We start from the raw sequence: 230,686 nt of genomic DNA on the forward strand, positions 1-230,686 counted from the left end.
TCCGGCCTCGACGCGATCGCGCTGGCCGACCAGCTCATCCGTGCGGGTGAGTTCGACATCGTGGTCGCGGGCGGCCAGGAGTCGATGACCAACGCCCCGCACCTGCTGCCGAAGTCCCGCGAGGGCTTCAAGTACGGCGCGATCGAGATGCTGGACTCGATGGCCCACGACGGGCTGACCGACTCCTTCGAGAACATCGCCATGGGCGAGTCCACGGAGAAGCACAACGCCCGCCTCGGCATCGGCCGGGCCGCGCAGGACGAGATCGCCGCGCTGTCCCACCAGCGGGCCGCCGCCGCGCAGAAGAACGGCCTGTTCGAGGCCGAGATCACCCCGGTGGAGATCCCGCAGCGCAAGGGCGACCCGGTGCTGTTCAGCAAGGACGAGGGCATCCGCGGTGACACCACCGCCGAGTCGCTCGGCCGGCTCCGGCCCGCCTTCACCAAGGACGGCACCATCACCGCCGGGTCCTCCTCGCAGATCTCCGACGGCGCCGCCGCGGTGGTCGTGATGAGCAAGGCCAAGGCGGAGGAGCTGGGCCTGGAGTGGCTCGCGGAGATCGGCGCGCACGGCAACGTCGCCGGTCCGGACAACTCCCTGCAGTCGCAGCCGTCCAACGCCATCCGGCACGCGCTCGGCAAGGAGGGGCTCGAGGTCTCCGACCTGGACCTCATCGAGATCAACGAGGCGTTCGCGGCGGTCGCCGTGAAGTCAATGGACGACCTCGGGGTGTCCACGGAAAAGGTGAACGTCAACGGCGGTGCCATCGCCCTGGGCCACCCGATCGGCATGTCCGGCGCCCGGCTGGTGCTGCACCTGGCGCTGGAGCTGAAGCGCCGGGGCGGCGGGGTCGGCGCGGCCGCGCTGTGCGGTGGCGGTGGCCAGGGTGACGCGCTGATCGTGCGGGTACCCAAGGCCTGAGATCTGCTTTTCCGGCGGTGTGCGCGAGCGGTGCGAGTGAACGGAGCTGTTTGATGCGGGACGTCTCCTCTCTGGTGGCCGAGGCCAGGGAAGGCCGGCCTCGGGCCGTGGCCCGGCTGATCTCCCTGGTCGAGGGGGCGTCCCCGCAGCTGAGGGAGGTGATGGCGGCACTCGCCCCGCTGACGGGCAACGCGTACGTGGTCGGTCTGACCGGCTCGCCCGGCGTCGGCAAGTCCACCTCCACCTCCGCGCTGGTCACCGCGTACCGCAAGCAGGGCAAGCGGGTCGGCGTGCTCGCCGTCGACCCGTCCTCGCCGTTCTCCGGGGGCGCGCTGCTCGGGGACCGGGTGCGGATGTCCGACCACGCCTCCGACCCCGGCGTCTACATCCGCTCCATGGCCACGCGAGGCCATCTGGGCGGCCTCGCGTGGGCCGCGCCGCAGGCGATCCGGGTGCTGGACGCGGCCGGCTGCGACGTGATCCTGGTCGAGACGGTCGGCGTCGGGCAGTCCGAGGTGGAGATCGCCTCCCAGGCCGACACCAGCGTGGTCCTGCTGGCCCCCGGCATGGGCGACGGCATCCAGGCGGCCAAGGCCGGAATCCTGGAGATCGGCGACGTCTACGTCGTCAACAAGGCCGACCGCGACGGCGCCGACGCCACCGCCCGCGAGCTGAACCACATGCTCGGCCTCGGCGAGTCCCGCGGCCCCGGCGACTGGCGCCCCCCGATCGTCAAGACCGTCGCCGCCCGCGCGGAGGGCATAGACGAGGTCGTGGAAGCCCTGGAGAAGCACCGCGCCTGGATGGAGGAACACTCCGTCCTCACCGAACGCCGCCGAGCCCGAGCGGCCCGCGAGGTGGAGACCATCGCGGTCACCGCCCTGCGGGAACGCATCGGCGACCTCCACGGCGACCGCCGCCTCTCCGCCCTCGCGGACCGCATCGTCACCGGCACCCTGGACCCGTACCGAGCGGCGGACGAACTGGTCGAGGGGCTTACCCGGGGCTGAGGTCCCCTGCCGGCTCGACCGGCATGTTCCTCCTCATGGCATAGAGCGCACCCTTCGCGCCCACGCGGCCGTCCGGCTCCTCGCCGGGGTCCCGCGTGGCGCACCGGTGCGCTCGTCCCGCCTCCCGTGCGGAAGCCCGCGCATGTCCGCGCCCGCTTCCGCGCGCCCCGCCGCGCCGTCCTACGCCGCCGCCCTCCGCGTCCCGCACGCCCGCCGCGCCTTCGCCACCGCCCTGGTGGGCCGGCTGTCCTACGGCACGGTCCCGCTGTCCCTGCTGCTCGCCACCCGGCGGGCCACGGGCTCGTACGCGGCCTCAGGCGCCGTGCTCTCCCTGCACGGCGCCGCCGTGGCCTTCCTGACCCCGCCCGCGCCTTGCTGGTGGACCGGCACGGCGCCCGGCGCGACCTGCTGCCGCTGCCCCTCTGCTTCGCCCTGACCGGAGGCACCGCGCCGGCCTCGGCCGGGGTGGTCCTGGCGGGCGGGAGGCGGACGGAGCGCGCGCGGGCGTGAGCCGGGGGACTGTGCGCGGCCCCGGACAGCCGAGCGCCCCACCCTCCCGCGCACCGGGGCGGTGCGTCGGGTGGGCGGGGCGTCCTGCCTCAGGGGTGGCCGAGGCACGGGCTCGGACTGCGCCCGGCGCGGGGTTGCCGCTCGGCGGGCGCGATACGGCCAGTTGCCCGTGGAGCCGAACGGGTTACGGGCGGCCGCGCTGGTCTCTGAGGTGTTCCGCGATGGGCTTCAGGGACTTGTCCAGGTCCTGGAGGGCGTCGGGGGAGAGCAGGTCGATGAAGTGGCGGCGGACGGAGGCCACGTGGTGCGGGGCCACCTTCCGCATCGTCTCCAGCCCGTGCTCGGTCAGGACGGCGAAGAGGCCGCGCCGGTCCGACTCGCAGTTCTCCCGGCGGACCAGGTCCGCGTTCTCCATGCGCGTGATCTGATGCGAGAGGCGGCTCTTGGACTGCATGGTCGCGCCCGCCAGGTCGCTCATCCGCATCCGCATGTCTTCCGACTCGGAAAGATTGACGAGGATCTCGTAGTCGTTCATCGTCAGGCCGAACGGCTGTAGATCCTTCTCTAGCTGGTACGTCAACAGCCTGTTGACCTCCAGGTGGGTGCGCCAGGCGCACTGCTCCGCATCGGTCAGCCAGTGCGTGGCCGTCTCGGTCTCCATGAATGAAGTCTACCTAAGAAGTTGAATGGCGAACTACTCCGGGTGATGTGACTGTGCGCACGCGTTCGACGTCACACTCCGCAGACTACCGCTCACAGCCCGAAGCGACGCTGGAGGTCTCCCAGCTGTCCGGGAAGGCGCGGTACCCCGGAAGCCCCCGTTCCGGACCCCATCGGCCCCGCTGCGCCCCCTCCGGGTACCCCCGGCTCGGACGGAACAGCACCCGTGGACGGCTCGGCCATCAGCGTCTCGCTGGACTGGAGCAGCACCGTCCCCGCACCCGTGAACTCGAACTGGTGCTCCTCCCCGGAAGCCCCGCCGATCCCTGTCATCGCACGTAGACCGCCCATCACGCCGGTGAGATAGGCATGGTCGTAGTGGTGGCAGGGGGAGGGGCAGTCGGCCCAGCCGACCAGCGCCTGCGGGTCCACCCGGATCGGTGGCTCCATGAAGACCACCGGCCCGTTGGAGGCGGCGACGAACTTTCCGGTTCCGATGAGCGTCAGAAAGCCCGGCACGATCGACTGTTTGAGTGCCAAGCTTGGCTGAAAAGCGATCAGGTTGCCCGCGCGAACGGTCAGGTTGCCTTGATCCAGGTCGTACGAATTCACATCGAAGGCCCGGTCCGCGAGGAGCATCTTGCCCGAGCCCTCCGCCACCACCCAGTCGCTCGCGTGCAGTGGCGAATGGAAGGAAGTGCGCACCAGCCGGTCCAGCCGGCCGTGCCCGATGCCGTTGAAGTCGATCGACCCGTAGTAGGCGATCATCTTCCCCTTCTGCAGGAACCACTGGCTCCCCTTGAGCTCCACGCAGAAGGTGTACGGGTTCACGTTGTCGTCGGCGGGGAGTGTCACCGGGTCGAAGACCACCGGCCCGCCCGCGCTCGCGTAACCGCTCACAGCTTCTCCTCCGACGCCTGGACGTACACCGTGCCGTGGCCGCTCAGCTCCAGCTGGAACGCCTCGCCGGAGCCGCGCCCCACCATGTCGCGCCAGCCCAGCGCGGTGGACAGCTTGTTGCGCACCTCGCCGTGATGGGCGACGTACGCCTGGGGGTCCACGTGGACCGGGCGCTGCGGGGTGATCGGCAGCTCGAAGACCCCGCCGTGCGCCATCACCGCGACCGCGCCATGACCCTGGAGGGTCGTGGTGAACAGGCCCTGCCCGGTCGCCTGGCCGCGCACCAGGCCCATCACCCCGCCCTGCGAGCCGAGGAACATCGTGCCCTGCCGCAGCGAGCCCTCGAAGGCGAGCAGCCGGTCGGCCTCCACGTACAGGGTGTCGCCGGTGAGGGTGATGACATGGACGTGATGGCCGCCGTGTCCGAACAGGACCGTGCCGCTGCCCTCCACCGTCATCAGCGGGGCCGCCTCCCCGGCGACCCGGCGCCCGAGCATCGACATCACCCCGCCCTGCCCGCTCTGCAGGTTCGGGGTGAAGGACACCTCGCCGGTGTACGCCAGCATCGCCCCGCGCTGACTGAACAGCCGCTGCCCCGGCGCCAGCCGGGCCTCGACCATCTTGGAGTTGATCTCCCGGAAGCTCATCTCACAGATCCCCCGCGATCGTGTTCCGCTCGCTGGGCTGCACATAGACCAGCCCGTCGCCCTCGAAGCGGATCTGGAAGGCCTCCCCGCCGCCCTCGCCCATCAGGGTGCGGAAGGTGACGCCCGACTGGAAGGACTGCCGTACGTTCCCCTGGTGCGCGATGTAGGCGCCCGGATCGACGGTCAGCGGGTACTGCGGGCTCACCCGGAGCACCACCGCCGGACCATCGGACAGGATCGCGGCCTGCCCGGTGCCCTCCACGGTGGTGGTGAACAGCCCGTTGCCCTGCGAGGCGCCGCGCAGCCCGGTGAAGGCGGTACCCGTGCGCAGGCCCGCGTCGGTCGCCAGCAGGTTGCTCGACTCCACGTACAGCGTGTCGCCGCGCAGGGCGACGAGATTGATCTCGGACGCCCGGTCCGCGAACCAGCAGGTCCCCTGTCCTCTCACCTCCATCACCGTCATCTGCTCGCCGGTGAGCCGCCGCGTCACCATCCCGCGCAGCCCCTCACCGCCGCCGCTCAGCTTCTTGAAGGCCATCTGCCCGTCGTACGCGACCATCGAGCCGTTCTTCGCCTTCACGGCGTCCCCGGTCACATCGACGGCGAGGACCTTGCTTCCCTGCAGTCGGAACATCGCCACTCCGCGAAAGTAGCGGGCGGCCGGGTGGAGAGAACAGGCCCCACGGGTGGAGAACGACCCTGAACACACCCCTAGGGGCGCCGTTTGCCACAATGGGAGGACGCTTGTGCTTCCGTTCACAAAGCGGATCATGAGTCGGCCCTCCACCGGCCGGACCCCGTGCCCCGTAAACGTTTCCCCGAAGGTGACCCGTGGACCTCAAGACCGCATCCGCCCTCCGCCGCCTCCGCCTGGTCTCGGCGCCGGAGGCCGTGTCCTTCCTCGTCCTGCTGCTGTGCTCGGTGCTGAAGCGGACCACGGACTTCAACGCGGTCCCCGTGATGGGCGCGATCCACGGCGTGCTCTTCGTCCTGTACGTGCTCTTCTGGCTGGACGCCTGGAACCGGACCAAGTGGAGCTTCGGCACCGCCGCCCTCTACTTCGTCCTCTCGGTGCTGCCCACCGGCGGCTTCTTCGCCGAGCGCAAGCTGCGCCGGGAGTCCGAGAACGCCGTCATCGCGGCCCGCGCCCGCGAGGAAGGAATCGTGAACGCATGATCGTCGCCTTCTCCGTGACGCCCCTCGGCGTCGGCGAGGACGTGGGGGAGTACGTCGCCGACGCCGTCCGCGTGGTCCGCGAGTCCGGGCTGCCCAACCGCACCGACGCCATGTTCACCTCGATCGAGGGCGAGTGGGACGAGGTCATGGACGTCGTCAGGCGCGCCGTCGCCGTCGTCGAGGCCCGCGCGCCCCGCGTCTCCCTGGTCCTCAAGGCCGACATCCGCCCCGGCGTCACCGACGGACTCACCTCCAAGGTGGAGACGGTCGAACGCCATCTGGGCTCCTAGCCAGGCAACTCGCGGCGCCGCCCGGCGCCGGGTCCGTACCCCGGCTCGGGCTCACCGGCGCGTCCCGGCCGCCGGACGGCGTTCCGTCAGCCCGCTGAGGCCAGCGCAATCCCCAGCGGGGTCCGCTCGTACAGCACTTGGTGCCCGTACCGGCGGGCCGTCAGCAGGCCGCTGTCGCGCAGGAGCGACAGGTGGGACGAGACCGAGGACGGGGCGAGGCCGAGGCGGTGGGCCAGGGCGGTGGTGGACGCCGGGTCGTCCAGGGCCGCCAGTACGGCCGCGCGGTTGCGGCCCAGCAGGCGCACCAGCGCCTCCGGGGTCCGGGTGCCCGGCTCGGCCCACAGGCCGCCGACACCGCGCGCCGGATAGACGAGGGCCGGCTGCCAGGGCGGGTCGAAGCCGGTGATCACGTCCGGCCAGCAGAACACGCTCGGCATCAGCACCAGGCCCCGCCCGCCGAGCCGGCGCTCGTACACCCCGCCCGGCAGGGTCAGCGTGCGGCCGTCCCAGCTCAGCCGGGAGTCCAGCTCGGGCAGCAGAGCGCCGAGGCCGACCTCGGCGAGACGGCGCGAATGGAAGGCCACGTCCGCCTCCAGCAGCGCCCGCAGCCGGGGCCACTCCGGCTCCACCAGCACCCGCCAGGCCACCTCCAGGGCGTCCGCCAGCTCCCGCACCATCCGCACCGGGTCCGCCAGCCACGCCCGGCCCTGCTCCGAGGCCAGCGCGCCCGGCGTGCAGGCCAGCGAGCGGGCGGTGTCCTCACGGGCCGCCTCCGGGTCGGCCGCCCGTACCGCCGCGATCTCCTCCTCGAAGGTGGCCGCCGGGCCGATCGGCGGCGGCCCGAGCCAGTCGGGGGAGTGGCCCCGGCGGGGCATCAGCAGCCACAGCGGAGCGAGGTCCAGGCCGGCCGCCGCCGTACGGATGCGGCGCAGCCACGGCACGTGGTAGCCCTGCCGGTCCGGGCGGCGCAGCGTGCGCACCGCGTCGTGGGTCTCCCACAGCGGGGAGACGGCGAACCGGCAGTTCAGGAAGTCGTCCTCACCGAAGTGCAGGTGCGAGGCCACGGCTGCTCCTCCCTGACACCACGGCTGCTCCCCCTGACATTCGGCTGGAGCCGAAACTCTACGCCGCCCGGCCCCGCCCCCGGCAGGCTGCCCGCCATGTCCGCACCGCCCACGGCCCCGGTGGCCCCCCGTACCGGATACCGCCACGTCCTCGCCGTCCCCGAGTTCCGCGCCCTCTTCGCCGCGCATGTGCTGTCCCTGCTCGGGACGGTCGTCAGCGAGATCGCGCTGTCCGTCCTCGTCTACGACCTCACCGCCTCGCCCCTGATGAGCGCGCTCGCCTTCGCGGTCGGCTTCCTGCCGTACGCCCTCGGCGGCACCCTGCTCGCGCCGGTCGCCGACCGGTTCCCGGCCCGGCGGGTGCTGGTGGTGTGCGACCTGGTGTGCGCCGCGTGCGTGGCGGTGATGGTGGTGCCGGGGGCGGGGGTCGCGGTGCTGCTGGCGCTGCGCTGCGGGGTCGCCGTCGTCTCGCCGGTGTTCTCCGGCACCCGGATGGCGACCCTCGCGGACGTCCTCGGCGACGGTGACGCCTTCGTGCTCGGGCGGTCCCTGATCCGGATCGTCTCGCAGAGCGCGCTGCTCGTCGGGTACGGGACCGGCGGGCTGCTGCTGACCGTCGTCAGCCCCCGGCACGCGCTGCTGATCACGGTCGGGACCTTCCTCGCCTCGGCCGCGCTGCTGCGCTTCGGCACCCGGCGGCGGCCGGCCCGGGGGCGGCCGGAGCGGGCGGAGGGGGGCGGGGGGACCCGCGCGCTGCTGGGCGACCGGCGGGTGCTGGTGCTGCTGCTGGTCTTCTGGGTGCCCGCGATGTTCCTCGTGTTCCCCGAGGCGCTCGCCGCCCCCTACTCCCACACGCTGGGCGCGGGCTCCACCGGGCTCGGGCTGCTGATGTGCGCGCTGCCCGTCGGCACGATCGCCGGGGAGCTGTTCGCGGGGGCGCGGCTCGGGGCGGCGACGCGGGAGCGGATCGTGCTGCCGCTGCTCTGCCTCGCGGTGGTGCCGTACCTCGGTTACGCCCTGGCTCCCGGACTCTGGCCCTCGCTGCTGCTCCTGGTGCTGGCCGGGGCGTGCTCGGCGTACACCCTCGGGCTCGACCAGTGGTTCGTACGGGCGGTGCCGGAGGAGCTGCGGGGGCGGGCGATGACGCTGCTGAGCGCCGGGCTGATGACGATCCAGGGGGTCGGCATGGCACTGGCGGGGGTGGTGGCCGAGGTGATGGGGGTGCGGGCGGCCGTGGCGCTGGCGGGGGTGGCGGGCACGGGGTGCTGCGTGGTGCTCGCCGTGGGGTGCCGGGTGACCGAAAGCCGAGACAGGGCTGCCCGCGATATGACCGGCCGGTAGGGTCTGATGACGTGCCCAAGCCTCTCAGTCTCCCCTTCGACCCCATCGCCCGTGCCGACGAGCTCTGGAAGCAGCGCTGGGGAAGCGTGCCCTCGATGGCCGCGATCACCTCGATCATGCGGGCCCAGCAGATCCTGCTGGCCGAGGTCGACGCCGTGGTCAAACCGTACGGGCTGACCTTCGCGCGCTACGAGGCGCTGGTGCTGCTCACCTTCTCCAAGGAGGGTGAGCTGCCCATGTCCAAGATCGGCGAACGGCTGATGGTCCACCCCACCTCGGTCACCAACACGGTCGACCGCCTGGTCAGGGCGGGCCTGGTCGCCAAGCGCCCCAACCCCAAGGACGGCCGCGGCACCCTCGCCGTCATCACCGACAAGGGCCGCGAAGTCGTCGACGCCGCCACCCGGGACCTCATGGCCATGGACTTCGGCCTCGGCGCCTACGACGCGGAGAGCTGCGGCGACATCTTCACCCTCCTGCGGCCACTGAGGGTGGCGGCGGGAGACTTCGAGGACGCCTGACCTGCGGGACCGCGCGGGAGCCACCCTGGGGCAAGATCTCCCGGAACGCGTGGTTACGCTCGTACCCATGAAGAAGAGCGTGCTGACCCGCTACCGGGTGATGTCCTACGTCACCGGTGTGCTGCTGGTCCTGCTGACCCTGGGCGTGATCGCCAAGTACCTGCTCCACCTGAACGGCGCCGGCGACTTCACGCGGATCATCGGCATCGCCCACGGCTGGCTGTACGTGGTCTACCTGGTCTTCGCCTTCGACCTGGGCTCCAAGGCGAAGTGGCCGGTCGGCAAGCAGCTCTGGGTACTGATCGCGGGCACCATCCCGACCGCGGCGTTCTTCGTGGAGCGGAAGATCAGCCGCGAGCTGGAGGCCAAGGTCGCGCAGCCGTCCCCGACGGCCGTCAAGGCGTAACCGGCAGCCGCCGTACGCACCCGTACGGCGGTTTCCCATCGACATTTACTAGGACGTCCAAGTAAATTCGATGGTATGGACGCTCACGCGATCGAAGAAGGCCGCCGGCGGTGGCAGGACCGGTATGACCGCGCGCGGAAGCGCGACGCGGATTTCAGTACGTTGTCGGGGGACGCGGTCGAACCGGTGTACGGGCCGCGGAGCGGGGACGTGTACGAGGGGTTCGAGCGGATCGGGTGGCCGGGGGAGTACCCCTTCACCCGGGGGCTGCACGCGACGGGGTACCGGGGGCGGACCTGGACCATCCGCCAGTTCGCCGGGTTCGGCAACGCGGAGCAGACGAACGAGCGGTACAAGATGATCCTCGCGGCGGGCGGCGGCGGGCTGTCCGTGGCCTTCGACATGCCGACCCTGATGGGCCGCGACTCCGACGACCCGCGCGCGCTGGGCGAGGTCGGGCACTGCGGGGTGGCCATCGACTCGGCAGCCGACATGGAGGTCCTCTTCGGGGACATCCCGCTCGGCGACGTCACCACCTCGATGACGATCAGCGGTCCCGCCGTCCCCGTCTTCTGCATGTACCTGGTCGCCGCCGAGCGCCAGGGCGTCGACCCGGCGGTGCTGAACGGCACGCTGCAGACCGACATCTTCAAGGAGTACATCGCCCAGAAGGAGTGGCTCTTCCAGCCCGAGCCGCACCTCCGCCTCATCGGCGACCTGATGGAGCACTGCGCGGCCGGCATCCCCGCCTACAAGCCGCTCTCCGTCTCCGGCTACCACATCCGCGAGGCCGGGGCCACGGCCGCGCAGGAGCTGGCGTACACCCTCGCGGACGGCTTCGGATACGTCGAGCTGGGCCTCTCCCGCGGCCTCGACGTGGACGTCTTCGCCCCCGGCCTCAGCTTCTTCTTCGACGCCCACGTGGACTTCTTCGAGGAGATCGCCAAGTTCCGTGCCGCCCGGCGCATCTGGGCCCGCTGGATGCGGGACGTGTACGGGGCGAAGACCGACAAGGCGCAGTGGCTCCGCTTCCACACCCAGACCGCCGGGGTCTCGCTGACCGCGCAGCAGCCGTACAACAACGTCGTCCGTACCGCCGTGGAGGCGCTCGCGGCCGTGCTCGGCGGCACCAACTCGCTGCACACCAACGCCCTGGACGAGACCCTGGCCCTGCCCAGTGAGCAGGCCGCGGAGATCGCGCTGCGCACCCAGCAGGTGCTGATGGAGGAGACCGGCATCGCCAACGTCGCGGACCCGCTGGGCGGTTCCTGGTACATCGAGCAGCTCACCGACCGCATCGAGGCGGACGCCGAGAAGATCTTCGAGCAGATCAAGGAGCGGGGCCTGAGGGCGCACCCCGACGGGCAGCACCCCATCGGCCCCATCACCTCCGGCATCCTGCGCGGCATCGAGGACGGCTGGTTCACCGGCGAGATCGCCGAGTCCGCCTTCCGCTACCAGCAGTCGCTGGAGAAGGGCGAGAAGCGGGTCGTCGGCGTCAACGTCGCCACCGGCTCCGTCACCGGCGACCTGGAGATCCTCCGGGTCAGCCACGAGGTCGAGCGCGAGCAGGTCCGCATCCTGGCCGACCGCAAGGCCGCCCGCGACGACACGGCCGTACGCAAGGCGCTCGACGCCATGCTGGCCGCCGCCCGCTCCGGCGCCAACATGATCGAGCCCATGCTCGAAGCGGTACGCGCGGAGGCCACCCTCGGCGAGATCTGCGGGGTGCTGCGCGACGAGTGGGGGGTGTACACCGAGCCGGCCGGGTTCTAGCCCCCGTCAACTCACCGTCTTCCCCGGCGGGGTGAGGTTCGGGGCCGGGGTGGTGAGGCCCAGGAGGAGGATGTGGGTGAAGCCCCGTGCCCACTCCTCGTCAGCCGGCTTGCCGCTGACCAGCGTGCGGTGCACCACCGCGCCGGCTGCCATGTCGAAGATCAGGTCGACCGTGCGCGCGGACTCCTCCGGGTCGGCCTCCGGCGGAAGTTCTCCCCGTTCCTGGGCCCGCGCCCGACCGGCCAGGACCAGCCGCTTCTGCCGCTCCACGATCGAGGTGCGCACCCGCTCGCGCAGCGCGTCGTCCCGTGTCGACTCCGCGACCACGCCCATCAGCCCGCACTTGGCCTCCGGGCGGTTCAGGATCGCCGCGAACTGGAGCACCACGCCCTCGATGTCGGCCGCCAGCGACCCCCGGTCGGGCAGCACCAGCTCGTCGAACAGCTCCGCCACCGCGTCCACCACCAGCTCGTGCTTGCCCGACCAGCGGCGGTAGAGCGTCGTCTTCGCCACCCCGGCCCGCGCGGCCACGTCCGACAAGGTGAGCCCGGACCAGCCCAGTTCCACCAGCCCCTCCCGCGTCGCGGCCAGGATCGCGGCATCCGCGGCGGCGCTGCGCGGGCGCCCGGTACGGCTGGCGGGGGTGCGGCTCTGCATGAGGAGGACCCTAACCGGCCACCTCGACATGTCGTGAGGGAGATCACCGGAAACCACTGTCGTGGAACCCCTCACTGCTATTACGCTACGACTCGTAGCGAAAGCTCGTGACGGACGTACACGGGCGATGACCACTGGCGCGGGTGGGGACCCGGCGCCGACCGCGATCGCCGACCACGATCGTGTTTTTCCTTCATGCGCCGGAACGGGGGAGGATGGACGCATGCAGCCACGGAACATGTCCATGAGCGGCGTCGTCGACCTCGCCGCGGTGAAGGCGGCCCAGGAGGCCAAGGCCAAGGCGGAGCAGGCGCGCGCCGAAGCCGCCCGGCACGGCGGCGCGGGCGCGGTGTCGCCGGCCGACCTCGTCATCGACGTCGATGAGGCGGGCTTCGAGCGCGAAGTCCTCCAGCGCTCCGCCGAAGTCCCGGTCGTCATCGACTTCTGGGCCGAATGGTGTCAGCCCTGCAAGCAGCTCAGCCCGGTGCTGGAGCGGCTGGCCGTCGAGTACAACGGGCGCTTCCTGCTCGCCAAGGTCGACGTCGACGCCAACCAGATGCTGATGCAGCAGTTCGGGGTCCAGGGGATTCCCGCCGTCTTCGCGGTCGTCGCGGGACAGGCGCTGCCCCTCTTCCAGGGCGCGGCGGACGAGCAGCAGATCCGGGAGACCCTCGACCAGTTGATCCAGGTCGCCGAGCAGCGCTTCGGCCTGACCGGTCTGACCGTCGACCCGGACGCCGCTCCGGGCGCCGCCCCCGCCGCCGAGGTGCCGGAGGGGCCGTACGACGCCCTGCTGGCCGCCGCCGTCGAGGCGCTGGACGCGGGCGACCTCGGCGGTGCCGTCCAGGCGTACCGCAATGTGCTGGCGGACGACCCGGCCAACACCGAGGCCAAACTCGGTCTCGCGCAGGCCGAGTTGCTCCAGCGCGTACAGGGGATGGACCCGCAGCGCGTGCGCCGGGAGGCGGCCGAGAAGCCCGGTGACGCGGAGGCCCAGATCGCCGCCGCCGACCTGGATCTGGTGGGCGGTCATGTCGAGGACGCCTTCGGCCGGCTCACCGACACCGTGAGCCGTACCGCCGGCGACGACCGGGACGCGGTGCGCCGCCGGCTGCTGGAGCTGTTCGAGGTCGTGGGCGCCGACGACCCGAGGGTGGTGGCCGCGCGCAGAGCCCTGGCGCGGGCGCTGTTCTGACGCCGCGTCGGGGCGCGGGGCGCCTGATACCGGGCTCGCCGAATGGCCGATCTGGTGCGTGAGTGATCACGCTTTACCAAAACTTGGTAAACCAGCCTCCTGTTACTCCGAGTAAGTCACAGCCGTTGATCTGTCCGGCTTCGTCCAAGGATCAACGGCTTTGCTCTGCCCACTGATGGCACGGTCTGTCGCGCTCCGAGACCGCTGGGTCGTTGTTCGGTTATCGCGCCGTTACTAGCCGGTAACGGCGCCCCTTGTGCGGGCGGCGAGAATGCACCACGATCGGCCACGCTCGGTCCATTTCCGCACCCCGGCAGCCGGCCGGGAAGCGGGAGACTCTGGGTCCCCACCGAGCAGAGCCGGCGGCAGTGGCGCCGGCTCTGGGGCAGGGGGGTCTTCGCCTTCCCGGTGAAGCCTGTCCCGAAGGTTGTGCGTGATGTGCGTCAGGCGCGACCAGTGGTTGTCGCTCGGGGGTGAACGCCGGTTGTTCGGGTGCGGGTTCGTGCCGCCGAGCACGGGCGCTCCCCTTCCCGAGGACGTAGCACTTCTCCCATCCCTGCCCGGCCGAGCCGCCCGCTGGGGCGATTCCGGGACAGGAGATGTACGTCCGAGAAGGAGGAAATATGGAGTCCCAGGTGCGTGGCGGGACCAGATGGAAGCGCTTCGCTGTGGTCATGGTGCCCAGCGTCGCCGCAACGGCCGTGATAGGCGTCGCCCTCGCGCAGGGTGCACTCGCCGCGTCGTTCAGCGTGTCCGGTCAGTCGTTCAAGGTGACGGCCGAGACGCTCAACGGCACCGGTTTCTCGCAGTACGGCGCGGTCGACTCGGGTTACACCCTGAGCGGCGAGAAGACGGCGCATCCGGTGGCGGTGTCGGCGTTCTCCAAGGCCACGATCCACAAGATGTGCCAGTCGGTCGTCACCCCCGTCCCGGGAATCGGTTCGGTCACGCTGCGGCTGACGGCCGGTGACAGCTCCGACCCGAAGAAGCAGGTCGAGGCCGAGAACCTGTACATCGACGTCGAGGACCTGGGCGCTGACGCCACGTTCCACGACATCAACATCGGTGTCGCGGCCAAGGACCTCAAGGGTCCCGGCATCAAGAGCGGTGAGATCGCCAACAAGCAGGCGAACCCGTACGGGTTCGCCCAGGAGGCGACCAGGGCCGAGCTGACCGGTGTGAAGCAGACGGCGTGGGCCACCACCGCCGGAACCTTCAAGCTCAACGGGCTGCACATGGGCCTGTCCACGGGCACCAAGGCCGAGTGCTACTAGGCACGGCCTGACGGGCGGGGGAGTGAGAGCTCCCCCGCCCGTCCACTCTCCGGCCGCCGCTTCACCCGCGGCCCACATCTTCACCACAGCAATGCCGCACCAGGGAGCTGTTTTCCATGAGCGCCGAGACTCCTGCCGCCGCACCCGGTCAGTTCACCCGCCGGAGGCTGCAGTTCCGCGCCTGGCGGGGCGCCCGGCCTTTCTGGGCCGGTCTGTTCGTCATGCTCGGTGGCTTTCCGATCATGTACTTCCCGTACGCCCATCTTCAGATCGGTCATCTGACGGTGGCGATGGCCACCACCGCCGGAGCCGGTTCGCTGATCATCGGCGTGCTGCTCATCGTGCTGGGCATCAGCCTCTGGTTCCAGAAGCATGTACGGGTGTTCGCGGGCGTCGCGGCGATCCTGCTCGCGCTGGTGTCCATCCCCGTGTCCAACTTCGGCGGCTTCGTCATCGGCTTCCTCCTCTCCATGGTGGGCGGTGCCATGGGCATCGCCTGGTCGCCCGGTCCGGCGGCGAAGGCGGAGGAGTCCGGCCGGTACGGCGTCCCCGCCCCGCGCGGCGAGGAGCCGGTGAGCGCGCCGATGGACCTGTCAGGAACGAGCCCGGCCAACGAGGCGAACGGGAGGCACAGTGCCGGCTGACGAGGTGACCCACGGGCCCGATGTGGACGGGTCCCGTGCGAGAACCGGGCCCCGCCACGCGGCCCCCAAGAAGCTGCTGTTCACCCGGCTCCACATGCCGGCCGGGAAGGCCATCGCCTCCGTGGCGATGCCGACGGCGGTACTGATGGGCATGGGTTTCACGTCCACGCTCGCCATCGCCGACAGCGGCGGCGGTACCCCGGCCTCCAACAGCCAGAAGGCGGCCGACTACAAGGACTGCGTCGAGGCGCTGGGCGGCAAGGTGGACGGCACCTCCGCGAGCCCCTCGCCCTCCGCGGACAAGAGCACCGGCCCGTCCACGCCCAGCCCCTCGGCGTCCGCCGGGGACAAGGCCGGTGCGGGTGACGGCAAGGCGTCCTCGCCGGATTCAGGTTCCGGCGATGACGACAAGGGCGGCAGCCCCGCCACCGGTTCCTCGTCCGCTTCGAAGCCCGCGGCCGCGCCCTCCGCGCAGGCGCCGGCCGCGAAGGACACCTCCGCCGGCACCCCCGCGCCGTCCGCGAGTTCCAAGGGCGCCGACGGCGGGCTGCTCGGGACGATCGGGGACGCCCTCGGGGACGTACTGACCGGTGGCAAGCAGGCCGGCACGCCGTCCGCGACTCCGACGCCCTCCGTGACCGAGCCCGCGCCGTCCGCCTCCAGCACCCCCGCGCCCTCCGCCTCCTCCCCGGCCCCCACGAAGGGCGACGAGGACAAGCCGGCCGGGAAGACGGCCGACGCCCCCGCAGCGGGAGCCAAGAGTTCGGCGCAGGCCGGTGAGAAGGCCGGGGAGACCCCCGCGCCGAGCACCTCGGCCAGCTCCACCCCCAGCCCCTCCGCGAGCGCCTCCGACGCCGCCGAGGACTGCGAGAAGGCCACGGACGACGTCGGCGGCATCGACAACAAGCAGCTCCTCGCCGACGACCCCTGGTACCTCAACGCCAGCTCGCTGCTGCTCAAGGGCGCCGACTACCAGGGCGTCGTCCAGGTACGGACCGCGAGCGGCAAGGTCAAGAAGGTGCTGAAGTACGTCATCTCCGACGGCACCGACATCGGCGACCTGCACCAGACGGTGAAGGACAAGGCGTCCGGCAAGACGTACCACGTCCAGGCCGGCAAGGGCACGACGTCCACGATCCGCGGCGGCGACACCACCATGTACACCGAGAGCATCTCGGGCAAGCTGTTCGGTCTGATCCCGATCACCTTCAGCCCGGACAGCCCGCCGCCGCTGAACATCCCGCTGATCTACTTCACCGACGTCACCGTCCAGCAGGCCGCCCAGTTCGGCGGCACGCTGACCATCCCCAAGCTGCACCAGTACGCCGACTGAAGCACCACCACGAGCCCGTCCGGGAGCCGCACGACACCGTGGCCCGGTCCCCCTCAGCGAGGGGGACCGGGCCACGGTCCTGTCCGGGTGCGTCAGTCGCGGTCGCCGCCGCCGACGTGGTGCACGCGGACCATGTTGGTGGTGCCGGGGACACCGGGGGGCGAACCCGCGGTGATGACGACCGTGTCGCCGTCGTTGAAGCGGCCCAGCTTGGCCAGCTCCTGGTCGACCATGTCGACCATCTCGTCCGTGGTGTTGACGAACGGCACCACGTGCGACTCCACGCCCCAGCTCAGCGTGAGCTGGTTGCGGGTGCCCTCGTCCGTGGTGAAGGCCAGGATCGGCTGCGCCGCGCGGTAGCGGGAGAGCCGGCGGGCGGTGTCACCCGACTTGGTGAACGCGATCAGACCCTTGCCGCCGAGGAAGTCGGCGATCTCGGCCGCCGCACGGGCCACCGAACCACCCTGCGTCCGCGGCTTCTTGCCCGGCACCAGCGGCTGGAGGCCCTTGGAGAGCAGCTCCTCCTCGGCCGCCTTGACGATCTTCGACATCGTCTTGACGGTCTCCACCGGGTACGCGCCCACGCTGGACTCGGCCGACAGCATGACCGCGTCCGCGCCGTCCAGGATCGCGTTGGCCACGTCGGACGCCTCGGCGCGGGTCGGCCGGGAGTTGGTGATCATCGACTCCATCATCTGGGTCGCGACGATCACCGGCTTGGCGTTGCGCCGGCACAGCTCGATCAGGCGCTTCTGCACCATGGGGACCTTCTCGAGCGGGTACTCGACGGCGAGGTCGCCACGGGCGACCATCACACCGTCGAACGCCATCACGACGTCCTCCATGTTCTCGACCGCCTGCGGCTTCTCCACCTTGGCGATGACCGGGACCCGGCGGCCCTCCTCGTCCATCACCTTGTGGACGTCGTGCACGTCCTTGGCGTCGCGGACGAAGGACAGCGCGACCATGTCGCAGCCCATGCGCAGCGCGAAGCGGAGGTCCTCGACGTCCTTCTCGGACAGCGCGGGCACGTTGACGGCCGCGCCGGGCAGGTTGATGCCCTTGTGGTCGGAGACGACGCCGCCCTCGATGACGATCGTCTTGACCCGCGCACCCTCGACGTCCACGACCCTCAGCTCGACGTTGCCGTCGTTGATCAGGATCTGGTCGCCGCGCGAGACGTCACCGGGCAGGCCCTTGTACGTCGTACCGCAGATGTGCTTGTCGCCCGGCACGTCCTCGGTCGTGATGATGAACTCGTCACCGCGCTCCAGCTCCACCGGACCCTCGGCGAAGGTCTCCAGCCGGATCTTCGGGCCCTGGAGGTCGGCGAGGACGCCGATGGCGCGCCCGGTCTCCTTGGCGGCGGCCCGGACGCGGTCGTACCGCGCCTGGTGCTCGGTGTGGGTACCGTGACTGAAGTTGAACCGGGCCACATTCATACCCGACTCGATCATGGCGACGAGCTTGTCGTGGGAGTCGACCGCGGGGCCGAGAGTACAGACGATTTTCGAACGGCGCATGAGGCGATCCTATCGGTTTGTTTCACTGCGGAATATTCCGGCCGGCGGAAGATACAGACGATGCAAATGGGCGGACAGGCGCTCAGGCGTGTTACTGCGGTGTAATGCTCAGCTCTTCTTTCCGACCAGCGCATAGGTCTGCGTCGCGATCTCCAGTTCCTCGTCGGTCGGCACCACGGCGACGGCCACCCGCGCGGACGCGGGCGAGATCAGCCGGGCCCCGTCGGACCGTACGGCGTTCAGCTCCTCGTCCACCGCCAGGCCAAGGCCGTCGAGGCCCGCGACCGCCGCGGAACGCACGGCCGCCGCGTTCTCCCCGACGCCGGCCGTGAACGCCACCGCGTCCACCTGCCCGAGTACGGCGTAATAGGCACCGATGTACTTCTTGATGCGATGAATGTAAATGTCGAAGGCGAGGGCCGCCGCTTCGTCGCCCTCGTCGACGCGGCGCCGGATCTCCCGCATGTCATTGTCCCCGCACAGGCCGAACAGACCGCTCCTCTTGTTCAGAAGAGTGTCGATCTCGTCCATGGACATATCCCCGACACGGGCCAAATGGAAGATGACGGCCGGGTCCAGATCACCGGACCGGGTACCCATCACCAGCCCCTCCAGCGGGGTCAGCCCCATCGAGGTGTCCACGCACCGGCCGCGCTCCACCGCCGAGGCGGACGCGCCGTTGCCCAGGTGCAGCACGATCACGTTCACCTCCTCCGGAGCCTTGCCGAGCAGCCGCGCGGTCTCCCGTGACACATAGGCGTGCGAGGTGCCGTGGAAGCCGTAGCGGCGGATGCGGTACCGGTCGGCGATCTTCGGGTCGATCGCATACCGCGCCGAGGACTCCGGCATCGAGGTGTGGAAGGCGGTGTCGAAGACGGCGACCTGGGGGAGGTCCGGGCGCAGCGCCATGGCGGTACGGATGCCGGTCAGGTTGGCCGGGTTGTGCAGCGGGGCGACCGGGATCAGCCGCTCGATCTCGGTGAGCACCGAGTCGTCGACGACGGTGGGCTCGGTGAAGAACATGCCGCCGTGCACCACCCGGTGCCCGATCGCGGCCAGCTCCGGCGAGTCCAGGCCGAGGCCGTCGCGGGCGAGCTCCTCGGCGACCGACTTCAGCGCGGTCTCGTGGTCGGCGATCGGCCCGCTGTGCTCACGGGTCTCGCCGGTGGCCACCAGGGTGTGGCGCAGCCGCGAGGTCTGCTCGCCGATCCGCTCCACCAGGCCCACCGCGAGACGGCTGCTGTCCCGCATGTCCAGGAGCTGGTACTTCAGCGAGGAAGAGCCGGAGTTGAGGACGAGTACACGGGTGCGGGTCACTGCTGGGAAGCCCTTTCGGTCGGCGCCTGCGCCTGGATCGCGGTGATGGCGACCGTGGTGACGATGTCCTGCACCAGGGCCCCGCGGGAGAGGTCGTTGACCGGCTTGCGCAGGCCCTGGAGGACCGGTCCGACGGCGATCGCCCCGGCCGAGCGCTGGACGGCCTTGTAGGTGTTGTTGCCCGTGTTGAGGTCCGGGAAGATCAGCACGCTGGCCTGGCCGGCCACCTCCGAGCCGGGCAGCTTGGTCGCGGCCACGGCGGCGTCCACGGCCGCGTCGTACTGGATCGGGCCCTCGATCTTCAGGTCGGGCCGCTGCTCGCGGGCCAGCTCGGTCGCCTCGCGCACCTTGTCCACGTCGGCGCCGGAGCCGGAGGTGCCGGTGGAGTACGACAGCATGGCGATCCTCGGCTCCACGCCGAACTGAGCGGCCGTCGCCGCCGACTCCACCGCGATGTCCGCGAGCTGCTCGGCGTCCGGGTCGGGGTTGACCGCGCAGTCGCCGTAGACCAGCACCTTGTCGGCCAGGCACATGAAGAAGACCGAGGAGACGATCGCGGAGTCCGGCTTGGTCTTGATGATCTCGAAGGCCGGGCGGATGGTGGCCGCGGTGGAGTGCACCGAGCCGGAGACCATGCCGTCGGCCAGGCCCTCCTGCACCATCAGGGTGCCGAAGTAGTTCACGTCGGAGACCACGTCGTAGGCCAGCTCCACCGTTACGCCCTTGTGGGCGCGCAGGGCGGCGTACTTCTCGGCGAAGGCGTCGCGCAGCTCGGAGGTGGCCGGGTCGATCAACTGGCAGTCGCCCAGGTCGATGCCGAGGTCGGCGGCCTTCTTGCGGATCTGGTCCACCGGGCCGAGCAGGGTGAGGTCGCACACGCCCCGCCGCAGCAGCACCTCCGCCGCGTGCAGGACGCGCTCCTCGGTGCCCTCGGGCAGCACGACCCGGCGCTTGTCGGAGCGGGCCTGCTCCAGCAGCTTGTGCTCGAACATCATCGGGGTGACCCGGCCCCCGCTGGGCGCGGAGACCCGGCGGGCCAGGTCGGCGGTGTCCACGTACCGCTCGAACAGGCCGAGGGCGGTCTCCGCCTTGCGCGGGGTGGCGGCCGTCATCCGGCCCTCCAGCGAGAAGAGCTGCCCGGCGGTGGGGAAGCTGGTGCCGGCCACCGAGAGCACCGGGGTGCCGGGGGCCAGACGGGCGGCCAGGGTGAGGATCTCCTCGCTCGGCACCTCGTTCAGGGTGAGCAGCACACCGGCGATGGGCGGGGTGCCGGCGCTGTGCGCGGCCAGCGAGCCGACGACCAGGTCGGCGCGGTCGCCCGGCGTCACGACCAGGCAGCCGGGGGTCAGGGCGGCGAGGAAGTTGGGCAGCATGGCGCCGCCGAAGACGAAGTCCAGCGCGTCGCGGGCCAGGCCGGAGTCGTCGCCCAGCAGCACCTTGGCGCCGAGGGCGTGCGCGATCTGCGAGACGGTCGGCGCGGAGAGGGCGGGCTCGTCGGGCAGGACGTAGCAGGGGACCGGCATGCGGTCGGTGAGCCGGTCGGCGATCTTGTCGCGGTCCTCGCGGGCGGCGCGGTTGGCGACCATGGCGAGGACGTCGCAGCCGAGGCCGGCGTAGGCGCGGTAGGCGTTGCGGGTCTCGGCGAGCACCGACTCGGCGGACTGCTTGCGGGCGCCGACCACCGGGATCACGGACGCGCCGAACTCGTTGGCGAGGCGGGCGTTGAGGGACAGCTCGTCGGGGAGCTGGGTGTCGGCGAAGTCGGTGCCGAGGACGAGGACCACGTCGTAGTCGCGGGCGACCAGGTGGAAGCGGTCGACCAGGGCGGAGACGAGTTCGTCGGTGCCGCGCTCGGCCTGGAGCGTGGACGCCTCCTGGTAGCCCATGCCGTACACGGTCGCGGGGTCCTGCTGGAGGCGGTAGCGGGACCGCAGCAGTTCGAAGAGGCGGTCGGGGCCGTCGTGGACGAGGGGACGGAACACCCCGACCCGGTCGACCTGCCGGGTCAGCAGTTCCATGACGCCCAGGTCGACGACCTGCCGGCCGTCGCCCCGGTCGATCCCGGTCACGTACACGCTGCGTGTCACGCGTGCTCTCCGATCCTTGCTCGTACGGCGGCCGCCTTCCCGGCGTCGCCGTACGCCTGCACAGAAAACGCCCACCCGAGGTGAGCAGAACCCCCTTGACAATACCCGCGGGCCTGGATAAGGCGCCCGTCAGCCTGGTGGGGGTCCGAACATGCTGGTGGGGGCGGTGGTCGTCGGCCGTTCGATGGCCGTGAAAGAATCGGAGCGGCTCACCGGTACCCACAGCGAGCAGGAGACACAGCACGATGCGCATCGGAGTTCTCACCGCAGGCGGCGACTGCCCCGGCCTGAACGCCGTGATCCGGTCGGTCGTGCACCGCGCCGTGGCGCACTACGGCGACGAGGTCATCGGCTTCGAGGACGGTTACCGCGGGCTGCTGGACAGCCACTACCGCACCCTCGACCTGGACGCGGTCAGCGGCATCCTGGCCCTCGGCGGCACCATCCTCGGCTCCTCCCGCCTGGAGCGGGACCGGCTGCGCGAGGCGTGCGAGCGGGCGACCGACATGGCCGAGGAGTTCGGCATCGACGCGCTGATCCCGATCGGCGGCGAGGGCACGCTGACGGCGGCCCGGATGCTGTCCGACGCCGGGCTGCCGGTCGTCGGTGTGCCGAAGACCATCGACAACGACATCTCCGGCACCGACCGCACCTTCGGCTTCGACACCGCGGTGGGCGTGGCCACGGAGGCGATGGACCGCCTGAAGACCACGGCCGAGTCGCACCAGCGGGTCATGGTCGTCGAGGTCATGGGCCGGCACGCGGGCTGGATCGCGCTGGAGTCCGGCATGGCCGCCGGCGCGCACGGCATCTGCCTGCCCGAGCGGCCCTTCGACCCGGCCGACCTGGTCAAGATGGTCGAGGAGCGGTTCGCGCGCGGCAAGAAGTTCGCCGTGGTCTGCGTCGCCGAGGGCGCCCACCCGCTCGACGGCACGATGGACTACGGCAAGGGCGACATCGACCAGTTCGGCCACGAGCGCTTCCAGGGCATCGGCACCGCCCTCGCCTACGAACTCGAGCGCCGCCTCGGCAAGGAGGCCCGCCCGGTCATCCTCGGCCACATCCAGCGCGGCGGCACCCCCACCGCCTACGACCGCGTCCTCGCCACCCGCTTCGGCTGGCACGCCGTCGAAGCCGCCCACCGGGGCGAGTTCGGCGGCATGACCGCCCTCCGCGGCACGGACATCGCGATGGTCCCCCTGGCGGAGGCGGTGACGGAACTGAAGACGGTCCCCCTGTCCCGCATGGACGAGGCGGAGTCGGTCTTCTAGCCCGGTCGCTTTCCGGAGCGGGGCTCCTCAGTCCGCGATGTCCACCCCGTAGCCGCGCGCCAGCTCCGCGAGACTGAAGTCGTGGCCCTGGCCGATCGCGCGGAAGCGCCAGGCCGGACCGCGGCGGTACAGCTCGGCCAGGAGCAAGGTGCGTTCCGTGGTGGCGGCGTCGAGGGTGGCGCGTGCCAGTGGGGCGTCGCCACCGCCCGGTGCTGCCGCCACCTGGACCGCGCCGATTTCGCCGAAGGTCGGGTCACCGTCCACGGCGGCGGCCACCACGATCCGGTGGAACGCGGGCGGGAGCGCCGCCAGGTCCACGGTGATCGTCTGTTCGGCCGGGCCGTCGGCTAGCAGCCGCACCGTGCCGCCGGGGTTCTCCGGAGCGCCGTAGAAGACGAAGTCCTCGTCGAAGGTGACCTGGCCGTCCTCGTCGAGCACGAAGGCGACGACGTCGACCTCGCAGTCGGCCGGCGGCGCCCAGGACGCGGTCACGTGCCACGGCCGGGTCGTGTCCGGCAGGTCGGTGACCCCGCCGCGCGGCAGCACCAGCGGGGCGGGGTGCGACGGTTCCTCCGCGGGCCCGGGAGCGTCCAGGAGCCCGGTGCCCGCGAGCCAGCCGATGTCCCGCACGGGCAGTCCCAGCTCGGTGACGCGCGCCATGCGGCGGTCCCGGTCGCCGTCGGCGAGGAGCAGGACGTCGGTCACGCCTCGGCTGAGGTTGACGGCGGCCGAACCGCCCAGCTCCACCAGCCGAGTACGGGCGGCCGCCGCCTCGGCGTGTGGGCCGCCGAGAATCAGCACGCGCCGTCCGGCCAGCGGTTTGTCGGCCGTACGGACGACGGGTTCGGGCCGCTTCGGCGCCCGTGGAGCCGGGACGACCGGTTCCTGGTGCGCCGTGCCGGGTCGTACGTCGCCCAGGAGGCGCAGGAAGGCGGCTTCGTCGATCACCGGTACGCCCTCGGCGGCTGCGCGACGGGCCTTGGTGGAGCGGACGGCCGGGTCGTCGGTGACCAGGACGCTGGTGTGGCGGCTGACGGACCCCATCACGTTCAGCCCGGCCGCGACCGAGCGGGCGATCAGTTCGGTCCGCGCCGTGGCGGTCTCTCCGGTAATGGCAACCTTCATGCCCTGTACCAGCGGGCCGCCCTCCGTCAGACGTCCCGGATTGCGGTATGCGCAGGGTGTCTTGGGCGGGCTGGGCGCGAACCGCGAGTTCTGCCGGGGCGGGCAGGCCACCAGGGGCAGCGCCAGACCGAGGCGGGCGGACTCCCGTAGCGAGGCACCGAAGATGCCGGCCAGTACGCGAGTGTCGTCCAGGGCGTCGTGCGCCCGGGTCTGCGGGACGCCGTAATGGGCGGCAAGGGTGCTCAACTTCAGGTCTGGTGTGGGTAGTTCGAGCTGGCGATTAAGGGCCAGGGTGCACAGTCGCCGCGAGACCGGGAGGGACAGCCTGGCGCGCGAGAACTCGTGGTCCAGGAAGCCGTAGTCGAACTGCGCGTTGTGGGCGACCATCACCCGGCCCCGCAGCAGGGCCGCTATCTCCTCGGCGACCTGCTGGAAGTCCGGTGCACCGCTGAGCCGTTCGCGGGTGAGCCCGTGCACGTGGACCGGCCCCGGATCGCAGCCGGGGTCCACCAGCGTCGAGAACTCGCCGGTGCGTGCGCCGTCCGGGCCCATCGTCACGACCGCGACCGACAGCACGCGGTCCCGCCGCGCGACGAGCCCCGAGGTCTCCACGTCCACGAGCGCCCACTCATGGGCGTAACCGGGAGGAAAGGGGGTGGTGATGGCGGTGTCTCCGAGGGTCATACCGGCAAGGATGATCCGGATTTCACCATTTCTTCAACTCTCCTACGTCTGGCGGCCTGTGGAGGCGGCTCGTAGGGGCCCGTTTCAACGTCCCCTTCCCTCCTCCTCGGACAGCCAGCGGTAGATCAGTTCCGGGCGGCCCACCTGGCCGTACTGGGGGCTTCTGGTCGCCCTGGCCGTGGTCACCAGGTGTTCCAGGTAGCGGCGGGCCGTGATGCGGGAGATGCCCACCGATTCGGCCACCCCCGCTGCCGTGAGGCCGGTGGGTGTGGCGCGCAGGGCGGCTGTGACTCGTTGGAGGGTGGGGGCGCTCAGGCCCTTGGGGAGTGTGGGCGGGGCCGGGGTGCGGAGGGTGGCCAGGGCCTGGTCCACCTCGTCCTGACCGCTCGCTTCGCCTGCCGCCGCGTGGTAGTCCGCGTAGCGGAGCAGGCGGTCGCGGAGGGTGGCGAAGGTGAAGGGCTTCAGGACGTACTGCACCACGCCCAGCGAGACACCCTCGCGGACCACCGCCAGGTCGCGGGCCGAGGTGACCGCGATGACGTCCGCCTGGTGGCCCGCCGCGCGCAGGGAGCGGGCGAGCTGGAGGCCGTGCACGTCGGGGAGGTGCAGGTCGAGCAGGAGGAGGTCGACCGGGGTGCGCTCCAGGACGCGGCGGGCGGCGGCACCGGTTCCCGCCTTGCCGACGGCGACGAAGCCCGGCACCCGGCCGACGTAGAGGACATGCGCGTCCGCCGCCACCGGGTCGTCCTCCACGACCAGGACACGGATGGGTGGCTGCTCGGGGGTCATACGCCGCCTCCCGGCGGCCCGAGCGGCAGCCGGGCCTCGAACGCCGCACCCCCGCCCTCCGCCTCGGTGACCGTCAGCGTGCCCGTGAGCCGGGTGACCGTCTGGCGGGCCAGTGCCAGACCGAGGCCCCGCCCGCCGGGGCCGGCCGGCTTGGTGGTGAAGCCGCGTCGGAAGACGAGGTCGGCGTGGGCCGGGTCGACGCCGGGACCGGTGTCTGCCACGCGCAGCAGCAGTGCCTCGCCGGCCGCGTACGCCGTCACCGTGACCCGCGCCCGCGCGCTGCCCTGCGCCGCGTCCACCGCGTTGTCGATCAGGTTGCCCAGGATGGTGACGAGGTCGCGCACCGCGAGGTCCGGCGGGAGCACGCCGTCGTCGAGCCGGCTCTCGGGCGAGACGACCAGCTCCACGCCCCGCTCGTGCGCCTGCGCCGTCTTGCCCAGCAGCAGCGCGGCCAGCACCGGCTCACCCACCGCCGCGACCACCTGGTCGGTGAGCGTCTGGGCCAGCTCCAGCTCGGCCGTGGCGAACTCCACCGCCTCCTCCGCCCGCCCCAGCTCGATCAGGGAGACCACGGTGTGCAGCCGGTTCGCCGCCTCGTGCGCCTGCGACCGCAAGGCCTGGCTGAACCCGCGCTCGGAGTCCAGCTCGCCCATCAGTGACTGGAGTTCGGTCACGTCCCGGAGCGTGACGACCGTACCCCGGTGCTCCCCGCCGGATACCGGCGAGGTGTTGACCACCAGCACGCGGGACGCGGTCAGGTGCACCTCGTCGACCCGCGGCTCCGAGGACAGCAGCGCCCCCGTGAGCGGCCCCGGCAGCCCCAGCTCCGCGACCGGCAGACCGACCACCTGGCCGCCGACCCCGAGCAGCTCGCGTCCGCCGTCGTTGATCAGCGCCACCCGGTACCGCCCGTCCAGCATCAGCAGCCCCTCGCGCACCGCGTGCAGCGCCGCCTGGTGGTAGTCGTGCATCCGGCTCAGCTCGGCCGCGTTCATCCCGTGGGTGTGCCGCCGCAGCCGCGCGTTGATCACGTACGTACCCACCGCCCCCAGCAACAGCGCCGCCCCCGCCACCCCGAGCAGCGCCGTCACCTGGTCCTGGACCCGCGCGCTGATCGCCTCCACCTTGATCCCGGCGCTGACCAGCCCCACCACCCGGCCCCCGTCCGTCACCGGAGTCACCGCGCGCACGGACGGGCCCAGCGTGCCGGTGTACGTCTCGGTGAAGGTGTGCCCCCGCAGGGCGGGCCCGGTCCGGCCGAGGAAGCGCCGGCCTATCTCGTCCCGCGACGGATGGGTCCAGCGGATGCCCCGCGGGTCCATGATCGTGACGAAGTCCACCTCGGTGTCCCGCATCACCCGCAGCGCGTACGGCTCGAGCTCGGCGGAGGGGTCCGGGGTACGGATCGCCGCCCGCACCGAGGGCGCGTCCGCGATGGACCGGGCCACCGCCGTGACCTGGCGTTCCGCCGCGTCCCGCGCCTGGCGCTGGTCGCTGACGTAGGTGAACAGCGCGTACCCGGCCACCACCACCGCGACCAGCACCGCCTGCATGGCGAAGAGCTGGCCCGCCAGGCTGCGGGGTCGGGGGAGGGCGGGGGCACGCATGCCAGCAGTGTGCCTGGCCGTTCGGGCATGAACTAAATGAACGGAAGGGTGACCGCCCTCACACGGCGGGAGATAGTCTCCGCGATCCCCTGCAACGCCCGGACGTGAGCCGCACGCCGGTCATGCCGACGAAGACGTCAAGGAGAGCAGTCGTGGCCGCCAGCACCCCCGGTACGGCACCAGCCGCCCCCGCCGTGAAGCGGGACCGTACCCATTACCTGTACATAGCCGTCATCGTGGCGGTCGCGCTCGGCATCGCCGTGGGCCTGATCTGGCCCGACGCCGGGGTGGAGCTGAAGCCGCTCGGCACCGGGTTCGTGAACCTAATCAAGATGATGATCTCGCCGGTCATCTTCTGCACGATCGTGCTCGGCATCGGCTCCGTACGGAAGGCCGCGAAGGTGGGCGCGGTCGGTGGCATCGCGCTCGGCTACTTCACCGTGATGTCGCTGGTGGCGCTCACCATCGGCCTCGTCGTCGGCAACGTCCTCCACCCCGGCGAGGGCCTGCACCTGACCGCCGCGCTCCGCCAGAGCGGCCACGCGCAGGTGTCCGCCGACGCGCTGCCGCCGGTGGACTTCGTGCTCTCGATCATCCCGGTCACCTTCGTGTCCGCCTTCACCGAGGGCCAGGTCCTCCAGACCCTGCTGGTCGCGCTGCTCACCGGCTTCGCGCTGCAGGCGCTGGGCACGGCCGGACAGCCCGTACTGCGGGGCATCGAGCACATCCAGCGGCTGGTCTTCCGCATCCTGGCCATGGTCATGTGGGCCGCGCCCATCGGCGCGTTCGGCGCGATCGCGGCCGTCGTCGGCTCGTCGGGCATCGACGCGCTCAAGAGCCTCGCCGTGTTGATGTTCGGCTTCTACCTCACCTGCGTGCTGTTCGTCTTCGTGGTGCTCGGCGCGCTGCTGCGCATCGTCTCGGGGCTGAACATTTTCCTTCTGCTGAAGTACCTCGCCCGCGAGTTCCTGCTGATCCTGTCGACCTCGTCCTCGGAGTCCGCGCTGCCGAGGCTCATCGCCAAGATGGAGCACCTCGGCGTCAGCAAGGCGGTCGTCGGCATCACCGTGCCGACCGGGTACTCGTTCAACCTCGACGGGACCATGATCTACATGACCATGGCATCCCTCTACATCGCGGACGCGCTGGGTACGCCGATGTCGCTCGGCGAGCAGATCCCGTTGCTGCTGTTCCTGCTGCTGGCGTCCAAGGGCGCGGCGGGCGTCAGCGGCGCCGGGCTCGCCACGCTCGCGGGCGGTCTCCAGTCGCACAAGCCGGCGCTGGTGGACGGGATCGGCCTGGTGGTCGGCATCGACCGGTTCATGAGCGAGGCACGGGCGCTGACCAACTTCGCGGGCAACTCCGTCGCCACGGTGCTGATCGGGACGTGGACGAAGGAGATCGACTCGGAGCGGGTGCGGCGGGTGCTCGCCGGCGAGCTGCCGTTCGACGAGACGACGTTGCTGGACGAGGGGCGGGAGGACGAGCCGTCTTCCCCTTCGACCTCGGCCGAGGGGGAGGGCGGGAAGGAAGTCGCCAAGGCGTGAGGAGCCTCTGGCCGAGGTGTCTTCCGGGGCCCGCCTGAAGGGCCTTCTGTCGCCGGCCGCCCGACCCCGCCTGAACCGGGGCCGGGCGGCCGGTCTTTCATGCCGTCTCGCTCGCGCGGGCCACCAACTCCTTTGCCGCCTCGTTCGGTACGCCCGCCGCCGTGAGCGCGGTGACCGCCGCCGCGTGGCCCGCCTCCTCGGCCGGGAGCAGCCCCTCGTTCACCGCCTCCATGACCGCGAAGAGGAGTTGCTCGTGCACGAAGGCCAGCGCGGCGGCGGGCAGCGGTGAGCTGAACACCCCTTCGTCCAGACCACGTTGGAGCACCCGCGTCTTCTCCTCGCGCAGGGGGGCGAGGCGGTCGCGGATGCCCTGGACGGTGACCGTGCGCTGGGCCAGCGCGATCAGCAGACGGTAGCGGTCGGCGATCTCCCACACCGCGAGCACGGAACGGGCCACCGCGTCGGCCGGCCCGGCCCCGTCGTCCCGGGCGCACAGGTCCGCATCCGTCAGCACCCGCACCGCCTCGTCGACGAGCGTGCCGATCAGCGCCTCCCGGCTGGGGAAGTGGCCGTACACCGTGCGCCGTACGACACCGGCGGCGCGCGCGATCTGGTCCATCGAGGCGTCCGGGTCGCGCAGCAGCTCGGCGAGGGCGACGTCGAGGATGCGGCGGCGGTTGGTGTCGGCGCGGCTGGGGTTACCCGTGGTCATGGCAGTCATTGTGCACACCTTCTCGACTTGCACGGCACTGTGCAAGGTCGTACATTGCACATGGTTGTGCAATTGCACGCCACTGTGCAAGTTCCTGTTGTGCCTGATGTCGAGGAAGGTCAGCCGCTGTCATGCGACTCGTCATGAACGAACCGGTCGAGAGGATGGAGCGCCCGTACGCCCGGCGCTGGTGGGCACTGCTCGTGCTCTGCCTCAGCCTGCTGATCATCGTGATGGCCAACACCGCCCTCACGGTCGCGGCGCCCGACATGACCCGTGACCTGGGGCTGTCCAGCGCGGACCTCCAGTGGGTCATCGACGGCTACACCGTCCCGTACGCCGCGCTGATGCTGCTGCTGGGCGCGATCGGTGACAAGTACAGCCGGCGCGGGGCGCTGATCCTCGGCCTCGTCGTCTTCGGTGGCGGCGCGGTGTTCGGCAACCTCGCGGACTCGGCGGCCACCGTCATCGCGGCCCGCGCGGTCATGGGCGTCGGCGCGGCGCTGATCATGCCCGCGACGCTCTCGCTGCTGGCGGCGACCTTCCCGCGCGCCGAGCGGGTCAAGGCGATCACCCTGTGGACCGCCACCGCGGGCCTCGCCATCGCGGCCGGCCCGGTCGTCGCGGGCGCGCTGCTGCGGGACCACGGCTGGGCCTCGACCTTCCTGATCAACGTGCCGGTCGCCGCCGTGGCGATCGTCGGCACCCTGGTGCTCGTACCGCCGTCCAAGGCCGGTCACCATGAGCGCATCGACTACGTCGGCGGGCTGCTGTCCGTGCTGTCGATCGCCGCACTGGTGTACATGATCATCGAGGGACCGCACTTCGGGTGGGGCGTCAAGGCGGTGACCGCCGCGGTCGTGGCGGGCGTCGGCCTGATCGCCTTCGTCCTGTGGGAGCTTCGCCACCCGCGCCCGGTGCTGGACGTACGCCGCTTCACCGACCGCCGCTTCGCGGGCTCCAACCTCGCGGTCGCCCTCTTCTTCCTCGCCGTCTTCGGCGCGTTCTACTACCTCACCCAGCACCTCCAGTTCGTCCTCGGCTACGACGCCCTGGAGACCGGCGTCCGCATGCTCCCCCTGGCCGGCGCGGTGTTCGCCGGCTCCGCCCTCACCGGCTACCTCACCCCCCGCGTCGGCATGCGCTGGACGGTCGGCGCGGGCATGGTCGCCGGCACGGTGGCGCTCGCGCTGCTGACCCGCGTCGACGCGGGCTCGACGTACGCCGACTTCGTCCCGTCCCTGGTGATCCTGGGCCTCGCCATCGGCCTCGCCCTCTCCCCCTGCACGGACGCGATCATGGGCGCGTTCCCGGAGTCCGAACTGGGCGTGGGCGGCGCGGTCAACGACACGTCGCTCGAACTGGGCGGCTCGCTCGGCATCGCGATCCTGGGCTCCCTGCTGGCGACCTCGTACGACGACCATCTGACGTCGGCGACGAAGGGGAGCGGCCTTCCGGCCCAGGCCCTCGCCACGGCGCAGGACTCGGTGGGGGCGGGGTACGCGGTGGCGCAGGCCATCGGCGAGAAGGCCCAGGCGCTCGCCGCGAAGGCGGCCGCTGCGGGCGACCCGCAGCAGGCGGCCCAACTCAAGCAACAGGCGTCCTCGTTGGCGACGGGCGCGCACCGCATGGCGGAGGCCGTGGGGTCGTCGTTCTCGGACGCGGTGGCGCATACGAGCCTGATCGGAGCGGTCGTCCTGGGCGTGGGCACGGTCGTGGTGGCCGTGCTGCTGCCGGGGCGGGAAAAAACGGCGCCTCCGGCGGAGGTTGCCGAGAAGCCGGAAGAAACCCCCGTAGGGGCCGCCGCCCACTGACATCGGCCGACGTGCCGCTCCGGAGTTTCGCGGAGCGGCACATTTCCCCGCCCCGGCCGCCTTGCCCTGACGCCCACGTCACCCCCTACCGTCGAAGCCATGCGAATCGGTGAGCTGGCCGAGCGCGCCGGGACGACCGTGCGGGCGCTGCGGTACTACGAGACGCGGGGGCTGTTGCCCGCGCGGCGGGACGGCAACGGGCATCGGCGGTACGACGAGCGGGATCTCGTGCTGCTGACGCAGATCCGGACGCTCCGGGGCTTCGGGTTCGAGCTGGAGGAGACGCGGCCGTTCGTGGAGTGTCTGCGGGCCGGGCACCCGGAGGGGGACGCGTGTCCGGCGTCGCAGGCCGTGTACCGGCGGAAGCTGGATGAGCTGGACGGGCTCATCGGGGAGCTGATGGCGGTGCGGGAGACGGTCGCGGGGCAGCTGCTGCGGGCCGAGGAGGCGCGGGCCGGGCTGGCCGCCGAGGCGCTGGTTCCGGGGGGTCCGGAACCCGTGTGCGAGCTGGGAGGGCGAAGGGCATGACTGTCATCAGCGGTCTTGACGAGGTCACGGACGCGAATTTCGAGGCGGAGGTGCTCGGCTCCGATCTCCCGGTGCTGGTGCAGTTCACCGCCGACTGGTGCGGGCCCTGCCGGCAGCTCGCGCCGGTGCTGAAGGACATCGCCTTCAGGGAGGGCGACCGGCTGAAGGTGGTCCAGCTCGACGTGGACCGCAACCCCGGCACCACCATCGCCTACCAGGTGCTCTCCACCCCCACCCTCCTGGTCTTCCAGGACGGTGAACCGGTGCGCTCCATGGTCGGCGCCCGGCCCAGGCGCAAGCTGCTGGAGGAGCTGGCCGACCTGCTCTGAGAAAGCACCCCGCAAGCAAAGAAATCCCCCAGGCATTGGCGCCCGGGGGATTTCTTTCGGTATATTGGACCGTTCACGACTTCTTTAAGAGGTCATGCGGAAGCTTGATGAGCACAGTATATGCGGGCGGGAGTGGAATTGTCAAACACCGAATTTCCGGACGATGAATTGCGGTTCGAGCAGGAATTCATCGACGGACTCTACGAGCGCGTGGACGAGCTGCGCGGCGACGCCGAGACCGGCGTCAGGGACGCCCTCGCCCAGGGCGACAAGCCCCAGCAGGCACGCCTGGAGCGGGACATCCTGGTCGCCGAGCGCTCCGGGCTGCTCGCCGCGCTGAACTCCGTCGACGGCTCGCTCTGCTTCGGCCGGATCGACCTCGCCGACGGCACCACCCACCACATCGGCCGTATCGGCCTGCGCCGCGAGGACACCGAGCGCACCCCCGTCCTCATCGACTGGCGCGCCGACGTCGCCCGCCCCTTCTACGTGGCCACCGGCCACACCCCGATGGGCCTGCGCCGCCGCCGGCACATCACCAGCGAGGGCCACACCGTCACCGCGCTGCACGACGAGATCCTCGACCTCGGCGACGACACCCGCACCGGCTACGAGGACCCCACCGGCGACGCCGTCCTGCTCGCCGCGCTGAACACCGCCCGCACCGGCCGCATGAACGACATCGTGCAGACCATCCAGGCGGAGCAGGACGACATCATCCGGGCGCCCCACCGGGGCGTGATGGTGGTCGAGGGCGGCCCCGGCACCGGCAAGACCGCGGTCGCCCTGCACCGCGCCGCCTACCTGCTCTACGAGCACCGCGACCTGCTCGCCCGCCGCGCGGTGCTCATCGTCGGCCCCAACCCCGCCTTCCTCGGCTACATCGGCGAGGTGCTGCCCTCGCTCGGCGAGACCGGCGTCCTGCTGGCCACGGTCGGGGAGCTGTTCCCCGGCGTGAAGGCCACCGCCACCGACACCCCCGAGGCGGCCGTGGTCAAGGGCCGCGCGGAGATGGCCGACGTGCTCGCTGCCGTCGTGGCCGAGCGGCAGGCGCTGCCGGACCCGGTGATCGCCATCGAGCACGACCGTGAGGTGCTGATGCTCGACGAGGGCCTGGTCGCCACCGCCCGCGAGCGCACCCGCGCGGCCAAGCTGCCGCACAACGCGGCCCGCGAGCACTTCGAGGGCCACATCCTCAACACCCTCACCGACCTGTACGCCGAGCGCGTGGGCACCGACCCCTACGACGGCAGCAGCCTGCTCGACCCTGCCGACATCACCCAGATCCGCGACGAACTCGCCGAGAACCCCGAAGTCTGGTCCGCCATCGACCAGTTGTGGCCCCGGATCACCCCGCGCCGGCTGGTCGCGGACTTCCTCGCCGAGCCCGACGGCCACCTCTCGCCCAAGGACGCCGACGCGGTACGCCGTCCCGTCACCCGCGCCTGGACCGTCGCGGACGTGCCCCTGCTGGACGAGGCGGCCGAACTCCTCGGCGAGGACGACCGGCTGGCCCGCGCCCGCGCCGACCGGGAACGCGAGACGCAGATCGCGTACGCGCAGGGCGTGCTGGACGTGTCGTACGCGTCCCGCACCTACGAGTTCGACGACAAGGAGGAGGACGACCCGGAGTCCTCCGAGGTGCTCTCGGCGCACGACATCATCGACGCCGAGCGGTTCGCCGAGCGGCACGAGGAGGACGACCACCGCAGCGCCGCCGAGCGCGCGGCCGCCGACCGGACCTGGGCGTTCGGGCACATCATCGTGGACGAGGCGCAGGAGCTGTCCCCGATGGCGTGGCGGCTGCTGATGCGGCGCAGCCCGACCCGCTCCATGACCCTGGTCGGGGACCCGGTGCAGACCGCCGAGGCGGCCGGGGTCGGCTCCTGGTCAAAGATCCTTCAGCCGTACGTCGAGGACCGCTGGGAGCACACCCGGCTGGGCGTCAACTACCGCACCCCGTCCGAGATCATGGACCTGGCCGCCGCCGTGGTCCGCGCCGAGCACCCGGACTTCGAGCCGCCCAGCTCGGTCCGCTCCACCGGCGTACGCCCCTGGGTGCGCGACGCCTCCGGCGACCTGCCCGGCGCGGTCGCGCGGGCGGTTGCCGAGCTGACCCCGGCCGAGGGACGGCTCGCGGTCATCGCCCCGCGCGCCCTGCACGCCACCGTCGCCGGCGCGCTGGACGGCGTCACGGCGGGCGCCGAGCCCGATCTCACCCGGAACGTGGTCCTGCTCGACCCCCGCCAGTCCAAGGGCCTGGAATTCGACTCGGTGCTGGTCGTCGACCCCGCCGCCTACGGCACCAGTGACCTGTACGTGGCCCTCACCCGCGCCACCCAGCGCCTTGGCGTGCTGCACACCGGCGAGGTCCCGGCGGCGCTCAAGGGATGACCGGGCTCCGTCCGGGGGCCGGCCGACGGGCCCCCGGACGGTCGCGGTCTCACGCCGGCCGCAGCCACACCGTGGCCAACGGCGGCAGCGTCAGGCGGATGCTGGCCGGGCGGCCGTGCCAGGGCTGGGGTTCCGGCTTGACCGTGCCCTGACCCGCGACATCGCCGCCGCCGTAGCGGGCGAGGTCGGTGTTGAGGGTCTCGTGCCAGGCGGGGACGTCGTCGGGGACGCCGAGGCGGTAGTCGTGGCGGGCCAGCGGGGAGAGGTTGGTGACGCACAGCAGCGGGCCGCCCTCCGCGTCGCGGCGCAGGAAGGCGAAGACGTTGTCCTCCGCCGCGTCCCCGACGATCCACTCGAACCCCGCCGGATCGGTGTCCCGCTCCCACAGGGCCGGGGTCGCCCGGTACGCGGTGTTCAGGTCGCGCACCAGCTCCCGCACGCCCCGGTGCTCGGACTCGGCGCCGTAGGCCGGGTCCAGCACCCACCAGTCCGGTCCGTGCGCCTCGGACCACTCGGCGCCCTGCGCGAACTCCTGTCCCATGAAGAGGAGCTGCTTGCCCGGATGGGCCCACATGAAGGCCAGGTAGGCCCGGAGATTGGCGCGCTGCTGCCACCAGTCGCCCGGCATCTTGGAGACCAGCGACCGCTTGCCGTGCACGACCTCGTCGTGGGAGATGGGCAGTACGTAGTTCTCGCTGTACGCGTACACCATCGAGAAGGTCATCTCGTGGTGGTGGTACTTGCGGTGCACCGGTTCGTGGCTCATGTACGCCAGCGAGTCGTGCATCCAGCCCATGTTCCACTTCAGCCCGAAGCCCAGCCCGCCGAAGCCGCTCGGGCCCTTGTGGTGGGTCGGCCGGGTCACGCCGTCCCAGGCGGTGGACTCCTCGGCGATGGTGACCACGCCGGGGCAGCGCCGGTAGACGGTGGCGTTCATCTCCTGGAGGAAGGCGACCGCGTCCAGGTTCTCCCGCCCGCCGAACTCGTTCGGCGTCCACTGGCCCGCCTCGCGCGAGTAGTCCAGGTAGAGCATCGAGGCGACCGCGTCCACGCGCAGCCCGTCGATGTGGAACTCCTCGCACCAGTACACCGCGTTGGCCACCAGGAAGTTCCGCACCTCGCGCCGCCCGAAGTCGAACTCCAGCGTGCCCCAGTCCGGATGGGCGGCCCGCAGCGGATCGCCGTGCTCGTACAGCGGCCGCCCGTCGAACTCGGCCAGCGCCCACTCGTCGCGCGGGAAGTGGGCGGGCACCCAGTCCATCAGCACCCCGATGCCCGCCTGATGCAGCTTGTCCACCAGGTACTTGAAGTCGTCGGGCGTACCGAGCCGGGCCGTCGGGGCGTAGAACCCGGTGACCTGATAGCCCCAGGAGCCTCCGAAGGGATGCTCGGCCACCGGCATCAACTCGACGTGGGTGAAGCCGAGATCACCGACGTACGCGGGAAGCTGCTCGGCGAGCTGGCGGTACGTCAGTCCGGGTCGCCAGGACGGCAGGTGCACCTCGTACACCGAGAAGGGTGCCTCGTGCACCGGGCGGTCCGCGCGGTGGGCCATCCACTCCGCGTCGCCCCACTCGTGGCGCGAGACATCCACGATCGAGGAGGTGGCCGGCGGCACCTCCGTACGCCGGGCCATCGGGTCCGCGCGCAGGGTGCGCGAGCCGTCCGGGCGGGTGATCTCGAACTTGTACAGCTCCCCCTCCCCGACCCCCGGCACGAACAGCTCCCACACCCCGGTGGAGCCCAGCGAGCGCATCGGGAACCCGGTCGCGTCCCAGAAGTCGAAGCCGCCCGCGACCCGCACCCCGAGCGCGTTCGGCGCCCAGACCGCGAACCGGGTCCCGGTCACGCCCTGCTGCGTCAGCACCCGCGACCCGAGCGCCTGCCACAGCTCCTCGTGCCGCCCCTCGCCCAGCAGATGCAGGTCCAGCTCGCCGAGCGTGGGCAGGAAGCGGTACGGGTCCTCGGTCTCGTGCACCGTGCCGTCGTAGGACACCAGCAGCCGGTAGGCCGGGACCTCGGTCAGCGGGAGCAGGCCGGAGAAGAAGCCCTCGCCGTCGTCGCGCAGCTCCGCCCGCACGTCCTCGAGGACGACCGTCACCGCCTCCGCGTGCGGCCGGAACACCCGGACGGCGACCCCGCCGGGCACCGGGTGCGCGCCCAGCACGGTGTGCGGGTCGTGATGCGTGCCCGCGAGCAGCCGCTCACGGTCGGCCGGGTCCAGGGCCGGGGACACGGCAGGCACCGCGGGCACCTCCGGCGTCCGCGCCTTCGGGATCGCCGGCGCGTTCTCCGGTGAGTCCGCCTGCCTGCCGGGTTTCGCCCGGACCTGCTTCACCGGTGCCGCCTGCGAGGACTTGGCCTGCTTCTTGCCGGACTTGCTCTTCGGGCCGGCTGGCTTCTTGGACGTCACGGACGAGTCTCCCGGTCGGGGTCAGGTCGGGCTCAAGACAGGTCGGGCGTGGCGAGGCGGCGCACCGCCGACATCGGGACCGCCAGCCACTCGGGCCGGTGCCGGGCCTCGTAGACGACCTCGTAGATCGCCTTGTCGGTCTCGTACGCGCGCAGCATCACCGGGTCGGTACGGGGGTCGCGGCCGGTGACCTCGGCGTACCCGGTGCAGTAGGCGGCCCGGCAGGCGTGCGCCCAGTCGGGCGCCGGGGTCTTCGCGGAGTGGGCCGCGTAGTCGAAGGAACGCAGCATGCCCGCGATGTCGCGCACCGCGGGCTGCGGCATGCGCCGCTCGGCCAGCGGGCGGGACGGCTCACCCTCGAAATCGATCAGCGACCAGCCGTCGCCGGGCGAGCGCAGGCACTGCCCGAGGTGCAGATCGCCGTGCACCCGCTGCGCGGTCCAGGTCTGCCCCTCGCGGGCCAGGTCGGCCAGCGCCTCGAACGCCGAGCGCAGCCCCGTCTCGTACGGCCGCAGCGCGGGCACCGCCTGTACGGCTGCCGCCAGCCGCTCGGTCATCCCGCCGGCCAACAGCTCCAGTTGGGCATGGCCGAGGGTGACGGTCGGCAGGGCGCGGGCGAGGGCGGTGTGCACCTCGGCGGTGGCCCGGCCGAGCGCCCGCGCCTCGTGGGTGAAGTCCCCGCCCTTGGCCAGCTCGCGCAGGGCCAGCTCCCAGCCGTCGGTCGCGCCGTTCATGAAGGGCTGGAGCACGGCGAGGACGTACGGCTCGGTGTCCAGGTCGGCGCGCAGCCAGGCCACCGGCGCGGGCACCCGCGCGCAGCCCTCACGGGCCAGCGCGAGCGGCAGCTCGAGGTCGGGGTTGATGCCGGCGGTGACCCGGCGCAACAGCTTGAGGATGAACGTATCGCCGTACACCACCGAGGAGTTGGACTGCTCGGCGGTCATCAGCCGGGCCACCAGCTGGTCCCGGATCTCGTGCGCCGGGTCCCGCTCGAAGCGCAGCGCGCCGACGCGGGCGCCGGTGCGCAGGGCCTCCAGCAGCACCTCGGCGGGCCGGGGGTCGTACAGGGCGTCGTAGACCGTGCGCCCGTCGAGCGGGCCGTCCACGACATGGCCGATCAGCGCGGGCGCCAGCCGGGGCGGCAGCGCCTCGCGCACACCTATCAGCAACTGGTAGCAGTCACCGGGCTGCGCGGGAGCGCCCGGCACCGGCGGCTGGTGGACGCGCAGGAGCAGGTGATAGAGACCCAGCCTTCCCTCGGGAGGCAGGAGTTCGGTGGCGGCCACCAGATCGAAACCGGTGACCGCGCGCCCCTTCCCGGCGAACCAGCGCTGCCGGGGCAGCCATTCGCGCAGCAGGGGGTCGAGCGATTCGAGCAGCTCGGCTGTAGTACCTGACGTGCTGGAGGGGGTGACCGTTTCCGCCATGGGCGTCACGTCCTTTCCCCGGGTCGTCGGGGTGTTACTGAACGGTGCCCCGAGCGGGGCGGCGGAAACCGGTGGCCGCCCCGCTCGATCGCACTACGCGGCGTCCTGGCGCAGCCGGAACCAGTAGAAGCCGTGCCCGGCCAGCGTCAGCAGGTACGGCAACTCGCCGACCGCCGGGAAGCGCACCCCGCCGAACAGCTCCACCGGGTGCCGCCCGGTGAACTGGCGCAGATCCAGCTCGGTGGGCTGCGCGAACCGCGAGAAGTTGTGCACGCAGACCACGATGTCGTCCTCGTACTCCCGCAGGAACGCCAGCACCGCCGGGTTGGACGAGACCAGCTCGGTGTACGACCCCAGGCCGAAGGCGGGGTTCTGTTTGCGGATCTCGATCATGCGGCGGGTCCAGTGCAGGAGGCTGGACGGGGAGGACATGGAGGCTTCGACGTTGGTGACCTGGTAGCCGTGGACCGGGTCCATGATCGTGGGCAGGAAGAGCCGGCCGGGGTCGCAGGAGGAGAAACCCGCGTTGCGGTCGGGGGTCCACTGCATGGGCGTGCGGACGGCGTCGCGGTCGCCGAGCCAGATGTTGTCGCCCATGCCGATCTCGTCGCCGTAGTAGAGGATCGGCGAGCCGGGCAGGGAGAGCAGGAGGGCGGTGAAGAGCTCGATCTGGTTGCGGTCGTTGTCGAGGAGGGGGGCGAGGCGGCGGCGGATGCCGATGTTGGCGCGCATACGCGGGTCTTTCGCGTATTCGGCCCACATGTAGTCGCGTTCCTCGTCGGTGACCATTTCGAGGGTCAGCTCGTCGTGGTTGCGCAGGAAGATGCCCCACTGGCAGTTGGTGGGGATGGCGGGGGTCTTGGCGAGGATCTCCGAGACCGGGTAGCGGCTTTCGCGGCGGACGGCCATGAAGATGCGGGGCATGACCGGGAAGTGGAAGGCCATGTGGCATTCGTCGCCGCCGGTGGAGTAGTCGCCGAAGTAGTCGACCACGTCCTCGGGCCACTGATTGGCCTCCGCCAGCACGACCTTGTCGGCGTACTGCTCGTCGACCTCCTTGCGGACCCGCTTCAGGAAGTCGTGGGTCTCGGGGAGGTTCTCGCAGTTGGTGCCCTCGCGCTGGTAGAGATACGGCACCGCGTCCAGCCGGAACCCGTCGATGCCGAGGTCCAGCCAGAACTTCAGTGCCGAGATCATCTCCTCCTGCACGGCCGGGTTGTCGTAGTTCAGGTCCGGCTGGTGCGAGAAGAAGCGGTGCCAGTAGTACTGCTTGCGCACCGGGTCGTAGGTCCAGTTCGACGCCTCGGTGTCGACGAAGATGATCCGGGCGTCCTGGAACTGCTTGTCGTCGTCGGCCCAGACGTAGTAGTCCCCGTACGGGCCGTCGGGGTTGTTGCGGGACTCCTGGAACCACGGGTGCTGGTCACTGGTGTGGTTCATGACGAAGTCGATGATGACCCGCATGCCCCGCTGGTGCGCGGCGTCGACGAACTCCACGAAGTCCGCGAGGTCCCCGAACTCGGGGAGCACGGCCGTGTAGTCGGAGACGTCGTAACCGCCGTCGCGCAGCGGAGACTTGAAGAACGGCGGGAGCCAGAGGCAGTCCACGCCGAGCCATTGCAGGTAGTCGAGTTTGGCGGTCAGACCCTTCAGGTCACCGACACCGTCGCCGTTGCTGTCCTGGAATGAGCGGACCAGGACCTCGTAGAAGACGGCACGTTTGAACCACTCGGGGTCCCGGTCCTTGGCGGGCGTGTCCTCGAAGGTGTCGGGAACGGGCTCGTTGACGATCATATGGCGGGTGACCCTCCGATCCGCGGGTTGGACGGTCGCAGAACCGAGAACACATGCGCGGGTCGACGACCCGGTTCGAGTCGCACATAGTTGGCCCTGCCCCAGAGATAGGACTCGCCGGTGAGCAGGTCGCGCACCGGCACCGACTCGTGCCAGTCGAGGCCGAGTTGCGGCATGTCCAACGAGACCGTGGCCTCCTGGGTGTGGTGCGGGTCGAGGTTGGCGACCACCAGAACCGTGTTCGAACCACTGCGCTTGGAGTAGACGATCACTCCGTCCTGGTCCGCGTGGTGGAAGTGGATGTCCCTGAGCTGGTGCAGGGCCGGGTTCTCCCGGCGGATGACGTTGAGCCGGGTGATGAGCGGCGCGATGGTGCGGCCCTCGCGGGCGGCCGCCTCCCAGTCCCTGGGCTTGAGCTGGTACTTCTCGGAGTCCCAGTACTCCTCGCTGCCCGCCTTCAACGGCTCGTTCTCACAGAGTTCGTAGCCGCTGTAGATGCCCCAGGCGGGGGAGAGGGTCGCCGCGAGGATCGCGCGCACCTCGAAAGCGGGGCGCCCGCCCTGCTGGAGGTAGGCGTGCAGGATGTCGGGGGTGTTGGCGAAGAAGTTGGGCCGCATGTAGGCCGCCGCCTCCCCCGAGAGTTCGGTGAGGTACTCCGTCAACTCCTGCTTGCTGTTGCGCCAGGTGAAGTAGGTGTAGGACTGCTGGAAGCCGATCTGGGCGAGGGTGTGCATCATCGCGGGGCGGGTGAAGGCCTCCGCCAGGAAGATGACGTCCGGGTCGGCGTGGTTGATCTCCCCGATCACGCGCTCCCAGAACACCACGGGCTTGGTGTGGGGGTTGTCGACGCGGAAGATGCGGACGCCGTGCTCCATCCAGTGCCGGAGCACCCGTACGGTCTCGGTGACCAGGCCGTCCATGTCGGCGTCGAAGGCGATGGGGTAGATGTCCTGGTACTTCTTCGGCGGGTTCTCGGCATAGGCGATGGTGCCGTCGGGGCGGTGGTGGAACCACTGCGGGTGCTTCTCCACCCACGGGTGGTCCGGGGAGCACTGCAACGCGAAGTCCAGGGCGACTTCGAGGCCCAACTCCCGTGCCCGGCCCACGAAGTGGTCGAAGTCCTCGAGGGTGCCGAGGTCGGGGTGGACGGCGTCGTGGCCGCCCTCGGGGGAGCCGATCGCCCAGGGGACACCGACGTCGTCCGGGGTCGCGGTCAGCGTGTTGTTGCGGCCCTTGCGGTGCGTGGTCCCGATCGGATGGATCGGAGGCAGGTACACCACGTCGAAGCCCATCTCCGCGATGGCCTCAAGACGCTTCTGGGCCGTCCGGAACGTGCCGTGCGGTTCGTCCAGCGTCCCCTCCGAGCGCGGGAAGAACTCGTACCAGGAGCCGTACAGCGCCCGTTGCCGCTCCACCAGCAGGGGGAGGGGGTCGGAGGCCGTCACGAGTTCGCGCAGGGGGTGGCGGGCGAGGACCTCGGAGACCTCCGGGGCCAGGGCCGAGGCCAGGCGCCAGGCGGCCGGGCGGTCCTCGTCCCGCAGGGCCCTGACCACGTCCAGCACGGTGTCCCGGTGCTTCGCCGGGACCCCGGCGGCCGCCCGCTCGTACAGCCGCGCGCCCTCCTCCAGTACGGCCTCGGTGTCGATGCCGGCCGGGATCTTGATCTCGGCGGTGTGCCGCCAGGTGGCGACCGGGTCGGACCACGCCTCCACCGAGTAGGTCCAGGTGCCGGTCCGGTCCGCGCTGACCAGGGCGCCCCAGCGGTCGGTGCCCGGGGCGAGTTCACGCATCGGGGTGAAGGGGCCGGGCCGGCCGTCCGGGTCGCGCAGCACGACATCGGCGGCGACCGCGTCGTGCCCCTCGCGGAACACGGTGGCCGACACCTCGAAGACCTCGCCGGGCACCGCCTTCGCGGGCCTGCGCCCGCCCTGGACCACCGGCCGCACGTCCAGGACCGGGATACGGCCCGTCACGGGCCCCCCGGCGGGGGGCTCGGGCGCGGCGGTCGGGGTCGCGTCCGGCGGTGGGGCCGTGTGGGCCGGCCGGGCCGGTTTTCTGCCGGCCGCCTTGCCGGGGGTCACCGGTGCTGACGAGTGGTGCGTGGCGGGCATGACCGCTCCTGTCCGCGTCGACATGGGTATGGGCCGGGTGTGCGGGCGACGGTTCCTGCTGCGGTGCTGTGGTGCCTGGTGCGTCGTACCGGGGGAGCCTTCCCACCCCGTTCGGGTGGGCAATCCGGAACTTTGGTTAACTACTCGCGCGTACAGTTGCGTACGGGCCCGGCCTTACGTCTCCCGGATTCCCGCCCGGCGTGCCTTGACTCCCCCCGGTACGGCGGGGTTCGGCCAATTCCGGTGCTTCCCGGCACTTCCCGGCGCTTGCGCACCCCGTGCCCCTCGGCCGCGCTCCGTTCCCCTGCGTACCTGATGTGCCGTAATCGGGCCGCTTCACCCGGATGCGTCCTCGGTGACGCCCCGGTAACCACTACCGTCGACAATGACGACGAGACGTACAGCGCCGTGCGTCTCACCATGCGACGCGTCCGAGGTGGAATGTGAAGGCGATCCGTCGGTTCACCGTCCGTCCAGTTCTCCCCGAACCCCTCCGGCCGCTCAGCGACCTGGCGCGCAACCTGCGCTGGTCCTGGCATGCGGAGACGCGCGACCTGTTCCAGTCCGTCGACCCCGAGCACTGGGCCGCCGCCGAGGGCGACCCGGTACGGCTGCTGGGCCGGGTGAGCCCCGCGCGGCTCGCCGAGCTGGCGGAGGACCGGCGCTTCCTGCGCCGGCTGACCGCGGTCGCCGACGACCTGGACGACTACGTGACCGGCGACCGCTGGTACCAGCAGCAGGGTGACGGGCTGCCCGCCGCGGTCGCGTACTTCTCGCCCGAGTTCGGCATCACCGCGGCGCTGCCCCAGTACTCCGGTGGCCTCGGCATCCTGGCCGGCGACCACCTCAAGGCCGCCAGCGACCTGGGCGCTCCGCTGATCGGCGTCGGACTGCTCTACCGGCACGGCTACTTCCGCCAGACCCTCTCCCGCGACGGCTGGCAGCAGGAGCACTACCCCGTCCTCGACCCCAACGAGCTGCCCCTCGTCCAGCTCAAGGAGGACGACGGCACCCCCGCCCACGTCTCCCTCGCGCTGCCCGGCGGCCGGGCCCTGCACGCCCGGATCTGGGTCGCGCAGGTCGGCAGGGTGCCGCTGCTGCTGCTCGACTCCGACGTGGAGGAGAACGACCCCGCCGAACGCGGCGTCACCGACCGGCTCTACGGCGGTGGCAGCGAGCACCGGCTGCTGCAGGAGATGCTGCTCGGCATAGGAGGTGTCCGCGCGGTGCGCACCTACTGCCGGCTCACCGGGCACGCCGAGCCGGAGGTGTTCCACACCAACGAGGGGCACGCCGGGTTCCTCGGCCTGGAGCGCATCGCCGAACTGGGCAGGCTGGGGCTGGACTTCGACGCGGCGCTGGAGACCGTACGGGCCGGGACGGTCTTCACCACGCACACCCCCGTGCCCGCCGGCATCGACCGCTTCGACCGGGACCTGGTCGCCCGGCACTTCGGGCCCGACGCCGAGCTGACCGGGCTCGACCCGCGCCGGGTGCTGGCGCTGGGCACCGAGACCTACCCGGGCGGGGAGGCGGGTCTGTTCAACATGGCTGTGATGGGGCTGCGCCTCGCCCAGCGGGCCAACGGCGTGTCCCTGCTGCACGGGCGGGTCAGCCGGGAGATGTTCGCGGGGCTCTGGCCGGGGTTCGACGCCGACGAGGTGCCGATCACCTCGGTCACCAACGGGGTGCACGCCCCGACCTGGGTCGCCCCCGAGGTACTGCGGCTCGGCTCGCGCCAGCTCGGCGTGCAGCGGGCCGAGGACGCGCTCACCGTCGGCGGGTCCGAGCGCTGGGACGCGGTCGCGGAGATCCCGGACCAGGAGATCTGGGAGCTGCGCCGCACCCTGCGCGAACAGCTCGTGCTGGAGGTACGGTCCCGGCTGCGCGCCTCCTGGCGGCAGCGCGGGGCGGCCGACGCCGAGCTGGGCTGGATCGACGGGGTGCTCGACCCCGACGTGCTCACCATCGGCTTCGCCCGGCGCGTGCCGTCGTACAAGCGGCTCACGCTGATGCTCCGGGACAAGGAGCGGCTGACCGAGCTGCTGCTGCATCCGCAACGGCCGGTGCAGATCGTGGTGGCGGGCAAGGCGCACCCGGCGGACGACGGCGGCAAGAAGCTCGTCCAGGAGCTGGTGCGGTTCGCGGACGACCCGCGGGTACGGCACCGGATCGTGTTCCTGCCCGACTACGGCATGGGGATGGCGCAGAGGCTCTATCCCGGCTGCGACATCTGGCTGAACAACCCCCTGCGCCCGCTGGAGGCGTGCGGCACCTCCGGGATGAAGGCCGCGCTGAACGGCTGTCTCAACCTGTCGGTGCTGGACGGCTGGTGGGACGAATGGTTCCAGCCCGACTTCGGCTGGGCCATCCCCACGGCGGACGGCGCGGCCACCGACCACGAGCGCCGGGACGACATCGAGGCCGCCGCGCTGTACGAACTCCTGGAGGGCCGGGTCACCGCCCGCTTCTACGAGCGCGGCCGGGCCTCGCTGCCCGACCGGTGGATCGAGATGGTCCGCCAGACCCTCACCCTGCTGGGCCCGAAGGTGCTGGCCGGCCGCATGGTCCGCGAGTACGTCGAGCGCCTCTACGCCCCGGCCGCCCAGGCCCACCGCGCGCTCGCCCCGGACACCGCGCGCGAACTGGCCGAGTGGAAGGCGAGGGTGCGTGCCGCGTGGCCCGGTGTGAGCGTGGATCACGTGGAGACCACCGCGCCCACCGCCACGGCGGAGCTGGGCTCCAGTGTCGGGCTGCGGGTGCGGGTGGGGCTCGGTGAGCTGACCCCGGACGACGTGGAGGTGCAGGTGGTCTCCGGCCGGGTCGACTCCGGCGACCGCATCACCGACGCGGGCACGAACCCGCTGAAGCCGGTCGGCAACCCCGACCTGGAGGGCCGCTGGCTCTACGAGGGCCCCCTCTTCCTCGACCGCACCGGCCCCTTCGGCTACACCGTCCGCATCCTCCCCGCCCACCGCCTCCTCGCCTCCACGGCGGAGACGGGCCTGGTCACCGCGCCTTCGGAGGAGGCGGTGGAGTCGGCGGGGGTGCTGCTGCGCTGAGGGTCCGCTGCCGGAGGGCGTGCCGTCCCGCTCGCCCCCCGGCCGGCTCGCCGTGACGCCCTAGCTCTCGTCCTCGTCCGCGCACAGGCGCTTCAGGGTGGCACCGCATCTGCGGGCGTAGGCGTGCTGGAGGGCGCGGGCGACGGGGCCGGCGGTGCGGGTGTACCACTTGGCGGGGCGGCTGTAGGCGGCGACCGTGAGCCAGACCGTGCCGTCACCGGTGCGCTCGACGACGAAGGCTTCCTCGCCGTCCTCGGGGTGGCCGGGCAGGGTGCCGTAGGCCCAGCCCGCGCGGCGGGGCTCGTCGGCGGCCCAGACGACCCGGCAGGGGGCCTTGATCACACCCGCGAGGCTGACCGTGACCTCGGTGCCGGGGGTCGCGCGCTCGGCGGTGGTCTCCATGCCGACGCCCATCGCCCGGTGCATCTCCCAGGTCAGGACCGCCTCCGTGGCCCGGCGGAAGACGTCCGGACCCTCGCCGATCCGGGTGCGGGAGAAGAGGTGGTGGAAGCCGGGCGGGCAGACGGCGAGATCGTCGCGGGTAGCGCCGACCGGCTCGTAGGTGAAGGGCGCCGAGGACATGGGCACCAGACTAGGGCGCCCCCCGGAAGATCACCTTCCCAGGGGGCGCCCAGTCTCGACTACTGGACCACTAGCTGACGTTGACCGCCGACCAGGCCGCCGCCACCGCGTTGTACTCGGCGCTGCCGGAGCCGTAGAGCGCGGAGGCCGCGTTCAGCGTCGCCGTGCGGGCCGCCTTGTAGTTGGTGGTGGAGGTCATGTACGTGGTCAGCGCCTTGTACCAGATCTGGAGCGCCTTGGCGCGCCCGATGCCGGTGACCGTGGAGCCGTTGTAGGTCGGGGAGTTGTACGAGACCCCGTTGACCGTCTTCGCGCCGCTGCCCTCGGACAGCAGGTAGAAGAAGTGGTTGGCGACGCCGGACGAGTAGTGCACGTCCTTGCTGCCGACCGAGGAGGACCAGTAGTCCGCCGAGCCGCCGTCCTTGCTGGGCTTGTCCATGTAGCGCAGCGGGGTGCCGTCGCCGTTGATGTTGATCTTCTCGCCGATGAGGTAGTCACCGGGGTCCGAGGCGTTGTTGGCGTAGAACTCCACACCAGTGCCGAAGATGTCGGACGTGGCCTCGTTCAGGCCGCCGGACTCGCCCGAGTAGTTCAGGCCCGCGGTGTTGGAGGTGACGCCGTGGCTCATCTCGTGGCCCGCGACGTCCAGCGAGGTCAGCGGGTCGACGTTGCCGGAGCCGTCGCCGTACGTCATGCAGAAGCAGCTGTCGTCCCAGAACGCGTTCACGTAGGCGTTGCCGTAGTGGACGCGGGAGTAGGCGCCGACGCCGTTGTTCTTGATGCCGTTGCGGCCGAAGGTGTTCTTGTAGAAGTCCCAGGTCTCCGCCGCGCCGTAGGCGGCGTCAGCGGCCGCGGTCTGGTCGGAGGAGGAGCTGGAGGCGGTGCCGGTGCCGAAGACGTTGGTGGTGCTGGACACCAGAGTGCCCGTGCCGGACGTCTTGCGGGCCAGGTTGTAGGTCTTGTGGTTGCCCCGGGCGCTGTCGGTGAGCTGGTACGTCGAGCCCGACTGCACGGAGTTGAGGGTGACCGTGCCGGAGTACAGCGTCTTGCCGGTCGCGTTCTCGACGCCCTGGTACTCGAAGAGCTTCTTGCCGGTGGCGGCGTCGGTGATCACGTGGAGCTGGTTCGGGGTGCCGTCGTCCTGGAGACCGCCGACGACCGTCTCGTAGGCGAGGACGGGCTTGCCGGAGCCGGCCCAGATGACCTTGCGGGCGCCGTCCGACTCGGTCTTGGCGGAGCCGAGCGTCCTCGCGGCGCCGACGGCCTGCTTCTCCGCCTTGGCCGGAGTGATCTGCGGCTTCAGCGAGGCCACCTTGATGGCCGACTTGGTGGCCTTGGTGACGCCCTCGGCCTTGCCGGACTTGGCGGTGTGCACCACGAGGTCGCCGCCGAGGACCGGAAGGCCCGCGTAGGTGCGCTCGTAGCGGGTGTGGACGGTGCCGTCGACGTCCTTGACGACGTCTCTGACCACCAGCTTCTCCTTGGCGCCGAGACCTATGCGCTGGGCGGTCTCGGGGGCGGCGGACTGCGCCTGCTGGATCAGCGTGGTGCGGGCCGAGGCCGACAGCAGCGTCGGGGCGGCGGCCAGGGTCTTGTTCTCGGCGCTCGCGCTGGAGGCCAGACCCGTGGAGAGGAGGGCACCGGCGGCGACGGCGGTGGCGATGACGAGCGAGGTGCGCTTGTGACGCGCGTAGAGGGGGCTCACAGTAGCTCCTTGACGTGGGGGCGTCGGCCAGAGTGGGGTCACTGGCCGGGTGGTGCGTACTGAAGTCGCTGTGCTGCGGCGGGTGGGGAGAGCGTGGCACCAGGGACGCGTACATGTCATGACCCTGTGGTGATGTTGGCCGAAACTTTGCGTCTTGATGTTGTTGCGGGCGTGTGAACGGGGGCCGCCCGGAGGGCTGTTCACCCTCCGGACGGCACCCGTTCACCGGCCGCGAGGGGCGGCGGAAGGGTGGTCTACGGGAAGGTGACCTTCCAGGAGTTGAGCGTGCCCCTGTCCTGAGCCGCCTGGTCCTGAACCTTCAATTTCCAAGTGCCGTTTGCGGGTTCGGCCGACGCGTTGACGGTGTAGGTCTCGTCCACGTCGTCCCCGGAGTCCGAGGAACTGAAGTTCTTCAGCCGGTACGAGGTGCCCGACGGGCCGACCAGATCGATCACCAGATCGCCGCGCCAGGTGTGGGTGATGTTGACGGCCACGCGCAAGTTGCTTGGCGCGTTTCCGCTCCTGCCGGAGACCGTGATGTCCGAGGTGACGGCGGGACCGTTGTCCGGGATCGCCACCGGAGTGGTGGATTCGTACGAGGTGCCCGTGTCGCCGCCGGGCCGGGTGCCGACCCCCACGCCCGCCCAGGCGTTCTGCACGGCCGTGTACTCGGCGCTGGTGGTGCCGTACAGCTCACCGGCGGCTGCCAGGGTGCCGGTGCGGGCGCCCGAGTAGTTGGTGGTGGAGGTCCACTTGGTGGTGAGCGCCCGGTACCAGATCTGGAGGGCCTTGGCCCGGCCGATGCCGGTGACCGGGAGGCCGTCGGCGGTGGGGGAGTCGTAGGAGACCCCGTCGATCACCTTGGCGCCGCTGCCCTCGCTCAGCAGATAGAAGAAGTGGTTCGCCGGGCCGGAGGAGTAGTGCACGTCGACACCGCCGATACCGGAGTACCAGCTGTCCTTGGACGCGCCGTCCTTGCTCGGCTTGTCCAGGTAACGCAGTGGAGTGCCGTCGCCGTTGATGTCGATCTTCTCGCCGATGAGGTAGTCGCCGGGGTCCGAGGCGTTGTTCGCGTAGAACTCCACGCCCGTGCCGAAGATGTCGGAGGTCGCCTCGTTGAGCCCGCCCGACTCGCCGGAGTAGTTGAGCCCGGCCGTGTTGGAGGTGACGCCGTGGCTCATCTCGTGACCGGCGACGTCCAGGGCGGTCAGCGGGTCCGCGTTGCCCGAGCCGTCGCCGTAGGTCATGCAGAAGCAGGAGTCGCTCCAGAAGGCGTTCACATACGAATTGCCGTAGTGCACCCGCGAGTAGGCGCCGACGCCGTTGTTCTTGATGCCGCTGCGGCCGAACGTGTCCTTGTAGAAGTCCCAGGTGACCGCCGCCCCGTAGTGCGCGTCCGCGCCCGCCGTCGCCGGGTCCGAGACGGTGCCGTTGCCCCAGGTGTCGGCGCCTTGCGAGAACAGGGTGCCGGTGCCGGAGGTGCCCCGGTTGAGGTTGTACGTCTTGTGGCCGCCCCGGTCCCCGTCGGTCAGGGTGTACGTGGAGCCGGACTGGGTGGTGGTGAGCGGGACCCGGCCGCTGTACTGGGTGTTGCCGACGCCGGTGCGGACGCCCTGGTACTCGTAGAGCTTCTCGCCGGTGGTGGCGTCGGTGATGACGTGCAGCTCGCTGGGGGTGCCGTCGTCCTGGAGGCCGCCGACCACCGTCTCGTGGGCGAGGACCGGCCTGCCGGTGGCGGCCCAGATCACCGTGCGCACGCTGTCGGCGGCGGACTTGGTGCCGCCGAGCTTCTTCGCCCGTGCCACCGCCTGCCGCTCCGCCGTGGCCTTCGGCACGGCCGGGGTGAGGCCGGCGACCTTCAGCGTGGCGCCGGACGCCTTCACCACGCGCTTGGTCGCGCCCGAGGGCGCGGTGTCCACGATCAGGTCGCCGCCGAGCACGGGCAGGCCCGCGTAGGTGCGCTCGTAGCGGGTGTGCAGGGTGCCGTCGCCGTCCTTGACGACATCACGGGCGACGAGCTTCTCCTGAGTGCCCAGCCCGATCGAACGGGCGGTGTCCGCCCGGCCGGCGTCGGCGTCCCGGATCAGCCCGGCGCGCTGGGCGGCGGTGAGGCGTACCGAGCTGTGGGCGGGGTTCGCCTTGCCCGGCCGGGGCTCGGCCGGAGCCGCGGTCGCCGCGCCGGACTGGACGGCGGCGGCGATGAGCGCGGCGACACCGGCCAGGGCGACGGTGGCGGTGCGGCGGCGCGGGGAGCGGCGTCTGCGGGCGGGGTTGGTGCGGGGGCTGCTGCTCAACACTGACTCCTTCTGCGTGGCCGCCGGTCGCGCGGCCGAGGGAGACCGGACGGTGGGATGGGGCGTCCGGGGCAGAACAGGGCGGTGCGTGCTGCGCGTGCGGGCGCGGGGTGGCGCGGGACGCGTGAGCGCTGTGCGGTCGCTGTGAGTCGGTCGTGGGAAGAGTGACAGGGGAGCGGGGGGCCTGTCAGGAGCGCATCGGGAAGTTGGCCGGAAGGTGCGCCTTCCGTACCAACTCGCCTTTATTGCAGCCGTGTTGAGCAGTGTTGAACAGGTGTGTCGAGGGTCCTCAGACCGTCCCGCCGTCCCCGTGCCAGGTGCGCCACAGCGCCGCGTACGCGCCGTCCGCCGCCACCAGTTCGTCGTGCGTGCCCAGTTCGGTGACGAGGCCGTCCTCCATCACCGCGACCCGGTCCGCGTCGTGCGCGGTGTGCAGCCGGTGCGCGATGGCGATCACCGTGCGGCCCGCGAGCACCGCCGCCAGACCCCGCTCGGTGTGCCGGGCGGTGGCCGGGTCGAGCAGGGCGGTCGCCTCGTCCAGGATCAGGGTGTGCGGGTCGGCCAGCACCACGCGGGCCAGCGCGAGCTGCTGCGCCTGGGAACCGTCGGTCACCCGGCCGCCCTGGCCGAGCCCGGTGTCCAGCCCCTCGGGCAGCTCCCGCACCCAGCCGTCGGCGCCCACGGCCACCAGCGCCCGCCACAGCTCCTCGTCCGTGGCGCCGGGTTCGGCGATCAGCAGGTTGTCCCGCACCGAGCCGAGGAACACATGGTGCTCCTGGGTCACCAGCACCACCTGGCGGCGCAGCCGCGCGGGCTCCAGCTCCGCCACCGGGACCCCGCCCACCGTGACCGAGCCGGAGGCGGGTGCGTCGATGCCGGCCAGCAGCCTGCTCAGCGTGGTCTTGCCCGCACCGGACGCGCCCACCACCGCCAGCCGCTCACCGGGCCGGACCGTCAGGTCCACCCCGCGCAGCACCTCACCGCCCCGCTCGTACGCGTACCGCACCCCGCGCACCTCGATCCGGTCGTCCGCCGGATTCCGCGCGGGGTCCACCGGGGCGCGCGGTGCCTCGGCGATGCCCTCCACGCGGGCGAAGGAGGCTCCACTGGACTGGAGTTGCTCCAGCCGCATCAGCACCATGTCCAGCGGATCGGTGAACTGCCGCATGTACAGCGCCCCGGCCACCACCGCCCCGAGCCCGATCAGCCCGCGCCCGTGCAGCCAGCCCCCGACCAGCAGCACCCCGGCCACCGGGATCGTGTACGAGATCTCGACCGACGGGAAGAACACCGTCCGCAGGCCCAGTGTGCGGTAGCGGCTGCGCCGGGAGACCTCCAGCGCCTCCCGGCTCGCCGCCGTACGCGCCTTCCGCAGCCGGAACGCCTCCACCGTGCGGGCGCCCGCCGCCGTGGCCGCCACGATCTCCGCGACCGCCGAGGTCGCCGCGCCCTCGGCCAGATAGGCGTCACGCGCCCGCCGGAGGTACCAGCGCACCGCCAGCCACACCGGGGTCAGCCCGAGCAGCCCGAACAGGCCCAGCCACGGGCTGAGCGCGAACACGGCGCCGAGGACGAACAGCGCCTGCACCGCGTACACCAGGAGCTCCGGGCCGATGTCCCGCAGCGTGGTGCCGACCGTCGCCACGTCCGCCGTGCCGCGCGCCGTCAGGTCGCCGGTGCCGGCCCGCTCGACCACCGACGCGGGCAGCCCCAGCAGCCGTTCGACGAACGTCTCGCGCACCCGCGCCAGCGTCCGCTCCCCGAACCGGTGCGCCACGTACCGCGCCCAGCGGGCCAGCACCAGCTGGGCCAGCGCGCACAGCAGAATCCACAGCGCGAGCCGGTCCACCGCGGCGGCCCCGCGCCCGGCCCGGACCTCGTCCACGATCCGGCCGACCAGCCAGGGGCCCACGATGCCCGCACCGGCCGCCAGGGCGTTCAGGGCCAGGGCGGCCGCGAAGGCCCGCCCGTCGGCGCGCACCAGCCGGGCGGCGGCCCGCCGTACCGTGCGCCGGTCCGCGACCGGCAGCGCTCCCGTGTCCGTCGTCACCGCGAGACCTCCCCGTCGCCCAAGTCCCTCGCCACCAGCGCCCGGTAGCCCTTCTCGCGGTCCAGCAGCAGCCGGTGCGGACCGCTCGCGGCCACCTTGCCGTCGACCAGGAACAGCACCGTGTCCGCCACGTCCAGCAGCAGCGGCGAGGTCGACGTCACCAGCGTCGTACGGCCCTCCCGCGCCTCGCGCAGCCGGTGCGCGACCGCCGACTCGGTGTGCGCGTCCAGCGCCGAGGTCGGCTCCACGGCGAGCAGCACCTCGGGGTCGGCCAGCAGTGCCCGCGCCAGCCGGACCCGCTGCCGCTGGCCCCCCGAGAGGCTGCGGCCCTGCCCGGACACCACCGTGTCCAGCCCGTCGGGCAGCCCCCGTACGACGTCCTCGGCGACCGCAGCCCGCACCGCCCGGCGCACCGCCGCCTCGTCCGCGAGGCGCCCGGCGGACACCGTCTCCAGCAGCGGTCCGGCGAACAGGTCGGCCTCGTTGTCCGCGACCAGCACCCGCTCGCGCACCTCGGCCAGCGGCACCGCGTCCAGGCGTACACCGCCCCACAGCGCGTCGGTCGGCCCGTACCGGCCGAGGCGGTCCACCACGGCGGTGGTGTCGGCGGAGCGGGCCGCGACCAGCGCGGTCAGCCGGCCCGGCGCCACCCGCACGCCCGAAGCGGGGTCGTGCAGCTCGGCCGGGTGCCCGGGGGCGGTCAGCGTGCCGTCGTCCGGTTCGGGCTCCAGCCGGAGCAGGGCCACCACCCGGCGGGCGGCCACCACCGCGCGGTTCAGGTCGTAGTTCATCTCCACGAAGAACGCGACCGGGCCGATCAGCACCGCCGCGTACCCGTACACCGAGACCAGCTCGCCCACCGTGATCGCCCCCTGGGCGGCCAGCCGGGCCGCCAGCCAGGTCACCGCGGCCAGGAACAGCGTCGGCAGGCCGAGACCGAGCGCCTGCACCCAGCTCGTCACCGCGCCCACCCGGTAGCCCTGCTCCCGCAGCCGCCCGGAGTCCCGCGCGAAGGCGTCCGCGAACAGCGACTTGCCGCCGAGTCCGCCCAGGACCCGCAGGCCCCCGGCGAGGTCGCCGATGCGGGCCGTGAGGATGCCCTGGCGCTCCCGGTACTCGGTCTCGGTGCCCTGGAGGCGGCGGGTCAGCGGGCCGGTGAGCAGCGCGATGACCGGCACGCCCAGCAGCACCACGGCGGCCACCGGGCCGGAGATTGTGAGGAGCTGGGCGGCCACCACCGAGTAGACGACGACCGAGCCGACGCCCGGCCCCATCACGGTCAGCGCCTGCGCGAGGGTCTGCACATCGCCCACCCCCACGGTGACGACCTCACCGGCTCCCACCCGGCGCGGCAGCGCGGCGCCCAGCCTGGCCGCGTGCTCCACCACCAGCTTCACCGTGCGGAAGTTGGCGTCCATCCGCACCCGCGTCATGGTGCGGTGCCGCATGATGCTCAGCCACGCGCAGCCCACCCCGGCCGCGAACATCGCCCCGGTCCAGGCGGCCAGCACCCCGAGCCTTCCCGGCACCAGCCCGTCGTCCACCGCCCGCGACAGGAGGTAGGGCTGGGCCGCCATCAGCACCAGCCACGCCGAGCCGAACACCGCGCCGGCCAGCGAGCGCCCCGGCTGGCGCAGCGCCAGCCACCACAGATAGCGCCAGCCGCCGCGCGTATCAGGTATGCCGGGATCTCCGTACGCGTCGATCATCCTGCCCCCGTTCCACCGGCCGTCACTGAGCCAGACTGTCCCGCCACGCCTTGTGCAGCTCGGAGAACCTACCGGAACCGGCGATCAACCGGTCCGGGCGCCCGTCCTCGACGATCCGGCCGTGCTCCATCACCAGCACCCGGTCGGCGATTTCCACCGTGGACAGCCGGTGCGCGATCACCACCGCCGTACGACCGCGCAGCACGGTCGTCATCGCCCGCTGCACCGCCCGCTCCCCGGGCACATCCAGCGAGCTGGTCGCCTCGTCCAGGATCAGCACCGCCGGGTCGGCGAGCAACGCCCGGGCGAAGGCCACCAGTTGGCGCTGACCCGCGGAGATCCGGCCGCCGCGCTTGCGTACGTCGGTGTCGTAGCCGTCGGGCAGCGCGCTGATGAACTCGTGGGCGCCGATGGCCTTCGCCGCGTGCTCGATCTCCTCCCGCGTGGCCTCGGGCCGGCCGATGGCGATGTTGTCCGCGACCGTGCCGGAGAACAGGAACGCCTCCTGGGTCACCATCACCACCCCGCGCCGCAGTTCGGGCAGCGCCAGCTCGCGCAGGTCCACCCCGTCGAGCAGGACGGAGCCCTCGGTCGGGTCGTAGAACCGGGCCAGCAGCTTGGCCAGCGTCGACTTGCCCGCGCCCGTGGAGCCGACCACGGCGACGGTCTGCCCGGCCGGCAGCGTCAGGTCGAAGCGGGGCAGCACCTCGCCGCCGGTGCGGTAGGCGAACCGCACCCCGTCGAAGACGACCTCACGGCCGGGGAAGTCGCTCTTCAGCGGCGGGAGTTCGCGGGACTCGGCGGGCTCGGGCACGGACGGGACCTGGGCCAGCAGGCCGGCGATCTTCTCCAGCGAGGCGGCCGCCGACTGGTAGGAGTTGAGGAACATCCCCAGCCGGTCGATCGGGTCGTACAGCCGCCGCAGGTACAGCACCGCCGCCGCCAGCACACCGAGGGCCAGGGTGCCGGAGGCCACCCGGTAGGCGCCCCACAGCACGATCCCGGCGACCGCCGTGTTGGCGACCAGCCGGGACCCGACCACGTACCGCGCCATCTCCAGCAGCGAGTCGCCGTTGCTGCGCTCGTGGTGCCGGTTGAGCGTGGCGAACTCGGCGTCGTTGGCGGCCTCGCGGCGGAAGGCGCGCACCGGGCGGATGCCGTTCATCGTCTCGACGAACTTCACGATCAGCGCCGCGATCGCCGTGGAACGGGCGGCGAACACCTCCTGCGCGCGCCGCTGATAGCGCCGCACCAGCAGGTACAGCGGCACGAACGAGGCGACCGCGACCGCGCCGAGGCCCAGGTCGAGCCAGAGCAGCAGGGCGGAGATGTACACGAACGACAGCACCACCGTGACCAGCTCCTGGAGCCCCTCGTCGAGGAGTTCGCGCAGCGCCTCCACGTCCGTGGTGGAGCGGGAGATCAGCCGGCCGGAGGTGTAGCGCTCGTGGAAGTCCACGCTGAGCGCTTGCGCGTGCCGGAAGATCCGGCCGCGCAGGTCCAGCAGCACGTCCTGGTTGACCCAGGCGGACGCCCGGATGAACGCGTACTGCAGTCCGCCGGAGGCCAGCGCGCACAGCGCGTACCCCGCCGCCACCGCGAGCAGTGGCCCGTGGTCGTGCCGGCGCACGGCCGGTACGGCGGTGTCGATGGCGTACGCCACCAGCAGCGGGCCGGTCTGCGCCGCCGCCTGCTGGAGCAGCAGCAGGAGCACGGTGAGCGCGACGCGGGCCCGGCGCGGGGCGAGCAGCGAGCGCAGCAGCGCGGCCGTGGCGCCGGGCGGGGTGGGCAGGACGTCTCGGTCGAAGGGGTCGCCGGAGTCCTGCCCGCGTTCTGGTCCTGGCAGGTCGTCGTCCGTGGTGGGGGCGGCGGACGTCGTGGTGGTCATCGGGAATCCTCGGGTTCCTCGGGAGCCTCGCGCGGGCCGCCGGACATCAGATGGGCGTACTCGGCGTTGGTGCGCAGCAGTTCGTGATGGGTGCCCACGGCGGTGATCCGGCCGCCGGAGAGCAGGGCGACCCGGTCGGCCAGCAGCACCGTGGAGGGGCGGTGGGCCACGATCAGCGCGGTGGTGTCGGCCAGCACCCGGCGCAGCGCCGCCTCCACGGCCGCCTCGGTGTGCACGTCGAGCGCGGACAGCGGGTCGTCCAGCACCAGGAACTCCGGCCGCCCGGCCACCGCGCGGGCCAGAGCGAGCCGCTGCCGCTGGCCGCCGGACAGGCTGAGGCCCTGTTCGCCGACGCGCGTGTCGGGGCCCTCGGGCAGGGCGTGCGCGAAGTCGGCGTGCGCCACGGCGAGCGCCCGGTCCAGCTCCTCCCGGCCCGCGTTCTCCCCGGCGCCCATGAGGACGTTCTCCGCCACGCTGGTGGAGAACAGGGTGGGCTCCTCGAAGGCGACGGCGACCCGGGCGCGCAGTTCCTCGCGGGGCAGCGCGGTGATGTCCACGCCGTTGAGGGTGATGCGGCCCGAGGTGGCGTCGTGCAGGCGGGGGACCAGCGAGGTCAGCGTGGTCTTGCCGCTGCCGGTCGCGCCGACGAGCGCCATCGACTCGCCGGGGCGGATGTGCAGGTCGACCCCGTCCAGCACCGGGCGGGCGTCGGGGGCGGCGTCGGCATGGCGGAAACCCACCCCCTCGAAGCGGAGGCCGCGTTCGCCGGGCTCGGGGGCGGCGGGGGTACGCGTCTCCGCCTCGCCCTCGGGACGCTCGTCCAGCACCTCGAAGTACCGTTCCGTGGCCGTCGCCGCCTCCTGGCACATCGCCAGCAGGAAGCCGATGGACTCCACCGGCCAGCGCAGCGCCAGCGCCGTGCTGAGGAAAGCGACCAGCGTGCCGGCCGACAGCGCGCCGTCCGCCACCCGCAGTACGCCCAGCACGAGCGCGGCCCCGATCGCCACCTCCGGCAGCGCCACGATGACCGCCCAGATGACGGCCAGCAGCCGCGCCTTGCCGAGCTCGGTGTCCCGCAGCATCAGCGCCGTACGGCGGAACGCGCGCGCCTGGCTGAGGTGGCGCCCGAAGCCCTTGACGACCCGGATGCCGAGCACGCTCTCCTCGACCAGCGTGGTCAGGTCCCCGACCTGGTCCTGCGCCCGCCGGGCCGCGTGCGCGTACCGCTGCTCCACGACCACGCAGACCCACAGCAGCGGCACGGCGGGACCGAGCACGACCAGGCCGAGCACCCAGTCCTGCACCAGCATGATCCCCACCCCGACGACGATCGTCACGCCGTTGACCAGCAGGAAGGTCAGAGGGAAGGCGAGGAACATCCGCACCAGCATCAGATCGCCGGTGCCCCGCGACAGCAGCTGGCCCGAGGGCCAGCGGTCGTGGAAGGCCACCGGGAGCCGCTGGAGGCGCCGGTAGAGGTCGGCGCGCATGCCCGCCTCCACACCCGCCAGCGGACGGGCCACCAGCCAGCGCCTGATGCCGAACAGCAGCGCCTCGGCCACCCCGATCAGCAGCAGGTACAGCGCGCCCAGCCAGACCCCGGCCGGGTCGCGTGCGGCCACCGGGCCGTCGACCATCCACTTCAGGACGAGCGGGATCACCAGACCGAGACAGGAGGCGACGACCGCGATGGCGGCGGCCGCGAACCAGCGTGCGCGCACCGGACGTACGTAGGGCCACAGCCGCAGCAGGGTGCGGGCGGCGGAGCGGCGCCGGGCGGGGGGAGAGTTGGTGGACACCGGGGTCAGCGTACGGACCGGCCCCCGTCCCGCCCACCGAGTTTTCCGGCCCCTTGGCACCTCCTCAGACGACCCGCAGCAGCAGCACCGTCCGGGCCGGCACGGTGATGTCGGTGTCCGCGTCGAGGACCGTGCCGGGCGCCCGGAGCTGCTCCTCACCAGAGGTGTCCACCACCACCTCGTACCCCGTCGCCCAGGGTGCGCCCGGAAGGGTGAAGCCGGTCGGCTCGTGCCCGGCGTGCAGTACGGTGAGGAAGCTGTCGTCCACCACCGCCGCGCCCCGCTCGTCCCGCCCTGGAATGTCCCGGCCGGACAGATACATGCCAAGTGTGGCGGCGGGCGCGTACCAGTCGCGCTCGGTCATCTCCGTGCCCCGCGCGGTGAACCAGGCCAGGTCCCTGAGGCCGTCCGCCGAGTGCGCGCGGCCGGAGAAGAAGGCGCGGCGGCGCAGCACCGGGTGCGCGTGGCGCAGCGCGATCAGCCGGCAGGTCAGGTCGAACAGGGGCCGCCAGTCCGGGTCGTCCAGCAGCGACCAGTCCAGCCAGCTCAGCTCGCCGTCCTGGCAGTAGGCGTTGTTGTTGCCGCCCTGGGTGCGCCCCAGCTCGTCGCCGGCGACCAGCATCGGCACCCCGGTGGACAGCAGCAGCGTGGTCAGCAGGTTCCGCAACTGCCTTCTGCGCAGGGCACGTACGCCCTCGTCGTCCGTCTCGCCCTCGGCGCCGCAGTTCCAGGAGCGGTTGTCGTCGGTGCCGTCCCGGTTGTCCTCGCCGTTCGCCTCGTTGTGCTTGCCGTGGTACGAGACGAGGTCGCGCAGGGTGAAACCGTCGTGCGCGGTGACGAAGTTGACCGAGGCGTACGGGCGGCGGCCGCCCCAGGCGTACAGGTCGCTGGAGCCGGACAGCCGGTAGCCCATCTCGCGGACGTCGGGCAGCGCGTGCCGCCAGAAGTCGCGCACGGTGTCGCGGTAGCGGTCGTTCCACTCCGTCCACAACGGCGGGAAGGCGCCCACCTGGTAACCGCCGGAGCCGATGTCCCACGGTTCGGCGATCAGCTTCACCCGGCGCAGCACCGGGTCCTGGGCGATGACGGCCAGAAAGGGCGACAGCATGTCGACGTCGTGCATCGAGCGGGCCAGCGCCGCCGCCAGGTCGAAGCGGAAGCCGTCCACGCCCATCTCGGTCACCCAGTAGCGCAGCGAGTCCGTGATCAGCCGGAGCACCTGGGGCTGGACCACGTGCAGGGTGTTGCCGCAGCCGGTGTAGTCGGCGTACCGGCGGGCGTCGGGCTGGAGGCGGTAGTAGCCCCGGTTGTCGATGCCCTTCAGGGAGAGCGTGGGCCCGAGTTCGCCCGCCTCGGCGGTGTGGTTGTAGACCACGTCGAGGATCACCTCGATGCCGGCCGCGTGCAGTGCGCGCACCATCCGCTTGAACTCGCCGACCTGCTGGCCGGTGGTGCCGGAGGCCGCGTAGGCCACGTGCGGGGCGAAGTAGCCGATGGAGTTGTAGCCCCAGTAGTTCTTCAGGCCCCGGCGCAGCAGATGGTCCTCGTGCGCGAACTGGTGGACGGGAAGCAGCTCCACCGCCGTCACGCCCAGCTTCACCAGGTGCTCGACCGCCGCCGGGTGCGCGAGACCGGCGTAGGTGCCGCGCAGTTCCTCCGGGATGCCGGGGTGGAGCTTGGTGAAGCCCTTGACGTGCAGCTCGTAGATGACCGAGTCCGCCCACGGCGTCTTGGGGCGGCGGTCGTCGGACCAGTCGTCGTCGTCGTGCACCACCACGCCCTTGGGCACGAAGGGCGCCGAGTCCCGCTCGTCCCGCACGGTGTCCGCGTAACCCTGCTCCGGCCAGTCCCGCACGTGCCCGTACACCTCCGGCGGCAGCGCGAACTCCCCGTCCACCGCGCGGGCGTACGGGTCCAGCAGCAGCTTCGCCGGGTTCCAGCGGGCGCCGGTCCACGGGTCCCAGCGGCCCTCCACCCGGTAGCCGTAGCGCCGGCCGGGCAGTACACCGGGCACGAAGCCGTGCCAGATCTCGTGCGTCAGCTCGGTGAGCCGGACCTGGGTCTCCCGGCCCCGCTCGTCGAACAGGCACAGCCGCACCGCCTCCGCGCCGCCCGCCCACAACGCGAAGTTGGTGCCCGCCACCCCGTCCGGACCGGTACGGAACCGGGCCCCCAGAGGCGTCGGCGTCCCCGGCCACGCGGGCGGCGCGGCGCGCCGGGCACCGCGCACCGGGGAAGTGGCGGTCCCGCTCTGGGCGGCCGGTTCCCCGGCCCGTGCCCGCTGCTCGGCTGCGCTCGTCACCAGTCGGCCCCTCTTTCAGTGGCTCGGCCTTCCGGGGCACGACCGCCCGCGCCGAACGGCCGACCGCACCCGAGGGCCTGCCAAGGCCCCGGGCACGCTCGGCCGGCCGGTACGGCAGCGCCCCGACGGCTCCGGCGCGGGCGCGGCGGCTCCCCTTCGCGTCGTCCTTCCCTCTGTTCTGCCCATCCGGGCGGTCGCACTCACGTTTCCCCGGAGCGGGCCGCGTCGTTGTGTCGGCGTGAGGCACCTACAAGGACGCGCGCGGCGCGCGCTGGCCGCACTGGCCACGGCACTTTCATGGACGGGACTGCTGGCCGGGGCCGCCGGCTGTACCGCGGACGGCTCCGGCCCCCTGGGCATCGGCGGCCCGCCGGGCAGACCCCCGGCCGTCGAGGACGTCATCCGGGTGACCCCGGACGACGGCGGCAAGGGGGTGCGCCCCGGCGAGCGGCTGAGGGTGAGGGTGCCCGCCGGGCGGCTGGAGAAGGTCACGGTGACCCGCTCCCAGGACGCCCGGGACACCGTCGTCACCGGGCACATCGTGGAGGACGGCCGTACCTGGAAACCGGACGACGACAAGCTGGCCCTCGCCGCCCGCTACACCGTGGACGCGGTCGCCGTGGACGGCGACGGCCGCCGCTCCGCCCGGCACACCACGTTCACCACCTACGTCCCCGACCAGCGGTTCATCGGCTACGTCACCCCGGAGAACCGTTCCACGGTGGGCACCGGGATGATCGTCTCCCTCGCCTTCAACCGGGACATCACCGACCGGGCCGCCGTGGAGAAGGCCGTACGCGTCACCGCTAAGCCTGCCGTCGACATCCGTGCCCACTGGTTCGGCAAGAACCGGCTGGACTTCCGCCCCGAGCGCTACTGGAAGCCCGGCACCGAGGTCACCGTCGACCTCGCCCTGCGCGACGTGGAGGGGGCGCCCGGCGTCTACGGGCTCCAGCGCAAGACCATCGCCTTCACCATCGGCCGCAGCCAGGTCTCCCTGGTCGACGCGGCCGCGCACACCATGCAGGTGCGCCGGGACGGCGAACTCCTGGCCACCGTGCCGATCACCGCGGGCGCCCCCAAGACGCCCACGTACAACGGCAAGATGGTGGTGATGGACATGCTGGAGGTGACCCGCATGAACAGCCAGACGGTCGGCTTCGGCGGGGAGTACGACATCCCGGACGTGCCGCACGCCATGAAGCTCACCGACTCCGGCACCTTCCTGCACGGCAACTACTGGTCGCCCGAGTCGCCGGGTGAGGTCAACGTCAGCCATGGCTGCGTGGGGCTGAGGGACGTCAAGGGCGGCGGCGCGGACACCCCGGCGGGCTGGTTCTTCGACCGCAGCCTGGTCGGGGACGTCATCGAGGTCGTGCACAGCAAGGACAAGACGGTCTCCCCGGACAACGGCCTCAGCGGGTGGAACATGGCATGGAAGCAGTGGAAGGCGGGCAGCGTGCTCCAGTGACCCGGTGAGCTGCGAAATTCCGGGTATCGGCGCCTGGTTGAAGTTGCGACTGAACGGTGACATTCGACGGACACCGAGCCCGGAACCCGGCGGCTAGCATGCCCGAATGAGCGCGGGACGCGCCGGGGTGTGGACCTGTGACCAGGTCCGGGAGGGGAGAACGACTTGAACGTGCGGCCGATATCGGGGGCTTCGGCAGGAACTCGGCACAGGGGTCGTAAGGGGCTGGCGCTCATGGCGGGGGCGCTCGTGCTGTCGCTGGCCGCCTGCGGCGGCGGTGAGACCACGGGGAGCGGGTCGGACAACGCCAAGAACAAGGAGGGCCAGGACAAGCAGTCCTCGGCCGCCGTCACCATCGCGCCCAAGTCCGGTGCCACGGCGGTGGACACCAGCGGCGCGCTGAACGTGAAGGTCGCCGGGGGCCGGCTGACCAGCGTGGTGGTCAAGGACAGCAAGGGCACCGAGGTCGACGGCACGCTCGCCAAGGGCGGCGCCGCCTGGACCCCCGTCCGGCACCTGGCCGCCGCCACCAAGTACACGGTGCACGCGGTCGCCGAGGACTCGCGGGGGCGCAAGGCCGCCGAGGACTCCAGCTTCACCACGCTGACGCCGAAGAACACCTTCATGGGCACCTTCACCCCGGAGGACGGTTCCACCGTCGGCGTCGGCATGCCGTTCTCGCTGCGCTTCACCCGCGGCATCACCGACCCGGCCGCCGTCGAGAAGGCCATCCGGATCAGGACCGAGCCCGCGGTGGACGTCGCGGGACACTGGTTCGGCAACGACCGCCTGGACTTCCGCCCGGAGAGCTACTGGAAGCCCGGCACCAAGGTCACCGTCGACCTCGACCTGGACGGCGTCGAGGGCCGCGACGGGGTGTACGGCAAGCAGCGCAAGACGGTGAAGTTCACCATCGGCCGCAGCCAGATCTCCTACGTCGACGCCAAGAAGCACACCATGAAGGTCGTGCGGGACGGCAAGACCCTCAAGACCCTCCCGGTCACCACCGGCAAGCCCGGTTACGAGACCTGGAACGGCAAGATGGTCATGACCGAGAGGCTCGCCGTGACCCGGATGAACGGCGAGACGGTCGGCTACGGCGGCGAGTACGACATCAAGGACGTGCCGCACGCCATCCGCCTCACCGACTCCGGCACCTTCATCCACGGCAACTACTGGGGCGGCGGAGCTTTCGGCAACTACAACGCCAGCCACGGCTGCGTGGGCCTGCGCGACGTGCGCGGCGGCTACGACGGCGGGGTTCCGGCGGCCTGGTTCTTCAACAGGTCCATGGTCGGTGACGTGGTCATCGTGAAGAACTCGCACGACCGCACGGTCGCCCCGGACAACGGCCTCAACGGCTGGAACATGAGCTGGGCGGACTGGAAGAAGTAGGAACCTGGCGAGACGGGCCCGGTGCTGTGAGGAACGGCACCGGGCCCGTCGGCGTTAGTGGCCGTTAACCTGCTGCGCATGACCGTGAATCTCGAAGTCGCCGAAGGCGTCGGCACGCTGCGCCTGGACCGGCCGCCGATGAACGCGCTGGACGTCGCCACGCAGGACCGGCTCAAGGAACTCGCCGAGGAGGCGACGCGCCGCGAGGACGTGCGCGCCGTGGTGATCTACGGCGGGGAGAAGGTGTTCGCGGCGGGCGCGGACATCAAGGAGATGCAGGCGATGGACCACACCGCGATGGTCCTGCGCGCCCGGGCTCTCCAGGACGCCTTCACCGCCGTCGCCCGCATCCCCAAGCCCGTCGTCGCCGCCGTCACCGGGTACGCCCTCGGCGGTGGCTGTGAGCTGGCGCTGTGCGCGGACTACCGGATCGCCGGGGAGAACGCCAAACTGGGCCAGCCCGAGATCCTGCTCGGCCTGATCCCGGGCGCGGGCGGCACCCAGCGGCTGCCCCGGCTGATCGGCCCCTCCAAGGCGAAGGACCTCATCTTCACCGGCCGCATGGTCAAGGCCGACGAGGCCCTCGCCCTCGGCCTGGTGGACCGGGTCGTCCCGGCCGGCGAGGTGTACGAGCAGGCGCACGCCTGGGCCGCCCGGCTCGCCCAGGGCCCGGCGCTCGCGCTGCGCGCCGCGAAGGAGGCGGTCGACGCCGGCCTGGAGACGGACATCGACACCGGGCTCACGGTGGAGCGGAACTGGTTCGCGGGGCTGTTCGCCACCGAGGACCGCGAGCGGGGGATGCGCAGCTTCGTGGAGGAGGGTCCGGGGAAGGCCAAGTTCCTCTGAGGGCAACGGACGTGCTCCCAGAACCCGACAAGGGCCCTTGTGCCCCTTGCAATTGACGCGTCGTCTGATTCGGCTCTCCCGGCGGGCCGGTTTATGGCAGCCTTAACCGCACCTTAAGCCTGCCTCGCCGAGGGAGCCGCACGATTGCCCGGAACCGAGCCGTCGCCGCAGGTCGACCGGGCCACCGCCGACCCCCACCTGCCATTGGCATATGCCGAGGGACTGGAGCAGACCGGGGGCGCACGGGGGGCGTATTCCTCAGGATCGGCCCCGGAGCCCCGCTGTGACGGCCATCATGGGTCCATGGCGGGGCTGGATGGCATCGATCAGCCACGGGGACACAGCCGTGCTGCCGCGGCGCGTTGGTCGCCCGCGGTCGAGGACGAACAAGGGCTCAGAGCGCTCGAACTGTTCGGCAACCCCGCGGAGGCGGAGGTTCCGCTCCCGTCGCGCCCCGAGTCCGCCGCCACCGCGCGCAGACTCGCCCAGATCGTCATTCTCCGGCACTGGGGGCTGACCCCCAAGCTGACCGAGGACGCGGTCTTACTCGTCTCCGAACTCGTGGGCAACGCCGTACGTCACACCGGCGCCCGCGTGTTCGGATTACGGATGCGCCGCCGGCGCGGCTGGGTCCGCGTCGAGGTGCGTGACCCCTCGCGGGGGCTGCCCTGCCTGATGCCGGTGCAGGAGACGGACATCAGCGGGCGGGGGCTGTTCCTCGTCGACAAGCTCGCGGACCGCTGGGGCGTCGACCTGCTGCCCCGGGGCAAGACCACCTGGTTCGAGATGCGGGTCTCCGACCGCTAGGAACGGCTGACTTGAGGCGGACGGACACGCCCCCGATGGGGTGAGGGTCCACCACCCGCCCCGGCCGGAGCGCCATCGTGCGGGGCATGATCACAACTCGTCTGCGGCGCAGCGTCACCGCTGCCGCTCTCTTCTTCGGCGCCGTCCTCGCCACCACGGCCGCCACGCCCGCCGCCGCTCCCGCGGAGCTGAAGACCCGCGCCGCCGCGCCCTCCTGTCCGCAGTTCCAGGACAAGGTGCACGCCGCCGCCGACCGCCGGGTGGACGTCGGCCGGATCACCCCGGACCCGGTGTGGCGCACCGGCTGCGGCACCCTCTACCGCAGCGACAGCCGCGGCCCGGCCGTCGTCTTCGAGGAGGGCTTCCTGCCCAAGGACACGGTGAACGGGCAGTACGACGTGGAGCAGTACGTCCTCGTCAACCAGCCCTCGCCGTACGTCTCCACGACCTACGACCACGACCTGTACAAGACCTGGTACAAGTCGGGCTACAACTACTACATCGACGCACCCGGCGGGGTGGACGTCAACAAGACCATCGGCGACACCCACAAGTGGGCCGACCAGGTCGAGGTCGCCTTCCCCGGAGGCATCCAGCGCCAGTACGTCATCGGCGTCTGCCCGGTCGACAAGGCCACCAAGACCGAGATCATGAGCAACTGCCGGAGCAACCCGTACTACCGCCCCTGGCACTGAGCAGCAGCTCGGCGCCGACGGGCCGATAACCGGCCACCAGGAACGCCCGCACACTCCGGGCGTTCCCCGGCGAAACCTGAGCCCACACCGGCCCGTCGGACAACTGCCGTGCGGCCAGGGCCAGTCCGCGCCCCAGCCCGGCTCCCTCACCCTCCACTTCCAGCGCCGCTTCCAGCCGTCCACCCACCCCGCGCCCGATCACCAGCAGCCCGCCGTCGGCCACCCACACGCGGACCGAGTCCCGGCGCCGGCGCGCGCGGACCACCCGGGGATGCCCGGTGTCCGCGATCTCCCGCAGCGCCAGTGCGGGCGGGCCCGGCAGGGGGGTGCCGACCCAGAGGGCGTCGACGGTCTCCGCCGCGCGGCCGGTGCGGTCCATGAGGGCGGTGAGGAAGCGGGGGTGCATGGGGGCGGCGAGGGGGTCGCAGTCCACGGCGGCCAGGGTGGCGCGTACCCAGGCGGGGTCCTCGTCGGTGAGGACGAGGGTGTGCGCGGTGAACGCCAGTACCCCGGCGTCCCGTCGGCAGAGCTGGGGCAGGACGGTCACCGTGCCGTCCGGGGGCAGGAACCGGTCGTCGGCCACCGCGTCGAGCAGTTCCGGCAACGTCTCCATCGTGCCCGCCTCTCGGTCCGGGGGAACCGCTGGTGGTGGGGAGCGTTAATCTGACCAGCGGCAGTACGCCGACACGGTATGAGAAGTACGAGTACAGAGGGGCGGATCGGTGGCGGACATCGAGGAAGCACGCAAGCAGTTCCAGCGGATCGACGCGGACGGCGACGGGTTCATCACCGCCGCCGAGTTCAAGTCCGCGCTCGCCCAGCAGGGCGACTTCAACGTCACCGAGACGGTCGCCGAGGCGGTCATCAAGACCCGCGACATCGACGGCGACAAGGTGCTGACGTTCGACGAGTTCTGGGCCTACCTGAACAAGTGACGTACCCGGCAGGGGTGTCCGCGCCGCGCGGACACCCCTCCCGTCACCTCCCGGTCGCCCACTGCCTGAGCGCGGCCTTGCTGGAGAAGTCCGCCACGTTCTTGTCGTGCGGCTCCGAGGTGTACTGGTGGAACTTCCAGTCCGCCTTGATCCGGGGCTTGCCGGCGCTCACGTAATCGGCGATCCACAGCCCGTCGCCCGCGTACGACGTGGTGTCGATGTTCAGCCAGTAGTCCCGGTTGGTGTACAGCACCACCCGGTTGTCCGGCCGCAGACTGCGCAGCTTGCGGATGAAGCTGTCCTTCTCGGCGTTGCTCGCGTGCGTGCCGTCACCGGTCACCTCCCAGTCGACGGCCAGGATGTCGCCCGGCCGGTCGGGGGCGTGGCTGAGGAAGTACTCGGCCTGGTCGGTGAGATTGCCCGGCCACAGGAAGTGGTAGAAACCCGTGACCAGACCCGCGTCCCGCGCCGTCTTCGTCTGGGCCGCGAGTCTCGAGTTGACGTACGAACGGCCCTCCGTCGCCTTTATGAAGGCGAACGAGAGTCCGTCGGTCTCGTACGACGAGGACTGGTACGCGCTGACGTCGATGCCATGGAGCATGCAGGTCTTGTGCCCCCGCCACCACCGCTCGGAACATCCCGCCTCCGCGCCTGTCGACACGCCGCCGCACCAACCTGCGCTCCCGTCAGGTCAATTGACGGTGAAGAACCCCTTGACTTTCTGAGCAGGTACGAAGAAAACTTCTCGAAGTTGCCGCAGTGTGTCCACAGGCGCCCCGGAGATGTCCGGCGGACCCGCGCACCGCGTGCCGTTCCCGCGACGCCCTCGGATTCTCCGAGCGGCGTCGTACTCGTTCTCGCCGCTCAGCGTCTCTGCGCTCAGCGCTTCTCTGCTCATCCGCGTACGACGGGGGTGCGAACGTTTGCCCGAGACAGAAGCCTTACGCACGGCGGACGCCACGGCGTCGACCTGCGTCGTCATCAAGATCGGCAGTTCCTCCCTGGTCGAGGGCGCGGGGGTGGACGCCGCCAAGGCGGACGTCGTGGCCGGCATGGTGCGGCGGCTGCGGGACGAGGGCCTGACCACCGTCGTCGTCGCCTCCGGCGCCATCGCGCTCGGCCGGGAGACCCTCGGTGACGGTCCCGGCGAGGCCGGGACCCGCCGACAGGTCATGGCCGCCCTCGGCCAGGGCCCGCACTTCCAGGCCGTCGGCGCCGCCTTCGCCCGGCAGGACCTGACCTGTGCCCAGTTCCTCCTCACCCCGCGCGACATCTGGGAGCCCGAGCACGGCGCCTCCGTCCGCGCGGCCCTGCTGCACACCCTGGCGGCCGGCGTCGTACCGGTCGTCAACGAGAACGACGCGATCATGGTGCGCAACAACGACGTGCTCGCCGCCCTGCTCGCCGCGCGCCTCGGCGCGCGCACCCTGATGCTGCTCACCGACGTGGACGGCCTCTACGACCGCAACCCCCGGCTGCACCCCGACGCCCGCCGCATCGACGTCGTGGACACCATCACCGCCGGCCTGGAGGCGGCAGCCGGCGGCGCCGATTCCGCGCACGGCACCGGCGGCATGGCGGCCAAACTCGGCGCCGCCCGGATCGCCACCCGCAGCGGCGTACCCACCGTCATCGCCCGCTTCGACGGCGCCGACGCGGCCGTCGAGGCATGCCGGGGCCGACCGCGCGGCACTCTGGTGCGCGCCACCAGGACGGCCGACCCCCTCCAGGCGCTGTGGTGCGCCTTCGCCCAGCCCCCCGGCGGCCGCCTGGTCTGCACCCCGGACGGAGAGGCGGCGCTCGCCGCCCGCGGACCGCTCGACCGGCAGGGCGTCGCCGCCGCCGACGGCGACTTCCCCGCCGGGACCGTCATCGACCTCGTCACGGCACACGGTGACCTCCTCGCCCGCGGCCGCGCCCGCGGAAGCGCCAAGGAGATCACCCGGCTCCCCGCCGGAGCGCCGGTGCTGCATCCCGATGAATACGTCAGCCTGCTGGAGGTAGAACCGTGTCCGTGATCGACATCTGCCGTGCTGCCAAGGAGGCCGCCGCCGAACTCCGCGTCCTGCGGACGGAGGTGAAGGACACCGCGCTGAACGCCATGGCGGACGCCCTGGAGACCCACCGCGAGCGGCTCATCGAGGCCAACGCCGTGGACGTGGAGAAGGCCCGCGCCGCCGGGGTCTCGGCCACCCTCGTGGACCGGCTGACGCTGACCGACTCCCGGATCGCCGGCATGGTCCGGGCCATCCGCGTCATCACCGGCCTGCCCGACCCGGTGGGCCTCGGCGTCGGCCGCCAGGAGCGCCCCAACGGTCTGGTCATCGAGCAGGTGCGCGAACCCCTCGGAGTGGTCGCCGTCATCTACGAGGCCCGCCCCAACGTCACCGCCGACGTGGCCGCGCTCTGCCTGAAGTCCGGCAACGCGGCCGTGCTGCGCGGCTCGTCCATCGCGTACCACAGCAACGCCGCCATCATCGAGGTACTCCAGGAGGCCCTGGCCGGTGTCGAGGGCGTCCCGGACAACGCCGTGCAGCTCATCCACGACGTCTCCCGAGAGGCCGCGCTGGAACTGCTGCGTGCCAAGGGCTACATCGACCTGCTGGTGCCGCGCGGCGGGCCGGAGCTGATCCGCACGGTCGAGGAGAACGCCACCGTCCCCACCGTCATCGACGGCGACGGCAACTGCCACACCTATGTCGACGCCACCGCCGACCGGGAGATGGCCACCGCCATCGTCGTCAACGCCAAGACCTCACGGCCCAGCGTGTGCAACGCGATGGAGACACTGCTCGTCCACCGCGACCTCGCCGAGGAGTGGCTGCCCGGTGCGCTGGACGAGCTGAAGGGCCTCGGTGTGGAGGTACGCGGCTGCGAGCGCGTGCGCGCGGTGTGGCCGGCGGCGGTGCCGGCCGAGGAGAAGGACTGGGGAACCGAGTACCTGGACCTGATCCTCGCGGTGAAGGTCGTCGACGACCTGGACGAGGCCATCACCCACATCGGCAGGTGGGGCACGATGAACGCGGACGGCATCGTCGCCCGGGACATCGCCGTCGCGCAGCGCTTCACCCGCGCCGTCAGCACCGGCTCCGTCTTCGTCAACACCTCCACCCGTTACTCCGACGGCGGCGAGTTCGGCTACGGCGTCGAGATCGGCGTCTCCACGCAGAAACTCCACAGCCGCGGTCCGATGGGCCTGGAGTCGCTGACCTCCGTCAAGAACGTGGTGTGGGGGAACGGACAGGTCCGTGTCCTCTGACGCCGCCGGGACCCTCGGCCGCGGCCGTCCCGGACGGCTGGACGCCATCGGCCAGGCATCCTCCATCGCCGTCAACAACCTCGTCTACGAGATGAAGGAGGCGGGCCGGGACGTCATCACCCTTTCCCTCGGCGAAGCCTTCTTCGACCTCCCGCTGCCGGCGTTCGCCGCGGGCACGGGCGTCGACCTGCACCACTACACCCACTCACGAGGCGTGCCCCGCCTGCGCGAGCGACTCGCCGCGTACTACCAGGACCAGTGCCGGGTCCCCGTCGACCCCGAGCGCGAACTCATCGTCACCGCGGGTTCCAAGATGGCCCTGTTCATGGCGCTGCTCGCGGTCGTGGACCCCGGCGACGAGGTGCTGGTCCGCGAGCCGCTGTGGGTCAGCTACCCCGATCAGATCCGGCTGGCGGGGGGCGTCCCGGTGGCCGTACCGCACCAGGTGCCGGTCGGCGAGCTGAAGAACCACATCACCCCGCGCACCCGCGCCATCGTCGTCAACAACCCGCAGAACCCGTCCGGGAATCTGCTCACCGCCGACGAGGTGGCCGAACTGCACCGGCTCGCCGACCGGTACGGGCTCACCCTCATCGCGGACGAGGCGTACAACGAATTCGTGCCGCTGGGCGCCGAGTTCATCTCCCTCGGGGTGTGCGACCCGGAGAAGCGGCACACGGTGATCTGCAACTCGATGTCCAAGAACTACGGGATATCGGGCTGGCGGGTCGGCTACCTCATCGGAAACGGCGCCTTCCTCGACGACGTGCTCAAGCTTCAGCAGCACATCGTCACCTGCGCCCCCTCGATCCTGTGCCACTTCCTGGCCGACCACTTCACCCGCCTGCTCGCGGTGACCCGCCCGCAGATCCAGGAAGTGGTCGCCCGGCGCAACCGCGTCGAGAAGACGCTCACCGCCGCCGGGATCGAGACCCTCTCCGGGGATTCGACTTTCTACCTGTTCGCCGACATCGGCCGCACCGGCGCCGACAGCGAGCGGTTCGCCCGCGACCTGCTGCTGGACCACGGGGTCAGTGTCGTCCCCGGCAGCGGGTACGGCGCCTCCTGCGCCGGATTCGTACGCGTCTCCGTCGGGGCCGAACCGGAGGCACGCGTGAGTGCCGGGATCGACCGGCTGATCACGGCCGCGGTTCCGGCCCGCCGATGAGCGGGGCACGACCTCCCGGCCTCCGGCACGCACGACAGCAGCGAGAGAGAAGAAGGACATGAGCGACAGCCAGGACACCGTGACCTACCAGGTCGTCGTCAACCACGAGGAGCAGTACTCGATCTGGCCGGTGGACGATCCGATGCCTCCCGGCTGGACGGCGAGCGGGCCGTCGGGCACCAAGGCCGAGTGCCTCGCCCACATCGAAGAGGTGTGGACCGACATGCGTCCGCTCAGCCTGCGCCGCCACATGGAGCGGGCGGAGACGGCGGGCGAGCGGTGAGGCAGCGCGTCTCCCTCCTCTGGAGGTATCTGCACGGCCACCGCGGCCGTGCGTCCGTCCTCGGGGTCCTGGTCATGGGCAACGTCGCCCTGACCGTGCTCAACCCGCAGTGGCTGGGCCGCTTCATCGACGGAGCCGAGGACGGGCGGGGGGCCGACGCTCTGGTCGACATCGCGCTCGTGTTCATCGCGCTCACCGTGCTCAACCAGTGCGTGGTCGCCGCCGCGGGTTACCTCGCCGAGGACCTGAGCTGGCGCGCGACCAACACCCTGCGCACCGACCTCGCCGAGCACTGCCTCGACCTGGACATGTCCTTCCACAAGGAGCACACGCCGGGCGAGCTGATCGAGCGCATCGACGGCGACGTGGCCACGATGGGCAACTTCTTCTCCACGTTCGTCTTCCACGTCTTCGCCAACGCGATCCTCGCCGTCGGCATCGTCGGCGTGAGCTTCTTCGCGGACTGGCGTACCGGTCTCACCCTGCTGGTGTTCGCGCTGCTCGTGCTGCCGCTGGTCCGCGTCGCCCAGCGGCGCGCCAAGCCGTACTTCACCGCCATGCGGCAGACCAACGCCGAGATCTCCAGCTTCCTGGAGGAGAGCGTCACCGCCACCGAGGACGTGCGGGGCAACGGCGCCGAACGGTACGTCATGACCCGCCTCGACGGCCTGCTGGACCGCTTCCGCAAGCTGATGAAGGTCGAGGCCATCGCCGTACGCGCCTCCTCCAGCGTGCTGGAGACCAGCGTCTCCCTGGCGACCGGCGGCATCTTCGCCCTCGGCGCCTACCTGATCTCGCACGGCCGCATGGAGCTCGGCCAGCTCTACGTGTCGTACTTCTACACGAGCATGCTCTCCATGGCGCTCTTCCGGATCGCCTACCGCGCCGACGGACTTCAGGTCGCCCTCGCCGGCATGGACCGCACCGCCGAGATCCTCGACACCGAGAGCCGCGTCAAGGACACCGGGACCACGCCGTTCCCCGCGGCGCCGGTCACCGTCGAGATGGACCACGTGCACTTCTCGTACGTGGCCGGACGCACCACCCTCGACGACGTCAGCCTCACCATCCCCGCCGGGCAGTCGCTCGCGCTGCTCGGCCGTACCGGCAGCGGCAAGACCACCGCGGCCCGGCTGCTGCACCGGGCGATGGACGCCGACCGGGGCGCCATCCGCTTCTCCGGGGTCGACATCCGCGACATCCCGCTGGACGATCTGCACCGGCACGTCGGCGTGGTCACCCAGGACGTGCACATCTTCCGGGCCACCGTCCGCGACAACCTCACCATGTTCGACCCGGACGTCACCGACGAGCGGGTGTGGAAGGCGCTCGACGGGCTCGCCGTCGCCGACTGGATCAGACAGCAGCCCGACGGGCTCGACACCGTCCTGGAGGGCGGCACCGGCGCCCTGTCCGCCGGACAGGCCCAGCTCATCGCGCTGGCGCGGGTGTTCCTGCGCGATCCGGCCGTGGTGATCCTGGACGAGGCGTCGTCCCGGCTCGACCCCGCCACGGAACAGCTCACCGGCCGCGCGACGGCCGAACTCATGGAAGGCCGGACCACGCTGGTGATCGCGCACCATCTGTCCACCATCAAGGACCTGGACCACGTGGTGATCCTCCAGGACGGTCGGGTCCGCGAGGCCGGGGAGCGGGCCGCGCTCGTCGCCGACCCCGCGTCCCACCTGTCCTCCCTGCTCGCCGGGAGTGCCGCGTGAAGGCGTACCAGACCTTCGGCCGGGTGGTGCGTTCCGCGCCCGGACCGTTCACCGCCAACTTCCTGCTCCAACTGGTGCGCAGCGGCATCCTCGTGGTTCCCGGGCTGATCGTCCGGGAGATCTTCAACCGGCTCTCCGAGAACGCGCCGCTCACCAGCGGGCTGTGGCTGCTGATCGCCCTGCTGGTCGCGGTCGCCCTGGTCCGCGTCGGCGGCCTGCTCGCCTGTGTCGCCTACGACGGGATCTGCGAGGCCCACGGACAGGCACTGCTCACCCGCAGCGCCGTACGCGCCCTGCTCGCCCGGCCCGGCGCCACGGCGCTCCGGATGCCTGCCGGGGACGCGGTGAACCGGCTGGTCTCCGACACCGCCAATGCCGCATCCATGGTCGGTTACACCTTCATGGTGTCCGGCGCGGCCGTGCAGGCGCTGGGCGCGCTCGTCATCATGCTGCTCATCGACCCCGTCGTCACGGCTGTCGTGTGTGTGCCTCTGGTGCTCGCCGGGATCGTCATCAACACCGCCAGCAAGCGCATCCGCAAGTACCACAGCGGCAGCCGCGCGGCCGCGGGCGAGGTGAACGCCTTCCTGGGGGAGATGCTCGGCTCGGTGCAGGCCATCCGGCTCGCCGGGGCAAAGGGGCGGATCATGTCCCGGCTCGGCACCCTCAACGAGGACCGGCGCAAGAAGACCCTGCAGAGCCGGCTGTTCACCGACGTCTTCCTCGCCTCTGTGTGGACCAACACCTCCGCCCTGGGCACCGGTGTCGTCCTCGCGCTCACCGCCAAGAGCATCACCGACGGCAGCTTCACCGTCGGCGACCTCGCCCTGTTCGTCATCTACGTCGGCTGGGTCACCGACTTCACCTCGCTGTTCAGCCAGAACCTCGCCCTGTACAAGGCGTCCGGAGCCTCCCTGGAGCGGCTGGAGGAGGTCGCGCCGGGCGCGGTGACCGGTGTGCTGGAGCCCGACCCGGTACGGCTGCCCGCCCCCCGCGAGGAGCTGCGCACCCTGGAGGTGGAGGGGCTCACCTGCCGCTATCCCGGCTCCGCCAACGGCGTCGACGACATCAGCTTCCGCCTGAGCCAGGGCCAGTTGGTCGTCCTCACCGGCAAGACCGGCTCCGGCAAGACCACCGTGCTGCGCGGGGTGCTCGGCCTGCTGGAGCGCCAGGGCGGCCAGGTGCGGTGGAACGGCGAGGACAGCGGCCGGCTCGCCCCGCCCCGCGCCGCCTACACCCCGCAGGTGCCGCGCCTGTTCTCGGCGCCGGTGCGGGAGAACATCGAGCTGGGCGGGACGGAGGACGAGGACGCGCTGCGCGCGGTGCTGCGCACGGCCGTCCTGGAGGAGGACGTGCGCTCCCTCGACGACGGTGTGGACACGGTCGTCGGCCACAAGGGCACCAAGCTCTCCGGTGGCCAGGTCCAGCGCGTCGCCGCCGCCCGGATGTTCGCCCGCGAGCCCGAACTGCTCGTCTTCGACGACATCTCCAGCGCGCTCGACGGCCCCACCGAGCGTCGCCTCTGGCAGGGGCTGCGCGAGCGCCGCGCGGCCGCGCCGCTGACCTGCCTGGCCGTCTCCCACCGCCGGGAGACCTTCCGGGAGGCCGACCACATCGTCGTCCTCGACGAGGGCCGGGTGGTGGCCCAGGGCACGCTCGACGAACTGCTCGGCACCAGTGACCGCATGCGTGAGCTGTGGGAGGGAAGAGCTGATGAACCTCAGCCTGACAACGCGTAGGAAGGCCACCGAGGTCTTCCTCACCGACCTGGGCGACGGCACGTACGGGCTGCCCGCGCACGAGGCGTCCATGCCGACGGAGATCCGCGCCCACCTCGCCTCGGAACACGGCCTCGACACCATCTACCTCGGCCCCCTCGCCCACCGGCCCGACGGGGTGCGGGTGCACGCGCTGGAGGCCCGCGGCGCCGACGACGCGAGGGGGGACTGGTACGACGCGGCCCGGCTGGCGCGGCTGGCGTTCGCGCCCGGCCAGCCCGCCGGGCTCGTCGCCGACCGGATCTCGGGCGGTGCCGCGCTGCCCGAGGTGCCGTGGACCGAGCCGGGCTGGCTGGCCCGGGCCGGCGCCTGGGCGGAGGCGGAACTCGCCCGGCACGGCACCCCCGCCACCGCCGATCCCGAGCAACTCATCGTCTCCCCCTGGGCGTGCACCCTGCGCATCCCGTGCGGGGAGACCTACGCCTTCCTCAAGGCCGCCCCGCACCCCTTCCACTACGAGCCCGACCTCACCGCCCTGCTGCACGAGCGGTTCCCCGAGCACACGGTCCCGCTGATCGCCCGCCACCCCCACGAGCACTGGATGCTCTCCCTCGACATCGGCGAGGCCAGGGTGGTCGAGGAGGACCTCACCGCGGAACACCTCCCCATCTACCGCCGGGCGCTCAGCAGTTACGCGCGGATGCAACAGCGGCTCGCGGGAGACACCGCCGCCCTGCTGGCCCTCGGCGTCCCCGACCGCCGTCCGGCCGCCCTGCCCGACCTGTACGACGAGATCCTCGACGACACCTACTGGCTCGCCGGGGACCTGGAGGGGGGCATCGGCGCCGACGACCGGCGGCGGCTGCGCGCCTACGCCCCCGAGTTCCGCGCGGCCTGCGAGGAACTCGCCGCCGCTGGTCTGCCCGACACCCTGCTCAACGTCGACTGGTGGCACGGCAACCTCTCCTTCCGTGACCACGGCGACGTGATGTTCGACTGGGCGGAGAGCGTCGTGGGCAACCCCCTGTACTCGCTCACCACCATCGACCGGGTCACCGAGGTCGGCGCGATGCCGGAGTTCTTCCGTGACGCCCTCGCCGGCACCTACCTGGAGGCATGGGAGGAGTTCGCCCCGGCCGCCGAACTGCTGCGGCTGCGCGAACTGGCGAGGCCCGGCGCGATCCTGTGCCGGGTGCAGACCTGGCGCCAGTGTGTACGCCTGCACGCCGACGCCGACCGGTATGCCCGCGACCGGCTCAGCGTCGCCGCCAATCTCAGCCGCCTGCTGCCGCTCGTGAAGTGAGGAGTGCCGTGAAGGCGTTCGCCAGGACGAGAATCCCGCGCCGGGAGCGGACGGACCTCGCCCCCGCCTCCGAGATCCAGCGCTCGATGTGGTTCCTGGAGCAGGCGGGCCGGGCCGGCGCCTACAACATCGGCCTGTCCGTGCGCGTCCGTGGCCCGCTGGACCCCGGGGCGCTGCGCCGGGCCCTGCTGGCCGTCGCCCGCCGCCACGAGACGCTGCGCTCGGTGTTCGTCGCCGAAGGCGGCGAGGTCCGCGTCCGGACACTGCCCGTCGAGGAGTTCGCCGAGCTGCTGTTCCCGGCCGACTGGGACGGCAGCACCGAGGCACCCTTCGCAGTGGACGGCGGACCCCTCTTCCGCGCCCGGCTGACCTCCGCCTCCCCGACCGAGCACCTGCTGTCGCTCTGCTTCCACCACGTCGTCTACGACGGCGGTTCCGCCGCCCTGTTCTGGGAAGACCTGTGGCAGGCGTACGCGGGCGCCGAACTCGCCGAGCTGGAGATCCAGTACGCCGACTACGCGGTCTGGCAGCAGGAGCGGCTGGACGGCGGGCTGCTGGCCCGGCAGGCCGCGTGGTGGGCCGGGCACCTGGACGGCGCTCCCGTCCTGAGCACCGTCCCGCCCGACCGGCCCCGTCCCGCCCGGCGCACCGGGGAGGGGCGCGAGCTGCGGGGGCGGGTGCCCGCCGAGGTGTACGGGGCGCTGACGCGGCTGGCCCGGGCGGAGACGGCCACCGTGTACATGGTGGTACTGGCCGCCCTGCAGGCGGTGATCGGGCTCGCCTCCGGCCGCTCCGACGTGCTCGTCGGCTCGCCGGTCTCCGGCCGGGTGCGGCCCGAACTCCGGCCGCTGATCGGCTGCTTCGTCAACACTCTCGTGATGCGCGCCGACCTGGCGGGCGACCCGTCCTTCCTGGACCACCTGCGGGCCACCCGCCTGGGCGTGCTGGACGCCTTCGACCACCAGGAGGTCCCCTTCGACCGGGTGGTGGAGAGTGTCAACCCGCCGCGGCTGCCCGGCACTTCACCGCTGTTCCAGGTGCTCTACGCCCACCAGGGCACTTCGGGCGAGGCCGTCCCGCCCCCGGCCGGTCTGACCGTCGAGCCGGTGGACGAGCGCACGTCCACCGCCAAGTTCGACCTCCTGCTCACCACCTGGGAGGAGGACAGCGGCCTCGTGCTGAGCCTGGAGTACGCGACCGAGCTGTACGACGACAAGAGCGCCGGCCGGTTCCTGCGTGAGTTGCTGGAGCTGCTGACCACGGCGGTCACCGACCCCGGCACCCCCCTGAGCGCCCTCGGTACCGGCCCCTGGCGGGAACCGGCCGCCGACACCGTGCCCGCCGCCTCGGCACCGGAACCCGACGACACCCCGTGGAGCCCGACCGAGGAGTTCCTGCGGGACGTCTGGGCCCGGCTGCTGGGCCGTACCGACATCGGCCGGCGAGCCGACTTCTTCGACCTCGGCGGACACTCCTTCATGGGCATCCGGATGCTCAACCGGGTGCGGCAGGAGTACGGCGTCGAGCTGCCCGCAGGGGTCCTCTTCGAGGCCCGCACCCTCGAGGGGCTCGCGGCCGCCGTCGACCGGGGCCTGCGCGGCACCGCCCCCGCCGAAATGGTCCGGCTCGCCCCCGGCGAGGGCCCGCCGCTGCTCCTCGTCCACCCCGTCGGCGGCGGCATCTCCTGCTATGTCCCGCTGGCCCGGCAGCTGCCGATGCCGGTGTACGGGATCGAGGCGGTCGGCCTGGACAGCGTGGAGGCGATGGCCGACGCCTACCTGGAGGCCGCCGCTCCGCTGCTCGACCAGGGCCCGGTCGCCTTCGGCGGCTGGTCGATGGGCGGGGTCGTGGCCTTCGAGATGGCCCGCCGGACCGAGGCCGCGTCCGGGCGTACGGTCCCGGTGGTGCTGATCGACAGCCATGTGCCCGACCCGGACGCCGAGGCGCCGGACGAGGCCGACCTCGTCCAGTGGTTCGCCGCGGACTGGGGCGCCTCGGCCGGCGGTGACCTCGGCGAGGGGATCACCGGCCGGGCGGAGCTGTGGCGGCGCGCGGAGGAACGCGGGCTGCTGGACCCGGGCCAGGACGGGGACACCGTGCGGCGGCTGCTGGACCGGTTCGAGACCAACATCGCCGCGGTCGGCCGGTTCCGGGTGCCGTCCGGCCACCGGGGGCCGGTGCGGCTGCTGGCCGCCGCCGGGGAGAGCTGGGCCGCCGGGGACCGGGGCTGGGGCGCCGTCACCTCGGGCGGGCTGACCGTCACCGCCGTACCGGGCGACCACTACGGGATCATGGCCGACCCGGCGCTGCCGGGCGAGGTCGCGGACTTCCTGAAGGGTGCGGTGTGCCATGACTGACGTCCTGCTGGCCCTGGACTTCCCCGGCCGCCGGGACGAGGCTCGGATCGCCGACCTCCGGCTGGAGGAGGCGGGCTGGAAGGTCGAGTACGCGCTGGCCCCGCCGTACAGCCGGGTGCCGGACGCCGCGGCGCAGGCCGCCGAGCTCGCCGCGCGCCGCGCGGGCGGCGCCCCGCGCGCGGTGCTCGCCTACTGCATGGCCGCCCCGCTCGCGCACGAACTGGCCGCGCTGCTCAGCCCGGCCGGTGAGCCTGTACCGCTGTTTCTGTTCGACGGTGAGCCGGGCCGGCCGGAGGCGGTGCGGGACGCGGCTCGTACGGTCGCCGAGCAGCTGACCGGTGGGGCCGCGCAGACGCTGGACGACGACCCGGACCTGCTCTCCGACGCGGCCCTCACCGGCCGGCCGGCCGAGGTGATGGCGGCTGTGGAGGACCGGATGACCCGGCTGGCCGCCGAGGTGTTCCGGGAGGACGGCTTCGAGGAGACCGAGGCCCGGGCGGCCGCGAGGCAGGTTTCCGGCTTCTACCTGGACTGGATCGCCCACCTGACCGCCTCCCTGCACACCACCCGTCCCTCCTGGGGCGGCCGCGTCCGGCACATCCGCACCCCCGGTCACCTGGGCCCGCAGGTGTGGCCGGGCGCGGACGCCACCGAGAACCACGTCGTGGACAGCGGCCGCAACGACCTGCTGCGCGACCCCCGTACCAGGGAACTGACCCTTACCCTGCTCGGCCCGCCCACCGAGTGACTGGCCCCGGCACCCGAACCCACCCGGCAGAAGAGGAAGTCCGACGTGTCCCCATCGCGTGATCACGACCCGGCAGAAGCCCCCCGTACCCTGCCGGCCCTCTTCGCCCGGTCAGTGGCCCGGCACCCGGACCGCCGCGCGGTGAGCGACGGGGACACCGTGCTCACGTACCGGGAACTCGACCGGCGCGCGGATGCCGTCGCCGCCCTGCTGACCGGGTGCGGCATCGGTCCGGGGGACCGGGTCGGGCTCTACACCAGCCGTTCCGTGGACGTGTTCACCGCCCTCCTCGGCGTGCTCAAGGCGGGCGCGGCCTACGTCGCCGTCGACGACCGCTATCCCGACAGCCGGCGCGACCTGATGCTGACCGTGAGCGGCGCGGCGGCGGTCCTCACCCGCGCGGACTGGGCACCCCGGCTCGCGGGGCTCGCCGTTCCCGTCGTCCCGCTGCCCGCCGAGTACGGCACGGCCCCCGCGTCCGCGCTCCGGCCCGACCCGGAGGACGCGGCCGGCGTGCTGTTCACCTCCGGCTCCACGGGCACGCCCAAGGCGATCGTGCTGGAGCACCGCAACCTGGTCGCCTTCGCGCTGAACCGCGCCCTGGCCCCGCTGACCGAGGAGGACCGGGTCGGCCAGATCTCCTCGCTCTCCTTCGACCTGTTCCACTACGAGATGTGGAACACCTTCGCGGCCGGCGCCGAGGTGGTCGTCCTGCCGCCGGTGCCCGAGCTGCTCGAGGCCGGGTTCGGCGCCGAACTCACCCGGCTCCGGGTCACCGCGATGCTGGTGCCCACCATGGTCGTCAACCATGTCGCCACCGAACACCCCGACGCCTTCACCCCGTTGCGCCTCCTCCAAGTGGCCGGTGACGTGATCCTCCCGGCTGCCTGCCGGAACATTCTCGGCGGCGGCTTCACCGGCACCCTGCACAACCTGTACGGCCCGGCCGAGAGCACCACCGCCTGTACCGCCCACCGCGTCACCGCCCGCGACGCGGAGGGGGACGCCATCCCGATCGGCCGCCCCCTCGACGGCGTCACCGCGCACGTCTTCACCGACGGCCGCCCGGCCGCCCCCGGTGAGGCCGGTGAACTCCTCATCGGCGGCGCTCAGTTGGCGCGCGGCTACCTCGACGCCCCCGAGCTGACGGCGGAACGCTTCGTGGACGACCCGTACGGCACCGGCATCGGCCGCGTCTACCGCACCGGTGACCTGGTCCGGCTGCGTGCGGACGGGGTGCTGGACTACGTCGGCCGGGTGGACAACCAGTGCAAGATACGCGGCTTCCGCGTCGAACTCGGCGAGGTCGAGCGGCTGATGCGCACCCTGCCGGGGGTGCGGGACGCGGTCGTGGTTCCCGAGGGCGAGGGCACCGACCGCATGCTGGTGGCCTTCGTCGCGGGCGACGGACCGCTGGACGAGGCCGGCGTCCGGGAGGCGGCCGAGAAGGAGCTGCCCTTCTTCATGGTCCCCGGCTCGCTGGTGATCCTGCCGGAGATACCGGCCACCCACCACGGCAAACGGGATGTCGCCGCCCTGCTCGGCCTTCTCGCCGAGCGCCGCCGCGCCCATGCCGACGAGCGACGGGCACTGTCGCCCACCGAGCGGTACCTCACCGGGCTGTGGGAGGAACTGCTCGCCGAGACCGGCATCGGCAGCGCGGACCACTTCTTCGAACGCGGCGGCAACTCCCTGCTCGCCTTCCGCATGAGGATGCGCATCGCCCGCGACCTGGGCGCCGGCATCAGCCACCGCGCCGTGCTCGACCACCCGGTGCTCGCCGACCTGGCCCGGGCGGTCGACACCGCCCACGCGCCCGCCCCGCAGCGGTGAAGGAGAGCACGATGACGACGGAGGGAACCGCGTCCGTGGACACGGCACTCGGCGCGGGCGGTCCTGCTGTCCGGCGACGACGTACTCGCCTGAACCGGCCGTGCCAGGAAATTTGGGGGAGCCCATGACGGGGGAAGAACGCATGACGGAGCCGCCGGTCCCGGTGCACGAACACATCCTGCGGCAGGCTCGCAGCGATCCGGGGCGCACCGCCGTGCGCGACGGGGCGCGCGAGGTGTCCTACGGCGAGTTGGACCGCCTCTCCGGCCGCCTCGCCCGGCGCTTGACGGCCCTCGGGGTGCGCCCGGAGGACCGGGTCGCCCTCTGCCTGCCCGGCGGCGCCGACGCGGTGGTCACCGTTCTCGGCGTGCTCCGCGCGGGCGGCGCCTACGTCCCCCTCGACCCGGCCTACCCGGCGCAGCGCCTCCGCTTCGTTCTCGCCGACACCGGCGCCCGCTGCCTGGTCACCACTCGTGAACTGCTCGCCGCCGTCGCCGGCGCCCCCGAGCACGTGCTGTTGCTGGAGGACGTCCTGGCCGCCGAGGACGCCGAGGGCCCGGAGACCCCCGTATCGCCCGACAACGCGGCCTACGTCATCCACACCTCCGGCTCCACCGGCCGTCCCAAGGGCGTGCTCGTCCCGCACCGCGCGCTGGCCCACCATCTCCGGGCCACCGCCGGCGTCTTCCGGCTCACCCCCGGGGACCGGGTCATGCAGTGCAGGTCGCTGAGCTTCGACGCCTCGGTGGAGGAGATCTTCCCGGCGCTGGCCCACGGCGCCACACTCGTCGTCAGCCCGGACGGGCTGCGTCTCACCCCGCGTGAACTCGTCGGCTGGATGGAGGCCGAGGGCATCACCGTCGCCTCCCTGCCCACCGCCTACTGGCACGCCCTCACCGAGGACGCCGCCCTCCTCGCCCGGCTCGCGGCCGCCCCCCTGCGGTTCGTGCTGGCCGCCGGAGAACAGGCGGCCCGCGAACGCCTGGCCGCCTGGAAGCGGACCGTCGGCGAGGATGTCGAGTTCTGCAACGTCTACGGCCCGACCGAGGCCACTGTCACCACCACCGTCTACCCCACCGGGCCCAGCTGGGAGCGGGACTGCGCCACCACCGTCCCCATCGGCCGTGCCCTCCCCGGCGTCCGGACCAGGGTCGTCGACGGCGAGCTGTACGTGGGCGGTGGAGGTGTGGCACGCGGGTACCTGGGCCGTCCCGGACTCACTGCCGAGCGGTTCGTGCCCGACCCCTCCGGGGAGCCGGGGGCGCGGATGTACCGCACCGGGGACCTCGTCCGCGAACGGCGCGACGGGCTGCTCGAGTTCGCGGGGCGCCGGGACTTCCAGACGAAGCTGCGCGGCTTCCGTGTGGAGCCGGGCGAGGTGGAGGCCGCGCTCGGGGCGGTGCCGGGGGTCGCGCAGGCGGTCGCGGTGGTCCGGGAGGACGAGCCGGGGGACCGCCGGCTGGTGGGGTACGTGGTGGGCTCCGGGGCCGACCCGGCGGCGGTACGGGAGGCGGTCGCCGCACGGCTTCCGTCGTACATGGTGCCGTCCGCCGTCGTGGTGCTGGACGCGCTGCCGCTGACGGTGAACGGCAAGGTCGACCGGGCCGCGCTGCCCCGGCCCCGGGTGCGGGGCGCGGGCGTGGACCGGGTGCTGTCGGCGGAGGAGTCGGCGCTGTGCCGGCTGTTCGCGGACGTGCTGGGGGCGGCCGAGGTCGGCCCGCACGACGACTTCTTCGCGCTCGGCGGGCACTCCCTGCTGGTGACCCGGCTGGTCGACGAGGTCCGGGCCGCACTGGGCCGGCAGCTGCCGATGGCCGCCGTCTTCGAGGCGCCCACCCCGGCCGGCCTCGCCCTACGGCTGGCCGAGGCATCCCCGGCGGGCCCGGAACGCGGCCCCCGTGACCGGCCCGCCGAACCCCCGCTGTCGTACGCCCAGCGGCGGTTGTGGTTCCTCAACAGCCTCGAAGGGCCCAAGCCCGTCTACAACGTCCCCTACGCGCTCGCCCTCACCGGCCCGCTGGACGCGGCCGCACTGCACCGGGCCCTGCTGGACGTGCTGGCCCGCCACGAGAGCCTGCGCACCGTGTTCCCCGGTGACCTGGGCGAGCCGTACCAGCGGGTGCTCGCACCCGAGGAGGTGCTGCCGGAGCTGGCCGTCACGGACGTGGCCGCCGCACAGGTGTCCGACGAGCGGGACGCCTTCGCCGGACGGGCCTTCGACGTGTCCTTCGAACCCCCGCTGCGGGCACGGCTGCTGCGGGCCGGCCCCGAGGAACACCACCTTCTCCTCGTCCTGCACCACATCGCGGTCGACGGCCTCTCCGTACGCCCCCTGGCCGCCGACCTGGCCGAGGCGTACCGCGCCCGCCTCAAGGGCGAGGCCCCGGCCTGGACCCCGCTGCCGCTCCAGTACGCCGACTACGCCCTCCGCCAGCGCGAGGCGCTCGGCGACCCGGCCGACCCCGGTAGCGCCTCCGGGCGCTCCCTCGCCTACTGGAGGGACCAACTGGCCGGGCTGCCGGACCACTTGGAGCTGCCCACCGACCGGCCGCGCCCGGCCCGCGCCAGCCACACCGGCGGGGTCGTGCCCTTCACGCTGGATGCCGGCACCCACCGGCTGATCGTCGGCCTGGCCAGAAAGCTGCGTGCCACCCCGTTCATGGTCGTCCACGCGGCCCTCGCCGCGCTGCTCACCAGGATCGGCGCGGGCACCGACACCGTGCTCGGCACCCCGGTCGCCGGCCGCGCCGAGCAACGGCTCGACGACGCCGTGGGTTTCTTCGTCAACACCCTGGTGCTGCGTACCGACACGGGGGGCGATCCGACCTTCACGGAACTGGTGCGGCGGGCCCGCGCCACCGACCTGGCCGCCTTCGCCCACCAGGCGCTGCCCTTCGAGCTGCTGGTGGAGGCGCTGCGGCCGCCCAGGTCGCTGGGCCGCCATCCGCTCTTCCAGACCATGCTCGTCTTCGAGGACAGCCGCCGCGCCGACTTCGAACTGGACCGGGTCCGCGTCGGGACGACCGAACTCCGGCTGCCGGTCTCCCGGTTCGACCTCGTCTTCGGCTTCACCGAGGACTACGCGGCGGACGGCAGCCCGGCCGGGTTGCGCGGCACGCTGGAGTACAGCGCCGATCTGTTCGACCCGGTCACCGCCGAACGGCTCACGGGCCGCCTGTGCACCCTGCTGAGCGGCGCCGTCGCCGACCCCGACCGCCCGCTGGGCCGCCTTCCGCTGTTGACCGGCCCCGAGCGCGCCCGGCTGCGGGAGCTGTCCACCGGTGCGACGGACGCCCGGCCCACCCCGCTCCTGGACGCGTTCGCCGCTCAGGTCCGCCTGCGTCCGGACGCCGTCGCCGTACGCCACGAGGGCACCGCGCTCACGTACGCCCAGCTCGACGCCCGCGGCAACCGGCTCGCCCGGCTGCTCCGGGAGCGCGGGGCCGGGCAGGACTCGGTGGTGGCGCTGGCGATGCCGCGCTCACTGGAGTTCGTGGTCACCCTGCTCGCCGTGGTCAAGGCGGGTGCCGCGTACCTCCCGGTCGACCCCGGGCTCCCGGCCGACCGCATCCGCTTCATGGTCGAGGACGCCGCCCCGGTGTGCGTGGTGGCGTCGGCCGAGGTGGCAGAGCTGCTGGCGCCGGGCACCGGGACGGTCCCCATGGACCCGGACCTGGCGGGGTACGACGACACGCCCCTCACCCATCCCGGCGGCCTCGCCCCCGGACGGCTGCTGTATGTCATCTACACCTCCGGCTCCACCGGCCGGCCCAAGGCGGTCGCCTTCCCGGTGGACGCCTTCGAGAACCTGCTCGCCTGGCACGCCCGCGCCATCGGGGGCCAACCGGGCCGGGTCACCGCCCAGTTCGCCTCGCTGGGCTTCGATCCGGCCCCCCAGGAGATCCTCTCGGCCCTCGGCTCCGGCAAGACCCTCGCCGTGCCCCGCGAGGAGGTGCGGCGCAGCCCGGCCGACCTGGTCCGCTGGATGGAGCAGGAGCAGGTGTCGGAACTCTTCGCGCCCACGGCCGTCATCCACGGCCTCTGCGAGGAGGCCCTGGAGCAGGGGCTGGACCTGCCCGCGCTCACCGACGTCGCGCAGGGCGGCGAACCGCTCACCGTCAGCCCCGCCATGCGCCGCTTCTTCGGCACCGGCCGCCGGCTGCACAACCTTTACGGCCCCACCGAGACCCACGCCGCCACCGCCCACCTCCTCGACGGCGACGCCGCCGACTGGCCGGCCACCGCTCCCATCGGGGTGCCGCTCGACCACCTCACCTGCCATGTCCTGGACGCCCGCCTCGCCCCCGTACCGCTCGGCGGCGAGGGCGAGCTGTTCGTGGGCGGCGCCGGGGTGGCCCGGGGGTACGTCGGACGGCCAGGACTGACGGCGGAGCGGTTCGTCCCCGACCCGTTCGGAGGGCCGGGGGCACGGCTGTACCGCACCGGGGACGTGGTGCGACACCGCCCGGACGGGCTGCTGGAGTTCGTCGGGCGGCGGGACTTCCAGGTGAAGCTGCGCGGCTTCCGGGTCGAACTGGGTGAGGTCGAGGCCGCGCTGAGCGCCACGCCCGGGGTCGGCCAGGCGGTCGCGGTGGTCCGGGAGGACGAGCCGGGGGACCGCCGGCTGGTGGGATACGTGGTCCCCGCCGGTGCCGACACCAAGGCGGTCCGGGACGCGGTCGCCGCCCGGCTTCCCGCCTTCATGGTGCCGTCCGCCGTGGTCGCGCTGGACGCGCTGCCACTGACGGTGAACGGCAAGGTCGACCGGGCCGCGCTGCCCCGCCCGCGGGTCGTGGGCGCGGGCGTGGACCGGGAGCTGTCCGAGGAGGAGTCGGTGCTCTGCCGCCTCTTCGCCGACGTACTGGGTGCCGGCCGGGTCGGTCCGGACGACGACTTCTTCGCGCTCGGAGGGCACTCCCTGCTGGCGACCCGCCTGGTCAACCGGGTCCGGGCCGCGCTCGGCCGGAACGTCCCGATCGCCGCCGTCTTCGAGGCGCCCACCCCCGCCGCTCTCGCCGCGCGGCTGGGCTGACTCCCCGCACACCCGCGCCGGGCCCATCCACGCCCGCCCTTGAGTGAAATGCCGTGATTCGGAGGAACTGTGTCAACCATTTCCCGCCGTCGCGCGCGCGCCGGCTCCGTCGAGGTGGACGACGCCTGGCAGGGCCGCGCCCTCCCCGCCCTGGTGCGGGGCGACTCCACCACCGACCTGACCGCCTGGCTGGCCGGCAACAGGGCCACCGTCGACGGTCTCGCCCACCGGGCCGGTGCCGTCCTCTTCCGGGGCTTCGGCATCGACACCCCGGAGCAGTTCCGGGCGTTCATGGAGGCTCTCTCCGACGACGTGCTCGGCTACGGCGAGCGCTCCTCGCCCCGGCACGAGGTCACCGAGGGCGTCTACACCTCCACCGACCACCCCGCTGACCAGCACATCGCCCTGCACAACGAGCAGTCGTACACCCTGGACTGGCCGCTCAGGATCGTCTTCTCCTGCCAGCGCGAGGCCACCCGGGGCGGCCGCACCCCGCTCGCCGACAGCAGGCGCGTCCTCGCCCGTCTGGCCGATTCCACCGTCGAGCGGTTCCGCGAGCGCGGGGTGCGCTACGTCCGGAACTACGTGCCCGGCATCAGCCTCACCTGGCAGGAGGCGTTCCAGACCGAGGACCGCGCGGCGGCCGAGGCGTACTGCGAGCGCAACGGCATTTCCTGGACCTGGGTCGACGGCGACCAGCTGCGCACCTGGCAGAGCAGGCCCGCGATCCACCGGCACCCGCTCACCGGCGACGAGACCTGGTTCAACCACGCCCTCTTCTTCCACAACTCCACACTGCCCGAGGAGGTCGGTGACGGGCTGCTGTCGGCGCTGGGCGAGGAGAACCTGCCCTACCACACGTACTACGGGGACGGGCAGCGCATCGAGGACGAGGTGGTCGAGGAGCTCCGTACCGCCTACGCGGAGGAGACCGTCGGCTTCGACTGGCGGCAGGGGGACGTCCTGGTGGTGGAGAACATGCTCTGCGCGCACGCCCGCGAGCCGTTCGAGGGGCCCCGCCGGATTCTGGCCGCCATGTCCGACCCCCGGTCCGCCGCAGGCGGTGCGCGATGAGCGCAGGGCCCGTGCGGCGCGCCCGCCGCACCACCGTCGAACCCGTCACCACGTCCTTCCTGGACGGTGACTTCGGAATGGTCGTGGAGTCCCGGTTCCCCGAACTCGACCTCGTCAGCCATCTCACCGCCAACCGCGAGCGCGTCACCGAGCACCTGGACCGGCACGGGGCTGTCCTCTTCCGGGGGTTCTCCGTGCCGGACCCGGACCACTTCGGCCGGGCCGCCCGGGTCGTCGGCCCCGAACTCCTCGGGTATCTGGAGCGGGCCGCGCCGCGCACCGAGGTCGCCGACAAGGTGTTCACCTCCACGGAGTTCGCCTCCGACCAGACCATCCCGCTGCACCATGAGATGTCGTACTCCCACAACTGGCCCAGCAGGCTGTACTTCTACTGCGACCTGCCCGCCGAGACCGGCGGCGCCACCCCGCTCGCCGACGAGCGCGCGGTCACCCCGCGCATCCCGGCGGAGGTCCGCGAACGCTTCCGCCGGCACGGCGTGCTGTACGTCCGCAACTACGGCGACGCCCTCGACCTGCCCTGGCAGGAGGTGTTCCAGAGCACCGACCGGGCCGACGTGGAGGCGTACTGCCGGCAGTCGGCCACGGACTTCGAGTGGACCGGTGACGGCGGATTGCGCACCCGCGCCGTCCGCCAGGTCACCGCCCGGCATCCGCGCACGGGCGAGGAGGTGTGGTTCAACCACGTCCACCTCTTCCACTCCTCCAACATGCCGCCCGAGGTCCGCGAGGCCCTGCTGCGCGAATACGGCCCCGAGGGCCTGCCGCGCAACGTGTACTACGGCGACGGCACCCCCATCGAGGACGAGGTCGCCGCCCTGCTCCGCGGGCTCTACGAGGAGGCGGCCGTCTCCTTCCCGTGGCGGCGCGGCGACGTACTGATGGTGGACAACTTCCTCGCCACCCACGGCCGCGGCCCCTTCACCGGTGAACGCCGCACTCTCGTCGCCATGTCCGACCTCTACGTGAATCGAGACGTCCTGTGACCACGGTCGACAGTTACCGGCTCTCCGCCCAGCAGCGGCGGCTGTGGGCCGACGCCCCGAAGGAGCGGGTCACCGCGAAGGTGCGCCTCGCCGGGCCCCTGGACCCCGGCCGGCTGAGCGCCGCCGTCGCCGCGCTCGTCGCCCGGCACGAGACGCTGCGCCTCGACATCGGCGACCTCACCGGCACCGGCCTGCCCGTGCAGGTGGTCCGCGACGACGCCGGCGCGGAGGTGCACCCCGCCGGCACCGCCCCGGCCGGCGATGCCCCGCTGCGGGTCGTGCACGGGCCCGGCGAACTCGTTCTGGACGCCTCGGTGCTGATCGCCGACCGGGAGAGCCTGCGTGTCCTGCTCACCGAACTCGCCGCCTGCTACGGCGGTGCCGCACCCGTGGAGGACGAGGACCGTACCCAGTTCCTCGACGTCGTCGAGTGGCAGGGCGAGCAGGACCGCGCCGACCTCGACGCCGACCCCGCCGCCCTGACCGCGCTCACCCTTCCCGCCCTGGCCTCCGGCACCGGCGGGGAGGAGCCGGCGGGGGAGTACCGCGCCGAATGCCCCGCCCCCGACGGGGACGACGCGGCGCACGCGCTGGCCGCCTGGGCCACCGCGCTCGGCCGGTACACCGACGCGGGAACCCTCGCCCTCGCCGTGCACGACGACGGCCGGTCCGTGGACGGCACCCAGGGCGTCGTCGGCCCGCTCGCGGCCCCGGTACGCTGCGAGGTTCCCCGCATCCTCACCGCCGAGGCGGCCGCCGACCTGCTCGCCGGGGTACGCGCCCGCAGTCTGCGCGTCACCCCCCTCGACCACCCCGTGGCCGCCGGCTTCGCCCATGTCGCCGCCGCCGGCCCCGGCCCGCTCGCCGCGCTCGGCGCCACCCGGGTCACGCTCGACGCGCCCCGCCCCCAGGCCCCGCTGCATCTGACCTGCACCCGCGACGGCGCAACCCTGGGTCTCGCTCTGCACGCAGACCCCGCCGTGGCCGACCCGGCCGCCGCCCGGTCGCTGCTGGGCGCCGTCACGGCCCAGCTCACCGGCGGCCGTCCCGAGGACGCCGAGGCCGCGCTGCTGGCCGAGTGGGAGGGCACCGCCGCCCCCCTCGGCGAGCGCACCCTGCTCGGCCTGCTCGACGCGGCCGTCCCCGGTGCCGACCCCGCCCGGACCGCCGTCGCAGCCCCCGACACCACCCTCACCTTCGCCGAACTCGACACCGCCGCGGCCTCGGTCACCGCCCGCCTGCGGGAACAGGGCGTCGGGCCCGGCGACCGTGTCGTCGTCCTCGGCGAGCGCTCCGCCGTCACCGTCGCCGCCTTCCTGGGCGTGCTGCGCGCCGGAGCCGTGTACGTCCCCCTCGACCCGGCCCACCCGGCATCCTGGCTGCGCCGCCTCGCCGTCTCCGTGGACGCGGCCCTCGCCGTCGCCCCCAAGGGCTCCGCCGCCCTGCGCGGCCTCGGCGGCACCCTGCCCACCCTCGAACTCGAGGCGTCCGCGGCGCCCGGCGCCTTTGCCGAGCCGCACCCGGTCGCCCCCGGCGACCCGGCGTACGTCATCTTCACCTCCGGCTCCACCGGTACCCCCCGCCCGGTCGTCGTCGAACACGGCAGCGCCGCCCACCTCTTCGACGCCCTCGAAGCGACCGTGTACGCGGACGCCCCCGAGGACCTGACGGTCGCCGTCAACGCCTCCTTCGGTTTCGACGCCTCCATGAAGCAGCTCGTCCAGCTCGCCGCCGGCCGCTCCCTGTGCCTGGTCTCCGAGGAGACCAGGCGAGACGTGCCGGCGCTGCTGCGCGAGCTGACCGACCGGGGCGCCGACGTGCTCGACTGCACCCCTTCCCACCTGCGGCTCGTCCTCGACCACCGGGAGAGCGGCCAGCGCCTGCCCGGCCTGCTGCTGATCGGCGGCGAGCCGGTCGACGCCGAGCTGTGGCGACGGGTGGCCGCGCTGGAGGGCGTACGCGCCGTCAACGTCTACGGGCCCACCGAGTGCACCGTCGACGTCACCGCCGCCCCCGTCACCCCGGACACCGAACCCTCCATCGGTCGCCCGCTCCCCGGCTTCCGGGTCCGGGTGCTGGACGAGGAGGGGCGGCCCGTGCCGCCCGGCATCCCCGGTGAACTCTTCGTCACCGGCCCTCAGGTGGCACGCGGCTACTGGGGCGACCCGGAGGCCACCGCCGCCCGCTTCACCACAGTCGACGGCGTACGCGGCTACCGCACCGGCGACCGGGTGCGCTTCCTGCCCGACGGACGCCTCGCCCACCTCGGCCGCGCCGACGGACAACTCAAGATCAACGGCTACCGGGCCGAGCCCGCCGAGATCGGCGCCGTGCTCGCACAGCATCCCGCCGTCGCCCAGGCGGTCGCCGACTGGCGGGTGGACGAGACCGGCGGCACCGGTTCCCTCGTCGGCTACGCCGTGCCCCGCCTCGCCACCGGACGCGCGCTGAACGTCGAGGACATCGCCGGGATCAACCCGCACGAGACCCGCTACCTCTTCGACGAGATCTTCGTCCAGCAGACCTATCTGCGCGGGGGGATCACCTTGCGCGAGGACGCGGTCGTCGTCGACGTCGGTGCCAACATCGGCATGTTCTCGCTCTTCGTGGACCGGGCCTGCCCCGGCGCCCGCATCCTCGCCTTCGAGCCGCTGCCCGAGGCCCACGCCCGCCTCACGGAGAACCTCCGCCACCGCACCGGGCCCACCGACATCTTCGACTTCGGCCTCTCCGACCGCGAACAGTCGGCCGCCTTCACCGTCTACCCCGGTTACTCCATGATGTCCGGCCAGGCCGAGTACGCCGACCCCGAGGCCGAGATCGCGCTCGTCCAGACCTTCCTGGAGAACCGGCGCGACGACGAACTCCTCGGCGAGGTGTCCGAGATCCTCGCCGACCGCTTCACCCCGCACGAGGAACAGGCCCGGCTGCGCCGGCTCTCCGACGTGCTCACCGAGACCGGGACCGACCGGATCGACCTGTTGAAGATCGACGTGCAGCGCGCCGAGTGGGACGTGCTGCGCGGCCTGGACGACGCGCACCTGGCCGGGGTTCAGCAGATCGCCATGGAGGTCCACGACGACACCGGCGCCGCCCCGCACGGACGGCTCGCCGAGATCGGCGGACACCTGCGCGGGCACGGTTTCGAGGTGTTCTGGGAACAGGACGAACTCCTCGAGGGAACCGACCGGTTCACGCTGTGCGCGGTCCGCCCCGAGTACCGGGACGACCCCCGCCCGGCCGCCGAACCGCCCGTCGCCGTGCCGGACGCGGCCCTCCTGCGCCAGTGGCTCGCCCAGCGGCTGCCCGAACCCCTCGTCCCGGCCACGGTGGTCCTGCTGGACGCCCTGCCGCTCACCGTCAACGGCAAGGTCGACCGGGCCGCGTTGCCCGCGCCCGAGCGGCCCCGCACCACGGCCCGGCCCACCACCGCCACCGAACGCGCCCTCATCGCCATCTGGGAGGAGGTGCTCGGCCGGGCGGGCATCGGAGCCGACGACAACTTCTTCGCCGTCGGCGGCGACTCCATCCGTGCCATCAGGATGCGCGCCGCCGCCGTCAAGGCGGGCCTGTCCTTCCCGTTGCGGGACGTGTTCCGCAACCAGACCGTACGCGCCCTGGCGGCCGGCATAGAGGGCACCCGCGCCGCGGAACCGGCCGCCGGAGCACCGTTCGCCCTGCTCGCCCCGCCCGACCGGGCACTGGTCCCCGCCGGCGTGAGTGACGCCTATCCGCTCACCGCCCTCCAGCTCGGCATGGTCTACCTCGGCGAACTCTCCGAGGGCGACGGGCACGCGTACCACGTCGTCACCGTCGACACCGTCGAAGGCCCCTGGGCTCCGGAGGCCCTCGCCCGTGCCGCCGAGGACCTCACGGCCGCCCACGACATCCTGCGCACCTCCTTCGACCTGGCCGCCTTCAGCCGCCCGACGCAGCTCGTGCACGAGCGGGCCACCGTGCCGGTGCGCACCGAGGACCTCACAGGCCTGCCCGAGGAGGAACGGGAGCGCAGGGTGCGGGAGATCGTGGACACGGAGAAGGCCACCCCGTTCGACTGGCGCGCCCCCATGTTGCGCCTGCACGCCCTGCGCACCGGCGAGCACACCTACGCGCTGGTGCAGACCCATTTCCACGGCGTGCTGGACGGCCTCAGCCTGCACCTGATGACCAGCGAACTGCTGGCCCGTCTCGACCACCACCACACCGGCACCCCGGCCCCCGACGCCGGTCCCGTGCTGCCCTACCGGCATCACGTCGAGGCCGAACTCGCCGCCCGCGAGGACACCGGCACCCGCGCCTTCTGGCGCGACGCCCTGGCCGGCGTCAGCCCGCTCCGGCTCGCCGGGGAACACGTCCCCGCCATCGGTACCTCCCGCGTGCTGGAGCCCGCCGGGGCCACCGCCCAAGTCCTGGACGAGGCCGCGCGGCGGGCCGGGGTGCCGGTGAAGTCGCTGCTGCTCGCCGCGCACGTCCGCGCGCTGGCCGCTGCCTTCGGCACCGACGGCTCGGGCGAGGTCGTCACCGGCCTGGTGGTCAGCGCCCGCCCCGCCGAGGAGGGCGGCGACCGCACCCTGGGCCTGTTCCTCAACACGCTCCCGGTCCGCACCGACCCCGGTGCGCCCGGTCTGGCCGGCCGGCTCTGGGAGTACGAGCAGTCCCTCATGGGCCACCACCTGCTGCCGCTCGCCGACATCCAGCAACTGGCGGGAGCGGGAACCCTGTTCGACTCCTTCTTCAACTTCACCCGCTTCGGCGGTATCGCCCCCGCCACGGACGGCTCCCGCGTGGTCTCCGAGCACGACGACACCGTCGACGTCGGGTTCGCCCTCGCCTCCAACGCCGACCTCGGCCCCGCGGGAACACGGCTCGTCGTGCAGTACGACGCCGCCACCCTGCCCGCCGAGCGGATCGACGCCTACGCCGAGCGGCTGTGCGCCGAGGTCGAGGCGCTGGCCGCGCACCGGGACGACAGCACGGAGGACGCCCGATGACCATCGTTCCGCGCCACACCCGCCGCCGCGCCCCCGCCGCCGCGCCCGAGGACGCCCACGGTCCCGACCGGCCGCTGTCCCTGTCGCAGCAGCAGCTCTGGTTCATGGACCGGGTGCAGCCCGGTGGTTCGCTCTACAACCTGCCCGTCGTGCTGCGGCTGCGCGGCGCCCTCGACATCGGTGTGCTCCAGCGCTGCCTGCGCGCGATCGTCACCCGGCACGAGGTGCTGCGCACCCGCTTCCCCGACCGCGACGGTGTGCCCGTGGCCGTCACCCTGGCCGGCGCCCATGTGCCGCTGCCCGTCCACGACCTGTCCGCAACCCCGGCCGACGAGCGCGAGGACCTGCTCCGCAAGCTCGTCAGTGAGGAGACCCACGCACCCTTCGACCTGGCGGAGGGCCCCGTCGTGCGGGCCGCCCTGGTGCGCGCCGGGGCCACCGACCACGTGCTGGTGCTCACCTTCCACCACATCGTCTTCGACGGCTCCTCCTGCGGGGTCCTCCTCGCCGAGCTGGGCGAGCTGTACACCGCGTACACCGAGGGCCGCGAACCCGGACTGCCTACGCTGACCCTGCAGTACGCCGACTACGCCGAGCGCAGCCGCACCACCGACGTCACCGGTCAACTGTGCTTCTGGCAGGAGCGGTTCGCCACCCCGCCGCCCACCCTCCAGCTGCCCGCCGACCGGCCCAGGCCCGCCGTGCAGAGCTACCAGGGCGCCGCTGCCCCCTTCGAGGTGGGCCCGGAACTCACGGCAGCGGTGGAGCGGCTGGCGGAGGAGGAGGGTGTCACCCCGTTCGCCGTCATGCTGTCCGCCTTCTTCGTGCTGCTCGCCCGCTACACCGGCCAGCACGACCTGGCCGTCGGCGTGCCCGTCGTCCGGCGTCCGGAACCCGACCTCGACCCGCTGATCGGCTGCTTCGTCAACACCCTGGCGATCCGTGCCGACGTGGACCCGGCCGCCGGGTTCCGCCCGCTGCTCGCGCAGGTCGCCGAGTCGGTGTACGCGGCCTTCGAGAACATGGAGGTCCAGTTCGACGACGTGGTCCGGGTGGTCGAGCCCGAGCGCGACCCCAGCTACTCGCCACTGGTACAGGCCAGCTTCGGCATGCTCGCCGCCGGGCAGACCGGCGAGCTGACCCTGCCGGGGCTCACCGCGGAACTGCTGGAGGACGAGCGGCTCACCTCCAAGTTCGACCTGAGCCTCGACCTCATCCAGAAGGGCGACGGCTTCCAGGGCGAACTGGAGTACGCCACCGACCTGTTCGACGCGGCCACCATGCGCCGGGCCGCCGGGCACTGGCTGCGCCTCCTGGCCGAGCTGGTCGCCGCGCCCGACGCCCCCGTGGCCACCGTGCCCCTGCTCACTCCCGAGGAGGAGCACCGCCAGCTGCGCGCCTGGAACGACACCGCCTTCCCGGTCGGCGAAGAGCTCACCATGCACGCCCTGTTCGAGGCCCAGGCCGCCCGCACCCCGGACGCGCCCGCCGTGGTCAAGGGCGACGACCGGCTGACCTACGCGGAACTCGACCGCCGGGCCAACCGGCTCGCCCACCTGCTCCGCCGGCGCGGAGTGCGCGCCGAGACCCCGGTCGGTGTCTGCATGGAACGCGGGGTGGACACCGTCGTCGCCTTCCTCGGCGTGCTCAAGTCGGGCGGGGTGTACGTACCGCTCGACCCCGAGTATCCCCGCGAGCGGCTGGAGTACATGCTGGCGCACGCGGCCGTGCCTCTGGTCGTGACCACCACCGGCACCCTGCGCGACCTGCCCCCGGTCCAGGGCGCGCTGCTGCTCGACGAGGAGGCCGGGTCGCTGGCCGGGCTGCCCGGCACCGCCCCGGACACCGAGGTCGCCCCGGACAATCTGTCCTGCATGTTCTACACCTCGGGCTCCACCGGGACCCCGAAGTGCGCCATGGTCACGCACGCCAACTACGTGAACTACTTCCGGTTCTGGGAGTCCGCCTACCTGGGCGGCCACCCGATGCGCTCGCACCTGCAGATGACCAGCTTCGCCTTCGACATCTTCATCGCCGACGCCACCCGCGCCCTGTTCAGCGGGGCCAAGCTGGTCGTCGTACCGCACGAGACGGTGATGTCACCGCCGGACCTGTACCGGCTGATGGTGGCCGAGGGCGTCAACAGCGCCGAGTTCATCACTCCCATCCTGGCCGCGCTGGTCGACCACCTGGAGGAGACCGGCGCCGACCTGGCCTTCCTGGACCTGCTCGTCGCCGGCAGCGACATCTGGTACGCCCGGGACTACATGCGGGTGCGCGCCCTGTGCCGCCCCGACACCCAGATCGTCGCCGCCTACGGCCTCAGCGAGACCGCGATCGACAACGCCACCCTGGCCCGCGCCGAGGTCCCCGAGGTCATCGAGGGCATCGTCCCGATCGGCCGCCCCACCGGCAACAACCAGGTGTACGTCCTCAACGACCGCCTCCAGCCGCAGCCCGTCGGCGTCCCCGGCGAGCTGTACGTCGGCGGGGCCGGCGTCGGCCGCGGCTACCACCGGGACCCGGCGCGCACCGCCCAGCGCTATCTGCCCGACCCGTTCTCCGCCGAGCCCGGCGCCCGGCTGTACCGGTCCGGCGACCTCGCCCGGTACCGGCCGGACGGAGTCCTGGAGATCCTCGGCCGGATCGACAACCAGGTGAAGGTCAACGGCTTCCGTATCGAGCTGGGCGAGATCGAGTCCGTGCTGCGCGCCCACCCGGACGTGGACAATGCCGTCGTCGTCGTGCACACCGCCGGCGGCACCGGGGAGACCCGCCTCGTCGGCTACGTCACGTTCGTCTCCGCCGCCCGGCCCGACCTCACCCCGTACCTGGTCGACCGGCTGCCCGCCTACATGCTGCCCTCGGTGCTCGTCACCCTGGACGAGATGCCGCTGAACGCCAACGGCAAGATCAACCGGCGCGCGCTGCCCGAACCCGCCTCCGCCTCCGGGCGCGGCGCCGCGTCCGCAGGCGCGCCCCGCACGCCGGTCGAGGAGCTCCTCGCCGGGATCTGGGCCGAGGTGCTGGGGCTCACCGAGGTCGGCAGGTCGGACAGCTTCTTCGCGCTGGGCGGGAGTTCGCTGCTGATGACCCAGGTCGTCTCCCGGATGCGCCGGGTGCTCGGCCGGGAGGTGCCCCTGCGCACCCTCTACCAGCATCCGACCGTGGCCGCGCTCGCCGCCGAACTGGGCCGTGCGGGCGACGGCCGCGCGGAGCACCCCGTCACGCCGGTCCCGCGCGATCCGGCCGGGCATCCGCTGTCCTACGCGCAGGAGCAGCTCTGGTTCCTCGACCGGCTCGGCGAGGGCGACGTCAGCTACAACGTCCCCGAGGCTTTCCGGCTGCGCGGCCCGCTGGACACCGACGCCCTCGCCGCCGCCCTGCAGGCGCTGGCCGACCGGCACGAGGCGCTGCGCACCGTGTACGTACGCGGCACCGGCGGACGTCCCGTACAGATCGTGCGGGACTCGGTGAGCGTGCCGCTGACGTCGGCCGACCTGTCCGGGCTGCACGACACCACCCGCGACGCCGCCGTACGCGAGCTGATCCGCGCCGACGAACTGCGCCCCTTCGACCTGGAGCACGGCCCGCTGATCCGGGCCGCCCTCGTCACCACCGGCACGGACGAGCACCTGCTGCTGCTGAACCAGCACCACATCGCCACCGACGGCTGGTCCTCGGGCCTGCTGCTGCGCGAACTCTCCGAGTTGTACACCGCGCACACCGAGGGCCGCCCGGCCGGTCTCGCCCCACTGACCCTCCAGTACGCCGACTTCGCGGTCTGGCAGCGCGGCTGGCTCGACGGCGACGAGGGCCGGGCGGGTCTCGCGCACTGGCGGGAGCGGTTGGCGGGCGTCCCCGAGACCACCAACCTGCCGCTCGACCGGCCCCGCACCCCCGCCGTCACCCGCGCGGGCGCCTCCGTCGCCTTCACCGTCCCCGACGAGGTGTACGGCGCGTTGCGCGCCTATGCCCGGGAACGCGGCGCCACCCTGTTCATGACCCTGCTCGCCGCCTTCGACCTGCTCCTCGCCCGCGCGGGCGGCGACCCGGAAATCGTCGTCGGCACCCCTGCCTCGGGCCGCACCCGCGTCGAACTCGAGCCGGTGCTCGGCTTCTTCACCAACGTGCTCGCGCTGCGCGTCCGGGTCGACGACGACCCCGTCTTCGGCGACCTGCTCACCCGCGTGCGCGACACCGCGCTCGACGGCTACGCCCATCAGGACGTGCCCTTCGAGCGGGTGGTGGAGGAACTGCGCCCGCGCCGCGACCTCGGCCACAACCCGGTCTTCCAGGTGGTGTTCTCCCTGGACGACGCGGGCGCCGAGGCCCTCGAGCTCCCCGGCGTCACCGCCGAGGAGCTGCGGCCCGCCCACAGCACCGCCAAGTTCGATCTGGAGCTGATGCTGGAACAGCGGGACGGCACGCTGGGCGGCACCTTCACCTACCGGACGGACCTGTTCGACAAGGCCACCGTCGACACCCTGTGCGCGGGCTGGCTACGCCTGCTCGGCGGGCTCGCGGCGGACACCGGGCGCCGGATCTCGGCGTACGAACTGCCGGAACTGGACGCTCTCGGCACGGCACCCGAGGCCCCGGCACCGCACGCGCCCGCTCCGGTACCGGGGCCGTCCGGGCCGGACGGGGTGCTGCTGGGCCGGGTGCTGGGCGCGCTGTGGGCCGAGGTGCTGCTCACGGACGCGCCCCCGGCCGCGGAGGACGACTTCTTCGTCCTCGGCGGGCACTCGCTGCTGGTCACCCAGCTCACGTACGGCATCGAGGACCTGCTCGGCCTCACCGTGCCGGTGCGGGCGCTCTTCGAGAATCCGACGCTGGCCGCCTTCACCGCCGAGGTGGGGCGGCGGGCCGCCGGAGAAGGCGGGGCCGAGGCGTTCACGGCGCGGCTGCGCGCCCTGGCCGAACAGATCTGACCGCCGCACCGGGCGGCGCACGACGGGGTACGACGGGGGAGGAGCACACGGTGATCGCGGAAATGTTTCGGGACCGGGCGGCCAGGACGCCCGGCGCCCTGGCCGTGAGCGACGGCACGACGACGCTGACGTATGGCGAACTCGCGTCACAGTCGGAGGAGTTCGCGCTCGGGCTGGCTGGACTGGGCGTGCGCCGGGGAGACCTGGTCGGGCTGCTCGGCGGGCGCTCGGTGGCCGGGGTGACCGCGCTCGTCGGTACGGTGCTGGCCGGGGCCGCTTACCTCCCGCTCAACCCCGGCTGGCCGGCTGCCCGGCTGCGGCGGATCACCGACCACGCCCGGCCGAGGCTCGTCGTGGGTCCGCCGGGCGCGGAGCTGTCGGTCGCCGAGGTGAGGGCGGCGGCCCGTACCGCTCCGGCGGTCGCGGATACCGGTGGAACACCCCCGGCCTACGTCATGTTCACCTCGGGAAGCACAGGCGTCCCCAAGGGGGTCGTCGTCGAACAGCGGGGCGTGGTGCGGCTGGTCCGCGCCCCGGAGCACCCCTGGCTGCCGGCCGGGACGCGGGCCGCGCACGGTGCCGCCCCGGAGTTCGACGCGGCCACGCTCGAGGTGTGGGGCACGCTGCTGAACGGGGGTTCGCTGCACATCGCCGATGCGGAGACCATGGCCCGCCCGGCCGCGTACGCGCGGTTCCTGCGCCGGGAGCGGATCGGCTTCGCCTGGCTGACGGCGCCCCTGTTCCACCGCATGGCCGACCACGATCCCGCCATGTTCTCGGGCCTGCACACCCTGATGACCGGCGGCGACGTCGTCTCGGCGGGACACGCGGGGCGGGTGCTCGCGCACTGTCCGGGGCTGGCGCTCTACAACGGTTACGGGCCCACCGAGAACACCGTCTTCACCACCGTGCACCGGATCACCACCCCCGTCCCGGACCCGGTGCCCATCGGCCGCGCCGTCGCGGGCACCGAACTGTACGTGTGTGACCAGGCCGGGCGGCCGGTGCCCGACGGCACCGAGGGTGAACTGTGGGTGGGCGGCGCCGGGGTGGCCCGCGGCTACCTCGGGGACCCGGAGCTGACGGCCGCCCGCTTCCCCGGCGGCCGCTACCGCACCGGCGACCTGGTCACCCGCGATCCGGACGGTGTGCTCCGTTTTCACGGGCGCGCCGACCAGCAGGTCAAGATCCTGGGCAACCTGGTGGAGCCCGCCGAGGTGACCGCCGCCCTGCTCGCCCTGCCCGCCGTACGCCAGGCCCACACCGTCGCCGTGCGCGACGAGGCGGGGGAGGCCCGGCTGAGCGCGTACGCGGTCACCGACACGGACCCCGGTGCCCTGCGCACCGCGCTCGCGGAGCGGCTGCCCCGCTATCTGCTCCCGGCCCACCTCACCGTCCTCGACCGGCTGCCGCTGAAGGCCAGCGGCAAGGTCGACACCGCCCGGCTGCCCGCACCCCGCGCACACGACGGCACTCCCGCGCCGGACGAGTTGACCGGGCTGTGGGCCCAAGTGCTCGGGCAGGACCCGGCGGCGATCGGCCCCGACAGCGACTTCTTCGCCCTCGGCGGCGACTCCGTACGACTCGGAGCGCTGCTCGACCGGATCGAGGCGCGCCTCGGCCGGCGGCTCGGCTTCCGCCAGGTGTACGCGGTGCCCACCCCGGCCGGCATGCGTGCCCTGCTGGCGCACGCCGGGGAGGCCACCGCGCCGGTACCGCGCGCCAGCGGTCGCACCGGCCCGGCGCATCCCGCCCAGCGTGGGCTGTACGCGCTCTGGCAGGCGGACCCGGACTCGGTCGCGTACAACATCCCCGTGCGGCTGGACTTCGGCGCGCCCGTGGACCCGGAGCGGCTCCAGGCCGCCCTGAACACCCTGCTGGACCGGCACGAGGCGCTGCGCACCCGGCTGACCGCCGACGGGGACGGCATCCGGCAGGAGGTCGTCGACGACGTCACCGTCCGCCTCGAAACGGAAGCCGGCGAAGGCGGGTTCGTGCGCCCCTTCGACCTCGCCGCGCCCCCGTTGCTCCGGGCCCGTCTCGCCGGCGACCGGCGGCTCCTGCTCGATCTGCACCACGTCGTCGCGGACGGCGTCTCGGTGCGCGTCCTCGTCCGGGAGCTGCTCGGGCTGCTCGCCGGACGGACGCCCCCGCCCGTGCCACTGCGCTGGCTGGACGCCGCCCGCTGGTGCGCCGGGCGCGACGACGACCTCGGCCACTGGCCGGCCGCGCTCGCCGGGGCACCGGGCGGCGGCACCCTGCCCACCGACCGGCCGCGCCCGCCGCGCCCCTCCGACGCGGGCGGCCGGGTGCGGCGGGACCCGGTCGCCGCCGACGCGGTGGAGAAGACGGCCCGCGTGCACAGCACCACGCCCTTCGTGGTGCTGCTCGCCGCCTACGCCACCGCCCTGGCCCGCATCGGCGGACTGACCGACCTGGTGATCGGCGTCCCCGTGCACGGTCGTACGCACCACGAACTCGCGGACGTCGTCGGCATGTTCGTACAGACCATGCCGCTGCGGGTCCGGCTGGAGGAGGACACCACGCTGGGCGCGCTGGTGGCGGAGCTGCGGGAGAGCCACCAGAGCGCGCTGGACCGGGGCGCCGTCGCCTACGACCGGCTGGTGCGCGAGCTGGGCGTGGGCCGGCCCGGACTGCGCGACCCGCTGGTCGACGCGTTCTTCGGCCTGCAGAACCTCGACTCCTACGAGTTCGCCGAGGCCGGGCTCACCGCCTCGCTGGACTTCCTGCATCCCGGCACCACCCGGTTCGACCTGAACCTCCAGGTCCACGTCCGCCCCGACCGCCTGGTCTGCGACCTGGAGCACTCCACCGAGCTGTACGAACGGGCCTCCGCCGACCACCTGCTGGACTCCGTCCTGCTGGCACTGGACGAGATCGCCATCGCCCCCGAGGGGCCGGTGCTGCGGCGCCGCACGGCGCGGACCTACGCCAGTGACGCCGACTTCGACTTTGGAGCAGCACGATGACCACGTTGCGCGGCAGCCAGGCCCTGAACGAGTACCCGGAGCAGACCCGGTACTGGCGGCGCTGGACCACCGCGCTGGAGGCGGCCACCCTGCTCCACCACGACTTCCTCGCGGGCACCGGCGAGGAGCCGTCCACCGCGGTGTGGGAGCAGGACCTCGACGCGGAGGCCGTGGCCCGCGCGAGCGCCCTCACCGGCGGAGAACCCACGCTGACGGCGGTGTTCGCCACCGCCGTCGCGGCCGCGGTCGCCGCCACCGAGACCGACAGTGCCCGCGTCTGCGTCCGCACCCACGCGGGGGACCGCGAGTTCCCCGTGCTCGTCGACATCGGCACCGACGCCCGCGCACTGCTCACCGAGGTCCGCCGCGCCTACCGCGAGGGCGCCGCCCACCTCGACGTGCCGCCCGCCCACGTGCTGGCCGCCGAGGGCGTCGCCCCCACCGACCTCGCCGTACTGCCGTACCAGGCGTCCACGCTGCCCGACGGGATCACCGCGGCGTTCGCGGTGCGCGACGGCAGGCTGCGGCTCACCTACCGCGTCGACCTCCTGCTGCCCGGCACCGCACGACGCCTGGCCGGGCGGTTCGCGCGGGCCCATGCCCGGATCGCCGCCCTCGGCCCGGTGCACGGCACACCGGAGGCGGCCGAGACGGAGCCGGAAGAGCGGGCCAACCGCACCGCCCACGCCTACGAAGCGGGCACGCTGCTCCACGAGTTCGTCGAGCACACCGCCGCCCGGTACCCCGGCCGCCCCGCGGTGCTCGACGGAGACGGGCTGACCTACGCCGAGTTCAACACCCGCGCCAACCAGCTCGCCCGCCGCCTGCGCGAACTGGGCGCCGGCCCCGGTGAGATCGTCGCCGTCGCCCTGCCGCGCGGCCCCGAAGCACTGGTCGCCTTCCACGCCGTCCTCAAGGCGGGCGCCGCCTACCTGCCCGTCGACCCGGCCCTGCCCGAGGCGCGCCGCCGCCACATGGTCACCCACAGCGGCGCCGGCATCGCGGTCGGCCCCGACTGCCCCGGCGCCGTCCATCTCGTGGACCCCGCCGACCCGGCGCTCACCGGGCTCGACGGCACCGACCTGCCTCCGCTCGCCACAGAGCGCGATCTCGCCTACGTCATCTACACCTCCGGCTCCACCGGCCGCCCCAAGGGTGTGATGGTCGAACACCGGGCCATCGTGAACCGGCTGCGCTGGATGCAGCGGCAGTATCCGCTCACCCCCGCCGACGTCGTCCTGCACAAGACGCCCACCGCCTTCGACGTCTCCCTGTGGGAGATCTTCTGGTGGGCGCTGGCGGGCTGCGCGGTCAGCACCCTGCCCTCCGGTGACGAACGGGACCCGGCCGCCCTCGTCGCCCGCATGAGCGAACACGCGGTGACCACCGTGCACTTCGTCCCGTCCATGCTCCAGGCGTTCCTCGCCCACTGTGCCGACGGCACCGCGCCCACCGGGCTCCGCCGGATCTTCGCCAGTGGCGAGGCGCTGCCCGCCGACGCGATACCCGCCCTCGCCCGCGCCTTCCCCGGCCCCGGCGCCCCGGCGCTGATCAACCTGTACGGGCCGACGGAGGCCGCCGTCGACGTCACCCACCACGACTGCACCGGCCATGACCCGCGCCGCCCGGTCCCGCTCGGCACCCCCATCGACAACATCCGGCTGCGCGTCCTCACCCGCGACGGCCGCCCCGCCCCGGTCGGCGTACCGGGCGAGCTGTACCTGAGCGGAGTCGGGCTCGCCCGCGGCTACCTGGGCGCCCCCGGCCTCACCGCCGAGCGCTTCCTGCCCGACCCGACCGCGCCCGGCGAACGCTGCTACCGCACGGGAGACGCGGCCCGCTGGCGGGAGGACGGCACCGTCGAGTACCTGGGCCGGCTCGACGACCAGGTGAAGGTGCGAGGTCACCGCATCGAGCCCGGCGAGACGGAGCACGCCCTCGCCGCGCTGCCCGGCGTCACCGAGTGCGCGGTGGCCCTGCGCGAGGGCGCCCTGTGCGCGTACGTGGTGGCGGTGCGGCCCGACATGGACGCGCTGCGCGCCGGGCTGGCCCGACAGCTGCCCTCCTACATGGTCCCGTCCCGGTTCGTGCCCGTCGAGGCGATCCCGCGCACCCCCAACGGCAAGCGGGACCTGAAGGCTCTCGCCGCGCTCCCGGTCGCTTCCGGCCTCGGGTGGGTGGTCCCTCGCACCGCGCTCGAGGAGGAGCTGGCCGGGATCCTCGGCGCGGCGCTCGGCCGGGACGGCCTCGGTGTCACGGACAACTTCTTCGAACTCGGCGGCGACTCCATCAAGTTCATCGGCGTGCTGGCCGCCGCCCGCCGCGCCGGACTCGACTTCACCTTCCAGGAACTGTTCGCCCACCCCACCGTTGCCCAGCTCGCCCCCCTGGTCCGCCGCGCCGAGCCCGTCGTGCCCGAGGTCCTGGCCCCCTTCGCCGCCCTGCCGCCCGCCGACCGGGACGCGCTGCCCGCCGACGCCGAGGCCGCCTACCCCCTCTCCAGCCTTCAGGCCGGACTGCTCTACGAGATCGCCACCCGCGACGCCGCCGTCTACCACGACGTCTCCGGCTACCGCTACGACGCCCCACTGGACCCCGCCCGCTTCCGGCGGGCGGCCACCGAGGCGGCCCGCCGTCACCCGATGCTGCGGACCTCCTTCCACACCACCGGGTACCGCCGCCCGACCCAGGTCGTCCACCGCGACGCCCCCGACTGGTGCGCCGTCGTCGACCTCACCGGCCAGGACCCCGACGCGCAGCGCGCCTACCTCGAGCGGGCCACCGCCGAGGAACTCGCCACCGGCTTCCCCGAGGGCACCGTCGGCCCCGTACGAATGCGGCTCTGCCTGCTCGGCGGCGACCGGCACCACCTGCTGCTCAGCTACCACGCGGCCGCCCTGGACGGCTGGAGCGTCAACCGGCTGCTGTACGACCTCTTCGACCTCTGCTTCGGCACCACCGCCGAGGAGGGCCGGCCCGGCGCCGGATACGAGGAGTTCATCGCCCTGGAGCAGCGGTCCCTCGCCTCCGAGGAGGACCGCGAGTTCTGGCTCGGCCGGCTCGACGGCGCCGACGCCACCGCGCTGCCCCGCACCCCGGGTGCCGACCTCGACGCCGCCGAGACCGTCCGCACCCTCGACGTCCCGCTCGACGCCGGCCTCGGCGCCGCGCTCCTCGCCACCGCCGCTCGGCTCGGCGTGCCCGTCAAGTCCGTGCTGCTCGCCGCGCACGCCGCCGTGCTGTCCTTCGCCGCCGGGCGCGACGACATCACCACCGGCTACGAGCACAGCGGACGCCCCGAGAGGCAGGACGCCGAGCGCACCCTGGGCCTCTTTCTCAACACCCTCCCCTTCCGCGTCCGCACCGACGCTCCGAGCTGGGCCGACCTGGTCCGGCGGGTCTACGACGAGGAGGGCGCGCTGCTGCCGCACCGTCGCCACCCCATGGGTGAGATGACCCGGCAGTTGCGCCGCCCGCTGTTCGAGGCCGTCTTCAACTTCACCCACTTCCACGTCCTCGGAGCCCTCGCCCGCCGCCACGGTGCCCGGCTGCACCGGGTCTCCGTGCACAGCCAGACCGAGTTCCCGCTGCGCGCCGAGTTCTCCCGCGACGCCCTCGACGACACCCTCGGGCTCCAGCTCCACTACGACGGCTCCGTCTTCGACCGGGCCGGGGTGGAACGGTTCGGCGGCTACTACCTGCGCGCACTGCGCGCCCTGGCCGCCGACCCCGACGCCTCGCCCTTCGCCCGCACCCTCATGAGCGAGGAGGAGCTGGCCTGGCTCGCCCGGCACCGGAGCGGTCCGGCACGGGAGGTGCCCGGCACCACCCTGCTCGACCGGTTCGCCGGCACCACGGCCCGCCACCCCGGCCGCACCGCCGTCAGTCAGGGCCCCGACACCCTCACCTACGCCGAACTCGACCGGGCCTCGAACCGGTTGGCGCACGCCCTCGCCGCGCGCGGCGCCGGACCCGGTGACGTGGTCGCGGTGCGCATGAAGCGCGGGCTGCCCTGGGCGGTGACCCTGCTCGGTGTGCTGAAGGCGGGTGCCGTCTACCTCCCGCAGGAACCCGGCGATCCCGCCGAACGCCTCCGGTACGCCGCGACCCGCAGCGGCTGCCGCCTTGTCGTCACCGAGGCCGAGTACACCGCCCTGCTCGCCGCGTCCGAGGCCGACGACACCCCGCCCGCCCACCGGCCCGGCCCCGACGACCCGGCCTACGTCATCTTCACCTCCGGCTCCACCGGCGAACCCAAGGGTGCCGTCGTCGAGCACCGGGGGATGCTCAACCACCTCCAGGCCAAGGTGGACGATCTCGCGCTGAGCGGCGACGACGTGGTCTCCCAGGTGGCCTCCCAGTGCTTCGACATCTCCGTCTGGCAGCTCGTCGCCCCCTGGCTCACCGGCGGCCGCAGCGTCATCCACGACCGGGTGACCGACCCCGCCGACTTCCTGGACACGGTGATCGCCGAGGGCGTGAGCGTGCTGGAGGTCGTACCCTCCCTGCTGGACGCCCTGCTGGACACACTGCGGGCCTCGCCGCGCGAACTGCCGCGGCTGCGCTGGCTGATGGTCACCGGCGAGGCGTTCGCCCCCGCCCTCGCCCGCCGCTGGTTCGCCGCGTACCCGGCGATCCCGGTGGTCAACGCCTACGGGCCCACCGAGGCGTCCGACGACATCACCCACCACATCCTGCGCGGCCCGGTGGACACCGAACGCGTCCCCGTCGGCAGCCCGATCATCAACACCACGCTCCACGTCCTCGCCGAGAACGGCACCCCGGTCCCGCCCGGAACTCTCGGCGAGATCCTGGTGACCGGCCCCTGCGTCGGCGCCGGATACGTCAACGATCCCGAGCGCACCGCGGCCGCCTTCCCCGCCAACACCCTCGACACCACCTCCGCCCGCGCCTACCGCACGGGCGACCTCGGCCGCTGGCTGCCCGACGGCGCTCTCGACTGCGTCGGCCGCCGCGACCAGCAGGTCAAGCTGCGCGGCCACCGCGTCGAACTCCCGGAGATCGAGCAGACCCTGACCCGGATCGCGGGCGTCGACCAGGCCTTCGCCGAGGTGCGCCGGCACGGCGGACGCACGGTGCTGGCCGTCTGGTACACCGGCGACGCCGAGCCAGGCCCCGGGCGGCTGCGCGAGGAGGCAGCCCGACTGCTGCCCGCCTACATGCTGCCCGACGTGGTCGCCCGGCTCGACGAGGTGCCGCTCAACCGCAACGGCAAGGCGGACCGCAACGCCCTGGCCGCCCGTCCGCTGCCCGCCCTCACCACCCGCACCCCCGAGCCGCCCGCCGACGACACCGAACGCGCGATCGTCCGGCTCTTCGCGGAGGCGCTGGGCGTGCCCGAGGAGTCCATCGGCGCCGACGACGACTTCTTCGACCTGGGCGGCCACTCCCTCGCCGCGATGGCCGTGGCCGCCCGCTCCGGCGGCCTGGTCACCGTGCGCGGCCTGCTTCAGGGCCGTACGAGCCGTGCCCTCGCCCGAGGAGCGTCCGGCACCGGCGGGCTGCTGGTGGAGCTCGCCGCGGCCCGGGACCCGGAGCTGACCGTGGTCTGCTTCCCGTACGCGGGCGGTTCCCCGGTGAGCTATCTGCCGCTGGTCAAGGCGCTGGAGGACACCGGACCCGTCCGGTTCCGCACGCTGGACCTGCGAACGGACGACGTCCCCGGCACCGGCGCCCTGCTGCGTGACCTCACGGCCGAACTCGGCGAGGTCAGCGGCCCGTTGGTCCTGCTCGGGCACTGCGCCGGGGCCGGACCCGCGCTCGCGCTCGCGCGGGCGCTGCCCGAACGGCCACCCGTCGTCCTCGTCGGCCAGACCCTGAAGTCCACCGACCCGGCCGACCACCCCGTGGCCGAGGTGGCCGCCGCGTCGGAGGAGACCGTCGCCGGATGGGTGGTACCCGGCGAGCGGGGCGCGCCCGCGCCCGACACCGGGCCGGCCGCGCTGCGGGCGCTGCGCCGGGACACGGCGCTCGGCAACGCCTTCCTGCGCGAGCTGCTCACCGACCCGGTAGGTGCCGATCACCCGCTCACCGTGGTGCTGGCCGCCGACGACCCGGTGACCCGCGGCCACGAGGACACCGCGGTCCGATGGGGCCTGCTCGCCCGCACCCCGCACGTCGTCCGCACCGAGGACGGCGGCCACTACCTCAACCAGTCCCGACCCCATCTGCTGGCTTCCGTCCTGCGACGGTCCGCCGCCGGCGGAGCACCGGAGGGCCCGCATGCTGTACGACAGCGCCCATGACGCCGGGGACCCGCACTGCTTCGTGCGGCTCGCCGGGTTCCTGCCGCACGCCGAGACCTGGCTGAAGCTGGAGGCGCAGAACCCCGCCGGCTCCATCAAGATCAAGGCCGCTCGCGCGATGGTCACCGCCGCCGAGGAGGCCGGCCGGATCGGCCCCGGCACCCGGCTGATCGAATCCACCTCCGGCAACCTCGGCATCGCGCTCGCCTCGATCTGCGCCGCCCGCGGCTACCCGATCACCCTGGTCACCGATCCGAACGCCAACTACCGCAGCGTGCAGCAGATGCGGGCGCTCGGCGCCGACGTGGTCATCGTCGACCAGCGCGACGCCAACGACGGCTTCCTCGGCTCCCGCATCGCCCACATCAGCCTCAAGCTCGCCGCCGACCCCGCCCTGGTCTGGCTCAACCAGTACGCCAACCCGGCCAATGTCGCCGCCCACCGCGAGGGCACGGCCGTGGAGATCACCGAGGGGTTCGGGGTGCCCGACTGGCTGTTCGTCGGCGTCGGCACCTCCGGCACGCTGATGGGCTGCCTGGAACACTTCGCCCGTATCGAGGCACCCACGGTCATCACCGGCGTCGACGCCGTCGGCTCGGTCACCTTCGGCGGACCGGCCGCCCGGCGGCTCATCCCAGGCCTCGGCTCCAGCCGGGTGCCGGAGATCTTCCGGCGCGGCGAACACGGCCGCTACCGGCGGATGCTGGTGCCCGAACCGGACGCCATCGTCGCCTGCCGCCGCACCGCCGCCACCCACGGACTGCTCGTGGGCGGCTCCACCGGCACCGTGCTCGCCGCGGTACGCGCCAGCGCGCACCGGATACCGGCGGGCAGCCGGGTGCTGGCCGTCTCCCCGGACCACGGCCACGCCTACCTCGACACCGTCTACGACGACACCTGGGTGGCCGCGCACTACGGCCCGGACTTCCTGAACGACATAGGGGGGCGGCCCGCGCCGCCCGCCCGGACGCCGGTGACGGCAGAGAGCGAGAGCAGCAAGTGACAGCGACGAAACGCCCCTTCACGGTGGTCGGCGGCCAGGCCGTGCGCGAGGCGCTGGCCGGCCGTGAGGGGGAGGTGGTCGAGCGGGTGCGCGAGGCGTACCTGCTGCACGACGCCGGTGACACCATCAACCCCGACAGCTACTTCCTGCGCTTCCCCGCCAAGCCCGACAGCCGCATCATCGCGCTGCCCGCCTACCTCGGCGGCAGCGTGGACATGGCCGGGATCAAGTGGATCTCCAGCTTCCCCGGGAACACCGGACGCGGACTGCCCCGCGCCTCGGCCGTCCTGGTGCTCAACGACTACGAGACGGGTTACCCCGTCGCCCTGCTGGAGTCCGCCGCGATCAGCGCCGCCCGCACCGCGGCCTCCGCCGCGCTCGCTGCCCGCACCCTGGTGCCCGGGCCGCCCGCGACCTGGGGTGTGGTCGGCACCGGGGTGATCGCGCGGGAGATCTGCCGGTACCTCACCGCGAGCGGCCTGGGCGCCGAGCGGGTGCACTGCCACGACCTCGACCCCGAGGCGGCCGCCGCCTTCGCCGCCCGCTTCCCCGGCGGCACCGCCACCGGCCTGGACACAGCCCTCGACGCCGACCTCGTCGTCTTCGCCACCACCGCGCTCGCCCCCTACGTCCCGGCCGGCCACCGCTTCAAACCGGGCCAGACCGTGCTCCACGTCTCGCTGCGTGACCTGGCGCCGGAGACCCTCCTGGAGGCCGCCAACCTCTGCGACGACGTCGACCACTGCCTGAAGGCCGACACGTCGCCCCACCTGGCCGAACAGCTCACCGGCGGCCGGGACTTCATCACCGGCAGCCTTGTCGACGTCCTCGCCGGCCGCGTCACCCCGGACCCCGCCAGGCCCGTCGTCTTCTCCCCGTTCGGCATGGGCGTGCTCGACCTGGCCGTGGGCTCCTACGTACTTGACCGGGCCGTCGAGGCGGGCACGGCCACCGAGATCCCGGGGTTCTTCCCGGTGGAAGGCGAATGACCGACATGAACGACACCCTCAAGCCCGACTGGCTGACCGAGCCCGCCGACCTCAACGCGCTCTCCCCGTACCTGTGGCCGGCCACCGCCCGGCGCGACCCCTCCGGCGTCCTCACCGTGGGCGGGCTGCGCGTCACCGACCTGGCCGCCGAGTTCGGCACCCCGATGTATCTCTTCGACGAAGACGACTTCCGGGCCCGCTGCGCCGAATTCCGCACCGCGTTCCACGACTTCGACGTGTACTACGCCGGCAAGGCCTTCCTCTGCAAGGCGGTCGCCCGGATCTGCGCCGAGGCCGGACTCGGCCTGGACGTGTGCACGCTGGGCGAGCTGAAGACGGCCATCGCCGCCGGATTCCCCGGTGAGCGCATGGTGCTGCACGGCAACAACAAGTCCGCCGAGGAACTGACCACCGCGCTCCGCCACGGCGTCGCCCGCATCGTGGTCGACTCCTTCGACGAACTGGCCCTGCTGAAGGAACTCGCCGCCGACACCGGGGTACGCCCCACCGTGCTGGTACGCGTCAACGTCGGCGTGCGCGCCGACACCCACGCCAACATCGCCACCGCCCACGACGACCAGAAATTCGGCTTCTCGCTGCGCACCGGCGACGCCGCGGCGGCGGTGGCCTACGCGCACGACGCCGACGGCATCGAACTCGCGGGGCTGCACATGCACCTGGGCTCGCAGATCTTCGGAATGGACTCCTTCGAGGTCGGCGTCGCACGCATGATGAAGGTCCGCGCCGACTTCATCCGGTCCTGTGGCGCCGAACTCCCCGAGGTCAGCGTCGGGGGTGGCTTCGCCATCGCCTACCGCGACCACCACCAGCCCCTCGCCCCGGCCGGCATCGCCGACGCACTGCGCCGCTTCGGCGAGGAGAGCTGCCGCGAGCTCGGCGTCTCCGCGCCCCGGCTGGCCATCGAGCCGGGCCGCGCTGTCGTGGGCCGATCCGCCTGCACCGTCTACCGGGTCGGCACCGTCAAGAACGTCGAGGGCCTGCGCACTTTCGTCTCCGTCGACGGTGGCATGAGCGACAACATCCGCCCGGCCCTGTACGACGGCATCTACTCGGCCGTCCTCGCCGGCCGCCTCACCACCGCCGAGCCCCGCCTCTCCCGCGTGGTCGGCGTCCACTGCGACGCCGGTGACGTGGTGGTGCGCGACGACTACCTCGCCTCCGACATCCACTCCGGCGATCTGCTGGCCGTGCCCTGCACCGGCGCGTACTGCCGTAGTCTGTCCAACAATTTCAATCACACTCCGCGTCCGCCGGTGGTCGCCGTCGGCGGCGGCACCGCCTCGGTGTGGGTCCGCCGGGAGACGTACGACGACCTGCTCGGCCTCGACCTCGGATAGGACCCCGATGCACGGCAACACCCAGGTCTCCTTCCCCTCCGGCGCGCTCACCGGTGAAGCCGAAGTCCGCCAAGTGCTGCCCCTGGAGGGCGGGTTCGGCGTTGTCTGCGACAGCACGCCCTTCCACCCGGTCGACCACACCTGGCCCGATCAGCCGGCCGACCGGGGCGTGCTCACCGCTGGGGGAGAGGCGCACACGGTCGAGGACTGTCTGATCGGCGCGGTACCCCGCGACGGCTCCGCGCCCCTCGCCGTCGGCCCCGCCATCCCGGTCCGGCGGGGCGAGGAGGGCTGGGACTGGTACGTCGTCCACGTCCTCCCGGCGGACCCCGGCCCGCTCACCGGGCAGCGGGTCCGCCTGGACGTGGACGCCGGGCGGCGGCACGCGCTGTCCGCCGGGCACACCCTGTGCGAGCTGGCCGGTCTGGCGCTCAACCGGATGCTGGCCCCCCGCTGGGCCAAGGAGGCCAAGCTGGACGCGCTCGGCGCCCCCGACTTCGACAAGCTGGCCATCACCGACTCCCGCATCCTTGCCCGCGGCAGTGTCGACCACTACCGGCTCGGCAAGTCGTTGCGCCGCAAGGGCTTCTCCGCCCAGGACCTCGCCGCCGAACTGCCCGGCATCGAGGCCGGCGTCAACACCCTGATGTCCGGCTGGGTCGCCGAGGACGCCCCGGTGGGCGTGGCCACCGAGGGGCCCGGCATCGATGCCCTGCGCCACTTCCGGTGCGGGCTCGCCGACGGGGAGGTGTCCACCCCGTGCGGCGGCACCCATGTCACCCGAACCGGCGAACTCGGACAGGTGAAGATCACGCTGGAGCTCTCCGGCGACGGAACCGAACTGCGAATGGAGGCGGCGTGCTCCTGAACGGCACGGGCGGGGGAGGGCCGGCCCCGCTGACGGCCGCCCAGCGGCGGCTCTGGGTCACCGAACAGTTCAACCCGGGCAGCGACGCGTACCTCATCGACGCGGTGATCCGGATCGAACCCGGCGCCGACCCGGCGCTGCTGGAGGCGGCACTCAATGACGTGGCCGCCGCCCACGACGCCTTCCGCACCGAGTTCGGCTGGGACGACGACGGCGACCCCGCCCAGTTCGTCCGCGACCGCGTCGGACTCCCCGTACCGCGAGTGCACGGACCCGGCACTCCCGCCGAACCCTTCGACCTGGAACGCGCCCCGCTCGTCCGCTTCCGGATGGTGTGCCGGGACAACACCGCCACCGCACTGGAACTGGTCGCCCACCACATTGTGTTCGACGGCTGGTCCCTCGGCATCCTCGTACGGGACCTCGGGCTCGCCTACGACGCCCGCAAGGCGGGGGGACGGGCCGATCTCTCGGGGCGGCCGGGCATGGCCGGGTTCGCCGAGGCGGAGGCCGCCTGGCTCGCCGGGCCCGAGGGCAGGGAGCGGGTCGACGCCCTCGCCGGGCTGCTGCGCGGCGCCCCCGGACTGCTCGCCGTCCCCACCGACCGGCCGCGCGGCGCCCAGCAGCCCGACGGCGGACACGCGGGTGCCGGGCTGCACTTCACGCTGCCCTGGGAACTCGCCCACGACATCACCGAGTTCGCGCGGGAGCGCCGCACCACCCTGAACATGGTGGGACTCGCCGCGTTCTCCGCCGTGCTCGCGCACTGGTCCGGCAGCGACGACATCGTGGTGGGCAGCGCCTTCGCCGGCCGCACCAGCCTCGCCGCCGAGCGTTGCGTGGGCTGCTTCATCAACGTCGTGCCGCTCCGGCTCGCCGTCGACACCGAGGCCCCCTTCGACACCCACCTCGACGGCGTACGGGAGGCGGTGCTGCGCGGCGCCGAGTATCAGGACGTGCCGTTCGACCGACTGGTCGAGGCACTCAACCCGCCCCGCTCACTCACCCACAACCCGCTGGTCCAGGTCGCGTTCGGGGTGCAGAACACCGAACCCGCCACCTACGACGGCGGGATACGGCTCACCGGCGAGCCCGCCCCGGACGACGACGCGGAGGCGCGGCTCGACCTCACCCTGTGGCTGGAGGAACGCCCCGAGGGGCTGAAGGCGATCTGGACCTACCGCAAGGACCTGTTCGAGCGGACCACGGTGGCCCGGCTCAACCAGTGGTTCTTCCGCACTCTGCGTCAGGGCTGCCTGGACCCCTCCGCACCCCCGGCCGCGCCCGCCCGGAGCTGAGCCACCTCCTCCAGCACCGCTACCCGGCCCGCGTACACGCCCTCGGCGCGCGGATGGTGCACGATCACGTCCGTGAAGCCCAGCCCGGCCGCCCGCTCCCGCATCTCGGCGAACCGGGCCGCGCTGCTCAGCGAGTAGCCCGGACAGGCGTCCAGCGACAGATGGCGCTGGAAGCCGGGCCCGGGCTCCAGCGCGTCCATGGACTCGGCCAGGCGCTCCACCCCGGCCCACCACCGCGCCTCGTCCCCGGCGCCCTCGGGGCCGATGGTCACCCAGCCGTCGCCGAGCCGGCGGGCCAGGCGCAGGGTGCGCGGACCGCTGGCCGCCACGATCAGCGGTACCCGTGGCCGGCGTGCCCGCCCGGAGACCGTACGCGCGTCCACGGCCGCGAAGTACTCGCCCGAGAAGTCGACGTGGTCCTCGGTGAGCAGCCGGTCCAGCAGCCCGGTGAACTCCGTCATCCGGTCCACCCGTGCCTTCGGCGACAGCGGGGGGCGGCCGAGCATCGTCGCGTCCACGTCGGTGGCGCCCGCGCCCACCCCGCACAGGAAACGCCCGCCGGAGATCTCGTCGAGCGCCATCACCTCCCGCGACCACGGCACCGGATGGCGGAAGTTGGGCGAGGTGACGAAGGTGCCGAGCCCGATCCGGGAGGTCACCGCGGCGGCCGCCGCCAGCGTGGCCACCGTGCCGAGCCAGGGTTCTCCCGCCAGGCTCCGCCACGCCAGGTGGTCGTAAGTCCAGGCGTGGTCGAAGCCCAGTTCCTCCAGCGCCCGCCAGCGTGCCCGCGCCTCCGGCCACGCGTACTCCGGCAGCAGCACTACGCCGACTCGCACCGCTCACCCCGCCCCACGGACCGCTCGCTCAGCGTGGTGCTCACATCGATGGGGTGGTAGAGGGTGCGGCCCGACTCCCGGTAGCGCCGCCAGCCGTGCTGGCTGGCCAGGCGGTAGACGCTCCCGGCGGGGATCCGCCAGATCTCGACGACGTCGGTGACGCTCAGTCCCAGTGGACTTGCCATGTCGGTGGCTCTTCCCTGCTCTCTCGGCCGGCTGAGGGCCGGCTCGGGTGGTCAGACGGGGCAGGCGGCGCGCGGGATGAAGGCGTGCCACTCGTGAGGGGCCCAGCGGTGGGCGGGATCGGTGTCGCACCGGATCTCGGACGCCGGTCCGGCGCCTCCGGAGCGCATGTGGGCGACGAGGTTCCCGGTGCACTCCGGCTCCCGGCACGAGCCGACGGACACCTGCCGGGACTGCCCCGGCTGGACACAGCGCCGGGCCAGCGCCACCGACTCCGCCAGTTCGGCCAGGAGTTCACCGAGCGCGGCATGCCGGGCCAGCCACTCCAGATGGCGGCGCAGGAACGCCACCATCTCCCGTATCTCCCGGTCCGGCGCGGCGACCCGGCGCTCGTCGGCGACCAGCGCCGACCAGGAGGACAGCATCGCCATGAGGGCGGAGCGCGCCTCCACTGCCTGGCCGCGCACGGGCAGCGCGGTCGCGCGGGAGCCGCCCGAGACCCGGACGAGGGACCGGGCGCTGCCGGGGGCGAGCGCCTGCTCCGCCTCCGCGTACAGCCGGGGGAGTCGGGACAAGGTGGTGAGGAGCGCGTCGAAACAGGACGCGCACAACGTTCCGTGGGGGCGGTTTCCGGCCGTCACGTCCGGCCGGATCAAACGGCGGCAGCCCACACAGGTGTGGATCGGAGGCATGACACATCAGTCCCTGATGTTCTCGGGTGTCCGCTCGCGCGCGCACACGCCAATGGGAATCGGGAGAAAAGGGCGGCGCCCTGAAGAGAGGCCTTCCGTGTTAGGTACGGGGGAGTGCGGGAGATTCGGCGCGGTAAGCGTCGATCAACCGGACGACATCCGCCAGCCGGGGATTCGCCAGCAACTCCTTTTGCGGCACCCGGACCCCCAGATCGCGCGATATCCGCAGCTGCATCCGGAACGCCATGAGGGAATGCCCGCCGAGCTGGAAGAAATCCGCATCTCGCGTGATTTCCCCCGTACCGAGGAGTTCCTCCCACAACCGGGCCAGATAAGTCTCGGTCCCGCTCGCGGCATCCGTGGCGGTGGCCGCCTTCCGGCGCGGCGCGGGGTCGGTCAGCGCCACGGCCGCCCGGTCCACTTTGCCGTTGACCGTGCGCGGCAGCTCCGGCAGACACAGGTAGCGCGCGGGCCGCATGTACGGCGGCAGATCGCGTCCGGCGTGCTCCTGCAGCCGCCCCGGTGCCAGCGGCTCACCGTCGTTGGCGGTGTAGGCGCACACCAACCGCTCGTCTCCGGGCCGGAAGGTGTGCACCCACACCACCGCGTCGCTGACCTGTGGGTGGTCGCGCACCACGGCCTCGATCTCGCTCAGCTCGATGCGATGGCCGCGCAGCTTCACCTGGAGGTCGGCCCGGCCGTGGTAGCGCAAGGCTCCGTCCGGCAGGGTGCTCACCAGGTCCCCGGAGCGGTAGTAGCGGCCGGCCTGCTCCCCGCCGGAGACGGTGACGAACCGCTCGGCGTCCAGCTCCGGCCGGCCCAGGTAGCCGCCGGTCACCTGCGGCCCGGCGAGCCACAGTTCACCCCGCTCCGCGTCCCGGCCGTCCTCGTTCACCACCCGCGTGCGGAAGCCGGGCAGCGGCCGGCCGATCCGGGAGTCGTCCGCGGTCAGGTCCTCGGGCGTTACCTCGTGGTACGTGGCGTGGACGGTGACCTCGGTGATCCCGTACATGTTGACCAGCCGGGGACGGTCCAGGCCGTACCGGGCCGCCCAGGGCCGCAGCAGCGCGGGCGTCAGCTTCTCGCCGCCGAACACCACGTGGCGCAGGTCGGGCAGTTGGGCGTCGGAGGCGAGCGCCGTGGCACAGAGCGCGGCGAATGCCGTCGGGGTCTGGTTGAGCACCGTCACCCCGCGGTCGGCGATCACGGCCAGGGTGCTGTCGGCGGACCGGGCCGTGTCCTGCGGGAGCACGACCAGGCGGGCGCCGGTGGTCAGCGCGCCCCACATCTCCCAGACGGCGAAGTCGAAGGCGAGGGAGTGGAAGAGCAGCCAGCGGTCCTCGGGTGTGAAGCCGAACAGGCCCGAGGTGGCGGCCAGCAGGGCGGTCACCGCCGCGTGCGTCACGGGCACGCCCTTGGGGCGGCCGGTGGTGCCGGAGGTGTAGATGACGTAGGCGGTCTCCCCGGGCGCTGGGGCCGTTCCGGCCGGCGCGGCCGGCTCGCCGGAAGGGGTCCGCAGCAGTTCCAGGTCCCGCTCGGTCAGTTGCGGCAGTCCGGCCGCGCCGGTGCCGATCAGCGCGGTGGCGGCACAGTCCGAGAGGATGAACGCGTTGCGCGCGTCGGGATTGCGCACGTCCAGCGGGACGTAGGCCGCGCCGGCCCGCACGATGCCCGCGATCGCCGCGATGGCGCCGGGTCCGGGTGCCATCCGTACGGCCACCCGGTCGCCGGGCCGGACGCCCCGTGCGACCAGCGCGGCGCGGACGCCGTCGGACCACCGGTCGAGCCCGGCGTAGGTCAGCCGGTCGTCCCCGCACTCCACCGCGACGCTGTCGGCTCCGGTGCGGAATGAATGGAGTAACGCGTCGACAAGGGTTCCGCCTCCTCGGTGTTCTTCCTCCGGAAGCGGCGCGTTGCCGTCCAATATTGCCCCCGTTTTAATCTCTGTGAAGAGGATGGCCGAAGGTCGGGACGAGAAGCCGCCCCCGTGCTGACTATCCGCCGGAAAAGCGATGGTCAGGAGATGTGTCCCACATGGTGCGACCCCTCCTTGCCGATGACGTGAATTCCCCGGCCCATGGCGGAGTCCGAGGAGAGAGTCCGAGGATTTGTTTCCCACCCTAGGACGGGTGAATATGCCGGGGCAAGAGCCCTTGCCCGGTCTGTTGGGGGGGACACATTTGCAGGGATTAGGCAACGGTATTCGCGGTTTCCGCGTCGGCCGAGTCGCCGGCCGGTGCGGGCGGGGCTCTCGCCCGGCGGCGGACCCGGGGCCGGGGGTGCCGGGGCGGGAGGCGTGGGTGGGGGGAGGGCTTGGCCCGCTTCGTGGTCCGCCGTGGGCCACAGTAGCTCACAGGCGCCAACTCGGGCTGTGACCCGATCGGTTGAACCGGTTACACAGAGGCGTCCGCTCCGTCCCCCCGGAGCGCCGACGCGAGCAGGAAGCCCAGGTGGGTGCGGTTGTGCGCCCCGAGCTGAGTCATGAGCTTGGCGATGTGCTGGCGGCACGAGCGCTCGCTGATGCCCAGGTGCCGGGCGACGGCCGCGTCCTTGGGCTCCTCCAGCAGCAGCCGGGCGATGGCCCGTTGCATGTCGGAGATGACGAATCCCTCCCGGCGGCTGGCGTAGGCCGAGGCGAACGGCGCGGCCGCCCGCCAGGCCGTCTCGAACGCCCCGACCAGGAACGACACCACGCCCTGATGGCTGATCCGCAGCGCGCCCGGACCGTCGTGCGCGGGCGTGAACGCCGTGCGCCGGTCGAACACGATGAGCCGGGGGAACAGGGTGTGCAGCGTGCGCACCTCGGCGCCCGCCTCCGTCAGCCGCTCCACGTACGCCTCGGTGGCCGGGTTGAAGCGGGCGCTGTGCTGGTAGACCGTGCGCATCCGCACCCCCCGCTCCAGCATCGCCATGTCCCGGTGCTGCGCCTGGTCCAGCACGCCGACCGGGCGCGGGCCGCCCGGCTGGGCCGTCAGAACCTCCGTACGGCACTCGAGCGCCTGCTCCTCCAGTATCGCGTCGATGTCCCGCGCGTCCACGGTGAGCAGTTCCCCATAGCGGTCGCCGGCCCGGCGCTCGGCGTCCCGCACCTCGCGCAGGGCCGCGAACTCCCCGCGCACGGTGTCGATCTGTGTCTGGGCGTCCCGCACCGCCCGCCGCAGCGGCGGCACCGCGCGGGCCTCCGCCGCCTCCAGCAGGCGGCGGGTGTACACACCGGGGCGGCCGGGCTCGGGCACCAGCAGACCCAGTTCCTCCAGCCGTCGGACGGCGCGCTCGGCGAGCGGTACGGGCAGGTCGAGGTCGCCGAGCAACTCCTCGCGGGTACAGGCACCTTGCCGGAGTGCCACGGCGTACAGCAGACGCATCGCGTGCGTGACGCCGTCCAGTCCGCTTTCGTCGTTTACCTCATGTTTGGTTGTCATTCATTCAGCCTTCCGCATCCGGCAGTGCCTATCCATGATCCGTGGTTGACGTGGCGACCACACCCCCGCGCTGGCAAGGATCGAATCCGGATTTCGGACAACGAGATTCCGACAACGGGGAGAGAACGGGCACATGAGTACGCCCATGGGGTGTGTGATCACCCTTTTCATGCAATCGACCGCGCCCGCACCCGCATCGGTGCGAGCGGCGCGGCCGTCCGGAACAGCAAACGGTGGACGCCGGACCGGCACCGGCCAGGCAGTCACGGCCGCCGACACCGGATGGGGGTGAGCGGCGGCACGTACCGCCGCCACAGACCGACCCCCTTCACCTAGGAAAGACATGGCACTGGACACCCGCGCCCTTCTGCTGCTCGTCCGCGTCGGGTGCCTGCGCGAGCAGGCCCTGCGTTCCTGGACCGCCCGACCGGACCTCGATCTGGCGCTCGCCGAGAGCGCCACCGCCGCCTATCTGCGCCTGGCCGACCGCCAGGTCCCGCTCTCACCGGAGCGGCCCGCCGACGAGATCTACGAAGCCTGCCGCGCCCAGCTGGCCGCCGCACCCGGCCGCAAGGGCGTCATCGGTTTCCTCGACTCCACCCTGCCCGTGGTGGCCCGCCTGGCCGAGGAGTTCGGCCTGCCCGGCTGCCCGCCCGAGACTCTGCGCCACCTGACGGACAAGACGTGGGCCCGCGCCCGCCTCGCCGAATGCGCCGTCCCCGGACCCGCGTTCCGGGTACTGGACGCTTCGCTGACCGGGACCGGGGAGCGCACACGGGCGCTGGCCGGGCTGCGCCACCCCCTCATCCTCAAGCCCGCCGACTCCTCGGCCGGCCGGGGCGTGATTCGTGTGGCCGGACCTGGGGAGACCGACGACGCCTGGGAGCACGCGGCCGCCTTCAGCAAGAACGGCAGCCTGCTCGCCGAGGAGGAACTCCTCGGCGACGAGATCAGCGTGGAGACGCTGACCGTCGACGGCCGCACCGTCGTCCTCGCCCGCACCGAGAAACTCGCCACCCGCGACGAGTCGTTCGTGGAACTGGGGCAGGCCGTGCCCGCCCGGCTGTCCGGCCCGCTCGCGGAGCGGATCGACGAGGTGGCCGCCGCCGCGCTCAAAGCCGTCGGCTTCGACCACGGCATCGCGCACACCGAGATGATCCTCACCGCCGACGGTCCCCGCATCGTCGAGGTCAATCCCCGTCCGGCGGGCGACTGCATCCTCGACCTCGTTCATCTCACCACCGGCACCGACGTCTACGGGCTCGCCGCCGACCTCGCCCTCGGCGAACCGGTCGACCTCGACGCGCTCGCCGCCGCCCGTCCCGCGGGCGGCGCCGCGATCCGCTTCCTCACCGCCCCGGCCGGGGTCGTACGCCGCGTCGACGGCGTGCCCGAGGCCGCGGCCCTGCTGGACCCGGCGCACGAGCGGCTGGTGCTGCTCACCCGCCCCGGCGACGTGGTCGAACCCGTCACCACCAATCTGCACCGCCTGGGATACGTCCTCGCGGTGGGCCCGGACACCGAGACCGCCGTGGCCCGCGCCGAGCGCGCCGCCGCCCTGGTCGGCATCGTCACGTCCCCGCCCGCCCCCGGCGAGCCGCCCGCGCGGCGACTGCCCAGCTCCGAGTGCTGGACCTGAGTCCGGTGACCACTCCCTCGTACCCAAGGAATGCCATGCGATCCCCCGACTCCTGCTGGCTGGTGAGCGGACCGCGCTGGACGGGTGGCAGCACGCCCCTGCCGGGCCGCGCCGGTGTTCTCGTGCTCGGCGCCGGTGTCATGGGCTCGACGCTCGCCTACTGGCTGGCCCGCGCGGGCCACGCGCCCCTCGTCCTCGACCGCAACGACAGCCCCGCCGAGGGCTCCTCCGGCCGCAACGCCGGACGCGTCATCCAGGGCGGCAACGCCCAGCACGCGCCTGCCATCGAGCGGTTCGGCCACGGCCAGGCCCTCGCCGTCTACCGGGCCACCCTCGTCAACCGCGACCTGGTGCGCGAGGTCACCGCCCGCGAGGGCATCGAGGCGCACCGCACCACCACTGCCAAGCTCGACCTCACCGACAGCGAGGACGAGGCGCTCGAACTCAAGCGGACCGCCGACGCGCTGAGCGCCGACGGCATCGCGGCCGAGTGGCTCGACCTGCCGGGCGCCCGCCGGGTGTTCGGGACCGACCTGCCCGACACCGTCCTCGGCGGACTGCACCGGCCCGACCAGGACGCCGTGCACTCCGTCGGATACGTCCGGGGCATCGCCGACGCCGCCCGCCGGCATGGCGCCACGTTCAGCCTCGGCGTCACCGCGACCTCCCTGGAGAGGACGGAAGAGGGCGCGTGGCGCGTCGGCACCGACGCCGGCGAGGTCCTGGCCGACCAGGTGGTGGTCGCCCTCAACGCCTGGACCGGCCGGCTGCTGCCCGAACTCGACGCCCGGATCACCCCGGTGCGCGGCCAGCTCGTGCAGACCGCGCCCGTCCCCTTCCGCATCCCGCAGTGGGGACTGGACCGGGGCCTGGTCTACGGCGGCCAGAACCAGGACGGCTCCCTGCTCCTGGGCGGACTGCGCACCACCGTGCCGAACCGCGACGAGAACATCGAGCTGCCCGCCGACGCCAACACCCCGGCCTTCTCCCCGGAGCTGGCCGACCGGCTCGCCACCGCGCTGCCCGCCCTGCTGCCCGAGACCGCGGGCGTGCCCGTGGTGCGCGCCTGGAGCGGTGTCATGGCCTTCACCCCGGACCGCTGCCCCCTCGTCGGCGCCATGCCCGGCCGGCCCGGACTGTGGGTCATGGCCGCCTTCAGCGGCCATGGCATGCCCTACTCCCAGGTCGTCGCTCACCAGCTCGCCGAGCGCATCGGCGGCGGCGCCGGAGCGGGCCTGCCCGCCGCCTTCGACCCGGCCCGGTTCCGGTGAGGGCGCCGATGAGAGACCTCGTACCGCCGCCGCTCACCCGGAGCGCCGACCCGGCCCGCCCGCACGGCGGTTCGGAACCCGACGCACCCCTGCTGGTGATCGGCGCGGGTCCCAAGGCCATCGCCCTCGCCGTCAAGGCCAAGGTGCTCCGGGAAGCCGGGCTGGACGCCCCCGAAGTGGTCGCCGTCGAACGCGACCGCACCGCCGCCCACTGGCGCGAGGGCCACGGCTGGACCAACGGCCGCCAGAGCCTGGGCACTCTCCCCGAGAAGGACCTCGGCTTCCCCTACGACGCCACCACCTGGGGCGACCCCCATGACCCGCTCGTCGCCGAGATCGTCCGCCTCACCACCGGCTACGGCTGGGCCGGACACCTGATGAGCCGCGGCGGCTACGCCCGCTGGGTCGACCGGGGCCGCCCCCAGCCCAGCCACCGAGAATGGGCCGACTACCTCGACTGGGCCGCCCGCGAGGCCGGGCTGCGCGTCGTCAGCGGCGAGGTGCACGGCGCCGAGGCCGACGACGACGGCTGGACCCTCCGGTACACGGCCCCCGGCGGCCGCGGCACCGTACGCGGCCGGGGTCTGCTGGTCTCCGGGCCGGGACCGTCCGGCACCGCGCTCACCGCCGACGACGACCGGGTGCTGGACACCGCCGGCTTCTGGCGGCTCGCCGTCGCCGGACTGCCCCGCCGGATACGGCACGTGGTGGTCGTCGGCTCCGGCGAGACCGCGGGCACCGTGGTCCGTGAACTCGCGGTCGCCCAGGAGCGGGAGGTCACCGTCGTCACCCCGCGCGCCGCCCTCTACAGCCGTGGCGAGAGCCCCTTCGAGAACCGTTACTACAGCGACCCCACCGGCTGGACCGCTCTCACCGAGAGCGACCGCAGGGAGTTCATCCGGCGCACCGACCGCGCCGTCTTCTCCCTCGACGTCCAGCACGACCTCGCCCGCACCGCACGGGTGACCTGGTGCCCCGGCCGCGCCACCGGCACCCGTCCCGGCAGCCCCGTCGCCCTCGTCTACGCGTACGGGGGACGGTCCGGCGAGATCGAGGCCGACCTCGTGGTCGACGCCACCGGCGGTGACCCCATGTGGTTCACCGGCCTGCTCGGCCCGCGCGCCCGCACCGCCCTCACCGCGGCCGTCGGCGGCACCCTCACCCGCGCGGCCGTGGAAGGCGCGATCGACCGCTCCCTCGCCGTACCGGGCCTGCCCGCCCCGCTCCACCTGCCCAACCTGGCGGCCCTTGCCCAGGGCCCCGGCTTCCCCAACCTCAGCTCCCTCGGCCTGCTCACCGACCGGGTCCTGCGCGCCCACGTCCCGCCGAGGTCCCCGGCGGACCTCGCGGGGGCGTGTGCCGTGACCGGCCGGACGGGCGCGCCGGCCCCGTACTACCGAGGAGACGCGTGATGGCCACCGCCGTCCCGGCCGGGCACCAGCCCGCCGACACCGACTTCGTCCAGCTACTCTTCACCGACATCGCCGGCCGGCTGAAGTCACTCGAGATCCCCGCCGCCCGCTGGGACGCGGTACGCGCCGACGGCTGGACCCTGGACGGCTCCGTACTGCTCGGCTTCGGCGACCCCGACCACAGCGACCTGCGCCTCGTGCCCGACCCGGAGACCTTCGTCGTCCGGCCCTGGCCGACCCCGGCCGGCCGCACCGTCGGCATGGTCCTGTGCGACGTGCGCGACGCCCAGGGCCGCCCCTTCGCCGCGGACCCCAGGGCCGTGCTGCGCCGCGCCGTCGAGGAGTCCGAACGCCGCGGACTCCGGCCGGTGTTCGGCGTCGAGGCCGAGTTCTACCTGCTGCGCGAGTCCGCCCCCGGCCGCCTCGACCCCTCCGACAGGAACGCCTACTGGGACCTCGGCGAGACCGAGGAGGCCGACGAGGTCTGCCGGGACATCAGCGAGGCGCTGGACCGCATGGGCCTGACCGTCACCGGCCACCACCACGAGGTGTGCCCCGGCCAGCGCGAGATCGTCTTCCTGCACGGAGACGCCCTCACCACCGCCGACCGGCTGCTCCTGCTCAAGCACACCGCCCGCGCCATGGCCCGCCGGCGGGGCCTGAGGGCCGTCTTCATGCCCAAGCCGCTCGCCCACCTCTACGGCAACGCCCTGCACCTCCACGTCTCGCTGCGCGGCACCGACGACGACCGGCCCGTCTTCCACGACGCCGAGGACCCGCAGGGCATGTCCGCGCTCTTCCGCGCCTGCCTCGCCGGGGTCCTGGACCACGCGCCCGCGCTCACCGCCCTCGGCAACCCCACCGTCAACTCCTACAAGCGGATGGTCCCCGCCTCCGGCACCCCGGTGCACGTCAGCTGGGCCCGGCACAACCGTTCCACCGCCTTCAAGGTCGTCGGTGACCCCGCCGTTCCCGACTCCACCCGGCTGGAGCTGCGCAGCCCCGACCCGGCCGCCAACCCGCATCTGCTGTTCGCCGGTGTCCTCGCCGCCTTCGCGGACGGCGCGGAGCGCGGGCTGAAGCTGCCCGACGCCTGCGAGGAGCCGGCCGACACCCTCGGCGCCGCCGAACTGGCGGCCCGCGGCATCGCCCCCCTCCCCACCGACCTGCCCACCGCGCTACGCGCCCTCGCCGAGGACACGGTCGTCCGCGGTGCCCTCGGGGACCTCGCCGCCACGGCCCACGACCGGCACTGCCGCGCCGACTTCAACGCCTGGCACCGGATCGTCACCCCGTGGGAGGTGGAACGGTACGCGGATTCCGTGTGAGCATCCCCCGTCGCACCCGCGCACCCCACCCCGGAGGAACCCCTTGCAGTACACCGTCACCACGTCCGAGGGCCCCCTCACCGTGCCGTCGCCCGACCACGAGTGGACCGTCCTGTTCTTCATCACCGAGCCCGGCATCGGAGAGCGCGTGCCCGAACTGGGCGGCTGCACCACCGGACTGTGCTCCGCCCGCGACGCGGCCGCCCGCTTCGCCCGCGCCGGCGCCCGCGTGCTCGGCGCCAGTGCCCACGCGCCGGGCGAGCTGGCGGAGTTCGCCGCCGGGCGCGCCCTCGGCTACCCGCTGATCGGCGACAAGGACCTCGCCCTCGGCCGCGCCCTCGGCGTACCCGAGGTGCGTGCCGAGGGCCGCGTCCTCTTCGAGCGCGCCGGAGTCGTCCTGGACCGCACCGGCGCCGTCCGCGCCCTGATCCACCCCGTGCCCGACCCCGAGCACCACGCCGACCTGGTCCTCGGGGAACTGACCCGGCTCACCGGTGAGGGCGAGGATGACTGACGTACCGTCAGGGCGCGGGCCGGGCCGGATACGGGCCCTGCTGCCGGAGCGGGGAGCGCCGCGCGCACTCGCCCTGTCCACCCTGGTGGGCCAGACCGGCAGCGGACTCCTTCTCCCGGTCAGCGCGCTGTTCTTCACCCGGTCCGTCGGCCTCTCGGCCGCCCAGGTCGGCGTCGGCCTCGCGGTCGCCGGACTGACCGGGCTGACGGCGGCCGTCCCGGCGGGCCGGATCGCCGACCGCTTCGGCGCGCGCGGCACCTATGCCGCCGCGCTCGCCGGACAGGCCCTCGCCACCGCCTCGTTCGCACTGGTGCACTCCCTGTGGGCGTTCATCGTCGTCACCTGTGTGGCCGCCGTCGCCGAACGCGGGGGCGCCGCCGCGCGCGGTGCCGTCATCAGCAGCGTCGGGGTCGGAGAGGCGCGGGTGCGGCTGCGCGCCCTGCTGAAGTCGGTCACCAACGCGGGCCTGAGCATCGGCACCGCCCTCGCCGCGTTCGCCCTCGCGGCCGACACCCGCGCCGCCTACCTGGCCGTCGTCCTGCTCAACGCCTGCGCCTACGTGCTGGCCGCGCTGCCCCTGCGCAAGGTGCCCCCGGTCCGTCCGGCGCCCACGGGCCCCTCGGCGCCCGCCCGCCGTACCGTGCTGCGCGACCGTCCGTACGCCCTGGTCACCCTGGTCTGTGGGCTTACCAGCATCCACTACGACGTGCTCTCCCTCGCCCTGCCGCTGTGGATCGCCGACCACACCAGTGCCCCGGAGTGGACCATCTCGGCCGTGGTGCTGGCCAACACGGTGCTGGTCGTCCTGCTCCAGGTGCCGTTCTCCCGGGGAACGGGAAGCGTGGACACCGCCGCGCGCGTGGTGCGCCGCTCCGGCTGGGTGCTGCTCGTGGGCTGGGCCGCCATCGCCTGCGCGGTCCTCGCCTCCGCGCCGCTCGCCGCGCTGGGCCTGCTGCTCGTCGGCATGACCCTGCACACGGCGGGCGAACTGTGGCAGTCCGCCGGCAGCTACGGCCTCAGCTACGAACTCGCACCCGACGGCTCGCACGGCGAGTACCAGGGCTTCTTCTCCCTCGGCCGGGGTGTCACCGGTGTCGTGGCGCCGCTGGCGCTGACCACGCTCTGTCTCGCCCCCGGCCCCGACTGGCGTCCGCTGGGCGGCTGGCTGCTGCTGGGCGTCCTCGTCGCCCTGGTCGCCTCCGCCGCCCCGTACACCGCGCGCAGGGCCCGGCCCGTGCCCCTCACCCCCGTCGTCCCACGGGTCACCAAGGACCCGGCGCTCACCCAGGACTCCGTATGACCGAGACCGCCACCCGCACCGTCCTCGTACTGGGCGGCGGCACCCGGCTGCCCAAGGCCCTGCGCGCCCACGGCTGCCATGTCGTCTACGGCGGCACGCTCGCCGAGTTCGGCCCCGGGCACCGCGATGCCTGCGACGAGGCGCTGCTGCTGCCCGACGACGACGGCGACGTGTGGCTCGACCGCGTCCTGGCCCTGCACAAGGCGGTGCCCTTCGACCGGGTCGTCACCGTCCGCGAACGCTTCCTGACCACTGCGGCCCGCATCCGTGACGCACTCGGCCTGGCGGGCAACCCGCTGCGGACCGTGCTGCTGCTCAAGGACAAGGCGTTGATGCGCGAGGTCCTCGACGGCACACCCGGCTCGCCCGCCGTACGGGCCGCGCTGATGCGGGCGCCCGACGACCTGGCCGGCTTCACCGCGCGTGCCGGGCTGCCCGTCGTGCTCAAGCCCCGCGACGGCTCGGGCAGCCAGGGCATCCAAGTCCTGCGCTCCGCCGCCGACGTGGAGCGGGCCGCACGGCTGGTCGCGGAGACGCCGGACGCGCTGCTCGCCGAGGAGTTCCTGGACGGGCCGGAGTACAGCGTGGAGTCCTTCTCGCGCGGCGGGGAGCACCAGGTGCTGGCGGTCACCGAGAAGTTCACCGGTGACAACGCCGTCGAGATCGGCCATGTCGTACCCGCCCGCATCGACTCCGCCCGCCACGCGGCCCTGGTGTCCGCCACCCGCGCCTTTCTCGACGCGGTCGGCCTGACCGAGGGCCCCGCCCACACCGAGGTCATCGTCACCCCCGCCGGCCCCCGCGTCGTCGAGTCCCACGACCGCCCCGGCGGCGACGGCATCATCGACCTCGTTCGCGAGGTCACGGGCGCGGACGTACGCGACCTGCTGGCGGCCCACACGGCCGGAGTACAGCCGCCCCCACAGGTCCCCACCGCAGAGGCGGCCGCGACCTGGTTCCTGACCGCACCCCCCGGCCTGGTCACGGAGGTGACCGGCTGGCAGGCCGCCGCGACGAGTCCGGGCGTGCTGCAGACCGACCCCGAAACCGCCCCCGGCGACACGGTCCCCCCGCTGAGCAGCTCCGAGGACCGCTGCGGCTCCCTGACAGCCGTGGGTGCCACCGCGGACGAGGCCCTGGAACGAGCCCGGGCGGCCATCGCCGAGGTCCACATCACCACGCAGCCGGTACCTGGCGAGGAGACGCCCGCACCATGACCACCGCCCCGCCCACCACCCTGACCACTCGCTACCTGGCCGGACCCGGGCGACGCCCGCTCGCCCTCCGGGAGTCCGACCGGCTGGACCTCGTGCGCCGGGCTCTGGAGGACCGTTTTCTCAGCCGGCCCGTCTTTCTCACGGAGGGGGAGGCCGGACGACTGGAGCGGGATCTCAACGGGGTGACCGATCTGCTCTTCGGCCTGCCGGAGCGGCTCTTCGACGGGGACCCGTACGCCTTCGCGGCCGCGGTCGGGCTGCGGCCCGAGCAGGCGCGTCTCGCCCTGCGGCCGCCGGTGGCCGCGCCGGGCCGGATCGGCCGTGCCGATCTGTACCGGGACCAGGTCGGTTTCCGGCTTCTTGAGTTCAACATCAGCAGCGCCCTGGGGGGCCTGCAGATCACGGAGTTGAACCGGCTCGCGCTGGCCGACCCGGAGCTGGCCGCGTTCGTCGCGGCGGAGGGACTCGGCTTCCCGGACACGGTCGCCATGCTCGCCGGGCAGATACGGGAGGCGGCGGGCCGGGCGGGGGAGACGTGCCGGGTCGCCCTGATGGACTGCCCCTCCGGCTACCGTGCCACCGAGCCCGAGATCACCGCTCTGGCCGGGCTGCTCGCCCACCACGGTGTCGAGGCGTTCGGCTGCCACACCGGCCAGGCGCGCGAGTCCGGCGGCCGCCTGATGGTCGACGGACGCCAAGTCGACCTGGTGTACCGCTACTTCACCCTGGGTGAGCTCACCGCCGACGCGGCCGCCCTGCGCGAAGCCGAGGCCCTGCTCGACCTCTTCGCCCGCTGCGATGTCCCCGTACTCTCCCCGCTGCGCACCTCCATGCACGGTAACAAGCGTGCACTGGCCCTCCTCTGGGAGGACCGTTGCCAGGAAACCCTGGATGCGGGGGAGCGGGACCTCGTAGGCCGCCTGCTCCCCTGGACCCACGAACTACGTCCCGGCACGGCCCGCGTGGCGGGCGAACCGACCGATCTCCTCGCGTACTGCCGCCACCACCGCGACCGCCTGGTGATCAAGCCCGCGCACGGCCTCGGCGGCTCCGGCACCGTACTGGGCCGCAGCGTCGGCGACGCCCAGTGGGCGGCGAGCCTCGAACGCGCCCTGGCCACCCCGCACATCGTGCAGGAGCTGGTCACCCCGCTGCCGGAACCCTTCCCCGGGGAGGAGGGCGCGGACGAGCCATGGGTGCTCAACTGGGGAGCCTTCCTCATCGGCCGCAGCTACGCGGGCGCGTTCCTGCGCGGCCTGCCCGCCGGCCGCGCCGATGTCGTCTCGTACGCGGCCGGCGCCCACGCGGGCTGCGCCTTCCAGCAGCGCATGGGCGCCCCTAGCTGAACAGGTACACCGCGACGGCCGCCGCCACCACGACGGCGGCCAGCACGAACACGGTGCGGCCCGTCCGCCCCCGGCGCTCGGGAGCCTCCTCCTCCTGGAGGGGGGCCCGCGAGATGACCGGGGCGTCGGCAGGGGCGTCGTCGTGGACGACGTCCGCGACCACGACGGACACGTTGTCGTTGCCCCCCGCGCCGAGGGCCAGCTGGACCAGGCGGTCGGCGGCCTCGTCCCGGCTGGGCAGGCCGAGCGCCACGGCCAGTTCGGACTCGGCCACCAGATCGCTCAGCCCGTCCGAACACAGCAGGAACCGGTCGCCGGGCAGGGTCTCCAGACGGAACAGGGCCGGGCTCAGCGGCTCCCCGCCGACCAGCGCCTTCGTCACCATGGACCGCTGTGGATGCGCGAGAGCCTCGGCGGGGGTGATCCGGCCGTCGTCCAGCAGGGTCTGCACCAGGGAGTCGTCACGGGTCAGCAGTACCAGCTCACCGGCGCGCATCAGATACGTGCGCGAGTCCCCGACGTTGGCCACGACGAACTGATCGCTGTCGGCCTCCATCAGGACCGCCGTGATGGTGGTTCCCATCCCGTTCAGCTGCGGCGCGTCCCGCACGGCCTGCGCGATGGCCAGGTTCCCGGCGAGTATCGCCTCGCGCAACGCTTCCATGGGCTCCGCCCGCGTCCGCTCCGGCCCCAGCTCGGCCATGTGGGAGATGACGACAGAACTGGCCACCTCACCCCCGGCATGCCCGCCCATCCCGTCCGCCACCACCAGCAAATGCGGCGCCGCGTACACGGAGTCCTCATTGACCTCCCGGACAAGGCCCTTGTCGCTGCGGACGGTGAACTGGAGGGTCAGAGACATGTGTTCTCCTGGCTGGCGGACCCGAGCCGACGACGACGTCTTCCATCGCGGCGGGACGGAAGGGAGGGGGAGAAGAGTGAAGAGGGGGGCGTCCGGGCACACCACACCAGACTCGATCGAGTCTCTTCGCCCCAGCTGAGGAAGTCAAGTTCGTGCAGGGGGTGCGGAGTTGGGTGTCAGTTCGCCGGGTCCGGCGCCGCCTTCCCCGCTTCCGTGAGGGGGCACGCCGTGACGGGTGGGACCGGCCTCTCGCCCGCACGGACCGTCGCGAAGAGGCCGGCCGCCACGTCCCTGACCTGGCGGACTTTGGTCCCCCGTAGCTGTCCGGTACGCCTGCGGGCAGCGGGCACCTCCGGGCTCCGGCTCTGATTGCGCGCCGGTCCCGCCTGTGAAACGTTCGCAGGGAGGCACTCCGCTCCCGATGATTGTGGCGCCGACATGACTACTCCGCGCGTTCCGCTGTCGATCCTCGACCTCGTACCCGTGGCCTCGGGTACGGACACCACCACCGCGCTCAACCAGTCCGTCGAACTGGTGCGGCTCGCGGACGCGCTCGGCTACAACCGGTACTGGTACGCCGAGCACCACAACGTCGTCACCTTCGCGTCCTCCGCGACCTCCCTGCTCATCGGCCGCGCCGCCGAGCACAGCGAGCGCATCCGGCTGGGCTCGGGCGGCGTGATGCTGCCCAACCACAGCCCGCTGATGGTCGCGGAGTACTACGGCACCCTCGCGGAGATGTACGGCGACCGCATCGACCTCGGCCTCGGCCGCGCACCGGGCACCGACCCGACGACGGCCGCCGCGCTGCGCCGGGGCGGCGCCGCCACCGACACGTTCATCCAGGACGTCGTCGACCTGCACCGCTACCTCAGCTCCCGCGACGGCGGGGGGCCCGGGGTGCGGGCGGTGCCGGGCCAGGGCACCGAGGTCCCGCTGTGGATGCTGGGCTCCAGCCTCGACGGCGCGGCCGTCGCCGCCTACCTCGGGCTGCCGTACGCCTTCGCCTCGCACTTCGCACCGCAGATGCGGCACGAGGCGCTGGCGCTGTACCGCTCGCGCTTCTCGACGGAGTTCCCCACCGCCGAGATCCCGCAGCCGTACGCCATGGTCGGCGTCAACGTCCTCGTCGCCCCCACCGACGAGGAGGCGCACTACCTGTTCACCACCGCCCAGCAGATGGCCGCCGGCATCTACACCGGCGGGCGCGGCCCGCTGCGGCCCCCGGTCAGGGACCTCGGGACCGTGATCGGCCCCGAGGTCGCCCGATTCGTGGACGACTTCCAGCAGGTGCGCGCGGTGGGCTCACCGGAGACGGTCGTCACCGAGCTGGAGGCGCTGGTCGCGGACCTGGAGGCCGACGAACTGATCATCACGACCTACACCCACGACCCCGCGCACCGCGCCCGCTCGTTCTCGCTGCTGGCCGAAGCATGGGGGCTGGACGGCGGCGCCTGAGCGGCCGGTAACCCTCACTTCAGCTCCTACGACCGGGCCTCTACCCGGCGGGATTTCCCGCGTCGGTGACGAGATAGTCCTCGCGAATGGGCCGCCCCTCGAAATAGCACTGGAGGATGTCGAGCGTTCCGGCGGCATAGCGGGCCTGCGCGGAAAGCGTCGTCCCGGAAACGTGGGGCGTCATTCCGTTGAACGGCATCGTGCGCCAGGGATGGTTGACCGGCGCCGGCTGCGGATACCAGACGTCTCCCGCGTATCCGGCGAGATGGCCGGAATACAGAGCCTCCACGACCGCGTCCTGGTCCACCAGTTGGGCCCGCCCGCAATTGATGACGTACGTGCCGCGTTTCATCATGCCGAAGGTCTTCGCGTTCAGCATGTTCTTCGTGGACGGATACAGCGGCAATTGCAGGCTCAGAATGTCGATGTCGGAGATCATCGACTCCAGATCCGGGTGAAAGGTGAGGCTCAGTTCTTTCTCGGTCTCCGGATCGAGCTGATGCCGCTGGTGATAGTGCAGCTCCAGCCCGAAGGGCTTGAGCCGTCGCAGGACGGCAAGCCCGATGCCGCCCGCCCCGACCGCCCCGTACTTCATGCCCTCGATGTCGTAACCGCGCTCCACACAGTCCGCGACGTTCCAGACGCCGTTGGTGGAGACGCCGTGCGAGGGAAGGTAGTTGCGCACCTGGGCCAGGATCATCATCACCGTGTGCTCCGCCACACTGACGCTGTTGGAGCCGGTGACCTCGGCGACGGTGACCCCCGCCCGCGCCGCCGCGTCCAGGTCGACATGGTCCGAGCCGATCCCCGCGGTGAGCGCCAGCTTCAGCTTGGACGCCTTCGCCAGGCGCTCCTTCGTGAGATACGCCGGCCAGAACGGCTGCGAGATGACGACCTCGGCCTCGGGGAGATACTTGTCGAACTCGGTCTGCTCCCCGTCCTTGTCGCTGGTGACGATGAACCGATGGCCGTTCTTCTCCAGATAGCCCCGCAGTCCGAGTTCACCCGATACGCACCCGACCAGTTCGCCCGGTTTGAATCCGAGCGGGCCCTTGGGTGCGGGCGCTGGGTGACCGTTGACATTCCAGCCGATGTCCGGGATTTCGTCCCGCGCGTATACCGGCGGATATCCCGCCTGCGGGTCGGGATAGAGAACGCACAGAACGGTCGACATCAGCAGCCCCTTCACAAAAGGTGAGCAATCGGGTGCTATTTCGAGCCTACCCCCGTCACCGCCGCCCCGGCGCGACGAGCAATACCTGGCCGATGTGACCGCTGTCCATGGAAACTCAGCTCCGCTCGCCCTGTTGCCAGTCGCGCCAGCGGATGCGGGGCTTGTCCAGCACCTCGCCGAGCGTGCCCCACTCGTCGCGGCCCAGCCGGGAGAGCGGGCGCAGCCGCTCGATGTCCGGGAGCCCGTCCTTGGCGAGCGCCTCCTCGCTGACCACCGCGTGGACCACCCGCCCGAACACCACCGTGGAGTCGCCCAGCGTCAGCAGGCTGTGCAGCTCGCACTCCAGCGCCGCCGGGGAGGCCGCGACCCGGGGCGGTCTCACCCGCAGCGAGGGCTCGGGCTCCAGCCCCACCGCCCCGAACTCGCTGACGTCGGAGGGGAAGTCCGTCCCGGTGTCGTTGATCTCCTTGAACAGCCCCTCCGGCGCCAGGTTGACCACGAACTGCCCGGTCTCCTCCACGTTCCGCAGCGAGTCCTTGCGGGTCACCGAGGTGAACTGCACGATCGGCGGCTGCACACAGGAGACCGAAAAGAACGAGTGCGGCGCGAGGTTGGGCCGTTCCGGGTGGTCCCCGGGAACCGTGGAGACCCACGCGATCGGCCGCGGCACCACCACGGAGGTGAGGAGCCGGTAGAAGGCGTGCGGGGACATGGCCGAGGGATCGAAGTCGGTACGCATGATCCCCAGTATTCAGCGGCCCGGGCCTAGGGGGTGTCGTCCGGATCAGTTCGGCGACGCGGGGTCTGGCACGCACTCCCCCAAGCTCTCCGAGCAGGGGGGACCCCCAGCCGCGTTGTCGTCACTCGCCGACTCCCCCACGCTCGGCTGCGCTCGCGCGGGGGGACCCCCATCGCGTCGACTCCCTCCTCCGCCTTGCAGCTGCACGCACCAGACCCCGCTCGGGTCGGTCAGGAGGCGCCCTATCCATCCGTCGACCTGATCCAGACGACACCCCCTAACACTCGATGATGTTCACCGCGAGCCCGCCCCGCGCCGTCTCCTTGTACTTGACGCTCATGTCCGCGCCCGTCTCCTTCATGGTCTTGATGACCTTGTCGAGGGAGACCTTGTGGGAGCCGTCGCCGCGCATCGCCATCCTGGCGGCGGTGACCGCCTTCACCGAGGCCATGCCGTTGCGCTCGATGCACGGGATCTGGACGAGCCCGCCGACGGGGTCGCAGGTCAGGCCCAGGTTGTGCTCCATGCCGATCTCGGCCGCGTTCTCCACCTGCTCGGGGGAGCCGCCGAGCACCTCGGCGAGCGCGCCCGCCGCCATGGAGCAGGCGGAGCCCACCTCGCCCTGGCAGCCGACCTCGGCGCCGGAGATGGAGGCGTTCTCCTTGAAGAGCATGCCGATCGCGCCGGCCGCCAGCAGGAAGCGGACCACGCCCTCCTCGTCCGCGCCGGGCACGAAGTCCATGTAGTAGTGCAGCACCGCCGGGATGATGCCGGCCGCGCCGTTGGTGGGCGCGGTGACCACTCGGCCGCCCGCCGCGTTCTCCTCGTTCACCGCCATCGCGTAGAGGGTGATCCACTCCATGGCGTGCGCGAGCGCGTTGCCCTCGGCGCGCAGCTGGCGGGCGGAGACGGCGGCGCGGCGGCGCACCTTCAGGCCGCCCGGCAGGATGCCCTCGCGGGACATGCCGCGGGCCACGCACTCGCGCATCACCCGCCAGATCTCCAGCAGGCCCGCGCGGATCTCCTCCTCGGTGCGCCACGCCCGCTCGTTCTCCAGCATCAGCGCCGAGATCGACAGCCCGGTCTCCCTGGTGAGCCGCAGCAGCTCGTCACCGGTGCGGAACGGGTACTTCAGCACCGTGTCGTCCAGCTTGATCCGGTCCGCGCCGACCGCCTCCTCGTCCACGACGAAGCCGCCGCCGACCGAGTAGTACGTCTTGGTCAGCAGTTCCCCGCCCGAGGCGTCGTGCGCCCAGAGCGTCATGCCGTTGGCGTGGTACGGGAGGGTCTCGCGGCGGTGCAGGACGAGGTCGTCGTCGAAGGAGAAGGCGATCTCGTGCTCGCCGAGCAGGCTGAGCCGGCCCGCCTCGCGGATCGCCCCCACCCGGTCGTCGGCGCCCTCCACGTCCACCGTGCGCGGGGAGGCGCCCTCCAGGCCCAGCAGCACCGCCTTGGGGGTGCCGTGGCCGTGGCCGGTGGCGCCGAGCGAGCCGTACAGCTCGCAGCGGACGGCGGCGACGGCGTCCAGCAGGCCCTCGTTGCGGAGGCGGCGGGCGAACATGCGCGCCGCCCGCATCGGACCGACCGTGTGGGAGCTGGACGGGCCGATGCCGATCGAGAACAGGTCGAAGACCGAGACGGCCACGGTGACTCCTCAATACGAACAGGTACAAAAGGTGATGCGGACACAGCACGGGTGCCCCGCCCACCGGCAGTGGGCGGGGCACCCGGGTAACGAATACGGGGTACTACTCGCCCAGCGCCGGGTACAGCGGGTGCTTGTCCGCGAGCACCCGCACCCGAGCGGCGAGCGCCTCGGCGTCGTACGACGGCTTCAGCGTCTCCGCGATCACGTCCGCGACCTCGGCGAAGTCCTCGGCGGTGAAGCCGCGGGTGGCGAGAGCGGGCGTGCCGATCCGCAGGCCGGAGGTGACCATCGGCGGGCGCGGGTCGTTCGGGACCGCGTTGCGATTGACCGTGATGCCGACCTCGTGGAGCCGGTCCTCGGCCTGCTGCCCGTCCAGCTCCGACTCACGCAGGTCCACCAGGATCAGGTGCACGTCCGTGCCGCCGGAGAGCACGTTGACCCCGGCCTCGCGGGCGTCCGGCGCGGTCAGCCGCTCGGCCAGGATGCGGGCACCGTCCACCGTACGCCGCTGGCGCTCCGCGAAGTCCGCCGAGGCCGCGACCTTGAAGGAGACCGCCTTGGCGGCGATCACGTGCTCCAGCGGGCCGCCCTGGAAACCGGGGAAGACCGAGGAGTTCAGCTTCTTGGCGAAGTCCTTCTTGGCCAGGATGATGCCGCCGCGCGGGCCGCCGAGCGTCTTGTGCGTGGTGGAGGTCACCACGTCCGCGTGCTCGACCGGGTTCGGGTGCAGCCCCGCCGCGACCAGACCGGCGAAGTGCGCCATGTCCACCCACAGGTACGCCCCGGCCTCGTCCGCGATCCGCCGGAACTCGGCGAAGTCGAGCTGCCGGGGGTACGCCGACCAGCCCGCGATGATCACCTTGGGGCGGTGCTCCTTGGCCAGCCGCTCGACCTCGGCCATGTCGACCACGCCGGTCTCGCCGTCCACGTGGTACGCGACCACGTTGAACTGCTTGCCGGAGAAGTTCAGCCGCATCCCGTGGGTGAGGTGGCCGCCGTGCGCCAGGTCGAGCCCGAGGATGGTGTCGCCGGGCTGGGCCAGCGCGAAGAGCGCCGCCTGGTTGGCGGAGGCGCCCGAGTGCGGCTGGACGTTGGCGTACTCGGCGCCGAACAGCTCCTTCACCCGGTCGATGGCGATCTGCTCGGCCACGTCGACGTGCTCGCAGCCGCCGTAGTAGCGGCGGCCCGGATAGCCCTCGGCGTACTTGTTGGTCAGGACCGACCCCTGGGCCTCCATCACCGCCAGCGGTGCGAAGTTCTCGGAGGCGATCATCTCCAGGGTCGACTGCTGGCGGCGCAGCTCGGCGTCGACCGCGGCGGCGATCTCCGGGTCCAGCTCGTGCAGGGGCGTGTTCAGGACGTCAGTCATACGGCTTCCGGCTCCTCAGCCTGCGATGTAGGCGGTGTACTCGTCGGCGGTCAGCAGGTCGGCGGGCTGCTCCGCGACGCGCACCTTGAACAGCCAGCCGCCCGCGAAGGGCTCGGAGTTCACCAGCGACGGGTCGTCCACGACGTCCTGGTTGATCTCGGTGATCTCACCGGAGACGGGGGAGTACAGCTCGGAGACCGACTTGGTGGACTCCAGCTCGCCGCAGGACTCGCCGGCGGTGACCTGGGCGCCGACCTCGGGAAGCTGCACGAAGACCACATCGCCGAGCGCGTTGGCCGCGTGCTCGGTGATGCCGACCGTCGAAGCACCGCCGTCGGCGGCCGACAGCCACTCGTGCTCCTTGCTGTAGCTCAACTGCTGCGGGTTGCTCATGACCTGAATTCTCCTGTACGCGAGGACGTGCTCGTCGGGCGAAAAGGGCTCGAACCGCTGAAGAGCGGGTGAATGTGCGCAGGGTCACGCCGGGGACCGGCCGGACCCGGTGCCAGTGTCTACTTGGCGCGCTTGTAGAAGGGCAGCGCCACGACCTCGTACGGCTCGTGGCTGCCCCGGATGTCCACGCCCACACCGGTGCTGCCGGGGGCGGCGTGCGCGGCGTCGACGTAGGCGATGGCCAGCGGCTTGCCGAGGGTGGGGGAGGGGGCACCGGAGGTGACCTCGCCGATCACCTTGCCCTCCGCGACGACGGCGTACCCGGCGCGCGGCACCCGGCGGCCCTCGGCGATCAGGCCGACCAGCACGCGCGGCGGCTCTGCCTCGGCCCGCTCGGCGGCCTTCGTGAGCGCCTCGCGGCCGACGAAGTCGCCCTCCTTGCCGAACTTCACCACGCGGCCGAGACCGGCGTCGAACGGGGTCAGCCCGGTGGTCAGCTCGTGCCCGTACAGCGGCATGCCCGCCTCCAGGCGCAGGGTGTCCCGGCAGGACAGCCCGCACGGCACCAGACCGGCGGCGGAGCCGGCCTCCAGCAGCGCCTCCCAGAGCCGGACGGCGTGCTCGGGCTTCACGAACAGCTCGAAGCCGTCCTCGCCGGTGTAGCCGGTACGGGCGATCAGCGCGGGGATGCCCGCGACCGTGCCGGGCAGCCCGGCGTAGTACTTCAGGCCGTCGAGGTCGGCGTCGGTGACGGCCTTGAGGATGCCGGGGGACTCCGGGCCCTGGACGGCGAGCAGCGCGTAGGCGTCGCGGTCGTCGCGGACCTCGGCGTCGAAACCGGCCGCGCGCTCGGTCAGCGCGTCCAGCACGACCTGGGCGTTGGAGGCGTTGGCCACGACCATGTACTCGTGCTCGGCGAGCCGGTAGACGATCAGGTCGTCCAGGATGCCGCCGTCGGCGCGGCAGATCATGGTGTAGCGGGCGCGGCCCACGCCGACCGAGGCGAGGTCGCCGACGAGGGCGTAGTTCAGCAGGGCGGCGGCGCCGGGGCCGGTCACCGTGATCTCACCCATGTGCGAGAGGTCGAACAGTCCGGCCCGGGTACGCACCGCCTGGTGCTCGTCGCGCTCGGAGCCGTAGCGCAGGGGCATGTCCCAGCCGGCGAAGTCGGTCATCGTCGCGCCGAGCGAGCGGTGCACGGCGTCGAGCGCGGTACGGCGCGGGGCGTTGGGCTCTGTGCTACTCATCGGTCGTCTCCCAGGGCAACGGGGGATGGGGCGAGGAACGTTCCTCCCCATCTGTCATCGGAACCTGAGAGGTTCGCCATGACCCTCACGGTCACTGGCTTGCACCTTGGGTGGAGCCACTGCGACAGCGGCCCGCTTTTCAGATGTGCCTCGCCCGCGCGGTAACGGTGCCTGAGAGATTCAAGGGAGGGACTTGCTCCTTCGGCGCCCCGGATGGGGACTCTCCCGCGCGGATTCAAACGGCCGGTATGCAGTTGGCGGGCACATCATCGCACGGCCGCGCCCGGCCCTGAAGGGGCCACCGGCTGTGACATGCCTGTGGCCGTTCCGGGACCCGTACGGGGACCTCGCGCATTACCTTCTCTTTACATGAGTTGGGCAGGGGATGACCTGAGCCCACTGGGGGAGGGACGATCACGGTGAACAGGACCACGGTGTACGCCACGACCACCGGCATCCCGCTGCGGCAGCGGCCCTGCGCGGCCGCCGGGCAGCAAGCGGAGCGCCCCGCGCCGGCCGTCCGGGACCTGCGCGACCGCCCCGGCGGCCCCCGCACCCTCCGCTTCGGCCCCCGCGACCTCGCCGTAGTCACCGGGCTGCCCGGCAGCGGCAAGTCCACCCTGATGCGCCGTACGGTCCCCGGCCGCCGCGTCGACTCCCAGGACGCCCGCGACCGCTGGGCCGCCCGGCTCCCCGCCGCGCTGCCCTACGCGCTCTACCGCCCCCTGGTCCGCCTGGCCCACTACGCCGGGCTGCGCCGCGCGCTGGCCTCCGGCGAGGGCGTCGTGGTGCACGACTGCGGCACCCAGCCCTGGGTGCGCGCCTGGCTCGCCCGCGAGGCGCGCCGCAGAGGCGGCACCCTGCACCTGATCCTGCTCGACGTGTCCGCCGACACCGCCCGGCGCGGCCAGCGCGAGCGCGGCCGGGGCGTCTCGCGGTACGCCTTCCACCGCCACCGCGGCACCACCGCCCGGCTGCTGGACGCCGTCGAACGCGGCGAGAGCCCCGCCGGCTGCGGCTCGGTCGTCCTGCTGGACCGTGCCTCGGCGGACGGCCTGAAGCGGATCGAGTTCGCCACGTGAGCTCCCGCATCCGTACCGGATAGCCTTCTGCACCACAGCATGACTCCCAGCAGGCGGTAGGCACATGGACTTCCCGGCGGACCTTCCCGCGGACTTCCCGGCACAGGCACACCCCCACCCGCACGGCGGTTGGCCCGGCAACGAACTGGAGGAGGTCCTCTCCGCCTCCCTCGGCATACCCGCGGCCGGCGCCCGCGTCATCGAGGTGCTGGCCCGAAGCTTCGTCTGGATACCCCTGCCGAACGGCGGCGGTCCGCACAGCGGGCCGCTGGACCTGCCCACCGTCGAGATCGACGGCCAGGTGTACGTCCCGGTGTTCAGCTCCGAGGAGCAGTTCCGGCAGTCGCCCGGCGGACACCTCCCGCACACCGTCGCCCCCGCCGTGGAGTTCGCGCGCGGCCTGCCGCCGCAGGCGGGCGTCGTCATCAACCCCGGCGGCGTGGTCGGACTGCCGCTGCCGCCCGACGCGGTGGCCGCGCTGTGCCGGGCCGCGGGCTCCCCGCTGGACGGTCCGGCCTCCGGCGGCCGGGTGCGGCTCTTCGAGCCCGACTGGCAGGAGGACCCGGTGGACTTCCTGGCCGCCGCCTCCGCCGAGTTCGCCGCGGCCGGCGTGGTCGTCAGCGCCCGGCGCTGCCTCGCCGTCATCGAGACGGCCGACCCGGTGCTCTTCGTCGGCGTCGAGCTCGCCCACTGGGAGGGCGACGCGCGGGCGCTCCCGCTGGACGCCCTCGGCAAGGCACTCGGCCGCGCCCCGGCCCCCTGGCCCGTCAACCTGGTCCTCCTGGACGCCACCCAGGACCCGGTGGCCGACTGGCTGAGGACGAACGTGCGCCCCTTCTACCAGTTCGGCAACTGAGGCATCAGGGCTCGCGGGGCCCGCGCCGGTGGGCGCTTAAGCTGTCCCCACACGCGGGGAACTTGCAATGAAGGGGCGGTAGGACAGGTGAGCGCGAGCCCAAGCGGCAGCGTCGAGCACATGCTGCGCCAGGTCACTCCCGGACGCTACGACGCCTACGAGGCACTGCTCCGCGCCCTCGCCACCCCTTCGTCCGGCCAGATCTGGATGCTGCTGTGGCACGGCCAGGCCGGCTCCCCGGACGCGCAGTACGGGAACATGGAGGTCGGCGGCTTCGGTTACGCCCCCTGCGTGACCTCCGCCCAGGAACTCTCCGCCAGCGGCTGGAGCCGGTCCTACGAGGTGGTCGACAGCCTCGACGTCGCCCGCACCCTGTACCCGGAGCACTACGGCCTCTGGCTCAACCCGCACGCCCCCGGCGGCGGCGTCGGCATCCCCTGGCTGGACCTGCGCCGCATCGCCACGGGCCTGGACCGCCAGCCGGCCGGCCCTCTGCGGCTGTCCGAACCGGCCATCGAGGTACCGCAGTTCTACGCACTGCTCGCGCAGAACGCCCACCGCACCCCCGCCCTGCGCTCCCTGCGCCGCGCCTGGGTCCAGCCCGCGCTGGGCGCCCCCTACCTCGCCCTCGGCCTCGACGTGTACGAGTCGACCCCGGCCGCGGTCGACTCCGTCCGCGCGATGATGCAGCAGTCGGTCGGCGCGGTCCCCGAGGGCCTGCCGGTCTCCACGGTCGCCATGACCGACGACTTCGACCCCGTCGTCCTCTGGATGCGCGCCAACTCCCGACCGTTCTACGACCGCGAGGCCCACGGGGCGGTCGCGCCGGTGGGCGGGGCGTACTAGCGCCCTTTTCCTTTCCGCTCTTTGCCTTTTCCTGGTAATTCCGCGTTCCGGAATCCCGAATTTCACGGGGCCCCTCCGGCATTTCCGCATGCCAGTGAGCCGACGCCGGCGGCCGGCCCGGTGATCCGGAAGATCTGTGTGGACTGAGTGTTCGTCACGCCCTGTTCCGGGTAGGTCACGTGGAGGTCCGGTGTTGCGGCGGTGTGAACTCCCCCGCCATTAGGACGTGTTCAGCCGTACATGGCAGTGAATGACGGTCTTTGCTCATGTCGTCCCGAATTCACCTGTGTCCTACCGCTGTTACCCGTCGTTCGGATATCGGAACGTGCCAGCTTGCATCACGTTTAGGCATCCATTCCCCGTCAAGTCTGGCAACGGATCGCTCCGCCGTTGAAGACTCCCGATCCAGGGGTGTTCACCCCCGTGTACGACAGTCTTCGAAGCCGCTCGCGCGGCAAGTGTGGGCCGGCTCAGGCCGGTTGAGAGGGGTCCCTGTCAGAATGACGGCACCATTGCACGAGCCGACCGCTGACGCGGCCCCGAACGCGCACGAGGAAGCGGAGGTGGCGAGCGCCAAGGCGAAGGATGTCCAGGGACGTTCGCTGGGGCGCATCGCCTGGGAGCGGCTGAAGCGGGACAAGCTCGCCCTGACCGGCGGCACCGTCGTCGTCCTGCTCATCGTGATCGCCCTGCTGGCGCCGGTGCTCACCCACTTGATCGGGCAGGACCCGGACGCTTACCACGAGAACCTGATCGACCCGCTGTTCGGCACCCCCAAGGGGTCCCTCGGCGGTCTCGGCGGCGATCACCTGCTGGGCGTCGAGCCGGTCAACGGCCGCGACATCCTCGCCCGCATCCTCTACGGGGCGCAGATCTCGCTCCTGGTCGGCTTCCTGTCGGCCGTGGTGGCCGTCGCCCTCGGCACCGTGCTCGGCATCCTCGCCGGGTTCTTCGGCGGCTGGGTCGACTCCGTGATCAGCCGGGTGATGGACGGACTGCTGGCCTTCCCGCAGCTCCTGTTCATCATCGCGCTCGTCTCCGTGATGCCCAACAGCATGCTGGGGCTCAGCGGTTCGGCCGTACGCGTCTTCGTGATGATCCTGGTCATCGGCTTCTTCGGCTGGCCGTACATCGGCCGCGTGGTGCGCGGCCAGACCCTCTCGCTGCGTGAGCGCGAGTACGTCGACGCGGCCCGCTCGCTGGGCGCCGGACGGTTCTACATCCTGTTCAAGGAGCTGCTGCCCAACCTGGTCGCGCCGATCATCGTCTACTCCACGATGATGATCCCGACCAACATCCTCACCGAGGCGGCCCTGAGCTTCCTGGGCGTGGGCGTCAAGCCGCCCACCGCCTCCTGGGGTCAGATGCTCTCGAACGCGATCGACTACTACGACTCGGACCCCATGTACATGGTGGTCCCCGGTGTGGCGATCTTCATCACCGTTCTTGCCTTCAACCTGTTCGGCGACGGCGTCCGGGATGCCCTGGACCCCAAGGCTTCCCGCTGACCACGCCGTACCCCCAAGCGACCCGTGGAACCAGCACGGGGTCTCTCATCAATTCCGGAGGAACCGAGATCGTGACTACCCAGCGCACCTCAGGGCGGGCCAAGCGGACCGCGGCCGCTGCCGCCGTGGTCGCCGCACTGCTGACCACGGCCGCGTGCGGCGGCGGCGACGACGGCGGTTCGAAGAACGGTGCGGCCGGCTTCGACGCGGCCAACAACAAGGTCGCCCAGGCGTCCGAGGCCAAGAAGGGCGGCACCCTGCGCTTCGGGTCCGTCCAGGACGCCGACTCGTGGGACACCACCCGTGGCTACTACGGCTTCATGTGGAACTTCTCCCGCTACTACAGCCGCCAGCTCGTCACCAACAAGACCGAGGCCGGCGCCGCGGGTGCCGAGATCACCCCGGACCTCGCCACCGGTGTCGCCAAGGTCACCGACGACGGCAAGACCTACACGTACACCCTGCGTGACGGTGTGACGTGGGAGGACGGCAAGCCGATCACGTCGAAGGACGTCAAGTACGGCATCGAGCGCGTGTGGGCGCAGGACGTGCTCTCCGGCGGTCCGACCTACCTGAAGGAGGTCCTTGACCCCAAGGGTGAGTACAAGGGCCCCTACAAGGACAAGGCCAAGGACCACCTGGGTCTGAAGTCCATCAAGACCCCGGACGACAAGACCATCGTCTTCCACCTCCCGCAGGCCAACTCGGACTTCGAGGAGATGCTGGCGCTGACCTCGGGTTCCCCGGTCCGCCAGGACAAGGACACCAAGTCCAAGTACGGTCTGCACCCGTTCTCCTCGGGCCCGTACAAGTTCGCGTCCTACAGCCCCGGCAAGGACCTCAAGCTGGTCCGCAACGCCAACTGGAAGGCGTCCTCGGACCCCGTCCGCAAGGCGTACCCGGACGCGATCACCATCAAGTTCTTCTCCAACGCCAATGACCTGGACCAGCGTCTGATCAACGGCGACCTGGACATCGACCTGGCCCAGACCGGCATGTCGCCCCAGGGCCGCACGGTCGCCCTGAAGAAGCACAAGGGCAACCTGGACAACCCGGTCTCCGGTTACGTCCGTTACGCCGTCTTCCCGCAGAGCGTGAAGCCGTTCGACAACGAGCACTGCCGCAAGGCCGTGATCTACGGCGCCGACCACGTCTCGCTCCAGACCGCCCGTGGCGGCCCGGTCGCCGGCGGCGACATCGGCACCAACATGCTCCCGCCGTCGGTCCCCGGCGCCGAGGGCCAGAAGTACGACCCGTACGGGATCGCCGGTGCCAACAAGTCCGGCAACGTCGCCAAGGCCAAGGAAGAGCTGAAGGCCTGCGGCAAGCCGAAGGGCTTCAGCACCACCATCGCGGTGCGAAACAACAAGCCCGTCGAGGTGGCCACCGCCCAGTCGATGCAGGCGGCGCTGAAGAAGATCGGCGTCAACGTCCAGATCGACCAGTACGACGGTGCCCAGACCCCCGGCATCATCGGCAGCCCCTCGAACGTGAAGAAGAAGGGCTACGGCATCATCATCATGGGCTGGGGCCCGGACTTCCCGTCCGTGCAGGGCTACGGTCTCCCGCTGTGGAACAGCAAGTACATCCTCGAGAGCGGCAACAACAACTACGCCCTCATCAAGGACAAGAAGATCGACGGTCTCTTCACCGACTACGTCAAGACGCTGGACGACGCCGGCAAGACCAAGATCGCCACTGAGATCAACCACAAGGTCATGGAGGGCGCGTACTACCTGCCCTTCACCTTCGAGAAGTTCCTGAACTGGCGCTCGGACCGCGTCGCGAACATCTACACGTCGAACGGCTACAGCGGCATGTACGACTTCGTCAACCTCGGTCTGAAGTCCTCGAAGTAACCCCGGCACACCCGCCGAACGGCACGAAAGGCAGGTGAAGGCCGGCGCGGCGAGACCGTGAACCGCCGGATGATCTCCGGCGGTTCACGGTCCGCGGCGGGCCGTAAGCTGTGCTCGCTTACCTCATCAGGCGGCTCTTCGCCGCCGCAGTGATGCTCGTGGTCATCGTCATGGTGGTCTTCGGCATCTTCTTCCTCGTCCCCAAGTGGGCGGGGGTCGACGTCGCCACGAGTTTCGTGGGCAAGCAGGCCGACCCCGCGGCAGTCGAGGCGATCCGGGAGAAGCTCGGTCTGAGCGACCCGATCTTCCAGCAGGTGTGGGAGTTCTTCAAGGGCATCTTCGTGGGCCGCACGTACGCGGCCGGCGGCGATGTCACCCACTGTGCTGCGCCGTGCTTCGGTTACTCGTTCCGCAGCGAACAGGCCATCTGGCCGGTGCTGACGGACCGTTTCCCGGTCACGCTGTCCCTCGCGCTCGGCGCGGCGGTCCTGTGGCTGGTCTTCGGTGTCGCGGCGGGTGTCCTCTCCGCGCTCAAGCGGGGCACCCTGTGGGACCGCACCGCGATGGTGGTGGCGCTGGGCGGTGTCTCGCTCCCCATCTACTTCACCGGTCTGCTCTCCCTGGCGATCTTCTCCTACGGGCTCGGTCTCATCGACGCGCAGTACGTGCCCCTGGAGGACAGCTTCAGCGGCTGGTTCGGCGGCATGATCCTGCCCTGGATCACCCTGGCCTTCCTGTACGCGGCGATGTACGCCCGGATCACCCGCGCCACCATGCTGGAGATCCTCGGCGAGGACTACATCCGCACCGCGCGTGCCAAGGGCCTCAAGGAGCAGACGGTCATCGGCAAGCACGCCATGCGTTCCACGATGACCCCCATCCTGACCATGCTCGGCATGGACCTCGGCGCCCTCATCGGCGGCGCGATCCTGACCGAGACGACGTTCAGCCTGCCCGGCCTCGGCCAGGCCGTCCTCAACGCCATCAAGAATCAGGACCTGCCCGTCATCCTGGGCGTCACCCTGATCACCTCGGTGGCGGTGCTGATAGCCAACCTCCTGGTGGACATCCTGTACGCCGTGATCGACCCGCGCGTGAGGCTCTCATGACCGAACTCAGCAAGACCGGAGCCGCGGTGGGCGAGCCCACCGACCCCACGACCGCCGGCAAGGCGTTCCTGGACGTGCGCGACCTGAAGGTGCACTTCCCGACCGACGACGGCCTGGTCAAGTCCGTCGACGGACTGACCTTCACGCTGGAGAAGGGCAAGACCCTCGGCATCGTGGGTGAGTCCGGCTCCGGCAAGTCGGTCACCTCGCTCGGCATCATGGGCCTGCACACGGCCGGCCAGTACGGCAAGCAGAAGGCCCGCATCTCCGGCGAGATCTGGCTGAACGGCACCGAGCTGCTGTCGGCCGACCCCGACCAGGTGCGCCGGATGCGCGGCCGCGAGATGGCGATGATCTTCCAGGACCCGCTGTCCGCGCTGCACCCGTACTACACGATCGGCCAGCAGATCGTGGAGGCGTACCGCATCCACCACAAGGTCGACAAGAAGACCGCGCGCAAGCGCGCGATCGAGATGCTCGACCGGGTGGGCATCCCCCAGCCGGACAAGCGGGTGGACAGCTACCCGCACGAGTTCTCCGGCGGTATGCGCCAGCGCGCCATGATCGCCATGTCGCTGGTGAACAACCCCGAGCTGCTCATCGCCGACGAGCCGACGACCGCCCTGGACGTGACCGTCCAGGCGCAGATCCTCGACCTCATCCGCGACCTCCAGAAGGAGTTCGGCTCCGCGGTCATCGTCATCACCCACGACCTGGGCGTCGTCGCCGAACTCGCCGACGACATCCTCGTGATGTACGGCGGACGCTGTGTCGAGCGGGGACCGGCGGAGAAGGTGTTCTACGAGCCCCGGCACCCCTACACCTGGGGCCTGCTCGGTTCCATGCCGCGGCTCGACCGCGAGCAGCAGGACCGCCTGATCCCGGTGAAGGGCTCCCCGCCCTCCCTGATCAACATCCCGTCCGGCTGCGCCTTCAACCCGCGCTGCCCGTACGCCGACCTCCCCAAGGACAACGTGACCCGCACGGTCCGCCCCGAGCTGACCCAGGTCGGCAGCACGCACTGGGCCGCCTGCCACATGAGCACGGAGCAGCGGGAGCGGATCTGGACCGAAGAGATTGCGCCGAAGCTGTGAGCGACGAGAAGGCAGTGACGATTCCCGCGCAGGCCAAGAGCGCCGACAGCGCGGACGGCGAGATCCTGCTGAAGGTCAGCGGCCTGAAGAGGCACTTCCCCATCAAGAAGGGGCTGCTCCAGCGCCAGGTCGGCGCGGTGCACGCGGTCGACGGCATCGACTTCGAGGTGCGCGCCGGTGAAACCCTGGGCGTCGTGGGCGAGTCGGGCTGCGGCAAGTCCACGATGGGCCGGCTGATCACCCGCCTGGACGAGCCGACCGCGGGCACCATCGAGTTCGAGGGCAAGGACATCACGCACCTCGGGGTCTCGGGCATGCGCCCGATGCGCCGCGACGTGCAGATGGTCTTCCAGGACCCGTACTCCTCGCTGAACCCCCGGCACACCATCGGCACCATCATCGGGGCCCCCTTCCGGCTCCAGGGTGTCGAGCCCGAGGGCGGCATCAAGAAGGAGGTCCAGCGGCTGCTGTCGGTCGTGGGTCTCAACCCCGAGCACTACAACCGCTACCCCCACGAGTTCTCCGGCGGCCAGCGCCAGCGCATCGGTATCGCCCGCGCGCTCGCGCTGAAGCCGAAGCTGGTCGTGGCGGACGAGCCGGTGTCCGCGCTGGACGTGTCGATCCAGGCCCAGGTCGTCAACCTCATGGACGACCTCCAGGAGGAACTGGGTCTGACGTACGTGATCATCGCGCACGACCTCTCGGTCGTCCGGCACGTCTCGGACCGGATCGCGGTGATGTACCTCGGCAAGATGGTCGAGATCGCGGACCGCACCTCGCTGTACGAGGCGCCGATGCACCCGTACACCAAGGCGCTCATGTCGGCCGTGCCGATCCCGGACCCCAAGCGCCGGGGCGCCAAGAGCGAGCGCATCCTGCTCCGCGGTGACGTGCCCTCGCCGATCTCGCCGCCGTCGGGGTGCCGGTTCCACACCCGGTGCTGGAAGGCGACGGAGATCTGCAAGACCACCGAGCCCCAGCTCCTGGAGCTGCGGCCGGGTCAGCGGGTCGCCTGCCACCACCCCGAGAACTTCGCCGACCAGGCCCCGCAGGACACCGTCCTGCTGACGGCGGCGAAGGAGGCTTCCGAGCTGGTGCCGGACGCGGTGCTGGAGGAGTCGGCGGAGACGTCGGCCGCCGTCGCGGCGGAGGTCGCGGAGACCACCGCCACGAAGGAGCCGGAGGCCGAGAAGCCTTCCGTGACCAAGGCCGAGGAGACCAAGGTCGAGAAGGTCGAGGCCCAGAAGGTCGAGAAGACCGAGGCGGCCGAGAAGCCTTCTGTGACCAAGGTCGAGGAGACCAAGGTGGAGAAGACCGAGGCGGCCGAGAAGCCTTCTGGGACCGAGGTCGCGGAGACCAAGGTGGAGAAGACCGAGGCGGCCGAGAAGCCTTCTGTGACCGAGGTCGCGGAGACCAAGGCCGAGAAGGCGGGCACCGAAGAGGTCGAGAAGGCCGAGGCCGAGAAGCCCGGCACCGAGAAGTCCGGCACCGAGAAGGCTGCCGACGACAAGTGAGCCGGCGGCCGCCGTTCGCCCGGCGGCCGCCCCTCCTGCCTTGCTTCGCAAGGCCCGCACCCCGCGACAGGTCAGAATGTGTGGGTGCAGCTCGATCAGATCTTCAGTCCCTCCGTCCAGCACACGCTCGATGTCATCGGCATCTTCGTGTTCGCCATCTCCGGCGCCCTGCTGGCCGTCCGCAAGAACTTCGACGTCTTCGGGATGGCCGTGCTCGCCGAGGTGACCGCGCTGGGCGGAGGGCTCTTGCGTGACCTGATCATCGGGGCCGTGCCCCCGGCCGCCTTCACCGACCTCGGGTTCTTCGTCACCCCGCTGCTCGCCACCGTCGTGGTCTTCTTCCTCCACCCGCACGTGGAGCGCATCCAGGCGGCGGTGCTCGTCTTCGACGCGGCCGGACTCGGCCTGTTCTGCGTCACCGGCACGACCAAGGCGTACAGCCACGGACTCGGCCTGACCGCCTCCGCCACCCTGGGCCTCGCCACCGCCGTCGGCGGCGGTGTGCTGCGCGACGTGCTCGCCAACGAGGTGCCCTCGCTGCTGCGCTGGGACCGCGACCTGTACGCGGTGCCCGCGATCGTCGGCGCCACGATGGTGGTGCTGTGCATCCGCTTCGACGCGCTGACCTCCCTCACCAGCGGACTCGCCGCGGCCACCGCGTTCGTGCTGCGCCTGCTGGCCATGAAGTTCCACTGGCGGGCGCCACGCGCCTGGAACCGGCGCTCCACGGTCACGGAAGAGTGAGCCGCCTGTCCAGGGCTGTTCATGTGCCCGAAACGCAGAAAGCTACCGCTTAGTAATTAGCTGTTGTACCGTTTCACCCATGCCAGAAGCAGCCTCAGCCCCCGCCACTCGAGCCGTGATCGGCGACAGCGAGTTCGACCGTGACACCGAGGTCGTCCGGCGCGCGCCCGGCGTCTACGACATCGACCTCTCGGCCGGCTGGACCATCATCAGCGCCGTCAACGGCGGCTACCTGCTGGCCGTGCTCGGCCGGGCCCTCGCGGACACCCTCCCGCATCCGGACCCGTTCACCGTCTCCGCGCACTACCTGACGGCCTCCCAGCCCGGCCCCGCGGTCATCCGCACCGAGACCGTGCGCACCGGCCGCACCCTCTCCACCGGCCAGGCGTCCCTCTACCAGTACGACGCCGAGGGCAACGAGGTGGAGCGCATCCGCGTCCTCGCCTCGTACGGCGATCTCGCCGCGCTCCCCGACGACGTGCGGACGAGTGCCGTACCGCCCGCGATGCCGCCCCTGGAGCGCTGCCTCGGCCCGGCCGACGGTCCGGCGCCGGTGGACGGCAGTTCGGCCATCACCGAGCGGCTGATGCTCAAGCTGGACCCGGCCACCGTCGGCTGGGCGGTCGGCGCGCCCTCGGGCAAGGGGGAGATGCGGGCCTGGTTCGGGCTGGCCGACGGCCGGGACGCGGACCCCTTCTCGCTGCTGCTCGCGGTGGACGCGCTGCCGCCGACCGCGTTCGAGATCGGGCTGACCGGCTGGGTGCCGACCGTGGAACTGACCGTGCACGTGCGGCACCGGCCCGCGCCGGGTCCGCTGCGGGTGTCCATCACCACGCGCAACCTGGCCGGCGGCTTCCTGGAGGAGGACGCCGAGGTCTGGGACAGCGAGGACCGGCTGGTCGCCCAGTCCCGCCAGCTCGCGCGCGTGCGCCTGGGCTGAACCGCCCTGTGATCACCGCTCGGCGGGCGCCTCCTGGTCCATCCAGTGCCTGCTGCCCAGCGTGATCAGGCGCAGTTGCCGGACGGCCAGCCGGGTCACCCGCTCCCACTCGCCCTGCGGGGCCTCCAGCGCCTCCAGGAAGAGCTGGGCGGTGATGAGCATCTGGTCGACGTAGAGATGCGCGAGCATCGTCAGGTCGTCGTCACCCCAGCCCTCCGACTCGCGGTTCAGGGCCAGTTCGGCCTTCACCTCCTCGGTGAAGCGCGCGAGCTGGTCCCGGATCGCCTCGCGCACCGGCTGCACTCCGCCGTGCCGCTCGCGGGCGATGAAGCGGACGTGCGCCGGGAAGGCCCGTACATGCTGGTCGATCAACTCGACCGCGCGGCCGATGCGTTCCTCCGAGTCGTTCGCCGCCGACACCGTCGGCCCCACCATCGGGTGCAGGCTGCCCAGTGCCTCGTCGACCAGGGCCACCCCGAGATCCGCGATGGAGCGGAAGTGCCGGTAGAACGCGGTCGGCGCCACCCCCACGGCACGGGTCACCTCGCGCAGCCCCAGACTGCTCAGGCTCTGCTCCTCAAGCAGCACCAGGGCCGCGTCCAGGAACGCCTGACGGGTCTTCTGCTTCTGGGCCTGCCGGATGCCGAGGGTGTGACTCATGTCATCCAGTTAACAACTGTTCTCTCGAATTGAAAAGCCGCGCGGAGGGTTAGACTCAAGGTCAGTGAACAAGTGTTACTACAACTGTTCACCGAGACGACCCTGAGGGGGGATCGAAACCATGCTGTTCCTCGTTGCCGCACTCATGCTGCTCGGTGTCGCGCTCGGCACCGTGGCGCACGTACCGGTGGGTGTCAGCGTCGCCGTCGCCGCCTTCATCGGTGTCTGGCTCGTCGTCTTCGCCGTCCGTGAGCGCCATGGCCGACGTCGCACCACCAGCCACTGACCCGCCCGTCCGCACCGACCATCAGGAGCTGAGCACCATGCATCTCACCGCACCTGCCACCGGTCAGATCGAGGCGAAGCCGCGCCGCGACGCCGACGGCATGGCCGTCGCGTCCTTCATCCTCGGGCTGCTCGGACTGCTCGTCCTCAACCTGTTCCTGGGCCCCGTCGCCATCGTCCTCGCGGGCGTCTCGCTGTGGCGCGGCACGACCCGCCGGGGCCGCGCCTGCCTCGGCATGGCGCTCGGTGTGGCCGACCTCGTGGTCCTGTTCGCCACCATGCAGTTCACCGACACGGTGTCCTGGAGCCTGTGACCCACCGGCGCGGGGCCGAGGGCGGCTCCGCGCGGCCCGTAGAATCGGCGTCACCATGGCTTACCTCGACCACGCGGCCACCACGCCGATGCTTCCCGAGGCCGCGCGGGAGCTGACCGACCGGCTCGGCGTCACCGGCAACGCGTCCTCCCTGCACGCCTCCGGCCGCCGGGCGCGCCGCACCGTCGAGGAGGCCCGCGAAACCCTCGCCGAGGCCCTCGGTGCCCGCCCCAGCGAGGTGGTCCTCACCTCCGGCGGAACCGAGGCCGACAACCTCGCCGTCAAGGGTCTGTACTGGGCCCGCCGCGCCGCCGACCCGGACCGGGTCCGGGTGCTGGCCAGCCCGGTCGAGCACCACGCGGTGCTGGACGCCGTGCACTGGCTCGGTGAGCACGAGGGCGCCACCGTCGAGTACCTCCCCGTCGACGCGCACGGCCGCGTCCACCCCGAGGTGCTGCGCGAGGCCATCGCCCGCAACCCCGACGACGTCGCGCTGGCCACCGTGATGTGGGCCAACAACGAGATCGGCACCTTGATGCCGGTCCGCGAACTGGCCGATGCGGCCGCCGAGTTCGGGGTGCCGCTGCATGCCGACGCGGTGCAGGCGTTCGGCCAGGTGCCGGTCGACTTCGCCGCCTCCGGGCTCGCCGCGATGACCGTCTCAGGCCACAAGATCGGCGGCCCCTACGGCATCGGCGCCCTGCTGCTCGGCCGCGAGTACAGCCCCGTACCCGTGCTGCACGGCGGCGGTCAGGAGCGTCATGTCCGCTCCGGCACGCTGGACGTGCCCGCCACCGCCTCCTTCGCGGTCGCCGGACGCCTCGCCGCCGAACGGCAGGAGTGGTTCGCCCGCGAGGTCGGCAGCCTGCGCGACCGCCTGGTGGAGGCGGTACGGGCCGCCGTCCCGGACGCGCTGCTCGGCGGCGACCCGGCCCCCGGCGGCCGGCTGCCCGCCAACGCGCACTTCACCTTCCCCGGCTGCGAGGGCGACTCCCTGCTCCTGCTGCTGGACGCCCAGGGCATCGAGTGCTCCACCGGCTCCGCCTGCACCGCGGGCGTCGCCCAGCCCAGCCACGTCCTGCTCGCCACCGGCACCGACCCCGACCTGGCGCGCGGCACCCTGCGCTTCTCGCTGGGCCACACCTCGACCCAGGACGACGTGGACGCCGTGGCCAAGGCCATCGGCCCCGCCGTGGAACGCGCCCGCGCGGCCGGACTCGTCTAGGCCGAGGTCTTCCCCAGCGCCGTACGCGCGTTCCGCGCCAGCCGTATGTACCGGTCCCAGTCCCAGTGCGGGCCGGGGTCCGTGTGGTCCGTGCCCGGTACTTCGACGTGGCCGATGACATGCTCCCGGTCCACCGGCATGCCGTACCGCGCGCATATGGCGGCCGTCAGCCGGGCCGAGGAGGCGTACATCGCGTCCGTGAAGGACTTCGGGTCCTCCACGAAGCCGACGTGCTCGATGCCGACACTGCGCTCGTTGAAGGACCGGTTGCCCGCGTGGAAGGCCACGTCCAGCTCCCGGATGAGCTGGGTGACGCGGCCGTCCGCGCGCACGATGTAGTGCGCCGCCGCCTGGTGCGCCGGGTCCTGGAAGACCTTCACCGCCGACGCGTACCCGCCCTGGGTGACATGGACGACCACCCGGTCCACCGGGTAGTCGTCCGGGCGGTCCGCGTGCCGGTAGTTGGCCGGGGAGGCCGCCACCCAGCGGGCGCCCGCGAAGTCCACCGCGCCCGGCACCCGCTGCCGCTCCACCCCCGGCAGCCGCCAGTACAGCCGGGCCAGCTCGTCGTGGGCCAGCGCGAGCGCCCCCGCCGTGGCCACCGCACCCCCGATGAGCAGCGCCCGCCGGCCCGGCCTGCGATCCCCGTCGTCCATCTCCACCCCGTACGCCCCGATTCCGCCGAACCCCTCCTGATCACCAACGCACACCCGGCGTCTCCGGTTCCCGTCGCCCCGTACCCTGGAAGGGCTATGACTGAGACCTCGCCGCGCCCCCTCCGCGTCCTCGCCGCCATGTCCGGTGGCGTGGACTCCGCCGTCGCCGCCGCGCGTGCCGCGGAAGCCGGTCACGACGTGACCGGTGTCCACCTCGCGCTCTCCGCCAACCCGCAATCCTTCCGGACCGGCGCGCGGGGCTGCTGCACCATCGAGGACTCCCGCGACGCCCGCCGCGCCGCCGACGTCATCGGCATCCCGTTCTACGTCTGGGACCTCGCCGACCGCTTCCGCGAGGACGTGGTCGAGGACTTCGTCGCCGAGTACGAGGCCGGCCGCACCCCCAACCCCTGCCTGCGCTGCAACGAGAAGATCAAGTTCGCCGCGCTGCTGGACAAGGCGCTCGCGCTCGGCTTCGACGCGGTCTGCACCGGCCACTACGCCAAGGTGCTGGTGGACGAGGACGGCAACCGCGAGCTGCACCGCGCCTCCGACATGGCCAAGGACCAGTCCTACGTGCTCGGCGTGCTGGACGACCGCCAGCTCGCGCACGCCCTGTTCCCGCTCGGGGACACCGTCACCACCAAGGACGAGATCCGCGCCGAGGCGGAGCGGCGCGGCCTGGCCGTCGCCAGGAAGCCCGACTCGCACGACATCTGCTTCATCGCCGACGGCGACACCCAGGGCTTCCTCGCCGGCCGGCTCGGCAAGGCCGAGGGCGACATCGTGGACGAGGAGGGCAACCGCCTCGGCACCCACGAGGGCGCCTACGGCTACACCATCGGCCAGCGCAAGGGCCTGCGCCTGGGCACCCCCGCCCCCGACGGCAAGCCGCGCTACGTCCTGGACATCTCCCCGGTCACCAACACCGTCACCGTCGGCCCGGCCGCCGCCCTCGACGTCACCGCCCTCACCGCCATCAAGCCCCGCTGGTGCGGTACCGCCCCCGAGGGTCCCGGCACCTACACCGCCCAGCTCCGCGCCCACGGCGGCGAGACCGAGGTCGACGCCGAGCTGGTGGACGGCGAACTGCGCGTCACCTTCACCGAGCCCGTCCGGGGCGTCGCCCCCGGCCAGGCGATCGTGCTGTACGACGGCACGCGCGTGGTCGGCTCGGCGACCATCGCCACGACCACGCGGGCCACTGCCGCCGCGGTCTGATCCCCGGCCGGGCTCAGCCCGTGACGAAGTCGGCCAGCACCGGTGCGAGGGACGCCGGCTCGACCGCGTGCGTCTGCCCCTCCAGCACCGCGTACGCGCCGTCCGGCACCGCCTCCGCGACCTCACGGGCGCCCGCGCGCAGCCACTGCGGGCTCAGGCTGCCCGCCATCGACAGCACCGGTACCGGGACCCGGGCGAGCAGCTCCGCCGGGAGCAGCCCGTCGCCCATCAGGGCGGCGTCGTACGCCAGGCTCGACGCGAGCAGCTCCAGGCCGGGCCACATGGGGGACTGGCGGGCCCGCTGGATCATCTCCTCGCCCAGCCCGGTCAGCCGCAGGAACAGCTCCACCGCCCCGCCCCGGTCGCCCGCGGCCAACGCCATGTCCAGGGCGGCCGCGTACGCCACCTGCTGCTGGGGGCCCTCGGGCAGGAAGTCGTTGAACGGCACCTCGTACACCGCCGCCCGGGCCACCGGCAGGCCGCTCGCGGCCGCCAGCAGCACCAGCGCGCCGCCCGAGGACAGCCCGAAGAGCGCCGCCTCGCCGCCCACCGCCTCCAGCAGCGCCGCCAGGTCCTCCACCTCGCGCTCGACCGCGTAGGGGGCCGTGTCGCCGCTCGCGCCCCGGCCCCGGCGGTCGTAGACGACGGCCCGGCAGCGGTCCGCGAGCGCCGCCGCCAGCGGGGCGAGCGTGAGTCCGGTGGACAGCGCGCCGCTGACCAGGATGACCGTGGGCCCCTCACCGGTCACGCGGTACGCGAGCGAGGTCCCGTCGACGGAAGTCGTCTTCTTGTCCATGCCCGTGGAGACTGCCGTACGGGTGCCGGAGTCACCGGTCACGACACGGCGCGCCGGTCAGCCCACTTCGGGGGCGTAGAAGCAGTAGTGGTCCTTGATCCGGGCCACCTCCGGCTTCGGGTCCGGGTACGCCCACACCAGATCGGGCGCGTCCGGCAGCGACCAGTAGGACGCCGTGCCCTTGAAGGGACAGTCCGTACGGGTGTCCGACGGGGTGAGCAGATCGAGCCGGACGTCCTCGGCGGGGAGGTAGTACCGGGGCGGACAGCCCGTCTCGCGCAGGACGAGGGGGCGGTCGGTCTCCGCGAGCACCTGGCCGTCGTGCACGACGCGCACGCGCTGCTCGCCCTCTTCGATGGTGATGGTGTGTCCGTGTGTCATACCCGGACAGCGCGGGCGGGGCCGCCGATGTTCCCGCGTACCGTGGGCTCCATGAATATCTGCGTCTTCCTCTCCGCCGCCGACCTCGACGAGCGCTACACCCGCCCCGCGCGTGAGTTCGGGGAACTGATCGGCAAGGGCGGCCACACGCTCGTCTGGGGCGGCTCGGACTCCGGCCTGATGAAGGTCGTCGCGGACGGCGTGCAGGAGGCCGGAGGCAGGCTCGTGGGCGTCTCCGTGGAGTTCCTGTCGGCGGTCGCCCGGCCCGGCGCCGACGAGATGGTGGTCGCCGCCGACCTCGCCGAGCGCAAGAGGCTGCTGCTGGAGAAGGCCGACGCCGTGGTCATCATGGTCGGCGGCACCGGCACCCTGGACGAGGCCACCGAGATCCTGGAGCTGAAGAAGCACGGCCGCACCGCCAAGCCCGTGGTGCTGCTCAACACCGCCGGCTTCTACGACGGCCTGGAGCAGCAGTTCCGCCGCATGGAGGCCGAGGGCTTCCTGCCGCGCCCGCTGTCGGAGCTGATGTACTTCGCCGACGGTCCGGCCGCCGCCCTGGCCCACCTGGAGGAGTCCCTCGCCGCGGGCTGATGCGACCATGGCGGGCATGGCTACTCATGTGATCACCGGCGCCGGTTCCGGCATCGGCGCCGCCGTCGCCCGCCGTCTGCACGCGCGCGGGGACGACCTCGTGCTGCACGCGCGCGACGCGGGCCGCGCCAAGGAGCTGGCGGCCGAGTTCCCCGGCGCCACGACCCTGGTGGGCGACCTCGCCGACCCCGACAAGCTGTCCTGGGCCTTCTCCCACCAGTCGCTGCCGGACCGCGTGGACTCGGTGCTGCACATCGCCGGGGTCGTCGACCTCGGTGACGTCGGGGACCTCACCCCCAAGTCCTGGCGCCACCAGCTCAACGTCAACCTGATCGCGCCCGCCGAGCTGACCCGGCACTTCCTGCCCCAGCTCCGCACCGCCCGCGGCCAGGTGCTCTTCGTCAACTCCGGCGCCGGACTCACCGCCCACGCCGGCTGGTCCGCGTACGCCGCCTCCAAGCACGGGCTGAAGGCGCTGGCGGACTCGCTGCGCCAGGAGGAGCACGGCAACGGGGTCCGGGTCAGCTCCGTCTACCCCGGCCGCACAGCCAGCCCCATGCAGGCGAAGGTGCACCAGCAGGAGGGCAAGGAGTACGACCCCGCGCGGTTCATCGACCCCGAGTCGGTGGCGGACACGGTCCTGCTCGCCCTGGACCTGCCCAGGGACGCCGAGATCAACGACCTGACCGTGCGCCCCGGCCGCTGACGCGCCCGCCCGCCGTACGGCATACCCTGCCGGGGTGAGTGAGAACACCCGGGTCACCTTCCCCGCGGCCACCGGCGTCGGCTCGATGCCCGGCGGGGACGCGCGCGAGGCCGCCAAGACCGTCACCGGCAGCCTGGAGGACTTCCCCCACCTCGCGGAGCTGCCCGCGCGCGGCCCCGGCGCCGACATGATCGGCCGTACCGCCGGGATGCTCGTCGAGCTGTACGCGCGCGTGGAGCCCAGCGGCTGGCGGCTGTCCGACCGGCCCGGCCGCGACACCCGGCGCGCGCACGCGTGGCTCCGCGAGGACCTCGACGCCCTGGAGGAGTTCACCCAGGGCTACGAGGGCGACCTCAAGGTGCAGGCGGTCGGCCCCTGGACGCTGGCCGCTGCGCTGGAACTGCGCAACGGCGAGGCGGTGCTGTCCGACCCCGGCGCCTGCCGCGACCTCACCGCCTCGCTCGCCGAGGGCCTGCGCCTGCACGTGGCCGACGTCCGCCGCCGCATTCCCGGCGCCCGCGTGGTGCTCCAGCTCGACGAGCCGTCCCTCACCGCCGTGCTGCGCGGCCAGATCCGCACCGCCAGCGGCTACCGCACCCACCGCGCCGTGGACCGGCAGATCGTGGAGTCCGGTCTGCGCGAGGTGCTCGGCGCGAGCGGCCCCGGCCCCACCGTCGTCCACTCCTGCGCCCCCGACGTGCCGTTCGCGCTGCTGCGCCGCGCGGGCACCGACGCCGTCTCCTTCGACTTCGGCCTCCTCACCGAGCGTGACGACGACGCCATCGGGGAGGCCGTCGAGGGCGGCACCCGGCTGTTCGCCGGTGTCGTGCCGGGGACGGACGCGGCATTGTCAGACCCTGCCGGTAGCGTCATGGGTGTCAGGACGCTGTGGCGCAGGCTGGGGCTGCGGCCGGGGCTGCTCGCGGAGGCGGTCACGGTCACGCCCGCGTGCGGTCTCGCGGGTGCTTCCCCCGCCTATGCCCGCCAGGCGCTCGCCCACTGCGTCCGGGCGGCGAGATCCCTCGCGGACAACCCTGAGTAACGGGAGGACACTACGGTGGCCGGCGACAAGCAAGCGGCGACGACGGCGGTGCCCGCCGAGGCGCGCGAGAGGCACGGGCGGCTCGCGGAGCAGGTCGAGGAGCACCGCTTCCGGTACTACGTGAAGGACGCTCCCGTCATCAGCGACGCGGAGTTCGACAAGCTCCTGAAGTCCCTGGAGGCCCTGGAGGAGGAGTTCCCGGAGCTGCGCACCCCGGACTCGCCCACCCAGAAGGTCGCCGGGTCCTACGAGACCGAGTTCACCGCGGTCGCGCACCGCGAGCGGATGCTGTCCCTGGACAACACCTTCAACGACGAGGAACTCGCCGCCTGGGCCGACCGCATCGCCCGCGAACTCGGCGACCAGACCTACCACTTCCTGTGCGAGCTGAAGGTCGACGGACTCGCCGTCAACCTCACCTACGAGCACGGCCGCCTCACCCGCGCCGCCACCCGCGGCGACGGCCGCACCGGTGAGGACATCACACCCAACGTCCGCACCATCGCCGACATCCCGGACCGCCTCCGGGGTGACAAGGTGCCCGACCTCGTGGAGATCCGCGGCGAGGTCTACTTCCCGATGGACAAGTTCCTCGAACTGAACGAACGTCTGGTCGCCGCCGGGGACAAGCCCTTCGCCAACCCCCGCAACGCGGCCGCCGGTTCGCTCCGCCAGAAGGACCCGCGCGTCACCGCGAGCCGCCCGCTGCACATGGTGGTCCACGGCATCGGCGCCCATGAGGGCTTCACCGGCCTGACCCGGCTGTCCGAGGCGTACGACCTGCTCGGCTCCTGGGGCCTGCCCACCTCCCCGCACAACCGCGTGGTCGACGGCCTCGACGGCGTACGGGAGTTCATCGCGTACTACGGCGAGCACCGGCACTCCGTGGACCACGAGATCGACGGTGTCGTCGTCAAGCTCGACGAGATCCGCCTCCAGGGCCGGCTCGGCTCCACCGCGCGCGCCCCGCGCTGGGCCATCGCGTACAAGTACGCGCCGGAGGAGGTCAACACCAAGCTGATCGACATCAAGGTGGGCGTCGGCCGCACCGGCCGGGTCACGCCGTACGCCCAGGTGGAGCCGGTCACGGTGGCGGGCAGCGAGGTCGAGTTCGCCACCCTGCACAACCAGGAGGTCGTCAAGGCCAAGGGCGTGCTCATCGGGGACACCGTGGTGCTGCGCAAGGCCGGTGACGTCATCCCGGAGATCCTCGGGCCCGTCGCCGACCTCCGGGACGGCAGCGAGCGGGAGTTCGTGATGCCCGGCGAGTGCCCCGAGTGCGGTACGCCGCTGCGGCCCATGAAGGAGGGCGACATCGACCTCCGCTGCCCCAACGCCCGTACGTGCCCCGCGCAGTTGCGCGAGCGGGTCGCCTACCTGGCGGGGCGCGAGTGCCTGGACATCGAGCACTTCGGCGGGGTCGCCGCCGCCGCGCTCACCCGGCCGCTGGAGCCCGCCGACCCGCCGCTGGTGGACGAGGGCGACCTCTTCGACCTCACGGTGGAGAAGCTGCTGCCCATCAAGGCGCATGTACTGGACCCCGACAGCGGCCTGCCCAAGCACGACCCGAAGACCGGCGAGGAGAAGGTCGTCACCGTCTTCGCCAACCAGAAGGGCGAGCCGAAGAAGAACACCCTCTCCCTGCTGGAGCACATCGAGGCGGCCAAGCAGCGTCCGCTCGCCCGGTTCATCAACGGCCTCTCCATCCGGCACGTCGGCCCCGTCGCGGCACAGGCGCTCGCCCGCGAGTTCCGCTCCATCGACCGCATCGAAGCGGCCACCGAGGAGGAACTGGCCGCCACCGACGGGGTGGGCCCCATCATCGCGGCCGCGCTCAAGGAGTGGTTCGCCGAGGACTGGCACCGCGAGATCGTGCGGAAGTGGAAGGCGGCCGGCGTCCCGCTGGAGGAGGAGGCCGCCGGCGAGGATGAGGGCCCGCGCCCGCTGGAGGGGATGACCGTCGTCGTCACCGGCACGCTGGAGAACTTCACCCGTGACGGCGCCAAGGACGCGCTCCAGAGCCGGGGCGCCAAGGTGACCGGCTCCGTCTCCAAGAAGACCTCCTTCGTGGTCGTCGGCGACAACCCCGGCTCCAAGTACGACAAGGCGATGCAGCTCAAGGTGCCGGTGCTCGACGAGGACGGATTCGCCGTCCTGCTGGAGCGCGGACCCGAGGCGGCGGCCGAAGTCGCGCTTCCGACCGGGGAGTAGCGGTTGAAGGCCACCCGTACGGCGCATATCAGATGCATACGGGTGGCCCGTACGCATTCGGGCGACCGTCCACGACCGCTGCCCGAGGAAGCCCTCCGCGGCCTACTGTTGAGGGGTGCGCCCGCCGTGCCCAGCCGCGGCCGGTGCATCCCCGTGCCCGACAGCCGGCACGGGGAAGGGCTTTCCACCGCCGAGCCGCTGAGGGTCCTCGGGGCCAGGGCCGCGTGGCGTGGGCACCGCCGGCTGTGAGAGGGACGGGAATGGAACCGACCGAGAGCGCCGCCCCCGGCTCGCGGCTGCGCCTGCGGCGCCGCGCGGGCGCGTGGCGGGGGAACCGGTGGACCGGGCACGGCAAGGACCGTGCGGGCCCCAACTCCGGTGCGGACGGCGTCGATCCGCACGCGGCGGTGGTGCTCGCCGCCGACCTCGACCCGCTCCCGGACGGCCAACGGCGCGCGCGGATACCGACGTTGCCCGCCGTCCTCGCCGGGGCGGCCGCGCTCGCCCTCGGCGCCGGGCTCTACGGCGCCTTCAGCGGCGGCCGCGCGCTTTTCCCCGCCGGTACGGCCGGGTGGGCGCTGGCGCTGCTCACCGGCCTCGTCGTCGGCCACCTCGTCATGCTGGGCCGGGCCCGCTGGAGCGGCGGCACCGCCTCCGGCGCGGCCCTCACCCTCGCCACCCTGCTGCTGTACGGCTGGGTCCCGGCCGGACTGGTCAGCCTCAGCGTCGTCGTCCTGGTCGGCGTCGCCCGGCGCAACTGCCGCCGTGAAGGCCTGCTGCACGGCGCGGTGGACATCCTCGCCATCGGCGCCGGCGCCCTGGTCCTCGGCGCCTTCGGCCGGGTCGGGAGCGTCGAGGCGCCCTGGCGGCCCGGCAGTTGGGGACTCGGCACCGTCCCGGAGGTGGTGCTCGCCGCGGGCGCCTACCTCGTCGTCAGCCGGGGGCTGCTCTGGTACCTGCACGCCCCGCGCGGGGGCGGGGTGCCCACCGTCGCCCGGACCGCGCTGGTCAGGCAGGGTTTCGTCGCCGTCGCGCTGCTCGGCATCGCGCCGCTGGTGTGCGTGGTCGCCGACGCCCGGCCGGTGCTGCTGCCGCTGTTCGTCATCCCGCTGATCGCGCTGGACTCCACCCTGTGGATGGCACGGGCCCGCGCGGAGGAGCAGTTGCTCGACCCGCTGACCGGCCTGCCCAACCGGCAATGGCTGCTGGAGCGCATCTGGACCGCGCTGGACGACGCCGAACGCATCGGCGCCCGCTCGGCGTTGATGCTGATAGACCTCGACCGCTTCCGGTCGGTCAACGACACCCTCGGCCATCTCGCCGGTGACCGGCTGCTGTTGCAGATCGCGGACCGGCTCCAGAACGCCCTGCCGGACGGAGCGGAGGCCGCGCGGCTCGGCGGGGACGAGTTCGCCGTCTTACTGCCGGTGGCCGACTCCACCACGTCGGCCACCCGTATCGCGCGCGGGCTGGTCACCGCGCTCGGCTCGCCCCTCGACCTCGACGGACTCACACTCGTGCTGGAGGCCAGCGCGGGTGTCGCCCTCTTCCCCGACCACGCCCTGGACGCCGAGGGCATGCTGCGCCGCGCGGACGTGGCGATGTACCAGGCCAAGCGGGACCGCTCCGGCGTGGAGGCGTACGAGTCCAAGCGGGACTCCAACACCCCCGACCGGCTCGCCCTGCTGGGCGATCTGCGCCGGGCACTGGACGCGCACGAGGTCCAGCTGCACTACCAGCCCAAGGTCCGCTTCGACGGCCAGGTGGCCGGCCTGGAGGCCCTGGTGCGCTGGGTGCACCCGGAGCGGGGCAAGGTGCCGCCGGACGAGTTCATCGCGATAGCCGAGTCCTCCGGGCTGATGCCGCACCTCACCGAGTACGTGCTGGAGACCGCCCTCGCGCAGGTCGCCCGCTGGCGCGAGCAGGGGCTCAGGGTGCCGGTCGCGGTGAACGTCTCCCCGCGGGACGTGCACACCCCCGGCTTCGCCGGTTCCGTCGCCGCCCGGCTGGCCCGGCACGGGGTCCCGGCGGGGGCGCTGCAACTGGAGATCACCGAGCATGTGCTGCTGGAGGACCCGCAGCGGGCCGCCGACACCCTGGCCGCGCTCGCCGGACACGGCGTGAAGATGTCCCTGGACGACTTCGGCACCGGCTACTCCTCCCTGGTCCACCTGCGGCGGCTGCCGGTCAGTGAACTGAAGATCGACCGCTCCTTCGTGGCCCGGCTCGCGGTGGACGCCGAGGACGCGGCGATCGTGCGCTGCACCGTCGACCTCGCGCACTCGCTCGGCCTGGTGGTCGTCGCCGAGGGCGTCGAGGACGACGAGACCTGGGAACACCTGCGCGACCTGCGCTGCGACGCCGTACAGGGGTGGCTGGTGGCCGCCGCGATGCCGCCCGAGGAGACCACGGCCTGGCTGCAGGCCCGCGGTCCCCGCGGCTGGCAGCGGCCTTGCGCGGCGCTGCCCGCGGGGGAATAGCCCCCGGCCTGTGCCGGGGGAACGTTTCCCCGCGACGATCACCGCGCCGGGGCGTACCGCCCCGCCGTGCGCCCCCGGCCGGGGGCCCCCGGGGAAACCGTTTAACGGTGACCGGCCCGCGACCCATAGGATTGGGCCAAACCGCACACACTCACCCCAGAGGATCGCTGCATGCCTGGCATCACGCGCGAGGAGGTCGCCCACCTCGCCCGGCTGGCGCGTCTGGAGCTGAAGCCCGAAGAGCTCGACCACTTCGCCGGCCAGCTCGACGACATCATCGGCGCGGTCGCCCGCGTCAGCGAGGTCGCCGACCAAGACGTACCGCCGACCTCGCACCCGCTCCCGCTGACGAACGTCATGCGGGCGGACGAGGTCCGTCCCTCGCTCACCCCCGCGCAGGCGCTCTCCGGCGCCCCCGCCCAGGAGCAGCAGCGTTTCAAGGTGCCGCAGATCCTGGGGGAGGACTAAGAAGTCATGACCGACATCATCAAGCTCACGGCCGCCGAGACCGCCGAGAAGATCGCCTCCGGCGAGCTGACGGCCGTCGAGGTCGCCGAGGCACACCTGGCGCGCATCGAGGCCGTCGACGAGAAGGTGCACGCCTTCCTGCACGTCGACCGCGAGGGCGCCCTCGCCCAGGCGCGCGCGGTGGACGCCAAGCGCGCCCGCGGCGAGAAGCTCGGCCCGCTGGCCGGCGTCCCGCTCGCGCTGAAGGACATCTTCACCACCGAGGGCGTGCCGACCACGGTCGGCTCGAAGATCCTCGAGGGCTGGCTCCCGCCGTACGACGCGACGCTCACCAAGCGGCTGAAGGCCGCCGACGTCGTCATCCTCGGCAAGACCAACATGGACGAGTTCGCCATGGGTTCCTCCACCGAGAACAGCGCCTACGGCCCGACCGGCAACCCCTGGGACCTCACCAAGATCCCCGGCGGCTCCGGAGGCGGCTCCGCCGCCGCGCTCGCCGCCTACGAGGCCCCGCTCGCCATCGGCACCGACACCGGCGGCTCCATCCGCCAGCCGGCCGCCGTCACCGGCACCGTCGGCGTCAAGCCGACGTACGGCTCGGTCTCCCGCTACGGCATGGTCGCCTTCTCCTCCTCCCTCGACCAGGGCGGCCCCTGCGCCCGCACGGTGCTGGACGCGGCGCTGCTGCACGAGGTCATCGCCGGTCACGACCCGCTGGACTCCACCTCCATCGACGCCCCCGTACCGCCGGTCGTCGAGGCCGCGCGCAACGGCTCGGTGGCGGGCATGCGGGTCGGCGTCGTCAAGCAGTTCCGCGGCGAGGGCTACCAGGCCGGTGTCCTCCAGCGCTTCGACGAGTCCGTCGAGCTTCTGAAGGAGCTGGGCGCCGAGATCGTCGAGCTGGACTGCCCGTCCTTCGACCTCGCGCTGTCGGCGTACTACCTGATCGCGCCGTCCGAGTGCTCTTCCAACCTCGCCCGCTTCGACGGCCTGCGCTACGGCCGCCGGGTCGGTGACGACGGCACCCACTCGGCCGAGGAGGTCACCTCGCTCACCCGCGAGGCCGGCTTCGGCGCCGAGGTCAAGCGCCGCATCATGCTCGGCACGTACGCCCTCTCCAGCGGCTACTACGACGCCTACTACGGCTCCGCGCAGAAGGTCCGCACCCTCATCACGCAGGACTTCGAGAAGGCGTTCGAGCAGGTCGACGTGATCGTCTCCCCGACGACGCCGACCACCGCCTTCGCGATCGGCGAGCGCGCCGACGACCCGATGGCGATGTACCTCGCGGACCTGTGCACCATCCCGACGAACCTCGCGGGCAACGCGGCCATGTCGCTGCCGTGCGGTCTCGCCCCGGAGGACAACCTCCCCGTCGGCCTGCAGATCATCGCCCCGGCGCTGAAGGACGACAGGCTCTACAAGGTCGGCGCCGCCGTCGAGGCCGCCTTCGTGGAAAAGTGGGGTCACCCGTTGATCGAGGAGGCACCGTCGCTGTGAGCGCACTGAACAAGGCCAAGGGCTTCAAGCAGTCGAGGTCCGGCACGTACCTGTCCATGGCCGGCACCGCGTTCAGCGCGGTCGGCGTAGCCAAGCAGATCAAGAAGGCCCGGTCGGAGCAGGACACGTTGCGCCTGATCGACGCCGCCGTGTCCGCCGTCGCCATCGTCACCGGGCTCGCCATCCTCTACCGCGAGCTGAAGCGGCTGGGCGACGACGACGTCCTGCTGGGCTGAGAGGGAAGTTTTCACCGTGACCACCACGACCGACCTGGTGTCGTACGAGGACGCGCTGTCGTCGTACGACCCCGTCATGGGCCTCGAGGTCCATGTCGAACTCGGCACCCGCACCAAGATGTTCTGCGGCTGTTCGACCGAGCTGGGCGCCGAGCCCAACTCGCAGACCTGCCCGGTCTGCCTCGGTCTGCCCGGCGCGCTCCCGGTCGTCAACGCGACCGGCGTCGAGTCCGCCATCAAGATCGGCCTCGCGCTGAACTGCTCGATCGCCGAGTGGTGCCGCTTCGCCCGGAAGAACTACTTCTATCCGGACATGCCGAAGAACTTCCAGACCTCCCAGTACGACGAGCCGATCGCCTTCGACGGTTACCTCGACGTGCAGCTGGAGGACGGTGAGACCTTCCGCGTGGAGATCGAGCGCGCCCACATGGAGGAGGACACCGGCAAGTCGACCCACGTCGGCGGCGCCACCGGCCGTATCCACGGCGCGTCCTACTCCCTGCTGGACTACAACCGCGCGGGCATCCCGCTCATCGAGATCGTCACCAAGCCCATCGAGGGCGCGGGCGAGCGGGCCCCCGAGGTCGCGCGCGCCTACGTCCGCGAGCTGCGCGAGGTCATCCGGGCCCTCGGTGTCTCCGAGGCGCGGATGGAGATGGGCCAGATGCGCTGCGACGTGAACCTGTCGCTGCGCCCGCACGGCCGGGACAAGTTCGGCACGCGCTCCGAGACGAAGAACGTCAACTCGCTGCGCTCGGTCGAGCGCGCCGCCCGCTTCGAGATCATGCGCCACGCGGCCGTGCTCGACGGTGGCGGCACGATCGTCCAGGAGACCCGCCACTTCCACGAGGACACCGGGTCGACGACCTCGGGCCGCGTGAAGGAGGAGGCCGAGGACTACCGGTACTTCCCGGAGCCCGACCTCGTCCCGGTGGCGCCGTCGCGCGAGTGGGTCGAGAAGATCCGCGCCGGGCTGCCCGAGCTGCCGCTGGCCCGCCGTACCCGCCTGCTGGCGGATTGGGGCATCTCGGCGACCGACATGCAGTCGATCACCAACGCCGGTGCGCTGGACCTGATCGTCGCCACCATCGACGCCGGTGCCGACGCGGCCTCCGCCCGCAAGTGGTGGATGGGCGAACTGGCGCGCAGCGCGAACGAGTCGGGCACCTCGCTGGACGATCTCGCGATCACGCCGGTGCAGGTCGCGCGCGTCACCGAGCTGGTGAACTCCGGTGACCTGAACGACAAGCTGGCCCGCCAGGTCATCGAGGGCGTCCTCGCCGGTGAGGGCACGCCGGACGAGGTCGTGGAGAAGCGCGGTCTGAAGGTCGTCTCCGACGAGGGTGCGCTGACCACCGCCGTCGACGAGGCCATCGCCGGCAACCCGGCCATCGCGGACAAGATCCGCGGCGGCAAGGTGGCGGCGGCCGGCGCGCTGGTCGGCGCGGTCATGAAGGCCACCCGTGGCCAGGCCGACGCCGCCCGCGTCAAGGAGCTGATCCTGGACCGGCTGGGCGTGAGCGAGGGCTGAGTCCCGCGCCGGACGTGGCCCCGGAGGTTGAGTCCTCCGGGGCCACGTCCGCTTTCCGGGGGCCGCGGAAAGGCCTCCGGGACGCAGGCGCTACGCTCGCCCGCCATGAGTGGACGTACCGATTCCGTCGCCGGACCCGCCGAGGCCGAGGAGGCGGAACGGGCGGAGCCCGTCATACGGCACGAAGAGGACGCCGAGTTCTACGACGAGGCCCGCCGCGCCCGCTGGCTCGCCACCGGCACCGGCGCCCTCCTCACCCTCGCCGGGGTAGCCGCCGCCCTGCTCCGCCTGACCGGCCCCGCCCCCGCCCTGGTCCCCGCCGCGTACGCCACCGGTGCCGCCGTCTGCGCGGCCGCCGCCCTCCTCGGCTCCCGTGGCCGCACCCGCCGGGCCCTCTGGCTGCTGATAGCCGGGACGATGATCATGGCCCTCGGCGACCAGTTCGACTGAGCCCCGGAAAGGCTCGGCCGTCCCCGCGGAAGCAGCGGCGCACCGCGGGCGTTAAGACGCCTCTCAGACTGCGTCCGTACGGTGCCGGGCATGGCTACGAAGACAGCGGAAGGCGCCGGGACCGAGACCGGCGCGCAGCACGACGAGACGGTGGCGGAGACCGCCGTGACCGAGGAAGCCCGGGCACCCGAGCAGCAGGAGACCGGCGAGGAGAGGGCCGCCGCCGAGCCGGGCCGCGCGTCCGGGGTCGGCCAGGGCGCCGGTGCCGTGGTGTCCGCCGCGCTCGGCCTGGTCTCGCTCAACGGCGGCTGGATCGGCACCGTCGCCTCGGCCCGCGCCCAGCTCATGGGCCAGCTCAAGACCTCCTCCCAGGCGGGGGTCGCCCAGCAGATCAAGGCGGTCTACGGCGACGCCTGGCACGCCACCGCCCTGTGGGCCGGCCTCTTCGCGGTGGCCGCGCTGGTGGTGGGCGTGGCAGTGCTCGCCCGCCCCGCGTTCGGCGCGCCGGGCCGGCCGCAGGCCCCGTGGATCAAGTCGGTCGCGTGGGGCGGTGTCGCGCTCGGCGTCGTCGGCCTGCTGCTGGCCGCGCTGAAGTACTCCGACGCGCTGCTCGGCCTGCCCTCGGCGGGCTGACCGCAGGAGCGGGGGCGGTGTGCCGCACCGCCCCCGTCAGCGGACCCGCAGCTCCAGCAGGCGGTCGTCGGCCTTCGCGGGGTCGCCGCGGCCGTCGGTGTTGCTGGTCAGCAGCCACAGCCGGTCCTGCCCGGCCGGGGCCACCGTGCGCAGCCGGCCGTACTCGCCCTCCAGGAACGCCTGCGGCGGGGCCGACGCCGAGGTGGAGCGCAGCGGGACGCGCCACAGGCGCTCGCCCCGGAGGCCGGCCATCCAGATCACCCCGTCCACGTAGGCGATACCGCTCGGCGACGCCTCGTCGGTGTGCCACTGGGCCAGCGGATTCTGGAAGCGCGCGTCGGTGCCCTTGCCCTCGGTGTCGGGCCAGCCGTAGTCGCCGCCTGGCTTGATCGCGTTCAGCTCGTCCCAGGTGTCCTGGCCGAACTCCGAGGCGAACAGCCGCTGCTGCTTGTCCCAGGCCAGACCCTGCACATTGCGGTGGCCGTAGGAGTACACGGGGGAGCGGCCGAGGGGGTTGCCCGGCGCGGGCTCGCCCTCCGGGGTGATCCGGAGGATCTTGCCGCCGAGCGACTTCTTGTCCGGGGCCAGCCCGCGGTTGCCGCTCTCGCCGGTGCCGATGTACAGCATGCCGTCCGGGCCGAAGGCGATCCGGCCGCCGTTGTGGATGCGGCCCTTGGGGATGCCCTTGAACACCGTGTCCGGTGCGCCCAGCTGATCACCGGGCGCCCGCTTCTCGTCGTACCGGACCCGGACCACCCGGTTGTCGGAGGCCGAGGTGAAGTAGGCGTAGACCATGTGGTCCGAGGCGAAGCCCGGAGAGAGGGCGATGCCCAGCAGGCCCCCCTCACCGGCGGGCTCGACCCCGGAGATGCGGCCCGCCACCGTCTTCCTGCCGGTCCTGGCGTCGATCCGGGTGAGGGTGGCGTCGTCGCGGGAGGAGACCAGCAGGTTCCCGTCGGGCAGCGGGGCCAGCCCCCACGGGCTCTTCAGGCCCTCGGCCACCGTCCGCAGCACCTTCACCGAGCCCTTGGCGGGCGGGGCGGTCTCGGAGGGGGACTGCGCCGTGGCGGTCGCCATGCCCCCGGCGGGCGATCCCCGCCCGTCACCCCCGTCCGAGGAGCAGCCCGCGGCCAGCAGCAGCGTGGTCGCGGCGAGTACGGCGGGTACGGTTCGGCTTCGCACGGTCAAGGTCCCTTCGAACGGGTCGCACCGACACTGCTACCCCACCAGACGCGCACCGTGTGCGTCCTGCGTTCAGTCCCACGATCCCAGCGCCGGGGGCAGGGCGGCCACCTCGGCGAGGTCATTCGGGGTCAGCCGCAGCGCGGCCGCCGCCGCGTTCTCCCGCGCCCAGCGCTCCCGCTTGGTGCCGGGCAGCGCGATGACCTGCGGTCCCTGCGCCAGCACCCACGCCAGTGCCACCTGGGCCGGGGTGACGTCCTCGCCGTGCCGTCGTGCGATGCGGCGGAGTCCGGCCACGACGGGCTGGTTGGCCGCCATCATCTCGGCCGTGAAACGGGGGTGGCGGGCGCGCAGGTCGTCCGGTTCGAAGCCCTCGCCCGGGGTGAGCGTCCCGGTGAGGAAACCATTCCCCAGGGGCATCGCGGCGAGGAAGCCGATGCCCCGCTCCGCGCACCAGGGCAGCAGCGCGGTGAGCGCCTCCGGCGACCACACCGACAGCTCCGCCTGCACCGCGCTCACCGGGAACACCTGCTGCACCCGCCTCAACTGGCGCAGTGTGCCGTCGTACAGCCCGTTCCCCGGGCGGCGTCCGCCGCGCGCGCCGACCGCGCACAGGCCCAGCGCGCGGACCTTCCCGGCCCGTACCAGGTCCGCCATCGCGCCCCAGGTCTCCTCGACGGGGACCTCCGGGTCGGCGCGGTGCAGCTGGTACAGGTCGATCACGTCGGTCTGCAGGCGGCGCAGCGAGGCGTCGCAGGCCCGCCGCACATAGCCGGGGCGTCCGTTGGCCACGATGTGCTGATCACCCACCAGCAGCCCGGCCTTGGTCGACACGAAGGCGTCCGCGCGCCGCTCCCTCAGCACCCGGCCCAGCAGCAGCTCATTGGTGAACGGGCCGTACATGTCGGCCGTGTCCAGCAGGTCCGACCCGAGGTCCAGCGCCCGGTGCACGGCCCGGAGCGACTCCTCGCCCCGCTGCCGCGACCCGCTGTACGCCCAGCTCATCGGCATGCAGCCGAGCCCCACGGCCCCCACCGAGAGCGCCCCCGTGCCGATCCTCCTGCGCTCCACCTGCCGCGAACCTCCCTAGGGCCTGTCTTCCGGATCTTGCCGCGGTCGCGGGCCCTGGCACGCACTCCCCCAAGCTCTCCGAGCAGGGGGGACCCCCAGCGGCGTTGTCGTCACTCGCCGACTCCCCCACGCTCGGCTGCGCTCGCGCGGGGGCACCCCCATCGCGTCGACTCCCTCCTCCGCCTTGCAGCTGCACGCACCAGACCCCGCTCGGGTCGGCCACGATGGCGCCGTCGGCCCGAGCCGGCCTGATCCGGAAGACAGGCCCTCACCGAAGCCCCCAACCTAACGTCTGCGCCCACCGCCCCTGAACTAGCCTCCTGACCATGACCGACGACGTCTGGCTGCCCATCCCGCCCGAGGAGATCAAGGGGCTGCCCGAGGGCCCGAACTACCTGTTCTTCGACGGTGGGGAGTTCCCCGGTGACCCCGCCGACTGCGCGGTGTACGTGGTGCCGTACATGAAGCCGCTGGAGGTGCGGACGCGTCCGCTGGAGCGGATGAGCGGGCTGCGCGTGATCCAGACGCTCACGGCGGGCGTCGACGACATCTCCGGCGCCCTTGAGGACGTGCCGCCCGGCGTCCGGCTCTGCAACGCCCGCGGAGTCCACGACACCAGCACCGCCGAGCTGGCCCTCACCCTCACGCTGGCCTCGCTGCGCGGGATTCAGGGGTTCGTGCGGGCGCAGGAGGAGGAGCGCTGGCAAGGGGAGTTCCGGCCCGCTCTGGCCGACCGGAACGTGCTCATCCTCGGCTACGGGGCCATCGGTTCGGCCATCGAGGACCGGCTCGCGCCCTTCGAACTGGGGCGCGTGATCCGGGTGGCGCGCTCCGGGCGCACCACCGCGCGCGGGGTCGTGCATCCGCTCACCGAACTTCCCCGACTGCTCCCGGACGCGGACGTGGTGATCCTCGCGACGCCCCTCACCGACGAGACGCGGGGCCTGGTGGACGCCGCCTTCCTCGCCCGTATGAAGGACGGCGCCCTGCTGGTGAACATCGCGCGCGGGCCGGTGGTCGACACCGACGCCCTGCTCAGCGAGGTGGAGAGCGGGCGCCTCACCGCCGCGCTGGACGTCACCGACCCCGAACCGCTGCCGCCGGGCCACCCGTTGTGGCGGGCGCCGGGCGTACTGATCACCCCGCATGTGGGCGGCCCGAGTGCGGCGTTCCGGCCGCGCGCCGAGCGGCTCCTGGTGGACCAGTTGACCCGGTTCGTGAACCATGAGCCACTGCGCCACGTGGTCCTCACCACCGGGGCGTGAGCCGCTCATCGGCACCCTCCGCGACCCTTCGGGCGCGTTGTGTGCCCGCATAGTCGCTGGTCGTCACGGAGAGTAGAGAAGCTATGTCCCTGAGTGACGATCCTGGTGTATCGTCCCGACAGGGGTGCGCCGCCGACCGACCGGCGCCGGGGACGAACATTTCAGCTCTGTGAGGGGGGCGACGGGCGATGCACGGCCTATGGACGAACGATCCGACGCGGCGGAGCCGCCGACGGCGACCCTGGCGCACGACCGCGTGCAGGCGCGAGCGGCCGATGAGCCGGCTCGCCCTGCACCCCCGGCCGGGCGCCCGGCACAGGCATCCGCACCGGCCCCCGAGGGGCACCGGCGCGACCCGCACCGGGAGGGCGCGGTGAGCGCGCCGCCGGTGACCACGACCGCGCTCGACGGGGCGCCCCGCGCGCCGCAGCAGCCCGTCCGTACGCCCCCCACCCGGCCACCGGCAGCGGCCGGCGACGGATCGCGGCTCACCCGGCAGCTCGCCCTCGCCCTGATCTGCGCGGCCTACGCCGTCGGCTCGGCCTTCGACTGGGGAAGCGAGCAACTCGCTCTGTTCATGGGGGACTTCGGGCTCAGCGCGGCGGCCGGAACCGCCGCCGTCTCCTGCTTGCTCTACGCCCGCAGCCGCCGCGTCCGCTTCCGTCCCGCCTGGCTGCTCTTCGCCCTCTCCTCCGCGATGGCCGCCCTCGGAAACGCGGTCTGGGGGTGGTACGAGGTCGTCCTCGAACGCACCGTGCCGAGCCCCAGCTACGCCGATCTGTTCTTCCTCTGCTTCGCGCCGCCCGCCATCGTGGGGCTGCTGGTCCTCGCCAAACGCCCGGCGAACCGGGCCGGCTGGATCTGTCTCACGCTGGACGCCTGGCTCATCGGCGGCTCGCTGCTCACCCTCTCCTGGAGCCTGGCGCTCGCCCAGACCGCCCGGATCGACGGACCGAGCGTCGAGCACACCGCCCTCTCGCTGGCCTACCCGCTGCTCGACATCGTGCTGGTCAGCATGGTGCTCGCGCTGCACTTCCGGCGCAGTCCGGGCAACCGCACCGCCGTCAACACCGCGATCGGCGCCCTGGCGCTCACCGTGATGTGCGACGCGCTGTTCACCTCGCCGCTGCTGCACAGCAGCTACCGCTCCGGGCAACTGCTGGACGCGGGCTGGTTCGCGGGCTCCCTGCTGCTCGCCTACGCCCCCTGGGCCGCACCCAGGGGGCGCGAGAGCGACAGGGGCGCGTCCGAGACCCGTGTCGTGCACGAGCACGTGCCGGGACAGCGCGGTCCGTCCACCGTGCAGCCGCACCCGCCGGACACGGAGGGCCACCGGTACCCGTCCGGGCGGCCGCTGACCGGCTCGCTGGCCGCCCTCACCCCGTACCTCGCCGCCGCCGTCTGCACGCTGGGCATCCTGTACAGCGTGCTCAACGGGCGCCGGCCCGACCACGTGGTGCTGATCACCGCGGGTGCCGTGGTGCTGGCCCTCGTCATCCGCCAGGGCATCATGTTGCTGGACAACATCACCCTCACCCAGGAACTGGCGCAGAAGGAGAACCACTTCCGCTCGTTGGTGCAGGGCTCCAGCGACGTCATCATGATCGCCGCGCCCAACGGCGTCCTGCGCTACGTCTCCCCGGCCGCCGCCGGGGTCTACGGCAGCAGCGCCGAGGCCCTGATCGGCACCGAACTGGCCGCGCTGATCCACCCCGAGGACCTGGGCTGCGTGGTGCACGAGGTGCGCCGCTTCCTGGCCGCCGACCCGGTGGCCGAACCGACCACCCGCATCGAGTGCCGCTTCCGCTCCGGCCGGGGCGGCTGGCTCAACGTGGAGTCCACCGTCAACCGGCACCACGGAGGGCTGATCTTCAACAGCCGGGACGTGACCGAGCGGGTCCGGCTCCAGGCCCAGCTCCAGCACAACGCCGAGCACGACCCGCTCACCGACCTGCCCAACCGCGCCCTGTTCACCCGGCGTGTCCAGCAGGCCCTGTCCGGGCGCCGGGCCACCGACCGGGGCGCCGCCCTGCGCGGCACGGCCGTGCTCTTCATCGACCTCGACGGCTTCAAGGCCGTCAACGACACCATCGGCCACCAGGCCGGGGACGAGCTGCTGATCCAGGCCGCGCGCCGGCTCCAGGACTCCGTGCGCCAGGGGGACACCGCCTCCCGGCTCGGCGGGGACGAGTTCGCGGCCCTGATCACCGGCGACGGCACCCGCGACCGCGCCGCCCGCGAGCGGCACATCCTGGAGCTGGCCGACCGGCTCCGGCTCACCCTCTCCCAGCCGTACGCCATCGACGGCAACGATGTCCGGGTCAACGCCTCCATCGGCGTCGCCTTCGCCGAGCCCGGCCTCGGCGCGGGCGAGTTGCTGCGCAACGCCGACCTGGCGATGTACCGGGCCAAGGCCGGCGGCAAGGGCCGGGTGGAGCTGTACAAGCCGCAGATGCAGCAGGACGTGGTCCGCAAGGCCGAGCTGGCCGGACGGCTGCGCGCCGCGCTGCACGAGGGGGAGTTCGCACTGCTGCACCAGCCGGTGGTGTGTCTCAACGGCGGCCGGATCGCCTCGGTCGCCACCCACGCGCGCTGGCGCTCCGCCCAGGGGGTGCTGTTCACCCCGGCCGAGTTCCTGCGGGTGGCCGAGGACGGCGACCGTACGGCCGAGCTGGAGCGCTGGATACTCCAGGAAGCCGTCGAGCAGGCCGCCGAGCGCGCCGCGGGCGGCCTCGTCGTCCCGGTGTCCGTACGGATGAGCGCTCGGCGGCTGCTGGACCGCTCGCTGCCGCTCGGCTCCATCGAGGCGCTGCTCACCCGGCACGGACTGCCGCCCGGCGCGCTGATCATCGAACTGTCCGGCACCGACCCGCGGATCTCCCAGGACGAGCTGGAGCGCCGCCTGACCGCCCTCAGCCGCCTCGGGGTGCGGATCGCGCTCGACGGCTTCGGCAGCGGCCACGCGGCCATCACGGCGCTGCGCAGGCTCCCTGTGGACATCCTCAAGCTCGACCGCGGGCTGATCGAGGGCGTCGTGGAGTCCGCCCGGCTGCACAAGATCACCAGCGGGCTGCTGCGCATCGCGGGCGACCTCGGCCTGCAGACCGTCGCCGAGGGCGTGGACCTGCCGGAACAGGTGGTCGCGCTGCGCGCCATGGGCTGCACCCACGGCCAGGGCATGGCGTTCGCCGGGCCGGTGGACGAGTACCGGCTGCGCCGGGCGCTCGCCTCCGGCCGCTTCCCGGTGCCGCACGCCCCCGCCGAGCCGGTCTTCGCCGGGAAGGGCGCCGGGCTCTACTCCGGGACCATGTCCACCGTGTTCGGCGGGACGGTGCTCCGCTCACATGATGAGACGGCTGTCCCACCCACTTGACACATGGTGCGCGCCGGAGGGAGGGTCAATGCCATGCGCACCCGAATTCTCGTACTTGGAAAGCGCGTCGGCTGAGCTGGGGCTTCGTCGGACACCGTCCGGAAATCCCAGCACCCCTCACCGACGCGCTCCCCTCGCTTGCCTTGCGGCACGGGGGGTTTTTTGTTGCACGAGTGACCCTCGTGCGGCCCCCCGCTCCACACCCATACCGCCCGAACCTCGCAAACCCTCAAGCTCGAGAAGAGAATGACGATGACCGAGCAGGCCACCGGGGCCCACCATCCGCAGCCGCGGCCCCGATCCGGAGGACAGCACTCCGCCCCCGTCGAGCACGTCACGGGTGCGCAGTCCCTCATTCGCTCGCTCGAGGAGGTCGGGGTCGACACCGTATTCGGCATTCCCGGGGGCACGATCCTTCCCGCGTACGACCCGCTGATGGACTCCCAGCGGGTGCGCCACGTGCTGGTCCGCCACGAACAGGGCGCGGGCCACGCGGCCACCGGGTACGCGCAGGCCACCGGCAAGGTCGGCGTCTGCATGGCGACCTCGGGCCCCGGCGCCACCAACCTGGTCACCCCGATCGCGGACGCCAACATGGACTCGGTGCCGCTGGTCGCGATCACCGGCCAGGTGGTCTCCAAGGCGATCGGTACGGACGCCTTCCAGGAGGCGGACATCGTCGGCATCTCCATGCCGATCACCAAGCACAGCTTCCTGGTCACCAAGGCCGAGGACATCCCGAGGACGATCGCCGAGGCGTTCCACATCGCCTCGACCGGCCGCCCCGGCCCGGTCCTCGTCGACATCCCCAAGGACGTGCTCCAGACGCGGACGACCTTCTCCTGGCCGCCCGTGACCGACCTGCCCGGCTACCGCCCGGTGACCAAGCCGCACGCCAAGCAGATCCGCGAGGCCGCCAAGCTCATCACCAGCGCCCGCCGTCCCGTCCTCTACGTCGGCGGCGGTGTGCTCAAGGCCGGCGCCACCGCCGAGCTGAAGGTCCTCGCCGAGCTGACCGGCGCCCCCGTCACCACCACCCTGATGGCACTCGGCGCCTTCCCCGACAGCCACCCGCAGCACGTGGGCATGCCCGGCATGCACGGCTCGGTCACCGCCGTCACCGCGCTGCAGAAGGCTGACCTGATCGTCGCCCTCGGCGCCCGCTTCGACGACCGGGTCACCGGGAAGCTGGACAGCTTCGCGCCGTACGCCAAGATCGTGCACGCCGACATCGACCCGGCCGAGATCGGCAAGAACCGCGAGGCCGACGTGCCGATCGTGGGCGACGCCCGCGAGGTGCTCGCCGACCTGATCCAGGCCGTGCAGAAGGAGCACAGCGAGGGCCACCGGGGCGACCACACCGCCTGGTGGAGCGACCTGAACCGCTGGCGGGAGACCTACCCGCTCGGCTACGAGACGCCGGAGGACGGCTCGCTCTCCCCGCAGGCGGTCATCGAGCGCATCGGGCAGCTCGCCCCCGACGACACGATCTTCGCGGCGGGCGTCGGCCAGCACCAGATGTGGGCCGCCCACTTCATCCAGTACGAGCAGCCCGCGACCTGGCTCAACTCCGGCGGCGCCGGAACCATGGGGTACGCCGTCCCGGCCGCGATGGGCGCCAAGGCCGGACAGCCCGGCCGTACGGTCTGGGCGATCGACGGCGACGGCTGTTTCCAGATGACCAACCAGGAACTCACCACCTGCGCCCTGAACAACATCCCGATCAAGGTCGCCATCATCAACAACGGCGCCCTCGGCATGGTCCGCCAGTGGCAGACGCTGTTCTACAACCAGCGCTACTCCAACACCGTGCTGCACTCCGGCCCCGACGGACCCACCGGCCCCAGCGCCGGCACCCGCGTGCCCGACTTCGTGAAGCTGGCCGAGGCGATGGGCTGCCACGCCATCCGCTGCGAGCGCCCCGAGGACCTGGACAAGGTCATCGAGGAGGCCAACGCGATCAACGACCGCCCGGTCGTGGTCGACTTCATCGTCCACGAGGACGCGATGGTGTGGCCGATGGTCGCCGCCGGAACCTCCAACGACGAGGTCATGGCCGCGCGGGGCGTCCGTCCCGACTTCGGCGACGGCGACCAGGACTGACCGAGGATACGAGCGAGAGAGACCACGACCATGTCCAAGCACACGCTCTCCGTCCTGGTGGAGAACACACCGGGCATCCTCGCCCGCATCGCCGCCCTCTTCTCCCGGCGCGGCTTCAACATCGACTCCCTCGCGGTGGGTGTCACCGAGCACGCCGACATCTCCCGCATCACCATCGTGGTGAACGTCGAGGACCTGCCGCTGGAGCAGGTGACCAAGCAGCTCAACAAGCTCGTCAACGTGCTGAAGATCGTCGAACTGGAACCCGGACAGGCCGTCCAGCGTGAACTCGTTCTGGTGAAGGTCCGCGCGGACAACGAGACCCGGTCGCAGATCGTGGAGATCGTCCAGTTGTTCCGCGCCAAGACCGTCGACGTCTCCCCGGAGGCCGTCACCATCGAGGCCACCGGCTCCGGCGACAAGCTGTCCGCGATGCTGAAGATGCTGGAGCCCTTCGGTATCAAGGAGCTGGTGCAGTCCGGCACCATCGCCATCGGACGCGGCGCCCGCTCCATCACCGACCGCTCCCTGCGCGCCCTCGACCGCAGCGCGTGACCCCCGGCCCGGCCGCCCCGAGGGGCGACCGGATGCCGAGACCCCGAAACCTTCCGTCCCCCCATCGCAATACGGTGGGCGCAGCACCCCGCACCTCAAGGAGAGAACCAGTGGCCGAGCTGTTCTACGACGCCGACGCCGACCTGTCCATCATCCAGGGCCGCAAGGTCGCGGTCATCGGCTACGGCAGCCAGGGCCACGCCCACGCCCTGTCGCTGCGGGACTCGGGCGTCGACGTCCGCGTCGGTCTGCCCGAGGCCTCCAAGTCCCGCGCCAAGGCCGAGGAGCAGGGCCTGCGCGTGGTCACCGCGGCCGAGGCCGCCGCCGAGGCCGACGTCATCATGATCCTGGTCCCGGACCCGCTCCAGGCCCAGGTCTACGAGGAATCCATCGCCCCGAACCTGAAGGACGGCGACGCGCTGTTCTTCGGCCACGGCTTCAACATCCGCTTCGGCTTCATCAAGCCCCCGGCCGAGGTCGACGTCTGCATGGTCGCCCCCAAGGGCCCCGGCCACCTGGTCCGCCGCCAGTACGAGGAGGGGCGCGGCGTGCCCTGCATCGTCGCGGTCGAGCAGGACGCCTCCGGCAACGCCTTCCCGCTGGCCCTGTCGTACGCCAAGGCCATCGGCGGCACCCGCGCCGGTGTCATCAAGACCACCTTCACCGAGGAGACCGAGACCGACCTGTTCGGTGAGCAGGCCGTGCTCTGCGGCGGCACCGCCGCCCTGGTCAAGGCGGGCTTCGAGACGCTGACCGAGGCCGGCTACCAGCCGGAGATCGCCTACTTCGAGTGTCTGCACGAGCTGAAGCTGATCGTCGACCTCATGTACGAGGGCGGCCTGGAGAAGATGCGCTGGTCCATCTCCGAGACCGCGGAGTGGGGCGACTACGTCACCGGCCCGCGCATCGTCACCGACGCCACCAAGGCCGAGATGAAGAAGGTCCTCGCCGAGATCCAGGACGGCTCCTTCGCCAAGAACTGGATGGACGAGTACCACGGCGGCCTGAAGAAGTACGACGAGTACAAGAAGCAGGACTCCGAGCACCTGCTGGAGACCACCGGCAAGAAGCTGCGCAAGCTGATGTCCTGGGTCGACGAAGAGGCGTGAGCCTCATGGCGGCCGGCGGCGGCCCCCCCTGGCGGGGTGCCGCCCGCCCGGCCGCCGCCCCACTAGACTGCTGCACAACAAACGCGTCAGGCCCACAGTGTCGTGCGTCTTCCACGCGGCTAGCACCCCTCCACCGCCAGCGGCCGTCGGGACGGCCGTCCGCAATGGACTTGTGAGGACTCACGTGAGCTCGTACCCCAGTCGAAAAGCCACGGTACTCATCGCTGAAGAGCTGTCGCCCGCCACCGTGGACGCACTCGGGCCGGACTTCGAGATCCGGCACTGCAACGGAGCCGACCGCGCCGAACTGCTCCCCGCCATCGCCGACGTGGACGCGATCCTCGTCCGCTCGGCCACCAAGGTCGACGCCGAGGCGATCGCCGCGGCCAAGAAGCTGAAGGTCGTCGCACGAGCCGGCGTCGGCCTGGACAACGTCGACGTCTCCGCCGCCACCAAGGCCGGCGTGATGGTCGTCAACGCCCCCACCTCCAACATCGTCACCGCCGCCGAGCTGGCCTGCGGTCTGCTCGTGGCCAGCGCGCGCAACATCCCGCAGGCCAACGCCGCCCTGAAGAACGGCGAGTGGAAGCGCAGCAAGTACACCGGCGTCGAGCTGGCCGAGAAGACCCTCGGCGTGGTCGGCCTCGGCCGCATCGGCGCCCTGGTCGCCCAGCGGATGTCCGCCTTCGGCATGAAGGTGGTCGCCTACGACCCCTACGTACAGCCCGCGCGGGCCGCGCAGATGGGCGTCAAGGTCCTCTCGCTGGACGAGCTGCTGGAGGTCTCCGACTTCATCACCGTCCACCTGCCCAAGACCCCCGAGACCCTCGGTCTGATCGGCGACGAGGCGCTGCGCAAGGTCAAGCCGACCGTGCGCATCGTCAACGCCGCGCGCGGCGGCATCGTCGACGAGGCGGCGCTGTACGCGGCGCTGAAGGAGGGCCGGGTCGCCGGCGCCGGGCTCGACGTGTACGCCAAGGAGCCGTGCACCGACTCCCCGCTGTTCGAGCTGGACCAGGTGGTCTGCACCCCGCACCTCGGCGCCTCCACCGACGAGGCGCAGGAGAAGGCCGGTATCGCGGTGGCCCGCTCGGTGCGCCTCGCCCTCGCGGGTGAGCTGGTGCCGGACGCGGTCAACGTCCAGGGCGGCGTCATCGCCGAGGACGTGAAGCCCGGTCTGCCGCTGGCCGAGCGCCTCGGCCGCATCTTCACCGCCCTGGCGGGCGAGGTCGCGGTCCGCCTCGACGTCGAGGTGTACGGCGAGATCACCCAGCACGATGTGAAGGTGCTCGAACTCTCCGCGCTCAAGGGCGTGTTCGAGGACGTGGTGGACGAGACCGTCTCCTACGTCAACGCCCCGCTGTTCGCGCAGGAGCGCGGTGTCGAGGTCCGCCTCACCACCAGCTCCGAGTCGGCCGACCACCGCAACGTGGTCACCGTGCGCGGCACCCTCGCGGGCGGCGAGGAGGTGTCGGTCTCCGGCACGCTGGCCGGTCCCAAGCACGTCCAGAAGATCGTCGCGGTCGGCGACTACGACGTGGACCTCGCGCTCACCGAGCACATGGTCGTCCTCAGCTACGAGGACCGTCCCGGTGTCGTCGGCACCGTCGGCCGGGTCCTCGGCGAGGCGGGCATCAACATCGCCGGTATGCAGGTGGCCCGGTCCACCGCCGGCGGCGAGGCGCTGGCCGTGCTGACGGTGGACGACACGGTCGACCCGGCCACGCTGGGCGAGCTGGCCCAGGAGATCGGGGCGACCTCCGCCCGGTCGGTCAACCTGGACTGATCCGCACCCCGAACTCACCGGAGCGCCGGGCGGACCCCTTGCGGGCCGCCCGGCGCTCCGGTGTGTCAGGGCTGCTCGGCGCCCCGTCCGCGCAGGGTCAGCGCGCCGCCGATCGCGGCCAGCGTCAGCACGCCCGCCCCGGCGAGGGCGGCCGCGTGCATCCCGGAGGTGAACGCCTCCCGCGCCGAGGCGAGCAGCGCCTCCCCGGACCGGCCGGGCAACCGGGCCGCGGTGACCAGCGCGCCGCCGAGCGTCTCACGGGCCTCCGCCGGGGCGCCGGACGGCATCCGGTGCCGGTAGACGGCCGCGCCGACCGAGCCCAGCACCGCCATGCCCAGCGCGCCGCCGAACTCCGTGGCCGTCTCCAGCAGGGACGAGGCGGTGCCCGCCCGCCCTGCCGGGGCACTGCCCATCGCCAGGTCGGTGAGCTGGGACAGCACCATCACCGCACCGCAGGCCAGCACCCCGGCCGCGGCCAGCAGCAGCCACAGCGACCCGGTGCCGGTCAGCGCGAGCAGCCCGTACCCGGCGGCCGAGACCGCGAACCCGGCGGCGACCACCCGGCCCCGGTCCACGCCCCGGGCGACCAGCGCGGCGGTGACGGGCCCCGCGACCCCGATCAGCACCGAGGGCACCAGGCTCCACAGCGCGGCCGACAGCGGGCTCTTGTCCAGCACGGACTGGAGGTACTGCGTGGTGAAGATCGCTGAGCCCAGCATGCCGAAGGCGGACACCAGGGTCAGTACCACGGCGGGGGTGAAGCCCCGGTTCCGCAGCAGCGCGGGCGGCACCAGCGGGGAGGCGGCGGTGCGCTGGCGGTGGACGAAGAGGGCGGCGAAGAGCAGGCCGACCGTCACCGACATCACGTACCGCACGTGCCAGCCCTCGGACGGGATCTCCTTCAGGCCGTAGATCACCGGGAGCACGGCGGCCAGGGACAACGGGACGCTGATCCAGTCGAAGCGGCCGGGGGAGGGGTTACGGGACTCGGGGAGCAGGAACGGGCCGAGGACCAGGAGCAGGAGCATCGCGGGCAGGTTGACCAGGAAGACCGAGCCCCACCAGAAGTGCTCCACCAGCACTCCGCTCAGTACCGAGCCCAGTGCGATGCCGCCGGTCATCACCCCGGACCACAGTCCGATCGCCTTCGCCCGCTGGGCGGGGTCGGTGAACATCGCGCGCAGCAGCGCCATGGTGGACGGCATCAGGGTGGCGCCGCCGACGCCGAGGACCGCGCGGGCCGCGATCAGGGTGGTGGCGCTGTCGGCGTAGGCGGCGAGGACGGAGGCGGCGCCGAAGGCGGCGGCCCCCGCCAGCAGGAGCCGGCGGCTGCCGACGCGGTCGCCGAGGGAGCCCATCGTCATCAGCAGGCCGGCCAGGACGAAGCCGTAGATGTCGAAGATCCAGAGCTGCTGGGTGCCGGTCGGGCGGAGGTCCGCGCTGATCGCCGGGGTGGCGAAGTACAGCACGGACACGTCCATCGAGACCAGCAGCAGCGGCAGCATCAGCACGCCCAGCGCGGTCCACTCGCGCCGTCCGGCACGAACGGACCGGTCCTGCGCGGGGGTTGGAGTGGTGCTCGTCGTGCTCTGCGGATTCACCATGCCGAGGAATGTACGGCTGTATTAAACGCGTGTCTAGAACGCTTGTATAAGTCATGTGTATAGGACGCTTGTATGGACCGGGATACGCTGACCGGCATGGGACACCGTGAGGATCTGCTCGAGGGCGCCAAGCGCTGCCTGCTGGCGAAGGGGTTCGCCCGGACCACCGCGCGCGACATCGTGAAGGAGTCGGGCACCAACCTGGCCTCCATCGGCTACCACTACGGCTCCAAGGACGCCCTGCTCGCGCAGGCGTACGTGGCGCTGGTGGAGGAGGCGGGGGACACCTTCGGCGGTGCCGAGCCCGAGGGGGAGCCCGGTTCGCTGGAGCGCTTCCACTGGGTGTGGTCGAACATCATCTCCGCGATGCGCGAACCCGGTTCGGTCTTCCGGCTCAGCATGGAGGTCATGACCATCGAACTCCCCGAGGTCCGCGCCTACCTGGGCCGCGAGCAGCGCGAGGGCGGGCGTGGCCTGGTCGCGCTGCTCACCGGCGTACCGGAGGACGAGGTCACCGACGAGACCGCCGACACCCTCGGCGGTTTCTACCTCACCCTGATGACCGGCCTCATCGCCCAGTGGACCTTCGACCCCGGCACGGCCCCGGACGCGGACGCCCTCACCGCCGGGCTGCGCCGGGTCGTGGAGGGCGTCCGGAAGGACTGAACGCTCAGCCCAGCCGGGCCCGCTTGAAGGCCATGTGCAGCAACAGGCGGTCCTCGCCGTCGTCCAGGTCCAGCCCGGTCAGGCGTTCCACGCGGCCCAGGCGGTAGTAGAGCGTCTGGCGGTGGATGCCCAGTTCGGCCGCCGCCCGGCCGGCCTGGCCCGCGCAGTCGAGGTAGACCTCGGCGGTGCGGGCCAGTTCCTGGTGGGCGGGGGAGAGCAGCGGCGCCGCCACCGGGTCCTGCACCGACCTCGGGGGCAGCGCGGACAGCAGCCGGTACGGGCCGATGCCCCGCCACTCGGCCACCGGCGCGAACCTCGGCTCGGCCAGGGCGGCCCGCGCCGCCGCCGACGCCTCCTGCCACACCATGCCCAACTCGGCCAGCCCCGCGCGGGGTTCACCGACCCCCACTCCGACCACGGCGCCCTCCGCCTCCTTGATCAGCCGCGCGGCCGCCACCAGCGCCGGGGCCGTCACCTCCGTGCTGCGCAGCCGTACCAGCACCGCGAGGCTCTGCGCCGTCGCGCCCCACGGCACGGTGCACAGCGCGGTGGCGTGCGGGACGGTGCGCACCGACGGGGCGTCGTCGGGGTCGGCGGAGAACCAGGGGGCGACGCAGACCACGGTGTGCGGGCCGTCCGCGCGCGGGCCCAGCGCGGTGCGCAGGTCGGTGACGGCCATGTCCCGCTGCCAGCCGTTCTCCGCCGTGAGCACCGCCCGCAGCTCCCGGCCGAGCCCCGCCCCGGCCCGCGCCTCTTCGGCCAGCAGCGCGCCGATCCGCCCGGTCACCGGCATGGCGGCGGTGAGCTGGGCGTCGCTCGGGCCGGGATCGTCGTCCAGCAGCCACACATAGCCGAGCACGACACCCCGATGGCGTACCGGCAGGCAGATCCGGCCCCGGTAGACGCCCGCCTCCGGGGTGGGCGGGATGCGCACCGGTTCCGTCGCGCGGGTGATGCCGAAGCCCTCGAACCACGCCCGGACCGCCGAGGTCGAGCGCCGGGTCAGGATCGAGCGGGCCCGCACCGGGTCCAGCGCGGTGGGGTCCAGCTCGCCCTCGCTGTCGTACGCGCCGAAGGCGATCAGCTCGAAGTCCCGGTTCTCCAGGGTCGCCGGGGCGCCCAGCAGCTCGGAGATCTCGTCCACCAGCTCCTGGTAGTCATCTCGGTAATCGGCCGCCACTCGGGCATTCTCCCGCATATCCGAGCCCGCTTCATACATCTGTCTGAGAACCGGTGATCGGATGCGTGACGTCTGTCGATGGCCCACCATCGAAGAGATCCCTAGGTTTCACGGTGGTTCTCCGTGCCGTCCCCGAATCGTCGGGTCCCGGCCGTTTCGGTGCTTTTGTTGTGGAGGTGCCCCGTGCTGGGTCCCGTGATTCTGGCCGCGTCGCGCAGCGACCGGATGCGTCGTCTGATCTCGGCCGCCCCGGTGACCAAGCAGGTCGTCGACCGGTTCATCCCCGGCGAGACCGTGGACGACATCGTCCCGATCATCTCCGAGCTGACCGCCAAGGGCCTGCAGCTCACGATGGACGTCGTCGGCGAGGACATCACCACCCCCGAGCAGGCCGCCGCCGCCCGCGACGCCTACCTCGCGCTCGTCGACCACCTCAAGGACCTCGACCTGGGCGAGCGGGTCGAGATGTCCGTCAAGCTCTCCATGTTCGGCCAGGCGCTGGAGGGCGGCCATGAGCTGGCCCTCGCCAACGTGCGCCCCGTCGTCGAGGCCGCCGCCGCCATCGGCACCACGGTCACCCTGGACGCCGAGGACCACACCACCCTCGACTCGATGTTCGCCATCCACGAGGAGCTGCGGAAGGACTTCCCCGGCACCGGCTGCGTCATCCAGGCGTACCTGTTCCGTACCGAGGCCGACGCCCGCCGGCTGGCCGCCGCCGGCAGCCGGGTCCGTCTGGTCAAGGGCGCCTACAAGGAGCCCGCCGAGGTCGCGTACCAGCAGAAGCACGAGATCGACAAGGCGTACGTCCGCGTCCTGAAGACGCTGATGGAGGGCGACGGCTACCCGATGATCGGGTCCCACGACCCCCGCCTCATCTCCATCGCCCAGGAACTCGCCCACCGCGCGGGCCGTAAGCTCGACGAGTACGAGTTCCAGATGCTCTACGGCATCCGGGGCGACGAGCACCTGCGGCTGGCCGCCGAGGGGCACCGCATGCGTGTCTACACCGCCTACGGCACCGACTGGTACGGCTATTTCATGCGCCGTCTCGCCGAGAAGCCGGCGAACCTCCAGTTCTTCGTACGCAGCATGATCACCAAGGGCTGAGCCCGAACACCCGCTCAACGTAAAGGAGTTACGGTTCTCATGGACGCTGTGACCCAGGTCCCCACCCCCGTCAACGAGCCGGTGCACGGCTACGCCCCCGGCAGCCCCGAGCGCGCCCGGCTGGAGGCCAAGCTGAAGGAGCTGGCCGAGAACCCGGTCGACCTGCCGATGACCATCGGCGGCGAGAAGCGGATGGGCGGCGGCGAGTCCTTCCAGGTGGTCCAGCCGCACAACCACAAGGCCGTCCTCGGCACCCTGCGCAACGCCACCCGCGAGGACGCCCAGGACGCGATCGACGCCGCCCTGGCCGCCGCCCCGGCCTGGCGCGCGATGTCCTTCGACGACCGCGCCGCGATCATCCTGCGCGCCGCCGAGCTGCTCTCCGGCCCCTGGCGCGAGACCATCGCCGCCTCCACCATGCTGGGTCAGTCCAAGACCGCCCAGCAGGCCGAGATCGACAGCCCCTGCGAGCTGGTCGACTTCTGGCGGTTCAATGTGCACTACGCCCGCCAGATCCTGGCCGAGCAGCCCCCGGCCAACTCGCCGGGCGTGTGGAACCGCATGGACCACCGCCCGCTGGAGGGCTTCGTCTACGCGATCACGCCGTTCAACTTCTCGGCCATCGCCGCCAACCTGCCCACCGCGCCCGCCCTCATGGGCAACGTGGTGGTCTGGAAGCCGTCCCCGACGCAGACCCACGCCGCCGTGCTGCTGATGCAGCTGCTGGAGGAGGCCGGGCTGCCCAAGGGCGTCATCAACCTGGTCACCGGTGACGGCATCGCCGTCTCCGAGGTCGCCCTGGAGCACCGCGACCTCGCCGGCATCCACTTCACCGGCTCGACCAAGACCTTCCAGTACCTGTGGAAGACGGTCGGCAACAACATCGAGAAGTACCGCGCCTACCCGCGTCTGGTCGGCGAGACCGGCGGCAAGGACTTCGTGGTCGCGCACCCCTCCGCCGACCGCGCGGTGCTCAAGACCGCGCTGACCCGCGGTGCCTTCGAGTACCAGGGCCAGAAGTGCTCGGCCACCTCGCGTGCCTACATCCCGGCCTCCATCTGGAACTCCGGTTTCAAGGAGGAGTTCGCTGCCGAGGTCGACGGCCTCACCATGGGTGACGTCACCGACCTGTCGAACTTCATCGGCGCGGTGATCGACGAGCGTTCCTTCGCCAAGAACAAGGCCGCCATCGACCGCGCCGCCGAGGACGCCACCTGCACCATCGTCGCGGGCGGCTCGTACGACGACTCGGTGGGCTACTTCGTCCGCCCGACCGTCATCGAGTGCACCGACCCCGACAACGAGGTCTTCCGCACCGAGTACTTCGGCCCGATCCTCGCCGTGCACGTCTACGAGGACGACAAGTACGACGAGATGCTGACCCAGATGGAGTCGGTCTCGGACTACGCCCTCACCGGCTCGGTCATCTCCAACGACCGCGCGGCGGCGGCGTACACGATGGAGAAGCTCCGCTACGCGGCGGGCAACTTCTACATCAACGACAAGTCCACCGGCGCCGTCGTCGGCCAGCAGCCCTTCGGCGGCGGTCGCGCCTCCGGTACCGACGACAAGGCCGGCGCCCCGCAGAACCTGATGCGCTGGACCCTGACCCGCGCCATCAAGGAGACGCTGGTCCCGCCGACCGAGTACGGCTACCCGCACATGGGCTGACCCCTCCCGGGGCGACAGCCCCACGATCCGGCCCGGCGAGCCCGCCCTGAACGGTCTCGCCGGGCCGTCGTGCGTCCGGCCCCGCTGCCGGCGTGCGCCCATGGACGGCACCGGCCGCTTCTCCCTCTCCTGGCCGGCCCTGCCGGCGGCGGTGGCGGACCTCGCCGACGACGACTTCGGCCGCACCTCCGGCTGTGCGGGCCGGCTCGTCCGGGACCTGGTGTGCCACCTCGTCATCGACGCCCAGGACGTCCTGATCACCCGCACCGCCCCGACCCGCGACGCGACGACGTACTGGACCCTCACCCACACCCCGCCCACCGGCGAGGACCCGCTGGACGCCCTGACCGTCCGGCTGGCGGCGGCCTACGAGGACCCGGCCCTGCTGGGATTCCACCTGGACGACATCGGCTCGGCCGCCGGCCGCCCTCGCCGACCCGGCCGTGCGGCCCGGCACCCGGGGCGAGGTCCTCACCGCCGCCGACCACCTCTCCGCGTACGTCCTGGAGTGGACCCTCCACCACCTGGACCTGACCGCCCACGTACCGGACGCCCCGCCCCCGCCCCCCAAGACCCTGGCCGAGGCCCGCGCCCTCCTGGGGGGCGTCACCGGCGAGCCCTTCCCCGCCGCCCTGTCCGACACGGACACCCTCCTCGTCGCCACCGGCCGCCGCCTCCCCGACCCCCCGGGGAGCGGACCGCACTCGGCCCCCTGACCGCACGTCTGCCGTTCGTCCTCGACTGAGTCCCCGGCGGGAAACCGCAGGTGGGGAGGCAGGCCGTCTCAGATAGTAGGAAGTCCGAGTAATCATGCAGACAGGCGCGGCCCGGTCCCTTAGCTTGGGATGAGCCGAACGAATCGCTCCATCCAGCGAATGGCGGTCGTGAGCCGCGCCCCGCGCAGGCAATCCCTGCGGCGTGCGCTCTCCCGCCCCTTCCGGCGTCTCACAGCTCACCGCTGCCGTGCAACCACTCTGTCGAAGGAGTCGATTTCCCATGGCCGAGACGACCGTCCGCCGCCGCGTGCGCCACGCCTCCCGTTCGAACGACACCGACCGCGCCCAGGCCGCCGCCGCCCTCCAGCGAGCCCTCGACCGCCGGGACAACGGCGGCGAGACCGGCCACTGAGCCGAGCCGCGCCCGACGGACCGTCCGCCGGCCACGATGTCCGCATCGCGGACGGTCCGTGTCATCCCGTGGGACGCGGAGTAGGGTGCCGCACATGTCCCGCAGCATCGATCTCGCAGTGATCCCCGGCGACGGCATCGGCCAGGAGGTCGTGACCGAGGGTCTCAAGGTCCTCTCCGCCGTCCTGCCCCAGGACGTGAAGCTGGAGACCAAGGAGTACGACTTCGGCGCCCGGCGCTACCACGCCACCGGTGAGACCCTCACCGACGCCGACCTCGACTCCCTCAAGACCCACGACGCCATCCTGCTCGGCGCCATCGGCGATCCGTCGGTGCCGTCCGGCGTGCTGGAGCGCGGCTTCCTGCTGAAGCTCCGGTTCGCCTTCGACCACCACGTCAACCTGCGCCCCTCCAAGCTGCTCCCCGGCGTCGCCACCCCGCTCGCCGGCCAGCCGGAGATCGACTTCGTCGTGGTCCGCGAGGGCACCGAGGGCCCCTACACGGGCAACGGCGGCACCATCCGCACCGGCACCGAGCACGAGGTGGCCACCGAGGTCTCGGTGAACACCGCCTACGGTGTCGAGCGGGTCGTCCGGGACGCCTTCGCCCGTGCCCAGGCCCGCCCGCGCAAGAAGCTCACCCTGGTCCACAAGAACAACGTGCTCACCTTCGCCGGGCACCTGTGGACCAACATCTTCAACAAGGTGGCCGAGGAGTACCCCGAGGTCACCACCGAGTACATCCACGTCGACGCGGCCACCATCTACCTGGTGACCGATCCCGAGCGGTTCGACGTGATCGTCACCGACAACCTCTTCGGCGACATCATCACCGACCTCGCCGCGGCCGTCTCCGGCGGCATCGGCGTGGCCGCGTCGGGCAACATCAATCCGGCCCGTACGTACCCGTCCATGTTCGAGCCGGTCCACGGCTCCGCCCCGGACATCGCCGGACAGGGCAAGGCCGACCCCACCGCCACCGTCCTCTCCGTAGCCCTGCTGCTGCGCCACCTCGGCTACGACGCCGAGGCCGACCGGGTGGACGCGGCCGTCGCCGCCGACCTCACCGAGCGCGTGGACCTGCCCCCGCGCACCACCGCCGAGATCGGCGACGCGCTCGTAGGCCGGGTAACCGGCTGACCCGTAAGGCCCCGTGAAAGGGCCGCCGGGTCGCTTCAGGCGCCCGGCGGCCCTTTGCCGTGCCCGTGCCGGGTGCCACCATCGAGCACCAGGTCGTGTTCACCCCGATTCCTTCCGGCGCCTCCGCCGCGCGATAATCGAACGCGGAGCCGCGATATGAGGGAATGCCCGGACGGCGTGAGCGCGGCCCGCCACCACCGGTACCGCGCCTTGCCGGGGGTGACCTTCAGGCACCGGCCGCCCCGCCGGAGCCGCCCGTCCCACGCCAGGAAGAGAAGGACTGCCGCCCATGACGACGCCCACGATCGAGCTCAAGCCCTCCGCCCAACCGCTCGCCGCCGCGGAGCGCGAGGCGATCCTCACCAGCCCCGGCTTCGGCCGCCGCTTCACCGACCACATGGTGACGATCAAGTGGACCGAGGGCCGCGGCTGGCACGACGGCCAGCTCGTCCCGTACGCGCCGATCCCGCTCGACCCGGCCACCAACGTCCTGCACTACGCCCAGGAGATCTTCGAGGGCCTGAAGGCGTACCGCCAGCCCGACGGCACGGTCGCAACCTTCCGGCCCGAGCAGAACGCCCTGCGCTTCCAGCGCTCCGCGCACCGCCTGGGCATGCCCGAGCTGCCCGTGGAGACCTTCATCGAGGCGTGCGACGCGCTGATCGCCCAGGACGTCGACTGGGTCCCGGCGCACGGCGGCGAGGACTCCCTCTACCTGCGCCCCTTCATGATCGGCACCGAGGTCGGCCTGGGTGTGAAGCCGTCCAACGAGTACCTCTTCCTCGTCATCGCCTCCCCGGCCGGCGCCTACTTCCAGGGCGGCGTGAAGCCGGTGTCGATCTGGGTCTCCGAGGACCGCGTCCGCGCCGTCCCCGGCGGCATGGGCGACGCCAAGACCGGCGGCAACTACGCGGCCTCCCTGCTCGCCCAGGCCGAGGCCGCCGCCAAGGGCTGCGACCAGGTCTGCTACCTCGACGCCGTCGAGCACCGATGGGTCGAGGAGCTGGGCGGCATGAACCTGTTCTTCGTCTACGGCGACAGGATCGTCACTCCGACCCTGACCGGCTCCATCCTGGAGGGCGTCACCCGTGACTCCCTGCTGGCCGTCGCCCGCGATCTCGGCTACCAGGCCGAGGAGGGGCGGATCTCGGTCGACCAGTGGCAGCGGGACACCGAGAACGGCACCCTCACCGAGGTCTTCGCCTGCGGTACCGCCGCCGTGATCACCCCGGTCGGCACCGTCAAGCGGGCCGGAGCCGAGTGGAAGCAGAGCGGCGGCGAGCCCGGCGAGGTCACCCTCCGCCTCCGCCAGGCGCTGCTCGACATCCAGCGCGGCACGACCGAGGACCAGCACGGCTGGATGCACCGCATCGGCTAACCGAACCGGTGGGGACCGTCCTGGAGGCTCCGGGGCGGTCCCTTTTCGGACAGTGTGGCCCGCATCGTGAGACAGCCCGTGGGACGGCGGCCGTTATGTGCCAGACTGCCCCCGTGCTCTCGCTCACCATGATTATGGGCAGCAGGCGCGCCGGTCCGCAGTGACCACCTCGCACGACCACATGCGGGTGGCACCGTCGTCCTCGACCCGCGCGCAGACCTCTCGCACCCGCGAGGGGTTTTTTCGTTTTCCGGCCCAACCGCAGCCGGTGACGGAGCGCGAGGGACCATGGGGGGAACGGTGGAGCCGGTCATTTCCGGTAAGACCGACATTCACAACAGGAGCCTTCAGACCATGACCGCAACCAGCGAGCTCGACGATTCGTTCCACGTCTTCGACACCACGCTGCGCGACGGCGCGCAGCGCGAGGGCATCAACCTCACCGTCGCGGACAAGCTGGCCATCGCACGGCACCTGGACGACTTCGGCGTGGGCTTCATCGAGGGCGGCTGGCCCGGCGCCAACCCGCGCGACACCGAGTTCTTCGCCCGCGCCCGCGAGGAGCTGCGGCTGAAGCACGCGGTGCTCGTCGCCTTCGGCGCCACCCGCCGCCCCGGCGCCAAAGCCGCCGACGATCCGCAGGTCAGAGCGCTGCTGGAGTCCGGCGCCCCCGTCGTCACACTGGTCGCCAAGGCCCACGACCGGCATGTGGAGCTGGCGCTGCGCACCACGCTCGACGAGAACCTGGAGATGATCCGGGACACCGTCGCCCACCTGCGCGCCGAGGGCCGCCGGGTCTTCGTCGACTGCGAGCACTTCTTCGACGGCTACCGCGCCAACCCCGCCTACGCCAAGGCGGTCGTCCGGACCGCCTCCGAGGCCGGGGCCGACGTGGTCGTCCTGTGCGACACCAACGGCGGCATGCTCCCGGCGCAGATCAGCGCCGTGGTCGGCACCGTCCTCGCCGACACCGGTGCCCGGCTCGGCATCCACACCCAGGACGACACCGGCTGCGCCGTCGCCAACACCCTCGCCGCCGTGGACGCGGGCGCGACCCACGTCCAGTGCACGGCCAACGGCTACGGCGAGCGCGTCGGGAACGCCAACCTCTTCCCGGTGGTCGCCGCGCTGGAGCTGAAGTACGGCAAGAAGGTCCTCCCCGACGGGAACCTGCGCGAGACCACCCGGATCTCGCACGCCATCGCCGAGGTCGTCAACCTCACGCCCTCCACCCACCAGCCCTACGTCGGCGTCTCCGCCTTCGCCCACAAGGCCGGCCTGCACGCCTCCGCGATCAAGGTCGACCCGGACCTCTACCAGCACATCGATCCCGAGCGGGTCGGCAACACCATGCGGATGCTCGTCTCCGACATGGCCGGACGCGCCTCGATCGAGCTGAAGGGCCGGGAACTCGGCGTCGACCTCGGCGGCGACCGCGCGCTGGTCGGCCGGGTCGTCGAGCGGGTCAAGGAACGCGAGCTGAAGGGCTACACGTACGAGGCCGCCGACGCCTCCTTCGAGCTGCTGCTGCGCGCCGAGGCCCAGGGGGCCCCGCTGAAGTACTTCGAGGTGGAGTCCTGGCGGGCCATCGTGGAGGACCGCCCGGACGGCACCCACGCCAACGAGGCCACGGTGAAGCTGTGGGCCAAGGGTGAGCGCATCGTCGCCACCGCCGAGGGCAACGGCCCGGTCAACGCCCTCGACCAGGCGCTCAGGGTGGCGCTGGAGAAGATCTACCCGCAGCTCGCCAAGCTGGAACTGGTGGACTACAAGGTCCGCATCCTGGAGGGCGCCTCCGGCACCCGGTCCACCACCCGCGTGCTGATCTCCACCAGCGACGGCGCGGGGGAGTGGTCCACGGTCGGCGTCGCGGAGAACGTCATCGCCGCCTCCTGGCAGGCACTGGAGGACGCCTGCACCTACGGGCTGCTGCGCGCGGGCGTCGAACCGGCCGAGTAGCGGGCGCCGGCGGCGGTCAGGGGGCGCGCCAGACGTTGTCGAACGCGTCCTCCTCGATCCGCCGCCGCTGCCGTACCGCCTCCAGCTCGGTCAGCGCGTCGCCGAGCGCGGCGAGGACGACCGCCACCCGGTCGTCCTCGGCGTTCGCGGCCGGTTCCTCGTGCTCGGGCTCCTCGATGCCGAGGGCCGAGGCGAGGCCCACCAGGAGCGGTTCGTGCCGGGCCCACCGGTCGGCCGCGTGCCGCCGGGCGTCGGAGTCGATCCGCTCCACCGACCGGTCGGCGCGCCGGAACAACTGCCGCAGACCGGAGCCCGCGGGCCCGGTGTGCTCCAGCTCGTCCCGGTAGGCGGCGGAGAGTCCGTCCCCGCGCCGCCACAGCCAGTCCTCGGCGCTCTCGTACGGCTCCGCGCGGATCAGCGAGGCGGCCGCCTTGTCCAGCATCGGGTCGCCGGTCAGATGACCGGAGAGCGGGACGATCCGGTCGTCCCGCAGGGTGACCACCTGGGCGGCGAGCAGGTCGAACAGCTCCGCAGCGGCCAGTGCCAGCGACAGATCGCCCTGTTCCACGGGCCGGTCGGCAGGCACGTCCAGCGCGACGAACAGCAGATCCTGCGGTGTGGTCATCTCGGACTCCCCGGTCACGGTCGGTACGGCGCGGGTACCACCATCACCCGCGCCGGAAACCCGGGGCTGTCCTACCTCAGGGTCCACTTCTGGTTGGCCGCCCCGGTGCACGACCATATCTGGGCCCGCGCCCCATTGGCCGAGGAGTTGTCCGTGACGTCCAGGCACTTGTCCGCCGCGGTGTTCACCACGTCCCCCGTGGCCGCGTTGTACGACCAGCGCTGGGCGCCGGTGCCGTTGCAGTCGTAGAGCTGGACCTTGGCGCCGTTCGCGGTCGACGCGGAGACCACGTCCAGGCACTTGCCGAGCGCCCGCACCGAGCCGTCCGGGGCGACCGTCCACTGCTGGGCCGTGCTGCCGTTGCAGTCGTAGAGCTGCACCGCCGTGCCGTTGGCGCCGGACCCGCCCGCCACGTCCAGGCACTTGCCCGCGAGCCCCACGAAGGCGCCGGTGCGGGAGCTGTCGCCGGACTGGCCGCCGGCCCAGGTGAAGGTGGCGGAGGTGCGGGCGGGCAGCGTGTAAGTGGCGTGCTGCGCACCCCAGTTGATGGTCACCTGCTTGGCTGAGGTGGCGCCGTTGTACGCGATCAGCGCCTTGCTGCCGTCCGGGTTGCGCCACGCGACGTTGGGCACGGCCAAGGACGCGGTGGAGGCGATGCGCTGGGCGCCGGGGCGGACGAACTTGGTGAGGTGGCCCATGTCGTAGTACTCGACGGTGTAGTCCACGCTCCCGCTGCGGCCGTCGCCGTTGTGCACGGTGATCAGGCCGGTGCAGGTGCCGCAGCCGCCGTTGTGCGGGCCCATGTTCTGGTCCACCGCGAGGGACCACTTGGTCACCGACTTCGCCCAGTTGCGGGTGTAGTTGATGATGTCGGAGAGGTCCTCGCGCTGCTGGTCGGCGATCCAGGTGCCCCCGGAGTGCTCGGTGGCGAAGGCGTCCAGCGCAGGGTACTGGTTGTGCACGGCCGTCTGCTTGCCGACGTCGCCGCCGTAGCCGTGCCAGGCGATGCCGCCGAAGTTGGGGTGGCTGCGCACGGCCGCGTCGTCCACGGTCTGGGCGGCGTAGGAGTCGTAGGTGTCCCAGTTCCAGTCGTGCGCCAGCACCTTGGTGGAGAGCCCGGCCTGCTGGAGCCTGGGCAGCAGCTCGCTCTTGGTGAAGTAGGCGAGGCCACTGGCGTTCCAGCTCATCGACGGGTAGCCCGAGCAGCAGGTCGGCTCGTTCTGCGCGGTGACGTAGGAGACGGGCACGCCCTGGTCCCGGTAGCCCTGGAGGTACTTCACGAAGTACGAGGCGTAGGCGCCGTAGTCCTCCGCCTTCAGCCAGCCGCCGTTGAGGGAGCCGCTGTCCTTCATCCATGCCGGGGCCGTCCACGGGGACGCCATCACCGTGAGGTCCGGGTTCAGTTGACGGGCCTGCCTGGTGAGCGGGATGACGTCCGCGAGGTCATGGGCGAGGGAGAACTTCGCCAGCGAGGGGTCGGTCTGCCCGGCCGGCACGTCGTCGTAGGTGTAGCCGGAGCGGGCCAGGTCGGAGGCGCCCATCGGATTGCGCAGGAAGGACAGCCCGATGCCGTCCGTGGGCGAGAACAGCTTGCGCATGGTGGCGTCGCGGGTCGCCTGGGACAGGGCGCCGCTGCTGTTCATCAGCCAGGCGGCGGTGTCGGTGAAGGAGGCTCCGCCGCCGGTGAAGGTCTGGTAGCGGGTGTTCTCGTCCACCGTGATGTTCTCGCCGCCGCCTCCGGCGCCGGCCGAGAAGGCGAACGGCGTCTGCGGCTCCAGGCCGCGTACGACATGCCGTCCGGCGGAGTCGTCGGTGGTGGTCAGCCAGGCCGTGACCGGCTCACCGGCCGCGTGCGCGGCGGGGGTGGCGAGCGTGGTGATCCCGGCCGTCGTCAGCAGCGCGGCCAGCAGCAGCCGGGCCGGACGCAGGGGTCGTCTCATGGGGCGCCGCCCTTCAAGAGGTGGGGGATGGGGCGTGCGAGCCGTGAGTAAATGACGGCTCCGGGGCCGCGTCAAGGGGTCGCGCATTCAGAAGGCGAACGCACAACGGCGGCGCGGGGGTTTTAGGTTGAGGGACCGTCAGTCACGTGCGAAGGGTTGACGGGGTCCAGGTGACCCCAGTTCACTCAAGCCGTGAGCTAAGTCATGAGTGAACCAAGAGCCGAGGGAAGGTCCATGCGCAGAACCGCCCTGCTCGTCTCCACCGCTCTGCTGACCGCACTGCTTCCGCTGGCCGGAGGCATCACCACCGCGTCCGGGGCCGACGGTCCCGACCCGGCCCCCGTGCCGGTCGACCGCTTCGAGGGCGAGGTGCCCTTCGCCGCCCAGCCCGCCGAGGGCATCTTCACCTGGGGCGGCGACAGCGACGACCCGCCCACCCTGGCGCTGACCGCCCGCGCCGACGCCCCCGAGGGCGCCAAGGTGCTGACCGGCAGCTACGACATCAGCGGCTACGGCGGTTTCACCCACGACTACGCCGCCACCGCTCCCGCCCACGACTGGTCCGCCCACCGGGGGGTGCGCCTGTGGTGGGAGGGACAGAACAGCGGCAAGAAGATCACGTTCGAGATCAAGGACGGCGGTGCGCACGGCGAGGCGTCCGAGCTGTGGACGACCTCCTTCACCGACGACTTCACCGGCTGGAAGCGGATCGAGCTGCCGTTCTCCGCGTTCACCTATCGCACGGACTACCAGCCGGTCGGCGGCATCGACCACGTCCTCGGCCTCACCCGGATGTGGGGCTACGCCGTCACCCTCCCCACCGGCGTCAAGGGCCGCTTCGCCATGGACGGCGTCGAGCTGTACGGCGCCGCCGACCCGGCGCTGCGCGCCTCCGTCACCACCGACGCGGCCGTCGTCCCGGTCGAGGAGGGCGGCACGGCGAGCGTCCGCGTCACCCTGGGCACCACCGACGCGCAGCCCGTCACCTCCCCGGTGACCGTCGCGTACGCCACCGGCGAGGGCACCGCCGGCCCGGGCAAGGACTACACCTCCGTCTCCGGCACCCTCACCTTCCCGGCCGGCACCCCCTCAGGGACCTCCCGGACGGTGAAGGTGACCACCCTGAAGGACCGCACCGCCGAGGCCGCCGAGACCATTCCGCTGGGGCTCACCGTGACCGGGGCCAAGGCCCCCGCGGAGAACCCGAAGATCGTCATCGACGCCCACGGACTCCCGTACCTGGACAGCAGGTTGCCGGTGCGCAAGCGGGTCGCCGACCTGCTCGGGCGGATGTCGCTCGCGGAGAAGGCCGGGCAGATGACCCAGGCCGAGCGCGGCGCCGTCTCCGACCAGAACGACATCGCCGCCTACGACCTGGGCTCACTGCTCTCCGGCGGCGGTTCCACGCCCACCCCGAACACCCCGGCCGCGTGGGCGAAGATGATCGACGGCTTCCAGCTGCGCGCCCGGGCCACCCGCTTCCAGATCCCGCTGATCTACGGCGTCGACGCGGTCCACGGTCACAACAACCTCACCGGCGCCACCGTCCTGCCGCACAACATCGGCATCGGCGCCACCCGCGACCCCCAACTCGCCCAGCGCACCGGGGCGGTGACCGCCGCCGAGGTCCGCGCCACCGGCATCCCCTGGGACTTCGCGCCCTGCCTCTGCGTCAGCCGCGACGAACGCTGGGGCCGCAGTTACGAGTCCTTCGGTGAGGACCCGGCGCTGGTGAAGTCGATGGAGACGGTGATCCAGGGGCTCCAGGGGCGCGCCGACGGCCGCGACCTCGCCCGCGCCGACAAGGTGCTGGCCACCGCCAAGCACTTCGTCGCCGACGGCGGCACCGCCTACGGCTCCTCCACCACCGGCACCTACACCGTCGACCAGGGCGTCTCCACCCTCACCCGACAGCAGTTGGAGGCCGTCCACCTCGCGCCGTACCAGGAGGCGGTGGACCGGGGCGTCGGCACCGTGATGCCCTCGTACTCCTCGCTCGACGTGATCGGCGACGGACGCGGCCCGGTCAAGATGCACGCCCGCGCCGACATGCTCAGCGGCGTGCTCAAGGGCCGTATGGGCTTCGACGGGTTCGTCATCAGCGACTGGAACGCCGTCGACCAGCTCCCCGGTGACTACGCGACCCAGGTCCGCACCTCGGTCAACGCGGGCGTCGACATGATGATGGTCCCCTACACCTACAAGGAGTTCAGCGCGGCCCTGACCGCCGAGGTGAAGGCGGGCCGGGTCAGCGAGCGGCGGATCGACGACGCGGTATCCCGCATCCTCACCCAGAAGTTCCGCCTCGGCCTCTTCGAGCACCCCTACGCCGACACCTCCGGCGCCGCCGCCATCGGCTCCCCGGCCCACCGGGCCGTCGCCCGCGAGGCCGTCGCCAAGTCCCAGGTGCTGCTCAAGAACGACGGCGGCCTGCTGCCGCTGCGCAAGAGCCAGAAGGTGTACGTCGCCGGGTCCAACGCCGACGACATCGGCAACCAGTCCGGCGGCTGGACCATCACCTGGCAGGGCTCCTCCGGCGACATCACCAAGGGCACCACCATCCTGGCCGGCATCCGTGAGGCGGGCGGGAAGGTCACCTACTCCAAGGACGCCTCGGCGCCGACCGCCGGGAACGACGTGGGCGTGGTCGTCGTCGGGGAGACCCCCTATGCGGAAGGCGTCGGGGACGTGGGCAACGGCCATGAACTGACCCTGTCCGCCGCCGACCGGGCCGCCGTGGACAAGGTGTGCGGCGCCATGAAGTGCGTGGTGCTCACCGTCTCCGGCCGCCCGCTGCTGGTCGGGGACCGGCTCGGGAAGATCGACGCACTGGTCGCGTCCTGGCTGCCCGGCACCGAGGGCGGCGGCGTCGCCGACGTGCTCTACGGCAAGCGGCCCTTCACCGGCCAGCTCCCCGTGACCTGGCCGCGCGGCGAGGCCCAGCTGCCGATCAACGTCGGCGACAGCACGTACGACCCGCAGTACCCCTACGGGTGGGGCCTGACCACAAAGGCCGCGGCCAGGAGCGGTGCGCTGACCACCCTCGGCAAGGCGGCCGCCACCGCCGAGCGCCGGCACGACGACCGCCGGGGGCGTGAACTGGTGAACCAGGCCCGGCTGATCGTCCAGCACAAGGTGGGCCAGCGCATCACGGCGGCCGTGTCGAAGCCCTTCGCCGAGGCCGACCACGCGCTGCTGACCGGACGGTACGGACAGGCACTGCTCAAGCTGCTCCAGGCGTACCGGGCGGCTCGCTGACCAGCGTCGTAAGTGCGTACACCTGACCGAACGGGGGAGGCTTCGGGTAGCGTCGGAAGCATGAAGGCCGTGCTCCCGACCCGCGCCCGAAGCCTCCCCGCACTCCTCCTCGCGGCGCTGGCGATGGCCCTGGTGCCCTTGTTCGCGTTCGCCCCCGGTGCCAGTGCCGTCACCAGCACCTCCACCATCGGCCAGGCCCTGCGCGAGAGCCCGGTCTACGTCGACCCGGCCGCCTCCGGGCAGCTCTCCCGCGCCGACGCCGACGCCCTGGCCAAGAAGATCAAGGACGCCGGCAAGCCGGTGTTCCTGGTGGTCCTCCCCGCCGACTATCCGACCCGGAGCGTCCTGCGCGACGTCCGGTCGGCCACCGGCATCACCGGTCTGTACGGCATCCGCGTCGGCGACCGCTTCGCCGCGGGCTCCGACCCCTCGGTCATCTCCGCCACGGCCCGGCAGAACCTCGTCTCCAGCGTGCAGGGCGAGGGCGCCAAGGCCCAGCTCACCGACTTCACCGACCGCGCGCTGGACACCGTACGCGGCCACGCCCCTTCCAGCTGGGGCTCCTCCGACAACGGCGGCGGGGTCTCCACCACCGCGCTGATCGTCGCCGGGGCGGTCGTGGTGGCGGGCGGCGCCGGGGTCTACACCCTGAGCCGCCGCAACCGGCGCCGCCGCGAGGCGGAGCAGCAGGCCGCGCTGGAGCGGCTGCGGGTCGTCGTGGACGAGGACATCACCGCCTTCGGCGAGGAGCTCGACCGCCTCGACTTCCAGCCCGGCGAACCCGGCGCCGACGACGCGATGCGCACCGACTACGAGAACGCGCTCAACGCCTACGACGACGCCAAGCGCCGCATGGGCGAGGCACGCAGGCCGGAGGACGTGCGCGGAGTCACCGAGGCACTGGAGGACGGCCGGTACTCCCTCGCCGTGCTCGCCGCCCGCCGCGAGAGGCGCCCGCTGCCCGACCGGCGTCCGCCCTGCTTCTTCGACCCCCGGCACGGCCCCTCCGTCACCGACGCCGCCTGGACCCCGGCCGGCGGCAGCACCCGCGAGGTGCCGGTGTGCGCGGCCGACGCGACCCGGCTCGCCGACGGCCGCGAACCGGCCGCGCGCGAGGTGGAGACCGAGTACGGCCGCCGCCCCTACTGGGACGCGGGGCCCGCCTACGGCCCCTGGGCGGGCGGCTACTTCGGCGGCGGCCTGCTGCCGGGCCTGCTCGCGGGGACCCTGCTCGGCGGCATGATGGCCACCCCCTCCTACGCGGCCGACTTCGGCGGCGGATACGGCGACTTCGGGGACCAGGGAGGTTTCCAGGGCGGCGACATGTCCGGCACCGACTTCGACCCCAGCGGGTTCAGCGACGGCTTCGGCGGCGGGGACTTCGGCGGGGGCGGCGACTTCGGGAGCGGCGGGGACTTCGGCGGCGGAGGCTTCTGAGTCACCGGACCCGCACGCGTGAGCGCCCCGTCCCCTCCGGCAGAGGGGGAGCGGGGCGCTCGCGTGTGGTGCGGCCGGACCGCCGTCGGCTCACGCGTTCTTGATGGCCGACACGTCGAAGTTGAGCTTGATCTTGTCGGAGATCAGCACGCCGCCCGTCTCCAGGGCCGCGTTCCAGGTCAGGCCCCACTCCGAGCGCAGCAGCTCGGCCTTGCCCTCGAAGCCGACGCGCTGGTTGCCGAACGGGTCGGTCGCGGCGCCGTTGAACTCCAGGTCGATGGTGATCGGACGGGTGACACCGAGGATGGAGAGGTCACCGGTGATGCGGTAGTCGTCGCCGCCGAGGAACTCCGCGCCCGTGGAGCGGAAGGTCATCGTCGGGAACTCGTCCGTCTTGAAGAAGTCGGCGGACTTCAGGTGGGTGTCGCGGTCGGCGTTGCCGGTGTCGATGCTGTCCATCACCACGTCCAGCGTGGCGGTGGACTTGGCCGGGTTCTCGCCGTCCAGGTGCAGCGAGCCGGTGAACTCCGTGAAGCTGCCCTTGACGTTGGTGACCATGGCGTGCCGCGCGGTGAATCCGATCGAGGTGTGCGCGGGGTCGATGGTGTATTCGCCGGTCAGCGCCGCGAGACCGGTGCCCGCGGGGGCGGCGGGGGCGGCGGTGGCCTGGGGGGTGCTGTCCTTGCGGCTGAAGATACCCATGGTGTGCTCCTTGAGAGAGTTCCGGAAGAGTCTGTTTAACGTTCAACGAACCAGACGTCTGCCACCGTAGACCTATTCAGTTCGGTTTTCAACATCATTCGGTACGTGTTTTCGCTCTCACGCAGAGTTACCGCTGACGCCCTCTGGCGGACGCGCGTAGAACTCGGGCACCATCTGTCTGCACCACCTGCACTGCCGCCCCACAGTAAGCACGGCCAACCGCAGGAAGGGTCATTCATGAAGGTCCGCTCAGTCCTCACCGCGCTCGCCCTCGTCGTCGCCCCGGGCGTCGCCGTGGTCGGCACCGCGTCCGACGCCTTCGCCGTCACCAAGATCAGCCACGCCACCGCCACCCAGATGTTCCGCGACGTCGGCATCACCTGGTCGTCCTCCGGCGGGTGCTCCGACCGCAACAACTCCACCTGTACGTCGTTCGAACAGCTCAACCTGGCCACCGCCCAGGGTGCGCAGACCCTCAAGCGCGCCACCGGGTGTGCCCTGAACATCACCGGCGGCACCGAGACCGGCCACGCCTCGGGCACGTACTCGCACTGGAACGGCTACAAGCTCGACTACGGCAAGAACACCTGCGTGACCTCGTACATCAAGAACACCTTCAGCTACATCGGGCTGCGCGGGGACGGCGCGCCGCAGTACAAGTCCGGGTCGGGCAACATCTACGCCGACGAGGGCAACCACTGGGACGTCCTGTACTACAACTGCGGCGGCTGCTGAGCCGAAGCGCGCCGGACGGCGGAGGGTAGGGTTGCGAGGCGCCCCGTTCCGCCGTCCGGGTGGCCGCGTGTCACTCCGGCGATGGCATGTACCACCCCGGCTCCAGGGGTCTGTGACACCCCCCACTTTGTGGCAGCCCTACAAAGGCAGCGCCCTCTGAGCAGTCGGAACGCCTGCATCACGGCCCGGTTCTGTTCGGTCGTACCAGGAAAACGCTCCGGAGACTGTACGGAGTCGACGGCCCGGTTTCCGTGAGGTCCTTCGTATGGTCACTACATGACCGTTTTGGAAGAGACGACGGGTGAGCCGGCGGACGCGCGCGGGCGGGTCGCCGAGCTGCACGTGATCCGGGCGCAGGCCCTGGCGGGCCCCAGCGAGAAGGCGACCGAGGCGCAGCACGCCAAGGGCAAGCTGACCGCCCGCGAGCGCATCGAGCTGCTCCTCGACCCGGACTCCTTCCAGGAGGTCGAGCAGCTCCGCCGGCACCGCGCCACCGGCTTCGGCCTGGAGGCCAAGAAGCCGTACACCGACGGTGTCATCACCGGCTGGGGCACGGTGGAGGGCCGTACTGTCTTCGTGTACGCCCATGACTTCCGCATCTTCGGCGGCGCACTGGGCGAGGCCCACGCCACCAAGATCCACAAGATCATGGACATGGCCATCGCGGCCGGTGCCCCGCTGGTCTCGCTCAACGACGGTGCCGGCGCCCGTATCCAGGAGGGCGTCTCCGCGCTCGCCGGCTACGGCGGCATCTTCCAGCGCAACACCAAGGCATCCGGGGTCATCCCGCAGATCTCGGTGATGCTCGGCCCGTGCGCGGGCGGCGCGGCCTACAGCCCCGCCCTCACCGACTTCGTCTTCATGGTCCGCGAGACCTCGCAGATGTTCATCACCGGCCCGGACGTCGTCAAGGCGGTCACCGGCGAGGAGATCACCCAGAACGGCCTCGGCGGCGCCGACGTGCACGCCGAGACCTCCGGCGTCTGCCACTTCGCGTACGACGACGAGGAGACCTGCATCGCGGAGGTGCGCTACCTCCTCTCGCTGCTCCCGCAGAACAACCGCGAGAACCCGCCGCGCGTGGAGTCCTCCGACCCCGCCGACCGGCGCGGCGACGTCCTGCTCGACCTGGTCCCGGCCGACGGCAACCGGCCCTACGACATGACCAAGGTCATCGAGGAGCTCGTCGACGACGGCGACTACCTGGAGGTCCACGAGCGCTGGGCCCGCAACATCATCTGCGCGCTGGGCCGCCTCGACGGCCAGGTGGTCGGCATCATCGCCAACCAGCCGCAGGTGCTGGCCGGTGTGCTCGACATCGAGGCGAGCGAAAAAGCTGCGCGTTTCGTGCAGATGTGTGACGCTTTCAATATCCCGATCATCACGCTGCTGGACGTGCCGGGCTTCCTGCCCGGCGTCGACCAGGAGCACGGCGGAATCATCCGCCACGGCGCGAAGCTGCTGTACGCCTACTGCAACGCGACCGTGCCGAGGATCTCTCTCATCCTGCGCAAGGCCTACGGCGGCGCGTACATCGTGATGGACAGCCAGTCCATCGGCGCCGACCTCACCTTCGCCTGGCCCACCAACGAGATCGCCGTGATGGGTGCCGAGGGCGCGGCCAACGTCATCTTCCGCCGCCAGATCGCCGACGCCGAGGACCCCGAGGCGATGCGGCAGAAGATGGTCAAGGAGTACAAGGCCGAGCTGATGCACCCGTACTACGCGGCGGAGCGCGGCCTGGTCGACGACGTGATCGACCCCGCCGAGACCCGCGAGGTCCTGATCAGGTCGCTGTCGATGCTCCAGACCAAGCACGCCGACCTCCCCTCCCGCAAGCACGGCAACCCCCCGCAGTGACCGAGACCCCGGAGGCCAACGCCATGACCAGCGCCGACATCCGCGTCGAAAAGGGCCTCGCCGAGCCCGAGGAAGTAGCCGCCATAACGGCAGTTCTCCTCGCCCGGGCCGCCGCCCGCCCCGCCGCGACCCCGACCCACCGCCCCCGCCCGCGAGCGGGCTGGCGCCGCCTGGAGCGCGAGGGCGGCTTCCGTGCCCCGCACAGCTGGCACTGAGCCCGAACAGCCCCCAGGGCCCCGTCTCTCCCCTCGGAGAGGCGGGGCCCTGTCGTTGTCCGGAAGACCCCGGCACGCGGAAGCGGTACGGCAAAGGGGCCCCTTCCGGTGTGGAAAGGGCCCCCTCGACGTGGACCAGTTACCGCAGGCGGGCCATCAGCGCGTGCTCGACCAGGGTGATCAGGGCGCTCTTGGCGTCCGCGCGGTGGCGGGCGTCCGTGGTGATGATGGGGGCGTCCGGGCCGATCTGGAGAGCCTCGCGGACCTCGTCGGGGTTGTAGGGCTGGTTGCCGTCGAAGCCGTTGAGGGCGATGACGAACGGCAGGCCCGAGTTCTCGAAGTAGTCGACCGCGGGGAAGCAGTCGGCCAGGCGCCGGGTGTCGACCAGCACGATGGCGCCGATGGCGCCGCGCACCAGGTCGTCCCACATGAACCAGAAGCGGTCCTGACCGGGCGTACCGAAGAGGTACAGGATCAGGTCCTGGTCCAGGGTGATACGGCCGAAGTCCATGGCCACCGTGGTGGTGGTCTTGTCCCCGGTGTGAGTGAGGTCGTCGATGCCCGCCGACGCGGACGTCATGACGGCCTCGGTACGCAGCGGGTTGATCTCCGAGACGGCCCCCACGAACGTGGTCTTGCCCACGCCGAAGCCGCCCGCCACCACGATCTTCGCGGAGGTGGTGGAGCGGGAAGGACCGCCGCTAGAGCTTGCGAAGTCCACTGAGCACCCTTTCGAGCAGTGTCACGTCTGGCTGGCCGCCGGCGTTCTCGTCGCCGCCGGGCTGATGGATGGCGACCAGGCCCGCCTCCGCCAAGTCGGCGACGAGAATCCTGGCCACGCCGAGGGGGATCGTGAGCAGGGCCGAGATCTCGGCCACCGACTTGATCTCCCGGCACAGGTTGCAGATCCGCTGATGCTCGGGCAACTGGCCCTGCATCTGATGCGGCGCCGCGGTGGTGTGCACCAGCGCCTCGATGGCGAGCTGGTAGCGCGGGCGGGTCCGGCCGCCGGTCATGGCGTACGGACGCACCAGGGGATTGCTGGCGCCGGACGGGGCCGCCGCGGGCTCCTGGCGACGCGGCGGCTGTACCGGCTGGATGCGCGGGGCCGACGGCTGGCCGTACGGCGAAGGGCCGGGGCCCTGCGGCGCGTACGGCTGCCGGTGGTCGGGGACGGAGGGGTAGTCGTACCCGTTCGCCGAGCCGCCGTCCTGTCCCTGCGCGGGACCGTACGACCAGTTGCCCGAAGACGGACCGCCTGGGGGTGTTGCCACTTTCTCCTCCTCCGACTGTGCCGGGCACCATCGCTGTGGAGCCGCGTCCCAAGACCTTACGGCCCCGGGACGCGAACGCGCACCGTCCGCTTGTTAGTTGAGAAGGCTGCCCTGGAGTTCCGCCCGGAGATCCGGGGTCAGGACCGTGCCCGCCCGGTCCACCAGAAGGGCCATCTCGTACCCGATGAGGCCGATGTCCGCCTCCGGGTGGGCCAGGACCGCCAGCGACGAACCGTCGGATACGGACATGATGAAGAGGAATCCCCGCTCCATCTCCACAACCGTCTGGTTCACGCTGCCCCCCTCGAAGATGCGGGAGGCGCCTGCCGTCAGGGACGTCAGACCGGATGCGACGGCCGCGAGCTGGTCGGCGCGGTCGCGGGGGAAGCCTTCGGACATCGCCAGAAGGAGTCCGTCGGCGGAGACCACCACGGTGTGGGACACACCCGGAGTGTTGTCCACGAAGTTGGTGATCAACCAGTTAAGGTTCTGTGCCGCCTGGCTCATCGGGCTCACACTAACGCTCCTGGTCGTAGGTGCTGTCAGGACCACCGTGCTGATTGGTGGTGGCCTGGCCGTTCGTTTCACTGCCTGCGCTGCGTCCGCGCTGGACGCCTCGACGCAGGTTGCTCAGCCTGCCCCGGACATCCTCCGGGGCGCGGGAGACCTGTGGGCCCCCCTGAGGGGTGCTCTCGGCGGTGCCCTCGACCAGGTTGGCCTTGGGTACCCGCCGCGGCAGGCCGGAGGACGTGACCCCGCCCGCCTTGGGCTTGCGAAGCTGCGAGGCCTGCTGCCAGCGCTCGTCGTTCGCCGAACGCCAGTCGTCGGTGCCGCCGCCCGCGGGGGCCGGAGCCTCCTGGCGGCCGAGCGACGCGCCGTTCGCGCCGGCGGAGCGGTTCAGCCCACCCGAACCGTTCAGTCCGTTCGAACCGTTCGCTGCGTTCGGACCGTGCAGTCCGTTCGAGGCGAGGCCGCTGGAACCCAGTCCGCCCGAACCGTTCACGTTCAGGCCGCCGGAGTTGCCCAGCGGGGCCGAGCCGCCCGCGCCACCGCGACGGGGCAGACCCGCGTTGGTCACACCGCCCGCGGCCGGACCGCCCGGCGCCGGACGCTCGAAGCCTCCGTGGCCGTTGGAGCCCAGGTCACCGGGGTCGGCGGCCTGTGCCGGCTCCGACTCCGAAGCGTACTGGGCCGGGTAGCCGTTCTGGAAACCGTTCTGCTGGGGCCAGTCGTCCTGGAAGGACTGCTGCTGCCCGTCGTACGAGCCGCCGAAGGCGTCACCGGCGGGCGCGTTCTGGCCCTGCTGGGGGTAACCGGACTGCGGGTAGCCGCCGTCCTGCCCGAAGTACTGCTCGTCGTAGGCAGGCTGCTGCTGCTCCTGGTAGGCCTGCTGCTCCGGATAGGCGTCAGCCTGGGGCTGCCGCTGCTCGGGGAAGCCCGAGCCGTTCTCCGGGTAGCCGCCGGGCGCCTGGTCGAAGCCGTCCTGGTAGCCGGGCCGGCCGTCCTCGGCGCCGTCCCGCGGGCTGTGCTGGGCCTCCAGCGCCGCCCGGCGCTCCTCGCGCTCCAGGGAACGGCCGACCGGGTCCAGACCGCGGATGTCGTCGGGCACCTCGGTGTAGCGGCTGTCGTCGAAGCCCAGCTCCGCCGCCGTGCGCATCGGCTGTGCCTGCGCCTGCGGCTGGGGGTTGAAGCTCTCGCCGGCGAACTGCTGCTCCGGAATGATTTGCGAGACCGTGAACTCCTCGCGCTCGAGCTGCGCCTCGCCGCCACCACCGTGGGTGATCGCGTCGGGGAGCATGACCAGCGAGGTCGTACCGGCCTGCTCGCCCGAGGGGCGGAGCTGGACGCGGATGCCGTGCCGGTCGGACAGCCGGCCGACCACGAACAGACCCATGCGCTGGGAGATCGCGGCGTCCACGGTCGGCGGGTTGGCCAGCTTGTGGTTGATGTCCGCGAAGTCCTCGGCGGTGAGGCCGATGCCCTTGTCGTGGATCTCGATCATCACACGGCCGTCGGGGAGACGGGTCGCGGTGACGCGGACCTTGGTCTGCGGGGAGGAGAACGTGGTGGCGTTCTCCAGCAGCTCGGCGAGCAGGTGCACGAGGTCGGTGACCGCGCGGCCGTGGATCTCGGCCTCCGGCACGCCGGACAGCTCGATGCGCTCGTACTGCTCCACCTCGGAGGAGGCGGCGCGCAGCACGTCGACCAGCGGGACCGGCTGGTCCCAGCGGCGGCCGGGCTCCTCGCCGGCGAGGACCAGCAGGTTCTCGCCGTTGCGGCGCATACGGGTGGCCAGGTGGTCCAGCTTGAAGAGGTTCTCGAGCTGGTCCGGGTCGGCCTCGTTGTTCTCCAGGTCGGTGATGAGGGTCAGCTGGCCCTCGATCAGCGACTGGTTGCGGCGCGACAGGTTGGTGAAGATCGCGTTGATGTTGCCCCGCAGCAGCGCCTGCTCGGAGGCGAGCCGCACCGCCTCGCGGTGGACCTGGTCGAAGGCGCGGGCGACCTCGCCGATCTCGTCCTTGGTGTGGATCGGGATCGGGGCGACCCGGGTGTCGACCCGGCCGGGGTCGGTACGGGAGAGCTGGTCGACCAGCATCGGCAGGCGCTGCTCGGCGATGCCGAAGGCGGCGTTGCGGAGCTGGCGCATCGCGCGGCTCATCTGGCGGGCGACCGTACCGGCCAGGATGAAGGCCAGCAGCAGGACCAGGACGACGGCGACACCGGTGATGATCGCGGAGGTCTTGGCGTCGTCGGCGATGCCCGACGCCTCGCTCACCGCCTTGTCGGCCATGTCCGACTCGATGGAGCGGTAGGCCTTGAACTTCAGCGTGTTGACCGCCCACCAGTTGGCGGGGGTGACGCCCTGCACCGCGAGCTGCTGACGCTCCACCGGGTCGGTCGAGTTCAGCTGGGCCAGCGCCACGACCATCTTCTGCGGGTCGGACGGCGGTGCCTTGTACGAGGGGTCCGTCGCCTTGGCCTCGGCGGCCATCGCGGCACCCTGGTTCTGGATGTCCCGCTTCTCCTGCTCCAGCCGGTCCGCGTCGGCCTGGGTGCCACCGCCGAGGTACTCCTCGACGGCGATGCCCTCCAGGTAGGCGTAGGAGGAGAGGGCCACGCGCTGGCTCGCCAGGTTCGGCGCGTCCGGACCGGGCTTGACCAGCATGTGCATGCCGATCGAGCGCTCCAGCGACAGCGCGGCCTTGGTCAGCGAGATGGCGTAGACGGTACGTCCGTAGGACGTGATGTTTCCGGTGCCCAGGCCCAGCTCGTTGGCGAACTCCATGAGCGGGTGGGCGATCTTGACGTAGCCCTCCTCGGTCTGGACGCCGGTGAACTTCGGCCCGTAGGCGCCCGCGCGCAGCGTCTGGAGGAAGGGCTCGGTCTCGCGGAACAGCTTCAGGCGGCGCTCCAGACCGGGCTTGGCCGGCATGTTCTGGGCGGCCCGGCTGAAGGCGGCGGCGGCCTGGTCGGTGTTCTTGCGGGCCGCGTCGACCGTGGCCTTGTCCTGGGCCGTGGCCGCCTTGCCCTTGAGCAGGGGAGCGGCGCTGAGGTCACGCTCGTTGTACAGCGCGTCGGCGTAGGACAGGGACGTCTGCACCAGGATCGCGGTGTTCTCCGCGTCCTGGGCGTCCTGCCAGGTGTCGATCGAGTTCTTCACCTGGAAGCCGCCCATGACGAGGGCGACCAGCACAGGTATGAGCAGGATCGCGTTCAGCCTTGTCGGCACACGCCAGTTGCGCGGGGAGAAGCGGCCCCCGCTGGACGCGGGAGCGGCCTCCGGCTCCGGTCCGGCCACCACGGGGGTGGGCGCCGCAGCGCGCGGCGGCGGGGTGAAGTTGCCCCGTGCCGACGGCTCGGGACCGTTCTTGCTTCGCCTCACTCGACCAACAACCTCTCGGCGGGTCGGCACCTGTCGTGCCGCAGTCTCTCAGAGCCCGGTTCCTCTTCGACCACTCAGTACGTCTTTGACCCCTGGGCAGTTCAGGCATTCCAGCATGCCGACCTGGGCAGTAACAAACGGGGACGGCGCCGTTGTAAGCAGCAGATAAAACGGGTCATTACCGAGCGAGCCCCGCAAATGGCAAGGGCTTTGTGAGCGCAGCGGCACCGGTCGACCGCGTCGCGTGGCGAACTGCGGGATTTCCTCTGCCGAACTGTTATGAACACCGGAGCCGGCCGTGTCAAAGGCCACAGCCGGCTCCGGGTGTGCTACGACAACTGCCTTAGGGCAGATCGCACTTGAGGCCCTACCGCAGACGGGCCATCAGGGCGTGCTCGACCAGGGTGATCAGCGCGCTCTTGGCGTCCGAGCGGTGCCGGGCGTCGGTCGTGATGATCGGGGCGTCAGGCCCGATCTGCAGGGCCTCGCGGACCTCGTCCGGGTTGTACGGCTGCTGGCCGTCGAAGCCGTTGAGGGCGACGACGAACGGCAGGCCCGAGTTCTCGAAGTAGTCCACGGCCGGGAAACAGTCCGCGAGCCGCCGGGTGTCCACGAGCACCACCGCGCCGATGGCGCCGCGCACCAGGTCGTCCCACATGAACCAGAAGCGGTCCTGACCGGGCGTACCGAAGAGGTACAGGATCAGGTCCTGGTCCAGGGTGATACGGCCGAAGTCCATGGCCACCGTGGTGGTGGTCTTGTCCCCGGTGTGGGTGAGGTCGTCGATGCCCGCGGACGCGGACGTCATGACGGCCTCGGTGCGCAGGGGATTGATCTCCGAGACGGCGCCCACGAACGTGGTCTTGCCCACGCCGAAGCCGCCCGCCACCACGATCTTGGCGGAGGTCGTGGCCCGCCCCGAGTCAGAGCTTGCGAAGTCCACTGAGCACCCTTTCGAGCAGCGTCACATCGGGAGCGCCGCCGTTGTTCTCGTCGCCGCCCGGCTGGTGAACGGCGACCATGCCGGCCTCGGCGAGGTCGGCCACCAGAATGCGGGCCACGCCGAGGGGCATGGCCAGGAGCGCGGAGACCTCCGCGACCGACTTGACCTCCCGGCAGAGGTGGCAGATGCGCTGGTGCTCAGGGAGCATTCCCATCAGCGCTGCCGGGTCGGCCGTGGTGCTGATCAGCGCCTCGATGGCGAGCTGGTAGCGCGGCCGGGTCCGGCCACCGGTCATCGCGTAAGGACGTACCAGTGGCTGGTCGCCCTCATCGCCGTACGGTTCCGCGTACGGATCATGAGAGGCGTTGGGCGGGGTCATGAATCCTCCGGGCGGGACAGCAAGTTGGTCAGTCGTGCCGTCTGACGGGGCCGGTGGGGGGATTGTGGCGGCCGGACGGTTGTTTCGTGTGCTGGGTGGTGCCGGGGTGGGTCAGTGGAGCAGACTGCCTTGTAGTTCGGCGCGCAGGTCCGGGGTGAGTACCGCACCCGCGCGGTCGACGAGCAGGGTCATCTCGTAGCCCACGAGGCCGATGTCGCACTCGGGGTGCGCGAGGACGGCGAGGGACGACCCGTCCGAGACGGACATGAGGAACAGAAAGCCGCGTTCCATCTCGACGACGGTCTGCGCCACGCTGCCACCCTCGAAGATCCGGGATGCCCCGGCCGTGAGAGAGGTCAGGCCGGACGCGACGGCCGCCAACTGGTCGGCGCGGTCCCTCGGGAAGCCTTCGGACATCGCCAGCAGAAGGCCGTCGGCGGAGACCACCACCGTGTGCGACACCCCTGGGGTGTTGTCCACGAAGTTGGTGATCAACCAGTTCAGGTTCTGTGCCGCCTGGCTCATCGGACTCAACTAACGCTCCTGCTGGTGAGTGGGGCTCGGGAAGCTGCCGGTCTGGCCGCCCCCGGCCTGACGGCCCTGAGCGATACCCCGACGGAGATTGGTCAGCCGGCCGCGTACGTCGTCAGGCGCACGGGAGACCTGCGGACCGCTGTGGTGCTGTTGCTGCTGTGCCGTGCCCGGGACGAGGTTCGCCTTGGGCACACGGCGCGGCAGACCGGAGGTGGTGACACCGCCCGCCGCGGGCTGTCGTACGCGCTCCGCCTGCCGGACGAGTTCGTCGTTCGGAGAGGTGCGCCACGAGCCGGTGGTGGACGACGACTGCTGCGGGGCGGGCGTGGGGGCCTGCGCCTGCGACTGCTGAGGGGCGGCCGGAGCGGACTCCGGCTGCTGCTGTTCCTGCTGGAACCAGTTGGTCTCCAGCGTGTCGTACAGCGGGGTACGGCCGTCACCAGGGCTGCCGGCGGGGGCCGGGGGCAGCGCCCAGTTGTCGGCCGGCGCCTGACGCGCCGGACGCTGCGGGGCGGCGGGCCGCTGCTGCTCGAACTGGCCGGTGTTGCCCGCCTGGTTCGGGTTCTGCGCGGCCTGGTTGCCGTTCTGGTGCAGCGCCGGGCGGCCGGGCAGCGCGTGCTGGCCGGTCTGGCCGGCCTGGTACGCGTCGTAGCCCTGCTGGACCGGGAACTGGCCGGTGTGCTGCGGGGCCTGCGGGTTCTGCTGGCCCTGCTGCCGGCCCTGGGGGCCGCCGAACAGGTCGGGGCGGGTGTACTCGTCGCCGCCCTGCTGACGGCCGTAGCCGCCCGCCTGCTGGGCGCCGGGCTGGTGGTACTGGCCCATGTTCTGCTGGTCGCCCGCACCCGGACGCTGGAACTGCCCTGTGTGCTGGACCCCGTTGGCGCCGGGCCGGGCGAACTGCCCGGTGTGCTGCTGCTGATCGCCCGCGCCGTACAGGTCCTGGCGGGGGAAGCCACCGGTCTGCGACGGGTCCTGCGCGTCGATGCGGGGCATCTCGGCGGTGCCGCCCATGCCCTGCCGGTCGTCGATGCGCGGCATGCGCGCGGTCTGCGACGGGTCCTGCTCGTCGTGGCCGCGCGGCACGTCCAGTGAGGCACGCGAGGCCGGGTTGCCGCCGGGCAGCTCGGCACGCGGGCCACCACGCGGCGGGAGCTGCGGCTGACGCCCCTGCTCGGCACCTGCGCCGGCGCCACCGCGCTGCTGCTGGGCCGGGCCGCGGCCGCCGAAGGCGTCCTGCTGCGGGCCGCCGGGGTTCGCGGGGTGCATGCCCTGCGGGGCACCCGGAGCCTGGCCGGCGGGGGCCGGACGGTTCTGCTGGTTCTGCTGGCTGGACTGGTTCGGCTGGAAGGCACCGGGGCCCTGCGGGCCACGGGCGGCACCGGGACCGCCGGGACGGCCGCCGTTCTGACCGGTGCCGGGAAGCGCCGCTCGCGGACCCTGGCCCGCGCCGACCTGGCCGCGCTGGCCGGGGCCGCCGGTGAGGCGTCCGCCGGCGGCCGGGGCGCCGCCGAGGGCACCGCCACCGCCACCGCCGTTGTTCCGGCGCGCCGCCGCGGCACCGGCCGCTGCCTGCGCGGCGGCGGGACCGCCACCGGAACCAGAGGCGCCGGCCTTGCCCGGAGCGGGCTTCTTGCCGCCCTGGGCGACGTCGACGGGCAGCATGACCAGCGCGGTCGTACCACCGGAGTCGGACGGGCGGAGCTGGATGCGGATGCCGTGGCGCTGCGACAGACGGCCGACCACGAACAGACCCATGCGGCGGGAGACCGACACGTCCACGGTGGGCGGCGCGGCGAGGCGCTCGTTGATCGCGGCGAGGTCCTCGGGGGAGAGGCCGATGCCGGTGTCGTGGATCTCGATCAGCACGCGGCCGTCGGGCAGCGCGTGACCGGTGACCTTGACCTTGGTCTGCGGGGAGGAGAACGAGGTGGCGTTCTCCAGCAGCTCGGCGAGGAGGTGCACGAGGTCGTTGACGACGCGGCCGGCGACCTCGGTGCTCGGCACCGACGCCAGCTCGATGCGCTCGTACTGCTCCACCTCGGAGGCGGCGGCGCGGAGCACGTCGACCAGCGGGACCGGGCGGGTCCAGCGCCGGCCGGGCTCCTCACCGGCGAGGACGAGGAGGTTCTCGCCGTTACGGCGCATGCGGGTCGCGAGGTGGTCGAGCTTGAACAGCGAGGAGAGCTGGTCGGGGTCGGCCTCGCGGGACTCCAGCTCGGAGATGAGCGAGAGCTGACGCTGGATCAGACCCTGGGAGCGGCGCGAGAGGTTGGTGAACATCGCGTTGACGTTGCCTCGCAGCAGCGCCTGCTCGGCGGCGAGCCGGACCGCCTCGTGGTGCACCTCGTCGAAGGCCGCGGCCACCTTGCCGATCTCGTCCCGCGAGTGCACACCGACCGACTCCACGGACGTGTCGACGTCCTGCGGGTCGGACTCGGAGAGCTGCTTGACCAGCTCGGGCAGGCGGTCCTGGGCGACCTTGGTGGCGGTGTCCTGGAGACGGCGCAGCGAGCGGATCATGGACCGGGCCACGACGAACGCGCCGACCAGCGAGACACCGAGCACGAGCAGGATCAGCACACCCGAGATGATCGCCTCCTGCTCGGAGGTCGCCTTCAGCTCGCGGGCCTTCTGCTCCATGCTGTCGAGCAGCTCGTGCTCGATCTTCTTCATCTGCTGGATCTTGGTGGAGCTGTCGTCCACCCAGTCCAGGTACGAGCGCGCCGGCTGTCCCGCCAGGCCGTCGCGCGACTCGAAGACGCGCTTGGCGTAGAGGTCGGCGGCCTGGATCGTCGGGTTGTTCTCGTCGATGGGCTTGAGGATCTCCTCGGCGCCCTGGCTCGCGTAGACCTTGCGGAAGATGTTGAGCTCGGAGCCCTCGCTGTCGTACGCGGCCTCGCCGTAGAGGCGGTCGTTGGTCGACAGGTCGCCCTTGGTGGCGTTGCTGGCGGGCAGGGCGGCCGCGATGACGGCTCGCTGCACCGAGGCGTACTCCTTGGCCGTGGAGAACGCGGCCAGGGCGCGGGTGCGCTGGATCATCTCCGGGTTGCTCGACGCCTCGGCCATGTCCTGGGAGAGGTCGATGAGCTGGGTGATCAGCCGGTGGTACGCCTCGACGGTCTGGGTCGAGTTGCCCTCGGAGGAGTACGCGTCCCGGCGGATCTTGCCGAGTGCGTCGAGCTGGGAGACCAGGCCGACCAGGGTGTCGCGGACGCCCTGGAGGTTGCCGCCCTTGCTCGCCGCGTCGATGTCCTCGGCGGAGTCCTCGAAGGTCTTCTTCGCGTTGTCCGTCTTGTCGCGGAAGCCCTTGACCGTGTAGTCGGACGACTTGAGACCGTGCGCCAGGGGACCGGCGGACTGGTCGCGCTCCTCCTGGAGGGCGGCGGCCAGCTCGGTCGCGCGCTGGGTCATCTCGGTCAGCAGCTTCATGTTGTCGAGCTGCTTGATGTCGTCCATCGAGTCGCCGATGCGCAGACCACCGAGCGTGGTGGCCGCGACCACCGGCAGCGCGAGCAGCGAGACCAGACGCGTGGAGATGCGCCAGTTGCGCAGCGCCATGCGCGAGCCGGTGCTGGGCGTGCTCTTCGCGGTCTTCGCGGCGGGTGCCACGGGCTTGGTGCCGGACGCGCCGGCCGGGGCGGACGCGCCGGGGCGTCCCCCGCGCTCGCCGTTGTCGCCGGAAGGGCCCTTGCCGGCGCTCTGGGCGTGCTGGTGCGAGGAACCACGGTCGGTCCCGCCGTGCGGCTCCGGCTCGGCCGAAGCGCTGCCATCCCTCTTGAAACGTCCCTGCACTAGCGTCGCAACCTCTGGACCAGGCGCCCCTCCGCGTGAACGGCGGGACACGGTGTCGGCGTCATGAAGGGCGCCCTGAATACGCCCCCCGTGTGGTCTTGAGTGACCGGCGCTGGATTCCCCCCTTGCTCACCGCCACTCGGCGCGGCGTCGCGCCCCCTGCGCCGGCTCGTTCCTGCGGCGGTCCGTGGCATTCCAGCACAGTGCCGGATCTCCAACAAGAGACGTACCCCGAGCTGTGACCTACGTGACGGCGTGTGATCCGGGGGTCACGACGGGTGGAACCGGATCACCCGTATAGGTGGGCAATTCCGGCGAGTCGAGTGCCTGTGCGGGACCCTCGAACGGTGTCCCAGTCGCCATGATCAGGAGCGGAATGGTGGGTTCAGTCGACCAATGTCCGTTTCATCGCCCAAGGCCCACAGTCTGAATTGACCCATTTGTGTAGCTCGTAGTGAGCAAACTCACACCCCGATCACGGGTGGTTCACGTGAGTGACGGGGATTCGCATGTTTAGCCTGACGCTTTACAGGATGAGCGGCTCTGCCCATTCCCACCCGATCACGACGCCACAGGACGACAACGGTGAAGACGACGATGATGTTCCAGACGACGGCGAACCCGCGACGCACGACGCTGGCGCACCTGAACGACGCCGGCGAACTGCGGATCGCCGAGCTGCCCGAGCACCCCACCGACCTCCCCGACCGGACCGCCAACCCCCGGCGCACCATTCTGATGGAGCTGCCCGCCTCCGCCGTGGCCGAGGCCGGCGTCTGAGCGCACCCGTCCCGGCCGAGCGCGGCCCGGCGGCCCGTCCACCCGTGACGGCCCACCGGGCCGCGCTCGTTTTTCCGGCCCGACGGATTACCGCCACGGCGAGGGATATCGGCTCTCCCGCTAATCCCGGCCCGCCCTTTTTCCGGCCTCGTCCGGCGGCATTACCCGTAATGCGCCCCTGCCCCGGCTCCCTGCCCGGGCGGCCCGTGCCACCACTGGGTCACCGCCCCGCCGGGCAGTCGCCCCTGGCCATCGGAAATCCCGAATTAATCCGCCCCCGTTTCCACGCCGTATAACCGCCACCCGCACCACCGGCCGAACGCCGGACGCGCGGACCGGTTAACCTGGGACGTCAGTACGCCGGTTCTCAGTGAGAGGCGCCAGAATCCCGTGCGCATCGCCAGGTTCTCCATCGACGGGAACGTAGCCTTCGGCGCGGTCGAGGGCGACAAGCAGGACGAGCTCGTCCTCGACATCATCAAGGGCATCCCCTTCGCCGACCACGAGCTGTCCGGCACCAAGGTGCCCCTCAGCAAGGTCCGGCTGCTCCCCCCGGTGCTCCCCAACAAGGTCGTGGCCTTCGGCCGCAACTACGCCGAGCACGCCAGGGAACTGGGCAGCGAGGTGCCGGACGTCCCGTTCGCCTTCTTCAAGCCCTCCACCTCGGTGATCGGCCCCGGCGACGACATCCAGTACCCGCCCTTCACCAGGGAACTCCACTACGAGGCCGAGCTGGCCGTGGTCATCGGCCGCATGTGCCGCGAGGTCCCGCGCGAGCGCGTCAAGGACGTCATCTTCGGCTACACCTGCGCCAACGACGTCACCGCCCGCGATGTGCAGCGCGCCGAGAAGCAGTGGGCCCGCGCCAAGGGCTTCGACTCCTCCTGCCCGCTCGGCCCCTGGGTGGAGACGGACATCGACCTGGCCCGCGCGAACGACCTCACCGTCCAGCTCACCCTCAACGGCGAGCAGCGCCAGCTCGGGCGCACCAGCGAGATGGTCCACCCCATCGAGGACCTGATCGTCAACATCTCCGAGGCCATGACGCTGCTCCCCGGCGACGTGATCCTCACCGGCACCCCCGCGGGCGTCGGCTCCATGAGCGTCGGCGACGAGGTCGCCGTCACCATCGAAGGCATCGGCACTCTCACCAACAAGGTTGTCAAGCGTGGCTAGCGCACCTGTACGCGTCCGTTTCTGTCCCTCGCCCACCGGTAACCCCCATGTGGGCCTGGTGCGCACCGCCCTGTTCAACTGGGCGTTCGCCCGCCACCACGAGGGCACCCTGGTCTTCCGGATCGAGGACACCGACGCGGCCCGCGACTCCGAGGAGTCCTACAACCAGCTCCTGGACGCCATGCGCTGGCTCGGCTTCGACTGGGACGAGGGCCCCGAGGTCGGCGGCCCGCACGCGCCGTACCGCCAGTCGCAGCGGATGGACATCTACCAGGACGTCGCGAACAAGCTCCTGGACGGCGGCTACGCCTACCACTGCTACTGCTCCCAGGACGAGCTGGACACCCGCCGCGAGGCCGCCCGCGCCGCGGGCAAGCCCTCCGGGTACGACGGCCACTGCCGCGAGCTGAGCGCCGCGCAGGTCGAGGAGTTCAAGGCCCAGGGCCGCGAGCCGATCGTGCGTTTCCGGATGCCGGACGAGCCGATCACCTTCGACGACCTGGTGCGCGGCGAGATCACCTACCTCCCGGAGAACGTCCCGGACTACGGCATCGTGCGCGCGAACGGCGCCCCGCTGTACACCCTGGTGAACCCGGTCGACGACGCGCTGATGGACATCACCCACGTCCTGCGCGGCGAGGACCTGCTCTCCTCCACCCCGCGCCAGATCGCCCTCTACAAGGCGCTCATGGAGCTGGGCATCGCCAAGCAGATCCCGGCCTTCGGCCACCTGCCGTACGTGATGGGCGAGGGCAACAAGAAGCTCTCCAAGCGCGACCCGCAGGCCTCGCTCAACCTCTACCGCGAGCGCGGCTTCCTGCCCGAGGGCCTGCTCAACTACCTCTCCCTGCTGGGCTGGTCGCTCTCGGCGGACCAGGACATCTTCTCGATCGCTGAGATGGTGGCCGCCTTCGACATCTCGGACGTGAACCCCAACCCGGCGCGCTTCGACCTGAAGAAGTGCGAGGCGATCAACGCCGACCACATCCGGCTGCTCGACGTGAAGGACTTCACCGAGCGCTGCACCCCGTGGCTGAAGGCCCCGGTCGCCCCCTGGGCGCCGGAGGACTTCGACGAGGCCAAGTGGCAGGCGATCGCCCCGCACGCCCAGACCCGGGTCAAGGTGCTCTCCGAGATCACCGACAACGTCGACTTCCTCTTCCTGCCCGAGCCCGTCTTCGACGAGGCTTCGTGGAGCAAGGCCATGAAGGAAGGCTCGGACGCGCTGCTGCGCACCGCGCGGGAGAAGCTCGAGTCCGCCGACTGGACCTCGGCCGAATCCCTCAAGGAGGCCGTCCTGGCCGCCGGCGAGGCCCACGGTCTCAAGCTCGGCAAGGCCCAGGCCCCGGTCCGCGTGGCCGTGACCGGCCGCACCGTCGGCCTCCCCCTGTTCGAGTCCCTGGAGGTACTCGGCAAGGAGAAGACGCTGGCCCGCATCGACGCCGCACTGGAGCGGCTCGCGGCGTAACGAACGCCACACCGCCAGGGGCGGCATCCGGCCACCGGATGCCGTCCCTCGGCGTTCCGGCGCGCTGCCGCGGGGGTGGGCGCCCGTTACCGTCGGCCCATGAGCATCCGAGCCGTGGTCTGGGACGTGGACGACACCCTTTTCGACTACACCACCGCCGACCGTGAGGGCATGCGGGCACACCTGCTGGCGGAGGGGCTGCTCGCCCGGTTCGAGACGCCGGAACAGGCGCTCGCGGCGTGGCGGACGGCGACCGAGGCCCACTGGGCCCGGCACGCGGCGGGGGAGGCCACCTTCGAGGGGCAGCGGCTGGACCGGGTGCGGGCCTTCCTGGGCGCGGAACTCAGTGACGCCGAGGCTGAGGAATGGTTTCTGCGCTACGTCGGGCACTACCAGGCGGCCTGGCAGGTCTTCCCGGACGTGCTGCCCGCCCTGGACGCCCTCCCGGAGCACCGGCACGCGGTGCTGTCCAACTCCAGCCTGACCGTCCAGGAGCACAAGCTGCGCACCCTGGGCCTGCGGGACCGGTTCGAGTCCGTGCTGTGCGCCGTCGAGCTGGGGGTGTCCAAGCCGGCCGCCGGGGCCTTCCTGGCCGCCTGCGAGGGGCTGGGGCTGCCCCCGCACGAGGTGGCGTACGTCGGGGACCATCCGGAGATCGACGGGCGGGGCGCGGCGGAGGCCGGGATGATGTCCGTATGGATCGACCGGGGCGGCCCGCACGCGCGGGCGGCCGGGACGGTCCTGGCGCACCGGATCACCAGCCTCGCCGAACTCCCGGCGCTGGTCCGCTCGGATACCCGTTTTGGAGCCCCGTCCACCTTCGGGTAATGTTCTTCCTGCGCCGAGGGGAACGGGCCGAAAGGCCGGGCCCCAGGCGCATCTGCTAGAACAAGATCCCCGCTCGGGGCTTGCGTTCCAGTGGCCTATGGTGTAATTGGCAGCACGACTGATTCTGGTTCAGTTAGTCTTGGTTCGAGTCCAGGTAGGCCAGCTCGCAGAGCTCATCTGCACCCGCGGATCTTGTCCGCGAGCCCCCGTTGTGTAGCGGCCTAGCACGCTGCCCTCTCAAGGCAGTAGCGCCGGTTCGAATCCGGTCGGGGGTACTGGTTCCGATCACTCGGAATCGCTAGGGCCCCCGTTGTGTAGCGGCCTAGCACGCCGCCCTCTCAAGGCGGTAGCGCCGGTTCGAATCCGGTCGGGGGTACTGACTGGTCTAAACCATCATTGGTCTATGGTGTAATTGGCAGCACGACTGATTCTGGTTCAGTTAGTCTTGGTTCGAGTCCAGGTAGACCAGCTCGGACCTGCGGAAACGCAGTGTCCAGGCCCCCGTTGTGTAGCGGCCTAGCACGCCGCCCTCTCAAGGCGGTAGCGCCGGTTCGAATCCGGTCGGGGGTACAGAAGGAAGGCTCCTCGCGTAAGCGGGGGGCCTTCGCTGTTTTCCGGGCCCGGTCCCAACAGCCGCTCGCCGTGGCCCGGTTGAGCAGAACAGGCCGGGCGGGAGCGGGCCGCGGCGTTGGGGCCCGCTCCCGCCCGGGGGGAAGCGTGGAATCGGTCGCGTCGGCGCTCAGCCGGAGCGGCGCAGCGCCTCGGACAGCCGGGAGGCCGCGTCGATCACCGCCTGGGCGTGCATCCGGCCGGGGTGCCTGGTCAGCCGCTCGATCGGTCCGGAGACCGAGACGGCGGCCACCACGCGGTTGGACGGCCCGCGCACCGGCGCCGAGACCGAGGCCACGCCAGGCTCCCGCTCGCCGATCGACTGCGCCCAGCCCCGGCGGCGCACCCCGGACAGCGCCGTCGCCGTGAAGCGCGCCCCCTGCAGACCCCGGTGCAGCCGCTCGGGCTCCTCCCAGGCCATGAGGATCTGCGCCGAGGAACCCGCCTTCATCGTGAGTGTCGAGCCCACCGGCACCGTGTCCCGCAGTCCGGACAGCCGCTCCGCGGCCGCCACACAGATCCGCATGTCACCCTGGCGCCGGTAGAGCTGCGCGCTCTCGCCCGTCACGTCCCGCAGGTGTGTGAGCACCGGGCCGGCCGTCGCCAGCAGCCGGTCCTCGCCGGCCGCCGCGGCCAGCTCCGACAGGCGCGGGCCCAGGATGAACCGGCCCTGCATGTCCCGCGCCACCAGTCGGTGGTGCTCCAGAGCCACGGCCAGCCGGTGGGCCGTGGGTCGTGCCAGTCCGGTGGCCCCGACCAGACCCGCGAGGGTGGCCGGACCGGACTCCAGAGCGCTCAGGACAAGGGCCGCCTTGTCCAGAACGCCGACGCCGCTACTGTTGTCCATGCAACGATACTCCCGTCTCACTCTGTGAAACGCAAGTTCAATTTTCTCCGGAACGCGCCACTCTTGAAGCACACGGCGGCCCGCGTACGGCGGGCGCGGTGCAAGGCGCCCGTACGCACCGAGATCACGGCGCGGGCGTCGCTTCCTCAGGTTCTCTAGATGTGTCGGCGGAACCGTGGCCGGCCGGAGGGAAAGCGATGGGTAGGACACTCGCGGAGAAGGTCTGGGACGACCATGTCGTCCGGCGCGCCGAGGGCGAGCCCGACCTTCTCTACATCGATCTGCACCTGCTGCACGAGGTGACCAGCCCGCAGGCGTTCGACGGTCTCCGTAAGAGCGGTCGCGGGGTCCGTCGTCTCGACCTGACCATCGCCACCGAGGACCACAACACCCCGACGCTCGACATCGACAAGCCGATCGCGGACCCGGTCTCGCGGGCCCAGTTGGAGACGCTGCGCAAGAACTGCGCGGAGTTCGGGGTGCGGCTGCACCCGCTGGGTGATGTCGAGCAGGGCGTGGTGCACGTGGTCGGCCCGCAGCTCGGGCTGACGCAGCCCGGTACGACCGTGGTGTGCGGCGACTCCCACACCTCCACGCACGGTGCGTTCGGGGCGCTCGCCTTCGGTATCGGCACCTCGCAGGTCGAGCACGTACTGGCGACCCAGACGCTGCCGATGGCCCGCCCGAAGACCATGGCGATCACCGTGGAGGGCGAACTGCCCGAGGGCGTCACCGCCAAGGACCTGATCCTGGCGATCATCGCCCGGATCGGCACCGGCGGCGGCCAGGGCTACGTCCTGGAGTACCGCGGCTCCGCCATCGAGAAGCTGTCGATGGAGGCGCGGATGACCATCTGCAACATGTCCATCGAGGCCGGCGCCCGCGCGGGCATGATCGCCCCCGACGAGACCACCTTCGCCTACCTGAAGGGGCGCCCGCACGCCCCGGAGGGTGCCGACTGGGACGAGGCGGTGGAGTACTGGAGGACGCTGCGCACCGACGACGACGCGGTCTTCGACGCCGAGGTCGTCATCGACGCGGCCGGACTCTCCCCGTTCGTCACCTGGGGCACCAACCCCGGCCAGGGAGCGCCGCTTTCGTCGCACGTCCCCGACCCGGCTTCGTACGAAGACGCATCGGAGCGCCACGCCGCCGAAAAGGCCCTGGAATACATGGGGTTGACCGCCGGGCAGCCGCTGCGGGACATCGCCGTGGACACCGTCTTCGTAGGCTCCTGCACCAACGGCCGCATCGAGGACCTGCGCTCGGTCGCCGAGATCCTCAAGGACCGCAAAGTCGCCGACGGTGTACGGATGCTGGTCGTCCCCGGCTCCGCGCGAGTGGGCCTGCAGGCCGTCTCCGAGGGGCTGGACGTGGTCTTCAAGGAGGCCGGTGCCGAATGGCGGTACGCGGGCTGCTCGATGTGCCTGGGCATGAACCCCGACCAGCTCGCGCCGGGGGAGCGCTCCGCCTCCACCTCCAACCGCAACTTCGAGGGCAGGCAGGGCAAGGGCGGCCGCACGCACCTGGTCTCGCCGCAGGTCGCCGCCGCCACCGCCGTCCTCGGTCACCTCGGCTCGCCCGCCGACCTGTCCGACACCCCCGTGTCCGCTGGAGTGCGATAACGATGGAAGCCTTCACCACCCACACCGGCCGGGCCGTGCCGCTGCGCCGCAGCAACGTCGACACCGACCAGATCATCCCCGCCCACTGGCTCAAGAAGGTCACCCGCGACGGCTTCGAGGACGGTCTCTTCGAGGCCTGGCGCAAGGACGACACCTTCGTCCTCAACCGCCCCGAGCGGCAGGGCGCCACGGTCCTGGTCGCCGGCCCCGACTTCGGCACCGGCTCCTCCCGCGAGCACGCCGTCTGGGCGCTGCAGAACTACGGCTTCAAGGCCGTGATCTCCGCCCGCTTCGCCGACATCTTCCGCGGCAACTCGCTGAAGAACGGCCTGCTCACAGTGGTGCTGGAGCAGAAGATCGTGGACGCGCTCTGGGAGCTGACCGAACGCGACCCCGAGGCCGCGATCACGGTCGACCTCGAAGCCCGTGAGGTGCGCGCCGAGGGCATCACCGCCTCCTTCGAGCTGGACGAGAACTCCCGCTGGCGGCTGCTGAACGGTCTGGACGACATCTCCCTCACCCTGCGCGACGAGGACGACATCGCCGCCTTCGAGAAGGCCCGCCCGGCGCACAAGCCCCGCACGCTGACAAGCTGAGCAACCGCTCGCACACATAAGGTTTCGGCCACCTCGACGGCCGCCGCGTACCCCCGATCGCCACGATTGGGGGTACGCGCATGTCCGGGCCCGGACGCCCGCGAGCGCACTCAGCGTGCTCCTCAACTCCCCTTCACCGCAACGAAGTTGCAGTTCCGGGCGGGCTCCGGCGGCGCCCCCTCCCCGAGCCCCGAAACGGCGCGCGGAGGCGGCAGTTGCCCCCTGCGCAGGCGACAACTCGCCCCAGATGGCACAATCTGTGCATGGAACACGACGGCCAACTCCAGCTCTATGCGGCAGTCGCGGACCAACTCAAACAAGCGCACGCAACCGTGCGCACACTGCAAGTCCCGGAGGGCGTACGGATGGCGCTGACCCGGAAGCTGCTGGTCATTACGGCCGCGGCCAAACATGATCCCGCCGGCGCGGCAACGCGTCTCGAACGATTCACCGCGGACCTCGAAGCGGGACGGATGCCCGAAGAGGACCGCTGAATCCAGTTCGGGACCGCCGAAACCGATGCGGCACAAGGGTGAGAAGCCCGTTTCGTGTTTGATTTGCGGTATATATCTGCCTAACGTGCGAAAAAGCTTGAACACTTTCGTTCTGGCGATGTCTCCGAAGGGGAAGACGTGAACAAGGCGCAGCTCGTAGAAGCGATTGCCGACAAGATGGGTGGCCGCCAGCAGGCCGCCGATGCTGTCGACGCGGTCCTGGATGCCATCGTCCGCGCCGTCGTCGCGGGGGACCGGGTCTCGGTCACCGGCTTCGGGTCCTTCGAGAAGGTGGACCGCCCCGCCCGCTACGCCCGTAACCCCCAGACGGGCGAGCGTGTTCGGGTCAAGAAGACCTCGGTTCCGCGCTTCCGCGCCGGTCAGGGCTTCAAGGACCTGGTGAGCGGTTCGAAGAAGCTTCCCCGTGGTGGCGAGGTCTCCGTGAAGAAGGCGCCCAAGGGCAGCCTGACCGGCGGCGCTTCCGCGACCGTGAAGAAGGCCGCGGCCAAGAAGGCCACCAAGGCCGCCGCGAAGAAGACCACCGCCAAGAAGGCGGCGCCGGCGAAGAAGACCACGGCCACCGCCAAGAAGGCCGCCGCGAAGAAGGCCCCGGCCAAGAAGGCCACCGGCACTGCCGCGGCCGCCAAGAAGACCACCGCGAAGAAGGCTCCCGCGAAGAAGGTCACCGCCAAGAAGGCGCCCGCCAAGAAGTCGACGGCACGCAAGACCACCGCCAAGAAGACCACCGCCCGCTAGAGGCACGGCCTTCCACGGCACCCGGTCCCTCAGGGCTCACACGCGCCGGGCCGGACTCCCCGGGGGAGTCCGGCCCGCGGTGCGTTCACACGGCCGCTCAGGGCCCGTTCAGAAGGTCTGGAGGGTCACCAGTGTGATCCGCAGCCCCTCGCCCCGCCCCTCGGTCTCGATCCGCACCCGCTGACCGGGCCGCAGCAACCGCAGCCCGCCCGCGTCGAACGCGGCCGCGTCGAAGGGCACCGGGGTGCCGTCGTCGAGCAGCACCTGCCCGCTGCGGCTCTCGGGGTCGTAGGTGTAAGCGGTGGCCTGCATGTCCGCAGCCTACTGCCCGGCGAGCGGCACCGGCGCGGTCCACGAGGCGCTCGCCGCCGCGGTGTACGGGCCCACGCCCAGCGCCAGCGCCACCCGCAGGTCGTCGCCGGTGTCCACGTCCCGCCGTACCGATTCCACGCTGCCCGGCGCCAGTTCCGCCGCGCCCGAGGCGCGGTGCCGGGCGCGCGAGGCGCCGCCGAAGGCCGGGGCCAGCTCCCGGCCGGGCGCCGCCGCGAGCAGCGTCGTGCCCCACGCGGCCGCGTCCGCCAGGAAGGCGCGCGGGAATTCGGCCGCCGCCGTGAGGACCCGCGCCAGCTCCGCCGGGCGCAGCGCGGGCAGATCGGCGTTGAGCGCGGCGACGGCCGCCTCCGGGCGGACGGAGCGCACCGCCGAGGCGCCGTGCGCCAGCGCGGCGTTCAGCCCCCCGGCCGGCTCGTCCGGCACGATCCGGGCACCGAGCGCGGCCAGCGCACGCCCGGCCACCGGGTCGTCCGTGACGACCGCCACATCCGCGACCTCGGGACACTCCAGTACGGCGGCCACCGTGTCCTGCGCGAACGCCAGCACCAGCCCCGGCCGCGCTCCGGCGGCAACGGCGTCCGCCAGCCTGCTTTTCGCCCGTGCCAAGGGCTTCAGGGGGATGACCAAGCTCCACTGCACCGGCGTACCGCCCCTCTCTGCTCGCGCTCATTGTCACCCGCTCCCACCGGACGGCCCGAGCCGCCCCGACGGGTGGGGGAATGATGTGAAGGCCGGTCCGGGGGCGGTCGCCGCGGACATGCGGGCGTACGGTGTCCTCGACAGACCGGCGGCCCGGAGTCACACTTGTCCGGCCCCCGGCCGAGGTGAAGGCCCTCAGAGGCCATGGAGGAAGGTGTCCGCGTGTCCCGCCGCAGAATCGGCTTCTGGTACCGCTTCGCCGCGGTGATCTGCAAACCGCCGCTGGCGGTTCTGATCAAGCGGGACTGGCGAGGAATGGAGCACATTCCGGCCGACGGCGGATTTATCACCGCGGTGAACCACAATTCCCATGTGGACCCCTTCGCGTACGCGCACTATCAGTACAACACCGGACGGGTTCCGCGATTCCTGGCGAAGAGCGGCCTTTTCAAGAAGGGATTCGTCGGCGCCGCGATGCGCGGTACCGGGCAGATCCCCGTCTACCGCGAGAGCAGCGACGCGCTGAGCGCATTCCGCGCCGCGATCGAGGCGGTGGAGAAGGGCGAGTGCGTCGCCTTCTACCCCGAGGGCACCCTGACCCGCGACCCCGACGGCTGGCCCATGACGGCCAAGACCGGTGCCGCGCGCGTGGCCCTGCAGACCAAGTGCCCGGTCGTGCCGGTCGCCCAGTGGGGCGTCAACGAACTCCTGCCCCCCTACGCGAAGAAGCCGAACCTCTTCCCGCGCAAGACCCACCACGTCCTGGCCGGCCCGCCGGTGGACCTCTCCCGGTTCTACGACCGGGAGATGACCGCCGACGTCCTCAGGGAGGCCACCGAGGTCATCATGGCGGCCATCACCCGCCAGCTCGAGGAGATCCGCGGCGAGAAGGCGCCGGCGGTGCCCTACGACCCGCGCCGCGAGCGGATCGAGCAGCGCCGCCGCACCCGCGCCCAGTCCGGTCCGGTCGCCCCGGCCGGCCACGCGGTCCGGCCGGACGACGGCCAGGTCCAGGACACCGTGCCCGCGCCCGCCGCCGAGGTCACGCCCACCGCCACCGAAGGGGGGAGCGGCAAGTGAGCACGCCTGTCCGGGTCGCCGTCATGGGCACCGGCTCCTGGGGCACCGCGTTCGCCGTGGTCCTCGCCGACGCGGGCTGCGAGGTCACCCTCTGGGCCCGCCGCGCCGAAGTGGCCGACGCGGTCAACTCCACGCGCGCCAACCCCGGCTACCTGCCCGGCGTCGAGCTTCCGCCGGGCGTGCGCGCCACCTCCGACGCCGCCGAGGCGCTCGGGGACGCGGACTTCGTCGTCCTGGCGATCCCCTCCCAGACCCTGCGCGCCAACCTCGCCGACTGGGCCCCGCTGCTGGCCCCGCACACCGTGCTCGTCTCCCTGATGAAGGGCGTCGAACTCGGCTCCGCCATGCGGATGAGCGAGGTCATCGAGGACGTCGCCAAGGTCCGCCCCGAACGGATCGCCGTCGTCACCGGGCCCAACCTGGCCCGTGAGATCGCCGCCCGGATGCCCGCCGCCGCCGTGGTCGCCTGCACCGACGAGGAGGTCGCCCGGCGGCTCCAGGCGGCCTGCCACACCCCGTACTTCCGGCCGTACACCAACACCGACGTCATCGGCTGCGAACTCGGCGGCGCGGTCAAGAACGTCATCGGTCTCGCCGTCGGCATCGCGGACGGCATGGGGCTCGGCGACAACGCCAAGGGCTCGCTCATCACGCGCGGCCTCGCCGAGACCACCCGGCTCGGCATGGCGCTCGGCGCCGACCCGCTGACCTTCTCCGGACTCGCCGGACTCGGGGACCTGGTGGCGACCTGCTCCTCGCCGCTGTCCCGCAACCACACCTTCGGCACGAACCTCGGCAAGGGCATGACGCTCGAAGAGACCATCGCGGTCACCAAGCAGACCGCCGAGGGCGTCAAGTCCTGCGAGTCCGTGCTGGATCTGGCCCGCAGGCACGGTGTCGACATGCCGATCACCGAGACGGTCGTCGGAATCGTGCACGACGCCAAGCCGCCCGTGGTCGCTCTCAAGGAGCTGATGTCGCGCAGCGCGAAGCCCGAACGACGCTGAGCGAAAGCGCCGGGTCGCCGCTGTCCGGGGGCACTACCAACGGGTACTCTCAACGCGATATGAGCACCGAGAACCTCCCCCAGAACCCTGCGGCGCAGCCCCGCAAGCCGCGTGTGGCCGTCGTGTTCGGCGGCCGCTCCTCCGAACACGGGATCTCCACCGTCACCGCGGGTGCCGTGCTGGGCGCCATCGACCGGACCAAGTACGACGTCCTGCCGATCGGCATCACCCGTGACGGCCGCTGGGTGCTGACGGCCGACGAGCCGCAGCGGATGGCCATCACGGACCGCCGCACCCCGGAGGTCCTGGACGTGGCGGAGTCCACCGAGGGCGGAGTGGTGCTCCCCGTCGACCCGGCCAACCGTGAGGTCGTCTACAGCGAGCCCGGCGCGGTGCCCAAGGCGCTCGGCGAGGTCGACGTGGTCTTCCCGGTGCTGCACGGCCCCTTCGGGGAGGACGGCACCCTCCAGGGTCTGCTGGAGCTGTCCGGTGTGCCCTACGTCGGCTCGGGCGTGCTCGCCTCGGCCGTCGGCCAGGACAAGGACTACATGAAGCGGGTGTTCACCTCCTTCGGGCTCAAGGTCGGCCCGTACATGGTGATCCGGCCCCGCGAGTGGCAGCGGGACGAGTCCGCCGCCCGCAAGCGGATCGTGGACTTCGCCGGTGAGCACGGCTGGCCGCTGTTCGTGAAGCCCGCCCGCGCCGGCTCCTCCATCGGCATCACCAAGGTCGAGGACCTCTCCGGTCTGGACGAGGCCATCGCCGAGGCCCAGCGCCACGACCCGAAGATCATCGTGGAGGCCGCGCTGTCCGGCCGCGAGATCGAGTGCGGCGTCCTGGAGTTCGAGGACGGCCCGCGCGCCTCGGTCCCCGCCGAGATCCCGCCGCCCAGCGCGCACGCGTACTACGACTTCGACGCCAAGTACATCGACTCCACGCCCGGTGTCGTCCCGGCCCCGCTCACCGACGAGCAGACCGCCGAGCTCCAGCGGCTCGCGGTCGAGGCGTTCGAGGCGGCGTCCTGCGAGGGCCTGGTCCGCGCGGACTTCTTCCTCACCGACGACGGCGAGTTCGTCATCAACGAGATCAACACCCTGCCCGGCTTCACCCCCATCTCGATGTACCCCAAGATGTGGGAGGCGTCCGGCGTCGGCTACGCGGAGCTGGTGGACCGCCTGATCCAGGCGGCACTGCGCCGCCCGACCGGGCTGCGCTAGGCGCTCACCGCATCACCGCATCACCGCATGGAGGCGATCCCCTCGGGGATCGCCTTCTTCACGGCCGGGGCCAGGTCGACCAGGACCGCCGTCGAGTCGTCCGGGCCGGACAACTCCTCGGGCAGCGTGACCTCCACGTAGGCGCGGCGGTTGGCGGTGGTGAAGCGCGAGGAACCGTCGTCCCGCTTCTCCATCAGCCAGTCCACGCCGTCCACCCCGCCGGCCAGCGCATGGGGGTCGTGGCCCTGGGCGACCTCGGGGTCGGTCATCTTCGGCGGCCGGACCACCCCGCAGCGCAGTATGATCGCCGGGCCCGACCAGCCCGCCGTATAGGCGGAAGCGGGCCGTGGGTCGTCGCGGTGCCGGCCGTCCACCTTCCCGGGCAGCGCCTCGTCCAGACGCCGGCACAGGGGGGCGGTGCGCGCGTCGGGGCGGGGAGCCGCGACCGTGGAGCCGTCGTCCGCCGTGGAACAGCCCGCGACCGCGATCAGCAGCGTGGGCGCGAGCAGGCCGAGGGGCCGGTGACGGAAGAAGTTCACCGGCCAAGCGTAGACGGGGGCTACAGATGCACGACCGGGCAGGTCAGGGTGCGTGTGATGCCGTCCACTTGCTGGACCTTGGCGACCACCATGCGACCCAGCTCGTCGACGGTGTCGGACTGGGCGCGGACGATGACGTCATAGGGCCCCGTCACGTCCTCGGCCTGGATCACTCCAGGAATCCTGCCGATCGTCTCGGCGACGGTCGACGCCTTGCCGACCTCGGTCTGGATCAGGATGTACGCCTGTACCACGGAACCTCCAGGGCGGCCACGAGGATCATGTGGGGAAGAGGAACGCCACGGTATCGCGTCGCCGCTCTCCGAGGGGAGACCCTGGGGAACGGGGCACGCGCGCCGGGGTGCGGGCACGACGGAAGTTGACGGACACCTCGACCGTATCGGGGACACTGATGACGCGCGACCGGGCACGGGACAGGTACAGAAGGGGCTTGAGGCCATGAAGGGCACAGTGGGTGAGCTTGGTGAGTTCGGGCTCATCCGGGAGCTGACCTCCCGTCTCACCACCACCCCGGCGGTCCGGGTCGGCCCCGGTGACGACGCCGCCGTGGTCGCCGCCCCGGACCGCCGGGTGGTGGCGAGCACCGACATCCTGCTGGAGGGCCGGCACTTCCGCCGCGACTGGTCCACGGCGTACGACGTGGGCCGCAAGGCCGCCGCCCAGAACCTCGCCGACATCGCGGCGATGGGCGCCGTGCCCACCGCCCTGCTGCTCGGCCTGGTCGTCCCCGCCGAACTTCCGGTGACCTGGCCGACCGAGCTGATGGACGGCCTGCGCGACGAGTGCCAGGTCGCGGGCGCCTCCGTGGTCGGCGGCGACGTCGTACGCGGCGACACGATCATGGTGTCGATCACCGCGCTCGGTGATCTGCGCAACCAGGAGCCGGTGACCCGCGCGGGCGCGCAGCCCGGCGACCTGGTGGCCGTCACGGGCTGGCTGGGCTGGTCCGCCGCCGGGTACGCGGTGCTCTCGCGGGGCTTCCGCTCGCCGCGTGCCTTCGTGGAGGCCCACCGCCGTCCCGAGCCGCCGTACCACGCGGGGCCGGCCGCCGCCGCGCTCGGCGCGACCGCGATGTGCGACGTCAGCGACGGACTGATCGCGGACCTCGGGCACATCGCGGACGCCAGCAAGGTACGGATCGACATCCGCTCCGGTGCGATCGACATCCCGACGCAGATGAACGACATCGGCCAGGCGGTCGGGGTCGACCCGCTGCAGTGGGTGCTCACCGGGGGAGAGGACCACGCGATCGTGGCGACCTTCCCGCCGGACACCAAGCTCCCGGCCCGCTGGAAGGTGATCGGCGAGGTGCTCAACCCCTCGGCGCTGCCCCAGGTGACCGTGGACGGGGCGCCCTGGACCGCGACGGGCGGCTGGGACCACTTCGGGGACCCCGAGTGAGGCCCGCCGGGCAGGCGCCGCCGCGCGTCCTGACCGTGGCCGGCTCGGACTCCGGCGGCGGAGCGGGCATCCAGGCCGACCTGAAGACGATGCTGGCGCTGGGCGTGCACGGGATGAGCGTGATCACCGCCGTGACCGCGCAGAACTCCCTCGGAGTGCAGGGCGCCTGGGAGCTGCCGGTGGAGGCGGTGCGGGCGCAGTACCGCAGTGTGGTGGACGACATCGGCGTCCAGGCTGTGAAGACCGGGATGCTGGCCTCGGCGGAACTGGTGGAGGCGGTCGCGGAGTTGATCTCCGGTACGGACGCGCCCGTGGTGGTGGACCCGGTGGGCGTCTCCAAGCACGGCGACCCGCTCCTCGCCGCCTCCGCACTGGACTCGGTGCGCACCCGGCTCCTCCCGGTGGCGACCGTGGCCACCCCGAACCTGGACGAAGTGGCCCAGCTCACAGGACTGAAGGTCGCTTCGGAGGCCGATCTCCGCCCCGCGGCGGAAGCCGTACTGGCCCACGGGCCCCAGTGGGTGCTGATCAAGGGCGGGCATCTCACGGGCGAGGCCGTGGACCTGCTCACCGACGGCGACCAGGAGTTCTGGCTGCGTGCCCCGCGCCACGACAACCGGCACACCCACGGCACCGGCTGCACTCTGGCCTCCGCCATCGCCGCGGGGCTGGCGAAGGGGCTGCCCGTGCCGGAGGCGGTCACGGCGGCCAAGGAGTACGTCACCGGGGCGATCGCCCGGGGGTTCGCGCTGGGCGCCGGGATCGGCCCCGTGGACCACGGCTGGCGCTTCCGATAGGCGAGAAGGCAACGCGAAGAGCCGGCCCACCCGAAGGTGGACCGGCTCGACGCAGCAACCGACAGTGGCCGCGCGCTTAGCTGTGCGTCAGCGCGAGACCTTGCCGGCCTTGATGCACGAGGTGCAAGCGTTCACGCGCTTCGGCGTCCCGCCGACCACGGTACGGACGCGCTGGATGTTCGGGTTCCAGCGACGGGACGTACGGCGGTGCGAGTGCGAGATGTTGTTGCCGAAGCCCGGCCCCTTGCCGCAGACGTCGCAGTTGGCAGCCACGGGTCACTCCAAAGACTTCAGATGCACTTACGGTTGATCCCGGCATGCCGGAATCGAGATCAGGAGACCTGAGATCTTGAGTGGCGCTGCCAGGGGGAATGGCCCGACCGGGATCGGGCAACCGGAGCAGCATACAACGACTGCTTCCGTACAACGAAACTACCATGGCGGCCCGGCATCCCGTGCCCGGCCCTCCCGTGATGGACGCCGCCCCACGGTCTACGCTGCGTCCCACGTCCAGCCACAGGGAGGCGCAGGTGGCGCAGGTGCCGCAGACATTCCTTGATGCTCTCGCGGTGCGTACCTGGTGCGGTCTGGCGCTGCGTTCGCTGGGCCGGGCGCGCGAGGAGATCGACGCGATCAATGTCTATCCCGTGGCCGACGGGGACACCGGCACCAATCTGTATCTGACCGTGGAGTCGGCGACGGCGGCCGTCGAAGCGGTGTTCGCCGGGTACGAGCAAGGCGGTCCTTCGCTCGCGGACGCCTTGCGCGCGATGGCCCACGGCGCGCTGATCGGCGCCCGCGGCAACTCCGGCACGATCCTCGCCCAGCTCCTGCGCGGCCTGGCCCAGGTGCTCGCCGCCGACGGCGTGGGTGACGTGTCCCACGCCGACGGCATCGATCTGCGGCGGGCGCTGCGCCGGGCCGCCGACGCCGCCCGCGAGGCCGTCGCCCACCCGGTCGAGGGCACCGTGCTCACCGTCGCCTCGGCCGCCGCCGACGCGGCCGACGGAGCCGAGGGCGACTGCGGGGCGGTCGTCCTGGCCGCCTACGAGGGAGCGCGCGCGGCCCTGGCCGCCACCCCCCGGCAACTGGCCGTGCTCGGCCGCGCCGGGGTCGTGGACGCGGGCGGACGCGGTCTGGTGACCGTGCTGTCCTCACTCGTGGAGGCGGTCACGGGAGAGGCACTTCCCGAGGAGACGTACACCGGGGCGGCCGGGGCCGACGTCTGCCCGGCGGCCCCCGAGCACGCGGGGGAGGGCGGGCCCGCCTACGAGGTCATCTACCTGCTGGAGGCCGACGACGCGGCCGTGGCCCGGCTCCGGGAACGGCTCGACACCCTCGGCGACTCCCTGGTCGTGGTCGGCGGCGACGGGCTGTGGAACGTCCATGTGCACGTGGACGACGCCGGTGCCGCCGTGGAGGCGGGCGTCGAAGCCGGGCGGCCGCACCGGATCAGGATCACCCACTTCGCCGTCGGGGACGTCCACACGGGCGGGGAGCGGCCGCCGCGCGAACCGGCGCAGCGGGCCGTCGTCGCCGTGGTGCCCGGCGAGGGGCTGGCCGGGCTGTACGCCGAGGCGGGCGCCATCACCGTCCTCGCCCGCCCCGGTGAGCCGCCCGCCAGCGGGGAGCTGGCCCAGGCGCTCCGGCGCGCGCACGCCCGCGAGGTCGTCCTGCTGCCCAACGACGCCGAACTGCGCCACACGGCCGCCGCGGCCGCCGAGCAGGTACGCGCCGAGGGCGTCCGGGTCGCCCTGATCCCGACCCGCTCGGCGGTCCAGGGCATCGCGGCGCTGGCCGTGCACGAACCGGAGCGCCGGTTCGACGAGGACGTGGTCCAGATGACCTCGGCCGCCGGTGCCACCCGGTACGCCGAGGTGCTCGTCGCCGAGCGCCAGTCGTGGACCACGGCCGGGATCTGCCAGGCCGGGGACGCGCTCGGGCTGATCGACGGCGACGTCGCCGTGATCGGCCCCGACCTCACCGGCACTGCCGAAACCGTGCTCGACCGCATGCTCCAGGCGGGCGGCGAGCTGGTCACCCTGGTCGTCGGCGACGACGCCCCCGAGGCCGTCGCCGACCGCCTCGAAGCCCGCGTCCGCGAGTCCTACCTCGCCGTCGACACCGTGGTCTACCGGGGCGGCCGGCAGGGCGCGCCGCTGCTCATCGGCGTGGAGTGAGCGGCCGGGGTCACTCCCCGTCCAGCAGACGGGACGCCGTCCCGCGCCGGAGGCGGACCGTTTCGTCCGTGGCGTCGGCGCCCTCGTAGGCCGCGAGGACGGCACGCGCGCGTGCCCGTGCCTCGGCCGCCCGTCCCAGCCCGGCCTCCAGCGCGGCGGCCGCCAGTTCTGCGCCGGTGCGGCCGTGCAGGCCGTCCGTGCCCAGGGTGGCGAACAGCGCGGCCGACCGCTCCAGCTCCGCCAGCGCCTCCTCGCGCTCCTGTGCCACCGAGGCCAGCAGTTCGCCGAACTGGCGGTGCGTGTGCGCGAGTTCGGTGGTCAGCCGGGCCTCCTCCAGCTGGTCGTCCGCCTCCGCCAGCGCCTCCCCGCACACCCGCGCCGCCCGTGCCATCAGCGCCCGCGCGCCCGGCACCCCCGCCTCCAGCCGGGGCGCCAGCCAGGCACGGGCCCGCAGCGCGCGCACGCTGAAGTACGGGTTGCCCAGCGCCTCCCACAGGTCGCCCGCCCGTACGTACGCCCGGTCCGCCTCCGCGGGGAGATCCGCCTCGGCCAGGGACTCCCCGGCCAGGTGGGCCAGCGTCGCGTGGTCCTCCTGCTCCGGCCAGTGCTCGGCGATGCCGGCCGCCAGCAGCCGGTGCTCGGCCGCCTGCCGGTGCTCGCCCAGCTCGCTCAGGCAGTCCCCGAGCCACCAGCGGGTCTGCACCAGCGCGCCGTCCCCGTGCACCTCGGCCGACAGCTCGGTGAGCGCCGACTCCAGCACCTCGGCCGCCTCCGTCCAGCGCCCCTGGCGCAGCAGCAGTCCGCCCAGCAGATGCCGGCCCCAGGCGCCGAAGGTGCCGCTCTCGCCCGCCTCGTCCGCCCAGTGCGCGGCCTGGAGGGCATGCCCGGCCGCCTCCTCGGTGCCGCCCCGCGCCCCGATCAGCTCCGCGAGCTGAAGATGGAGCTGGGCCCGCCCGGTCGGCTCCAGATACGCCCCGCCGTGCTCCAGTGCCGACCGCAGCGCCCGCTCGGCCTCGGCCGGCTCCCCGAGGTGCTGGGACAGCGCCCCCACCCGCGCCTCGTACTCCACGGCGAACCAGGGCAGCCCCGCGCCCGTGTACTCGGCCGCCGCCCGCCGGAAGAGGCCGGCCGCGCGCGGCAGGTCCCCGCCCAGCTCGGCCAGTTCCGCCAGCATGGCCCGCGCCTCGGCCCCGCGCGCCACCAGCCGTACGTCGTCCCCGGTGCGGCCGCCGACGAACGCCAGCACCTCCCGCGCGGCCCGCTCCGCCTCCTTTGCCGGGGCGCCCTCGTGGACGCGGCGCATCAGCACGCGGGCCCGGCTGATCAGCACTCCGGCCGTCTGCCGGGGGCCGGTCGCCTCCTCCGCGTACAGCGCGAGCACCTCGTCGTACAACTCGTCGACCGTCTTGCGGGCCGCCTCCGTGTCGCCGGTCAGGGCGCGTACGTACGCTCCACGCGCGCGTGCCGCAAGGGCCTCGCCGGGGTCGCCCGCCTCCGCGTACAGGGCGGCGGCCTCCTCGAAGAGCGGGATGCCCTCGGGGCCGTGGACCATCGCCTCGTTGTCGGCCAGCTCCGCACGCCCGCGTGCGTCGAGTTCGGCAACGCCGGCGGCCGACGCGAGGGCCGCCCATGCCTGCGGGGCGTCCGGCTGGAGGGTCTCCGAGAGCCGCCGTGCCCGCGCCAGCAGCTCGGGCACCCCCGGCTCTTCGGCCGGGACCTCCTCGGGGGCGGGAGGCGGTGCCGGAGCCGTCCGTACGCCCAGCGGGAGGCGCTCCACCAAGGGCTTCGCCGCCATCGTGGCGCGGGTCAGGTCACCGATGTGCGAGGTGCCGTTGCGCGCGTCGAACCGCGCGGCCAGTTCCAGCGCCTCCCCGCGCGCGTGCGCGGCCAGCTCCCGCGCGGTCCACGTCCGCCCGGCC

Annotated in this window: 179 protein-coding genes, 5 tRNA genes, 1 pseudogene and 2 riboswitches (2 of these 187 running past the window's edge); of the genes and pseudogenes, 120 read left to right on the forward strand and 65 right to left on the reverse strand. The window is 72.1% G+C overall.

Annotation, left to right across the window (positions count from 1 at the left end; all coding sequences use genetic code 11):
- From E5082_RS03820 to E5082_RS03830, 3 genes are all read left to right on the forward strand, one after another.
- Nucleotides 1–921 carry the 3' portion of an acetyl-CoA C-acetyltransferase gene (locus E5082_RS03820; protein WP_190045311.1) on the forward strand. The gene continues 279 nt to the left of window position 1, outside the view, so 921 of the gene's 1,200 nt are visible here — the last part of the coding sequence; the start codon falls outside the window, past its left edge; the stop codon is at nucleotides 919–921.
- Between the two features lie 53 nt (nucleotides 922–974).
- The gene (meaB, locus tag E5082_RS03825) at nucleotides 975–1,931 is read left to right on the forward strand and encodes a methylmalonyl Co-A mutase-associated GTPase MeaB (protein WP_135789832.1); all 957 of its coding nucleotides are present in this window, start codon (nucleotides 975–977) and stop codon (nucleotides 1,929–1,931) included.
- A gap of 142 nt (nucleotides 1,932–2,073) precedes the next feature.
- The gene (locus E5082_RS03830; RefSeq protein ID WP_135789833.1) at nucleotides 2,074–2,367 is read left to right on the forward strand and encodes a hypothetical protein; all 294 of its coding nucleotides are present in this window, start codon (nucleotides 2,074–2,076) and stop codon (nucleotides 2,365–2,367) included.
- A gap of 258 nt (nucleotides 2,368–2,625) precedes the next feature.
- Here E5082_RS03830 and E5082_RS03835 read toward each other — a convergent pair whose 3' ends face one another.
- The 4 genes from E5082_RS03835 to E5082_RS03850 all read right to left on the reverse strand — a co-directional run bounded on the left by E5082_RS03835 (nucleotide 2,626) and on the right by E5082_RS03850 (nucleotide 5,282).
- Nucleotides 2,626–3,102 (reverse strand): MarR family winged helix-turn-helix transcriptional regulator, encoded by a 477-nt coding sequence (locus E5082_RS03835; RefSeq protein ID WP_086695678.1) that lies wholly within the window; start codon nucleotides 3,100–3,102, stop codon nucleotides 2,626–2,628.
- 92 nt (nucleotides 3,103–3,194) lie between these two features.
- Nucleotides 3,195–4,001 (reverse strand): AIM24 family protein, encoded by an 807-nt coding sequence (locus tag E5082_RS03840; protein WP_135789834.1) that lies wholly within the window; start codon nucleotides 3,999–4,001, stop codon nucleotides 3,195–3,197.
- Nucleotides 3,998–4,648 (reverse strand): AIM24 family protein, encoded by a 651-nt coding sequence (locus E5082_RS03845; RefSeq protein ID WP_135789835.1) that lies wholly within the window; start codon nucleotides 4,646–4,648, stop codon nucleotides 3,998–4,000. Before E5082_RS03845 ends, E5082_RS03840 begins: the two co-directional genes overlap by 4 nt.
- Before the next feature lies 1 nt (nucleotide 4,649).
- A complete protein-coding gene (locus E5082_RS03850; RefSeq protein WP_086694544.1) occupies nucleotides 4,650–5,282 on the reverse strand; it encodes an AIM24 family protein in 633 nt (210 codons plus the stop codon).
- Between the two features lie 197 nt (nucleotides 5,283–5,479).
- On the opposite strand from E5082_RS03850, the gene E5082_RS03855 reads away from it, so the two are divergent.
- Both E5082_RS03855 and E5082_RS03860 read left to right on the forward strand, forming a co-directional pair.
- Nucleotides 5,480–5,824 carry a DUF3817 domain-containing protein gene (locus E5082_RS03855; protein WP_135789836.1) on the forward strand — a complete coding sequence of 115 codons (345 nt, stop codon included), beginning with the start codon at nucleotides 5,480–5,482 and terminating at the stop codon, nucleotides 5,822–5,824.
- Nucleotides 5,821–6,114 (forward strand): MTH1187 family thiamine-binding protein, encoded by a 294-nt coding sequence (locus E5082_RS03860; protein WP_135789837.1) that lies wholly within the window; start codon nucleotides 5,821–5,823, stop codon nucleotides 6,112–6,114. Before E5082_RS03855 ends, E5082_RS03860 begins: the two co-directional genes overlap by 4 nt.
- An 86-nt stretch (nucleotides 6,115–6,200) precedes the next feature.
- Here E5082_RS03860 and E5082_RS03865 read toward each other — a convergent pair whose 3' ends face one another.
- The gene (locus tag E5082_RS03865) at nucleotides 6,201–7,178 is read right to left on the reverse strand and encodes a DUF5937 family protein (protein ID WP_135789838.1); all 978 of its coding nucleotides are present in this window, start codon (nucleotides 7,176–7,178) and stop codon (nucleotides 6,201–6,203) included.
- Nucleotides 7,179–7,274: 96 nt separating this feature from the next.
- Here E5082_RS03865 and E5082_RS03870 point away from each other — a divergent pair, with 96 nt between their 5' ends.
- The 4 genes from E5082_RS03870 to icmA all read left to right on the forward strand — a co-directional run bounded on the left by E5082_RS03870 (nucleotide 7,275) and on the right by icmA (nucleotide 11,222).
- Nucleotides 7,275–8,519, forward strand: coding sequence for an MFS transporter (locus tag E5082_RS03870; RefSeq protein ID WP_135789839.1), 1,245 nt, complete (start codon nucleotides 7,275–7,277; stop codon nucleotides 8,517–8,519).
- 11 nt (nucleotides 8,520–8,530) lie between these two features.
- Nucleotides 8,531–9,040 (forward strand): MarR family winged helix-turn-helix transcriptional regulator, encoded by a 510-nt coding sequence (locus E5082_RS03875; RefSeq protein WP_135789840.1) that lies wholly within the window; start codon nucleotides 8,531–8,533, stop codon nucleotides 9,038–9,040.
- 67 nt (nucleotides 9,041–9,107) lie between these two features.
- On the forward strand, nucleotides 9,108–9,446 hold the full coding sequence (locus E5082_RS03880; RefSeq protein WP_135789841.1) for a DUF3817 domain-containing protein: 339 nt from the start codon (nucleotides 9,108–9,110) through the stop codon (nucleotides 9,444–9,446).
- A gap of 75 nt (nucleotides 9,447–9,521) precedes the next feature.
- Nucleotides 9,522–11,222, forward strand: coding sequence for a coenzyme B12-dependent isobutyryl-CoA mutase large subunit (gene icmA, locus E5082_RS03885; protein WP_135789842.1), 1,701 nt, complete (start codon nucleotides 9,522–9,524; stop codon nucleotides 11,220–11,222).
- Nucleotides 11,223–11,228: 6 nt separating this feature from the next.
- Here icmA and E5082_RS03890 read toward each other — a convergent pair whose 3' ends face one another.
- Nucleotides 11,229–11,879 (reverse strand): TetR/AcrR family transcriptional regulator, encoded by a 651-nt coding sequence (locus tag E5082_RS03890; protein WP_135789843.1) that lies wholly within the window; start codon nucleotides 11,877–11,879, stop codon nucleotides 11,229–11,231.
- A gap of 223 nt (nucleotides 11,880–12,102) precedes the next feature.
- Here E5082_RS03890 and E5082_RS03895 point away from each other — a divergent pair, with 223 nt between their 5' ends.
- The 4 genes from E5082_RS03895 (at nucleotide 12,103) to E5082_RS03915 (ending at nucleotide 16,325) form a co-directional block, all read left to right on the forward strand.
- Complete coding sequence (locus E5082_RS03895; protein WP_135789844.1) at nucleotides 12,103–13,074, forward strand: tetratricopeptide repeat protein; 972 nt, start codon at nucleotides 12,103–12,105, stop codon at nucleotides 13,072–13,074.
- 623 nt (nucleotides 13,075–13,697) lie between these two features.
- Entirely contained in the window at nucleotides 13,698–14,348 is a 651-nt protein-coding gene (locus E5082_RS03905; RefSeq protein WP_135789845.1) for a DUF6230 family protein, read from the forward strand.
- Nucleotides 14,349–14,464: 116 nt separating this feature from the next.
- Nucleotides 14,465–14,992, forward strand: coding sequence for a DUF6114 domain-containing protein (locus E5082_RS03910; protein WP_086695607.1), 528 nt, complete (start codon nucleotides 14,465–14,467; stop codon nucleotides 14,990–14,992).
- On the forward strand, nucleotides 14,982–16,325 hold the full coding sequence (locus E5082_RS03915; RefSeq protein ID WP_135789846.1) for a hypothetical protein: 1,344 nt from the start codon (nucleotides 14,982–14,984) through the stop codon (nucleotides 16,323–16,325). The genes E5082_RS03910 and E5082_RS03915 overlap by 11 nt, the downstream gene beginning before the upstream one ends.
- A gap of 92 nt (nucleotides 16,326–16,417) precedes the next feature.
- Here the strand turns inward: E5082_RS03915 and pyk are convergent, their stop codons facing one another.
- The 3 genes from pyk to pta all read right to left on the reverse strand — a co-directional run bounded on the left by pyk (nucleotide 16,418) and on the right by pta (nucleotide 21,252).
- Entirely contained in the window at nucleotides 16,418–17,848 is a 1,431-nt protein-coding gene (gene pyk, locus E5082_RS03920; protein WP_135789847.1) for a pyruvate kinase, read from the reverse strand.
- 108 nt (nucleotides 17,849–17,956) lie between these two features.
- On the reverse strand, nucleotides 17,957–19,165 hold the full coding sequence (locus tag E5082_RS03925) for an acetate kinase (protein WP_135789848.1): 1,209 nt from the start codon (nucleotides 19,163–19,165) through the stop codon (nucleotides 17,957–17,959).
- On the reverse strand, nucleotides 19,162–21,252 hold the full coding sequence (gene pta / locus E5082_RS03930) for a phosphate acetyltransferase (RefSeq protein ID WP_135789849.1): 2,091 nt from the start codon (nucleotides 21,250–21,252) through the stop codon (nucleotides 19,162–19,164). The genes E5082_RS03925 and pta overlap by 4 nt, the downstream gene beginning before the upstream one ends.
- A gap of 245 nt (nucleotides 21,253–21,497) precedes the next feature.
- Here pta and E5082_RS03935 point away from each other — a divergent pair, with 245 nt between their 5' ends.
- Nucleotides 21,498–22,523, forward strand: a complete 1,026-nt coding sequence (locus tag E5082_RS03935) for an ATP-dependent 6-phosphofructokinase (protein WP_135789850.1) — start codon at nucleotides 21,498–21,500, stop codon at nucleotides 22,521–22,523.
- 27 nt (nucleotides 22,524–22,550) lie between these two features.
- On the opposite strand, the gene E5082_RS03940 is transcribed toward E5082_RS03935, so the two are convergent.
- From E5082_RS03940 to E5082_RS03950, 3 genes are all read right to left on the reverse strand, one after another.
- Complete coding sequence (locus tag E5082_RS03940; RefSeq protein ID WP_135789851.1) at nucleotides 22,551–24,332, reverse strand: DEDDh family exonuclease; 1,782 nt, start codon at nucleotides 24,330–24,332, stop codon at nucleotides 22,551–22,553.
- A gap of 84 nt (nucleotides 24,333–24,416) precedes the next feature.
- Nucleotides 24,417–25,121 (reverse strand): response regulator, encoded by a 705-nt coding sequence (locus tag E5082_RS03945; protein WP_135789852.1) that lies wholly within the window; start codon nucleotides 25,119–25,121, stop codon nucleotides 24,417–24,419.
- Complete coding sequence (locus tag E5082_RS03950) at nucleotides 25,118–26,728, reverse strand: sensor histidine kinase (protein WP_135789853.1); 1,611 nt, start codon at nucleotides 26,726–26,728, stop codon at nucleotides 25,118–25,120. Before E5082_RS03950 ends, E5082_RS03945 begins: the two co-directional genes overlap by 4 nt.
- A 122-nt stretch (nucleotides 26,729–26,850) precedes the next feature.
- Between E5082_RS03950 and E5082_RS03955 the strand changes: the two genes are divergently transcribed.
- Nucleotides 26,851–28,275: a cation:dicarboxylate symporter family transporter gene (locus E5082_RS03955; protein WP_135790129.1), complete on the forward strand. Its 1,425-nt coding sequence runs from the start codon at nucleotides 26,851–26,853 to the stop codon at nucleotides 28,273–28,275.
- A 97-nt stretch (nucleotides 28,276–28,372) separates the two neighbouring features.
- On the opposite strand, the gene E5082_RS03960 is transcribed toward E5082_RS03955, so the two are convergent.
- The gene (locus E5082_RS03960) at nucleotides 28,373–28,987 is read right to left on the reverse strand and encodes a TetR/AcrR family transcriptional regulator (RefSeq protein WP_190045310.1); all 615 of its coding nucleotides are present in this window, start codon (nucleotides 28,985–28,987) and stop codon (nucleotides 28,373–28,375) included.
- Between the two features lie 131 nt (nucleotides 28,988–29,118).
- On the opposite strand from E5082_RS03960, the gene E5082_RS03965 reads away from it, so the two are divergent.
- From E5082_RS03965 to E5082_RS03980, 4 genes are all read left to right on the forward strand, one after another.
- Nucleotides 29,119–30,801, forward strand: a complete 1,683-nt coding sequence (locus E5082_RS03965; RefSeq protein ID WP_135789855.1) for an MFS transporter — start codon at nucleotides 29,119–29,121, stop codon at nucleotides 30,799–30,801.
- Between the two features lie 99 nt (nucleotides 30,802–30,900).
- Nucleotides 30,901–31,329 (forward strand): MerR family transcriptional regulator, encoded by a 429-nt coding sequence (locus E5082_RS03970; protein WP_135789856.1) that lies wholly within the window; start codon nucleotides 30,901–30,903, stop codon nucleotides 31,327–31,329.
- Nucleotides 31,326–31,658: a thioredoxin family protein gene (locus tag E5082_RS03975; RefSeq protein ID WP_135789857.1), complete on the forward strand. Its 333-nt coding sequence runs from the start codon at nucleotides 31,326–31,328 to the stop codon at nucleotides 31,656–31,658. Before E5082_RS03970 ends, E5082_RS03975 begins: the two co-directional genes overlap by 4 nt.
- A 120-nt stretch (nucleotides 31,659–31,778) precedes the next feature.
- A complete protein-coding gene (locus tag E5082_RS03980) occupies nucleotides 31,779–34,052 on the forward strand; it encodes a HelD family protein (protein ID WP_190045309.1) in 2,274 nt (757 codons plus the stop codon).
- Nucleotides 34,053–34,101: 49 nt separating this feature from the next.
- On the opposite strand, the gene glgB is transcribed toward E5082_RS03980, so the two are convergent.
- The 4 genes from glgB to E5082_RS04000 all read right to left on the reverse strand — a co-directional run bounded on the left by glgB (nucleotide 34,102) and on the right by E5082_RS04000 (nucleotide 41,797).
- Nucleotides 34,102–36,330, reverse strand: a complete 2,229-nt coding sequence (gene glgB / locus E5082_RS03985; protein WP_373310066.1) for a 1,4-alpha-glucan branching enzyme — start codon at nucleotides 36,328–36,330, stop codon at nucleotides 34,102–34,104.
- Nucleotides 36,331–36,497: 167 nt separating this feature from the next.
- A complete protein-coding gene (locus tag E5082_RS03990; RefSeq protein ID WP_190045308.1) occupies nucleotides 36,498–37,892 on the reverse strand; it encodes a maltokinase N-terminal cap-like domain-containing protein in 1,395 nt (464 codons plus the stop codon).
- Between the two features lie 93 nt (nucleotides 37,893–37,985).
- Nucleotides 37,986–39,686: a maltose alpha-D-glucosyltransferase gene (treS, locus tag E5082_RS03995; protein ID WP_135789860.1), complete on the reverse strand. Its 1,701-nt coding sequence runs from the start codon at nucleotides 39,684–39,686 to the stop codon at nucleotides 37,986–37,988.
- Nucleotides 39,683–41,797: an alpha-1,4-glucan--maltose-1-phosphate maltosyltransferase gene (locus tag E5082_RS04000; RefSeq protein ID WP_135789861.1), complete on the reverse strand. Its 2,115-nt coding sequence runs from the start codon at nucleotides 41,795–41,797 to the stop codon at nucleotides 39,683–39,685. The genes treS and E5082_RS04000 overlap by 4 nt, the downstream gene beginning before the upstream one ends.
- Nucleotides 41,798–42,240: 443 nt before the next feature.
- On the opposite strand from E5082_RS04000, the gene E5082_RS04005 reads away from it, so the two are divergent.
- Nucleotides 42,241–44,859, forward strand: a complete 2,619-nt coding sequence (locus E5082_RS04005) for a glycosyltransferase family 1 protein (protein ID WP_135789862.1) — start codon at nucleotides 42,241–42,243, stop codon at nucleotides 44,857–44,859.
- Between the two features lie 60 nt (nucleotides 44,860–44,919).
- On the opposite strand, the gene E5082_RS04010 is transcribed toward E5082_RS04005, so the two are convergent.
- The 8 genes from E5082_RS04010 to glgX all read right to left on the reverse strand — a co-directional run bounded on the left by E5082_RS04010 (nucleotide 44,920) and on the right by glgX (nucleotide 59,188).
- Nucleotides 44,920–45,441: a DUF1990 family protein gene (locus E5082_RS04010; protein ID WP_135789863.1), complete on the reverse strand. Its 522-nt coding sequence runs from the start codon at nucleotides 45,439–45,441 to the stop codon at nucleotides 44,920–44,922.
- 70 nt (nucleotides 45,442–45,511) lie between these two features.
- The gene (locus E5082_RS04015; RefSeq protein WP_135789864.1) at nucleotides 45,512–47,146 is read right to left on the reverse strand and encodes a M4 family metallopeptidase; all 1,635 of its coding nucleotides are present in this window, start codon (nucleotides 47,144–47,146) and stop codon (nucleotides 45,512–45,514) included.
- Nucleotides 47,147–47,400: 254 nt separating this feature from the next.
- Complete coding sequence (locus tag E5082_RS04020) at nucleotides 47,401–49,443, reverse strand: M4 family metallopeptidase (protein WP_135789865.1); 2,043 nt, start codon at nucleotides 49,441–49,443, stop codon at nucleotides 47,401–47,403.
- 286 nt (nucleotides 49,444–49,729) lie between these two features.
- The gene (locus E5082_RS04025; protein WP_135789866.1) at nucleotides 49,730–51,490 is read right to left on the reverse strand and encodes an ABC transporter ATP-binding protein; all 1,761 of its coding nucleotides are present in this window, start codon (nucleotides 51,488–51,490) and stop codon (nucleotides 49,730–49,732) included.
- Complete coding sequence (locus E5082_RS04030; RefSeq protein WP_135789867.1) at nucleotides 51,487–53,199, reverse strand: ABC transporter transmembrane domain-containing protein; 1,713 nt, start codon at nucleotides 53,197–53,199, stop codon at nucleotides 51,487–51,489. Before E5082_RS04030 ends, E5082_RS04025 begins: the two co-directional genes overlap by 4 nt.
- A gap of 22 nt (nucleotides 53,200–53,221) precedes the next feature.
- Nucleotides 53,222–55,087, reverse strand: a complete 1,866-nt coding sequence (locus E5082_RS04035; protein WP_135789868.1) for an ABC transporter ATP-binding protein — start codon at nucleotides 55,085–55,087, stop codon at nucleotides 53,222–53,224.
- Nucleotides 55,084–56,886 carry an ABC transporter ATP-binding protein gene (locus E5082_RS04040; protein ID WP_135789869.1) on the reverse strand — a complete coding sequence of 601 codons (1,803 nt, stop codon included), beginning with the start codon at nucleotides 56,884–56,886 and terminating at the stop codon, nucleotides 55,084–55,086. Before E5082_RS04040 ends, E5082_RS04035 begins: the two co-directional genes overlap by 4 nt.
- Nucleotides 56,887–56,950: 64 nt before the next feature.
- A complete protein-coding gene (gene glgX, locus E5082_RS04045) occupies nucleotides 56,951–59,188 on the reverse strand; it encodes a glycogen debranching protein GlgX (RefSeq protein ID WP_190045365.1) in 2,238 nt (745 codons plus the stop codon).
- 238 nt (nucleotides 59,189–59,426) lie between these two features.
- On the opposite strand from glgX, the gene E5082_RS04050 reads away from it, so the two are divergent.
- The 5 genes from E5082_RS04050 (at nucleotide 59,427) to E5082_RS04070 (ending at nucleotide 64,402) form a co-directional block, all read left to right on the forward strand.
- Nucleotides 59,427–60,659, forward strand: coding sequence for a L,D-transpeptidase (locus tag E5082_RS04050; RefSeq protein ID WP_135789870.1), 1,233 nt, complete (start codon nucleotides 59,427–59,429; stop codon nucleotides 60,657–60,659).
- Between the two features lie 165 nt (nucleotides 60,660–60,824).
- Nucleotides 60,825–62,054, forward strand: coding sequence for a L,D-transpeptidase (locus E5082_RS04055; protein WP_190045366.1), 1,230 nt, complete (start codon nucleotides 60,825–60,827; stop codon nucleotides 62,052–62,054).
- A gap of 78 nt (nucleotides 62,055–62,132) precedes the next feature.
- Nucleotides 62,133–62,900, forward strand: coding sequence for an enoyl-CoA hydratase/isomerase family protein (locus tag E5082_RS04060; protein WP_086692920.1), 768 nt, complete (start codon nucleotides 62,133–62,135; stop codon nucleotides 62,898–62,900).
- A 303-nt stretch (nucleotides 62,901–63,203) separates the two neighbouring features.
- Nucleotides 63,204–63,707 carry an ATP-binding protein gene (locus tag E5082_RS04065; protein ID WP_167513973.1) on the forward strand — a complete coding sequence of 168 codons (504 nt, stop codon included), beginning with the start codon at nucleotides 63,204–63,206 and terminating at the stop codon, nucleotides 63,705–63,707.
- Between the two features lie 86 nt (nucleotides 63,708–63,793).
- Complete coding sequence (locus E5082_RS04070) at nucleotides 63,794–64,402, forward strand: ADP-ribosyltransferase (protein ID WP_135789873.1); 609 nt, start codon at nucleotides 63,794–63,796, stop codon at nucleotides 64,400–64,402.
- Here E5082_RS04070 and E5082_RS04075 read toward each other — a convergent pair.
- Entirely contained in the window at nucleotides 64,356–65,015 is a 660-nt protein-coding gene (locus tag E5082_RS04075) for a GNAT family N-acetyltransferase (RefSeq protein ID WP_135789874.1), read from the reverse strand. The genes E5082_RS04070 and E5082_RS04075 overlap by 47 nt on opposite strands.
- Before the next feature lie 109 nt (nucleotides 65,016–65,124).
- Here E5082_RS04075 and E5082_RS04080 point away from each other — a divergent pair, with 109 nt between their 5' ends.
- Complete coding sequence (locus E5082_RS04080) at nucleotides 65,125–65,337, forward strand: EF-hand domain-containing protein (protein ID WP_135789875.1); 213 nt, start codon at nucleotides 65,125–65,127, stop codon at nucleotides 65,335–65,337.
- 43 nt (nucleotides 65,338–65,380) lie between these two features.
- Here E5082_RS04080 and E5082_RS04085 read toward each other — a convergent pair whose 3' ends face one another.
- Nucleotides 65,381–65,938: a GH25 family lysozyme gene (locus tag E5082_RS04085; protein WP_135789876.1), complete on the reverse strand. Its 558-nt coding sequence runs from the start codon at nucleotides 65,936–65,938 to the stop codon at nucleotides 65,381–65,383.
- A gap of 322 nt (nucleotides 65,939–66,260) precedes the next feature.
- On the opposite strand from E5082_RS04085, the gene proB reads away from it, so the two are divergent.
- The 22 genes from proB (at nucleotide 66,261) to E5082_RS04190 (ending at nucleotide 111,531) form a co-directional block, all read left to right on the forward strand.
- The gene (gene proB / locus E5082_RS04090; protein WP_167513974.1) at nucleotides 66,261–67,355 is read left to right on the forward strand and encodes a glutamate 5-kinase; all 1,095 of its coding nucleotides are present in this window, start codon (nucleotides 66,261–66,263) and stop codon (nucleotides 67,353–67,355) included.
- A complete protein-coding gene (locus E5082_RS04095; RefSeq protein WP_229918955.1) occupies nucleotides 67,346–68,596 on the forward strand; it encodes a glutamate-5-semialdehyde dehydrogenase in 1,251 nt (416 codons plus the stop codon). The genes proB and E5082_RS04095 overlap by 10 nt, the downstream gene beginning before the upstream one ends.
- A complete protein-coding gene (locus E5082_RS04100; RefSeq protein ID WP_135789878.1) occupies nucleotides 68,586–69,764 on the forward strand; it encodes a pyridoxal phosphate-dependent aminotransferase in 1,179 nt (392 codons plus the stop codon). The genes E5082_RS04095 and E5082_RS04100 overlap by 11 nt, the downstream gene beginning before the upstream one ends.
- 58 nt (nucleotides 69,765–69,822) lie before the next feature.
- Nucleotides 69,823–70,047: an MbtH family protein gene (locus E5082_RS04105; RefSeq protein WP_135789879.1), complete on the forward strand. Its 225-nt coding sequence runs from the start codon at nucleotides 69,823–69,825 to the stop codon at nucleotides 70,045–70,047.
- A complete protein-coding gene (locus E5082_RS04110) occupies nucleotides 70,044–71,765 on the forward strand; it encodes an ABC transporter ATP-binding protein (protein WP_135789880.1) in 1,722 nt (573 codons plus the stop codon). The genes E5082_RS04105 and E5082_RS04110 overlap by 4 nt, the downstream gene beginning before the upstream one ends.
- Entirely contained in the window at nucleotides 71,762–73,504 is a 1,743-nt protein-coding gene (locus tag E5082_RS04115) for an ABC transporter ATP-binding protein (RefSeq protein WP_135789881.1), read from the forward strand. Before E5082_RS04110 ends, E5082_RS04115 begins: the two co-directional genes overlap by 4 nt.
- Entirely contained in the window at nucleotides 73,479–74,786 is a 1,308-nt protein-coding gene (locus tag E5082_RS32270; protein WP_167513975.1) for an aminoglycoside phosphotransferase family protein, read from the forward strand. The genes E5082_RS04115 and E5082_RS32270 overlap by 26 nt, the downstream gene beginning before the upstream one ends.
- An 8-nt stretch (nucleotides 74,787–74,794) precedes the next feature.
- Nucleotides 74,795–77,143: a condensation domain-containing protein gene (locus tag E5082_RS04120; RefSeq protein WP_167513976.1), complete on the forward strand. Its 2,349-nt coding sequence runs from the start codon at nucleotides 74,795–74,797 to the stop codon at nucleotides 77,141–77,143.
- On the forward strand, nucleotides 77,136–77,891 hold the full coding sequence (locus E5082_RS32275) for a hypothetical protein (RefSeq protein WP_167513977.1): 756 nt from the start codon (nucleotides 77,136–77,138) through the stop codon (nucleotides 77,889–77,891). The genes E5082_RS04120 and E5082_RS32275 overlap by 8 nt, the downstream gene beginning before the upstream one ends.
- 45 nt (nucleotides 77,892–77,936) lie before the next feature.
- Entirely contained in the window at nucleotides 77,937–79,724 is a 1,788-nt protein-coding gene (locus tag E5082_RS04130; RefSeq protein ID WP_135789883.1) for a non-ribosomal peptide synthetase, read from the forward strand.
- Between the two features lie 142 nt (nucleotides 79,725–79,866).
- On the forward strand, nucleotides 79,867–84,756 hold the full coding sequence (locus E5082_RS04135; protein ID WP_167513978.1) for a non-ribosomal peptide synthetase: 4,890 nt from the start codon (nucleotides 79,867–79,869) through the stop codon (nucleotides 84,754–84,756).
- A 69-nt stretch (nucleotides 84,757–84,825) separates the two neighbouring features.
- Nucleotides 84,826–85,830: a TauD/TfdA family dioxygenase gene (locus tag E5082_RS04140; protein WP_135789885.1), complete on the forward strand. Its 1,005-nt coding sequence runs from the start codon at nucleotides 84,826–84,828 to the stop codon at nucleotides 85,828–85,830.
- Complete coding sequence (locus E5082_RS04145; RefSeq protein ID WP_135789886.1) at nucleotides 85,827–86,834, forward strand: TauD/TfdA family dioxygenase; 1,008 nt, start codon at nucleotides 85,827–85,829, stop codon at nucleotides 86,832–86,834. Before E5082_RS04140 ends, E5082_RS04145 begins: the two co-directional genes overlap by 4 nt.
- Nucleotides 86,831–91,825, forward strand: a complete 4,995-nt coding sequence (locus E5082_RS04150; protein WP_135789887.1) for a non-ribosomal peptide synthetase — start codon at nucleotides 86,831–86,833, stop codon at nucleotides 91,823–91,825. The genes E5082_RS04145 and E5082_RS04150 overlap by 4 nt, the downstream gene beginning before the upstream one ends.
- A complete protein-coding gene (locus E5082_RS04155; RefSeq protein WP_135789888.1) occupies nucleotides 91,822–96,759 on the forward strand; it encodes a non-ribosomal peptide synthetase in 4,938 nt (1,645 codons plus the stop codon). Before E5082_RS04150 ends, E5082_RS04155 begins: the two co-directional genes overlap by 4 nt.
- Nucleotides 96,760–96,809: 50 nt before the next feature.
- On the forward strand, nucleotides 96,810–99,749 hold the full coding sequence (locus tag E5082_RS04160; protein WP_135789889.1) for a non-ribosomal peptide synthetase: 2,940 nt from the start codon (nucleotides 96,810–96,812) through the stop codon (nucleotides 99,747–99,749).
- The gene (locus tag E5082_RS33375) at nucleotides 99,746–106,015 is read left to right on the forward strand and encodes a non-ribosomal peptide synthetase (RefSeq protein WP_135789890.1); all 6,270 of its coding nucleotides are present in this window, start codon (nucleotides 99,746–99,748) and stop codon (nucleotides 106,013–106,015) included. Before E5082_RS04160 ends, E5082_RS33375 begins: the two co-directional genes overlap by 4 nt.
- Nucleotides 105,993–107,018, forward strand: a complete 1,026-nt coding sequence (gene sbnA / locus E5082_RS04170; protein WP_135789891.1) for a 2,3-diaminopropionate biosynthesis protein SbnA — start codon at nucleotides 105,993–105,995, stop codon at nucleotides 107,016–107,018. Before E5082_RS33375 ends, sbnA begins: the two co-directional genes overlap by 23 nt.
- Entirely contained in the window at nucleotides 107,015–108,007 is a 993-nt protein-coding gene (gene sbnB / locus E5082_RS04175; protein ID WP_135789892.1) for a 2,3-diaminopropionate biosynthesis protein SbnB, read from the forward strand. Before sbnA ends, sbnB begins: the two co-directional genes overlap by 4 nt.
- Nucleotides 108,004–109,365 carry a diaminopimelate decarboxylase gene (lysA, locus tag E5082_RS04180; RefSeq protein ID WP_135789893.1) on the forward strand — a complete coding sequence of 454 codons (1,362 nt, stop codon included), beginning with the start codon at nucleotides 108,004–108,006 and terminating at the stop codon, nucleotides 109,363–109,365. The genes sbnB and lysA overlap by 4 nt, the downstream gene beginning before the upstream one ends.
- Before the next feature lie 7 nt (nucleotides 109,366–109,372).
- Entirely contained in the window at nucleotides 109,373–110,233 is an 861-nt protein-coding gene (locus E5082_RS04185) for an alanyl-tRNA editing protein (RefSeq protein ID WP_135789894.1), read from the forward strand.
- Nucleotides 110,224–111,531, forward strand: coding sequence for a condensation domain-containing protein (locus E5082_RS04190; RefSeq protein WP_167513979.1), 1,308 nt, complete (start codon nucleotides 110,224–110,226; stop codon nucleotides 111,529–111,531). Before E5082_RS04185 ends, E5082_RS04190 begins: the two co-directional genes overlap by 10 nt.
- Here E5082_RS04190 and E5082_RS04195 read toward each other — a convergent pair.
- The 5 genes from E5082_RS04195 to E5082_RS04215 all read right to left on the reverse strand — a co-directional run bounded on the left by E5082_RS04195 (nucleotide 111,480) and on the right by E5082_RS04215 (nucleotide 116,664).
- Nucleotides 111,480–112,367 carry an LLM class flavin-dependent oxidoreductase gene (locus E5082_RS04195; RefSeq protein WP_135789896.1) on the reverse strand — a complete coding sequence of 296 codons (888 nt, stop codon included), beginning with the start codon at nucleotides 112,365–112,367 and terminating at the stop codon, nucleotides 111,480–111,482. The genes E5082_RS04190 and E5082_RS04195 overlap by 52 nt on opposite strands.
- Entirely contained in the window at nucleotides 112,352–112,552 is a 201-nt protein-coding gene (locus E5082_RS04200; protein ID WP_135789897.1) for a hypothetical protein, read from the reverse strand. The genes E5082_RS04195 and E5082_RS04200 overlap by 16 nt, the downstream gene beginning before the upstream one ends.
- Before the next feature lie 51 nt (nucleotides 112,553–112,603).
- A complete protein-coding gene (locus E5082_RS04205; RefSeq protein ID WP_135789898.1) occupies nucleotides 112,604–113,125 on the reverse strand; it encodes a hypothetical protein in 522 nt (173 codons plus the stop codon).
- Nucleotides 113,126–113,342: 217 nt separating this feature from the next.
- On the reverse strand, nucleotides 113,343–115,586 hold the full coding sequence (locus E5082_RS04210) for an amino acid adenylation domain-containing protein (protein ID WP_308437566.1): 2,244 nt from the start codon (nucleotides 115,584–115,586) through the stop codon (nucleotides 113,343–113,345).
- A 49-nt stretch (nucleotides 115,587–115,635) separates the two neighbouring features.
- Nucleotides 115,636–116,664 (reverse strand): LuxR C-terminal-related transcriptional regulator, encoded by a 1,029-nt coding sequence (locus E5082_RS04215; protein WP_135789900.1) that lies wholly within the window; start codon nucleotides 116,662–116,664, stop codon nucleotides 115,636–115,638.
- Nucleotides 116,665–117,007: 343 nt separating this feature from the next.
- Here E5082_RS04215 and E5082_RS04220 point away from each other — a divergent pair, with 343 nt between their 5' ends.
- Genes E5082_RS04220 through E5082_RS04255 form a run of 8 tightly spaced genes read left to right on the forward strand, consistent with a single transcriptional unit; the run spans nucleotide 117,008 to nucleotide 126,691 of the window.
- Nucleotides 117,008–118,303 (forward strand): ATP-grasp domain-containing protein, encoded by a 1,296-nt coding sequence (locus E5082_RS04220; protein WP_135789901.1) that lies wholly within the window; start codon nucleotides 117,008–117,010, stop codon nucleotides 118,301–118,303.
- A 35-nt stretch (nucleotides 118,304–118,338) separates the two neighbouring features.
- Nucleotides 118,339–119,574, forward strand: a complete 1,236-nt coding sequence (locus E5082_RS04225) for an NAD(P)/FAD-dependent oxidoreductase (protein ID WP_135789902.1) — start codon at nucleotides 118,339–118,341, stop codon at nucleotides 119,572–119,574.
- A gap of 8 nt (nucleotides 119,575–119,582) precedes the next feature.
- On the forward strand, nucleotides 119,583–120,986 hold the full coding sequence (locus E5082_RS04230) for a SidA/IucD/PvdA family monooxygenase (protein WP_135789903.1): 1,404 nt from the start codon (nucleotides 119,583–119,585) through the stop codon (nucleotides 120,984–120,986).
- On the forward strand, nucleotides 120,986–122,314 hold the full coding sequence (locus E5082_RS04235) for a glutamine synthetase family protein (RefSeq protein WP_135789904.1): 1,329 nt from the start codon (nucleotides 120,986–120,988) through the stop codon (nucleotides 122,312–122,314). The genes E5082_RS04230 and E5082_RS04235 overlap by 1 nt, the downstream gene beginning before the upstream one ends.
- A 43-nt stretch (nucleotides 122,315–122,357) precedes the next feature.
- Nucleotides 122,358–122,828, forward strand: coding sequence for a redoxin domain-containing protein (locus E5082_RS04240; protein WP_167513980.1), 471 nt, complete (start codon nucleotides 122,358–122,360; stop codon nucleotides 122,826–122,828).
- Complete coding sequence (locus tag E5082_RS04245; protein ID WP_135789906.1) at nucleotides 122,821–124,128, forward strand: MFS transporter; 1,308 nt, start codon at nucleotides 122,821–122,823, stop codon at nucleotides 124,126–124,128. Before E5082_RS04240 ends, E5082_RS04245 begins: the two co-directional genes overlap by 8 nt.
- On the forward strand, nucleotides 124,125–125,345 hold the full coding sequence (locus E5082_RS04250) for an ATP-grasp domain-containing protein (protein WP_135789907.1): 1,221 nt from the start codon (nucleotides 124,125–124,127) through the stop codon (nucleotides 125,343–125,345). The genes E5082_RS04245 and E5082_RS04250 overlap by 4 nt, the downstream gene beginning before the upstream one ends.
- On the forward strand, nucleotides 125,342–126,691 hold the full coding sequence (locus E5082_RS04255) for a circularly permuted type 2 ATP-grasp protein (protein WP_135789908.1): 1,350 nt from the start codon (nucleotides 125,342–125,344) through the stop codon (nucleotides 126,689–126,691). The genes E5082_RS04250 and E5082_RS04255 overlap by 4 nt, the downstream gene beginning before the upstream one ends.
- Here the strand turns inward: E5082_RS04255 and E5082_RS04260 are convergent.
- Nucleotides 126,684–127,553, reverse strand: a complete 870-nt coding sequence (locus E5082_RS04260; protein WP_135789909.1) for a PP2C family protein-serine/threonine phosphatase — start codon at nucleotides 127,551–127,553, stop codon at nucleotides 126,684–126,686. The genes E5082_RS04255 and E5082_RS04260 overlap by 8 nt on opposite strands.
- Nucleotides 127,554–127,991: 438 nt before the next feature.
- Here E5082_RS04260 and E5082_RS04265 point away from each other — a divergent pair, with 438 nt between their 5' ends.
- Nucleotides 127,992–129,011 carry an LLM class flavin-dependent oxidoreductase gene (locus E5082_RS04265; RefSeq protein ID WP_135789910.1) on the forward strand — a complete coding sequence of 340 codons (1,020 nt, stop codon included), beginning with the start codon at nucleotides 127,992–127,994 and terminating at the stop codon, nucleotides 129,009–129,011.
- A 40-nt stretch (nucleotides 129,012–129,051) separates the two neighbouring features.
- Here E5082_RS04265 and E5082_RS04270 read toward each other — a convergent pair whose 3' ends face one another.
- The 6 genes from E5082_RS04270 to gcvT form a co-directional block, all read right to left on the reverse strand.
- A complete protein-coding gene (locus tag E5082_RS04270; protein WP_135789911.1) occupies nucleotides 129,052–130,185 on the reverse strand; it encodes an NAD-dependent formate dehydrogenase in 1,134 nt (377 codons plus the stop codon).
- A 115-nt stretch (nucleotides 130,186–130,300) separates the two neighbouring features.
- Nucleotides 130,301–130,924, reverse strand: a complete 624-nt coding sequence (locus tag E5082_RS04275; RefSeq protein ID WP_135789912.1) for a flavin reductase family protein — start codon at nucleotides 130,922–130,924, stop codon at nucleotides 130,301–130,303.
- A gap of 277 nt (nucleotides 130,925–131,201) precedes the next feature.
- A complete protein-coding gene (locus E5082_RS04280; RefSeq protein WP_135789913.1) occupies nucleotides 131,202–132,569 on the reverse strand; it encodes an L-serine ammonia-lyase in 1,368 nt (455 codons plus the stop codon).
- 103 nt (nucleotides 132,570–132,672) lie between these two features.
- On the reverse strand, nucleotides 132,673–133,941 hold the full coding sequence (locus E5082_RS04285) for a serine hydroxymethyltransferase (protein WP_135789914.1): 1,269 nt from the start codon (nucleotides 133,939–133,941) through the stop codon (nucleotides 132,673–132,675).
- 15 nt (nucleotides 133,942–133,956) lie between these two features.
- A complete protein-coding gene (gcvH, locus tag E5082_RS04290; RefSeq protein WP_135789915.1) occupies nucleotides 133,957–134,334 on the reverse strand; it encodes a glycine cleavage system protein GcvH in 378 nt (125 codons plus the stop codon).
- A 119-nt stretch (nucleotides 134,335–134,453) separates the two neighbouring features.
- Nucleotides 134,454–135,581 carry a glycine cleavage system aminomethyltransferase GcvT gene (gene gcvT / locus E5082_RS04295; RefSeq protein WP_135789916.1) on the reverse strand — a complete coding sequence of 376 codons (1,128 nt, stop codon included), beginning with the start codon at nucleotides 135,579–135,581 and terminating at the stop codon, nucleotides 134,454–134,456.
- Nucleotides 135,582–135,622: 41 nt separating this feature from the next.
- A riboswitch (glycine riboswitch) is annotated at nucleotides 135,623–135,730 on the reverse strand.
- Nucleotides 135,731–135,819, reverse strand: a riboswitch (glycine riboswitch). It abuts the riboswitch before it with no gap.
- Between the two features lie 181 nt (nucleotides 135,820–136,000).
- On the opposite strand from gcvT, the gene E5082_RS04300 reads away from it, so the two are divergent.
- The 10 genes from E5082_RS04300 (at nucleotide 136,001) to E5082_RS04345 (ending at nucleotide 147,133) form a co-directional block, all read left to right on the forward strand.
- On the forward strand, nucleotides 136,001–136,663 hold the full coding sequence (locus E5082_RS04300) for an AAA family ATPase (RefSeq protein WP_135789917.1): 663 nt from the start codon (nucleotides 136,001–136,003) through the stop codon (nucleotides 136,661–136,663).
- A 64-nt stretch (nucleotides 136,664–136,727) separates the two neighbouring features.
- Nucleotides 136,728–137,519, forward strand: a complete 792-nt coding sequence (locus E5082_RS04305; RefSeq protein ID WP_135789918.1) for an enhanced serine sensitivity protein SseB — start codon at nucleotides 136,728–136,730, stop codon at nucleotides 137,517–137,519.
- Nucleotides 137,520–137,639: 120 nt separating this feature from the next.
- On the forward strand, nucleotides 137,640–138,365 hold the full coding sequence (locus E5082_RS04310; RefSeq protein ID WP_373310095.1) for an enhanced serine sensitivity protein SseB C-terminal domain-containing protein: 726 nt from the start codon (nucleotides 137,640–137,642) through the stop codon (nucleotides 138,363–138,365).
- Between the two features lie 500 nt (nucleotides 138,366–138,865).
- Nucleotides 138,866–139,873, forward strand: coding sequence for an ABC transporter permease (locus E5082_RS04315; RefSeq protein ID WP_135789920.1), 1,008 nt, complete (start codon nucleotides 138,866–138,868; stop codon nucleotides 139,871–139,873).
- Between the two features lie 71 nt (nucleotides 139,874–139,944).
- Complete coding sequence (locus tag E5082_RS04320) at nucleotides 139,945–141,732, forward strand: ABC transporter substrate-binding protein (protein WP_135789921.1); 1,788 nt, start codon at nucleotides 139,945–139,947, stop codon at nucleotides 141,730–141,732.
- Nucleotides 141,733–141,842: 110 nt separating this feature from the next.
- Nucleotides 141,843–142,841 (forward strand): ABC transporter permease, encoded by a 999-nt coding sequence (locus E5082_RS04325; protein WP_135789922.1) that lies wholly within the window; start codon nucleotides 141,843–141,845, stop codon nucleotides 142,839–142,841.
- Nucleotides 142,838–143,935: an ABC transporter ATP-binding protein gene (locus tag E5082_RS04330; RefSeq protein ID WP_135789923.1), complete on the forward strand. Its 1,098-nt coding sequence runs from the start codon at nucleotides 142,838–142,840 to the stop codon at nucleotides 143,933–143,935. Before E5082_RS04325 ends, E5082_RS04330 begins: the two co-directional genes overlap by 4 nt.
- 14 nt (nucleotides 143,936–143,949) lie before the next feature.
- Complete coding sequence (locus tag E5082_RS04335; RefSeq protein WP_373310096.1) at nucleotides 143,950–145,449, forward strand: ABC transporter ATP-binding protein; 1,500 nt, start codon at nucleotides 143,950–143,952, stop codon at nucleotides 145,447–145,449.
- 84 nt (nucleotides 145,450–145,533) lie between these two features.
- On the forward strand, nucleotides 145,534–146,193 hold the full coding sequence (locus tag E5082_RS04340) for a trimeric intracellular cation channel family protein (protein WP_135789925.1): 660 nt from the start codon (nucleotides 145,534–145,536) through the stop codon (nucleotides 146,191–146,193).
- A 79-nt stretch (nucleotides 146,194–146,272) separates the two neighbouring features.
- Nucleotides 146,273–147,133 carry a thioesterase family protein gene (locus E5082_RS04345; protein ID WP_135789926.1) on the forward strand — a complete coding sequence of 287 codons (861 nt, stop codon included), beginning with the start codon at nucleotides 146,273–146,275 and terminating at the stop codon, nucleotides 147,131–147,133.
- Nucleotides 147,134–147,145: 12 nt separating this feature from the next.
- On the opposite strand, the gene E5082_RS04350 is transcribed toward E5082_RS04345, so the two are convergent.
- The gene (locus E5082_RS04350) at nucleotides 147,146–147,793 is read right to left on the reverse strand and encodes a TetR family transcriptional regulator (protein WP_135789927.1); all 648 of its coding nucleotides are present in this window, start codon (nucleotides 147,791–147,793) and stop codon (nucleotides 147,146–147,148) included.
- A 121-nt stretch (nucleotides 147,794–147,914) separates the two neighbouring features.
- On the opposite strand from E5082_RS04350, the gene E5082_RS32280 reads away from it, so the two are divergent.
- Genes E5082_RS32280 through E5082_RS04360 form a run of 3 tightly spaced genes read left to right on the forward strand, consistent with a single transcriptional unit; the run spans nucleotide 147,915 to nucleotide 149,617 of the window.
- Entirely contained in the window at nucleotides 147,915–148,079 is a 165-nt protein-coding gene (locus E5082_RS32280) for a hypothetical protein (protein ID WP_086693676.1), read from the forward strand.
- A 37-nt stretch (nucleotides 148,080–148,116) separates the two neighbouring features.
- Entirely contained in the window at nucleotides 148,117–148,392 is a 276-nt protein-coding gene (locus E5082_RS04355) for a DUF4190 domain-containing protein (RefSeq protein ID WP_135789928.1), read from the forward strand.
- 55 nt (nucleotides 148,393–148,447) lie between these two features.
- Entirely contained in the window at nucleotides 148,448–149,617 is a 1,170-nt protein-coding gene (locus tag E5082_RS04360) for a cysteine desulfurase family protein (RefSeq protein WP_135789929.1), read from the forward strand.
- On the opposite strand, the gene E5082_RS04365 is transcribed toward E5082_RS04360, so the two are convergent.
- Nucleotides 149,614–150,273: an N-acetylmuramoyl-L-alanine amidase gene (locus E5082_RS04365; protein ID WP_135789930.1), complete on the reverse strand. Its 660-nt coding sequence runs from the start codon at nucleotides 150,271–150,273 to the stop codon at nucleotides 149,614–149,616. The two genes, E5082_RS04360 and E5082_RS04365, sit on opposite strands and share 4 nt — an antisense overlap.
- A 96-nt stretch (nucleotides 150,274–150,369) precedes the next feature.
- Between E5082_RS04365 and mnmA the strand changes: the two genes are divergently transcribed.
- Entirely contained in the window at nucleotides 150,370–151,494 is a 1,125-nt protein-coding gene (gene mnmA / locus E5082_RS04370; protein WP_135789931.1) for a tRNA 2-thiouridine(34) synthase MnmA, read from the forward strand.
- A gap of 13 nt (nucleotides 151,495–151,507) precedes the next feature.
- Here mnmA and E5082_RS04375 read toward each other — a convergent pair whose 3' ends face one another.
- Both E5082_RS04375 and E5082_RS04380 read right to left on the reverse strand, forming a co-directional pair.
- Complete coding sequence (locus E5082_RS04375) at nucleotides 151,508–152,290, reverse strand: alpha/beta fold hydrolase (protein WP_135790133.1); 783 nt, start codon at nucleotides 152,288–152,290, stop codon at nucleotides 151,508–151,510.
- Nucleotides 152,291–152,347: 57 nt separating this feature from the next.
- Nucleotides 152,348–152,671 (reverse strand): DUF427 domain-containing protein, encoded by a 324-nt coding sequence (locus tag E5082_RS04380; RefSeq protein ID WP_135789932.1) that lies wholly within the window; start codon nucleotides 152,669–152,671, stop codon nucleotides 152,348–152,350.
- Between the two features lie 51 nt (nucleotides 152,672–152,722).
- On the opposite strand from E5082_RS04380, the gene E5082_RS04385 reads away from it, so the two are divergent.
- The 11 genes from E5082_RS04385 to E5082_RS04435 all read left to right on the forward strand — a co-directional run bounded on the left by E5082_RS04385 (nucleotide 152,723) and on the right by E5082_RS04435 (nucleotide 164,519).
- Nucleotides 152,723–153,262 carry an LOG family protein gene (locus E5082_RS04385; RefSeq protein ID WP_086695885.1) on the forward strand — a complete coding sequence of 180 codons (540 nt, stop codon included), beginning with the start codon at nucleotides 152,723–152,725 and terminating at the stop codon, nucleotides 153,260–153,262.
- 7 nt (nucleotides 153,263–153,269) lie between these two features.
- Complete coding sequence (locus E5082_RS04390; RefSeq protein ID WP_135789933.1) at nucleotides 153,270–153,968, forward strand: SDR family oxidoreductase; 699 nt, start codon at nucleotides 153,270–153,272, stop codon at nucleotides 153,966–153,968.
- A gap of 34 nt (nucleotides 153,969–154,002) precedes the next feature.
- Entirely contained in the window at nucleotides 154,003–155,010 is a 1,008-nt protein-coding gene (locus E5082_RS04395; RefSeq protein ID WP_135789934.1) for a methionine synthase, read from the forward strand.
- Between the two features lie 15 nt (nucleotides 155,011–155,025).
- A complete protein-coding gene (ligA, locus tag E5082_RS04400) occupies nucleotides 155,026–157,221 on the forward strand; it encodes an NAD-dependent DNA ligase LigA (RefSeq protein ID WP_135789935.1) in 2,196 nt (731 codons plus the stop codon).
- Nucleotides 157,222–157,481: 260 nt separating this feature from the next.
- Nucleotides 157,482–159,701 (forward strand): putative bifunctional diguanylate cyclase/phosphodiesterase, encoded by a 2,220-nt coding sequence (locus E5082_RS04405; RefSeq protein WP_135789936.1) that lies wholly within the window; start codon nucleotides 157,482–157,484, stop codon nucleotides 159,699–159,701.
- Between the two features lie 171 nt (nucleotides 159,702–159,872).
- Nucleotides 159,873–160,169: an Asp-tRNA(Asn)/Glu-tRNA(Gln) amidotransferase subunit GatC gene (gene gatC, locus E5082_RS04410; RefSeq protein WP_018544665.1), complete on the forward strand. Its 297-nt coding sequence runs from the start codon at nucleotides 159,873–159,875 to the stop codon at nucleotides 160,167–160,169.
- 6 nt (nucleotides 160,170–160,175) lie between these two features.
- Entirely contained in the window at nucleotides 160,176–161,669 is a 1,494-nt protein-coding gene (gene gatA, locus E5082_RS04415; protein WP_135789937.1) for an Asp-tRNA(Asn)/Glu-tRNA(Gln) amidotransferase subunit GatA, read from the forward strand.
- On the forward strand, nucleotides 161,666–161,905 hold the full coding sequence (locus E5082_RS04420) for a hypothetical protein (protein ID WP_086696013.1): 240 nt from the start codon (nucleotides 161,666–161,668) through the stop codon (nucleotides 161,903–161,905). The genes gatA and E5082_RS04420 overlap by 4 nt, the downstream gene beginning before the upstream one ends.
- A 16-nt stretch (nucleotides 161,906–161,921) precedes the next feature.
- Nucleotides 161,922–163,436: an Asp-tRNA(Asn)/Glu-tRNA(Gln) amidotransferase subunit GatB gene (gene gatB / locus E5082_RS04425; RefSeq protein ID WP_135789938.1), complete on the forward strand. Its 1,515-nt coding sequence runs from the start codon at nucleotides 161,922–161,924 to the stop codon at nucleotides 163,434–163,436.
- A gap of 105 nt (nucleotides 163,437–163,541) precedes the next feature.
- Nucleotides 163,542–163,886: a hypothetical protein gene (locus E5082_RS04430; protein WP_190045368.1), complete on the forward strand. Its 345-nt coding sequence runs from the start codon at nucleotides 163,542–163,544 to the stop codon at nucleotides 163,884–163,886.
- 90 nt (nucleotides 163,887–163,976) lie between these two features.
- Nucleotides 163,977–164,519: a hypothetical protein gene (locus E5082_RS04435; RefSeq protein WP_135789939.1), complete on the forward strand. Its 543-nt coding sequence runs from the start codon at nucleotides 163,977–163,979 to the stop codon at nucleotides 164,517–164,519.
- A 36-nt stretch (nucleotides 164,520–164,555) separates the two neighbouring features.
- Here E5082_RS04435 and E5082_RS04440 read toward each other — a convergent pair whose 3' ends face one another.
- Nucleotides 164,556–165,701, reverse strand: a complete 1,146-nt coding sequence (locus tag E5082_RS04440) for a PQQ-dependent sugar dehydrogenase (RefSeq protein ID WP_373310091.1) — start codon at nucleotides 165,699–165,701, stop codon at nucleotides 164,556–164,558.
- A 72-nt stretch (nucleotides 165,702–165,773) separates the two neighbouring features.
- Nucleotides 165,774–166,772, reverse strand: a complete 999-nt coding sequence (locus E5082_RS04445) for an aldo/keto reductase (RefSeq protein WP_135789941.1) — start codon at nucleotides 166,770–166,772, stop codon at nucleotides 165,774–165,776.
- Nucleotides 166,773–167,098: 326 nt separating this feature from the next.
- On the opposite strand from E5082_RS04445, the gene E5082_RS04450 reads away from it, so the two are divergent.
- From E5082_RS04450 to serA, 6 genes are all read left to right on the forward strand, one after another.
- Nucleotides 167,099–168,037: a 2-hydroxyacid dehydrogenase gene (locus tag E5082_RS04450; RefSeq protein WP_135789942.1), complete on the forward strand. Its 939-nt coding sequence runs from the start codon at nucleotides 167,099–167,101 to the stop codon at nucleotides 168,035–168,037.
- Between the two features lie 373 nt (nucleotides 168,038–168,410).
- Nucleotides 168,411–171,410 carry a putative bifunctional diguanylate cyclase/phosphodiesterase gene (locus tag E5082_RS04460; protein WP_167513981.1) on the forward strand — a complete coding sequence of 1,000 codons (3,000 nt, stop codon included), beginning with the start codon at nucleotides 168,411–168,413 and terminating at the stop codon, nucleotides 171,408–171,410.
- Between the two features lie 252 nt (nucleotides 171,411–171,662).
- Nucleotides 171,663–173,513 (forward strand): acetolactate synthase large subunit, encoded by a 1,851-nt coding sequence (locus E5082_RS04465; RefSeq protein ID WP_135789944.1) that lies wholly within the window; start codon nucleotides 171,663–171,665, stop codon nucleotides 173,511–173,513.
- A 30-nt stretch (nucleotides 173,514–173,543) separates the two neighbouring features.
- Nucleotides 173,544–174,068 (forward strand): acetolactate synthase small subunit, encoded by a 525-nt coding sequence (gene ilvN / locus E5082_RS04470; protein WP_031181749.1) that lies wholly within the window; start codon nucleotides 173,544–173,546, stop codon nucleotides 174,066–174,068.
- A 110-nt stretch (nucleotides 174,069–174,178) separates the two neighbouring features.
- On the forward strand, nucleotides 174,179–175,177 hold the full coding sequence (gene ilvC, locus E5082_RS04475; protein WP_086690498.1) for a ketol-acid reductoisomerase: 999 nt from the start codon (nucleotides 174,179–174,181) through the stop codon (nucleotides 175,175–175,177).
- 184 nt (nucleotides 175,178–175,361) lie between these two features.
- The gene (serA, locus tag E5082_RS04480) at nucleotides 175,362–176,963 is read left to right on the forward strand and encodes a phosphoglycerate dehydrogenase (RefSeq protein ID WP_086690496.1); all 1,602 of its coding nucleotides are present in this window, start codon (nucleotides 175,362–175,364) and stop codon (nucleotides 176,961–176,963) included.
- A 65-nt stretch (nucleotides 176,964–177,028) separates the two neighbouring features.
- Here serA and E5082_RS04485 read toward each other — a convergent pair whose 3' ends face one another.
- The gene (locus E5082_RS04485) at nucleotides 177,029–178,567 is read right to left on the reverse strand and encodes an MFS transporter (protein WP_135789945.1); all 1,539 of its coding nucleotides are present in this window, start codon (nucleotides 178,565–178,567) and stop codon (nucleotides 177,029–177,031) included.
- A 96-nt stretch (nucleotides 178,568–178,663) separates the two neighbouring features.
- On the opposite strand from E5082_RS04485, the gene E5082_RS04490 reads away from it, so the two are divergent.
- A complete protein-coding gene (locus E5082_RS04490; RefSeq protein ID WP_135789946.1) occupies nucleotides 178,664–179,233 on the forward strand; it encodes a TetR/AcrR family transcriptional regulator in 570 nt (189 codons plus the stop codon).
- A 4-nt stretch (nucleotides 179,234–179,237) separates the two neighbouring features.
- Here the strand turns inward: E5082_RS04490 and E5082_RS04495 are convergent, their stop codons facing one another.
- Nucleotides 179,238–180,431: a PucR family transcriptional regulator gene (locus E5082_RS04495; RefSeq protein WP_190045369.1), complete on the reverse strand. Its 1,194-nt coding sequence runs from the start codon at nucleotides 180,429–180,431 to the stop codon at nucleotides 179,238–179,240.
- A gap of 165 nt (nucleotides 180,432–180,596) precedes the next feature.
- On the opposite strand from E5082_RS04495, the gene E5082_RS04500 reads away from it, so the two are divergent.
- The 7 genes and pseudogenes from E5082_RS04500 to cimA all read left to right on the forward strand — a co-directional run bounded on the left by E5082_RS04500 (nucleotide 180,597) and on the right by cimA (nucleotide 188,797).
- A complete protein-coding gene (locus tag E5082_RS04500) occupies nucleotides 180,597–181,523 on the forward strand; it encodes a proline dehydrogenase family protein (protein ID WP_135789948.1) in 927 nt (308 codons plus the stop codon).
- Between the two features lie 39 nt (nucleotides 181,524–181,562).
- Nucleotides 181,563–183,194 (forward strand): L-glutamate gamma-semialdehyde dehydrogenase, encoded by a 1,632-nt coding sequence (pruA, locus tag E5082_RS04505; RefSeq protein ID WP_135789949.1) that lies wholly within the window; start codon nucleotides 181,563–181,565, stop codon nucleotides 183,192–183,194.
- Nucleotides 183,195–183,294: 100 nt separating this feature from the next.
- Nucleotides 183,295–183,939: pseudogene (locus E5082_RS04510) on the forward strand (maleylpyruvate isomerase N-terminal domain-containing protein).
- 251 nt (nucleotides 183,940–184,190) lie between these two features.
- Nucleotides 184,191–184,322 (forward strand): hypothetical protein, encoded by a 132-nt coding sequence (locus E5082_RS33380; protein ID WP_086690483.1) that lies wholly within the window; start codon nucleotides 184,191–184,193, stop codon nucleotides 184,320–184,322.
- A gap of 94 nt (nucleotides 184,323–184,416) precedes the next feature.
- Nucleotides 184,417–185,460 carry a 3-isopropylmalate dehydrogenase gene (locus E5082_RS04520; RefSeq protein ID WP_135789950.1) on the forward strand — a complete coding sequence of 348 codons (1,044 nt, stop codon included), beginning with the start codon at nucleotides 184,417–184,419 and terminating at the stop codon, nucleotides 185,458–185,460.
- A gap of 289 nt (nucleotides 185,461–185,749) precedes the next feature.
- Nucleotides 185,750–186,838 carry a branched-chain amino acid aminotransferase gene (locus E5082_RS04525; protein ID WP_135789951.1) on the forward strand — a complete coding sequence of 363 codons (1,089 nt, stop codon included), beginning with the start codon at nucleotides 185,750–185,752 and terminating at the stop codon, nucleotides 186,836–186,838.
- 354 nt (nucleotides 186,839–187,192) lie between these two features.
- The gene (cimA, locus tag E5082_RS04530) at nucleotides 187,193–188,797 is read left to right on the forward strand and encodes a citramalate synthase (protein ID WP_135789952.1); all 1,605 of its coding nucleotides are present in this window, start codon (nucleotides 187,193–187,195) and stop codon (nucleotides 188,795–188,797) included.
- A gap of 16 nt (nucleotides 188,798–188,813) precedes the next feature.
- Here cimA and E5082_RS04535 read toward each other — a convergent pair whose 3' ends face one another.
- Entirely contained in the window at nucleotides 188,814–189,422 is a 609-nt protein-coding gene (locus E5082_RS04535; protein WP_135789953.1) for a GPP34 family phosphoprotein, read from the reverse strand.
- 71 nt (nucleotides 189,423–189,493) lie between these two features.
- Nucleotides 189,494–191,362, reverse strand: a complete 1,869-nt coding sequence (locus E5082_RS04540) for a ricin-type beta-trefoil lectin domain protein (RefSeq protein ID WP_135789954.1) — start codon at nucleotides 191,360–191,362, stop codon at nucleotides 189,494–189,496.
- A 234-nt stretch (nucleotides 191,363–191,596) separates the two neighbouring features.
- Here E5082_RS04540 and E5082_RS04545 point away from each other — a divergent pair, with 234 nt between their 5' ends.
- The gene (locus E5082_RS04545; RefSeq protein WP_135789955.1) at nucleotides 191,597–194,620 is read left to right on the forward strand and encodes a glycoside hydrolase family 3 protein; all 3,024 of its coding nucleotides are present in this window, start codon (nucleotides 191,597–191,599) and stop codon (nucleotides 194,618–194,620) included.
- A gap of 60 nt (nucleotides 194,621–194,680) precedes the next feature.
- Nucleotides 194,681–196,057, forward strand: coding sequence for a hypothetical protein (locus E5082_RS04550; RefSeq protein ID WP_135789956.1), 1,377 nt, complete (start codon nucleotides 194,681–194,683; stop codon nucleotides 196,055–196,057).
- A 90-nt stretch (nucleotides 196,058–196,147) separates the two neighbouring features.
- Here the strand turns inward: E5082_RS04550 and E5082_RS04555 are convergent, their stop codons facing one another.
- A complete protein-coding gene (locus tag E5082_RS04555) occupies nucleotides 196,148–196,759 on the reverse strand; it encodes a YceI family protein (RefSeq protein ID WP_135789957.1) in 612 nt (203 codons plus the stop codon).
- Between the two features lie 237 nt (nucleotides 196,760–196,996).
- Between E5082_RS04555 and E5082_RS04560 the strand changes: the two genes are divergently transcribed.
- The 3 genes from E5082_RS04560 to E5082_RS04570 all read left to right on the forward strand — a co-directional run bounded on the left by E5082_RS04560 (nucleotide 196,997) and on the right by E5082_RS04570 (nucleotide 199,569).
- Nucleotides 196,997–197,494, forward strand: a complete 498-nt coding sequence (locus E5082_RS04560) for a hypothetical protein (protein ID WP_135789958.1) — start codon at nucleotides 196,997–196,999, stop codon at nucleotides 197,492–197,494.
- 276 nt (nucleotides 197,495–197,770) lie between these two features.
- Nucleotides 197,771–199,354 carry an acyl-CoA carboxylase subunit beta gene (locus tag E5082_RS04565; RefSeq protein ID WP_135789959.1) on the forward strand — a complete coding sequence of 528 codons (1,584 nt, stop codon included), beginning with the start codon at nucleotides 197,771–197,773 and terminating at the stop codon, nucleotides 199,352–199,354.
- 23 nt (nucleotides 199,355–199,377) lie between these two features.
- Nucleotides 199,378–199,569 (forward strand): acyl-CoA carboxylase subunit epsilon, encoded by a 192-nt coding sequence (locus E5082_RS04570; protein ID WP_135790135.1) that lies wholly within the window; start codon nucleotides 199,378–199,380, stop codon nucleotides 199,567–199,569.
- A gap of 139 nt (nucleotides 199,570–199,708) precedes the next feature.
- Here the strand turns inward: E5082_RS04570 and E5082_RS04575 are convergent, their stop codons facing one another.
- From E5082_RS04575 to E5082_RS04610, 8 genes are all read right to left on the reverse strand, one after another.
- The gene (locus E5082_RS04575; protein WP_030793786.1) at nucleotides 199,709–200,290 is read right to left on the reverse strand and encodes a GTP-binding protein; all 582 of its coding nucleotides are present in this window, start codon (nucleotides 200,288–200,290) and stop codon (nucleotides 199,709–199,711) included.
- Nucleotides 200,271–200,843 carry a DUF742 domain-containing protein gene (locus tag E5082_RS04580; protein ID WP_135789960.1) on the reverse strand — a complete coding sequence of 191 codons (573 nt, stop codon included), beginning with the start codon at nucleotides 200,841–200,843 and terminating at the stop codon, nucleotides 200,271–200,273. Before E5082_RS04580 ends, E5082_RS04575 begins: the two co-directional genes overlap by 20 nt.
- Before the next feature lie 93 nt (nucleotides 200,844–200,936).
- The gene (locus E5082_RS04585) at nucleotides 200,937–201,350 is read right to left on the reverse strand and encodes a roadblock/LC7 domain-containing protein (protein ID WP_005479603.1); all 414 of its coding nucleotides are present in this window, start codon (nucleotides 201,348–201,350) and stop codon (nucleotides 200,937–200,939) included.
- A gap of 10 nt (nucleotides 201,351–201,360) precedes the next feature.
- Nucleotides 201,361–204,726, reverse strand: a complete 3,366-nt coding sequence (locus E5082_RS04590) for a sensor histidine kinase (protein ID WP_135789961.1) — start codon at nucleotides 204,724–204,726, stop codon at nucleotides 201,361–201,363.
- Nucleotides 204,727–205,093: 367 nt separating this feature from the next.
- Nucleotides 205,094–205,669, reverse strand: coding sequence for a GTP-binding protein (locus E5082_RS04595; protein ID WP_030808427.1), 576 nt, complete (start codon nucleotides 205,667–205,669; stop codon nucleotides 205,094–205,096).
- Nucleotides 205,650–206,048, reverse strand: a complete 399-nt coding sequence (locus E5082_RS04600; protein WP_030808431.1) for a DUF742 domain-containing protein — start codon at nucleotides 206,046–206,048, stop codon at nucleotides 205,650–205,652. Before E5082_RS04600 ends, E5082_RS04595 begins: the two co-directional genes overlap by 20 nt.
- A 111-nt stretch (nucleotides 206,049–206,159) precedes the next feature.
- A complete protein-coding gene (locus E5082_RS04605; protein WP_020128762.1) occupies nucleotides 206,160–206,573 on the reverse strand; it encodes a roadblock/LC7 domain-containing protein in 414 nt (137 codons plus the stop codon).
- A gap of 9 nt (nucleotides 206,574–206,582) precedes the next feature.
- Nucleotides 206,583–210,374, reverse strand: coding sequence for a sensor histidine kinase (locus E5082_RS04610; RefSeq protein WP_190045370.1), 3,792 nt, complete (start codon nucleotides 210,372–210,374; stop codon nucleotides 206,583–206,585).
- A 585-nt stretch (nucleotides 210,375–210,959) separates the two neighbouring features.
- Between E5082_RS04610 and E5082_RS04615 the strand changes: the two genes are divergently transcribed.
- The 9 genes from E5082_RS04615 to E5082_RS04655 all read left to right on the forward strand — a co-directional run bounded on the left by E5082_RS04615 (nucleotide 210,960) and on the right by E5082_RS04655 (nucleotide 215,196).
- Nucleotides 210,960–211,154 (forward strand): hypothetical protein, encoded by a 195-nt coding sequence (locus E5082_RS04615; protein WP_135789962.1) that lies wholly within the window; start codon nucleotides 210,960–210,962, stop codon nucleotides 211,152–211,154.
- Nucleotides 211,155–211,544: 390 nt separating this feature from the next.
- Nucleotides 211,545–212,330: a fumarylacetoacetate hydrolase family protein gene (locus E5082_RS04620; protein ID WP_135789963.1), complete on the forward strand. Its 786-nt coding sequence runs from the start codon at nucleotides 211,545–211,547 to the stop codon at nucleotides 212,328–212,330.
- Nucleotides 212,314–213,798, forward strand: a complete 1,485-nt coding sequence (gltX, locus tag E5082_RS04625; RefSeq protein WP_135789964.1) for a glutamate--tRNA ligase — start codon at nucleotides 212,314–212,316, stop codon at nucleotides 213,796–213,798. The genes E5082_RS04620 and gltX overlap by 17 nt, the downstream gene beginning before the upstream one ends.
- Nucleotides 213,799–213,897: 99 nt before the next feature.
- Nucleotides 213,898–214,626 (forward strand): HAD family hydrolase, encoded by a 729-nt coding sequence (locus E5082_RS04630; protein WP_190045371.1) that lies wholly within the window; start codon nucleotides 213,898–213,900, stop codon nucleotides 214,624–214,626.
- Nucleotides 214,627–214,717: 91 nt separating this feature from the next.
- A tRNA-Gln gene (locus E5082_RS04635) sits at nucleotides 214,718–214,789 on the forward strand.
- Nucleotides 214,790–214,828: 39 nt separating this feature from the next.
- Nucleotides 214,829–214,901, forward strand: a tRNA-Glu gene (locus E5082_RS04640).
- Nucleotides 214,902–214,929: 28 nt separating this feature from the next.
- A tRNA-Glu gene (locus tag E5082_RS04645) sits at nucleotides 214,930–215,002 on the forward strand.
- A 21-nt stretch (nucleotides 215,003–215,023) separates the two neighbouring features.
- A tRNA-Gln gene (locus E5082_RS04650) sits at nucleotides 215,024–215,095 on the forward strand.
- Between the two features lie 28 nt (nucleotides 215,096–215,123).
- Nucleotides 215,124–215,196, forward strand: a tRNA-Glu gene (locus E5082_RS04655).
- A gap of 169 nt (nucleotides 215,197–215,365) precedes the next feature.
- Here E5082_RS04655 and ndgR read toward each other — a convergent pair.
- Nucleotides 215,366–216,082: an IclR family transcriptional regulator NdgR gene (gene ndgR, locus E5082_RS04660; RefSeq protein ID WP_030808445.1), complete on the reverse strand. Its 717-nt coding sequence runs from the start codon at nucleotides 216,080–216,082 to the stop codon at nucleotides 215,366–215,368.
- A gap of 197 nt (nucleotides 216,083–216,279) precedes the next feature.
- Here ndgR and leuC point away from each other — a divergent pair, with 197 nt between their 5' ends.
- The 4 genes from leuC to E5082_RS04680 all read left to right on the forward strand — a co-directional run bounded on the left by leuC (nucleotide 216,280) and on the right by E5082_RS04680 (nucleotide 219,553).
- The gene (gene leuC, locus E5082_RS04665; RefSeq protein ID WP_135789965.1) at nucleotides 216,280–217,707 is read left to right on the forward strand and encodes a 3-isopropylmalate dehydratase large subunit; all 1,428 of its coding nucleotides are present in this window, start codon (nucleotides 216,280–216,282) and stop codon (nucleotides 217,705–217,707) included.
- 2 nt (nucleotides 217,708–217,709) lie between these two features.
- Nucleotides 217,710–218,303 (forward strand): 3-isopropylmalate dehydratase small subunit, encoded by a 594-nt coding sequence (gene leuD, locus E5082_RS04670; protein WP_135789966.1) that lies wholly within the window; start codon nucleotides 217,710–217,712, stop codon nucleotides 218,301–218,303.
- 263 nt (nucleotides 218,304–218,566) lie between these two features.
- Entirely contained in the window at nucleotides 218,567–218,797 is a 231-nt protein-coding gene (locus tag E5082_RS04675) for an SCO5555 family protein (protein ID WP_086694074.1), read from the forward strand.
- 138 nt (nucleotides 218,798–218,935) lie between these two features.
- The gene (locus E5082_RS04680) at nucleotides 218,936–219,553 is read left to right on the forward strand and encodes an HU family DNA-binding protein (RefSeq protein WP_135789967.1); all 618 of its coding nucleotides are present in this window, start codon (nucleotides 218,936–218,938) and stop codon (nucleotides 219,551–219,553) included.
- A 108-nt stretch (nucleotides 219,554–219,661) separates the two neighbouring features.
- Here E5082_RS04680 and E5082_RS04685 read toward each other — a convergent pair whose 3' ends face one another.
- Nucleotides 219,662–219,865 carry a hypothetical protein gene (locus E5082_RS04685; protein ID WP_031181780.1) on the reverse strand — a complete coding sequence of 68 codons (204 nt, stop codon included), beginning with the start codon at nucleotides 219,863–219,865 and terminating at the stop codon, nucleotides 219,662–219,664.
- 9 nt (nucleotides 219,866–219,874) lie between these two features.
- On the reverse strand, nucleotides 219,875–220,525 hold the full coding sequence (gene cofC / locus E5082_RS04690; RefSeq protein WP_135789968.1) for a 2-phospho-L-lactate guanylyltransferase: 651 nt from the start codon (nucleotides 220,523–220,525) through the stop codon (nucleotides 219,875–219,877).
- Between the two features lie 222 nt (nucleotides 220,526–220,747).
- On the opposite strand from cofC, the gene E5082_RS04695 reads away from it, so the two are divergent.
- Genes E5082_RS04695 through E5082_RS04705 form a run of 3 tightly spaced genes read left to right on the forward strand, consistent with a single transcriptional unit; the run spans nucleotide 220,748 to nucleotide 223,829 of the window.
- The gene (locus tag E5082_RS04695) at nucleotides 220,748–221,605 is read left to right on the forward strand and encodes a lysophospholipid acyltransferase family protein (protein WP_135789969.1); all 858 of its coding nucleotides are present in this window, start codon (nucleotides 220,748–220,750) and stop codon (nucleotides 221,603–221,605) included.
- Nucleotides 221,602–222,612: an NAD(P)H-dependent glycerol-3-phosphate dehydrogenase gene (locus tag E5082_RS04700; protein WP_135789970.1), complete on the forward strand. Its 1,011-nt coding sequence runs from the start codon at nucleotides 221,602–221,604 to the stop codon at nucleotides 222,610–222,612. The genes E5082_RS04695 and E5082_RS04700 overlap by 4 nt, the downstream gene beginning before the upstream one ends.
- A 59-nt stretch (nucleotides 222,613–222,671) precedes the next feature.
- A complete protein-coding gene (locus E5082_RS04705) occupies nucleotides 222,672–223,829 on the forward strand; it encodes a D-alanine--D-alanine ligase family protein (protein ID WP_135789971.1) in 1,158 nt (385 codons plus the stop codon).
- Between the two features lie 20 nt (nucleotides 223,830–223,849).
- On the opposite strand, the gene E5082_RS04710 is transcribed toward E5082_RS04705, so the two are convergent.
- Nucleotides 223,850–224,368 carry a DUF3515 domain-containing protein gene (locus E5082_RS04710; RefSeq protein WP_135789972.1) on the reverse strand — a complete coding sequence of 173 codons (519 nt, stop codon included), beginning with the start codon at nucleotides 224,366–224,368 and terminating at the stop codon, nucleotides 223,850–223,852.
- 20 nt (nucleotides 224,369–224,388) lie between these two features.
- Complete coding sequence (locus E5082_RS04715; RefSeq protein WP_030808468.1) at nucleotides 224,389–224,622, reverse strand: Lrp/AsnC family transcriptional regulator; 234 nt, start codon at nucleotides 224,620–224,622, stop codon at nucleotides 224,389–224,391.
- Between the two features lie 205 nt (nucleotides 224,623–224,827).
- Here E5082_RS04715 and E5082_RS04720 point away from each other — a divergent pair, with 205 nt between their 5' ends.
- Both E5082_RS04720 and thiD read left to right on the forward strand, forming a co-directional pair.
- Nucleotides 224,828–225,790 (forward strand): thiamine-phosphate kinase, encoded by a 963-nt coding sequence (locus tag E5082_RS04720; RefSeq protein ID WP_030808471.1) that lies wholly within the window; start codon nucleotides 224,828–224,830, stop codon nucleotides 225,788–225,790.
- The gene (gene thiD / locus E5082_RS04725; protein WP_135789973.1) at nucleotides 225,787–226,587 is read left to right on the forward strand and encodes a bifunctional hydroxymethylpyrimidine kinase/phosphomethylpyrimidine kinase; all 801 of its coding nucleotides are present in this window, start codon (nucleotides 225,787–225,789) and stop codon (nucleotides 226,585–226,587) included. The genes E5082_RS04720 and thiD overlap by 4 nt, the downstream gene beginning before the upstream one ends.
- An 87-nt stretch (nucleotides 226,588–226,674) precedes the next feature.
- Here the strand turns inward: thiD and rpmB are convergent, their stop codons facing one another.
- Nucleotides 226,675–226,860 carry a 50S ribosomal protein L28 gene (gene rpmB / locus E5082_RS04730; protein ID WP_003993230.1) on the reverse strand — a complete coding sequence of 62 codons (186 nt, stop codon included), beginning with the start codon at nucleotides 226,858–226,860 and terminating at the stop codon, nucleotides 226,675–226,677.
- A gap of 257 nt (nucleotides 226,861–227,117) precedes the next feature.
- On the opposite strand from rpmB, the gene E5082_RS04735 reads away from it, so the two are divergent.
- Entirely contained in the window at nucleotides 227,118–228,767 is a 1,650-nt protein-coding gene (locus E5082_RS04735) for a DAK2 domain-containing protein (protein ID WP_135789974.1), read from the forward strand.
- A 10-nt stretch (nucleotides 228,768–228,777) separates the two neighbouring features.
- On the opposite strand, the gene E5082_RS04740 is transcribed toward E5082_RS04735, so the two are convergent.
- Nucleotides 228,778–230,686: the 3' portion of a carboxylesterase/lipase family protein gene (locus E5082_RS04740; RefSeq protein ID WP_135789975.1), read on the reverse strand. Its footprint extends 938 nt past the window's final position; the window shows 1,909 of its 2,847 coding nt (coding positions 939–2,847); its start codon lies beyond the right edge, outside the window; it ends in the stop codon at nucleotides 228,778–228,780.

Source organism: Streptomyces griseoluteus (assembly GCF_004784465.1).
In the GTDB taxonomy this organism is placed as follows: Bacteria; Actinomycetota; Actinomycetes; order Streptomycetales; family Streptomycetaceae; genus Streptomyces; species Streptomyces griseoluteus.

Excerpts from the sequence above, each read along its gene's own strand:
- E5082_RS04600 (WP_030808431.1), bottom strand. The coding sequence starts at position 206,048 with ATGACCCCGCCCAACGCCTCTCATGATCCGTACGCGGAACCGTACGGC.
- E5082_RS04705 (WP_135789971.1), top strand. The coding sequence starts at position 222,672 with ATGAGCACCGAGAACCTCCCCCAGAACCCTGCGGCGCAGCCCCGCAAG.
- E5082_RS04365 (WP_135789930.1), bottom strand. The coding sequence starts at position 150,273 with ATGGACGACGGGGATCGCAGGCCGGGCCGGCGGGCGCTGCTCATCGGG.
- E5082_RS03980 (WP_190045309.1), top strand. The coding sequence starts at position 31,779 with ATGCGGGCGGGAGTGGAATTGTCAAACACCGAATTTCCGGACGATGAA.
- E5082_RS04520 (WP_135789950.1), top strand. The coding sequence starts at position 184,417 with ATGTCCCGCAGCATCGATCTCGCAGTGATCCCCGGCGACGGCATCGGC.
- E5082_RS04550 (WP_135789956.1), top strand. The coding sequence starts at position 194,681 with ATGAAGGCCGTGCTCCCGACCCGCGCCCGAAGCCTCCCCGCACTCCTC.
- E5082_RS04220 (WP_135789901.1), top strand. The coding sequence starts at position 117,008 with ATGGCACTGGACACCCGCGCCCTTCTGCTGCTCGTCCGCGTCGGGTGC.
- E5082_RS04075 (WP_135789874.1), bottom strand. The coding sequence starts at position 65,015 with ATGGAGACGTTGCCGGAACTGCTCGACGCGGTGGCCGACGACCGGTTC.
- E5082_RS04375 (WP_135790133.1), bottom strand. The coding sequence starts at position 152,290 with ATGGACAAGAAGACGACTTCCGTCGACGGGACCTCGCTCGCGTACCGC.
- E5082_RS04330 (WP_135789923.1), top strand. The coding sequence starts at position 142,838 with ATGACCGAACTCAGCAAGACCGGAGCCGCGGTGGGCGAGCCCACCGAC.
- E5082_RS04235 (WP_135789904.1), top strand. The coding sequence starts at position 120,986 with ATGGCCACCGCCGTCCCGGCCGGGCACCAGCCCGCCGACACCGACTTC.
- E5082_RS04145 (WP_135789886.1), top strand. The coding sequence starts at position 85,827 with ATGAGCGCAGGGCCCGTGCGGCGCGCCCGCCGCACCACCGTCGAACCC.
- gcvT (WP_135789916.1), bottom strand. The coding sequence starts at position 135,581 with ATGAGTAGCACAGAGCCCAACGCCCCGCGCCGTACCGCGCTCGACGCC.
- E5082_RS04285 (WP_135789914.1), bottom strand. The coding sequence starts at position 133,941 with ATGACTGACGTCCTGAACACGCCCCTGCACGAGCTGGACCCGGAGATC.
- E5082_RS03910 (WP_086695607.1), top strand. The coding sequence starts at position 14,465 with ATGAGCGCCGAGACTCCTGCCGCCGCACCCGGTCAGTTCACCCGCCGG.
- E5082_RS04155 (WP_135789888.1), top strand. The coding sequence starts at position 91,822 with ATGACCATCGTTCCGCGCCACACCCGCCGCCGCGCCCCCGCCGCCGCG.
- E5082_RS04630 (WP_190045371.1), top strand. The coding sequence starts at position 213,898 with ATGAGCATCCGAGCCGTGGTCTGGGACGTGGACGACACCCTTTTCGAC.
- E5082_RS04305 (WP_135789918.1), top strand. The coding sequence starts at position 136,728 with ATGGACTTCCCGGCGGACCTTCCCGCGGACTTCCCGGCACAGGCACAC.
- E5082_RS04275 (WP_135789912.1), bottom strand. The coding sequence starts at position 130,924 with ATGCGTACCGACTTCGATCCCTCGGCCATGTCCCCGCACGCCTTCTAC.
- E5082_RS04355 (WP_135789928.1), top strand. The coding sequence starts at position 148,117 with ATGCATCTCACCGCACCTGCCACCGGTCAGATCGAGGCGAAGCCGCGC.
- E5082_RS33375 (WP_135789890.1), top strand. The coding sequence starts at position 99,746 with ATGACCACGTTGCGCGGCAGCCAGGCCCTGAACGAGTACCCGGAGCAG.
- E5082_RS03955 (WP_135790129.1), top strand. The coding sequence starts at position 26,851 with ATGCCGACGAAGACGTCAAGGAGAGCAGTCGTGGCCGCCAGCACCCCC.
- E5082_RS04535 (WP_135789953.1), bottom strand. The coding sequence starts at position 189,422 with ATGACCACACCGCAGGATCTGCTGTTCGTCGCGCTGGACGTGCCTGCC.
- mnmA (WP_135789931.1), top strand. The coding sequence starts at position 150,370 with ATGACTGAGACCTCGCCGCGCCCCCTCCGCGTCCTCGCCGCCATGTCC.
- E5082_RS04215 (WP_135789900.1), bottom strand. The coding sequence starts at position 116,664 with ATGACAACCAAACATGAGGTAAACGACGAAAGCGGACTGGACGGCGTC.
- E5082_RS04555 (WP_135789957.1), bottom strand. The coding sequence starts at position 196,759 with ATGGGTATCTTCAGCCGCAAGGACAGCACCCCCCAGGCCACCGCCGCC.
- E5082_RS04010 (WP_135789863.1), bottom strand. The coding sequence starts at position 45,441 with ATGTCCTCGGCGCCCTTCACCTACGAGCCGGTCGGCGCTACCCGCGAC.
- E5082_RS04255 (WP_135789908.1), top strand. The coding sequence starts at position 125,342 with ATGACCACCGCCCCGCCCACCACCCTGACCACTCGCTACCTGGCCGGA.
- pyk (WP_135789847.1), bottom strand. The coding sequence starts at position 17,848 with ATGCGCCGTTCGAAAATCGTCTGTACTCTCGGCCCCGCGGTCGACTCC.
- icmA (WP_135789842.1), top strand. The coding sequence starts at position 9,522 with ATGGACGCTCACGCGATCGAAGAAGGCCGCCGGCGGTGGCAGGACCGG.
- E5082_RS04380 (WP_135789932.1), bottom strand. The coding sequence starts at position 152,671 with ATGACACACGGACACACCATCACCATCGAAGAGGGCGAGCAGCGCGTG.
- E5082_RS32275 (WP_167513977.1), top strand. The coding sequence starts at position 77,136 with ATGACTGACGTCCTGCTGGCCCTGGACTTCCCCGGCCGCCGGGACGAG.
- E5082_RS04245 (WP_135789906.1), top strand. The coding sequence starts at position 122,821 with ATGACTGACGTACCGTCAGGGCGCGGGCCGGGCCGGATACGGGCCCTG.
- gatA (WP_135789937.1), top strand. The coding sequence starts at position 160,176 with ATGACCGACATCATCAAGCTCACGGCCGCCGAGACCGCCGAGAAGATC.
- E5082_RS04570 (WP_135790135.1), top strand. The coding sequence starts at position 199,378 with ATGACCAGCGCCGACATCCGCGTCGAAAAGGGCCTCGCCGAGCCCGAG.
- E5082_RS03870 (WP_135789839.1), top strand. The coding sequence starts at position 7,275 with ATGTCCGCACCGCCCACGGCCCCGGTGGCCCCCCGTACCGGATACCGC.
- ilvN (WP_031181749.1), top strand. The coding sequence starts at position 173,544 with ATGTCCAAGCACACGCTCTCCGTCCTGGTGGAGAACACACCGGGCATC.
- E5082_RS03970 (WP_135789856.1), top strand. The coding sequence starts at position 30,901 with ATGCGAATCGGTGAGCTGGCCGAGCGCGCCGGGACGACCGTGCGGGCG.
- E5082_RS04345 (WP_135789926.1), top strand. The coding sequence starts at position 146,273 with ATGCCAGAAGCAGCCTCAGCCCCCGCCACTCGAGCCGTGATCGGCGAC.
- treS (WP_135789860.1), bottom strand. The coding sequence starts at position 39,686 with ATGATCGTCAACGAGCCCGTTCCCGACACCTTCGAGGACACGCCCGCC.
- E5082_RS03940 (WP_135789851.1), bottom strand. The coding sequence starts at position 24,332 with ATGACCCTCGGAGACACCGCCATCACCACCCCCTTTCCTCCCGGTTAC.
- lysA (WP_135789893.1), top strand. The coding sequence starts at position 108,004 with ATGACCGACATGAACGACACCCTCAAGCCCGACTGGCTGACCGAGCCC.
- E5082_RS04525 (WP_135789951.1), top strand. The coding sequence starts at position 185,750 with ATGACGACGCCCACGATCGAGCTCAAGCCCTCCGCCCAACCGCTCGCC.
- E5082_RS04265 (WP_135789910.1), top strand. The coding sequence starts at position 127,992 with ATGACTACTCCGCGCGTTCCGCTGTCGATCCTCGACCTCGTACCCGTG.
- E5082_RS03845 (WP_135789835.1), bottom strand. The coding sequence starts at position 4,648 with ATGAGCTTCCGGGAGATCAACTCCAAGATGGTCGAGGCCCGGCTGGCG.
- E5082_RS04035 (WP_135789868.1), bottom strand. The coding sequence starts at position 55,087 with ATGACCACCACGACGTCCGCCGCCCCCACCACGGACGACGACCTGCCA.
- E5082_RS04385 (WP_086695885.1), top strand. The coding sequence starts at position 152,723 with ATGAATATCTGCGTCTTCCTCTCCGCCGCCGACCTCGACGAGCGCTAC.
- leuD (WP_135789966.1), top strand. The coding sequence starts at position 217,710 with ATGGAAGCCTTCACCACCCACACCGGCCGGGCCGTGCCGCTGCGCCGC.
- E5082_RS04070 (WP_135789873.1), top strand. The coding sequence starts at position 63,794 with ATGATCACAACTCGTCTGCGGCGCAGCGTCACCGCTGCCGCTCTCTTC.
- E5082_RS04310 (WP_373310095.1), top strand. The coding sequence starts at position 137,640 with ATGCTGCGCCAGGTCACTCCCGGACGCTACGACGCCTACGAGGCACTG.
- E5082_RS04605 (WP_020128762.1), bottom strand. The coding sequence starts at position 206,573 with ATGAGCCAGGCGGCACAGAACCTGAACTGGTTGATCACCAACTTCGTG.
- E5082_RS03880 (WP_135789841.1), top strand. The coding sequence starts at position 9,108 with ATGAAGAAGAGCGTGCTGACCCGCTACCGGGTGATGTCCTACGTCACC.
- E5082_RS04105 (WP_135789879.1), top strand. The coding sequence starts at position 69,823 with ATGAGCGACAGCCAGGACACCGTGACCTACCAGGTCGTCGTCAACCAC.
- gcvH (WP_135789915.1), bottom strand. The coding sequence starts at position 134,334 with ATGAGCAACCCGCAGCAGTTGAGCTACAGCAAGGAGCACGAGTGGCTG.
- E5082_RS03960 (WP_190045310.1), bottom strand. The coding sequence starts at position 28,987 with ATGACCACGGGTAACCCCAGCCGCGCCGACACCAACCGCCGCCGCATC.
- E5082_RS04430 (WP_190045368.1), top strand. The coding sequence starts at position 163,542 with ATGAGTGGACGTACCGATTCCGTCGCCGGACCCGCCGAGGCCGAGGAG.
- leuC (WP_135789965.1), top strand. The coding sequence starts at position 216,280 with ATGGGTAGGACACTCGCGGAGAAGGTCTGGGACGACCATGTCGTCCGG.
- E5082_RS04685 (WP_031181780.1), bottom strand. The coding sequence starts at position 219,865 with ATGCAGGCCACCGCTTACACCTACGACCCCGAGAGCCGCAGCGGGCAG.
- E5082_RS04230 (WP_135789903.1), top strand. The coding sequence starts at position 119,583 with ATGAGAGACCTCGTACCGCCGCCGCTCACCCGGAGCGCCGACCCGGCC.
- E5082_RS32280 (WP_086693676.1), top strand. The coding sequence starts at position 147,915 with ATGCTGTTCCTCGTTGCCGCACTCATGCTGCTCGGTGTCGCGCTCGGC.
- E5082_RS04390 (WP_135789933.1), top strand. The coding sequence starts at position 153,270 with ATGGCGGGCATGGCTACTCATGTGATCACCGGCGCCGGTTCCGGCATC.
- E5082_RS03990 (WP_190045308.1), bottom strand. The coding sequence starts at position 37,892 with ATGGCGGAAACGGTCACCCCCTCCAGCACGTCAGGTACTACAGCCGAG.
- E5082_RS04135 (WP_167513978.1), top strand. The coding sequence starts at position 79,867 with ATGACGGAGCCGCCGGTCCCGGTGCACGAACACATCCTGCGGCAGGCT.
- E5082_RS04000 (WP_135789861.1), bottom strand. The coding sequence starts at position 41,797 with ATGCCCGCCACGCACCACTCGTCAGCACCGGTGACCCCCGGCAAGGCG.
- E5082_RS04225 (WP_135789902.1), top strand. The coding sequence starts at position 118,339 with ATGCGATCCCCCGACTCCTGCTGGCTGGTGAGCGGACCGCGCTGGACG.
- E5082_RS04465 (WP_135789944.1), top strand. The coding sequence starts at position 171,663 with ATGACCGAGCAGGCCACCGGGGCCCACCATCCGCAGCCGCGGCCCCGA.
- E5082_RS04450 (WP_135789942.1), top strand. The coding sequence starts at position 167,099 with ATGACCGACGACGTCTGGCTGCCCATCCCGCCCGAGGAGATCAAGGGG.
- E5082_RS03890 (WP_135789843.1), bottom strand. The coding sequence starts at position 11,879 with ATGCAGAGCCGCACCCCCGCCAGCCGTACCGGGCGCCCGCGCAGCGCC.
- pruA (WP_135789949.1), top strand. The coding sequence starts at position 181,563 with ATGGACGCTGTGACCCAGGTCCCCACCCCCGTCAACGAGCCGGTGCAC.
- E5082_RS04545 (WP_135789955.1), top strand. The coding sequence starts at position 191,597 with ATGCGCAGAACCGCCCTGCTCGTCTCCACCGCTCTGCTGACCGCACTG.
- E5082_RS33380 (WP_086690483.1), top strand. The coding sequence starts at position 184,191 with ATGGCCGAGACGACCGTCCGCCGCCGCGTGCGCCACGCCTCCCGTTCG.
- E5082_RS03975 (WP_135789857.1), top strand. The coding sequence starts at position 31,326 with ATGACTGTCATCAGCGGTCTTGACGAGGTCACGGACGCGAATTTCGAG.
- E5082_RS04260 (WP_135789909.1), bottom strand. The coding sequence starts at position 127,553 with ATGTCTCTGACCCTCCAGTTCACCGTCCGCAGCGACAAGGGCCTTGTC.
- E5082_RS03830 (WP_135789833.1), top strand. The coding sequence starts at position 2,074 with ATGTCCGCGCCCGCTTCCGCGCGCCCCGCCGCGCCGTCCTACGCCGCC.
- E5082_RS03835 (WP_086695678.1), bottom strand. The coding sequence starts at position 3,102 with ATGGAGACCGAGACGGCCACGCACTGGCTGACCGATGCGGAGCAGTGC.
- E5082_RS04435 (WP_135789939.1), top strand. The coding sequence starts at position 163,977 with ATGGCTACGAAGACAGCGGAAGGCGCCGGGACCGAGACCGGCGCGCAG.
- E5082_RS04560 (WP_135789958.1), top strand. The coding sequence starts at position 196,997 with ATGAAGGTCCGCTCAGTCCTCACCGCGCTCGCCCTCGTCGTCGCCCCG.
- E5082_RS04065 (WP_167513973.1), top strand. The coding sequence starts at position 63,204 with ATGGCGGGGCTGGATGGCATCGATCAGCCACGGGGACACAGCCGTGCT.
- ndgR (WP_030808445.1), bottom strand. The coding sequence starts at position 216,082 with ATGGACAACAGTAGCGGCGTCGGCGTTCTGGACAAGGCGGCCCTTGTC.
- E5082_RS03965 (WP_135789855.1), top strand. The coding sequence starts at position 29,119 with ATGCGACTCGTCATGAACGAACCGGTCGAGAGGATGGAGCGCCCGTAC.
- E5082_RS04495 (WP_190045369.1), bottom strand. The coding sequence starts at position 180,431 with ATGCGGGAGAATGCCCGAGTGGCGGCCGATTACCGAGATGACTACCAG.
- E5082_RS03935 (WP_135789850.1), top strand. The coding sequence starts at position 21,498 with ATGCGCATCGGAGTTCTCACCGCAGGCGGCGACTGCCCCGGCCTGAAC.
- E5082_RS04270 (WP_135789911.1), bottom strand. The coding sequence starts at position 130,185 with ATGTCGACCGTTCTGTGCGTTCTCTATCCCGACCCGCAGGCGGGATAT.
- E5082_RS04485 (WP_135789945.1), bottom strand. The coding sequence starts at position 178,567 with ATGGTGAATCCGCAGAGCACGACGAGCACCACTCCAACCCCCGCGCAG.
- E5082_RS04565 (WP_135789959.1), top strand. The coding sequence starts at position 197,771 with ATGACCGTTTTGGAAGAGACGACGGGTGAGCCGGCGGACGCGCGCGGG.
- E5082_RS03945 (WP_135789852.1), bottom strand. The coding sequence starts at position 25,121 with ATGACCCCCGAGCAGCCACCCATCCGTGTCCTGGTCGTGGAGGACGAC.
- E5082_RS03850 (WP_086694544.1), bottom strand. The coding sequence starts at position 5,282 with ATGTTCCGACTGCAGGGAAGCAAGGTCCTCGCCGTCGATGTGACCGGG.
- E5082_RS04085 (WP_135789876.1), bottom strand. The coding sequence starts at position 65,938 with ATGCTCCATGGCATCGACGTCAGCGCGTACCAGTCCTCGTCGTACGAG.
- cimA (WP_135789952.1), top strand. The coding sequence starts at position 187,193 with ATGACCGCAACCAGCGAGCTCGACGATTCGTTCCACGTCTTCGACACC.
- E5082_RS03950 (WP_135789853.1), bottom strand. The coding sequence starts at position 26,728 with ATGCGTGCCCCCGCCCTCCCCCGACCCCGCAGCCTGGCGGGCCAGCTC.
- E5082_RS03905 (WP_135789845.1), top strand. The coding sequence starts at position 13,698 with ATGGAGTCCCAGGTGCGTGGCGGGACCAGATGGAAGCGCTTCGCTGTG.
- E5082_RS04405 (WP_135789936.1), top strand. The coding sequence starts at position 157,482 with ATGGAACCGACCGAGAGCGCCGCCCCCGGCTCGCGGCTGCGCCTGCGG.
- E5082_RS04720 (WP_030808471.1), top strand. The coding sequence starts at position 224,828 with ATGAAGGGCACAGTGGGTGAGCTTGGTGAGTTCGGGCTCATCCGGGAG.
- E5082_RS04675 (WP_086694074.1), top strand. The coding sequence starts at position 218,567 with ATGGAACACGACGGCCAACTCCAGCTCTATGCGGCAGTCGCGGACCAA.
- E5082_RS03860 (WP_135789837.1), top strand. The coding sequence starts at position 5,821 with ATGATCGTCGCCTTCTCCGTGACGCCCCTCGGCGTCGGCGAGGACGTG.
- E5082_RS04540 (WP_135789954.1), bottom strand. The coding sequence starts at position 191,362 with ATGAGACGACCCCTGCGTCCGGCCCGGCTGCTGCTGGCCGCGCTGCTG.
- E5082_RS04030 (WP_135789867.1), bottom strand. The coding sequence starts at position 53,199 with ATGATCGACGCGTACGGAGATCCCGGCATACCTGATACGCGCGGCGGC.
- E5082_RS04315 (WP_135789920.1), top strand. The coding sequence starts at position 138,866 with ATGACGGCACCATTGCACGAGCCGACCGCTGACGCGGCCCCGAACGCG.
- E5082_RS04350 (WP_135789927.1), bottom strand. The coding sequence starts at position 147,793 with ATGAGTCACACCCTCGGCATCCGGCAGGCCCAGAAGCAGAAGACCCGT.
- gatC (WP_018544665.1), top strand. The coding sequence starts at position 159,873 with ATGCCTGGCATCACGCGCGAGGAGGTCGCCCACCTCGCCCGGCTGGCG.
- E5082_RS04360 (WP_135789929.1), top strand. The coding sequence starts at position 148,448 with ATGGCTTACCTCGACCACGCGGCCACCACGCCGATGCTTCCCGAGGCC.
- E5082_RS04585 (WP_005479603.1), bottom strand. The coding sequence starts at position 201,350 with ATGAGCCAGGCGGCACAGAACCTTAACTGGTTGATCACCAACTTCGTG.
- E5082_RS04490 (WP_135789946.1), top strand. The coding sequence starts at position 178,664 with ATGGGACACCGTGAGGATCTGCTCGAGGGCGCCAAGCGCTGCCTGCTG.
- meaB (WP_135789832.1), top strand. The coding sequence starts at position 975 with ATGCGGGACGTCTCCTCTCTGGTGGCCGAGGCCAGGGAAGGCCGGCCT.
- E5082_RS32270 (WP_167513975.1), top strand. The coding sequence starts at position 73,479 with ATGAACCTCAGCCTGACAACGCGTAGGAAGGCCACCGAGGTCTTCCTC.
- E5082_RS04200 (WP_135789897.1), bottom strand. The coding sequence starts at position 112,552 with ATGGCAAGTCCACTGGGACTGAGCGTCACCGACGTCGTCGAGATCTGG.
- E5082_RS04185 (WP_135789894.1), top strand. The coding sequence starts at position 109,373 with ATGCACGGCAACACCCAGGTCTCCTTCCCCTCCGGCGCGCTCACCGGT.
- E5082_RS03895 (WP_135789844.1), top strand. The coding sequence starts at position 12,103 with ATGCAGCCACGGAACATGTCCATGAGCGGCGTCGTCGACCTCGCCGCG.
- E5082_RS04250 (WP_135789907.1), top strand. The coding sequence starts at position 124,125 with ATGACCGAGACCGCCACCCGCACCGTCCTCGTACTGGGCGGCGGCACC.
- E5082_RS04060 (WP_086692920.1), top strand. The coding sequence starts at position 62,133 with ATGACCGTGAATCTCGAAGTCGCCGAAGGCGTCGGCACGCTGCGCCTG.
- sbnA (WP_135789891.1), top strand. The coding sequence starts at position 105,993 with ATGCTGTACGACAGCGCCCATGACGCCGGGGACCCGCACTGCTTCGTG.